This is a genomic window from Microtetraspora glauca, assembly GCF_040656155.1.
GTDB lineage: Bacteria > Actinomycetota > Actinomycetes > Streptosporangiales > Streptosporangiaceae > Microtetraspora > Microtetraspora glauca.
In genome coordinates this window covers 1-224,414 of the sequence record NZ_JBFALK010000014.1, presented here as the reverse complement: position 1 = coordinate 224,414, position 224,414 = coordinate 1, and the positions used below count along the sequence as shown (strand labels likewise).

Genomic DNA, 224,414 nt, shown 5'->3' with positions numbered 1-224,414 from the left:
AGAGGTGGCGGCCGCGGCGGTGGTCCCCACCCCGAGCGCCGAGCCCGACCTGACGGCCGCGGCGTTCTTCGACGTGGACAACACCATGATGCGAGGCGCCTCGATCTACCACTTCGCCCGCGGTCTGGCCGCGCGCGGCCTGTTCACCACCAACGATCTGGTGAGGTTCGCCCTCGGGCAGGCGTGGTTCCGGGTACGCGGCAACGAGAACCCCGAGCACATCGCCAAGGCCAAGGAGACGGCGCTGGCCTTCGTGGCCGGCCTCAAGGTCGATGACGTGGTGCGCCTCGGCGAGGAGATCTACGACGAGGTCATGTCCGACCGGATCTGGGCCGGGACGCGCGCGCTCGCCCAGGCTCACCTGGAGGCGGGCCAGCGGGTCTGGCTGGTCACCGCGACCCCGGTCGAGCTGGCCCGGGTGATCGCGCAGCGGCTCGGCCTCACCGGCGCGCTCGGCACGGTCGCGGAGACCGCGGACGGCGTCTACACCGGCAGGCTCGTCGGCGATCTCCTCCACGGCCCGGCCAAGGCGGAGGCCATCCGGGCGCTGGCCCGCCTGGAGGGGCTCGACCTGTCCCACTGCTCGGCATACAGCGACTCGGCCAACGACCTGCCCATGTTGTCGCTGGTCGGCCGGCCGTACGCCGTCAATCCCGACAGCGAGTTGCGCGAGCACGCGAAGGAGCACGGCTGGCAGATCCGCGACTTCCGCACCGGGCGCAAGGCCACGCTGATCGGCCTGCCGATCGCGGCGACCGCGGGCGCCGTGGCCGGGGGCATCGCCGCGGGCATCGCGCTCCGCAAGCACTACCGCTCGTCCTGATCCCCCGGCGCGGGGGAACCCGCCCAGGACGTGGCCCCTCCGCCGTCCTGCTCTCGATCATCGCCCGAGAGGGCGTCCTCCGCGGCGCGCCCCGCAGCGAGGAAGTCGTTCGCAGGTGTCGCCGCCTGTCGTCCCGGTCACGCGTACCGGCGGAGGCCACTGACCGCCGAGTGGGCGATCCGGTCGAGAAAGTCGTTCAGGGCGTCGTTGACCAGGTCCGGGCGCTCGAAGCCGATCATGTGCCCGGCGCCGGGGACGATCATGAACCGCGCTCCGGGCAGCGTCTCGGCGATCCTGCGGCTGTGCGCGGGCGGGGTCACACGGTCGTTCTCGCCCACCATGACCAGCGTCTCGATCGAGCGCAGCGCGTCGAGCGCGGTCAGCTTGTCGTGCACGCAGAGGCCGCGGAAGAAGCCGACCATCACCTCGGTCGGCGTGGCCGCCGCGACGTCGCTCACGAACCGCACATGGTCGGGCCGCGCGCCGCCGCCGAAGGCGATGTAGCGGGCCACCGGGAGGTGGGTGCGCGTCTTGAGCGCGACGCTGCGGTCGATCCACGCGGCCTGGGCCAGCAGTCCCTCGAAGACGATCGGCGTGACGAACGCGGCCAGCCGCCCCACCGGCCACGGCAGGCCGAACGTGTGGCGGGACAACTCACCCGGTGACGTGCTGAGCAGCGCGACACCCCGTACTCGGGAGGCGAGCAACTCCGGATGCCGGGCGGCGAACGCCATGATGCTCATGCCGCCCATCGAGTGGCCGACGAGCACGACCGGCACCCCTTCCGGGACGGCCTGCTCGATGACCGCGGCCAGGTCGTCGCCGAGCCGGTCGATCGTGCAGTCGTCGATCGGGCCCGCCGAGGACGCGCCGTGTCCGCGCTGGTCGTAGAAGACGAGCGTGGCCCGGCCGGCCAGCGCCTCGCGCTGGATGTGCCAGCAGTGGCGGTTCATCACCCAGCCGTGCGCGAAGATCACGGCGAACTCGGGATCCGGATGCTCGTCGACGTCCACCGCGAGATGCACACCATCATCCGTGGTCACGGTCATCGGCTTGCCCACCAGGCAGCCGAGCCGGGACCCGTTCACCGTCGCGGGTACGGCTTCCGCACGCCGCCGGACCACTCCCGCGGCGTACCCCAAAGCCATTCCCGCAAGCAGCACTTTCCGCTTTATCCCGCTTTGGTGCATGATGTACTCCTCTTGGTGAAGTACACCATACCGACCGATAGCTGCCATTGTTAGACCCCGAGACCGATAAGCCCGGGTAAAGAATCGCCAGGTCGGAGAGGGCGGGGACCTCACCCGGCGGAGCGGAACAGGGTGACCGTGGCGCTGTAGGTGACGACGCTCGCCCCCTGCGGGATGTACGTCAGCGTGAGGTCCTTGCGACTCGCCTTCATCGCGAAGTCGCCCTCCCGGGTGCATCTCGTCCCCTTGAGGATGGACTCGTGCAGGAGGAACTGCCCGCCCGAGCCCCGGCCGGTGAGGGTCAACGTTCCGCTGCAACCGAGATCCGGATAGCTGACCGCCGCCGTTCGCGAGCCGGCCTGGATTGTCACGATCATGGGCCGGTTCCTGCCGTTACTCTGCGCCAGCGCCCCTTGCCACGTGCCTTCGAAAGCCCGGGAGAAGCGCAACGGCTTCGGGTTCGCGGGCATGGACGACTTCGCGGCCGCGGGACCGGTCGTGCCGCCCTGCCCGGCCCCTGCCGGGTCTTTCGTGAGCCAGATGGCGGCTCCCGCCGCGAGCGCGAGCACGGCCGCGCCACCGGCGAGGGCGTACATCCGGCCCGCGCGACCCGCCCGCCGGGTGGGACGCGCGTCGGAGCGTGAGATGTTCCGCGACGCGGTCACGGGGGCGGCGACCGGCTCAGCCGACCCGAGCAGCCGCATCAGCACTTCCTGCGTAGTCGGACGTGCCGCCGGATCCTTGTCCAGGCACTGGCGCACGAGGGAGAGCAACGGCTCCGGCACGCCGTCGAGCTCGGGCTCGGCATTGATCACTCGATAGAGCACCGCGGGAGCCGAGTCGCCCGCGAAGGGCGAGCGCCCCGTCGCGGCGAACGCGACCACCGCACCCCAGGCGAAGACGTCGGCCGAGGGACCTATCGGGGCCCCGGCGATCTGCTCGGGCGCCATGTACGCCGGGGTTCCAATGACCTGGCTGCTGACTGTGGCCGTCGCGTCGAGGGCCCGGGCGATCCCGAAATCGATCACACGGGGGCCGTCCTGGCCGAGCAGCACGTTGCCGGGCTTGAAGTCCCGATGCACCAGGCCCGCCTCATGGATCGCCGTGAGTGCGGTGGCGGTCCCGACGGCGAGCCGGTGGAGGGCGGACCCGCTTCGCGGGCCGTTCCGGTTCACGTCGTCCTGGAGAGACGGCCCGTCCACGAACTCGGTGACGATGTACGGCGGGTTCGACCAGAGGTCCGCGGTGAGGAACTGGGCGGTGCAGAAGGAGGCCACCCGCTGTGCGACGCTCACCTCCCGGGCGAAGCGCTCGCGGGTCGTGTCGTCGTGGGCGATCTCCGGCCGGAGGATCTTGACCGCCACGGCGACCTCTCCGGCGTCCGTCCCGAGATAGACGATGCCCTGGCCTCCGGCCCCGAGGCGCCGGATCAGCCGGTAGGGACCGATGGACTGGGGATCGCCCGGTTGCAGACCACCTGATGCCGTCACCCGTACGCCCCCGTCGAATGGCGGTGCTGGAATGAGGAAGACCCTCGCGAAGCGGCGGAAACCGACGCTTCGTGATCTATCACACTATGGCAGCGCGTGATCCGCTGTCATGTCAGAAGAGCGGCTGGAAGGCGGGGCCACGGCGACGCCGCAGCACGTCCAGCTGGTGCTGGATCGTCTCGCGTACCTGGTCGGTGAGGTTGAACACCAGCATCGGGTCGTCGGCGTCGATGGGGTCGTAGTCGTCGGTCCTGATCGGCTCGCCGAACTCGATCAGCCACTTCGACGGCAACGGCACCAGCCCGAGCGGGCCGAGCCACGGGAAGAACGGCGTGATCGGCAGGTAGGGCAGGCCCAGCAGCCGGGCCAGCACAGGCAGATCGCCGATCTTGGGATAGATCTCCTCGGCGCCGACGATGGCGCAGGGGATGATCGGCACTCCGGCCCGGATCGCCGAGGCCACGAAGCCTCCACGGCCGAACCGCTGCAACCGGTAGCGCTGCGAGAACGGCTTGCCCACGCCCTTGAAACCCTCGGGGAAGACACCCACGAGCTCGCCCTTGCGCAGCAGGCGGTCGGCGTCCTCCGGACAGGCCAGCGTGTGGCCGGTCTTGCGCGACAGGTGGCCGAGCACGGGCAGCTGGTAGACGAGGTCGGCGCCGAGCAGGCGGACCGCGCGGTGCGCCTCGTCGTGCAGCGCGACCTGCATCATCAGCGCGTCGACCGGCAGCGTCCCGGAGTGGTTGGCCACCACCAGCGCCCCCGACTCCGCCGGGACGTTCTCCAGGCCGAGCGTCTCGACCCGGAACCAGTGCCGGTACACCGGCCGGATCAGTTCGAGCAGGACCCTGTCGTTGAGCTCCGGGTCGAACCCGAACTCGTCGATCTCGTACTCGCCGGTGAGGCGGCGGCGCAGGAAGGCGAAGAGCTCGGCGAGCCGCTCGTCACCGGACCCGCGCGAGGCGTCGTCCGAAACGTCGGAGGCGGGCGAGGCGTCGTCCGGAGCCCCGGGCGAGCCCTCCTCGGAGGTACGCGTCACGTCACACACGCCTTACTGGTCATCCGGGACCGGGGGTGGATCGCCCCGAAGCGAGATCGGACAGCCGGTCGGCCACGGCGGCGGGAAGGCCGCCGGAAAGGCGGCGCGAGCGGAGAAAGTCCTCGAACGCGGCGGCCGTGCCGAATTTGGGCTTCCATCCCAGCTCGCGGATCAACCGGCCGCTGTCCACGACCCGGCCGTGGCACATCAGCGCCAGCTGCTCGGGCGTGAAGTCCAGCCGGCGCGCGGCACGCGCCACCTCTCCCAGGAAACGGAACACCGGAGACGGCACGGGAAGCGGCGTCCGGCCCGCCCGCCGCAGGCACTGGGACAGCAACAGCACGCCGTCACCGGCCACGTTGAACGTGCCCGGGTGGTCCTCCAGGGCCATCCGGCGCAGCACCTCGACCCCATCGTCCTCGTGCACGAACTGCAGCCGGGGATCGAAGCCGAACACCGTCGGCGCAAACGGCTGCGCGAAGTACCTGGTGAGGGGTGAGTCCACCCCCGGGCCCATGAAGTTGGCGAAACGGAGCGTCGAGGTGACCACGTCGGGACGCCGCCTGGCGAAGCCCCGGACGTAGCCCTCCACGTCGCCGGCGTCCTTGGCGTACCCCGAGTGCGGGACCTCGGCGGGCTCGCTGTCCTCCGTGAACACGGCGGGATCGTTCGGCGCCGAGCCGTACACGGCGGTCGTGGACCGCACCACGACCCTGCGCACGGTCGTGGACCGCTGGCACGCGCCGAGCAGCTGCATCGTGCCGATGACGTTGTGCTCTTTCATGGCCGACCGGCTCCTGGCGGGGCCGCTGACCAGGCTCATGTGCACGACGATGTCGACGTCCGCCGCCGCGATGACCTGCGCGATGTCTGGACTGCGCAGATCGACGCGGACGAACTCGGTGCGACCGGACAGGGAGCCGCCATCTCGGGTGGGCGATGGCGGCGGAACCGTGTCCACCCCGATGACCCGGCCGATGTCCGGGTCCGCGGCGAGCACGCCGGCCACTCGTGCTCCGACGTGACGCGAGACCCCGGTGACCAGCACAGTGTGGGTCATCGTCGCCTCACTGGGGGACTGGTGGGGAATGTTCACGGTCGCCCGGCCCCGCGGGACCGGTGCGCGCTCCGTACTACTACTTCTTGTTACGCCGCTGGATGCGGGTCTTCTTCAGCAGCTTGCGGTGCTTCTTCTTGGCCATGCGCTTGCGGCGCTTCTTGATCACAGAGCCCACGGGACCCCCAGGTGAAGGTTGAGAATGCCAGACCGATGCGCGAGCGCACACCGGCACAACAGACTACCGGCGATCCACGGTCGATCGCCCCCTGGGGGACACCGCGTGGCCGATGCCGGATCCCGCGCCTGGTCAGCGCGGGTCCGGACCGCCTCGGCGTGTCATCCTGCCTCGATGAACGCATCCCTGAGGTAGTCGTGTACCGCCTGCTCGGGCACCCTGAAGGATCGGCCGACACGGATGGCCGGCAGCTCACCTGAGTGGACGAGCCGGTACACCGTCATCTTGGACACTCGCATGACCGTGGCGACTTCCGCCACCGTCAGGAACTTCACCTCGCTGAGAGGTCTTTCGCCTGCACCCATCGGACGCCTCTTCCGCACGTGTTTCCGGGTTATCCCCACTGGTGCCATCGCTCACGCACGTGTACTGCCGTCAGCGTAAGTCGGGACTGCGAGTAGGCAAACCCCCCATTTCATCAGTCACCGCAGCCTTATGCCGTCAAAATGGAGAAAGTCGCTGGCAGCAGTGGGGTCGTGCCCCTCGCCTCAATCTTGGAACGGACCAACTTCTCTCACATAAGAGTCGCCCCGGCACACGAAAGCGTTGGCAAACCCCGGGCAGACCGGGGCAAAGGGGGGCGCGAAATGTGCGAAACGGACAGTCCGATGCGTACTCAGATGCGTACTCAGAGGTGCCGCGTGATCCTGGCCAGGAGGTAGTCCGTCAGCGGACCGTAATATCTCGGCAACACATTGTCGTCGAGCGGCACCGCGACCGCGATCTTGCCCTCCGCCGCGCCGATGAAGAGCGCGGGATCGTTGCTGTCCGCGAAGCCCACCGTCTCGACGCCCGCCTCTCCCGCGGCGCCCGCCCATCCATGGTCGGCGATCACGAAGTCCGGCCGCTCCTCCGCCAGGATGGCGCGCATCGGGTCCGGATCGTGCGTGTGCACGAGCGCCGCACCGTCGTCGAGCATGGCGACGTCGTCGAGGTAGCGGATCCTCCGTACGCGTCCGTATCCGTGACTCGAGTAGCTCCACCTCTCGGCCGGGGTCAGCAACGTCGCGCCGTACGAGCGGGCGAGCCTGGCGACCGCCAGGTGGACGGTGAGCAGGCCCGTCGGATGTCCCGTGGCGATCACGATGCGGGCGTTCCCCCGGGCCAGCACCTCGCCGACGCGGTCGCCCATCGCCTCAAGCGCGTCGATGGTCAGATCGGGGTCGATGGTGTCCTGGCCCTCGCGATGCCCCGGGTCGGCCACCACACCCACCGACTTGGCCATCTGCTCCAGCACGTCGCGGAAGCCCCACTCCGCCGCGAAAGTGAGGCCGAACATGTAGTGGGGGTCGCGGCCGGCCAGCGAGCGGTAGTTGTCGAGGTTGTTCTCACGCGGCGTCGCGACGTCACCGGCGATGCGCGTTCTGATCAGATGGTCGCGGAGGTCTGTGCGGGAGGGAGCGTTCACAGGTGCCACAGCGCTCCTCGCGCCGCCGGGATTCCCGTCATGGCAGGGGGTCCAATCCGTGGAAGGGGAAGATGGCCTTCCGGGTGGCCACGATGGCCCGGTCGATCGGATCGGCCGGATCGTATCCACCGGAGAAGTCGGAGAACTGCGGGTGGCGCCCGTCGGTCATCGTCAGCGGTGGCACCTCTCCGGTCCGCTCCCTGACCAGGTTCCGCCAGCTCTGCGGGGTCGGGGTGGTCGGCTCGACGGGATGCCCGGACGCCTCCGCGATCAGGTGGGTCCACGCGCGCGGCACCACCTGGACGAGCTCGTATCCCCCGCCTCCGGTGACGATCCACCGGCCGCCCGCCGTCTCGTGCGCCAGCCGGTGCAACGCGGCATAGGCCGTACGCTGGCCGTCCACGCTCAGCATGAGGTTGGCCAGCGGGTCGAGGGCGTGGCTGTCGCATCCGTGCTGGGTGACGAGCACCTCCGGGCCGAACTCCCGCAGCAGCGGCGGCACGACGGCGTGGAAGGCGCGCAGCCAACCGCTGTCGCCGCATCCGGCGGGCAACGCGACGTTGACCGCGCTGCCGTGCGCGCCGGTCTCGCCGGGGAAGCCGGTCCCGGGGAAGAGCGTGCGCGGGCTCTCGTGCAGGCTGATGGTGAGGACCCGCGGATCGTCGTAGAACGCCGCCTGCACTCCGTCGCCGTGGTGGACGTCCACGTCCACGTACGCCACCTTCGTTGCGCCCTGGGAGAGCAGCCACGCGATCGCGATCGCCGGGTCGTTGTAGACGCAGAAGCCGCTGGCCATGGCCGCCATCGCGTGATGCAGGCCGCCGGCCACGTTGACGGCGTGCCGCGCCTCGCCGGTCCACACGGACCTGGCGGCCTCCAGCGACGCTCCGGCGATCAGCGCCGACGCCTCGTGCACCCCGGTGAACGCCGGGTTGTCCTCGGTGCCGAGCCCGCAGCCGAGGTCGGGCCGCCCGGTCTTCGACACGGTCTTCACCGCGTCGACGTAATCACGCCGGTGGACCAGCGCCAGCTCGTCGTCGCACGCCGGAACGCATCCGGCCATCTCGACCAGGTCGAGCACACCGAGGTCCCGGGCGAGCGCCATGGTCAGCTCCACACGGACCGGCGCGAGCGGATGCCCGGGGCCGAAGTCGTACGACGTCAGCGCCTCATCCCAGACCACGCGGACGTTGCCGCACCCGTGCTCGCCGGTTCGCTCGATCATGCCGCCGCCTCCTCGCCGCACGATCGTGACGCTACCGTACGCACCTCGGCGTGGTTTCTCCCCCTCGTGACATACGCCACCCTTCCTTAACCAGCCCGGAATATCACGACATATTCGCTTAATCCCAGGGATTCGGTCACTCGGTACGGAGGGCGACCACAGGGTCGAGCCGGGCGGCCCGCCGCGCCGGTGCCACACCGAAGAACACCCCCACCCCGGCCGATACGCCGAACGCCAGCACGATCGACCACCACGTGATCGCGGCCGGCACCGGGGAGACGGCCTGGATCAGCAGCGCCCCGCCGACACCGAGCACGATCCCGGCCAGCCCGCCGATCGTGGTCAGCAGGACGGCCTCGATGAGGAACTGGACGAGCACGTCCCGCCCGCGTGCGCCGAGCGCCTTGCGCAGGCCGATCTCCTTGGTCCGCTCCCGTACGCCGACCAGCATGATGTTGGACACGCCGACCCCGCCGACCAGCAGCGAGATGGCGGCGATCGCGGCCAGCACTCCGGTCAGCATCCCGAGTACCGTCCCGACCGTGCCGAGCAGCTGCGTCTGCGTGACCGCGGAGAAACGCTCGCCGGGATACCGCTCCGCCAGGGCGGCGAGAACGCGCCGCCGCAGGGGTTCGATCTCGTCGGGCCCGGACGCGCTGACCGCGACGGCGTTGATCCTGTTCATCCCGATCAGCCGCTGCGCGGTGGTGACCGGGATGTGCACCTCCTGGTCGCGGGCCACGCCGAAGGTCGCGCCCACGGTCTCGTAGAGCCCGACCACCCGGAACCTGACCCCCGCGACGGTGACCTGCCTACCGATGGGATCCACGTCGCCGAACAGCTTCGCCGCGACCTCCGATCCGAGGACGGCCACCCGCCGCCGGGTGTCGACGTCGGTCTCGCTGAGATACCGGCCGCGGCGCAGCGGACGGTCGAAGACGCCGGGCACGTTCTCGTCCGTACCCGTGAGCGTCGCGAACACCTCGTTCCGCCCGACGCGTACCGGCTCGCCGGAATTGACGGCGACGGTCACCCGCGACGGGTCGCCCACCACCCGCCGCACGTAGGCGACGTCGGACAGGTCCAGCCGGCTCTGCGTGGGCGCCGCGCCGAGGGTCACCTGACCGGGGACGACCAGGATGATGTTGCTGCCCAGCCCCGCGATCTCCCGTTCCACCGCGTCCTTGGCGCCGGTGCCGATGGCGACGAGGATCACCACCGACAGCACGCCGATGATCACGCCGAACATCGTGAGACCGCTGCGCAGCCGGTTGACCCGCAGCGCCTCCACGGCCATGCGCAGCGCCTCGGCCGTCCTCACCCGTCCTCCCCTGATCCGCCCGCTCTTCCGCCGCCGGCGACCACGCCGGTGTCGAGCTCGATCCGGCCGTCCCGTACGTGGATCTGGCGGCGGGCCCGGCCGGCGACCTCGGGCTCGTGGGTGACGAGGACGACCGCGACCCCGTTGTCGGCGTTGAGCCGTTCGAGCAGGGCCATGACATCGGCGCCGTTGCGCGAGTCGAGGTTGCCGGTGGGCTCATCGGCGAGCACCACCTGAGGATCCCCGACCAGCGCGCGGGCGATGGCCACCCGCTGCTGCTCGCCGCCGGACATCTGCGACGGGCGGTGATCGAGCCGGTGGCCCAGTCCGACGGCCTCCAGCGCCGCCCGTGCCCGCGCCCTGCGCTCGGCCCTCGCGACGCCCCGGTAGACCAGCGGAAGCGCCACGTTGTCCAGCGCCGGCGTACGGGCGAGCAGATGGAACGACTGGAAGACGAACCCGATCGTCTGGTTCCTGAGCTCGGCCAGCCGGATGTCGTCGAGCGTGGAGACGTCCACGCCGCCCACCCGCAGGACGCCGCTCGTCGGCCGGTCGAGGCAACCGAGCAGGTGCATCAGCGTGGACTTGCCCGACCCCGACGGGCCCACGATCGCCACGAACTCGCCCCGCCCGATGCGCAGGCTCACCCCGCGCAGGGCGTCGACGGACACGCCGTCGAGCCGGTACGACCGGGTGAGGCCGATCGCCTCGAACGCGCTCTCGGCCGCGTTCCCTGGGGCGTTCCCTGGGACGTTCCCCGCGGCGTCTTCCCCGGCGTCTGCTGCGGTGTCTTCCGGGAGGGGCGGCGGCGGGGTCACGACAGGTCGATCGGCTGGTTCGCGTGGACGGTGTCGGCGCCCCTGACGACGATCCGCTCACCCGCCATGAGCCCGCTGACCACCTCGACCTCGGCGTCTCCCTGCGCCCCGAGCCGGACTGTGCGGCGCTCCGCCGCGCCGTTCCGCACCACCCACACGACGCTCTCCTTGCCGCTGCTGACGATCGCTGACGCCGGTACGGCCAGCGCGTCCGGAGACTCCTTCACGGTGAGGCGGACCACCGCGCTCATCCCCGGTTTCGGACGCGGAGCCGGACTCCCGTCGTCGTAGGCGCCCGGGCCGAGCGTGAGCCGTACGGGATAGCCGACGCCGCCCGTGGCGCCCTCCTTGGGCGTGACCCCGACGCCGGTCACCTCGGCCCGGTACGTCGCCCCGGTCACCGCGTCGAACTCGACCTCGGCGGGGACGCCCTTCGAGACCAGCAGCACGTCGGTCTCGTCCACGTCGGCGGCGAGAGTGAGCGTGGAGACGTCCGTGACCGTGACGACCGTGTCCCCGGCCGCCACCGGAACCCCCGCGGCGACGGTCCCGCCCGACCTCCCGGAGGGAGCGGACGCGACCTGGCCGGACAAACCCGCGGGCAGGCGCCCGATCAGGTCGCCCAGGCCGGCCGTACCGGTGCCGGAGGAGGGCCCGCCGAGCGTGACGATCCCGCCGAACGGCGCTCTGATGACGAGACCGTCGACCGTGGCCTTCGCCGCCCGTACCGCGGCCCTCGCCTGGGAACCGGACGCCTCTTGGAGCGAGGACATGGACGCGGTCAGTCCGCTCAGCCCGGCGCCGATCCGGCCGGTCACCTGGGAGAGCGCCTGCTCGATCGACCGGTTGAGGTCGTTCGCCACGTCGGTGAGCGCACGCCGCTGCGCCCTGCTCCCTGCCTCGGCCGCGTCGACGGCGGCGAGCAACCGCCGCCTGACGGCCGGGTCCTCGACCTTCCTCGCGGCCTTCCGCGCGTCCGCGAAACATCGGGCGAGCCGGGCGTCGAGCGATCGGGGCGGTTTCAGCGCCGGAAGCCGCACGGGCGAGACGCCGCCGACCGCCGGGAGCGGGCGGGACGCCCGCCGCGCGGCTCTGCGCGCCTCGTCGAGCTGGGTCTCGGCCTGCGGGGACCTGATCCTGGCGAGGATCTGCCCCTTCTTCACCGTGTCGCCGTCCTGCACGTACAGCGCGGCGACCGTGCCGGAGGCGGGCGCGACCAGCGCGGCGGTCGCCCGCGCGGCCACCGAGGCGGGGGCCTCGACGATCTCCCTGACCGGGGCGCGCGCGACCCGGCCGATCTGCGGTTCCGGCGGTGCGGGACCGGAGCAGCCGGCGAGCAGGACAGTGAGCAGCAGCGGGGGGATACCGCGACGAACCGTCACCTCGCCATGGTAAAAGTCCGGTCACTCCCCTATCAGGGAATCGCGCACGGCAGCCCGGCGAAGGCCGCGAATCGCCGGAGCGCTCAGCAGGCAGGCGACTCCGGCCAGCCCGACCACGAATCCGGCCGCCAGCACGTTCTCGGCGCCCAGCCGCGCGGCGACCGGCCCGGCCAGCGCCTGCCCGACCGGGACGCTCAGCACGGATCCCGCCACCTCGTAGGCCGTCACGCGGTTCAGGACGTCCTGCGTGACCTGGGTCTGCACGCTGGTCGCCCACATGACGGACCAGAAGCCCCACACCGCGCCGTTCGTGGCGAACGCCGCCGCGACGACCGGCAGCGGCATGTGGAGGGCGAGGGCGAGCGGTTCCAGGAAGTACAGGCTCATCGCGATCGCCCCCGCCATGAGCGGGCGGGACGGCCGGAACCACACGGCGACCAGCCCGCCGACCACCGTTCCCGCCCCGGCAGCCGACATGACCCAGCCGTAGGCGCCCCTGCCGTGGCTCTCGGTGATCAGCGCCGAGCCCAGGGGCAGGAGCGGGCCGAACACCATCACGCCGTAGAAGATCCAGATGATGATGACGCTCCACATCCAGGTGCGGGAGCGGAACTCGTCCCATCCTTCGCGCAGGTTGCGCAGCATCGAGGAGCCCGGCGTCGCGCTCGGCGACGACCGTACACGCAGGAGCAGCAGGCAGACCGCGCTGACCGCGAACGTTCCCGCGTCCACGACGAAGACGAGCCCGGCGCCTCCCACCCCGACGAGGACGCCGGACAAGGCGGGGCCGAGCAACTGGGCCATCGCGTCCGCCACGCGCAGCGTCGCGTTCGCCCGTTGCAGGTCGGACGCCACCTGGGGGACCATGCTGCTCACGCCGGGCTGGAACATCGCGGCGGCCGCGCCGCTGATCGCGGAAAGGACGACGATGTGCCACAGGTCCGGCGTCCCGGTCAGGAAGGCGGCGGCCATCGCCGACTGGGTGACCAGCCGCACCACGTCGGCGCCGATCATCATCCGCCTGGCCGTGAACCGGTCGGCGAAGACCCCGCCGAAGAGGATCAGCCCGCCGAACGGCGCCATCCAGGAGGCGAGCACGAACCCGACTCCGGTCGGGCCGTATCCGGCGCCGAGCACGCCCAGTGAGATCGCGACGGGAAGCATGGTGTCGCCGAGCATGGAGACCACACGCCCGGTGAAGTAGAACCCGAAATCGGGTGTCCAGAGCGGCCGCCGCCCGACCCCCGCCACGGCCTGTACGGCTCCCACCACGATGCCCTCACCATTCCGGCCCCGATATCACCAGGAGGAATGATGCATCGGGACTGGAAGGTTTCCTAATTGTTTTTACCGAGCCCAGACCAGGAAACGGTACGGGGATCAGCCGGAGGCGAGCTGGCGGCTGCGGTCCCTGGCCGCCTCGATGGCGTCCAGGAAGGCGGCGCGGACCTTGTGGCGTTCGAGCTCCGCGATGGCGGCGATGGTCGTCCCGCCCGGCGAGGTGACCGCCTCGCGCAGGATCACCGGATGCTCACCCGAGTCGCGCAGCATGATCGCCGCGCCCACGATGGACTGGGTGACCATGTCGAGCGCGGCGGCGCGCGGCATACCGAGCAGGATCCCGGCGTCCACCATGGCCTCGACGAGATAGAAGAAGTAGGCCGGGCCGCTGCCCGACAGCGCGGTCGCGGCGTCCTGCTGCGACTCGGGGATGCGCAGGACCTTGCCGACCGGCCTGAGCAGGGACTCCGTGCGCTCCAGGTGGCACTCGGCGGCGTGCGCCCCTGGCGAGATGACGCTCATCGCCTCGTCGACCAGGACCGGGGTGTTGGACATGACGCGGACCACCGGCACCGCCTCCCCGAGGCGGGACTCCACGAACGCCGTGGTGATCCCCGCGGCCACGGAGATCACCAGCCGGTCGGCCGGGACGTACGGGGCGATCTCGGCGAGCAGGCTCCCCATGTCCTGCGGCTTGACCGCGAGGATGATGGTCTCGGCCGCCTTGGCCGCCTCGGCGTTGGAGACCACGCGCACGCCGTAGGTCTCGCGCAGCGCCTCCGCCCGCTCCTCGCGTCGCGCGGTCACCATGATCTCGCTCGGCCGCAGCCCGGCCCGGACCAGCCCGGAGAGCAGAGCCTCGCCCATCTTGCCGGTGCCGAGAATCGCGATCATGACCATTCCTCGCTGCTAGGGATCCCGTCGCAGCTTACCGATGGGCCGGGCGCGCCCGGGCGCCCGTACGGGACGACCCGGTCACGGCGTGCGCCGGCGCAGGGTGGCGGCGCCGAGAACGAGCGAGAGGACCGTACAACCGCCGACGACCAGGACGTCACGGGTCAGCACGCCGGTGAAGTCGCCGGTGCGCGCCGTCTCCTGCATCGCCTCCACCGCGTACGAGAGCGGCATGACGTCGGACAGCCACTCCAGCCAGGTGGCCATGGTGTCGCGCGGGACGATGAGCCCGCACAGCAGCGACTGGGGCAGGACGACCGCCGGCATGAACTGCACCGCCTGGAACTCGGTGCGCGCGAAGGCGCTGAAGAACAGGCCGAGCGCCATGCCGAGCAGCGAGTCGAGGACCGCCACGAGGACCAGCGTCCAGACGGATCCCGCGAGGTCCAGGCCGAGCCACGTCAGGGAGAGGGCGAGCACCACCGTGACCTGGGCCGCGGCCACCACTCCGAACGCGATGGCGTATCCCAGCAGCAGGTCGAACTTGCCGAGCGGCCCGGCCATCAGCCGTTCGAGCGTGCCGGTCGCCCGCTCCCGCTGGGTCGTGATCGAGGTGACCATGAACATCACGACGAACGGGAAGATGCCGAGCAGCGTCGGGCCCAGCCGGTTGAACGCCGCGGGGTCGTCGATGACGTACCTGAGCAGGATCATCAGCACGCTCGGCACGCCGACGAGCAGCGCGAGTGTGCGGCGGTCGTGGCGGAGCTGGGCGAGGATGCGTCCCGCCGTGGCCAGGGTGATGGCGAGGTTCATCGCACACGCTCCGCCTTCTCCTCGATGAGGCGGAGGAACGCCTCTTCCAGATCGGTCGTCCCGGCGTGCTCGCGCAGCCCCTCGGGGCTGTCGTCGGCCAGGATCTCCCCGTCACGCAACATGATCAGACGGTGGCATCGGGCCGCCTCGTCCATGACGTGGCTGGACACGATGAGGGTCACGCCGCGCTCCGCGAGGCTCTGGAAGAGCCGCCAGAGGTCCTGGCGGAGCACCGGGTCCAGGCCGACGGTCGGCTCGTCGAGCACCAGCAACTCGGGGCTGCCGAGGAGCGCGACGGCGAGGCTGGCCCGGCTGAGCTGCCCGCCGGAGAGCGCGCCGCCCAACTGCTTCCTGGCGCCGGTCAGGCCCACCTCCTCGATCACCCGCTCGGCGTCGCCCTTGGCCGCGCCGAGGACCGCGGCGAAGTACCGCAGATTCTCCAGCACCGTCAGATCCCGATATATGGCGGCACTCTGGGTGGAGTAGCCGATCTTGCGGCGGAGCGCGGGGCTGCCCGCCGGCTCGCCGAGCACGGTCACCTCGCCGCTCGCGACGATCTGGACGCCCACGATCGCGCGGATCAGGGTCGTCTTTCCGCATCCGCTGGGCCCGAGCAGGCCCGTCACCTGTCCACGCGGCACCTCGAAGGTGAGGCCGTGCAGGACCTCCGTCCCGCCACGGGAGACCCGCAGATCCCGTACGGCGATCGCCGGTCCGGATAAATTCATCATTCGTTGAAATTAGACCTCCGCCAGGCCGGCGTCAACAGGCCGCCGAACCACGCTGACGGCCAACCCGTTTAATGAGATATGCGAATCTTCTGGGCCATTGCGCTCCTGTTCATGGCAGCGGCCTGTGGGCAGCAGCCGTCCACGTCGTCGACCACGCCGTCGTCCGCCTCGCCGTCCGGCCCCAACGAGCCGGTCAGCGCGCCCGCGAGCTCCGGAGCGCCGAGCGGATCACCCTCGCCGGAGACACCCATGGGGAACACGCTCGACCCGCGCAAGATCGCGTGGGCCGGCGCGACACCGTCACCGGACGGCAGATCGCTGGCCGTCGTCTGGTGGTCGGGCGTCGCGCCCTGCACGGTGCTCGACCGGGTCGAGGTGAAGGAGAGCGCGAAGCAGGTCGTGGTCACCCTCTACGAGGGCCGGGATCCGCGCTTCCCCGACACCGCCTGCATCGCCATCGCGGTGGAGAAGACGACCACGGTGCGGCTCGCCTCCCCGCTCGACGGCCGCGAGGTGGTCGACGGCGCCAAGCCGTGAACCGGTGGTGAGACCGCGCCGTCAATACGGGCATGCGGATGATTCGACGAACGGCGGCGCTGGCCGCGACGGTGCTGATCATGGTCGGCGTGCCGGCCACGGCCTCGACCGCCTCCACCGGCGCCCCGGCCCCGGTGAAGCCCCAGGGCGGCACGATCGATCCCCACAAGGTTCAGTGGACCTCGGCCAAGCCGATCAGGAACGGAAGGTACCTGAGGGTCACCTGGTGGTCCGGCGTCGAGCCGTGCTCGGTGCTCGACCGGGTGACCGTGAAGGAGGGCAGGGGCAAGGTCACGGTCACCCTCTACGAGGGAAGCGCCGAGGGCGCCGGGATGTGCGTCATGCTCGCCGTCAAGAAGAGCACGATCGTGAAGCTCAGGGCCCCCATCGGCGACCGCCGGGTGGCCGACGGCGCCAAGCGCTGACCGTACGGCCGCCGCCCTCGACGACAAGGAGAAACCCGGAATCCACACGCGCGCCATGAGGTTGAGTCCACTAGGCTCAAGTCGTTTGACAAAGCCTCGGGTGCGACCCAATATTGAGTCGTACCGACTCAACTTTGACCACAAGGACGAACTCATGGCACGTGCGGTAGGTATCGACCTGGGGACGACCAACTCTGTCGTCTCGATCCTTGAGGGCGGTGAGCCCACGGTCATCGCCAACGCCCAGGGCTCGCGGACCACCCCGTCCGTGGTCGCCTTCGCGAAGAACGGCGAGGTGCTGGTCGGCGAGGTCGCCAAGCGGCAGGCCGTGACCAACGTCGACCGGACGATCCGCTCGGTCAAGCGAGAGATGGGCAGCACCTGGTCCGTCGAGATCGACGGCAAGAAGTTCACTCCCCAGCAGATCAGCGCCTTCGTCCTGCAGAAGCTCAAGCAGGACGCCGAGGCCTACCTCGGTGAGAAGATCACCGACGCGGTGATCACCGTCCCGGCCTACTTCAACGACGCCCAGCGGCAGGCGACCAAGGAGGCCGGCACCATCGCCGGTCTCAACGTGCTGCGCATCATCAACGAGCCGACCTCGGCCGCGCTGGCCTACGGCCTCGACAAGGAGAAGGACCAGACCATCCTGGTCTTCGACCTCGGCGGCGGCACCTTCGACGTGTCCCTGCTCGACGTCGGGCAGGAGGACGGCCACGGCTTCGTCGAGGTCCGCGCCACCAGCGGTGACAACCACCTCGGCGGTGACGACTGGGACCAGCGCGTCGTCGACGAGCTGGTGACCCGCTTCAAGAACGCGCACGGCGTCGACCTGGCCAAGGACAAGATGGCCCTCCAGCGCCTCCGCGAGGCGGCGGAGAAGGCCAAGATCGAGCTCTCCAGCCAGACCGAGACCTCCATCAACCTGCCCTACATCACCGCCTCCGCCGAGGGCCCGCTGCACCTTGAGGAGAAGCTGACCCGCGCCGAGTTCCAGCGGATCACCTCCGACCTGCTCGAGCGCTGCAAGGGCCCGTTCCACCAGGTCATCAAGGACGCCGGGATCAAGGTCTCCGACATCGCCCACGTGGTGCTCGTCGGCGGCTCGACCCGCATGCCGGCCGTGAGCGACCTGGTCAAGGAGCTGACCGGCGGCCAGGAGCCCAACAAGGGCGTCAACCCGGACGAGGTCGTCGCGATCGGCGCCGCGCTCCAGGCGGGCGTGCTCAAGGGCGAGGTCAAGGATGTCCTGCTCCTCGACGTGACCCCGCTGAGCCTGGGCATCGAGACCAAGGGCGGCATCTTCACCAAGATCATCGAGCGGAACACTACGATCCCGACCAAGCGGTCGGAGGTGTTCACCACCGCCGAGGACAACCAGCCGTCGGTGCAGATCCAGGTCTACCAGGGCGAGCGTGAGATCGCCGCCTACAACAAGAAGCTGGCCACCTTCGAGCTGACCGGCATCGCCCCGGCCCCGCGCAACATCCCGCAGATCGAGGTCACCTTCGACATCGACGCGAACGGCATCGTCAACGTCAGCGCCAAGGACCTCGGCACCGGAAAGGAGCAGTCGATGACGATCACCGGCGGCTCCGCGCTGGCCAAGGACGACATCGAGCGCATGATGCGCGAGGCCGACTCCTACGCCGAGGACGACAAGAAGCGCCGTGAGGAGGCCGAGATCCGCAACAACGCTGACGCCCTGGCCTACCAGACCGAGAAGTTCCTGCACGACAACGACGACAAGGTCCCGGCCGACGTCAAGACCGAGGTCAACGACGCGCTCGCCGAGCTGAAGAAGACCCTCGAGGGCACCGATTCGGCCGCGATCCGCGCCGCCGCCGAGAAGCTCGCGACCGTCAGCCAGAAGATGGGTTCGGCGATCTACGCCCAGTCGCAGGGCGCCGCGGCCGGTGCCGAGGGCGCCGCGCCGACCGGCGACGGCCAGGCGAAGTCCGAGGAGGACGTCGTCGAAGCCGAGATCGTCGACGACGAGCCGAAGCGGGAGGGCGGCAACAAGTGACCGCGCGCGAGAACGGTTCCGAGCAGGAGCCGGTGATCCGCGACAACCGCAAGATCGACCCGGAGACCGGGACGGCCCGCACCGGAATGCCGGGCGCGGCCGCCTCGGACGGGGCGGCCCAGGCCGCCGCGGACGCCTCTGCGGACACCGTGGCCGACACGGCCGAGGCGGCCGCGGAGGCGGTGACCGGCACGGGTGCGGACCTGCTCGCGGAGCGCACCGCCGACCTGCAGCGGCTCCACGCCGAGTACGCCAACTACCGCAAGCGAGTGGACCGGGACCGGTCCGTCGTCAAGGACCAGGCGGTGTCCGGTGTCCTCACCGAGCTGCTGCCGGTGCTCGACGACATCGGCCGGGCCCGTGACCACGGCGAGCTCACCGGCGGATTCGCCAAGGTGAGCGAGTCGCTGGAGGCGATCCTCGGAAAGCTCGGCCTGGTGAAGTACGGCGCGAAGGGCGACCCGTTCGACCCGAACGTGCACGAGGCGCTCCTGCACAGCTACTCCGCCGACGTCTCCGAGCCGACCTGCGTCGAGATCCTGCAGCCGGGTTACCGGATGGGCGACCAGATCCTGCGCCCGGCCCGCGTGGCCGTCGCGGAGCCCGACGAGTCCGTGGCGGCCGAGCCGTCGGGCTCCGCCGAGTCCGGCGAGTCCGACGAATACTGAAACCCCGGGAGTCTCTCCTGATCCGGCAGGATCGGGAGAGACCACCCAGAGAACACCCCCTTGCGCGGAGGAAATCGACAGATGAGCACCAAGGACTACCTGGAGAAGGACTATTACGCCGTCCTTGGTGTGCCCAAGTCCGCCACCGCCGCTGAGATCAAGACGGCGTACCGGAAGCTGGCCAGGCAGTACCACCCGGACGCCAACAAGGGCAACACCGAAACCGAGGAGAAGTTCAAGGAGGTCTCCGAGGCCTACGACGTGCTCTCCGACACCAAGCGCCGCAAGGAGTACGACGAGGCCCGCACCCTCTTCGGGTCGGGGCTCGGCGGCTACGCCGGAACGGGCGCGCCCCGCGGAGGCGGCTTCAACTTCGACTTCGGCGACCTGTTCTCCGGCAGCGGCACAAGCCATCAGGGCGGGGCGGGCGAACGCATAGGAGATCTGTTCGGCGGCCTGTTCAACCGTGGCGGGCGGACCACGACGACCGGTGCCACCCGGCCGCGCCGTGGCCAGGACATCGAGTCCGAGGTCTCGATGTCGTTCGGTGAGGCCGTGGACGGCACCACGGTCTCTCTTCGGCTGACCAGTTCCTCCGCCTGCGCGGCGTGCAGCGGCACGGGCGCCAAGGCCGGCACCACGCCGCGGGTCTGCCCGACCTGCGAGGGCACCGGCGCCGCCAGCCGCAACCTGGGCAACTTCGCCTTCTCCGAGCCGTGCCGCGACTGCCGTGGCCGGGGACTCCTGGTGGACGATCCCTGCCCGGTGTGCGAGGGCAGCGGCCGGGGCAAGAGCACCCGCACGATCCAGGCCCGCATCCCGGCGGGAGTCGGCGACGGCCAGCGCATCCGGCTCAAGGCCAAAGGCGCGCCCGGCGAGAACGGCGGTCCCGCGGGTGACCTCTACGTCCAGGTCCACGTCAAGCCGCACCCGGTGTTCGGCCGCACGGGCGAGAACCTCACGGTCACCGTGCCTGTCACGTTCCCGGAGGCGGCCCTCGGCGCCGAGATCAAGGTGCCCACTCTGAAGGGCATGCCGGTCACCCTGCGCATTCCCGAAGGCACGCCCAACGGGCGCACGTTCCGCGTGCGCGGCCGGGGCGCCCCCCGAAAGGACGGCACGAAGGGCGACCTGCTCGTCACCGTGCAGGTGACAGTGCCGCCGCACCTCGATGACAAGGCGCGGGCCGCTCTTGAGGAGTTCCGCGACGCCAGCGAGGGCACCGACCTGAGAGAAGAGCTGATCAAGCAGGCCAGAAGCGAGTGAGCCCATGGACGCCAACTTCTTCGATCTGTCCGACGACACACCGGTCTATGTCATCTCGGTGGCCGCCCAGCTCTCCGGCCTGCACCCGCAGACGCTCCGGCAGTACGACCGGCTCGGCCTGGTCAGCCCGGGGCGCACGGCCGGGCGCGGACGGCTCTACTCGACCAGGGACATCGTGCTGCTGCGCGAGGTGCAACGCCTCTCCCAGGAGGACGGCATCAACCTCGCGGGCATCAAGCGCATCCTCGAACTCGAAACGGAGAACCTGCGCCTGCGCGACGAGGTCGTACGACTCCGCGGCGAGCTGACCATGATCCGCGCGCTGATCAGATACGAACTTCCACCAGCCTGATCCGGGAATTCACGGGCCCGCGCATCGCGCGGCGGTGAACCCGCCGGGTGGTTCGGGGAGCGCAGCTCTTCCCAACCGCCCGGCGCGGACGGCAGCCGCCGCGTCGGTGCCGCGCGCCCGCTGAGCGAAGCGAGGCCACGAACCACCATGGACTACAAGCTGACGCAGAAGAGCCAGGAGGCCCTGTCCGGGGCGGTCCGGCGGGCGGCCGCGGAGGGCAACCCCGAGGTGGCCCCCGCTCACCTCCTCACCACCCTGCTCGCCCAGACGGGCGGCACCGCCGTCCCCCTCCTCGAAGCAGTGGGCGCCGACTGGAAGCAGCTCAGGACCAAGGCCGAAGAGCTGCTCGCCGGACTGCCCAAGGCGCACGGCGCGACAGTGAGCGCCCCGTCGAGCTCCCGGCAACTCCTCACCGTTGTGAACACCGCCGCCCAGCGGGCCAAGCAACTGGAGGACGAGTACGTCTCGACCGAGCACCTGCTGGTGAGCCTCGCGACCGACGGCGGCCAGACGGCCGAACTGCTCAAGGCGCAGGGCGCCACGGCGGGCGCGCTGCTGGACGCGTTCGAGAAGGTCCGCGGGCACGCCAGGGTCACCAGCGAGACCCCTGAGGACACCTATCGCGCTCTGGACAAGTACGGCGTCGACCTGACCGAGCGGGCCAGGTCCGGCAAGCTCGACCCCGTCATCGGCCGGGACACGGAGATCCGCCGGGTCATCCAGGTGCTCTCCCGCCGCACGAAGAACAACCCCGTGCTGATCGGCGAGCCCGGCGTCGGCAAGACCGCGGTGGTCGAGGGTCTGGCCCAGCGGATGATCGCGGGCGACGTTCCGGAGAGCCTCAGGAACAAGCGGCTCGTCGGGCTGGACCTCGGCGCGATGGTCGCGGGCGCCAAGTACCGCGGCGAGTTCGAGGAGCGCCTCAAGGCCGTGCTCAACGAGATCAAGGAGAGCAACGGCCAGATCGTCACCTTCATCGACGAGTTGCACACCATGGTCGGCGCGGGCGCGGCCGAGGGCGCGATGGACGCCGGCAACATGCTCAAGCCGATGCTGGCCCGCGGCGAGCTGCGCATGATCGGCGCGACCACCCTCGACGAATACCGCGAGCGCATCGAGAAGGACCCCGCGCTCGAGCGTCGCTTCCAGCAGGTCTACGTGGGCGAGCCGACCGTCGAGGACACCATCGCGATCCTGCGTGGGCTGAAGGGCCGCTACGAGGCCCACCACCAGGTGCAGATCTCCGACAGCGCGCTGGTGGCCGCCGCGACGCTCTCCGACCGCTACATCACCGCCAGATTCCTGCCGGACAAGGCCATCGACCTGGTCGACGAGTCCATGTCCCGGCTCCGCATGGAGATCGACTCCCGGCCGGTCGAGATCGACGAGCTGCAGCGCATCGTGGACCGGCTCAAGATGGAGGAGCTCGCCCTCGTCAAGGAGACCGACGAGGGCAGCCGCCAGCGGCTGGAGAAGCTCCGCGAGGAGCTGGCGAACCGCCAGGAGGACCTCAACGGCCTCGTGGGCCGCTGGGAGCGCGAGAAGGCCGGGCTCAACAAGGTCGGCGAGCTGAAGAAGCAGCTCGACGAGGCGCGCGGCGCCGCCGAGCGGGCCCAGCGCGACGGCAAGTTCGAAGAGGCGTCCCGGCTGATGTACGGCGATGTCCCCCGGTTGGAGAAGGAGCTCGCGGAGGCGACCAGGGCCGCGGAGGCCGAAGAGGCCGAGTCGGAGCCGATGGTGAAGGAGGAGGTCGGCCCCGACGACATCGCCGACGTCATCTCCTCCTGGACCGGCATCCCCGCCGGCCGGCTCCTCGAGGGCGAGACCACCAAGCTGCTGCGCATGGAGGAGGAGTTGGGCCGCCGCCTGATCGGCCAGCGCGCTGCCGTGCAGGCCGTCTCCGACGCCGTACGGCGGGCCAGGGCGGGCATCGCCGACCCGGACCGCCCGACAGGGTCCTTCCTCTTCCTCGGCCCGACCGGCGTCGGCAAGACCGAGCTGGCCAAGGCGCTGGCGGAGTTCCTCTTCGACGACGAGCGGGCGATGACCCGCATCGACATGAGCGAGTACGGCGAGAAGCACAGCGTGGCGCGGCTGGTCGGCGCGCCTCCGGGATACGTCGGCTACGAGGAGGGCGGCCAGCTCACCGAGGCCGTGCGCCGTCGGCCGTACACCGTGGTGCTGCTCGACGAGGTCGAGAAGGCTCACCCGGAGGTCTTCGACGTGCTGCTCCAGGTGCTGGACGACGGACGGCTCACCGACGGCCAGGGCCGTACGGTCGATTTCCGCAACACGATCCTGATCCTGACGTCCAACATCGGCTCGCAGTTCCTGGTCGATCCCAAGATCGAGAACGGCGCCAAGCGGGACGCCGTCATGACGGCCGTCAGGAACGCCTTCAAACCGGAGTTCCTCAACCGGCTCGACGACGTCATCGTGTTCGACGCGCTCGGCACCGAGGAGCTCTCGCAGATCGTCGACCTCCAGGTGTCGCGGCTCGGGGCGCGGCTCGCCGACCGGCGGCTCACGCTGACCGTCACGCCCGGTGCGCGCGAGTGGCTGGCACTGACCGGTTACGACCCCGTGTACGGCGCCCGCCCGCTCCGGCGGTTGATCCAGTCGGCGATCGGCGACACGCTCGCGAAGGCGCTGCTGTCCGGAGAGATCCACGACGGCGACGACGTGGCCGTGGACCTGGACGAGGCCGGGGACACCCTTACCGTGCGGACCTCTCGGTAAGGACTTCCCCACCATTACGGCAAGCGCGCCCCTTGGGAATCCCCCGCCGGTACGTTCTGTATTCGTCAGAACACGGTAAGCAATCAGGGGGACTTCGATGTCAGGGACATCACGAAGCATCCGTGGGCGGCATGCCGCGCTGGCCGCCATGACCGCCGGGGTGAGCTGGTTCGCCAGCGGCCAGGCCGTCGCGGCGGCGGGACCGTGCGCGGGTACGACGACCATCGCGGCCTGCGACGCCACGGGCGCGAACGGCCCGGTCAGGGCCGCTCGCGCCATCGCGATCGACCGGGTGGCCGACGCGGCGGGCCTGCCCGGTCTCTCCTCCGCGACCGGCGTGCTGAGCATCGCCGACGCCGGGGGCGCGGCCGCGGGCCAGGGCTATTCCGGACTGCCAGGCACCCCGTCGGTGGCTGACGCTTCGTCTGGAGTGTCCGGTCTGTCGCGCACCCTCACCGTTCCTGTGCGGATTCCGGAGCTGCCGGACGTCCCGGCGCTGCCCGCCGTTCCGGCCCAGCCCGAGGCTCCCGCGCGACAGCCGGTCGCGCCACGGGTCCCGGACGCGCAGGCGGCACCGGCCAAGCAGGCGAAGGTGGAGCGCATCACACCTCGCAAGAAGGTACGGGTCGTGCCGAAGGCTCCGGAGACGCGCCGCGGCAAGAAGGCCGGGTCGGTGGCGGAGATCACCAGGAAGCTGATCGGCACCACGGTCCTGCCGTAGCGGGACCGTACGCGCCTGCCCCCGGGAGTTGACGAGGGCGGGGACGACGAAACGAGAAGGGGCCGCGGTCGCGGCCCCTTCGTCATGTCCGGGCCCGGCCCGCATGCCGGGGCGAAGACCGGCCGCCCGGTGGCAGGGGCGAAGACCGGCCGCCCGGTGGCAGGGGCGAAGACCGGCCGCCCGGCCCCCTGGGAGAAGTCCGGCCGCCCGGGTCAGCGTGCGATGTCGAGCGAGGCGTCCAGGTCGTCCTCCGGCAACCCGAGATCGACCCTGATCCGATATCGGGTGCGGAGCAGTGCCTCCCGCATCGTGGTGCCCTGCGCGCAGGCCGCCGCCCCTTCCGTGGCCCATTCGTGGGCGCCCTCCAGGTCCCCGTACGCGACGAGGGTCTCGGCGACGGTGAGCGCGGTGGCGGGGTTCCAGACGCCGCCCCGGATCGCCGCGATGACCTCTCTCGCCTCGTCAGGCCGGTCGAGCTCGAAGAGCGTGTCGGCGATACCTGAACGCGGATCGACGAGCACGTCGCCCCCGTCGCGCGCGGCCTCGTGGAAACGGTCCAGAGCGGCCGCGGGCTGGCCCGCCTGCCGCCACTCCTCGGCCGCCATGACGAGGATCGCCGCCCGGGAGACCTCTCCGGACTCGTAGAGCCGGGCCAGCGAGTCAAGCTGGCGCGCGAGAGCACCGTGGTCGTCGAGCAGCAGTGCTTGTTCGAGCAGTCGATCCAGCTGCTCATGTGTCACATGTGCCACAGGTGGAGGCTATCGAGGCCGGCCGTGCTTTGCCCGGACAACTGACAGCATTCCTCATAACACGATTTGCGCGCGATCAACTACTAAGCGTGTTTCGAGGCGGATAACCGGGCATATTGCTCTCGCGCACAGAGATCAGAGGGCGGTGATGCGGGTGTTCAGGCAGGTGACCGTGACCCTCTCTTCAGTGATCGCGCTCTCCGCCGTGATCCCCGGTCTCGCCGGCTTCGCCACCGCCAGATCCGAGGCCCTGGAGCGGGCCAACGCGGAGCTGACGCGGCTCCAGACGGAGGTGTACTCCAGCGGCGCCTCCATTCGGCCGGTCTCCGCGTCCTGCCTGATCGCCCGGCCGCTGAAGAAGCGCGCGACATCCGTACAGGTGAAGTACCGCCTGATGCCGCTCTCGGACCAGATGACCGATGAGCGCGAGGAGCTCCGCCGGCACGAGGTCAACTAGCGCGCAGTTGCCGGGAGAGATATCCGCGGACGAGCTGCTTGGCCTCGGCCACGATGTCGGGAGCGCCGTGGGGGTCGTGCCGGAAGGCCAGCTTCAGCACCGCGTCGCCCGCCTCGACCGCGACCAGGACGATTCGGTCCAGCTCCTCGCTGTCGGCCAGGCCGAATTCCTGGAGCAGCAGCGCCCGGAGCCGCCCGGCGATCACGGTGTTGTTCTCGGAGACCGAGTCGAGGAGGTTGAGGTCGACGACGTCGCCGAAGTGGAGCGATCGGAACCCTGGAACGGTCCGATGCATCTCGACGTACTCCTCGATGATCGCGTCGACAGCGTCCCACCAGCCGGCGTAGTCCTCGGTCATGAACCGGCGGCCCACGCGGGTGACGAAGAGCTCGACGTGGCGCCGGGTCAGCGCCTGGCTGATGGCGCGCTTGTCCGGGAAGAACTGGTAGACGGAGCCGATCGCGACACCGGCGCGCTCGGCGATGCGGGTCGTGGTGAGCGCCTCGTAGCCGATCTCGTCCAGCAGCTCGGCGCACGCGTCGAGCATCCGTTCGACCCGGCGGGCGCTGCGGCGCTGGGTCGGCTGGCGGCGGAGCGGATCCGGCGAGGGCTCGTCGACGTCCTCATCAAGCTGGGTGGACATCCCTCCATATTGCCCGTTCGGCGCCCTCCGGTCAGTCCCTCCCGGGCACTCCGCCGATTTGCCCGGGTCTCACCGGTCCCGGATCGCCGAGTGCGCGTCGCCGCACGGACCGCCGCACGGACCGCCGCACTGGTCACCGCACGGTTCGCCGTACGGTCAACCGCACGGATCAGCGCTCCCCGCTCACGGCTCCCGGGATCATTGCGCGGCGGACGGCTTGGCGGACAGGCCGGTGCACTGGCGCAGCGACGTGTACTCCGACAGAGCCTGCGTCCCGGCCGACCCGATCAGCGGAATGGGCACGCCGCCGTTGATGCGGGCGGGGGTCCATCGGTCCTTGAGCACCTTTCGGCCGTTGATCGTGAGCGTCAACACGCCCGTCTTGCCGGTCTCCGGGCCCCAGTTGTAGAAGACGAAGTTGCCCAGGCCGTAGTGCACGTAGCTCCGGCCCGAGTAGCCGCCGCCGAGCAGGATGTGCGCGTGGCTGCCCACGATCACGTCCGCCCCCGCCTGGGACAGCTTGGCGGCGAGGTCGCGCTGGACGTCGGTGGGGCACTTGACCAGTTCGGCACCCCAGTGCAGGAACACGATCACCGTGTCGGAGTTCTTGCGCGCCTGCCGTACCGCCTGGAGGAGGCGCGGCTCGTTCTTGGCGGAGGCGAGGCCGGCCTTGTCGTCCGTGGCGGTCCAGGACTGGATGAACTCGGAGTCGAGCACCTGCGTCGCGCCGATGACCGCCACCCGGTTGCCCTTGACGGTGGTCCGGAACGGCCGGTACGCCTCGGCGGCGTTCTTCCCGACGCCGATGACGGGGAACTTGCTGCGCTTGATCGCGGCGAGCGAGTCCTGAAGGCCGCTCTCCATGTAGTCCATGCCGTGGTTGTTCGCCATGGTCACCGCGTCCACCCCGGCGGCCTTGAGCGCGGTGAAGGCGGTGGCGGGCGCGCGGAAGGTGAACTGCTTGCCCGGCGCCGGTGTGCCACCGGTGGTGATCGCGGTCTCCAGGTTGAGGAGCGTGAGGTCGGACCGGCGCAGCACGTTCGCGATCGGGCCGAGCGCGGTGCGCGGGTTGTTGTTCAGCCGGGTCCGCAGCACCCCCTCGAAGTGCACGTCACCGGCGAAGGAGATCGTGTACGGCTCCGGGCTCGGTTTCGGCTCAGCCGTCGCCGAAGGAACGGCCGCGGAGGCGGCCTTCCCCGAGCTTTCCGGGATCGGCTCACCTTCGGCGGCCGTGCAGGCGGCGGCGAGGAGGGCAAGGGTGACCAGAGCTGCGAAACGAGACTTCACGGCATCCGAGCATGCCATCTCTTTGCCAAATCCGGGGAACGCTCATCCGTCGCCCCACCAAACTGGCAATGCTCATTAAGTCGAACGGTTCAAGTTTTTTGGCCGCGGTGTCAGGCATGGAAGACGCCGGCCGACTTGCGTGAGGCGGGACCGCGGGTGACCGCGGCACGCCCGGCGATCAGGACGACCACGTCCGGCCCCGCGCTGTGGGACAACGCGCTCTCGGAGACCGACGGCGAGCACCTGGTGAGCGACATCGTCGGCCACGCCCCGGCCCCGGGGTCACCTCCGACTTGAAGGAGCGGGTCGTGGACCACTGGACCGACATCCACAAGGCCCTCGCCCAGGGCTTCCGCATCGCCCGACCCGACACGCGTGCGGCCCCCGGCGTCCGACGCCGGGGGCCGCACGCGCGAGCTCAGAGGTCGAACTCACCGTCCTTGACGCCGCCGATGAAGGCGTCCCACTCGCCGGGCGTGAAGACGAGGACAGGACCATCCTGGTCCTTACTGTCACGGACCCCGACGTGCCCCTCGGGGAGCGTCGCCACTTCGACGCAGTTTCCGTTGCCGGCACTGCGGAGGCTCTTTCGCCATGCCGCACCGGAGAGATCGATCGAGTACATTTATGGTCTTTCTCCTCAGGAGACGTCCTGAGGCGATGTAGGGAAGCGCTTACTTCCAGCGTTCGATTGTTTTGCGGATCTGATCTCGACTGGCGTCGACATCGAGGGCCTCGGCCTGCAGGCGGTCGAAGGCGATCTCGTAGCCGTACACGGTCTCCTCCTCTTCCACGAAGCGTGCACCGAAAAGGGACTCCAGGTACACCACGTCGTGGAACTCGGGAAACTTCAGATGAAGAAAAGACCCGGTGTTGACCGGATGGTCGGCATCAAGCGGCAGCACTTGAATCCGGATGTTGGGCAACTCCGACAGGCTCAGCAGGCGATCCAGTTGCGCCCGCATGACCGTGGCGTCCCCGAAACCGCGCAGGAGCACGGACTCGTCCAGAACCACCATCAGGTTCAGTGGCTGGTCGTCCTGGAGGATGATCTGCTGCCGGGCCATCCTCGCCTCGACCCGGCTGCGCACACCCCCTTGGGCGAAACGCGTGATCGGTTGGACCGCTTTGACGATCTCGAGTGCGTACTCCTCGGTTTGCAGGAGGCCGGGCACTACTTGGGGTTCCCAGTTGCGCGCGTAGGTGGCCTCCACCTCCAGCCCCAGGAGCGTGGTGTACTCGTGGGGCAGGGAGCTCTGGTAATCCTCCCACCAGCCCTTTTTCGCGGCGTCGCGATGCAGGTCGAGCAGCTCTTGGCGCTGACCGGAATCAACCTCGTACGCCTCCAGGAGCGCCTCGACGTCCGCCTTCCGCGGCGAGGTCTTGGCGGTCTCGATGCGGCTCACCTTGGCCGCCGACCAGCCGAGCTGAGCGGCGACCTGATCTCCGGTGAGCGCGGCTCGCTCCCGGAGGCGGCGAAGCTCCTGTCCGAGCCTGCGCCGACGGACGGTAGGACTCCCGCGGTCAGACAACCCGGTCGACCTCCTCACGCGCGCCGTGGAGGCATACGGGGCGGACGCCCCTGAAGGCATCGTAATGCAATTTGCACCGATACATGCGGCGCATACCCGGAAGATTGTTGCAACTTTCCTTACGTTGAGTATTGCAAGGAAATCGCTCCGGCGTCACGATCGAAACAACAGGGGTACTCAGGGGAGTGATCGAAACACAGAAGAGCCGGGCCGGAAGGCTGCCACCGCCCGACCCGGCGGACAAGCGAGAGCTCCTCATCGAAGCGGCGAAAGGGGAGTCTCCTATGCATTTCCACGGTACCAATCGGCTCTTACGAATCAAGGCCCAGCTCGGCGTACTCGCGGGCCAGGCCGACCGGGACCTCTGCGTCGACCAGGATTGGTGGGCTCACCGGCTCGGCTGGACGGTCACCCGCACCGGGTTCGGCGCCCGCCACTACCGCGACCCCCGGTTCGACCTCGTACTCGAACTCGAGGCGGCGGGACCGCCGGTGAAGTGAACGCGCGATGAGCGCAGCCCCGAAGCCCGCGCTTCGGGGCTTTTCCCGTCTTCACGACATCCGGTACGGCGACGCCGCGACCACGCGCCATGAACAAGCGCTTGAGTACCGAGCATTCGTTGATCACGGAGATTAGGCTTGTCAGGGTGACCATCGCAACCCAAGAGGATCGCCTGCACGCCCAGATCGGCTTCGCCATGGAGATCGACAAGCTGAAGCGCGTCATCCGCCGCAACACCCTGATCGACGGGTCGCGGAGGGAGAACGGCGCCGAGCACTCCTGGCACGTCGGCATGCTGGCGATGACCATGGGTGAGCACGCTCCTCCCGGGACCGACCTGGAGCGGGTGGTCGCCATGCTGCTCGTCCACGACATCGTGGAGATCGACACAGGAGACTGCTTCCGGCACGACATCCCCCGCGACACACGGCCCGACTTCCAGCAGGACACCCCCGAGCCGGACACGCTCGCCGCCGCCGCACGGATCTTCGCCCTGCTCCCCCACGACCAGGGCATACGGCTGCGCGCGCTGTGGGACGAGTTCGAGGAGCGGCGCACACCGGAGGCGAGGTTCGCCAAGGCGCTCGACCGGCTGGCCCCCGTCCTGGCCAACCACAACAACGAGGGCGGGACCTGGGCCCTCTACAAGGTCACGGCCCGCCACCTGGCGGACAGCGTCCGGATCATCCGCGAGGGATCCACCACGCTGGGCGCCTACGCCGCCGAACTCGTCGAGTCCTCCGTCGCCCGAGGTCACCTGGCTCCGTGACGTCCACAGCGGTGTTCGCCCGTCCAGGCCGGGGGTAAGTGCTGGATGTAGGGGGGCGAAATGGACAAGACGACCAGGTCGCGGCGTGCGATCCGGCTGACGCGCAAGGTCCCGTCGGGCAACCTTCTCGACGGACTCGAGCAGGTCACGACCTTCGACCGGCCGATCCGCAGCATCGCGAAAGCCGTACGCCGCAAGATCGGGCCGGGGCCGTTGCGCGACACGCTGCACGGCGTCCCCATCGGGCATCCCCTTCACCCCTCGCTGGCGACGATCGGCATCGGCTGCTGGGTGGCGGCAGCCGTACTGGACTGGACCCGTGCGGACGGGCGGGCGGCCCGGGTGCTGCTGGCCACGGGAATCGGCACCGCCCTCCCGACGGCCGCCGCCGGACTGACCGACTGGTCGACGCTCCATCGTGAGCAGCAGCGCGTCGGCTTCGTCCACGCGCTGACCAACGCGACCGCGACCGGCCTCTACACGGCGTCGCTGCTCCTGCGGATGGCCGGGAAGGAGCGGGCGGGCCGGTTCTTCTCCTTCGCCGGGCTCGGCGCGGTGCTCGGCGGCGCCTACCTTGGCGGCCACCTGGCCTACCGGCAGGCCGCCGGCGCCAATCACGCCGAGTCGCTCAGCCACCTGGTGCCGCTCGGCTGGCACGACCTGTGCGCGCTCAAGGACCTGCCCAACGGGCGGCCCGTCACCCGGCGGCTGGGGTACATCGACCTGTTCGTCCTCCGCCTGGGCGACGGCGTGACCGTGCTGGCCGACCGTTGCTCGCACCTGGCCGGGCCGCTGCACCAGGGCCGGCTCGTCATGGAGCACGGCGAACCGTGCGTCATCTGCCCCTGGCACGGCAGCGTCTTCCGCATCTCGGACGGCACGGTCGCGCATGGCCCGGCGACCTCGCGGCAGCCGGCCTTCCAGACCCGCCTCCGCCGGGACGGCACCGTGCAGGTCCGCCCGGCCCCGTGACCGTCCGAGGACTCGCGCCTGACGGCCGGTCAGTCGCCGGAGCGGCGGTCGTCGGCCGGATGTTCGACCAGCGCGAGGATCCGGCTGGACATGAATCGCGCGGTGCGGATCGGGGTGCCGGTCCGCGTCACCTCGCTGACCTCGACGATGCCACGGCCCGTGGTGATCTCGACCCGCCTGCCCGCCTTGGTCGCGACCACTTCGTATGTGCGGGGGGTGCCGCCCGCATCGATGACGATCTCCACCCGGTCGCCCTTCACAAAGGTGTACATACCCGGCGAACAACCATCGATCACCTATGCGGGCGCCCCGACCGACCCGGACCGAACAGTTGACCGTCGACAGAGATTATTCTGGATGACAGGATGCTGTCTCGCAGAACGCAACGAACCGCGCACGACCGGGATGACTGACATGGGTGATGACGCCAGGCCCGTTCACGAGGACTCCTCCGACGGGAAGGTGGCTCCGGCCATCCAGACGGTGCAGCGTGCCGCGCTGATCCTCAGCGCCTTCACGGTCAGCCGTCCCCAGCTCAGCCTCAACGAGATCACCACGAGTCTGGGCACGAGCAAGGCGACCGCGCACCGGTACACGAAGGCCCTGCGCGAGAGCAACCTGCTGCGCTACGACGACCGAGAGGCGCTGTACTCCCTGGGGCCGCAGATCCTGACGTTGTCCGCCGCCGCGCGGGCCGGGATGCCGGTGATCGGCATCGCCGGGCCGTACATGCAGCGGCTGGTCCGCGAGATCGACGAGACCGTCGTGCTGAGCGTCTGGGACGGCGACACCGCCGTCGTCGTCCGGGTGGACGACAACACCGACCGCATCATCCGGGTCAGCGTACGGACCGGATCCCGGCTGTCCCGCACCGAATCCGCCCAGGGCCGGGTCTTCTGCGCCTTCCTTCCGGAGGAGGAGGTTCCGGGGCTCGCGCAGGATGTGCAGGCGTCCGCCGAACTGCGCCGGGAGCTGGAGAAGATCCGGCGGAACAACATCTCGGCCAACACCCCGTCCGTCAACGGTGTGCGCAGCATCGCGGCGCCGCTGTTCCGCGGCGACACGCTCGTCGCCGCGATGGCGATCGTGGGAACGACCGCCTCCGTGCCCGAGGGCACCCGCTCACCGCTCGCCGAGGCGCTCAAGCGGGCCGCCGCCGAGGTCAGCACGGAGCTGGGCCGGGAAGCGCGCTAGGCATCGGGCTGGACCCGCTCCGGAACCGGAGCGGCGGCCGCGGTTCAGGCCAGCAGTTTGACGATCGCCACGATGCCGATGCAGACGATCACGCCGCGCAGCACCGGAGCCGGCAGCTTGCGGCCCACCCGGGCGCCGAGGAAGCCACCGACCGCGGTGCCCAGCGCGACCAGCAGCGCGGCCGTCCAGTCCACATGCGCGACCAGCGTGAACAGGATCGCCGCGGTCAGGTTGACCAGCAGCGACAGCAGGTTCTTGGCGGCGTTGACGCGCTGCAGCTCCTCGTCGAGGAAGACGCCGAGCAGGCCGATCAGCACGACACCCTGAGCCGCGCCGAAATAGCCGCCGTACATCCCAGCGCCCAGCACGCCCAGCCACAACCAGGGCCCTCCATGCGGGTGCGTACGCCGCCCGGCCAGCCAGCCGTTGAGCTTCGGCTGCACGACGACGAGCACGCAGGCCGCCCCGATCAGGACGGGGACGATGATCTGGAAGGCCTTCTCCGGCAACTGGAGGAGCAGCACACCGCCGATGAGCGAGCCGATGACGGACGCGACACCGAGCCTCATCAGCCGAGCCCGCTGCCCCTTGAGCTCGGGCAGATAGCCGAGCACACCGGTGACGCCTCCGGGGACCAGCCCAACGTTGTTGGAGACGTTCGCCACGACGGGAGGGAGACCCACCGCGAGCAGCGTCGGGAACGTGATGAGCGACCCCGATCCGACGACCGCGTTGATGCCCCCGGCCCCGATACCGGCCGCGAACACCGCGGCCGCCTCCCACGGCGTCACGATCTCTGCTCCCTCGAACGACTATCGCCCGATGCTATGGGGACGTCCGCCGGAGCCGCCCAGGCGGGGTACGGCAACGCGAACCGCGGCCGTGCCGTACGGGGAACCGCCGGTCAGGCGGGATCCTTGGTCGGGGCGAAGAGGCCGCCGAGGTTCTCCAGGGCCTTGCCCATCTCGGAGGGGATGATCCACACCTTGTTGGCGTCGCCCTTGGCGATCTCGGGCAGGGTCTGGAGGTACTGGTAGGCCAGCAGCCGCTGGTCGGGATTGCCCTCGTGGATCGCCCGGAACACCATCGCGATGGCGTCGGCCTGGCCCTTGGCCCGCATCGCCTGCGCCTCCGCGTCGGCCTGGGCCCGGAGCACGACGGCCTCCGCCTCCCCCCTGGCCTTGAGCACGGCGGACTCCCGCTCACCCTGGGCGGTCAGGATGGCCGCCTGCTTCTGCCCCTCGGCACTGAGGATGGCGGCCCGCTTGTCACGGTCGGCCCGCATCTGCTTCTCCATCGAGTCCTGGATGGAGGGGGGCGGGTCGATCGCCTTGAGCTCGACCCGGTTCACCCGGATGCCCCATTTGCCGGTCGCGTCGTCGAGCACCCCGCGCAGCTCCGTGTTGATCTCCTCGCGGGAGGTCAGCGTGCGCTCCAGGTCCATGCCGCCGACCACGTTGCGCAGCGTCGTCACGGTGAGCTGCTCCACCGCGATGATGAAGCTCGCGATCTCGTACGTGGCGGCCTTGGGGTCGGTCACCTGGAAGTAGATGACGGTGTCGATCGACACGACGAGGTTGTCGGAGGTGATCACCGGCTGTGGTGGGAAGGTGACGACCTGCTCGCGCAAATCCACCTCGACCTTGATCCGGTCGATGAACGGGACGACGATGTTCAGCCCGGCGTTCAGCGTGCGGTGGTAGCGGCCGAACCGCTCGACGATGCTCGCCGTGGCCTGGGGGATGATCCGGATCGTCCGGGTCAGCGCGAAGCCCGCGAGCGCGACCACGACCACGGCGGCGATGAGCTGAGCCATCCGTCAACTCCAGTCCTTGGGTCTCGACTGGATGCTATGTGGTTTTGCCTTTACGCGCGGTCAGAACGGCCGGGCGTACCAGCGGTCGCCGGAACCCCGGTCGAGCCGCAGCGGCACGCCGAAGGTGCGGGACAGGTTGTCTCCGGTCATCACCGACTCCACCGGGCCCTGAGCGACCACGGAACCGTGGCGCAACAGCATCACGTGGGTGAACCCGCTCGGGATCTCCTCGACGTGGTGGGTGACCAGGACCATCGTCGGCGCCTTCGGGTCGCGCGCGAGCGCCCCGAGGCGGCGGACCAGGTCCTCACGCCCGGCCACGTCGAGCCCGGCGGCGGGCTCGTCGAGCAGCAGGAGCTCGGGGTCCGGCATCAGGGCCCGGGCGATCTGCACCCGCTTGCGCTCTCCCTCGGACAGCGTGCCGAAGCGCCGCCTGATCAGGTGGGCGCAGCCGAGCTGGTCGATGAGCTCGACCGCGCGGGTGACGTCGTGGGAGTCGTACTCCTCGTTCCACCTGCCGAGGATGGCGTAGGACGCGGTCAGCACCAGGTCGATGACCTTCTCGTCCGGCGGCACCCGCTCGGCCAGCGCGGCGCTGGCGAGGCCGATTCTCGGGCGCAGGTCGAAGACGTCCGCCTGGCCGAGCCGCTCGCCGAGGATCTCGACCGATCCCTCCGAGGGGAAGAGCAGCGCCCCTGCCACCTGAAGCAACGTGGTCTTGCCCGCGCCGTTGGGACCGATGACGACCCAGCGCTCGTCCTCGCGGACGGACCAGTCGACGGCACGCAACAGCGCCGCGCCGTCCCTGCGAACCGTGACGTCCCGAAGCCGCAGCACCTGACCGCCCATGAGGCCCCCTCCTGTGGTTACTCCAGATAAAACTATTGCAGCCGGTCGGCATATCGTGGATCGGGTGCGTATGGATTCACCGATCTCAGCCGTCCTCGTCTCGTGGGGAAACGCCTGGCTCGGCGGCCACGTCGGACTCGACGAGGCCGTGGACCGCGTCGAGCGCGCAGGTGGTCCCCAGGTCGTGGCCGACGGCCCCATGGAATCGACGCTCCGCGCGTTCCTCGCCGGGCTCCGGTCGGAGGGCCTCGACTCGTTCCGGCTGGCCCTGCCGGTCCCCGGCGACCCGCTCGGGCTGGCCGGCCCGCCCGCCTTCAACATCAGCGCCATCGACGCCGGTCAGGCCGTGATAGCCGTACTGCGCGGCCGGCGCCTCGGCCTGGTGCCCGAGTCCGACAGACGGGGCTCGTCGTACTCGGGGGTGCGCTGGACGGTCGTCGAGTCGGCGGACAGCGAGCCCTACGTGCCGTCGCTGGCCGAGGCCGAGCATGCCCTGACCAGCGCCATGCGGACCGCGACGGACGTTTTGCACGGCGTGGCGGGTCCCGGCGCCGGGACTCCCACCTTGGAGGACATCGGCGAGGATCTCGCCCCCGGCTATCCCGGACGCGCCCACAGGGTCGGCGCCCTCGCGGCCCGGCTGGCCGTGGCGCTCCGCCTCGCCGGGGAGCGCGGCCTGACCTCCGGGCAACTCGCCGTGCGGAGCGAGGCCCTGCGCGAGCTGGACCGGGCCGTACGGCGGGCACGGGTGGCCGCCCACCACGCCATCGTGGAGGGGCAGCGGCAGGGCTGAGCCCTCAGGCGAGGCCATGCCGTACCGCGAAGAGGGCGGCCTGGGTCCGGTCCTGGACGCCGAGCTTCATCAGAACGTTGGAGACATGGGTCTTCACGGTCTTCTCCGCGACGAGCAACTCCCGGGCGATCTCCCGGTTGGACCGGCCCCCGGCGATCAGCCGCAGGACCTCGCGCTCCCTGTCCGTGAGTCCCGCGCCCGCCTCCGCCGGGCGGCGGTCCTCACTGGAGATCATGGCCTCGGCGGCTTCGGGGGCGAGCAGCACCTGGCCTCCGTGGACCGCCCGGATGGCCTGGACCAGGGCGGTGGGATCGACGTCCTTGTAGAGGAACCCGGCCGCTCCGGCCCGCATGGCGGGCGCGACGTCGCCCCGATCGCTGACCGAGGTCAGCACGATCACGCGCGTGCCGTGCTCACCGGCCGCGCTGAGCCGGGTCAGCGCGCCCAGGCCGTCGAGCACGGGCATCTTCAGGTCGAGGAGCAGGATGTCCGGCCGGAGCGACTCGGCCAGCTCGACCGCCTCCGCGCCGTCGGCCGCCTCGCCCACGACGGCCAGGTCCTCCTGGATCTCCAGGAATGTGCGCAGGCCCTGCCGGACGATCGGGTGGTCGTCGGCGATCAGGACACGGATCATGCGGGCACCACCAGACGGACCGTCGTACCCGCTCCGGGGGCGGCGACCACCTCGAGCGATCCCCGGGCGTTCTCCGCGCGGTCGCGCATCGAGGCCAGGCCGAGCCCTCGGGCGGCGTCGGCCGCGAGGTCGAACCCCTTCCCGTCGTCGCCGACCTCCAGGACCAGCGTGGTGTCGAGGCGCGAGAGCCGTACGTCGATGTGGGCGGCCTCGGCGTGCCGCAGCGCGTTGTGCAGCGCCTCCTGTGCCACCCGCAGCACGGTGACTTCGGCGGTGACGTCGGCCCGCGGCGCTCCGGCGGGATCGCCGTCGAAAGTGAAACGCGCCGACACCGGATGCAGCCGGTCGAGCAGGTGGACGTGCTTGCGCAGGGTCTCGACCAGGCCGTGCCGGTCGAGCTCGGCCGGGCGCAGCTCGACGATCACAGCGCGCAACTCGGCCAGCGCCTCACCCGCCAGGCGCCGCACCTGGTCGATCTCCCTCGCCGCCCGCGCGGGATCGGTCTCCAGCAGCGACGCGGCGGCCTGCGCGGTCAGCCGCAGCGAGAACAGCTTCTGCGTGACGGCGTCGTGGAGTTCGTGCGCCATGCGCGTGCGCTCTTCGATCACGGTCAGCTCGCGTCCGCGCTCGTAGAGCCTGGCGTTGGTGAGCGCGATGGCGGCGTGCGCCGCGAACATCGTGAGCAGTTCCTCGTCGGCGGCGGTGAACCCGCCGGGCGTGCGCTTGTTGGAGAGGAAGATGATGCCGAGGACCTGGTCCCCGTCGCGGATCGGCACGCCGAGGAAGTCCTTGAGCACGGGATGCGCCCTCGGCCACCACTCGAACCGCGGATCCTTGCGGATGTCGGGCAACCGGACCGGATCGCCCTCGCGGAGCATCGCGCCGAGCATGCCGTGTTGCCGCGGGGTCGGGCCGATGGCCTCCCACTGCTCCTCGGACATGCCCTCGGCGACGAACTCGGCGAACGCGCCCTGGTCGTCGGGGACGCCGAGCGCGGCGTAGCGCGCGTCGAGCAGCTGGCCCGCCGAGCGCACGATGACCTGCAGCACCTCGCGCACCGAGAGGTGCCGGGTGACGGCGAGCACGGCCGAGCTGACGGCGTGCAGGACGGCGTCACGACCGGAGGTGTCCGGTGGTCGGTCATGTGTTCGCTCGGCCACGCCCCCACCATATGGTGGGCCGCCGACATATCCGCGCCGGCCCGGGGCCTCCGGGGCCGGTCCCGCCGGTCTTGCCGCCGGTCTTGCCGCCGGTCTTGCCGCCGGTCTTGCCGCTGGTCGTCCTGCCGGTCGGCGAGACGGTCCCGCCGGTCGTCGGGATGGTCCCGCCGGTCCTAGGGCTGGTCCTAGGGCGAACGCCCGGGCCGGGCACGGCCTCGCGCCCGATGTACGGCGAGCGCCGGGTTCCTAGCGTGAGCGCCATGAAGCACGCACTCATCACCGGCGCATCCCGAGGACTCGGGCTGGCGCTCGCCAGGTCTCTCGCGGCGGACGGGTGGGCGCTCACGCTCACCGCCCGGGGCGAGGAGGATCTCCACTGCGCCGCCTTCGACCTCGACACCTCCGCCGACGTGACCGCCATCGCGGGGGACGTGACAGATCCCGCCCATCGCGCCCGGCTGGCGGAGGCCGTACCGCGTCTGGATCTGCTGGTGAACAACGCCAGCGGGCTGGGGGCGGTGCCGCTTCCCCCGCTCGCCGGATATCCGCTCGACGACCTGCGCGACCTGTTCGAGACCAACGTGATCGCCCCGCTCGCGCTGATCCAGGCCACGCTGCCCGCTCTTCGCGCGCGCGGCGGAGCGGTGCTGAACATCTCGTCCGACGCGGCGGTCGAGCCGTACGAGGGCTGGGGCGGCTACGGGGCGACCAAGGCCGCGCTGGACCAGATCTCCAACGTGCTGGCCGTCGAGGAGCCCGGCATCACGGTCTGGTGGGTGGACCCCGGAGAGATGCGTACGCGGATGCTCGCCGACGCCGTGGGCGCGGAGGAGGCGGCCGCCGCTCCCGAGCCGGAGACCGTGGCCTCCGCGTTGCTGCGCCTCATCGCCGCCCGACCGGCCGGCGGCAGGTTCACGCGGGACGCACTCGAATGAGCCCGGCCATCGACTTCACGCTGCCCGCCGTACGGGAGGCGCACGAGCCCCCGGAGGCGCGCGGGCTCGGGCGGGACGGGGTGCGGCTGCTCGTCTCGCGCAAGGACACCGGGGAGATCGGACATCGGGCGTTCCGGGACCTGCCCGCGATCCTCGCGCCCGGCGACCTGCTCGTGGTGAACAACTCCGCGACCATGGCCGCCGCCGTACGGCTCGATCGCCTGGCCGTGCACTTCTCCGGCGAACTGCCCACGGGAGAGTGGCTGATCGAGCTCAGGCGGCGTACGGGCGGGGCCACCGAGCCCTACATGGGAGGGGCGCCGGGAGAGTGGTTGCCCCTGCCAGGACAGGCCACACTGCGGCTCGTGTCCCGGGAGACGCCACGGTTGTGGCGTGCCGTCCTGAACCGTGACGTGCCGTCCTATCTGGAGAGGTACGGCGTGCCGATCCGCTACTCGTACGTGGCGCGGGACTGGCCGCTGGACCACTACCAGACCGTGTTCGGGGTCGAGCCGGGCAGCGCGGAGATGCCGAGCGCGGGGCGCCCGTTCACGGCGGCCCTGGTCACCGCGCTGGTCTCGCGGGGCGTCACAGTCGCGCCGATCACGCTGCACACCGGGGTCGCGTCGCCGGAGAAGGACGAACCGCCGTATCCCGAGCGGTTCTCCGTGCCCGCGTCCACGGCCCGGCTGGTGAACCTCACACGCGAGAACGGCGGGCGGGTCATCGCCGTCGGCACGACGGTGGTGCGCGCGCTGGAGAGCGCGGCTCTGCCCCGGCCCGACCTGGCCCGGCCTGATCTGATCGGGCCCGATCTGACCCTGCCTGATCCGCCCCGGGCTGATCTGGTCGGCCCTGCGCGGACCGGGCCTGGGCGGACCGGGCCTGTGTGGGCGGCCGAAGGGTGGACGTCGCACATCGTGACCCCATCCGAAGGCGTACGGGCGGTGGACGGGCTGCTCACGGGGCTGCACGAGCCACGCTCCAGCCACCTCATGATGTTGTCGGCCATCACAGAGCAGGACCTGCTGTCCCGCTCCTATCGGGCCGCGCTCGATGAGGGCTACCTCTGGCACGAGTTCGGGGACACGCACCTCATCCTCTAGCGCCCAGCCCGCAGCCCCGCACAGGCAGCCGCCCCCGCACAGGCAACCAGCCGAGCCCAGACTCCGCGCGACAACCACCCCGGCACGGACTCTGCGCAGACGGCCGGTCCGGCGCAGACAACCAGGACAAATGGCGACATTTCGCCTTTAAACCTAAATTGAGTAAAGTATCCATAAAAAAGATCTTTACGCATGATCCCAGAAGTGGTAGAAACCTTTGCGTTTACTGGGGGGCCTTTCTTCAACTTCCCCCCTTCGTCCTCTGGGAGACAAACACATGCGTCACCCGATCGCAAAGATCGCCATGCTCGCGCTGGTCGCCCCGCTCACGGGGGCCACGCTTCTCGCTACCGCGCCGGCCGGCGCCACCGCGGCGTCCGTCGCCAGGGCCGACGATCCGTACAGCATCTTCAAGATCTCCAACGTGAAGTACACGAAGAAGGCCAAGGCGGGCGCGACGGTCAAGTACTCCTTCACCGCGACCAACACCGGTCCGCACCCCGCGGACTATTACTACATCGGCGGCATCCTGCCCAAGGGCGTCGACACCAAGAAGAAGCTCTACTGGGACGGCCCCAAGGGCACGAAGTGCGACTGGGAGGGCCGCGAGTTCTGGTGCTGGACCCCGCACGTCCTTGACGTCGACGAGAGCGACTGGCTCTACATCGAGTTCCGCCTGAAGAAGACCGCGCGTGGCGCCCAGGTGGGCGAGGTCGGCGCGATCAACTTCGACGTTCCCCACGGCGCCGAGAACCTCGACAAGAAGCGCCTCAAGGAGCTCGGCATCAAGGGCTGGATCTACACCAGGAAGATCAAGACCCAGGTCGTTCGCTAGTGCTCCTCCCGGCACTGGATCGGACCTGACGGACCTTCCTCGCCGCACGCTGACGCGAGCGGCGTCCGTCAGACCAGATACGGCGACCTGAGCACGGTGACGCCCGCCCGGCCCGACCGGGCGGGCGTTTCGCGTTCCATCACGCCGTGCTGCTCCGTCACGCCCGTCCGCACGTACGCCTCGGCGATCCTGGCCAGGGCTCCGCGCTCCTCCTGCCGCCTCCCCGACCGCGCGAGCCGTACCTCGGGGAACCGCGTCACCTCCACCACGAGCCTCCGCGTCGCCACCACGCGGAGGATCGAGGCGAGAAGCGTGTCATCCCCGACATAGCAGCCTCGGGTGGACGTCGTCTCACCTTCCCGGTAACGCAGCGTCACCGGCCTCACGGCCGCCCCCGCGTCGATCGCCGCCTGGAACACCGCGGGCCGGAACTCCCCCATGCCGCGCCCGCACCACGTCGTCCCCTCGGGGAACGCCGCGACCGTGTCGCCCGCGCGCAGGGCCGCGGCGACACTCCCGACCACCTCCGGCAACGCCGACAGCCGTTCCCTGTCGATGAACAGCACGCCCGACCCGGCCGCGAGCGTACGGATCAGCGGCCAGGCGCCGATCTCCCGCTTGGCGAGGGGCCGCGACGCCACGGTCGCCGCCACCACGAGCGGGTCCAGCCAGGACACGTGATTCGCCACGATGAGCGTCCCGCGGCCCTCCTCCGGCTCGGCCCCCGTCACGGGCGATCCGGCGACGAACGCGAACCCTCTCCGCACGTCCAGCCTGACGCCGAGCGCGCGGAGCAGCGCCCGCGCCCACACCGTCACGATCCGGCCCCTGCGGGCCGTACGTGCCCCTCTGGCGACGAGGGAGAGGGGGATCCCGGCGAGCAGCACGAGCGCCGCGGCGGCCAGCCGTACGGCACGGCGGACCGGGCCCGCGGCGGCCTCCGCGGGCCGCACGCACGCCTCTGGCGAGCACGGGCTCACCCGCAGCCACGGGTTGGCACCCACGAGCGGCGCCGTCACCTGAGGCCGCCGAGGAAGTGCCGCAGGTAACGCCGGTCCACCTGTGCCATGGACAGAAGCACGAAGAAATCGGCGGTGCCGAAATCCGGATCATGAGCCGGGGCACCGCACACCCACGCCCCCAGGCGCAGATACCCGCGAAGCAGCGCGGGCGGCACGAACCGCCCGGACGGCTCCACCGCCGTCCCGCCCCAGGGCTTCCGCCACGGGGTGCGCGGCCGGACGCGGTACTCCTCGGGGCCGAGAGGGACTCGGTCCATGACCTCCGCGGCCGCCACGCCGCCGTCGTCCAGGGGAATCGAGCAGCACCCGCCCAGCCAGCGGAAGCCTCCGTCGACCATGTAGCGCGCGATGCCGGCCCACAGCAGGGCGACGACGGCGCCCTCACGGTGGTCGGGGTGCACGCAGGTGCGCCCGACCTCGACCATGTCCCCCCTGACCCCGGCGAGTCCGCCGAGATCGAACTCCGTGTCGGCGTACAGCCGGTCCGCCCGGCGCGGCGGCAGCAGCCGGTACGTCCCGACCACCTCACGTCCCTCTCGGACGAGAAGGTGATCGCAATAGGCGTCGAAGCCGTCCACGTCGAGCCCGGAGACGGGAGTGTCGAGCCGTGCCCCCATCTCCTCGGCGAACACGCGGTGCCGGAGCCGCTGGGCGGCCTGCAGGTCAGCCGCGCTCGCGGCCATGCCGACCGTGTAGCGGCCGGTGTCGAGAGAGATCGTCATGGGCGCGCGTCCTTCCCTGAAAGCGTCTCGCGACCATCACGACATGCCGAAATGACCGCCGCGCCTCACGGCGAAGGCACTCAGGCGTCCGCATGGTGAACCCCGTGCGCGACCACAGGCCCCGGCCAAGTAGCGTTGGCCGCGATGAACCAGCGCACGCTCCTGATCACGCTCACCGGTCCGGATCGCCCGGGAGTCACCTCGCGTCTGTTCACCGTGCTGGCCGGGTTCCCCGTGACCGTCGCGGACGTCGAGCAGGTCGTCATCCGCGGCCGGCTGACCCTCGGTGTGCTCGTCGCCTACGCGGGCGGGCCGCCCACCGGCACCGGTGGCACCCTGGGCGGCCTGTGGACCGCCGTCGAGCAGGTCGCCGCCGACCTCGACATGGAACTCGAGATCGCCACCGGCACCATCTCGAAGGAGAAGCGACGCCGCGGCCGCCTGCACGTCACCGTGCTCGGCGCCCCCCTCACGCCCGCCGCCATGGCCGGGATCAGCGGCAGGATCGCGGCGTGCGGCGCCAACATCGACCGCATCGAACGGCTGTCGAGCTACCCCGTGACGTGCATCGAGCTCGCCGTCTCCGGCGCCGACCCGGTCGCGATGCGGGCCGAGCTGGCCGCCGAGGCCGCGCTCCAGCACGTGGACGTGGCCGTTCAGCGGTCCGGCCTGTACCGCCGCGCCAAGCGGCTCATCGTCATGGACGTCGACTCCACCCTCATCCAGGCCGAGGTCATCGAGCTGCTGGCCAGGCACGCCGGATGCCTCGGCGAGGTCGCCCGGGTGACCGAGGCGGCGATGCGCGGCGAGATCGACTTCGCCGAGTCGCTGACCCGGCGGGTGGCCCTGCTGGAGGGCCTGCCCGAGGAGATCTTCGAGCAGGTCGCCAAGGAGGTCGTCTACACGCCCGGCGCACGCACGCTCGTGCGCACGCTGAAGCGCCTCGACTACCGCTTCGCGATCGTCAGCGGCGGGTTCACCCAGATCACCGACAGTCTGGTCAAGGAGCTCGGCATCGACTACTCCGCCGCCAACACGCTGGAGGTCGTCGACGGCAGGCTCACCGGCCGGGTGATCGGCGAGATCGTGGACCGGCCCGGCAAGGCCCGCGCCCTGGAGCGGTTCGCCGAGCAGGCGGGCATCCCGATCAGCCAGACCGTCGCCATCGGTGACGGCGCCAACGACCTGGACATGATCGCCGCAGCCGGCATCGGCATCGCCTTCAACGCCAAGCCGATCGTGCGGCAGGCCGCCGACACCGCCGTGAACGTTCCGTACCTCGACTCGATCCTCTACCTGCTCGGCATCTCCCGTGAGGAGGTCGAGGCCGCCGACGCCGAGGACGGGGTCGTCACACCTCGTCACTGACCACCGGGAGATCGGTCCGATCGGCCCGGTCCGCGGTGAACGCGGCGGTGGCGTAGGCGCACAACCGCGCCGACTCCGAGTTGAGCGAGCGCATCGCGTGGTCGACCGCCGCGGCCTGGAGCAGCGCCCGCCGGACCTTCGTCGCCCGGTCGGCCGGGGCCACGTCCAGCTCGTCCAGACGCCGCTCGGCCAGCGTGCCCAGCCATCCGGAGAGGTCGGCCAGCTTCCCTTCCACCTCGCCCCCCGACTCGTACGGCTCGCCGGCCTCCACGGCGTCCGCCGCGTCCTCCAACCGGTCGGCGACCGCGTCGAGCACATCAGGAACGGGCCCCGCCTCGACCCGCTCCTCCCGCAGCACCGAGGTGACCGCGATCAGGTCGTCACGGACCCGCTGCGTGAGGGACATCGCCTCCGCGACCTCCTCCGGCGCCGTGACCCCGGGCTCGTGCGCGATGTAGTCGAGAGCCTTGGAGACGGCCGTCGCCGCCTTGGACGCCTTCCTGATGGACTCCTCCGCCTTCACTTCCGGCAGTTCGCCCCGGCTCACCTCGGCCAGCGTCCTCGACGCCGTCGCGTGGGTCCTGAGCATCCGCGCCACCCGGTCCGCCAGGCGTACGGTCTCGCCGCGCGGCCACAGCAGGCGGGTGCATGCCAGCGCGATGACGCCTCCGAGGAGCGTGAGACCCACCCGCGCCCCGGCGAGGCCCGGCTTCTGCGGCACCTGGAAGTCGATGAGCAGCAGCACGAACATGTTCAGGAACGTGATCCAGTACGCGAAGCGGGCGCTGGCCAGGCCGAACGCGAGCAGAGCCGCGATCGTGATCAGGATCGCCAGCGGCCACCGGTGCGGCGCGACCAGCAGGACCATGGCCGCGGCGAACCCGCCGATCGCCGTCCCGAGCGTGCGCCCACCCGCCCTCGCAAGCGTCTCGCCGTACGTCGGCTGGATCGTCACCAACACGGTGATCGCGAGCCACTGCGGATAGGCGGGCCTGGCGAACACCACGATCAGCATGGCGATCAGGGTGCCCAGCCCGACCCGCAGCGCGTGCCGGAACCCGGGATCGTCCAAGGCCAGCCGGTAGCGCACCTCGGGCGTGACGGGAGTGCCCAGCTGGGGCAGGACCAGCCGCGGCGACGACAGTTCCAGCGCGGGCCCGGCCGCCTTCTCCACCGCCGAGGCGAGCCGCTCGGCGCAGTGCTCGATCTGGCGCAGCATCACGAGGTGCAGGAGCTCGCGCTCCCCCTTCGGCCGGGTGCCCCGCAGGGCGTCGGCCCGTTCCTTGAACTCGTCGATCCCGGCAGGAAGCTCCATGCCCGACTCCGGGCGGGCGAGCGCCGCCGACATCGACCGCAGCGAACGGCAGAGCGTCGTGGTCAGCGCGGAGAAGCCCACCCGCTCGTCCGCGTCCGGAACCTGGCGGTACACCGTCATGCACAGCCCCCGCAGCGTCACCGCCTCGTACAGCACCCGCCGGAAGGCGGCCACCACCGCCTCCGCCTGCGGGGAGCGGCGCTGCCAGCGATGCCGTGCGCACGACCTCCTGGCCTTCTCCAGCGCCGCGGTGGCCGTACGCCGCCGTTCGTCCCAGGCGTCCCGGTCGAGGCTCCTGTCGGCGACCGCGTCCACGAGTTCGGCCATGGACGCGGCGGTCTCGGACAAGGTGATCGTCAGTGGACGGGTACGGCGCCACGGCCACGGCAGTGGGAGCACGACCGTGGACAGCAGGCCCCCGAGGAGCATCAGCCCCAGATGCGGGATCGGCTCGACGGGCAACGGATTGGCCGCGGTCAGCAGCAGCGCCAGCGCCGCCGTCGGCCCCATCATCGGCACCACGATGCCGAGCGCCGCGAGCGCCGGGGTCACCAGGACCAGCAGCCAGTCGTGCCCCGCGACGAGGAGGATCCCGAGCAGCGTGCCCAGAGCCAGGGCGAAGGTGGCGCCGAGGAGGCGGGCCACCCGGACGCTGCCCGGATTGCGGACGGCCCGTACCGCGACCAGCCAGGCGCCGGTGCTGATCACGGCACCGTCCTCCGGATGGCCGGTCACCAGACCGAGGATCAGCGGGACGGCCACACAGGCGCACCCGGTCACACCGAACCCGAGCGCCAGGCGAGGGTCCTCGACCTTCAGCGCACGGGCGGCCCGGCCTGCCCAGTGTTTAAGGACGGTGAGCCCGGACAAGGTTGCCGGTCCCCGGATCGAGGTCGTCCCAGTCGCCAGGGAGCTCGATCACGGCGTACGCCCCGGGAGGAAAGCCCGCGTTCCCGTCGCCGGTGATGGTGAGCACGAGCTCGTGAACGCCCGGATTGTGCCCGACGAGCACCAGCGTCTCGATCTCCGAGCCGGTACGGCGGAGCAGGTCGAGCAGCTCGTCGGCGTACGCCTCGTAGATGTCGCGCTCGACCTCGATCGGAGCGTCGATCCCGAGCAACTCGGCGGTCTCCCTTGTGCGGACCGACGGCGAGCAGAGCACGAGGCCGGGCTTCAGCGGCCGGATGAGGTCGCCGGTCTCGCGGGCTTCCCGCCTCCCGTGCTCGGTGAGGGGACGCTCTCGGTCGGCCAGACCCGGCACCTGCGCGGCCGTGGCGTGCCGGACGACGATCAGCGTCTTCATCGGGACGCCCACACGGCGAGCGCGACGATGACCGCGAACATCGCCAGCATGCCGAGCAGGATCAACAGGAGGCTCCGCCCGCCGGATGGCTTGTCCATGACTCCTGAGTCTAGATGCGCCGGAAAAGGAGGAGGGCCCCCCGCACCCGCGGGAGGCCCTCGACGAACGGGTGTGTCAGCTCGCCACGGTCTCCGGCGTACGCTCCTCGTTGTTCGAGGCGATGCCGCCCGAGCGGCGCTTCGACACGACGATCGCGGCCACGACCACCACGAGCGCCACGGCCGTCACGCCGACGCGCAGCGCGACGTTGTCGGCGTAGGCCACGACCGCGGGGGCGATCAGCAGCGCCACCAGGTTCATCACCTTGATCAGCGGGTTGATCGCGGGACCGGCGGTGTCCTTGAACGGGTCGCCGACGGTGTCGCCGATGACGGTCGCCGCGTGGGCCTCCGAACCCTTGCCTCCGTAGTGGCCGTCCTCGACCAGCTTCTTGGCGTTGTCCCAGGCGCCGCCGGAGTTCGCCAGGAACACGGCCATCAGCGTGCCGGCCGCGATCGCGCCCGCCAGGTAGGCGCCGAGCGGCGCGTACCCGAAGGCGAACCCGACCGCGATGGGCGTCATGACGGCGAGCAGGCCGGGCGTGGCCAGTTCGCGCAGCGAGTCGCGGGTGCAGATGTCCACGACGCGGCCGTAGTCCGGCTGCTCGCTCCCGTCCATGATCCCGGGCTTGGTGCGGAACTGCTCGCGCACCTCGAAGACGACGCGTCCGGCGGCCCGGCCGACCGCCATGATCGCCAGACCCGAGAACAGGAACACCACCGCGGCACCGATGATCAGACCGACCAGCACGTTCGGCGAGTCGACCGAGAGGCTGAAGTTCGCGAACGAGCCCAGCGCGTCCTTGACGCTCTGGGTGGCCTTGGCCAGCTCTCCCTCGACCGCCGTACGGAACGACCCGAACAGCGCCGTGGCGGCCAGTACGGCCGTCGCGATGGCGATGCCCTTGGTGATGGCCTTGGTGGTGTTGCCGACCGCGTCGAGGGAGGTGAGCACGCGGGCGCCCTCACCCTCGACGTCGCCGGACATCTCCGCGATGCCCTGCGCGTTGTCCGAAACCGGGCCGAACGTGTCCATGGACACGATCACGCCCACCGTGGTCAACAGGCCGGTGCCGGCCAGCGCGACGGCGAACAGTGCCACGGTCACGTTGCCGAAGCCGAGCAGGAAGGCGCCGTAGACCGCGCCGCCGATGAGCAGCGCCGAGTACACGGCGGATTCGAGACCGACCGAGATGCCGGACAGGATGACGGTCGCCGCGCCGGTCCGCGAGCTCTCCGTGATCTCCTTCACGGGGCGGCGGTTGGTCTCGGTGAAGTAGCCGGTGAGGATCTGGATGGCGCTGGCGAGCACCAGGCCGATGATCACGGCGCCGATCGCGATCAGGCGCGGGTCGGAGCCGAGACCGGCGATCTCCTTGCTCACCCCGGACAGCTCGCTGAAGCTGGCGGGCAGGTACACGAACGCCGCACCGGCCACCAACACGGCGGAGATGGCGGCGGAGATGAAGAAGCCGCGGTTGATCGCGGCCATCCCGTTGCGGTCGCCACTGCGCGGCGCGGTGGTGAAGATGCCGATGATCGCCGTGATGACGCCGATCATCGGGACGATCAGCGGGAACACCAGGCCCTCGGTGCCGAAGGCCGCCTTGCCCAGGATCAGGCTGGCGACCAGCATGACTGCGTACGACTCGAACAGGTCGGCCGCCATGCCGGCGCAGTCGCCGACGTTGTCACCGACATTGTCGGCGATGGTGGCCGCGTTGCGCGGGTCGTCCTCGGGGATGCCCTGTTCGACCTTGCCGACGAGGTCGGCGCCGACGTCGGCGGCCTTGGTGAAGATGCCGCCGCCGACCCGCATGAACATGGCGAGCAGCGCGGCGCCGAAGCCGAAGCCCTCCAGCACGCTCGGGGCATCGCCCTTGTAGATCAGCACGACGATCGCGGCGCCGAGCAGGCCGAGGCCGACGGTGAACATGCCCGCCACGCCGCCGGTGCGGAAGGCGATGCGCATCGCGGCCTTCTCACCCGGCGTGATGCCTTCTCCTCCGGCCTGCGCGCCCCTGGCGGCGGCCGCGACGCGGACGTTGCCTCGGACGGCGAGCCACATGCCCGTGAAGCCGGTCAGCGCGGAGAACACCGCGCCCACCACGAAGAAGACCGAGCGCCCCACGGCCACGCTCGTCGAACTGGACGGCAGCAGGAACAACAGGAAAGGAATGATGACGACGAAGATGGCAAGTGTCCGGAACTGCCGCGTGAGGTACGCGGCGGCACCTTGCTGTACGGCTTTCGCGATGTTCTGCATTCGCTCGGTGCCTTGCCCCGCGGAGAGCACTTCGCGGACGAGACCGCCCGCGACGGCAAGAGCGATCAGGGCCACCGCGGCGACCACGACGACGAGTGTGAGATGGGAACCGCTCAGGGATACCGCTGCGCCTTCGTCAGCGGCAAAATAGGCAGACATCCGTCCTCCTCGGCCAGACGGGTTCTGGAGTCCGCGCGAACAACGAAGAAATGCGCTGCTATCCACGCCGACTCGTAGGTCCCGGACGGCGCTGCTGTCAATGGTTTCGGCGGGCCGAGCGGCGCCTTCCGGGTGGTTGGCAGTGCCGCTTCCGGTTGCATCCGCAATACCTTGGCCGGTGCGGGGAGTCTACGCAGCGAGACGGCGGATATGAAGGCCCTTTCGCCCGCTAATCCTGATGGCGTTCAGGAATAACGGGATCTTTGCCTGGCCACGCTGCTTCCTTGACCTCATGTCATCCGAATTACGGCGAACGGGAATACGGAGTTTCGGGCGTCCGAATATCGGGGAGGTTGAGCAGCACAAAAAAAGATCGAGCGCCGCCCCCTACAGGGAGGCACTCGATCTCGATCAGACCGCGGCTACGCCGTTGGGCGACGCGGGCCAGCTCATGCGGATGCGCATGCCCTTGGCGCCGGACGACACCTCGACGTCGTCGGCCAGACCCGCGATGACCGCGATCCCGAGGCCGGGCATCTCCGGCACGAGGGTCCCGTCCGTGGGGATCACGGGTTGCTGGAGGTCGTCGCTGGGAGCGACGTCGGTGACGGTGACCTCGAAGCGTCCCGAGTCGTCGCGCAACTCGATGACGATCGGCTCTCCCGGGCAATGGACGCGATGCGCCTCCACTGCCCGCGAGCACGCCTCTCCGACGGCGAGCCGCACCTCGTCCAGCAGCGCCTCCGACACGCCGGTGCGCCGGGCGATGGCCGTGGCGACCAGCCGTGCCGTACGCACGTGGGCCGGGAGTGCGCTGAACGTCAGCTCGACGGTGGCCATGCTGGCTCCTCGGCCGTCACTTGTCTCGGCCGTGGGCTTCCTTCGCCTCGTCCACCGAGGCGTAGATCCCGAAGACCTTGGTGAGACCGGTGATCCGGAAGATCTTCAGGATGCGCTCCTGCGTGCAGACGAGCTCCAGCGAGCCGTCGTGCGCCCGCACCCGCTTGAGCCCGCCGACCAGCACGCCGAGCCCGGTGGAGTCCAGGAAGTCCACCTTCTCCATGTTCACAAGGAGGTGGAAGTTGCCCTTGTTGACCAGGTCGATCAGCAGCTCACGCAGTCTGGGCGCGGTGTAGACGTCGATCTCACCTTCGACATCGACGATGGTGAGGTTGTCCTCGGAATGGTGGTCCAACTTCAGATCCACAGATCCTCCAGCGCCTTGCATGCGTAGGTCCTCGATGGAGGTCGTGCATCCTGGAAGCTCGAAAGCCCCAGAAGAACGACCCCGACGCGCGGCATTCAACCACGCTACGACTCCGTGTCTATACGAAATCCCGACTCCGAGCGACTCTCCCCACAGATGCCATAGTGGAAACCAGTGACTTCGTCTACCTCACCTTCACGTCGGACAGGCCCTCTCCTGGCACGGCTGCTCTCGGCACCGTCGCGCAGCGGGCGGGTCACGCATGTCGAGCACGTTCCAGCACGTCAGGCGGGCCAGGCCGGCTGGCCGGAGTGGGCTCCGGACGTGCTGGTGAGCCGATTGGAGAACCAGGGCATATCGGGCCTCTGGCAACACCAGCTCGACACCGCCGAGCACGTTCGACGTGGCCAAAACGTGATCATTGCCACTGGCACCGCCTCGGGAAAATCTTTGGCGTACCTGCTCCCGGCCGTGGCCGACGTCCTCGCAGGCGGCACCGTGCTCTACCTGACACCGACGAAGGCCCTCGCCGCCGACCAGCTCCGCGCGGTCAGGGCGCTGCGGCTGGCCCAGGTCAGGGCGGCCACCTTCGACGGTGACACTCCCGCGGAGGAACGTCCCTGGGTACGGCAGCACGCCAACTATGTCCTGACGAATCCAGACATGCTGCACCGGTCGATGTTGCCGGGCCATGCCCGCTGGTCCTCGTTCTGGCGACGGCTCCGGCTGGTGATCGTCGACGAATGCCACGGATACCGCGGTGTCTTCGGCTCGCACGTCGCCCAGATCCTGCGCCGCCTGCGCCGGGTCTGTGGGAAGTACGGCTCCCGCCCCACCTTCCTGCTGGCGTCGGCCACCGCGAGTGACCCCGCCCTGGCGGGAGCACGCCTGACGGGCCTTGAGATGGCCGAGGTGACCACGGACGCCTCGCCCCGGGGTTCCGCCACCTTCGCGCTCTGGGAGCCGCCTCTGACGGACCTGCGGGGCGAGAACGGCGCGCCGATCCGGCGCACGGCCACCGCCGAGACGGCCGACCTGCTCACCGACCTCGTCGTCGAAGGGGTGCGAACGCTGGCCTTCGTCCGGTCCCGCCGGGCCGCCGAGACCGTCGCGCTCACCGCTCGGAGGAATCTCGAAGAGATCTCCCCCGACCTGCCGTCCCAGGTGGCGGCCTACCGGGCGGGTTACCTGTCCGACGACAGGCGGGCGCTGGAGAAGTCGCTGCGGTCGGGTTCGCTGATGGGCCTGGCCACCACCAACGCCCTGGAACTCGGCGTCGACGTGTCCGGCCTGGACGCCGTCCTCATCGCCGGCTGGCCGGGCACCCGCGCCTCGCTCTGGCAGCAGGCGGGACGGGCCGGGCGGGCGGGACAGGACGCCCTCGCCGTGCTCGTGGCCCGGGACGACCCGCTGGACACCTATCTCGTTCACCATCCGGAGGCACTGTTCGGCCGGCCGGTGGAGGCCATCGTGCTCGATCCCGACAATCCGTACGTGCTGGCTCCTCATCTGTGCGCGGCCGCCGCGGAGATCCCGCTGACCGAGCAGGATCTGGAGATCTTCGGTCCCGCCGCACCGGACGTCCTCGACGACCTGGCGGGCAGGGGGATGTTGCGGAAGCGCACCACCGGCTGGTTCTGGACCAGCCGGGGACGCGCCTGTGACCTGGCCGACATCCGCGGCGCGGGAGGCGCCCCGATCCAGGTCGTGGAGGCCGCCACGGGACGGCTCCTCGGCACCGTGGACGAGCCGTCCGCCCACATGACGGTCCACTCCGGGGCGGTGTACGTCCATCAGGGCGAGACGTTCGTCGTGGACCTGCTCGATCTCGACTCCGACGTCGCCCTGGTCACGGCGGCCGAACCCGACTACACCACGTACGCGAGAGACATCACGGATATTCGGGTGGCCGAATCGATCCGTATGCGGCCTTTCGGGCCGGGCGAGTTGCATTTCGGATCTGTGGAAGTGACCCAGCAGGTCGTCTCGTACATCAAGCGGCGCACCCAGACCGGCGAGTCCCTCGGCGAGGAGCCGCTGGACCTGCCACCTCGAACGCTGCACACCCGGGCGGTCTGGTGGACACTGCCCGACCTCGCGCTCGCGCCGCTGATGGCCGACACCGACGGCAAGCCCGTGGACCTCGGTGGTGCGGCTCATGCCGCGGAACACGCCTCCATCGGCCTGCTCCCCCTGTTCGCGACGTGTGATCGATGGGACATCGGCGGCGTCTCCACGCAACTCCACCAGGACACCGGTCTGCTGACGGTCTTCGTGTACGACGGCCATGACGGCGGGGCGGGCTTCGCCGAACGAGGCTTCGCCCGCGCCGTCGACTGGCTCTCCGCGACTCAGGAGGCCATCGCCTCCTGCGAATGCGAGCAGGGCTGTCCGTCCTGCATCCAGTCGCCCAAGTGCGGCAACGGCAACGAACCCCTCGACAAGGCCGGCGCGCTCCGCCTGCTCGGCATCCTGCTCGGCTCGGACACCCGCCCGGAGTGATCAGGACCTGGATTCAGGACTCAGCCGATCATCGCCCTGGCAGTCACAGCCCTAGGCAGTCACGGGTCCGGGTAGTCCCGGGTCCGGGCAGTCATGGCTCCCGGGCCATCCCAGCCAGTGGCAGCCATCAAGGTGCCGTGGGTCAAGGTGCCGTGACGGGTCCCGCGCGGGCGAGAGCCGTCGCCGTCCCGACACCCGCGATGGGCAGGACACGCGGCACCGCGACGGCGGCAGCGACGTCGACGATGCCGTCTGAGAGCGCACAGGAGACCATCCGCGCGCCATTGGCCATCGCCACCATGTCCGCACGCCCGCATGCCCCCTCCGGCGCGGAGAAGGCGTGTGCTGCCGCCGCCAGGGCGCTGAGATCGGCCGCGCTCTGCGCCCGATGGCGCGCCACCCTCACCGCTCCGACCTGAAGCACCGCCAGCGCGACAACCCACACCACGGCCATGAGCGTGACCATCCAGATCGTGGCCGACCCGCTCTCCCGAGCCTCTCTTTCCCTCAAGCTCCTCACGCCGTTTCCACTGCCTCCACAACGTTTCCCCCGCCCCACATTTCTCCGCCGTCCCCACACCGTTTCTGCCGTCTCCACGCCGTCGCCCCTGTCCCCACACCGTCCCCAGGCCCTCTCCCCGTCCCCAGGCCCTCTCCCCCGTCCGCGGGCCGTTTTCGCCGTTCCTACGCCGTTCTCAACTGGTCTCCTCAGGCCCCTCCGGCTCTTGCCCGATCACATCGGCCCTTCCAGTCCTCGGTGTCGTGGAAGAAGTGTTCTCGCATTCCTTCGGCGGCTGTGATCTGCCGGTCACCCACCCCAGTGAGTCACGGCATACGTCCCTCAGGAGTCCGGCCGGAAAAGTCGATCGCGCCTGGCTCTGTGGCGGCGCTGGCGGACGCCTCGACCCGGATGGCCGGAAGCATCAACCCCCAACTCGGCCTGATCAGCGCCGAAATCCTCACCCTGGCCATCTCACCCACGATCGAGACCGCGATCTCCGCGCCTCGTGGTGCCGAACGGGCCGCCGCCGCGCGTACCGACGCGACAGGCTCGCCCCGGGCCACGGCCCTGGCTCCCGCCCTGGCCGCGTCCACGCACTCCAATTGGGCACCGATGAGACCCACCGCCCACAGAGCGGCACCGAGGACCGCGACCAGGGCCGGCAACCCGACGGCCGCCTCGGCAGTGACCGAGCCTCGATCACTCGGTCGCACTCGCCGGGCCTTCGGCTCCCTCACAGGCAACAGATCGCCAGAAAGGCCCCCGGCCTGGCGCCCACGAAACCGCGCCGGATCGGGCAACGCCGCCCTGCCGGCCATCCACATCAACCCTGATGAGGCCCCTCGGCGTGGCGACGCACTCAGCGTGCGCTCCATCCCAGCGAGCTCGCTCACGGCGTCACCCCGCCAGCTTGAGGGCCTTCTGGATCAGCGCGGTGAGCATGCCTCTGACCTCAGCACTCGTGACGATCTTGAAGAGCAGGCCCGCGAAGGCGCAGGCGGCGATCGTGCCCACCGCATACTCAGCGGTCGACATGCCCGCTTCGGCCCTGGTGCGGGCGGCCAAGGTCCATTGCACGGCCGTGGACCGGAGCCGTACCCGCAACGCGCCGATCAACGTCCGCCAGGAACGCGCCGAACTCTGGCCGCACAACAGCTTCTGCCGGGATTCCGGACCCAGTTCGAGCACTGAGGCCGCTCTGCCTTCCGAGGCCGATCTCCCTTCCGACTCCGGTCGGCGCCCCGACACCGGTCGACGCGTCGTACCGGAGCGACAAACCGCAGCCGACTGGTGCACCGGAAGCGGTCGGCGCGCTGTGGCGAGTCGGCATTCCGAACCAGGACGGCATCCCGGAGCCGGGCGACATTCCGAGGCCGGTCGGCTGACCAGGACATGAAACGCCGCCGCCTTCCTGGACACGCGTGCCATCACTCGCTGAACCGCCAGGAACGCCTGACACGTTCGTCCGACAGCTTTGCCGAGCTTCTTGCCGATCCGTGTGCGCATCGATCCCCCTGATCGGACCACCACGGTCTCTCCGCGGCTGCCCTCAGGTTCCGCGATCGGGCTTCTCCTCGCTGGCCCCGAACTCGGTTCTGGGGATAAGAATCGATCATGTTCCGTACTGTGGATAGCGGGGTTCTATGTGGATAACCGACCGCCCAGGACAGGGGGTTCAACCTGGAATATCGCCGCACGACATCTCCAGTTATCCACAAGTGTGGAAAGTGCTGTCCACAGCCCGAATCACCGGACAGTCGCCCGAGCTTGTCTCATGCTGACGCCGACCGGCAAGGCTGCGGTGAGCCCGAAGAGGTGGGACAGGGCCCCCGCAAGTGCCCCGGACACCCCAGACACAGAGGCGGCACTGAAGAGGTGAGGCGGAGAAGCGCGGGAGGCAGTGCGCGGGGGTAAGCGACGCGAGCGTGAAGCCACGCCAGCATGAAGCGACGCCAGCGTGAAGCGACGCGAAGGAGGAGGGGCGGAAGGTGTAAGGGACCGATGTCAAGGCAAAAGGACTTGCCCTGCCAGACCAGCCACCACGGGAATGATCCCCAAAAAGACGAACGCGGGCAGGAAGCACAACCCGAGCGGAGCCACAGCCTGGACCCCGGCTTTCCTCGCAGCCGCCGATGAGGACGCGCGGCCGGCCCGACGCGCGTCATCCGCCAGCCGTGTGAGCACCTCTGCGACCGGCGCTCCGCGCCGGGTAGCTCTGATCATGGTCCGAGCGAGCGAAGCGAGGGGTGGGTCCTGCGCGAGAGCGCCCCAAGCCGCCTCTGGGTCCGCCCCCAGCCGTAGCTGGCCTCCGATCCAGGAGAGCCGTTCTCCCAATGGCCCACCGATGGCTTCCGCCACCGCGTCGACCGCTCCGCCCACCGGCTGCCCGGCTCGGAGACAGGCGACCATGAGATCGGCCGCGAACGGGAGATCCGCCGCCACTCGCTCGCGACGACGCCGGGCCTCGGCGGGTTCCCGCCGTTGAACAGCCACGAGCACGCCCCCGGCGACCAGTGCGCCCGCAACCGCACCCGAAACTCCCCCCAGCATGAGGAAAGCGAGTGTTCCGGTTGGCGCGGCGACCGCGAGCCCGTGGAGTCGGACCGCCATCTCGGGACTTCGGGCTGCTGATCCGCGTCCAATGTGAGAGCGGCCAGCCACAGTCGGCGCCATCTCGGTGATGGCCCCGACGCCGCTCCCCTGAATGGCATCCCGAGCGGCGCCATGACCAACACCTGGACCAACACCTCTGCCAACGTGCTGGACCGGCCCCCGCCGTAGATCTCCTGCCGCACCGAAGCCGGGAAGCGCACGCAGCCGACCGGAAGGCGAGATGCGAGCCGGCCACGCCATCACGGCCAGCGCGGCCAGGACAGCGGCGATCACCGCCATGATGTGCCGACCTCCTTCTCGAGGCCTCCCGCCTCATGACTCCGTACCGCGTAAGCGACCTTTCCGGAGCCTCCCGCCTCATGACCCCGTACCGCGTGAGCGACCTTTCCGGAGCCTCCCGCCTCCTGCCCCTGTGCCGCGTGGGCGACGATGCGGTTGGTCCACCACACGCCCACGCCGTCCAGAGCGAGCCCCGTGACCAGGCAGGCGATCCCGGCGGGTTCCCCGAACAGGAACGACAGAGGGCTCATGCCGAGGCCGGCGGCCATCAGCAGGCCGAGCGCGGGAAGGACCGCGAGCAGGCGCGCCGTCGCCCGCGGACCTGCGAGCTGGGCGGCGAGATCCTGCCTGTGCGTCTCGGCCTCGCGGAGCGAGCCGCCCAGCCGCTCGACGAGGGCGGCCAGGCCACCGCCCCCGGCCATGCTGACCTGCCAGCAGGCGGCGAGCCGGATGAGCCCCTCTCCACCATGAGGCGGGGCGGCGCGCAGCAGGGCGGCGGCGACGTCACCGCCGTCCCTGGCGGTGGCGACGACCGGCCGCAGCACCTCCGCATCGGGAAGGGTGACCGCGGAGACGGCACGGGACAGCGCGTCACCCGGAGTCCCACCGGCGGCGAGTTCGGCCACGATCCCCTGACAGAGCTCGATGGACACAGCACGCCACGCCGCGGCCTGCCGTTCGGGACGGGGGCGATCAAGGAGTGTGGCCGCGCGGCGTCTCGGCGTGCGCCCCCGGGCACCCGTGAGACCCGCCACACGCGCCGCGGCGATTCCCGGGCCGGCCCAGACCCATGCCGCGAGCGCGGCGGCCAGCACCGCTATGGCGACCATGCGGCCCCCGGGCATCGGGCCGCGAGCGCGGGCGCGGCGGGGCCGGACGTCACGTCGCCGCCGGGACCGAATGCCAGGGCCGGGACGGCGGTCACCAGGCCGGAAGGGCAGCGTTCCAGCAGGCAGATCTCGGCCACCCTGCGGCGCCCGCCCCCGGGATCACGGACGAGGTGGACGACCGCGTCGAGCGCCGCCGCGAGCTGGCTGTGCACCGCCTCCCGGGAGAGTCCGGCCGCGCAGGCGAGGGCCTCCAGCCGGGCGGGCACGTCCGCCGCGTTGTTCGCGTGCAGCGTCCCGCAACCGCCCTCGTGGCCCGTGTTGAGCGCGGCGAGCAGGTCGATGACCTCGGCGCCTCGGACCTCGCCCACCACAACGCGGTCCGGCCGCATCCGCAGTGCCTGCCGTACGAGGTCGCGGAGGGTGACACCGCCCGCACCCTCGAGATTCGGCGGGCGCGTTTCGAGACGCACGACATGGGGGTGCCGGGGACGCAGCTCGGCGGAGTCCTCGACCAGGAGCAGTCGCTCACCCGGATCAGCCAGGGACAGCATGGCCGACAACATGGTGGTCTTGCCCGTGCCGGTGCCTCCGGTGACGAGGAAGGCCAGCCGCGCGGCCAGGATCGCCCGCAGGACCACCGCGCCGATGCCGGGCACGAGCTCCTCCAGCGTGAACGTGCGGCGGGGCGGCAGGCGCAGGGACATGCAGGTGCCCTCAGGCGCGATCGGCGGCAACACGGCGTGCAGCCGGACTCCTCCCGCCAGTCGCGCGTCCACGTACGGGCTGGCGTCGTCCAGACGCCGACCGGCCGCGGCGGCGAGCCGCTGGGCCAGGCGGCGGACCTCGTCGTCCCCGGAGAAGGCGACGGAGGTGAGCCGCAGGCCGCGGCCGTCGTCGACCCACACCTCTCGTGCGCCGTTGACCAGGACGTCCGTGACGCCCGGCTCGGCGAGGAGCCCCTCGAGTGGCCCCGCGCCGATGAGGTCGGCGCGAAGGGTGCGCGCGATGGCCAACACCTCGGCGTCCCCGAGCACGGCCCGCTCGGCACGGAGCGCGCTCGCCACCCGGGCCGCCGACGGCTCCAGCCCCGAGCGGGCGAGCCGTACGCGGACGGCCTCGACCAGTTCCGGAGAGACCGTGGGGTCCGGCACGCTCGGGTCATCCGCCCGCTGTGGGGTCATGGCCTGTGCCGTGCCGTACGGACCGGTCTCTCCGGCGCGGAGGATCACGCGGCCTCCGTCAGGGTTTCGAGCAGGGTCGAGCAGAAGCGGCCCAGAGGTGTACGGCCGAGCGGAGGCGGCGCGCCCCGGTCGAGGGCCTCGGCGAGGCCCCGCTGTTCCGGTAGTACACCGGTGCCCCGAATCCCGAGGGAGGCCGCGACGACGTCGGGGGCGAGTGCCCCGGGACGCGGCACGACGCGGAGATCGGCGGTATGCCTGCGGAGCTGCGCCAGGACCTGCCCGGCGGCGAGCACCCCGCGGACGTCGGACCGGACGACGAGCAGCGTGGTGGCGGCCCGGGACAGCGCCTCCGCCTCACCGTCGTCCAGGTGGCGAGGCAGGTCGACGACGACCAGGTCGCAGCCGCGGCGGGCGGCGTCGAGCACGGCACGCATGGCCTGCCTCGGAATGGCCGCCGGTTCACCGCGATGCCAGGAAAGCACGGTCAGCTCGCCGAACGTGGGCAGCGCCTCCTGCAGGGCCGCGAAGCTCACCCGCCCTTCCCTCCCGGCGATGTCCGGCCAGCGGGCTCCGGTGGCCTCCTCCTGGCCCAGGACCACGTCGATGCCGCCGCCCAGCGGATCGGCGTCGACCAGCAACGTCCGCAGGCCGCGCCGGGAGGCGGTGAGGGCCAGGGACGCGGCCAGCACGGTCGCCCCTGCGCCGCCCCTGCCACCGGACACGCAGACGACCATGCCCGCCCTCGTCGCCGGTTCCGCCGCCTCGCCCAACTCGTCGACCAGAAGACGCTCGGCCTGCGGGAGTTCCACCACCGCTCGCGCCCCGACGGCGACGCATCGGCGCCACATCGACGGATCGGCCACGGCGCGGGTCACGAGCAGCACGTTCTGCCGTGGGGGCGGGCCGGTGGCGGCGAGGGCGTCCGCCAGGTCATCTCCGACGATGACCAGCGGAGCGCCGCTCCAGTACGGCCGGGCCTGCGCCGCGGCGTGCGCGACATCGAGCTCGACTCCGGCCGCCGCGGCGACGCGGAGGAGATCGTCGAGAAGTTCCTGGTCGTCGGTGATGGCCAAGGGCCGGTGCATCGGTGTCTCCCTCCTGACAGGAAGACCACCATGCGAGCCGGGCCTGTCCGCCACGCTCACCGAATGCCGTTCTGGGGATTACTCCCTGGCTGTGGACGAACCAGGAGGCCATCCACGCGCTCGCCGGAGGCGCCTCGGCACGCGACCGGCGCCGAAAGGGGCGACCCCCGCCGGGGGGATAGCGGGGGTCGCCTACCGGTCCGGCACTGGGGGGGTAGAGCCGGATCCGTTTTCGGAAGAAAGCTTTCAACAGGTGCCCCTGGCGTGGCAAGAGAGTCACCACATCATGGCCAACTGCACGTCAACTCTCCGTAATGGGAGTCACCACCGTATGCTGCCCGATCGCGGGGGCCGCGTCGAGCGGCAATCCCCCGATTCGGCCGGTTTTCTTCCATGGAAGACGTCCGCATATCGACAGCCGTTGTCAATTCGCGACCTAAAACGATCACTCAATGTGATCAGGAATGTTTGTAACGATCCAATATCCCCGGCGTCACGACAGCTTCAGCACATCGTCTCGGCCGGCTTCGCGATCGTCGGTAAAGGTCTTGGCCTGAGGGGTTCCCAAGTGCGGAAATCCGACGTAGAAAGGTGACACGGGCCCAGTGCCCGGGTACGGCCGCCGGGTACCCACGCGCGACCAGCCGCGGGAGGCGTGTCGAGACGGGCTTGACCCGATCCGACAAATACAAGGTGCACGCTTGGTAACCCGGTGCGACGTACTGGCGACGGCGTCCCAGTCCAGGGACGCCGTCTGCTGCTGTTTCGGCCCTCTCATATCCATCGGCTCCGGGAGCGTGCCCTTCGGATACGCCCTCAGGTAGCCCGGCGGGACAGACGGGACGGCCCGGTCAGCGGGACAGCGCCTCGCAGATGGCGGTCGTCTCCCTCGCTCCGAGCACCACGGCCGACGCGCAGTGCCTCACCCAGGCGCCCACCCCGTCGGCGGTGCCGGTCAGATAGGCCCGCAGCGCCTCCGCGTACGCGTCACCGAGATCGACGTGGCCCACCTCGACGACCGTGAGCGACTTGGGATCCAGCCCGTGCTCGACCAGGGTGAGCCGCTCGGCGGCACGGGCCACGACGCCGTCCGCGACACCGAACGGCCGCAGGACCACCAGTTCCGCGTGCACGATCGCAGCGAGGACGAGCGCGGGCGCCTGGGTGCTTCCCGTCACGAGGTCCGCCAGGGCCGCCATCCGTGCCGCCGTCTCCTCCCGGCCGGGCGCGGGGCCGAGGCCGATCGGGTCGGCGGACGTGGGCCCGGTTCTCGGCCGTCCCGGGTCGGCGGAGAGGCCGGCCGCGGCCAGGGTGTGCAGCCGTGCCAGCACCTGGCGGGGAGCCGTACGCCAGGTCTTGCCGAGCCGTCCGAGCTCGGCGGAGACGCGGAGCGCGCCCTGGACGGCGGGGTCGGTCACCTCGCCCGCCCGCAGCGACTCCAGCGGCACGTCGGCCCCTTCGAGCGCGGCCGACGCGCGCGCGCCGCGCAGAGCGGATTCCGCCGAGACCTCAGGACTCCGCCGCCGGAGCACACGGTGGCCGTAAAGCCGGTCCACGGCCTCACGCGCCTCCTGTACGGCTTCCGGCACTCCGGGAAGTTCGGCGATGACTGCCAATGGGTCGCTCACGGGAACCGACCATACCGGCGGGTAAGCGTCATTCAGCGAGGAGGTCCCGCCGTTGAACGCAGAGACGGCCGCTTCCTATCCCATTGCACTGTGTTTCATCAGGTATCCAGATATCAGGTAATTAGCCCTCTTCGGCGAGCCGGTGCCCCATCGGTACGGACCTGTCTAGACCTCTTGTCCTGGGCGCTCCCGGACTGGTGAAGTGGGACGCGACAATCAAGACCGCCATGCGAAGGAGTACGTTGTGGCCTCCGAAACCCCTGGTCACGAGACTCAGGAGACGCTGTCGAACCTGCTGAGCGAGAACCGCCGGTTCGCACCACCTGCCGACCTGGCGGCGGGCGCCAACGTGACCGCGGCCGCCTACGAGGAGGCGGAGGAGGACCGGCTGGGCTTCTGGGAGCGCGCCGCGGAGCGGCTGACCTGGGCTGAGCGGTGGGACACCACGCTCGAGTGGAACCCCCCGTTCGCCAAGTGGTTCGTGGGCGGCAAGCTCAACGTGGCGTACAACTGCGTGGACCGCCATGTCGAGGCGGGCCGCGGCGACAAGGTCGCCTACCACTGGGAGGGCGAGCCCGAGGGCGACAGCCGCACCATCACGTACGCGGACCTCCAGCGTGAGGTCTCCAAGACGGCGAACGCGCTCGAGGAGTTGGGCGTCCGCAAGGGCGACCGGGTCGCGATCTACATGCCGATGATCCCGGAGCTGCCGATCTCGCTGCTCGCCTGCGCGCGCATCGGCGCCATCCACTCCGTGGTCTTCGGCGGTTTCTCCGCGAGCGCGCTGAAGAGCCGCATCGACGACGCGGACGCCAAGGTCGTCATCACCGCCGACGGCGGTTACCGTCGCGGCGCCCCGAGCGCGCTCAAGCCCACGGTCGACGAGGCGGTCAGCGAGTGCCCCGGTGTGGAGCACGTCGTCGTCGTACGCAGGACCGGCCAGGACGTCGCCACGACCGACAAGGACGTGTGGTGGCACGACCTCGTGGACCGGCAGTCCGAGCAGCACACGGCCGTCCCGCATGACGCCGAGGACCCGCTCTACATCCTCTACACGAGCGGCACCACCGGAAAGCCCAAGGGCATCCTGCACACCACCGGCGGCTACCTCACCCAGACGTCCTGGACCCACCAGGCCGTCTTCGACCTCAAGCCGGAGACCGACGTCTACTGGTGCACCGCCGACATCGGCTGGGTCACCGGGCACTCCTACATCGTCTACGGCCCGCTCGCGAACGGGGCGACCAGCGTCCTCTATGAGGGCACCCCGGACACCCCGCACAGGGGCCGGTTCTGGGAGGTCGTCCAGAAGTACGGCGTGACGATCCTCTACACCGCCCCGACGGCGATCCGCACGTTCATGAAGTGGGGCGACGACATCCCCGCCAAGTTCGACATGTCGTCCCTGCGCGTCCTCGGCTCCGTCGGCGAGCCGATCAACCCCGAGGCGTACGTGTGGTACCGCGAGCACATCGGCGGCGACCAGTGCCCGGTGGTGGACACGTGGTGGCAGACCGAGACGGGCGCCATCATGATCAGCCCACTGCCCGGTGTGACCTCGGCCAAGCCCGGCGCGGCCATGCGGCCGCTGCCCGGGATCGTGGCCGACGTGGTCGACGACCAGGCCAACTCGGTCCCGAACGGCGGCGGCGGGTTCCTCGTGGTCCGCGAGCCGTGGCCGTCGATGCTCCGCACGATCTGGGGGGACGACCAGCGCTACATCGACACGTACTGGTCGCGCTTCGAGGGGATGTACTTCGCCGGTGACGGCGCCAAGCGCGACGACGACGGCGACATCTGGCTCCTCGGCCGGGTCGACGACGTCATGCTCGTCTCCGGCCACAACATCTCGACCACCGAGGTCGAGAGCGCCCTGGTCAGCCACCCGAAGGTCGCGGAGGCGGCCGTCGTGGGCGCGACCGACCCGGTGACCGGGCAGGCGATCGTGTCGTTCGTCATCCTGCGCGGCAGCGCGGAGGAGAGCGACGACATCGCCACCGAGCTGCGCACCCACGTGGCGAAGACGCTGGGCCCGATCGCCAAGCCGCGCCAGATCCTGATCGTGCCCGAGCTGCCCAAGACCCGCTCCGGCAAGATCATGCGGCGCCTGCTCCGGGACGTAGCGGAGAACCGCTCTCTCGGCGACGTCACCACGCTCACCGACAGCTCCGTGATGAATCTCATCTCCGACAAGCTGCCGAGCGCGAAGAGCGAGGACTGACGCCGATTCCGTGAGGGGCGCGGGTGTCTCCGCCGGACACCCGCGCCCTTTCACATGCCAGGACATGGGTAGCCTTGGCGGGAGGTGTGCCGGGAAGTCTGGTCGGCCGTCGGGGGGACCGCCCGCGACGTTCCGGCTCACCAAGGGGGATCATGCGTCGCGCTGCCGAGATCTGGCCGGTCCGGCCGACGGTGAGGTACGCCCGCCAACTGGCGGAGGCGCTCAGAACGGAGACGATCGGCGGCGTGATCATGCTGGCCGCCACCGTCGCCGCCCTGATCTGGGCGAACTCCACCTGGTCGGACTCCTACCAGGCGCTCAGGGACACCGTGCCCGGCCCGCTGCACCTCTCGCTCTACCAATGGGCTTCCGACGGCCTGCTGGCCGTCTTCTTCTTCGTCGCCGGTCTCGAGGTGAAGGAGGAGTTCGTCCACGGCGAGCTGTCCAACCTCCGGGACGCGATCCTGCCGATCGTCGCGGCGGTCGCCGGGATGATCGTGCCGGCGATCCTCTACCTCGCGGTCAGCTGGGGTGTGGAGGACGCCGTCAGGGGCTGGGCCATCCCGACTGCGACCGACATCGCGTTCGCCCTCGCCATCCTCGCCGTGACCGCCTCCGCGATGCCCGACGCGTTGCGCGCGTTCCTGCTCACCCTCGCCGTGGTGGACGACCTCGGAGCGATCACCGTCATCGCCCTCTTCTACAGCGAGCAGGTGCACCTCACGCCGCTGCTCGCGGCGGTGGCCGTCCTCGCCCTGTACGGGTTCCTGCAGTGGAGGCGGGTGCGCAACCCACTGATCTTCATCGTGCTCGGCGTGGCCGCCTGGGTGCTGGTGCACGAGAGCGGCGTGCACGCCACCGTCGCCGGAGTGCTCTGCGGCCTGCTCACGAGGGTGCGCCGCGACGACGGCGAGGAGAGCTCGCCGGCCGAACGCGCCGACCATTTCGTCCGGCCGGTCTCGGCCGGTTTCGCCGTCCCCGTGTTCGCCTTCTTCGCCGCCGGCGTCCGGCTCGACCCCCAGGCGCTCGGCGCCGTCTTCACCGAGAGGATCACGCTCGGCGTCATCATCGGGCTGGTCGTGGGCAAGTTCCTCGGTGTGTTCGGAGGTGCCTGGTTGTCGGTCAGACTCGGGTTCGCGAGGATCAGCGAAGACCTGTACTGGCGCGACATGGCGGCCGTGTCCGTGCTCGCCGGGATCGGCTTCACCGTCGCGCTGCTGATCGGCGACCGAGCCTTCCCCGGCATGGAGAGGATCACCACGGCGGTACTGGTCGCCAGTTTCACCGCGTCGCTACTGGCCGCGATCCTCCTGCACGTCCGCGTACGCAAGCGGGCACGGGATGATGTTTGATGGTTCGCAGAATAGGAGATCGCTGATGCCCGAGGACGAATCGCTCGGCGCGCTCGTCGCACAGGCGAGCACGCACATCTCGACACTCGTCCGCTCGGAGATCGAGCTGGCGAAGGCCGAGCTGAAATTCGACGCCAAGCGCGTCGGGACCGCCACGGGGCTGTTCGGGGCGGCCGCCTTCATCGGGCACCTGTGCCTGATCCTCGCCTCCTTCACCATCGCGTACGCCCTGATGGCGGCCGGGCTGGCCCAGTGGCTGGCGTTCCTCATCGTCACGGTGTTCTACCTGGTGGTGGCGGGCGCGCTGGTCTTCGTCGGCTACCGCCGGCTGAAGGGCCTGAACCGCATGCAACGCACCACCCGCACCCTCAGGAACCTCAAGGGTGGCGGAGGCGACGGCGAGACCGTCGAGGGCGGTACGGCGCGGCCCAGCCTCTTCCCCGAGACGGCGCCCGCGCGCAAGCCCTACACCGGCCCCACCGCCGGGCAGGTCGGCGCACACCGCGAGACGGTGAGCGAGACGCCGAGCCATGGCGGCTGACGAGTCCCTGGTCCAGATCGACGGACCATGGACGCACCGCGCGGTGCACGCGGGCGGCACCCGGTTCCACGTGGTGGAGGCGGGTGACGGCCCGCTGGTGCTGCTGCTGCACGGGTTCCCGCAGTTCTGGTGGACCTGGCGGCACCAGCTCGTGTCGCTGCCCGCGGCGGGTTACCGCGCGGTCGCGGCGGACCTTCGCGGCTACGGCGCCAGCGACAAGCCGCCGCGCGGCTACGACCTGCCGACGCTCGCCATGGACGCCGCCGGGCTGATCCGCGCGCTGGGCGAGACCGGCGCGATCGTCGTCGGCCACGACTGGGGCGGCCTGCTGGCCTGGACCATGGGGGCGCTCGATCCCAAGGTGGTGCGCCGGCTGGTCCCCGTGTCGGCGCCGCATCCGCTGCGGCTGCGCGCGTCGCTGATCACCGACCCGCTGGGACAGCTCAGGGCCAGCGGTCACAGCCTCGGCTTCCAGCTTCCCGCGGTGCCCGAGCGCCGGCTCACCGCCGACGGCGGTGCGCTCGTCGGACGGCTGCTCGACGAGTGGTCGGGGCCGGAGTGGCCCCCCGAGGACGTCGCCCTGACCTACCGGGACGCCTTCCGCATCCCCGGCGTGGCGCACTGCGCGCTTGAGTACCACCGCTGGTTCGGCCGTTCCCAGCTCCGGCCGGACGGCCTTCGCTATGCCCGCCAGATGCGCGCCGAGGTCGAGGCGCCGACGCTCCAGCTGCACGGCTCCCTCGACTCCTGCATCCTGCCCCGGACCGCTCAGGGGTCCAGCCGCTTCGTGGCCGCGCCGTACCGGTGGAGGATGATCGAAGGTGCCGGGCACTTCCCGCACGAGGAGCGTCCCGAGCAGTTCGACGCCGAGCTGATCGCCTGGCTCTCCGACCCCGAGCCCGACCGCTAGGTCCCGCGACCGGCCACACGGAGCGATCTGGAGGGATCATGCGCGACCGCGACGAGACGGGCCGCCCCCGCAGCGCCCGCCCTCGCGACGAGTACGGCAGGCCGCTGCCCCATGGCGCGCAGGGCGTGCCCCGCGTCCCTGACGACTACGCTCCGAGCGCTCAGGAGGCGCTGGCGGACGCGGCACGGCTGCTTGCGGCCGGACGGCCGTTCCACGCCCACGAGGTTCTGGAAGCCCGCTGGAAGACCGGTCCTGCCGGCGAGCGGGAGCTCTGGCAGGGCCTCGCCCAGATCTGCGTCGGCCTCACCCACCTCCAGCGCGGCAACCTCTCCGGCGCCGCCGCCTTGCTCACCCGCGGCTCCGCCCGCGCCGGCGCGTACGGCCGGTCTCTGCCGCCGGGCGCCGTGCCGTACGGACTGGATCTTGACGGGGTGGCCGGGGCCGCCGAGGCGATCGTCGCCGGGCTGGCGGCCGGGCCGGCGGAACCCGGCGCGGCGATCGAGGAGATCCGGCGCGGCCTGGTCCGCGTCTCCCCCGGGCCGTGACCTACGCCGCCTCGCCCGGCGCCGGGAAGGCGGACCTCGGCTCCCCGCCCGACCACCACACACCGATCGCGAACGCCGCGGTCGCCTCCAGGCGGCCCGGGACAGCCCGCCGCAGCGCAGCGGCACGCAGCCGGTCGCCCCGGCCAGAGCGGCGCGGCGGCACCCATCTCGGCCGGGAGCCTGGGCCTCCGGGGTCAGTCGCACTCCTGGGTGTCGGCGGGGGCCATGGCACCGCTGCCGTCGTCGGCGTCGGGACGGACTTCCTCCGCCGTCAGGGCGTACCCGGTCTCCGCCTGGTCGGTCGCGGCGGCGAAGATGACGCCGTAGACCCGGCCGTCCGGGCTGAGGAGCGGACCACCGGAGTTGCCCGGCTGGACGGTGCCCCGGATCGCGTAGACCTCGCGCTCGACCTTGTGCCGGTTGTAGATGTCGTACGACTCGGCGGGCTGCTTGATGCGGATGCGGGCGGCGAGCGGGGTGAACCCGTGACCCTTGGGATATCCGGCGATGATCGCGTCGCCGCGGCTCTTGGCGGTGTAGTCGAACCGCAACGGCGACACGTTCAGACCGGGGACGTAGAGGACGGCGATGTCCCTGTCGGGGTTGTAGAGCACCACCCGGGCGTTGTGCGGCGTTCCGGTGGAGTCGGTGACCCGCAGCTCCTGGCTGACCCCGGCGACGACGTGGGCGTTCGTCATGATGCGGTTGCGGGAGTAGACGAAGCCGGTGCCCTCGATGCGCTTGCGGCAGGTGGGCGCGGTCCCCTGGATCTTGACGATCGCCCGCCGGGCGCGGCTCAGCCCGGGGCTGCCCTTCAGCACGCCCTCGTCCGGCGGAGGAACGTTCTGGCCACCGATAGAGGTGATCACCTCGGGCCATTCCGAGGAGTCGACGAAGTCCCGGAACGGCTTCTGCAGGGCGCGTACGCCGTTGGGGATGGCCTCGTCCACGGCCTGCCAGACGACTGAGCCGTTGATCTGCTCCTTGGGCAGGGGAAAGCCCATGGAGACGATCAGCGAGCCGAGCAGCCAGGCGATGATCAGTACGGAGAGGCCGCTGGCCAGCGAGCCGCCGAAGGCGTCCACCATGCGCGCGGGCTCCCACGTGACATGGCTGCGCACCACCGCTCCGACGGTGGACGACGCGAACTGGCCGATGGTCGCGGCGAGAAAGACGATCACGATGGCGAGCAGCGCGCGCTCGGTGTCGCCGCTCACGATCGCCCCGGCGATCGGAGGCGCGATGAACATCCCGAGAAGGGCGCCGCCGATGAAGCCGACGAAGCTGAACGCCCCGATGATGAACCCCTGCCGGTATCCGGACACGGCGAAGGCCACGACCAAGCCGATCAGGATGAGGTCCAGGAGATCACCGCGCACAGATTCAACGGTATCCAGCCACGCCCGTCGTCGTGCACACCTTCCCCCACGCTGCTCGATATCGTGACGTCATGGGGGGACCGGTCGAGGAACTGATCCAGATAGCGCTGGCCGACGGCGACCCGGACGGCACCGTGCGCTGGCAGGCGATAGCCGTGCTTCAGGAACGCGGAGACCTGGAGACCTTCACCCTGGCGAGACGCCTGTGCGCCGCGCGCACGACCGCGGAACGCGTTCTCGGGGTGGACATCCTGGGCGAACTCGGCCGGGACCGGCCATTCGCCGACAAGACACTTCCGATCCTGCGCTATCTCGCGGCCAGCGAGCAGGACGCGCGGGTGCTGTACTCGGTGCTCATCGCCTTCGGCCACCTGCGGGACGCGCGGGCGCTGCCGTCGGTGATCGAGCTGGCCTCGCACCCGGAGCACTCGGTCCGGTACGGCGCGGCCTACGCGCTGCCGAACGTGATGGGGATCCCGCCGGACCCGGCCGGTGTCGCCGCGCTGCGCCTGCTGGCCTCCGACCCCGACGACGACGTCGCCGACTGGGCCGCGCTCGGGATCAGCCTGGTCAGCGACCGCGGGTTCGACTCGTAGGGGTTCTAGCCGCGGGAGGCGAGTCTCAGGACGTCGGGGGGCAGGTCCTCGACGCGTGACCGGTCCCAGGGCCGCTCGAACCCCGACACGGCCAGCACGCGATCGAGTATCCCCGCGGTGAAACCCCAGACCAGCAGGCCGCGCACCCGGAACGCGGGCGCGCCTCCCGGATCTCCCGCGAACGCGCGGGGCGGGTCCTCCTCCGGCGTGGCCCGGCCTCGTGGGTACCGCAGCCGCAACCGGTTGGCGGGATCGACGAGCTCGGCCACCGGGATCCGCTCGACGGACTCGACCTCGTCCGGCGAGGCGGCGTGCACGGCGCTGGGCGTGTGCCACCACCCGAGGACGGGCGTCACGCGGTTGTCGCTGCGCCAGACGTAGAGTTCGGGCATCGTTCCGACGATCTTCACCCCGCGCGGGTCGAGACCGGTCTCCTCCTGGGCCTCACGCAGCGCGGCCCCTATGGGACCGTCGTCCTCGGGATCGACGCCGCCGCCGGGAAAGGCGGGCTGGCCCGCATGCCTGCGGCCGTTGGAGCTGCGCTGGATGAGCAGGACGTCCGGCCCCGCAGGTCCCTCGCCGAACAGCAGGAGCACCGCGGCCCGCCGCCCGGCGCCGTCATCGGGAGGCCGCAGCACCTCGGGCACGGGGTTCCGTCCGGCGTTCGCCGCCAGATCCGTCAGCCAGCCGGGAACCAATGTCTCCTCCGATGCAGATCGAGCCGCGCGAGCCGTACAACCGCGGAACGGCGGTCAAGCTTCCCGAGCAAGCGGAACTTCCCTCAGATCAGGAGAAGGGACCTTCCTTCACGAGCCTGCCCGCCTCTGCGGGGTCGGTCGGCCCGGTGCCGTACGACGGGCAGAGGGCGGCGACGGAACAGGCGCCGCAGGCGGGCCTGCGGGCGTGGCAGACGCGACGGCCGTGCCAGATCAGGCGGTGCGAGAGCATCGTCCACTGGGATTTGGGGATCAGATCCCCGACCTCGTGCTCGATCTTGACGGCGTCGGTCGCGGCGGTCCAGCCGAAGCGCCTGGCCAGGCGGCTGAAGTGGGTGTCCACGGTGATGCCGGGGACGTCGAAGGCGTTGCCGAGCACCACGTTGGCGGTCTTGCGCCCCACTCCGGGGAGGGCGACGAGCTCCTTGAGCGTGCCGGGCACCTCGCCGTGGTGGCGGTCGCAGACGGCCTGGGCCATGCCGATGATGCTGTTGGTCTTGGCCCGGAAGAAGCCGGTGGATCTGATGATCTCTTCGAGCTGGTCCCGGTCGGCCGCCGCATAGTCAGCCGGTGTCCGATACTTCGCGAAAAGCACCGGAGTAACCATATTTACCCTTTTGTCCGTACACTGCGCCGAGAGGATCGTGGCGACCAGCAGTTCAAGGGGGTTGGCGAAGTCGAGTTCGCAATGAGCGTCAGGATAGGTTTCCGCCAGGATTCTGTTGATCCGCCGCGCACGGCGAACGAGAGCGAGCCGGGACTCCCCAGCCGTCTGAACTTTGCGGGACACCCCGTAAGACTACGCGGACGGCGTAGGTCACAATGGCTTGCACGGCGCCAACGACCGAGCGCGACCATTGCAAGGAGGCACCGTGAGCACCGACGACGTACTGAGCAAGGCGCCCCTGTTCTCCGCGCTCGACCGTGAGGGCGCCGCAGCACTGCGGACGAGCGTCACCGAGGTCGAGTTGTCCAAGGGACAGACCCTGTTCAGTGAGAACCAGACCGGCGACCGGCTCTACGTGGTGCTGGAAGGAAAGATCAAGCTGGCCCGCACCGCGCCCGACGGCAGGGAGAACCTGCTCAGCGTGCTGGGCCCCGGGGAGATGTTCGGCGAGCTCTCCCTGTTCGACCCCCGCCCGCGTACGGCTTCCGCCATCGCCCTGACGGACGTCCGCCTGGCCGGCCTCGGCCACGACGACCTGAGGCCGTGGCTCACCGGCCGCCCCGAGGTCGCGCTGCACCTGCTGCGCGCTCTCGCCCAGCGGCTCCGCCGTACGAACGACGTGCTGGCCGACCTGGTCTTCACCGACGTGCCCGGCCGTGTGGCCAAGCAGCTGCTCGATCTCGCCGACCGTTTCGGCCGCAAGACCGAGGACGGCCTCCGGGTCCACCACGACCTGACCCAGGAGGAGCTCGCCCAGCTCGTCGGCGCCTCCCGCGAGACGGTCAACAAGGCGCTGGCCGACTTCGCCCAGCGCGGCTGGCTGCGCATCGAGGCCAAGGCCGTGGTCATCCTGGACATGGAGCGGCTCTACAACCGCTCCCGCTAGAGCGACTTGAGATAGTCGAGCTGGGCCGCCACCGACATCTCGGCGGCGGGCCAGAGCGCGGGATCCACCTCGGCATAGACGATCTCGACGATCTGCCGGGCGTCTCTGGCGCCGTCCCGGATGGCCTGCCGGATCTGGTCCAGGCGCAGGCGGCGATGGGCGATGTACCCGTCCAGGACCCCCACGGGATCGGGCAGAACCGGGCCGTGGCCGGGCAGCAGCGCCTCCGCCTCAAGGATCTCGGCTCCCGCCCGCAGCTGGTCGAGGCTCCGCAGATAATCGGCCAGATCCCCGTCCGGCGCGATCACCGTGGTCCCCCGGCCCAGGATCGTGTCGCCCGTCAGCATCGCGCGGTCCTCGGGCAGCCAGAAGCAGAGCGAGTCGAACGAGTGCCCCGGGGTGCCGACGACCCTGACCTCCAGGCCGTCCAGGTCGATGACGTCGCCGTCCGCGAGCCCCTCGCCGCCCAGCCGATGGCTCGGATCGAGTGCCCGGACCGGCGCGTTCACCATCTCGGCGAACGTGCGCGCGCCCCCGCTGTGGTCATGGTGCCCGTGCGTGAGCAGGACGGCCACGACCCTGCGCTCGGCCAGATGATCGGCCACCCGCCGGAGATGCGCGTCGTCGTCCGGTCCCGGATCCACCACCAGTACGGTTTCCGCCCGGCCGATGACCCAGGTGTTGGTGCCGTCCAGCGTCATCGGCGAGGGATTCGGGGCCAGCAGGCTGGTGGCGTGCGCCGTACCGGAACCGTCGATGCCCTCAACCGGGATCCGAATGCCGCTCATCTCTCCCCGTTCGCGGAAGGAGCCGTTCCCGTCGTCCCGTTCATGGCGTACGCCCCGGGACGTGGTCGGGGTCGGGGACGATCAGGACCATCTCACCGTCCACCTCGGCGGCGGACGGCTGCACCGTCGTGATCGCGTGCTCCTCGCGCAGCACGTCGTCGATCGTCTCGAACCCGGCGAGTTCGGTCAACGTACGGAAGGTCGGCGGCATGAGCATGATCTCGCCCGCCTTCCCGCGGTCCAGGGCGGCGGCCGGGCTCATCCAGGCGACCTCGTCGGCCTCGCCCCCGACGTCGCGCGTGCGCTGGCCGGGCGGTAGCGCGGCGACGAAGAACCGGGTGTCGAACCGCTTGGTCTCGATCTCGGGCGTGATCCAGTGTGCCCACGCCCGGAGCAGATCGGAGCGCAGCACCAGACCGCGCCGGTCGAGGAACTCGGCGAACGAGAGCGTGCGGTCGATCAACGCGAGACGGTCGGCCTCCCAGTCGTCACCGGTGGTGTCCGCCACGATCGTGGTCGCGCTCGGCCCGGCCAGGAGCACACCGGACTCCTCGAAGGTCTCCCGTACGGCGGCGCACACGAGGCCGCGCGCCGTCCGCTCGTCCGTGCCGAAGGCCGCGGCCCAATCCGAGGGCGGAGGGCCCGCCCACGCGACCGCGTGGTCGGTGTCCCTGGGGTCGACCGAGCCTCCGGGGAACACGTAGGCGCCCGCGGCGAAGGCCATCGTCGCCTTCCTGCGCAGGAGATAGACCTCGAGCGGATCGTCACGGAGCACCACCACGGTGGCCGCGTCTCTGGCCGGCACGATCGGGACGCGCCCCGCGAGGATGTCCCGCGCCCGTTGCCCGATCTCTCCCGGAAGCGGGATCCCCATACACCCTCCACGCGGTAGCGCCTCTGTGCGACTCATTAGAACATCGTTCGGGTGACACGCCTACGGCGCCGGTGCGGTCACGTGAGGGGCGCCCGCCCGCGACGGCGGCGGGCGGGCGCCCCTCGATCGCGAGGAACGCTCTGGACGCCCCCGCGATCTCGCACCGCGTACGAGGAGGTGGTCAGCGGACCTCGGCGATCAGCTCGACCTCCACCGGGGCGTCCATCGGGAGGACCGCCACGCCGACGGCGCTGCGCGCGTGCTTTCCGGCGTCCCCGAGGATCTCCCCGAGCAGCTCGCTGGCGCCGTTGGCGACGGCCGGCTGGCCGGTGAAGCCCGGCGCGCTGGACACGAAGGCGACGACCTTCACGATCCTGACGATGTTCGACAGGTCGCCGACGACGGACTTCACCGCCGCGAGGGCGTTCAGCGCGCAGATCCGCGCCTGCGCCGCGGCGTCCTCGGCGGAGACCTCGGCGCCGACCTTGCCGGTGACGGCCAGCTTGCCGCCGACCATGGGAAGCTGGCCGGAGGTGTAGACGTAGTCGCCCGTACGGACCGCGGGCACGTACGCCGCGAGAGGAGCCACCACCTCGGGCAGGGTCAGCCCGAGGTCGGCGATGCGCTTTTCAGGGGTGCTCATATCACTTCGCTCGCTTCATGTAGGCGACAAGCTGCTCGGGGTTCGGCCCCGGGATGACGGAGACCAGCTCCCAGCCGTCCTCGCCCCAGTTGTCAAGAATCTGCTTCGTCGCGTGCGTCAGCAACGGCACCGTGACGTATTCCCACTTGGTCATGGGGCCAGGTTATCGACGGATCACGCCGCGCGTCCGAGCAGACGTCCCCGGCGGGAGGCACGCTCGGCCTTCAGGGGGTCTCCCGGTTCCAGACGGGGTTCTGCACGGTGGGAGCGTGATCGGCTCCGTCGGCGGCAGCCGGAAGGCCGGAGAGCCCGGGAACGGACACCTGAGACTCGATCGCGGGCAACTCGTCGATGACCTCGTCCACCGGCTCGGGCTCCTCTTCCTCCTCCTTCGCCGCCGCGGCCTGCGCCGCCGCCGGGGCCATCCGGTCGAAGAAGCGCAACATCTCGACGGGCAGCGGCATCACCAGGGTGCTGTTCTTCTCCGCCGCGACCTCCACCACGGTCTGCAGCAGGCGAAGCTGCAGCGCGGCCGGGTCGGACGACATCTCCTTGGCCGCCGCGGCCAGGCGCTTGGACGCCTGGAACTCGCCGTCCGCCGTGATGATGCGGGCACGCCGCTCACGCTCGGCCTCGGCCTGGCGGGACATCGAGCGCTTCATGCCCTCGGGCAGCGCCACGTCCTTGATCTCGACCCGCTCGATCCTGATGCCCCACGGCCCCTCGGTGGGCTCGTCGATGACGTTCTTCAGCTTGGCGTTGAGCGCGTCGCGGTCGGAGAGGAGCTGGTCCAGCTCCGACTGGCCGATGACCGAGCGCAGCGAGGTCTGGGCGACCTGCGACACCGCGAAGAGATAGTTCTGCACGTTGACGACGGCCTTGATCGGGTCGATGACCCGGAAGTACACGACGGCGTCGACGCGTACCGAGACGTTGTCACGCGTGATCCCCTCCTGCGCGGGGACGCCCATCGTGACGATCTGCATGTTGACCTTCTGCATCCGGTCGATCATCGGAGCGACCAGATGAAGGCCGGGCCCCCGGACGTTCGACTGGATGCGCCCGAGACGGAAGACGATGCCCGTCTCGAACTGCTGAACGACCCTGATGCTGCGGGCCAGCACGATCAACACGAAGATCGCTAACATCAGGACCAACGCGAACAGCACCGACTCCACGATCGGTAACCCCTTTCCACCCCGTTGTGCGAAAGCGATGAAGCCTGCCCCCAAGCCAATCCGTGCGCGAGCCGTACCGCAAGGGTCCCCAACGGACGGCCTCCGCGAAATCGACATGTGACCTTTGGGTAGCCTTCAAACCGTGAGCGAGCGGAGCGAGCGAACGATCCGGCGTGGCAGCGTCGCCGACGCCATTCCGACGCCCCCTGGCGAGGAGGAGCCGTGAGCGCTCGGGACACCGATTGGGACGGCGTGCGGCTGCACGTCGTCACCGGCAAGGGCGGCACGGGGAAGACCACCGTGGCCGCCGCCCTGGCCCTCGCACTCGCGGCGGGCGGCCGCAAGGTGCTGCTCGTCGAGGTCGAGGGCAGGCAGGGCATCGCCCAGGTCTTCGACCTGCCACCGCTGCCGTACGAGGAGCGGAAGATCGCCGTGGCCCCCGGCGGTGGCGACGTGTACGCCCTGGCGATCGACCCGGAAGAGGCCATGCTCGAGTACCTCGAGATGTTCTACGGCCTCAAGCGCATGGGCAAGGTGCTCACCCGGATGGGCGTGGTCGACTTCGCCACCACCATCGCTCCCGGCCTGCGCGACGTCCTCGTCACCGGCAAGACCAGCGAGGCCGTACGCCGCCGTGACAGGTCGGGCAGGCGGGTCTACGACGCGATCGTGATGGACGCGCCGCCGACGGGTCGGATCACCCGCTTCCTCAACGTCACCCAGGAGGTCGCCGGGCTGGCCCGGGTCGGCCCCGTCAAGAACCACGCCGACCTGGTGCGCGGGGTCGTCGCCTCTCCTGAGACGGCGGTCCATTTCGTCTCGCTCCTGGAGGAGATGCCGGTCCAGGAGACGCTGGACGGCGTCACCGAACTGCACGACGCCGAGCTGCCTGTCGGCGGTATCTTCATCAACATGGTCCGCCCGACCGGCCTGCCGAAGGACGTGCTGGACTCGGCGCTCAAGAAACGCTTCGACCACGCGGAGCTCGCGCTCGGGCTGAAGGCCGCCGGCCTCGTCGGCGAGTCGGCGGACGCGTCGGCGATCGCCCAGGCCCTCGCCGAGGAGGTCACCGAGCACGCCCACAGGACCCGGCTGGAGAAGCGGGAGCGGGCTTCCCTGGCGAAGGCGGGGACGCCGCGTTATGAGCTGCCGCTCCTCGCCGACGGCACCGACCTGGCCGGGCTGTACGAACTCGCCGAGGCCATCCGCGCGCAGGGCGCGGCATGACCCGATCCCGTACGGCCCCGGCAGCCGCGGGTCACCTCCGGACGTCCGGACGTCGAAAGGCAGAGCTGTGACCAAGACCGCGCCCGTTCTGGACATCGACGCGATCCTGGACGACGAGAACACGCGCATCATCGTGTGCTGCGGCTCCGGCGGCGTCGGCAAGACCACCACGGCGGCGGCCCTGGGGCTGCGGGCCGCGGAGCGCGGCCGTTCGGTCGTCGTGCTCACCGTGGACCCGGCGAAGCGGCTGGCCCAGGCCATGGGGCTCACCGAGCTGGACAACGTCCCGCGCCGGGTCAAGGGTGTCGGCTCCCAGGGCGAGCTGCACGCGATGATGCTCGACATGAAGCGGACCTTCGATGAGATCATCGAAGCGCACGCGGACCCCGAGCGCGCCCGCCAGATCCTGACAAATCCCTTTTATCAGTCGCTGTCGTCGAGCTTCTCCGGCACGCAGGAGTACATGGCGATGGAGAAGCTGGGCCAACTCCGCCGGTCCGGCGACTGGGATCTGATCATCGTCGACACGCCGCCGTCCCGGTCGGCGCTCGACTTCCTCGACGCGCCGGAACGCCTGGGGCGGTTCCTCGACGGGCGGCTCATCCGTATCCTGATGGCCCCGGCCAAGGCCGGGGGCAGGAATGCGTTCAAGCTGCTCAACGCGGGTTTCGGCATCGTCGCCGGCGCGTTGACCAAGGTGCTGGGCGCTCAGGTGCTGAAGGACATCCAGATGTTCGTCTCGGCCCTCGACGCGGTCTTCGGAGGCTTCAGGCAGCGAGCCGAGCAGACGTACAAGCTGCTGCAGGCGCCGGGAACAGCCTTCGTCGTAGTCGCCACGCCGGAACGCGACGCCATCCGCGAAGCCTCGTACTTCGTCGAGCGGCTGGCCGAGGAGCGCATGCCCCTGGCCGGGCTGGTCATCAACCGGCTGCACCGCTCGCCGGCGCCCGCCCTGTCCGCCGCCCGGAGCACCGCGGCGGCGGAGGACCTGGAGTCCCGCGGCGAGCACGAGCTGGCCTCCGCCGTACTGCGACTGCACGCGGGACGGATGCAGCTCGCCGCCCGCGAGCAACGCGAGCAGGAACACTTCATGTCGGCGCATCCGACCGTGCCGATCGCCCACGTCCCCGCGATGGCCGAGGACGTGCACGATCTGGACGGGCTGCGCGAGATCGGAGATCTCCTCGCGTCATGACCTGTGGAGGAGGGAGGGGGTGAACCCCCGGCTCATCCGGCGATGAGCTCGTTGGTTCGCTCGTACTCTTCCTTGGCCGACTCCAGCAGGTCGCGCCAGGAGTTCACATCGGGCCGGCGCCTCAGCAGCGCGCGGCGTTCCCGCTCGGTCATACCGCCCCACACCCCGAACTCGATGCGGTTGTCCAGCGCATCGGCGAGGCACTCGGTACGGACCGGGCATCCCCGGCAGATCAGCTTCGCCCGGTTCTGCGCGGCGCCCTGCACGAAGAGAGCGTCAGGATCCGCACCTCGACAGGCGGCACGGGAGGTCCAATCCGTGATCCACATGTTCGACCCCACTCCCCTTAAGGTGGTCAGTCGTCATTTCGGCCGACGGGCGCGGGCGTCGAGCCTCCTAGTTGCATTGCCGCAGAGGAGAACGTACGCAACAAGTCGATCGGACCGACAGACCCGGGCGGACCAATTTCCCAGATGGTCATGTCAGGCCATGTGGCCGGGAATGACTAGTCCTCCCCGAGACGGCGCAGTGTAAAGTAGGGACCTCCGGTAGCGATCGAGTACTCCGCTCGACGTACCCTTGGTTACGTGCAAGCTCAAGGCAAAGCTCAGGCAACGGCGCTTGGAACCGTCCTGCGGCTGATCGCCGCCGCGGGAGCGGCGGGGGTGCTGGCGGCGGCCATCGCGCTACCGGCGGTCGGCGGTGCGGGCATCACGGTGAAGTCCGTCAAGGAAGAGCTGAACATCGCTCCGGAGGACCTCGACGAGCCTCCGCTTCCCGAGAAGACCACGCTGCTCGACGCGGGCGGCAAGCAGATCGCGCAGTTCTACTTCCAGAACCGGGAGTCCGTCCCGCTCGACAAGATCTCTCCGATCATGCGGAAGGCCATCGTCGCGATCGAGGACTTCCGTTTCTATGAGCACGGAGCACTCGACCTTGAGGGCACGAGCCGCGCTCTCATCAAGAACCTCACCACGGGGGGCGTCACCCAGGGCGGCTCCTCGATCACTCAGCAATACGTCAAGCAGGTCATCTTCAACAAGGCCGAGACCCAAGAGGACAAGGCCGCGGCCATCGCACCGACCCTCTCGCGCAAGCTCAACGAGATCCGGTACGCCATGGCCATCGAGAAGAAGTACTCGAAGGACGAGATCCTCAACCGATATCTCAACATCGCGTATTTCGGGGCCGGATCTTACGGCATCGAGGCGGCGTCCAAGCGGTTCTTCGGCAAGCACGCCTCCGAGCTCGATCTCGTCCAGGCCGCCACTCTGGCGGGAGCCGTACAGAACCCGAACAACACCGACCCGAACCTGGGCAAGGCGTACCGGGACCGGCTGATCACCCGGCGCAACACCGTGCTGGACCGGATGGCCGAGCTGAAGATCATCACGCTGGAGGAGGCCGCGAAGGCCAAGACCAAGAAGCTCGGCTACAAGGACAAGCCCATCCCCGGCGGCTGCGAGGAGAGCGAGTTCCCCTACTTCTGCCTGTACGTCCAGAACGAGATCCTGCACGACGAGCAGTTCGGCAAGTCCGAGAAGACCCGGCGGGAGTTCCTCAACCGGGGCGGTCTGACCATCAAGACCACCCTGAACCGCGACATGCAGAAGGCCGCCGAGAAGGCGATCAAGAAATACGTCCACACGGGCGACAAGCCCGTCGCGTCCGAGGCGCTCGTCGAGCCGGGCACCGGCGCGATCCGCGCGATGGCGGCGAGCCGGAAGTTCGGGACCAACCACAAGAAGAACGAGATGTCGTTCAACGTCGTCGCGGACGCCCTGCATGGCGGCGGCACCGGCTTCCAGGCCGGCTCGACGTTCAAGATGTTCACCCTGGTCACCGCCCTCAAGGAGGGCATGAAGTTCGGTGACGGCTTCAACACGGGCGCCACTTTCCAGGCCAACGGGTACTCCGACTTCAAGAACTGCAAGGGCGAGAACGTCGGCGACCCCACCACCGCCCAGGGCAACTCCGAGGGCGGCGCCGGCGGGTTCAGGACGCTGGAGACCGGCACCTGGGGCTCGGTGAACACCTTCTTCATGACGCTGGAGCGGAAGGTGGGGCTCTGCGACGTCGTCAAGACCGCCAAGGACTTCGGCATCAAGCGGGCCGACGGCCAGAAACTGCGCGAGTTCCAGACCTTCACCCTCGGCTTCAACGAGATGGACCCGGTGACCGTGGCGTCCGCGTACGCGACCCTCGGCGCACGCGGCAAGTACTGCGCCCCGATGGCGATCACGGAGATCGTCGACCGGTTCGGCAAGGTCACCGCCTTCAAGCCTGAGTGCAAGCAGGCCGTGGAAGAGGAGATCGCGGACGCGGCCACCAACATCCTCCAAGGCGTGTTCACCAAGGGCACCATGCGCGGCGTCGGCGGGATCGGCAGGGACGCCGCGGGCAAGACCGGTACCGGCGACCAGTCACGGACCGTGTGGTTCGCCGGGTACACGCCGGATCTCGCCGGCGCGGTCAGCCTCGGCGACCCTCGCGGCCCGGTGCGTTACCCGCTGGGCGGCCAGGTCATGGGCGGGCGTACCTACGGCTCGGTGTTCGGCGCCACCATCCCGGGCCCGATCTGGAAGGACACGATGCTGGGGGCGCTCAAGGGCGTCTCTGCCACATCGTTCGTCGCGCCCGACATGTCGAGGTTCGGCGGCTGCACCCAGCAGTGCGCTCCCCGACGTCCCGCCCACGACGATCGGGGCGGTGACCGCGGGGGCGACGGCGGAGACCACGGCCGAGGCAACGGCCGCGGTCACGGAAACGACGACGGCGGTCCCATCATCATCGACTGAGGTCGCCTCACGGCGACGGTCGCGGGCCGGCGGGCACTCCGTCGGCCCGCGACCGTCTGCGGCCCCGACCTGCCGGCCAGCGCGCCCGCGGCCCAGGTCAGCGGGCTCGTGCGCGTCCGCGGCCCGGGTCAGCCGGCCAGCCGGGCGCGTACAGCCTGGGCGACACGGCCGCCTTCGGCGCGGCCCGCGACCTTCGGGTTGAGAACCTTCATGACCTGGCCCATCGCCTTGGGACCCTCGGCACCGCTCTCCGCGATCGCCTCGTCCACGAGACGGTTCAGCTCGTCGTCGGAAAGCTGCGCGGGGAGGTACTCCTCAAGGACGGCCTGCTCGTCCAGCTCGGCCTGCGCCTGCTCGGCGCGTCCGGCGTTCGCGAAGGCCTCGGACGCCTCACGGCGCTTCTTCGCCTCCCGGGTCAGCACCTTGACGATCTCCTCGTCGGAGAGCTCGCGGGCCTCCTTGCCCGCCACCTCCTCGACGTTGACGGCGGCCAGGGCCATCCGGATGGTCCGGAGGCGTACCTCGTCACGGGCCTTCATCGAAGCCGAGAGATCGGCCTTCAGCTTGTCCTTCAACGCACTCATAGGGTCCATCTTGCCGTCTCGGCGGGCCGGATCTCGCCTCGTTATCCCTGAGCCGCCTCCCGGGTCGGGCATGATGGCTGTGTGAGGAAAGCTGTGGCGGTTCCCTTGTCCCTGCTCGGTCTCGGCGTGGCCGGTCTCGGTTACGCCTCCATCGTGGAACGGAACTGGTTCCGCCTGCGGCGCTTCGACGTGCCCGTTCTCGGTCCCGGGCAACGGCCGATCCGGATCCTGCAGATCTCCGACCTGCATCTCACCCCGGGACGCTCCAGGTTGATCAACTGGGTGCGTTCTCTTGCGTCCCTCCAGCCCGACCTGGTGGTGAACACGGGTGACACGTTGGCCCACCCGGACGCGATCCCGGCCTACATGCACGCGGTCGAACCCCTGCTCGACCGGCCCGGCATGTTCGTGTACGGGTCGAACGACCTGTACGCGCCACGACCCAAGAACCCGGCCAGGTACCTCTGGCGTACGTCCAAGAACGACGCGCGGCAGCACATCCCGAACCTGCCCTGGGACGAGCTCGGCTCCGCGATGACCGCGGCGGGCTGGCTCGACATGAACAACACGACGGCCCGCCTGAAGGTCGGCGACCTGGACGTCCACGTCGGCGGCATCCACGACTCGCACATCGACCGCGACCGGTACGACGTGATCGCCGGCCCCGCCCCCTCCGACGCCGATCTACGGCTGGGCGTCATGCACTCGCCCGAGCCGCGGAACATGTCGCGCTTCGCCGCCGACGGGTACCAGCTCCTGCTCGCCGGTCACACGCACGGCGGCCAGCTGTGCATTCCCTTCTACGGGGCGCTGGTGACGAACTGCGGCATCGACCGGGCTCGCGTCAAGGGGCTGAGCAGGCACGAAAGCTCCTGGCTGCATGTGTCGGCCGGCCTCGGCACCTCGCCGTACGCACCGGTGCGGTTCGCCTGCCCTCCGGAGGCGACGCTTCTCACGCTCGTTCCCCGGCGGACCTCATCGTGATCATCCAGTCCGGGGATGACACAAGCACGACCAAAGTCCGCTAGACTTTGCGAGGCGCAGGGCGAACAAGCTCTGCGCACCGGGGTGTAGCGCAGCTTGGCAGCGCGCTTCGTTCGGGACGAAGAGGCCGTGGGTTCAAATCCCGCCACCCCGACTCGGAAATTGCAGGTCAAGGGCCTGATCGCTGAAGACAGCGGTCAGGCCCTTGATCGTTTGACCGTCATTTGACCGTCGGTCTGAACGCCTCCAGGGGGCACCGACCGGTTCAAATGAGTTTCCCTGGGCACCTTGATCGCTGCATGATGTCCCGCGCAGGCGAAGTCTTGTTCAGATCAGCAAGGCCGAACAAGCGACCCGCGTCCAACCGCTCAGATGACGGAGCGTCCAGTGATGCCCACCCCTCCTCCGTACGACATGACGCTCGGCGATATCGTCATCAAGCACCCTCGCCTTGGTGCCGTACTCGAAGAGGCACACAGGCGCAGGGTCGAGATGTCCACGAGTCTGCTGGAGGACGTCCGTCTCAAAGGTGCGAACCAGTTGCTCCTCCGGCTCGATCAGCTCGTTCAGGCGTTTCATGCCGAACCGCCGCTCAAGCGTGTGGCATTCCTAATCGAACGCAGCATCGCTGACTTCGAGACAGCGCTGGAGGCCACCCTTGCCGGGTACGGAGCCGTCGCCTTCGACGCCATGCGCGCGTCCCGGCGACATCCTCACCGCTGCAGGCCACAACGGCTCTGCCGGCACCCGCGCCGAGCATGAGCTGAGCCTGGCCGACCGGACAACGAAGGCCCACAGGCCCGACAGCCGGTTCGCCACGACTTCGCGCCCTCATGCCTTGGTGTGGATCGCCGCCATCAATACGGGGAACCCGTAGCTGCGCGGCGGCGGATAGTCAGGGGCCGCCAGCGGCCGGATCGGCAGGTAGCGCACCCCGTCCTGGCGAGCGCCTGGGCGGCCTCGGCGCAGGCAGGCGCGGATGACGGCCGTGGGCCGCGCGGCCTGAGATACGGGGGCGGGAGTGCGGCGCCGCGCGGAATGCGACTCCTCCAGGCGGATAGCGGCGGGGTATGCGTATCACGCCTCACGTGTGCTAGGTTGAACGTAGTTGCAGTTGTGGTACCCATAATGAACTTGTGTGCACCTGACGGTATGTAGCCTCAGGTGCATTTTTTGTTTGCCGGCCTTCTCCGGGTGTGGGCCTATCTCGGCGACGCGGAATTCGTGCAGTGCGGATTTCGGCTTTGCACCTATCAAGAGGAGATCAACATGGCTTCTGGCACCGTGAAGTGGTTCAACGCGGAAAAGGGCTTCGGCTTCATCGAGCAGGACGGCGGCGGCGCCGACGTCTTCGCGCACTACTCCAACATCGTCTCTCAGGGCGGCTACCGCGAGCTGCGCGAGGGCCAGAAGGTGGCCTTCGATGTCACCCAGGGCCAGAAGGGCCCTCAGGCCGAAAACATCGTTGCCGCCTGACAAAATAGCGCCACGTATCAGGGCTCACACCTTCACGGGTGTGAGCCCTGATACGTTTCCGGCTGCCGCATCGCTGCCGCACGAGAGTCGGCGGCACGGGATGTCCACCACAGCCCCACAGCTCCTCGATACCAGTAATCGACAGCGTGCGAAACGTTATTACGCCTGGCAGGAGGCACGCATCCGGGAGGTCAGGCCAGCGAAAAGCGCGACCACGTCGCCAAGCTGCACACCAAGACCCGGTCAGCCTCACGCTGCCGGGTCTTCTCACCGCCGGTGCTAGTGTCCGGCCGGGCGGTCGCGCGCGTTGTTGATGCGCAGCGCCTCGGCGAGCTGGTCTTCCAAGATGATGATCCGGCAGGCGGCTTCCACAGGAGTGCCCTGATCGACGAGTTCCCGCGCGCGCGCAGCCAGCCGCAGCTGGTAGCGAGAGTAGCGGCGATGGCCGCCGCTGGAGCGTTTCGGCTCGATCAGTTTCGCGACACCCAGAGCCCGCAGGAACGCGGGGCTGACACCGAGCATCTCCGCGGCCGCGCCCATGCTGTAGGCGGGGTAGTCCTCATCGTCGAACCGATCCTCGAACCGGTCTTCAGCCCTGAATCCAGCCCTGGACCCGGCCGTGTCCGCAATCCTGCCGTGAGCGAGCGTTTCGCCCTCGGCAGCCGAGCGAGGTTGATCCATGCATTCCTTTCCATCACGCGCACAGGGGGCCCCGGCACCTGTCGCGCCGGGGCCCCGAAGGGTTCAACACCATCTACCGGCCATATCTGGCCGGCTCACTGTTTTCCGCGTCCGCCGTACTGAGCGGCGGTGATGCGGGGATCGCGGATGCGTGACCGTAGACCACCTTCCCATCCGTGGAATTCCGGTACCCGAGCGGCGAGACTCAGCCGGCAACGGGCGATCCCGATGGCGTCAAACACTCCCTTCATCTCTTTCTTCCGGACCACTATCCGGCTTCACCTGCGGCAGCGCGTCCACGATCAGGGCCCCTAACCACTGCGCTGGCCCGTCACGTCCGACCTTCTGCCATCAACTTCCAACTTCATCCTGCTCCGGGCAGTTCATCGTGGTGCAAGTACTTCCGCTGCCCGGCCGATCCGTTCCTTACGATGCGAGAAACACTAGCCCCAGCGGCCACAAATGTCTACTGCGGCGAACATACATTTTCGGTGTCGAGCGCGGCAGCCTTCCGGCTCTACCTCGCCGGCGCCGACGGGCCGCTGGCCTATGACGCTGCCCACCACCGCTGGACCACCTACTGCGCGGCGGCCGGGCTGAACATCGACATGCACCAGCTGCGCCACGCCCACGCCACCGAACTGATCAACTCCGGCGTGTCCATCGAAGCCGTCCGCCGCCGTCTCGGCCCCGCCTCCACCGAGACCACCCAGCTATACGCACTGCTGGACGACAAGGTCGCCGACGCCGAGATCCGCGCCGCCCGCGAGCAATCGTCAAGACCTGTGGATCACGAGTTTCTAAGCGGCTGCCGGTGAGGGCTGATCGTCGGGGCGTTCGACGAGCCTGCCGTTGATGAAGGTCGCCCCGGCACGTACCAGGGCGACGAGGTGGGGAGCGTTGACCGCACGCCAGCGGGCCTGGGCGGACTCGATCAGCTTGAACGCCATGGCCAGCCCAGCCGCCCGGGACCCCGGCCCTTTGGTGACCTTGGTCCGGTGCCGGACCGTGGCGAACGTCGACTCGATCGGGTTGGTCGTGCGCAGATGCACCCAGTGTTCGGCGGGGAAGTCGTAGAACGCCAGCAACTCCTCGACATCGTCGACGACCTTGGCCACGGCCTTGCCGTACTTGGCGCCGTAAGCGGCCTGGAACGCCTTCACCGCCGCCAGGGCATGGTCCTTGTCCTCGGCGTTCCAGATCTCGGCCAGGGCCTTCTTCGCGCCGGGTTGCGCGGACTTCGGCAGCGCCCCCAGCACGTTGGCGATCTTGTGAAACCGGCAGCGCTGGGCTCTGGCCTGCGGGAACACCTCGCCCAGCGCGGCCCAGAACCCCAGCGCGCCATCCCCGACTGCCAGGGCAGGGGCGCGCATCCCCCGACGTTTGCAGTCGCGTAGCAGATCAGCCCAGGATTCGGTCGACTCCCGGTAGCCGTCGGCCAGCGCGATCAGTTCCTTGCGGCCGTCGGCGCGCACGCCGATCATCACGAGCAGGCACAACCGCTGCTCTTCCAGGCGGATGTTGACGTGCACGCCGTCGGCCCACAGGTAGACGTAGTCGACCCCGGACAGGTCGCGATCAGCGAAGGCGCGTTGCTCGGCCTTCCACTGCTCGGTCAACCGGGTGATCACCGGCGCCGACAGCCCGTTTGCAGAGCCGAGGAACTGCCCCAGCGCCGGTACGAAGTCCCCGCTGGACAGGCCATGCAGGTAGAGCAGCGGCAGCACCTCGGTGACCTTCGGGGTCTTGCGCGCCCAAGGCGGCAGGATCGCCGAGGAGAATCGCCTGCGTTCGCCGGTGACCTCATCGGTGCGCTTGTCGTTGACGCGCGGTGCGCGGACCTCGATCGCGCCGGCTGCGGTGAGCACTTCCCGCGGTTGGTGGTAGCCGTTGCGCACCACCAGACGGCGCCAGGCCTCGTCGCGTTCGCCCGTGAAGGCGGCGATATAGGCGTCAACCTCGGCTTTGAGCGCTTCGGCGAGCATCCGGCGGGCGCCCTCGCGGACGATCTCGTCGATCAGCGAGGAGGAGATTGGGCCGTCTGTGGTACGGCGGTCGCCGTCGGCAGGGTCAGGGACTACGGTGAGCATCGGGTGTGCCTTCCCAGCCGACGTTGGCGCGTCGGCCATGCGTGTGAGACCTCAAACGATCACCGGGAAGGTACACCCCTTCCCGGCCGATCCACAGATCTCAAGCATTGCTCCCAGTCCTGCCGTACGGCACGCAGATCTCATGACATCGGTGAGCACACCCAAGCTGAAGTCAGCCGCCATGGGATCACCCTCACCTGGCGGCGGGACGTACGTCAAACTCCTGAGAGGTGCGGCAGGGCGGCGGCCACGCTGGCAACGTCGGCGTGATCATCTGTCCCGCTCCACCCCTGTGGCCTCTACGCGCTACGGCCTGTGCTTCCCTCGTTCCGCAAGTATCCAAAATTGTCCGGTCGGACCCGCGTCGCCCAGTTCCCGGCCGGTGACCAACTACGCTCCCGCTCCCCGCCCCGCGCATGCCGCGCACAGCGGTCGTACTGAGCAGATCAACCCTCGTCGACTAGTCGACTAAGCGACAGACCCGTTTATCTTCAATCCCGCATGCAGGGCGGCGAGAGCCGCCTTGGAGACGGCTCCGGGAGAGTATGGCAGCGCGCAGGGAGCATCTTGCTGCCTGGCTCAGCCCGTGAGCATGCGCATGATGGGAGCTCCGAGCGCCCCCAGCCAGCCCGCCAGAGCCATCAGCGGCCCGCGCAACGACTCTCCCGCCGCGGCGATCGCCCCCACCGAACTCAGTACCTCGGTCAGCCGGATCAGGCGGGTGGCGATGCTCTGGCGATCGGGTCGCGCGCGGTTCAGTTCGGTCTGTACGGCTTCTGCCTCGGCCGCTTCAGACGGCAGGCTGAGAGCATGGAGCCGGGTCACCAGCGACGCGGCCCACTCACTGGGCTCCCCGCCGAGGAACGTGCCCTGCTGGCCGCCCTGGATAGTCTGGTCGCCACCCACATTGTTGATGTTGACGGCTTGCTGGTTGCCGATGTTGAACGTCAATTCCATCCTCCAACTCGTCCGCGCTGGACCGGGGCGTTCCAGGCGTGCCGGGGATCGGTGTCTACTTTCCTGCCGCGCGCGGCGGCGACGATGTGCATGATCAACGCGCTCCAGGAGAGCGTGTGGCCCGCCGTGGCGACGACCAGCGCGATCAACGTGTCCAAGCCGAAGATGGCGTGCCACACCTTCTTCATCCACTGGAAGCTCAGGCTTTGCACGGCTTCGGGGAGCCCGTCGAAGGTGTGGAAGAATTTCCAGGTGATGAAGAGGCTCCCGCCAAACTGCATGGCCAGGCTCAAGTAGATCAAGTGGCGCGCCCTGGTGCGAGCCGCCGCGACCTCCCGTAGGAAGCTCTCCCGCTGCTGGAAGTAGTGGTTGTATTGGTCGCGGCCCACATTGTTGATCTGGCCGCCTGTCTGCCGGTCGACGTCGAAGCGGACCGGGCGCTCCTGCGCGGGTCGGGCGGGCAGCATCATGCCGGTGCTCCCAGGCACCTCGTACCGCGCGCGGACCATGCCGAACTGGACCACGTCGCCATCGTGCAGCACCCGTGATCGCCGCACCGGTTCGCCGTTGACCAACGTGCCGTTGCGCGATCCAAGGTCCTCGACGCTGGTCTGACCACCCGTCTGGCTCAGCGCGGCGTGGATGGAACTGAGGTGAGGGTCGTCGAGTCGTAGATCGGCGGCGTGCCCTCGGCCGAGCGATCGGCGTCCGGGGCCCACAGGAAGCACCGTCCCCGCAAGCTGTGACGGATACATGACGACGAGTCGGGGATCATTTGATGACATTGTCACGTCGTCTCCTCTGGCACCTGCGGCCCCTTACATGGTGCGCCGTCAGGATTCACTCCGCCAGCCTTTACAAACTCGATTTCGCGAGGAGTCCGGCTCGGTTTGGCGTTGCCGGAGAAAGAGTTCTTCCAAAAAGAGAAGGAACGCTTGCCACAAATTACATCGGCGACGGATCGGGAAACGATTTTCGTCATATCGCGGGTAGGCTGACCTGCAGTTTCTGGTTCCTCGGGTGGTGCCGAACGCAGCCTCTCAGCGTCCGGCCATGCATGCGACCCACTGGGTGACCGTCAAGGCTCGCAGTATGCGCACCGCAGCGGGTTGTCGGCTTTCTTCGATCGATCACGGCGGACCTGCAGGCTGTGGCATTCAGATTCGCCATCTTCGATGAGACGATTCAGTCGAGACCTTCTCTCTTCTCATCGAACGTCGCTGATCTTCGGAGCCTGAGTGCGGCTGGTTCATTTCACAAAACACGGCCGATCCCCGGCTCCCGCCCCGGCAGTTGGTGACGAGCTGTGCAGGAGGGAGTCTCAGACGTTCTCCATGCCTATAGAGGGGCGCGGAACCGAGTACCTGTCATCGGGGGATCACGCGACGCATGTGGCGGTGGGAGGACGATTTCCTGGGTGGCGAGTCGCTGGACGGCGGGCTGAAGGTCGACCGGCAGATCCTGGCGAAGGATCCGATCACCAGGCAGGTTTTCGTCTCGGGCATCGTGACGATCCTCCGGCGCGACCATGAGCGCCGCGGCAATGGCGGGGTGAGCTGGTACGCGGTCAGAGACGCGGAGCCGCACGAGGCGGCTCGCGTGCTGTGCGCCGAGGCCACCTGGGAGGAGGACCCGGAGCGGCGGCGGGCGCTCGCCAAGCTGGTGCGGCAGAAGGTTGCAGAAGCTTGGGCTGCGCGCGGACGTCCAGCGAGCTGAGGAAGGCTCCGTATATCTCGCTTCCTATCCCGTACGAACTGAGCTGTGAGCGAGAGAAGCGAGCAGTTCTTGGGTTTCCGGCATCGGTTCGACCTGGAGACTCTGCAGGTGCGCGCGTAGGAGTCGCCCGGTCTGGCGCGCTTGATCGGCACGGCCGAGCCGCACCTGGAGGCGGATGACGCGGCACCAGGTGTCCTCCGTGTCTGGGTCGAGACGGCGGGCCTGGTCGAGGAGGTCCAGAGCCCGTTCCGCGTCATCCCCTTCAACCAGTTCGGCGAGCTGCGTCAGCGCGTCGACCTGCGCCACGATCAGCGGGTAGCGCTCGTCGAGGACCCAGTCCTCGCTGATCCCCACGCCGATTTCGCCACCACATAAACCGGCGGCGCGCGTCAAGCACGCGATCCGGGAAGCCCGGTCCCCGGCCGTGCGAGCCTGCTTAACGGCGGCCTGAAAGTCCCAGAGGTCGAAGCCGATCACCTTCGGGTCAGCTCGGTAACTCTCGTCGTCCCCGAGCTGGATGAACGGCTCGCCGCACGGTCCGGTCGACTGCTCCAGGGCGTGCCGGAGATGCCGGAGGAGGCTGTGGAACTCGTGCCCGAGCGGCTTGCCCGGCCACAGCGCCTCGCAGATGGTCTCCTTGGTCGCCCCCTGCGGATGCAGTGCGAGGTAGACCAGCAACCACAGCTTGAGTCCCCGGATCCGCAGCGGGTGTTCCTGACCCTTCACCCAGACGGCCGGTTTCCCGAGGACGCGTACCCGCACAGGGGTCGGGTGATCCCAGCTCGGAGGCGCCGCATCCTCCTCTACGGGCTGGCTCTCCTCACCCTGTGCGCCGGCGAGCAGCCGTAGCGCAGCTGCGAGGTCCGTCCGCATCACATGGAACAGCTCGGCCCTAGCAAGTCGCGGCGCGAGTGGGCCTTGGGCGGAGCCGACGCGGTGGTCATCCCCGACATGGCACGTCGTGCCATGCGGCCAGTCTCCGAGCATGAGCGCGCCGATCCCGCACCCACTCCCCGAGGCCAGCGCCGCACCGACCCGCGAGCCGACATCCACCGTCGCCGACGCGACGAGAACCACCGTTGGCAGTACGTCCCCAGGGTCACGCTCCCTCAGCGCGTCCACGGTGTCGGACTCCCGCTCAGCCAGTAGCCGACGGCGGGTGAACCGGACTTCCTCCAACCGGTCAACCGCCTCGTCTCCCGAAGCGGTGACCGTCAATCCCGGCACGTCCCCCAACTCCTCCGCGCCAATGCCGGTCAGCACGAGCGCATCTTGCCTGCTCATGATGAGTTCGGTCCGGAAATTGCCGGCCTGCTGGAGCAGGTCCAGCACGAACGCGCGGACGGCATCATCCGCGCCCGGCCCCGTCACCCCGAGGCTGAGCCCTTCCAGTGCGACCTCCACCGTGGCTCCGCGCTCTCCGGAACCGAGCATGACCGATCGTGGAACCTCCATGGCGGACGCACTCTCCCTGATCAGCTCGGCGTCCGACGGCGGCTCCTCGCCGCGCTCCCGGAAGCTCTGGAAGTACGCCTTACGCATCGTCTCCACTACCGGCGAGGGCGGATCCTCCGGCATGCTCGGGGCGGTTTCCTCAATGGACGGCGAGACGCGACGGCGACGCCGCTGGAAGCGTGACAGCGCATAGGCGGCGGCCACACCTGCGGCGACCGACATGGCGACCAAGCTCCCGGAGGGCAGCTCGATCCCCACGCGTGCGCCCTCTGCAGAAAGCGCGCCCGACGACGGCATCGGTTTCGGCTGCGGAGATTCGACCGGAGACGGCGTCGCGCGCTTTTCCCGAGGAAAGTCGCCGGAACCCCGGCGGAGCAGCGGAAGGCGAAGCCGCCAACCGGGCCGGATGAGATCAGGGTTGGTGAAGGCCTGTCCGTCTGCCTGGGGGTGACCGGCGTTGAGTTTCCAGATCTTCATCCACTGCAGCGGATCGCCGAGCCTGCGCCTGGCGATCGTCCACAGGCTGTCGCCCTGCTTGACCACATGGACAGGCCGATCGGCCAGCGCGGTCATGGCCACCGGAGAGCTGATCCGGATCGTCTCCGGATCGCTCACGGCCTCGTATTTCATTGCCACGGGAACGACCTGCGGCCGGGCCGGCGTGCTGCTGGAACCGACATCGATCGGCAGGACCGCTATGGCGAGCGAACCGATCAATCCGGCCGCGACGGTCTGGAGCGGCCCGAGCAGCGGCACGTGGACCTGTACGCCGCGGACCGCCGCCCAGATCTCCACGACCAGCGCGATCGTGAAAGCCACCCACAGGAGCCAGAGGGGACATGCAAGGACCTTGACCAACACCTCGTCCGGGATCGGGGTCATCAGAGCCCGGCTCATGGCCGCCCAGGTCGGAACCTCGCGCGGGAACGGCCACCCGGCGAAGCGTACGAGCATGGCCGGAACCCCGGCCTCGATCAGCGCCAGCACGACCGCGACCACGAGCCCGCGGACCAACCGGCCGAGCACAGTGAAGACCTTCGTCATCTGATCACCCCGGTTATCCCTCGCCTGGCCGCCGCGCTCGCCCGGCCCGATACGCGGATCGAGCCCAAGCCGACCAGGCCGAGGATCTGCGTGTCCTGGACCGCATGGACGACGACCGTAACCGTCTGGCCGGACACCTCGACCGTCGCCGTGTCCGGCGTAGCGGAGACGTAGGCCAGTGCGGCAGTGCGAGCACGACCGGCGTCCAGTCGCATCTCGGCGTTGCGCCGGTAGGCGGCCAGATCGATCTGCTGCGCGCCCGCGCGGGCGGCTTCCTGCGCCTCGTTGAGCGCGCGGACCCGCGCCCCGAGCGCGAGGCCGCCGTCGACCACTATCCCGGCCAAAACGAACAGCGCCCCGACAATGGCTACCACGAAGCCGCTCACTGCGATCTCCAGTAGTCGATGGGAACGACGAACGACGAGGTCAACGCAGCGCTCCCCGGGATATGCACCATCGCGACGTCCGACAATTTCGCATGGCAGGTGACCGTTACGGTGACGTTCCCGCCCGGCCGGAACGAGCCGAGCCCGACGTTGACGCTCCTGCTCGCGCAGGTCGCACGCGTCGCCCCCAGTGCGCTTTCCACCGCGGATCGCGCGGCGGTGTCGGCCGCGCTCGGCGTACGAGCCATGGAAGCGGCTCGGGCCGCCTGATGGGCCGCGTCATTGACCTCCAGCCGCGCGGCCACAAGCCGCCCCGCCGCGACCGCGAACAACGCCACCAACATCAACAAAGGCGTCAGCAGCACCAGCTCGGCGGTAGCCGAACCCTTCTCCACGCCGCCCGGATCATGTCGGCGCCCTCGTCTACGCTCATGCTCATGACCGATCCGGCCTCCTGCCCGTGCGTCATCTGTGTCGCCCCCTGCGTCGAACTCGACGCCTTCGACCAGCGGACCATCGCGCACGTCGAGCAGTACGGCTGGAGCGTCGTGATGGTCCCCGAAGATGAGACCGGTCCTGGCTGGGCCTTCACGATCGGACTCCGTCACAGCCTCGGTTCGCCCGAAGTGGCCATGTTCGGCCTGGACCTCGACCTCATGCGCGAGTGCCTGAACACCCTGGCCAACGCCATCGCCGCAGGCCATCCAGTGTCCCCCGGGCAGGAGCGCGATGACGTAATGGAACGCCTCCCCATCGTCATCAAGCCTGTTCACGAGAGCTGGCACAAGCCTTTGTTCGGAGCTGCGCTTTCGTTCTACCGGCATCGGCCGCAGCCGTTCATGGAGATGGTCTGGCCGGACAATGCAGGGCTGTTCCCTTGGAGTGAGAGCTGCTCCCCGAGAGTCCGAGAGCTGCAGCCCTCCCTGTGGATCCCCAAGGCCGAGCACGTGCCCGGCCCGTGGGCAGAACTGCCTTGATCTGCTCATCCGGCGCCTCCGGCGTCCGGACGGAACCGTTCGACCGGACCGTACGCGACCGAGCTGACCGGGAGCTTCACGAACGGCACGACCGACGGGGCCACCCCGCTGATCTCCACCCGGGCAGCCTCGGCCGTCACAGACACCGATACGCGTGGTGAATGCAGCACCGAACCCCCGAGCTGCGACAGCAACGACGACGCCTTCGCCCGCCCGGCCTCCGTACCCGCCTCCTCGGCACGAGCGGCGGCCAGGGCTTCCGCGGCGGTCACCTCCGCGACGTGTACGGCGTGCTGCCAGACGCCGAACTGCACGACGAGCAGGATCAGGACCATGACGAACGGGAAGATCACCACGAGTTCCGTCGTCGCCGCTCCCCGATCTCTCATCTGAGATCGAGTGAGTCGACCTTGTTCATCACCTTCGACATCAACACGGCACCGACGGCGACCGCGATGGCCACGAGGATGGCGACAATGACGGCGGTCTCGGTCGTGAAGCTGCCCGCGTCCGGGCGTTTTCCAGCGGCTTCCCGGCATCGCCGCAGGCGCTCCCTGTACTCCTCGAACATGATCAAGAGATGGAACATCGGCTTCCCCCTTTTGCTCAGAACCCCGTAAGCACGGCCGCGATGGCCGGATAGCCAAGGAAGATCAGGAACCCCGCGAACAGCCCGACCGTGACGACGCTCGCACACCTTCTGTTGAATCGCCGATCGCGGTTCGGGACGAAGAGGCCGTGGGTTCAAATCCCGCCACCCCGACTCGGAAATTGCAGGTCAAGGGCCTGATCACTGGAGACAGTGGTCAGGCCCTTGATCGTTCGTTAGCGTGGCGTTAGTGGCTTGAACCCGATCACGTAACCGTTAGCAACCCCAGACAGCCCTAAAGTTCACCGCCCCTGCTGTCCGATTGAACCGCGGCTCTCAGGGCTCTGACGCGCATCCGCCAACTGGTGAGACTCGGCCTTCGGGGTAGCTCGGGCGGGTCAGCTATGTGGGAGTGCGTCAGGCGCTGCTGGCAGGATCGGGGGTGTCCAGTCCCACAGGGGACCGAGCGTGCGGGGCGCGAGGCGCGCCCACAGCGTTGAGGGAGTGAGCCGGAGGGCGAGAACGGTCAGGGCATGGGTGATCGGCCCGGCGTTGATCACTTGAAGACCGGCCTGGCGGGCGTTGCGGGCGATGGCCTGGGTTCGGGGGCGACGCTGGGCATCGTAGGCGTCCAGCGCCGCGGGTACGGGTGCGTTGTCGGCGAGGGCGGCGGCCAGGACGACGGCGTCTTCGATCGATTGCCCGGCGCCTTGGCCGCGATCAGGGCTCATGGCGTGGGCGGCGTCGCCGAGCAGGGCGATCCGGCCGCTGGTGTAGGCAGGTAGATCGGGTAGGTCGTGGATGTCGAGGTGGCGGACCTGTTCGGGCGGCGTGGCCTCCAGGAGGGTGGGGATCGGGTCGTGCCAGCCGGAGACTCGCCGCCGCACTTCCTCCAATTCGTCGTCGAAGCGGACGCCGGGCTGGTCGGCGGTAGTGCCCAGCGCCCAGTAGACCTGGCGCGGTGCGACGGGGTGGATGAGGAAGTAGCGGCCGCGGCCCAGAGTCATGCTGCCGCCCACTGGGATGGAAGTGTCGGCCAGACCGAGCCAGGCGGTGTAGCCGAGGAAGCGCGGGGCGGGGGCCTGCGGCCACAGCAGGCGGCGGGTGAGGCTGTGGATGCCGTCGGCGCCGACGACCAGGTCGGCGTCCTGCCGGCCGGCGGTGTGGGTGACGGTCACCTTCTCGGAGCCCTGGGCCAGGCCGGTGACCTCGACGCCGGTGTGCACCACGTCCTCGGGCAGCGCCTGTCGGAGCAGCCTATGCAGGGCGGCGCGTCGGAAGGCGCGCAGCGGCGGGTTCTGGCCGGTGGGGGCGCGCATCAGGTGGCGACCTGAGGGCAGGCGCATGGCGTGGGTGGCCCAGGTCGGCATGCTCGCCGCTTGGGCCTGTTCGGCCAGGCCGAGTTCGGCCAGGGCGCGCATCGCGTTGGGCGATTGCGACAGGCCCGCGCCCACCTCGCCGAAGGCGTGCACGCGCTCCAGCACATCCACCTGCCAGCCAATGCGGCGCAGGGCGACGGCGGCGGCCAGACCGCCGATGCCGCCCCCGATCACGATCGCGTGGCCGGTCATGGATCCTCCTTGTCCAGCGGTGGAGCCTGTTCGAACACCTTGGCCATCCACGCGAAGGTGGCGTGCGCTTGACGGACGCGTGCGGCCCGTTCGTCGTCGGGGCCGAGCAGATCGAGGCCATGGCGGGTGATGTCGAGGAAAGAGGCGATCCCCGCCACCTGCTGCCGCACCACCGCCTGCCAGGCGTCGTCGGCCATCCGGTAGTACATGGTGCGATCGCCCGGCCGGGTCCTCCATGTGAGGAAGCCCATGCCGGTCAGCAACCGCAGGTTCATGGTCAAAGACGCGCGGCTGGCGCCGATGGCGGCGCTGATCTGGCCGGCCGACTGCTCCGGCGGATCGCAGACCATCAGCCAGCCCAGGATCCGCCCGGCGATCGGCGGCACGCCATCGCGTGCCAGGTGCATGGCGACCTGCTCGGCCCATTCCAGCAGTTGTTCGTCATCGGCCATACGAATCCCCTCCCTTCGTGAGTTTCAGTATGAGCTAAAATCCGCGTATCCAACAAGAGGGTGAGCCGGGAGGTCTGGTCGGCCCGCGACGCGCGTCGCGGAGAAGGAGGGCTTCGGCGCCCTGCTTCTGGGCCTGTTCGCCATCGGCCTGCGACGAGCCCTGCACGCCGGCCGGGGCGCCACCTTGGGGACCCGTCCTCATCGCCACCGCAGCCATCGGCCTGGCCGCGGCTGGGCTGGTACCCGCCGATCCCGCCCTCGATTACCCGCCCGGACAGCCAGAAGGACTCACCGCCCGCTGGAGGCGTTCACCAGGCGGCCGAGCTCGCCCTGTTCGCGGGCCTCAGCGGCGCCGCCTTCGTCCTGGCCCGACGATTGGTCGCGGCCAGCCGCGCCTCAGGTTCTCTCGTCATCATCTTCGCCCTCGCCGCCGCGAGGCCGGTCAGCTCGCCCTCATCGCGATGACGAGCGGCGCACTGGTGCCGTCCACCTATTGGAGAGCGCGCGAGGTGATCAACGCCATCGAGGCACGCCGCGTGCCGGAAGCCGCCGAGCTACGCGAGGCGTACCGAGGACTGGCCCGGCCGAGCTGAGGACGCCTCCGTAGTGACCTGATCTGCTGGCGCCGCCTCAGCTCATCGCGTCAGGAGCTCGGCCGCGCGCTCGAACAGACTCAACTCGTGAGGGTCCTCGTGCCCCCTCTCCGTGAACCGCGCGTGCACGACACGGCCCCGGGCGAGGGCGAGGTCCGCCTCCACCGCATCCAGCTCCCGCTCGGCCGCGGTCACAGCCTCGGTGTCGCCCCGAAGACTGCTCGTTCGTACAGCAGCCTGGCCTGTTCGATTCGGCCGCCCGCACTCATCTCGCCCCGTCCACCGGATTCGCCCGCCTCGTCGAACCCTAGGAGATCAAAACGGGTCATGCGGGATTATCCGCCTTCTGATCCGGATGGTGCGGCAGAGCCCTCGCACAACCGGCCGTGACCGCAACCCGGCATGGTTCGGTCGCCCTGTCGTCACCTTCGGCTCTATCCGCTGTCGGTTAGGTGTGCGGACGCGAGGCGAGGCACGCTCCTGCTCACAAGCTGAGGTGCGGGGCTGTATCGAGTGACGAACCGGGTGACAGCGGCCGCGAACAACCCCGGACGACGGTGGATCACTGTGGACCGTATCCGCATGTCAGAGCCCAAATGGCCGGAGGTCAAGCCTTGATCTTGATTGCCTCGGGACGAAGAGGCCGCAGGTTCAGATCCCACCACCCGACTCGGAAATCGCAGGTCAAGGGCCTGATCGCTGGAGACAGCGGTCAGGCCCTTGATCGTTTGACCGTCTTTGACCGTCGGTCTGAACGCCTCCGGGGGTCACCGGCGGGTTCAAACGAGTTCTCCTGAGCACCTTGATCGTCGCGCCCGACGCCCGGGCGGCCACCATGGCCCGGGTCCAGGTCAGTGTCGTGATGTCACCGGCGTTCCTGGTCACGGTTTGTCGGGGTGGGGCCGCCCGGAGCCAGGCAGGGCACGTCGCCGACATGAGGCACGGGCGGGGCGGGCACGGGGGCGTGCGGCTCGGCAGCAGGTCTCGGTGTGAAGGACACCGATCACGGTCTGCGCTCCGCGTTGGCCAGCGCGGCGGTTCCGGCCAGAGCCAAGGTCGCCTCGGGGGTGATGGGGTGGAACGAGCCTCCGCGTACGTCCCGATATGCCCGCTCCAACGGGGAGGTCCGGAAGAAGGCCGCGCCTCCCACGACATCGAGGGCGAGGTCGACGATGGCCTTCGCCTCGCACACGGCGTGCCGCTTGGCCACCATCAGCGTGATCAACGTCGGCTCGTCCGCCGGAGGGTCGTCGCCGACTTCCTCGACAGCGGCGAGCAGCGCCCACCAGGCCACCCGCAGGCGGGCGGCCATCTCCCCCAGTTGACGTACCGTCGCCGGAGCAGGGTCTCCGGGACGCGCGCCGAGGACGCGGAGCGCCTCGTCGTACGCCCCCCGAGCGATGCCCAGATAGACCGCGCTCACGACGGGCGCGAAGTGAATGGCGGCGACCAGCAGCGGCCCCGCGAGCTTCCCGTACGGCCGACGACCGAGGATCTTGTCGGCCGGGACGAACACGTCGTCGAACACCAGATCATGGCTGGCAGTGCCACGCATCCCGAGGGTGTCCCAGGTCTCGACCATCGACACGCCGGGGCTGGACAGCGGTACCCCGGCGTGCAGGACCTCGGCGTCAGGTCCGGGTTCCCCGAGCACGGCCGAGGTGGAGATGACGGTGGCGACCGGCGCCTGCGAGCAGAACGTCTTCCGTCCGGTGAACCGGAACCCGCCGTCGACCTCGACGGCCGTCGTCATGGGGCACACCCAGTCCGATCCGCCGCTGGTAGCCATGATCATCCCGTCCGTGGCGACTCGGCGCAGCGCGCCCTCGGCGTCCGGCGCGCCTCGACGGTGTCGCCAGCACTGGACCAGGGTCATATAGAGGTGCATGGCCGCGGCCAGCGCGGCCGATCCCGCATGGCGAGCGAGCTCGCCCTCAGCCAGCACGACTTGACGCAGTTCGGCGCCCAGGCCGCCGAACTCCGTGGGTACGGCCAGCCGTAGGTAACCGTGATCCCGCATCGCCTGGTATGCCTCGGCGACGAAGGTAGCGTCCAGGTCGTGTTCCGCCTCGCTCGGCGCGCACCTCAGGCCGACCTTGGCGGCCAGCGCGACGATGTCGGCGTCGTGCTCGGTCGGGTTCTTTGTAAGAGTCATGGCCCGACGGTAAGAACGCCGGCCGCCCGCCTCTAGTACGAAATATGTACCACCTGGTGATTTCGTCTCGGGGTTACCCTGATCGGCGTGGGATCCTCGTACGGACAATTCTGCCCTGTCGCGAAGGCGATGGAGCTGCTCGACGAGCGCTGGACGCTGCTCATCATCCGGGAGTTGGTCACCGGAAGCCGGTACTTCAACGAGCTGCGCCGCGGGGTGCCGAGGATGTCACCCTCCCTGCTGTCCCGGCGACTGAACCGGCTGGAACGCGCCGGCATTCTGGAGCGCCGTCCCGACGGCAACCGGGTGCGGTACCTGCTCACCCCGGCCGGGCATGAGCTGCAGCCGGTGGTCGAAGCACTGGGCGCCTGGGGCATCCGCTGGATCCCTGAGCTGGGCGACGAGGACCTCGACCCGCAATTGCTGCTGTGGGACATGCACCGCAACGTCGACTACGACGTCATCCCTGAACAGCGCACGGTGGTGCAGTTCAGCTTCACCGATGTGGCAGCGCAAACCCGCGACTGGTGGCTGGTCATCACCCGCGGCGAGGCCGACGTATGCGACGACGATCCCGGCTATCCGCTGACCGTGAAGGTGATCGTGGGACTGCGGCGGATGACCGAGATCTGGCGTGGCGATCTCACCTGGTCCGACGCCCTCCGCTCCGGGACTGTCGAGGTACACGGCCCACAGGCGCTACGTCGCGCCCTGCCCCAGTGGTTCAGGCTGTCCACATTCGCCCAGGTCCCCCGGCCGCACCGCTGAGCTGATCGACACGGGAAGGAAGCGGCGCTCCAATCACCGAGGGACGGCTCGGCCGGGCTGCGCCCAGCCCCGAGCGCGCACCGCGCTACACGAAACCCGCGACCTGTCCCACTCCGCGGCCACGATCCGCATCGCCCTGATCGACCTCATGGCCCGCCGCCTCGCCGGCGAATCCATCGCGACCGGGCGAGGCACCTGACCCGAACCAGACGGAATCAGGCACGAGCGATGCCCGGCCGATGGCTTCGCGTGCGAGTGCCTCACCTGTCAGGCGTCGAAGCGGCGGCGCGATGCCTCGATGTCACCGAGGTATTCCTGGGTCCAGGCGCACATTCCATCGACGGTCGCGCGTAGGGCTCGGCCCGGCCTGGTGAGGGTGTACTCGACCCGCGGCGGCACGGTGGGGTGCACGCTCCGCTCGACCAGGCCGTTGCGCTCCAGCATGCGCAGGTTCTGGGTGAGCATCTTGTGGCTGATGCCCTCGATCTCGTTCCGCAACTCGCTGAAGCGCAGGGTGCCTTCACCGAGGGACTCGATGATCAGGAACGCCCACTTGTTGGCGACGTCCGAGAAGATCTCCCGCGCCAAAGAGTCCGCGCGTGTCAGGTCCGCTTCGTCGGGCGAACCCTTGAGCTGCTTGGTCACCATGAGGTTCCCCAGTCACTGAAAAGTGCGTTCTTCCATGTCAGCGGCCACTCTCCTACGGTTCCTGAGTAACCGCAAGAGAGCACATGCGTCGAGGTTCGGTGGAAGCGAGCTCACGGGCTCTCATGACAAGGAGGCAGGCAATATGGCCATCACCCTGGTGAACCCCAGCGGACTGCCGGAAATCGACGCCTACCGGCAGGTGTCGATCGCGTCTGGATCGAAGCTGGTCTTCATCGCCGGGCAGGTCGCCTGGGATGCCGATGGGATCACGGTCGGCGAAGGTGACCTCGCCGCTCAGGTCGAGCAGTGCTACCTGAACATCGGCACTGCCTTGGCCGAGGTCGGTGGTTCCTTCGACGACGTGGCGAAACTGACCGTCTACGTCGTCGACTGGACCCCCGACAAGCTGCGCCTGTTCCTGGAGGGGGTCGCTCGGGCGGCCGCGAAGTTGGGGGTCACCCCGGTACCGCCGGGCACGCTGCTGGGCGTCGCGGCGCTGGACGTACCCGACCATCTGGTCGAGGTCGAAGCCACCGCGATCATCGACTGAACAGGTGCTCTTCGCCCTGAGCCGCTCTTGAACCTCGGGCCTCGAACGGTGTCTCGAACGGGTTCGCTCACCTGGGCATTCGCTGGAATTCGAGGCGGCCTTCGTCTGATCATGCGCTCCGGCCAAGGCGCACGTGACCACGACGAAGGCCGACAGGTGAGTCCGCTGCCTGATGCTGTTCCAGGGAGGCGTTCGCGGAAGCGTCACCTCCTGGGCGCGGTCCGGCGCGGGTCTGCCACCCTGTACGGCGTGCCGCAACGTGTGGAACCGGCTACCCGAGAACTGGCAGTCTCTTAGCCGGAAGATCCGCCGGATTCAGGGGCTTTGGGGGAATTGAGTGGACGGGCTCACGTCAGCGCAAGTGGCCGTGGCGAAACGCAACGACGTACCGCGCAGGTCGAGCAGATCCTTCGGCGCGATCGTCAGAGCCAATGTCCTCACCCTGTTCAACCTGGTGATCGCCATCCTGTGGCTGCTCATCATGATCTTCGGCGAGTGGAAGGACGGGCTGTTCGGGCTGGTCATCGTGGCCAACTCGCTGATCGGCATCGTGCAGGAACTACGCGCCAAACGCACCCTCGACCGCCTGGCCGTGGTCAACGAGGCTCCCGTCAGGGTGCGCAGGGACGGCTCGGAGCGGGAGATCGCGCCGCGCGACGTCGTGCTCGGCGATCTCATCCTCGTCGGGCCCGGTGACCGGCTGCTCGTCGACGGCGAGGTCGTCGCCTCCGAGGGGCTGGAGGTCGACGAGTCGCTGCTGAACGGCGAGGCCGATCCCATTCACAAGGAGCCGGGCGACCAGGTGCTGTCGGGCAGCTTCGTCGTCGCCGGCTCGGGCGCGTTCACCGCCACCAAGGTCGGCGCGGACGCCTACGCCGCGCGCCTGACCGCCGCCGCGAGCACGTTCGCGCTGGCCCGCTCCGAGCTGCGCGACGGCGTCGCCCGCTTCATCAAGTACATCACCTGGCTGGTCGTCCCCATCGGCGCGTTGCTGATCTACAGCCAGGTTGGCCACCACGCGGACTTCGGGACCGCCATCACCGGCGCCGTGGCCGGCATCGTCACCATGATCCCCGAGGGGCTGGTGCTGATGACCAGCATCGCCTTCGCGGTCGGCGTCGTACGCCTGGGCCGTCGCAAGTGTCTGGTGCAGGAGCTCCCCGCGATCGAGGGCCTGGCCAGGGTGGACGTCCTGTGCCTGGACAAGACCGGTACCCTCACCGCCGGCGGGATGGACCTCGGCGAGGTGCTGCCGCTGCGCGATGGCGAGCCGGTCGAGGACGCTCTCGCCGCCCTCGCCAACGCCGACCCGCGCCCCAACCCCACGGCTCAGGCCATCCAGGCCCGCTACCCCTCCGCACCGCCCGGCTGGACGGCCAGGCACCGGGTGCCGTTCTCCTCCGCCCGCAAGTGGAGCGGCGCGGACTTCGACGGCCACGGAGCGTGGATCCTCGGCGCTCCGGACGTCCTCATCGACCCCGGCAGCCCCGCGCATGCCGAGGCGAGCGCCCTCGCCTCCACCGGTGCCCGCGTGCTCGCGCTCTGTCGCGCCCCCGGCCTGGACGGGCAGAGCGGGCAGGGCGCGGAGGCCGTCGCGCTTGTCACGCTCACGCAGCGCCTGCGCCCCGACGCCCAGGAAACCCTGGCGTACTTCGCCAAGCAGGGCGTCACCGTCAAGGTCATCTCTGGCGACAACCCGCAGGCCGTCTCCGCCATCGCCACCACCCTTGGCATACCCGGGGGCGACAAGGCCGTCGACTCACGCACCCTCCCCGACGACGACCCGGACAAGATCGCCGAGATCCTCGACGCCAACACCGTTTTCGGACGGGTCACCCCCCATCAGAAGCGGATGTTCGTCGGCGCGCTCCAGTCACGCGGCCACGTGGTGGCGATGACCGGCGACGGCGTCAACGACGTGCTCGCGCTCAAGGACGCCGACCTCGGCATCGCGATGGGCGCGGGCAGCCCCGCCACCAAGGCGGTCGCTCAGGTGGTCCTCCTGGAGAACCGCTTCTCCACTCTTCCCTACCTGGTGGGCGAAGGACGCAGGGTGCTGGCCAACATCGAGCGCGTCTCCAACCTGTTCCTCACCAAGACCTTCTACGCCATCACACTGTCGCTGCTCACCGGCGTGATCGGGCTGGCCTTCCCCTTCGCGCCGCGGCACTCCACCCTGGTCAACGCGCTCACCATCGGTGTCCCCGCCTTCTTCCTCGCGTTGGCGCCCACCCTTCAGCGAGCCGAACCGGGGTTCGTGCCCCGGGTGCTGCGCTTCGCCGTACCCGCGGGCGTCGCGTGCGCGGCCGCGGTGCTCCTGTCCTTCTGGGCCGGGCACATCCCCGCCTCCACCCTGGAGCAGGACCGCACCTCCGCCGTCATCACCCTGTTCCTGGTCACCTGGTGGGTGCTCGTGCTGGTCGTACGCCCCGTGACGGCCTGGCGGATCGGGCTGGTCGCGGCCATGGCCGGGCTCTTCGTGCTCGCGCTCACCCTCCCGTTCGTCCAGGACTTCTTCGCCTTCGATCCCGGCGACCTCTATGACAACCTGATCGCCGTGGCCATCGCCGCCGTCGGGGCCGCGGTCATCAGCCTCGCCGTCAAACTCACCCCGCCCTTGAGACCACGCCGATGATCAGTAGGCGGTGACCGGTTTCTCAGCCCGGTGGGGCGCGACGGCGGCGCTGAACTCCGTGCAGGACCTCACGTACCCGCTGTGGTGGCGGATCCTGCCCGGGGACGACGCCGCCCCCACCTTCGTGTTCTGGACCGTCGGACCGGGGATGGCCCGCCTGCAGGCACTGCCGGGGCAGCGGGTCCTCGAGGCTCGGCTATCTGCTCAAGGAGCGGGTCGGCCGCGTCGAGCAGTTCCTCGACGCCCTGCACCGGGTGGCCGGTGGCGGCACGGCCATCGACCCGGACGTCGTCACGCAACTGCTCACGCGCACCCGTACCGACAGCGGGCTGGAACGGCTGACCGCCCGGGAACGCGACGTGCTCGCCTGATGGCGGAGGGCCTGGGCAACGCGGCCATCGCCGAACGGCTCTTCGTCACCGAAGGCGCCGTGCACAAGCACATCCGCAGTATCTTCGCCAAGCTCGACCTGGCGCCCACCGACCGGGCGGACCGGAGGGTCACCGCCGTCCTGCCGCAAGAGCTGGGTTTCGGCTCGGGGATGACCTGCCGGCGGAGGCTACGGGACCGGCGCCAGGCCGGGGTGTGGCAGAAGCTGCACGAACTACTGCTGGGCGAGCCGCATGCCACGGGCAAGCGTGACTGGTCCAGGGCGGTGATCGACAGCTCCCACACAGGACTTTTCATAGCAGTCGGGCCCGCGCAGCCTCACAGCCGGGATCTCAGCACGTCGACCTCACAGCCCGGCGCGAACGGGTCGAAGCCGTGCTCGACCAGCCAGCGAACATTCAGCAGGCTTCGCACCGACCCCCACGCGCGGATCACGTCGAGGTCGACGTCGGTGCCGTAGCCGGCGACGACGTCGCCGAGGTGCTCCTCGTGTCCGAGCGTCACGGTGGCGAGGTCGTACAGGGCATCACCTTGGCCTGCCTCGGACCAGTCGATGATGCCCGTGATCCCGTCGCCGTCGACGAACACGTGATCGATCTGCAGGTCGCCGTGCGTGAAGACCGGTGTCCACGGCCGGAGCGCGGCCTCGGCGACCTGGCGGTTGCGGGTGACCAGGTCGGCGGGCAGGACGCCGTTCGTCACGAGCCACTCGCACTCGCCGTCGAGATCCGCCGCCAACTCGTCGAGGCCCCGGCCGGCCTGGCCGGACCTGGGCGGCAACGGCGCGTCGTGCAACCTCCGGATGGCGGCGCCCGCCGCGGCCCACGCTGCCGGGGACGCGGTCGACGGCTCGCCGAGGCGGCCGAGCGCCGTCCCCGGGACCGCGGCGATCGCGAGCACCGGCGGCTTGTGCCACAGGACCTTCGGGGTCGGGACCGGCGCCAGGGCCATCGCCTCGACCTCGACGTCGATGCGCGCCTGATCGGCGTCCACCTTCAGGAACACGTCGCCGACGCGCAGGGTCGCGCGCTCGGAATGGGCGACGACCATTTTGACCTCATCCATGGGCGACCAGTATCCCGGGGGCGATCGTCGACTTCACCGGGTTTATCGCGTGCGATCGCGCGGCTGACCGCGTCCCGCTACCAAGCGGCCTCGTGCGCGACACCGACCGCTGACCAGGTCAAGTCCACCACTTTTGTTAGGAGCCCTTCAGAGGACACCCGGCGCCGCGGCTGAGCCCGCCGCGCCCTCTCCGCCGACGAGGCCCCGGGCCCCTGCCACCGGCAGGTCTCGGGCCTCTCGCGTTCCAGCCTGCTGTACCTCGGTGCGGCAGGACGCTGTACGGCATTTCGAGCAGGTGGTGGGAGCGACTCGGGCGGGGGCGAACTGCTGGAATTTCATCTCGTTCCCGCAAACCCCCCACCCCACGGAGGATCCGCCCGATGAGCATGCCCACGCGGCCCGACGCCGACGGCCTGACGATGCTCACCGCGGGCGCTCTCGGCTACGGCCTCGCGTCCGTCGTGCTTCTCGCCGTCACCCGTGGCCGCCTCGGCTACCGCGGCCCCCGCGACTGACTCCCGCAGGTGCGCGTCGAGGCTCCGAGCCCGACCGGATTACCCCTGCGGCGGTTCCCCCGCCTCCGGTGACGGCCGAGACCCCTCAGATCATGGGCATCCGGGAGATCAGTCGAACATGTCGGTGTCGGAGCGGACGATCTGCTCGTAGAGGGGCTGAAAGCTGATCCAGCCGACCAGGTCGTTGCCGATCTGGCCGTGGGTGAGCTTGGCCTGCTCATGGTCGATCGGCACGGTCGGCCCCGCCGCCTTGGCCAGCAGCTGGGCCTGGCACGAGCGCTCCATCGTGATGAACCACCAGGCGGCGGCGTCCACGGAGTCACCCACCGTCAGCAGCCCGTGGTTGCGCAGGATGACGGCCTTGTGCGAGCCGAGCGCCTGGGCGATGCGCCGGCCTTCCTCGATCTCCACCACCACGCCGGTGTAGTCGTCGAACAGGCCGTGGTCCTCGTAGAAGGCGCAGGCGTCCTGGGTCAGCGGCTCCAGCAGCGTGCCGAGCGAGGACAGCGCCTTGCCGTACACCGAGTGCGAGTGCGCGGCGGCGACCGCGTCGGGGCGGGCCTGGTGGACCATCGCGTGGATGGCGAAGGCGGCCTGGTTGACGTGGTACCTGCCGTGTACGACCTGGCCCTGGTGGTTGACCAGGATGAGGTCGCTGACCTTGATGTGCTTGAAGCTCATGCCGAACGGGTTGACCCAGAAGTGGTCCGGATGCTCGGGGTCGCGGGCGGTGATGTGCCCGGCCACCCCCTCCTCGAAGCCGAACCTGCCGAACAGGCGCAGCGCGGCGACCAGGCGCTCCTGGCGGTGCCGGCGCTCGGCCTCGACGCTGTCGAACATCTCCGGCAGCCGGAAGATCAGCTCGTCGGTGGGGATCGGCTCCAGGTCCATCGTGCCTCCAGCACTGAGGGGTCGACTTCGGCGAGCAGCCAGGCGGTACGGGCTCGCCGGTACGGTGACCGGCTCACCACGCGGGCCCACGATCGGCTGCGCGCCGATCATCGGAAGGCCACCGGTCCAGCGTGCCGCCCGAACTCCCCTATATCAACGTTCGGCAGATGCGAATACGGTTTGCGCAGAAATGATCGCCTGGACGTCGCGACGCTCTGCTACGGTTACCGGCATGAAGCGCGCTGCCATGACGACGACGCCGGAGAGTGTCCCGGCGCGCTGACAACAGTCTTAGTCCGAAGCCCCGGGGCGAGTGCCCCGGGGCTTCGTCTTTCGGTCGCTCGCCCGACGTACGCGAGGAGACCGCCATGCATGACCACCGCAAGCTCGGCCGCGAGCTGGGCCTGTTCGACACCGACCCGCTGATCGGCTCGGGCCTGCCGTACTGGCTGCCCGATGGCGCGGCCGTACGGCACACCCTGGAGGAGTACATCCGCGCCGCCGAGCGGCGGGCGGGCTACCGGCACGTGTACTCGCCGGTGCTCGGCAAGCGGGAGCTGTACGAGATCTCGGGGCACTGGTCGCATTACAGCGACGACATGTTCCCTCCGATGGACCTCGGCGGTGAGCAGGTCGTCCTGCGGCCGAGCCTGTGTCCCCACCACGCGGTGATCTATCGCTCCCGCTCGCACAGCTACCGTGAGCTGCCCCTGCGGATGGCCGAACTGGGGGCCATGTACCGCTCCGAACTCTCGGGTGTGCTCGGCGGGCTGACCCGCGTCCGGGCCATCCAGCTGAACGACGCGCACATCTTCTGCACTCTGGACCAGGTCGCCGAGGAGGCACAGGCCGCCCTGGAGATGATCGGCCGGGCATACGAGGCGCTCGGCATCAGCCCGAGCCGCTACCGGCTCTCCCTCCCGGGCCCTGGCGGGAAGTACGTCGCCGCTCCCGAGATGTGGCGGCGATCCACCGCCCTGCTGACCGATGTCCTCGACCGCTCCGGCCTGTCCTACGAGGCGGCCGAGGGGGAGGCCGCGTTCTACGGACCCAAGATCGACGTTCAGATCACCGACAGTGCCGGCCGGGAATCCACCCTGTCCACCGTCCAGGTCGACTTCCATCAGCCCGAGCAGTTCGACCTGCACTACATCGGCGCGGACGGCGCGAAACACCGGCCGGTCATGATCCACCGCAGCATCATCGGCAGCGTGGAACGCGCCGTCGCCCACCTCATCGAGCAGCACGGCGGCGCCTTCCCCGCCTGGCTCTCCCCCACCCAGTTGATGATCCTCCCGGTCTCCGAAGCCGAGCTGCCGAACGCCGCGGCGCTCGCCCGGCGATGCGTCGACCTCGGGCTGCGGGCTGAAATCGCCGGGCCGGAACGCGGCAGCCTGGGGGCCCGCGTCCGGGATGCCCGCCTTGTGCCCTACCACGCCGTCATCGGCGCCAAGGAGGCCGCCGACGACCACGTCGCCCTTCGCCTGCGTGACGGGCGCCGCCTCGACCCACGGCCCGCGGGCGACGTCCTTACCCGTATCGGCGCGCTCGTCGACGCCCACAGCACTGTCCTGTGGGACGGCACCGCCTCGTGACGACGACAAGGCCGCATCCTGCCGCCACCCGGCGCACCTCGACCCGGACGTACCGGCTGGGAGGCCGGCTCCGATCTTCGGAACCGGCCTTCTCCTGTCATGAGACGGCAGTGCCGTGCGTGCCGTGATCTCCTGAGGCCGACGTCGGCAGGGCCTCTCGCAGCCATGGATCGAGAGGGGCGGGCGAGGTCGGACGTTTTCCTGGAGTCACCTCCCGCCGGTGTGCCCCCAGCGACATCCCAAACATCACTCATTGTGATAGTTATGTGACGGCACGCGACCGGCAAAGTGTCGGGGCTCTCTGCCACAGAATCGCAATGGGGGATCGTCATGCTGGTCTGCGTACTCGCCATCGCCTCGGCGATCGGCACGGTGGCCCTGGCCGCCTTCCTCTTCAGGAAACTCGACCGGGGCACGGACGACCGTGATCCCGGCGGTCCCTCCACGGGCCACGCGGGATCGATGCTGTCGGCGTTGTTCCTGCTGGTGTTCGCGATCGCGATCATCGTGCCGTGGACGACGACCGACGCCGCCCGTGAGAACACCTACGCCGAGGGCGAGGCGGCCGTGGAGACCTACTGGGCGTCCACGGCGCTGCCCGCTCCGGCCGCTTCTGAGGTGCAGGCGCAGTTGCGCGGCTACCTCGGCTTCGTGCTCGACAAGGAATGGCCGCTCATGGCGCAGGGGCGACTCAGCTCCGAAGGTTCGGCGCGGCTCAACCAGCTCCGCGTCCAGGTGACGAGCATGAGCCTGACCGGAGACGAGGCGGAGAACGCCCGCAGCGCGGTCCTGGACGCCGTCGCCGACCTGTCGGCCGCCCGCCATCAGAGGGCGGCGGACGCCAAGGCCACGCCTCCCTCCGGAGTCCTGGCCCTGACGATCCTGACCGGTGTCGTGGTCATCGTCTTCCCGTTCCTCGCGGGTGCCCGGCCCCGTGGCATGACGATCCTGCCCCTGATGGTGATGGCGGCGCTGCTCGGGGTCGGCGTCTACCAGGCGTGGGACATCTCGCACGTGTTCAGCGGCGGGCTGGCGGTCAAGCCGGACGCGCTCACGGCGGCACTGCAGGAGATCCAGCAGATCCCTCTGGGCCGGTGAGCATGGGAGTTCGACGCGTGCCGGCGCCGTGGGCCGGACTGCTCGCGGGTGCGGTGCTCATCGGTTCCGTGGTCGCGGGACCGCTGGACGCCGCCCCCGCGTCGGCCGACGCGGCCACCTCGTCCGCCGCGCGGGCCGTGGCCGCGCGCGCACCACTCCGTACGGGCGACTCGGGCGGCTCCGGCGACGACGGCCCGGCGGCCGGCCTGGAGATATCGGTCTGTGTCGAGCTGGACACGGTGGTCAGCCTGGGACTGGGGATCGGCATAGGGATTCCTCCTTGCGACTGCCGTCCCGAATGCTCGCCGCCCCGACCGGTGCCTCCGCCGGAACCGGTCGTCGAGCAGACACCCCCTCCGGCACCGACGCCGACACCGGCTCCGACACCGGCTCCGACACCGCCGGTTCGGCAGGTCACACCGCGTCCGGAGAAGCCGAGCCCGCCGGCGCGCCGCGTCGTGGAACCGCCGCCCTCACCTTCCCCGGTGACGACCACTCCCCGGACGCGGGTGCGCCGCGCGGCGAAGCGCCCCGTCAAGCGCGGGAACCCACTCGCCACGATCCTCGTCATGGTCGTCATCACGACGGTGATCGCGGCGGCGGCGGGTGTGGCCTTCGCCGGACGGTAGGCGCGGCTCGCCGCGGACTGGTGTCGGGCCGTCGGCATGAGCGGCACGCCGACCTCCTGGAGCGGGAGGAGTTCGACGCCGGATACCGGCTCCTCGTCGCGGAGGTGTGACGCCGCCGGCGTCGCCCGGACTCGACGGTCAACGCGCGTGCCGCGCCCCGCTCAACGGCCCTTCCAGACGGGCGGGCGCTTCTCGGCGAAGGCGGTGGCGCCCTCGCGCGCGTCCTCGGAGTCGAAGACCGGGTCGATGATCTTCTGCTGCTCCGCCCATGCTTCATCGAGCGTCCAGTCGGAGCCGGCGCGGGCGATCTTCTTGGTGGCGGAGACCGCGAGCGGGCCGCCCGCCGCCACCGCGGCCGCGAGCGCGAGCGCCTCCTCCAGGGCGGTCCCTTCGGGTACGACCCGGTTAACCAGCCCGGCCTCCATGGCACGCCGCGCGCCGATCGGCTCGCCGGTCAGCAGCATCTCCATGGCGACGATGAACGGGACCCGGCGCGGGAGGAGGAGCGCGCCGCCCGCGGCCGCCACGAGAGAACGCTTCACCTCGGGGACGCCGAATCTCGCGGTCTCCCCCGCCACCACGAGGTCGCAGGCCAGCACGAGTTCGAAGCCGCCCGCCAGGGCCCATCCCTCGACGGCGGCGATGAGCGGCTTGGCCGGCGGGGTCACGCTGATGCCGGCCAGGCCACGGCCCTCGATGCTCGGGCTCTCGCCCGCGAGGAACGCCTTGAGGTCCATTCCGGCCGAGAACACCCCGCCCGCTCCGGTCAGGACGCCCACTCTCAGCTCGTCCGACGCGTCCAGCTCGTCGACGGCGTCGGCGACGCGCCGGGCCACCGCCGCGTTGAGCGCGTTGCGCGCCGACGGACGGTTGATCGTGATGATCTGCACCCCGTCCCTGCGCTCGACGAGCACCTCGTCGTCCGCTCCCGTTCCCCTGTCCATCGGCATGTCGGCCCTCTATCCGTGTCAATGGCGGTCTCAGCGTGCCCGGCGGCGATGGCTACCGGCACGGCGGCAGCCGACACCATAGCGCCTTTCTGATTCTGACGTTAGTATCAATTTTGCCCTCCCGGCGACCACGGGAGCGCGCATCGCGAGCACCGGCGTCGACGCGAGACCGGAGGACGGCAGCATGGGGCGCAAGATTCTCTTCATCACCACCGACCAGCAGCGCTACGACGCCTATGGATGCAACGGTGGGACGATCGCCAGAACACCGGTGACGGACGGCCTGGCCGCGGAGGGCGTCCGGTACGAGCGGGCCTACTGCGCGAACGCGGTGTGCAGCCCGGCACGGTCGAGCATGCTCACCGGGCAGTACCCCCGGACGCACGGCGTGATCGCCAACGGCGTCCCGCTGCCGCCGGACGCGCCGAGCGTCGCCCAGGTGCTGACCGACGCGGGCTATCGCACCGCCCTCATCGGCAAGGTCCACTTCGAGCCGATCGCCGACCCGGCGGGGCTGTACGAGCAGAACCGGCTCGCGCTGGCCGGGGAGCACGGTCCCTACCGAGGGTTCGAGCACGTGGAGTTCGCCGGGCACGGCACCTTCGGCGCCTCGCACTACGCCAACTGGCTGCGGGAGAACCACCAGGGCGAGGACGGCGGGTTCCTCCGCACGTTCTCCACCGCGCCGGGAGGGGACACCGGGGCTCCGGGCGTCGCGCCCAACCCGATCCCGCGCGAGCACTACCACACCGACTGGGTCGCCGACCGGGTGATCGCGTGGCTCGACTCCCTCGACGAGGACGACGACTGGTTCTGCTGGATGAGCTTCCCGGACCCGCACCATCCCTGGGACCTGCCCGCCTCCGAGAGCGCCCGCGTCGACTGGCGCGACCTGGACCTCCCGGCGGGACACCCGGGCTCCGACGAGCGGATCCGCGAGATCCTGGCCGACCGGCCGGCGCACTGGCTCGCGTGGTACGACGGCTCGGTCCCGAACATCGACGGCGCCCCCGGCGACTTCGTCCCCGCCGCGCTGACCCACGACCAGATCCGCGAGATCAACGCGCTGGTCCACGCCAAGAACGAGATGCTCGACGAGGCGTTCGGGCGCGTGCTGAACAGGATCGAGGAACGCGGATGGGGTGACGCCACCGACGTCATCGTCACGACGGACCACGGCGAGTTCCAGGGGGACCTCGGGCTGCTGTTCAAGGGGCCCTACCACGTCGACGCGCTGCTGCGGCTGCCGATGATCTGGCGGCCGGCCAGGTCGGCGGAGGTGCCCCCGGCGGTGGTGCCCGAGCCCGTGGAGCAGGTCGACCTGGCTCCCACGTTCTGCCGGATCGCGGGCGTTCCCGTACCGGAATGGATGCAGGGCGCTCCGCTCCCCACCGCGAAGGGCTCGGGCCGGGAACGGGCGATCATCGAGTGGGACAGCCAGCTCGACACGGGCTACCGGCTGAGGACGATCGTGAAGGACGGCTGGATCTGCACCGTCTACGAGCCCACGGACCGCGAGTACGGGATGCCGAAGGCCGACCGGTACGCGAGCTTCGCCATGAGCCCGCCGGAGCGCGAGATCGTCTACGACGGCTTCGAAGGCGAGCTGTACGACCTGGAGGAGGATCCGCACCAGTGGGTCAACCGGTGGGACGACCCCGCCGTGGCCGGCGTGCGCGCCGCCCTCGTGGCCGATCTCCGCGCGCATCTCGCCCCCGCCCGCGAGCCGCGGCTGCGCCCCGTGGCGATGGGATGACGACGGCGATGGAGTAACGACGGCGGCGGGACGGCCGCGACGCCGCGATGGCGCCACGCCGTACCGGTCCCGCGCACGCACGCGACGGGACCCGGTCACCCGGACGCGATCACCCGGACGCGGTCATCCTCGGCACGGCCGAAAGGAGGCGGCGGGTGTAGGGGTGGTCGGCCGTCTCCTCGGTCAGGCTCGCGGCCGAGTGCTCGTCGACCACCTCGCCCTTGTTCATGACGAGGATCCGGTCGCAGACGAGCCGGATGACGCTGATGTCATGGCTGATCAGCAGGTAGGCGAGGTCGCGCTCCCGCTTGAGGTCGAGCAGGAGCTGCAGGATCTGCGCCTGTACGGAGACGTCCAGGGCCGACACCGACTCGTCGAGCACGATCAGCGACGGGGACACGGCCAGCGCGCGGGCGATGGAGGCGCGCTGCCGCTGCCCGCCGGACAGGCCACCCGGCCTGCGCCCGGCCACCGCGGACGACAGGCCGACCTGGTCCAGCAGCGCCATCGCCTGCCGGTCGGCCTCGCGCCTGTCCACGCCGTGCCAGAGACGCAGCGGCTCGGCCACGATCTCCGTGATGGTCATCGCCGGGTTGAGCGAGGTGTACGGATCCTGGAAGACCATCTGGACCGTCTTCCAGATGGTCCGGTCCATCCTGCGACGCGCGTACATCTCCTGGCCCGCGACGCGTACGGACCCGGAGTCGGGCCGGACGACGCCGCAGACGATGCCGGCCAGGGTCGACTTTCCCGAGCCGGACTCGCCGACGACGCCCATCCATTCGCCCTGGGCGATCCGCAGGCTGACGCCGTCGACCGCGACGGTCGGCGTGCCCCGGCGCAGCCCGTTCCCCGTGCGGTAGGTCTTGGTGACCGACTCGACCTCGACGAGCACGTCAGACTCCGCCTTCCGCTCGACGCTCATGGTGGTGATCCTGTTCCGGACGGCCGACGTGGACGCACCGTACGAGATGGCCGGGCGCGTAGGCGTCCAGGGTGGGGTGCGTCTCGTCGCACTCCGCCGTGCGAAGCTCGCACCGGGCCGCGAACCTGCATCCCGTGCGCACCTCGCCCGCCTGCGGGACCCGCCCGGGAAGGGAGTACAGGCCGCCGGCCGCGATGGCGTGTTCCGGGGTGCACCGCTGGAGCGCGCGGACATAGGGGTGCAGCGGGCGTCGCAGCACGTTCTCCGTCTCGCCCTGCTCCACCAGCTCTCCGGCGTACATCACGAGCAGCCGGTCGCACCGTTCGCCCACGAGGGCGAGATCGTGGGACACGAGGAGCACGGCGAGCCCCATGTCGGCGCGGAGCCGGTCGAGGAGGTCCATCACCCCTCGTTGCACGGTCACGTCCAGCGCCGTGGTCGGCTCGTCCGCGACGAGGACGGACGGGCGGTGCGCGATCGATATGGCGATCATGACGCGTTGCCGCATGCCGCCGGAGAACTCGAACGGATACTGGCGGGCGCGCTCCGCGGGACGGGTGATCTCGACGCGTTCGAGGACCTCTACCGCCTCCCTGCGCGCGTCGCGGCGGGAGGTCCCCGGCCGCCGGAGCCTGATCGCCTCGGCCACCTGGTCTCCCACCCGCATCGAGGGGTTCAGGCTGGTCATGGGGTTCTGGAAGACCATCGCCACGCCGTCGTGCCGGGTACGCGCGGTGGCGTCCGTACCGGCCGCCCGGCCGTCGATCTCGACGGCGCCACGCGCCAGCCGTACACCGCGGGGCAGCAGGCCCGCCACCGCCGACGCGGTCAGGCTCTTCCCGGAGCCGGACTCGCCGACCATCCCCACCATCTCGCCCCGCCGGACGGCGAAGGAGACGTCGGTGACCAGCGGCGTGCTCTCGTGCGGGCGATCAAGCTCCACGGTCACGTTGTCGACCGTGAGCACGGTCTTCCCCGGCTCGCTAGCCACGGCGCTCCCCCTCGCTCTCGATGTCACCGATCACGTTCAGGCTGAGGATCAACAGGGACAGCACCGCCGCGGGGATCAGCACGACCCTGGCGTCGGAGGCCAGCATGGCCGCCGCTCCGGACAGCATGGTGCCGAGGCTCGCGTCCGGTGACTCGACGCCGACTCCGAGGAAGCTGATGCCGGCCTCGATCAGCAGGGAGAGCCCGAGCAGGTAGCTGACCTGGACGCGGACCTGGGCGCGGATCCCGGGAAGCAGGTATCTCCACAGGATCCGCACATGCGAGCACCCCGACATCCGGCCGGCCAGCAGGTACGGCATGGTCGCCACCCTGATGGTCTCGGCCCGCATGACGCGGTAGATCCGGGGGGCGAAGATCACCCCGAGTGTCACCATCTGCCCCGTGATGCCGGTACGGAGCGCGGTGTGGACGGTGAGCAGGAGCACGAGCGCGGGGACGGTGAGGACCACGTCCGCGATCCGGGCGCTGACCGTGTCGAACCAGCCGCGGCGGTATCCGGCGAGCATCCCCGTGGGAAGCCCGATCAGCGTGGCGACGACGATCGCCGTCAGCCCCGCGAACAGCGAGGTGCGGATCGCCCAGAGCAGCCGGGCGAGCAGATCGCGTCCGAGCTGGTCGGTCCCGAGCAGGTGGTCGGCGGAGTACCTGGCCAGGGTGTCGCCCAGGTCCTGCTCGTTGGGTTCCGCGAGCGAGAGGAACGGCACGAGCAGCGCGATGAGCAGGCAGATCAGCACGAACCCGAGGGCGAGCGTCCCCGGCCATCCGAGGCGGACGCGCCGGCCGGCGCCCGCCGTCGGTTCCGCGGGCCCGGCCGCCCGGACCGGCTCGGTTTCCAGCACCTCGGTCATGACAGCCCCCTCGACGCGGGATTGAGCCAGAGCGCGATGAGATCGGTGACCAGGTTGACCGCCAGGATGACCAGGGCGAACAAGGTGACCAACGCCTGCACCACGGGGAAGTCCTGTCCCTGGACGGCCTCCAGGGTCAGGGTGCCGATGCCGGGGATCGAGAACACCGACTCCACCAGCAACGCGCCGGTGATGAGCACCCCGATCTCCAGGCCGATGACCGTGACCCAGGGCGCGGAGGCGTTGCGTGCCACGTGCCGGAAGAAGACGCCGCTCGGCGACACGCCTTTCATCCGCGCGGTCCTGACGTAGTCGGCCTCGTACTCCTTGATCAGGGACGCCCGGAAGGTACGCGTCTGGACGCACATCAGGCCGAGAGCGAGCGACGCGGACGGCAGCACCAGGAACCGGAAAGTGGTCAGCAGGCCCGCCTCGGCCGGAGTCCGGTAGCCGCCGGACGGGAACCAGCCGAACCACAGCGAGAACACCAGGATGAGCACGTAGCCGACCAGGAAGTTGGGAACGGCGATGCCCAGCACGGCGACCGCTCCCAGGCCGCGGTCCACGAGCCCCCCGGGGCGCGCGCCGACCGCGCTTCCCATGAGCACGGAGGCCAGGACCGCCACCGCCAGCGCCAGGAAGGACAGCAGCAGCGTCGCCGGCAGGTACTGGCCGACCAGGCCGAGCACGTCGCCCCGGTGGTGGAGCGACTCCCCGAAGTCGCCGCGCACCGCGTGGGCCAGCCAGTCCAGGTACTGCGCGACGACGGACCGGTCCAGTCCCAGGCTCTGGCGGACCTGCGCCACCTGTTCCGGCGTGGCGGACTCTCCGGCCACGACGGCCGCGGGATCCCCGATGGAGAACAGCATGACGTACGTGCAGCAGGTGACCACGATCAGCGTCGGTACGGCGACGACGGCGCGCAGCGCGGCCTGCCTCAGGATCAGAGTGAGCATCGACCAAGCCTTCGGGGGATTGGCCGGGACCGTTCGGGGACCCGATCGGCCCCGGCCGCTTCGCGGACCGGTTGCGCCGCGTCAGCCCTTGACGCCGCGGAACGAGGGGAAGGCCGGCGCCCAGGGGTTGCGCCATCCCGAGACCGTCGACGACGTGGCGTAGCTCGTCTTCGTGGTCAGGATGGGCATGAACATGAAGTCCTTCATGACCGCGGTCGAGAGCTTCCGGTACACCTCGGTGCGTTTGTCCTGGTCGGTCTCCCGTACGGCCTCGGCGGCCAGCCGTACGACCTCGGCGTCGCGGAAGCCGCCCGGGTTGTACAGGCCCGTCGGCAGGACGTACCGCGCGACCGTGGTGGCGGGGTCGAAGGTGTTGCCGCTGGCGCCGACGGCCACCGCGACGCTCTTCTCCGCGGTGAACTTGCCGACCACCTGGGGCGGAGCCACCAGGCTGACCGACGCCTGGAGGCCGATCGTGTTCATCTGCTGCTGCAGGACCGAGGCGAGCTGCTCCATGACCTGGTTGCCCGCGACGGTGACGATCTCCACCTTGGCACCCGTCGCGCCCGCGTCCTGGATCAGCTTCTTGGCCTTCTCCAGGTCGAACGGCACCGCCGTGAGCCCGAAGGCGGGGTCGTACTGGGCGCTGCCGGCCGCGAAGAACTGCCCGGTCGGCTCGCACTGGCCCTGGAAGAGCCCCTTGCAGATCGCCTCACGGTCCACGGCCAGGTTGACGGCCTCCCGGACGCGCACGTCGTCGAACGGCTTTATCTCGGTGTTGAAGGAGAAGGAGAAGTTCTCCGTGCCGAGGCTGCGCTCGATCTTGTAGCCCGCGGCCTCCGCGGCCGTGACCATCTGCTCGGGGACGACGGTGACGTCCAGGTCGCCCGTACGGATGGCGTTGAGCTTCGCGTCGTCGGTGAGGTAGTTGATCTCCAGCGTGTCACTGGCCGCCGCCCGCGGGTCCCAGTAGTCCGGGTTCTTCGCGTAGACGATGCGGTTGGGCTGGACGGTCTTGACGGTGTACGGCCCGATGCCCGCCGACTGCCTCGTCAGGTCCGTGCCGCCGTCGATGGCCTTGTCGGAGATCATCATTCCGGAGGGGCCCGCGAGCGTGCGCGGGAGGTCCCCCACGCCGGCCGGGTTACGGAACCGCACCTTCGCCGGACCTGCCTCCTCGACGGTCACCCCCGCGAGTTCGGGGGCGTTGGTGCTCTGCTTGAGGGTCTGCGACCGCTTCACGTTGGCGAGGACCGTCGTGGCGGTGAAGGGGGTGCCGTCGGGGAACGTCAGCCCCTCGCGCAGCGTGACGTCGAGGAAGGGCCCGTCTCCGTCCTCGCCGGCCTTCCATTCGGTGGCGAGCATCGGCTGGACGCTCTGGTCGGGGGCGAGGTACGTCAGCGAGTCGTACAGCGGCTGGGTGTAGACCACCATCTGCCGCACGGGGATGAGGTCGGGGTCCAGGGTCGTGTCGGCCAGGACGGCACCGAACGTGAACGCTCCGCCGGGCGCTTCCTTCGTGGCGCCCGCGCCATCGTCAGAACCGCCGCAGGCCGAAATCAGTCCCAGTCCCAGCACGGCCGTGGCCGCCGCGAGTCGTCTTTTCATAGTGGGGGGCCTCGAATCCTTCCCGGGGCGCGCACGCATTCCGGAAGAAGTGTGATGTGGAACACTCGATTCCTGAAACTGACTTTATCCTCAGAATCTGAGCTACGGCAAGGGTCCGAGGATGGCCGGACCTCGCGCTACTTGGGAGGGAGGCGCACGCCCGCGTCGACGCGGACCACCTCGCCGTTGATGTAGCCGTTCTGGAGGAGTTCGAGCGCCAGGGAGGCGAACTCCTCGGCCCGCCCGAGACGGCGCGGGAACACCACGTCCTTGGCGAGGTGCGCCTTGAACTCCTCGGCGTCCGGCCCGCTGCCGTAGATCGGCGTCTCGATGAGTCCGGGCGCGATCGTGTTCACCCGTACGCCGATGACCGCGAGGTCGCGGGCCAGCGGCAGCGTCAGCCCGACCACGCCACCCTTGGAGGCGCTGTAGGCGGCCTGGCCGACCTGGCCCTCGAACGCCGCGACGGACGTCGTGTTGACCATCGCGCCGCGCGCGCCGTCCTCGTCCGGCTCGTTGTGCGACATCGCCGTTCCCGCCAGGCGCACCACGTTGAAGGTGCCGATCAGGTTGACCTCGACCACCTTCCGGAACGCCTCCAGGTCGTGCGCCGACGCGTACGTGCCGTCCCTGCCGACGGTCCTGGACAGGCTCGGGATGCCGGCACAGTTCACCACCGCCCGCAGCGGAGCGGCCGCGACGCTCTGCTCGATCGCGCCGATGACGGCCTCGGGATCACGCACGTCCGCCCGGACGAACCGGCCTCCGACGTCCGCCGCGACCCGCTTCCCGTTGACCTCGTCGAGGTCGATCACGGTCACGCTGACGTCGCGGGCGGCCAGCGCGCGCACCGTCGCCTCGCCCAGCCCGGAGCCGCCGCCTGTCACGATCGCGGAGCTGCCTGCCACCTTCATGCGTCCTCCAATGTCTCCGGCCGCGCGTGTGCCCCGGCCGTACGTGGTCGTCGTGCGGGGGTGCTCAGGCCAGGCGCTCGATGATCGTCGCGTTGGCCATGCCGCCGCCCTCGCACATGGTCTGCAGGCCGTACCTGCCGCCGGTGCGCTCCAGCTCGTGCAGCAGCGTCACCATGAGCTTGGCGCCGGAGGCCCCGAGCGGGTGCCCCAGGGAGATGCCGCCGCCGTTGACGTTGACCTTGCCGGGATCGGCTCCCAGCTCGCGTTGCCAGGCGAGGACGACCGGCGCGAACGCCTCGTTCACCTCGAACAGATCGATCCGGTCCGCCGTCAGCCCCGCCTTCGCGAGCACGTCGCGGGTGGCCGGGATCGGCGCGGTGAGCATCTCGACGGGGTCGTCTCCCACCACGGACATCCACCGGATCGCCGCCCGGGGGCGCAGGCCCAGGCGTTCCGCCACGTCGTCCCGCATGATGAGAACGGCTGCCGCGCCGTCCACGATCTGGGAGGCGTTGCCCGCGGTCACCCGTCCCTCGGGGACGAACGCCGGCTTGAGCCGCGCCAGCGCCTCCGCCGAGGTGGCGCGTACGCACTCGTCCTCGGTGAGCAGGCCGCCCGGCTCCGTGATCTGACCGGTCTCGGGGTCGCGTACCTTCCGCGCCACCGGGACGATCTCGCGCCGGAACCGCCCCTCGGCCGTGGCCGCGGCAGCCCGGAGCTGGCTCCGCAGGCCGTACGCGTCGAGGTCCTCGCGGGTCAGTCCCCAGCGGTCGACGATGAGCTCGGCGGAGATCCCCTGGGGGACCAGTCCGGGCAGGCCGTACGACACGCGGTCGGCGTACCGGCGCTGGACCTCGTCGCCGTAGACGGCCCTGATGTCGCCCTCGGGCGCGTTGGAGAACATCGGGACGGTGCTCATGCACTCGACGCCCGCCGCGACGACCACGTCCATGTAGCCGGACATGACGGCCTGCGCGGCGAAGTGGATCGCCTGCTGCGAGGAGCCGCACTGCCGGTCCACGGTGGTCCCCGGGACCTTCGCCGGCCATCCTGCGGCGAGTACGGCGTTCCGCGCGATGTTGGTGCTCTGCGGCCCTACCTGGGTCACGCATCCCATGACGACGTCGTCGACGAGATCCGGGGAGATCCCGGCGCGGGCGACCACCGCCTTGAGCGTCTCGGCCGCCAGCTCCGCGGGATGCCACCCGGAGAGCGAGCCGCCTCTCTTCCCTGCGGCGGTGCGTACGGCTTCCACGATGACGGGAGCGGGCACGGTGCATCCTTTCTGCACGGTTTTGGGTGGTTCTGCGGGGTCGATCGAGGTCGGAGGGAGCTCAGCCGGCGAGCAGCGAGAGGCACCCGCTCGCCACGGCGGTGTCCCTGAGCCGGACCGGCTGCCCGTCGAGTACGGCGGTGGCCTTCGCCCGCCGATAGAAAAGGTGGGCGTCGTGCTCCCACGTGAAGCCGATCCCGCCGTGCACCTGGATCAGCGCCTCGGCGGCGGCCCCGAACACCTGGGACGCCTCGGCCTTGGCCAGGAGCACGAGCAGGTGGGCCCGCTCGTCCTCCGCGTCGATCGCCCGCGCGGCGGCGAGGACGAGCGCGCGCGCCGCGACGACGTCGACCGCCATCCCCGCGCAGCGGTGCTGGATCGCCTGGTTGACGCCGATCAACCGGCCGAACTGGCTGCGGATCTTCGCGTACCCGACCGCGTGGTCGAGGCAGCCCTGCGCCCCGCCCACCTGCTCGGCCGCGAGCAGGAGCCGGGCCACGTCGCCGATCCTCGCGAGGGTCGCGACGTCTCCCGGCCGCGACAGGGGCAGCGCCGGGACCGCGTCGAGGTGGAGATCGCCGAGCGTCGCGGTGAGATCGACGGATCCGGCCGCCCGGCGCGTGACGGATCCCCGCTCGCCGCCGAGCGGCACCAGGACGGCGGCGGGACCGTGCGGCGCGCGGGCGACGGCGAGCAGCACGTCGGCGGCCGGGCCGTGCGTGACGTGCCGGACCTCGCCGGACACGCGCCCTTCCGCGTCCATGCGCAGCCCGGGGACGTGCGATGCGAACGCCTGGGGCACGCCCGCGACCGCGGTGCCGGTCAGGACCCCGCCCGCATGGCCGACCGGATCGCCGATCAGGTCGCCGCCGGAGGTGGCGGCGCCGCCCGCGCGAAGCGCCCAGGCCAGCAGCACCGAGGCGCGGAACGGCCCGGGATAGAGGGACGCGCCCGCCTCCTCGGCCGCGGCGGTCAGGTGTTCGAGGCCCAGGCCGAGACCGTCGGCCTCCTCCGGCGCCGCCATGGCGAGCAGGCCGACCTCGTCGGCGAGCACGCGCCAGCGCTCCCGGTCGAACCCCGCGCCGGCGACGGCCGGATCGCCGTCACGGATCAGCCGGGTCTCGTCCAGGCCCGGCCGGTCGGCGAAGTACGCCCGGAGCGCGGCCCTGACCTCGTCGGGACTCAGCAGGTCGTCGGTCATCTCTCGGCCTCTCCACCGGCTCCCGCGCCGGTCTCCCCGGCGAGAAGGGTCGCGCGCACGATCTTCCCGGTCGCCGTCCTCGGCAGCTCGGGAAGGATCCTGATCCTCTTGGGCACCTTGTATCCGGGCAGGAACCTCCTGCAGTGCTCGATGACGGCCTGCTCCGTCAGCCCGTCGTCGCGGGGGACGACGGCGGCGCACACCAGCCGGCCCCACACGTCGTCGGGCACGCCGTACACCGCGCATTCGAGGATCTCGGGCATCTGGTCGATGACGTTCTCGACCTCGGCCGGATGGACGTTCTCCCCGCCGGTCACGATCATGTGGTCGGACCTGCCCTCGACGTGCACGTAGCCGTCCCCGTCGAGGTAGCCGACGTCGCGCGTGTTGAGCCAGCCGCCGGTCAGGACGCTCCGGGTGGCGTCGTCCCTTCCGATGTAGCCGCGCATCATGAACGGCGTGCGGAAGTGCAGCTCACCGGGGGTCCCGACCGGCACCTCCTCACCGGTCACCAGGTCGCGCACGCTCAGCTCGACGTTCTCCACGAGCCGCCCCGCCGACGCCAGCCGACCGGCGTTCTCCGGATCGAGCCGGTGGTCCTCCGGCGGGAGGCAGGTGACCGGGGCTCCGGCCTCCGTCATGCCGTAGATCTGGCAGAGCTCGCATCCCAGCACGTCGATGGCCTCGCTGAGCAGGCTCACCGTGATCGGGGACGCGCCGTAGGCGACATGCCGCAGGTCGGGCAGCGGCCTCGGATGCTTCTGCAGGTGGTCGACGATCGCCCGGATCAGGGTCGGCACGAGGACCGTGTGCGTGATGCGGTGCCCGGCCAGTTCCTCGACCAGCGATGCCGGAGCGCCGCCCGCGACGTACACCTGCGTGGTGCCGAAGCGGAGGCCGTACTGCACCCAGGTCGCTCCGGCGAGATGGAACACCGGGGGGACGATCAGCTGCCGCGACTCGGTCGTGAACCGGTGGACCTGCGGGTTCGCGACGGACAGCTCGTTGGCCAGCCGGGTCAGCGGAACCGCCTTCGGAACGCCGGTCGATCCCGAGGTGAAGTAGACGATCGCCTCGTCGTCGTAGCCCGGTTCCAGGGGCTCCACCGCGGAGGAGTCCGGCCACAGCGGCAGCGTGGAGTCCACCGCCGAATGCGTGGTGAGACCGTGGGCCGCCTCCTGGCCGCGCTCGGCGAACTCGGCGGTGGACACCAGGTGCGCGAGATCCACGAAGGCCACCGCCTCGCGCTGGCCCGCGGTCGGGAGGCGCCAGTTCAGCCCCACCATGGACGCGCGCCTGCGCCAGATGGCGAGCAGGACGGCGGGGAAGGCGACGTCGTTCTGTCCCAGCCAGCCGACGCGGGAGCCCGGCCCCACGCCGTGCCCGGCCAGGAACGCGGCGCCGCGGTCGGCCGCCTCGTCGAGCTCGCGCCACGTCAGGGAGGACGCGGGGCCCACGATCGCGGGCGCGTCGGGGCGCATGCGCGCGTGCGCGCGGACGGCTGCGTCGATCGTGAGATCGGGCCACTGCTCTTGTCTGGTCATAGCGATCCGGCCCAGCCCCTCTCCGCCATCCAGTTCGTGATCGTTTCGACCGCTTCGGCCAGGTGCGGAACCTGCGCCTTTCCTGTGTAGTAGTGGTTCGCGCCCTGAACGACGTGCAGGGTCCTGTCCGGATGCCCGACCGCGTCGTACAGGCGCCGGGTGTGGCTGGGCGTGCACGCGTCGTCCGCCGAGTTGCCGATGACGAGCGTGGGGACGCGCAGGTAGGCGGCGCAGCGTACCCCGTCGCCGTTCGCGTCGTCGTAGCTCCACTGCGACAACCAGCTCCGCAGGGTGCTGAACCGCGCGAGGCCCACCGGCCCCATGTTCACGACGCGGGGATCGCCGAGGTAGCAGACTCCGGGAGCACGGTCGTTCGGGTCGACGGCCGGATCGAGCCAGCGAGGGTCGGCCATCGTGCCGTGGGTGACGAAGGCGCGCTCCTCCAGGGGCCGTCCCGACGCGCGCAGGTCGTCGAGGGACTCCTTCACCCAGGCGGTGATCCGCCGGTTGCGCGCGATCTGCGCCTCGCGGTACCGCTGGAGGAACTCCGCGCTGTACGGCGGCCGGTCGGGGTTCGCCGGGTCGTACAGGTCCAGCTCCGGATCGCGCTTGGCGGGGTCGTTCTCGTCCAGGATGGACGCGTCCATCCACTCGGTGAGCGTGCCGTGCCTGCTGACGTGCGCGGCGAGGAGCATGACGCCGTCGGCCGGCTGGAGGTCGAGCGCGGCGAGGTCCATCGGGTCGCCCGCCGGGGTGTGGGTGACGGTTGGCGCCTGCGCCTGCTGCTGGTAGTACAGCGACAGCGAGCCGCCTCCGCTCCAGCCCGCCAGGATCACGTTCCGGTAGCCGAGCCGCTCACGGGCGTCGCGTACGCAGGCGCCGAGGTCCTGGACCACCTTCTCCATGATCAGCGCGCTGTCGATGCCGCGATAGCGGCTGTTGCAGTAGATGACGTGGTGTCCCGCCCTCGGCAGGGCGTTCGTCATCGGCAGGTACGCGCCGCCCCCGATGGGGTGCATGAAGACGATGACGGTGTCGGAGGCCACGTCCCTCGGCTTGAGCAGGTAGCTCTCCAGCACCACGTTCTCGCCGCTGCCCCCGTACGTGTCGCGGTAGGCGGACCGGTCCTCGAACAGCACCAGATAGGGGATGCGGTCGTATTCGTGGCGAGGGGCGGCGGTCATATCTGCACCTCGGGAGAGACCTCGGCCTGGACGGCGGACAGGATCGCCTCGCTCGGGACGAGGCGCTGCCGGGTGTCGATCGAGATGACCTTCCACTCGACCCGCTGATCCACGTCGTGCCGCCGCCTGGACCGCTCGCGGGCCCGTTCCGGCACGCCGTGGTGGATGCCCTGCGGGGCGTGGGAGATCAGGCCCTCCGGCATCTGGACGCCGAACACGCTGCCACCGTGGTAGAAGGCGACCTCGTCGTAGTCGACGTTGCGGTGGTACCACGGCATGCGCTCGGCACCGGGGGCCGCCTCGACGGGACGGGGCAGGAAGTGCATCACGTACACCCCGGTGGCCTGCATGAACAGGTGGACCGTGGGCGGCAGGTGGACGGTCTCCGAGGTGATCACGTCGTAGTCGTCGATGTTGAACGTGAAGGGGAAGTTGTCACCCTTCCAGCCTTCGACGTCGAGCGGGTGATGGGGATAGAAGAGGGACGTACGCCCGCCGGAGTGCCGGAGCCGCACCTCGTACTCGGCCCGCCCGTCGTCGTCGAACGCCTCCGCCTCGGGAACCGTGACGAGCGACGAGTCGTAGGGGAAGTGCCGCCCGAGCACCCCGGCCTCCGGCACCCGGAACTCCTCCCGCGCCTCGATGACGAGCACGTGCGCGTCGTCCTCGGGAACCTGCCGGTACGTCGTCGACTTCGGCAGGTAGACGTAGTCGCCCGGCCGGTACGGCAGGCGGCCGAACTCGGTCTCGACGTGGCCGTGGCCCCGGTGCACGAACCAGAGCTCGTCCCCGTCGACGTTGCGCACGTGGAAGGGGGCGGCCACGCGGCGGCGGCTCAGCGAGACGCGGCAGTCCGGGTTGCTGAAGAGGAGCAGCGGCTCGCCGTCCGGGTCGTCGAGGTCGGAGGGCCTCAGCTCTCCCGTCCGGACGTCCACGGAGCGCAGCGTGCCCTCGACCCGGTAGGCGGTCGGGTCGTTCCTGCGGTAGAGGTGCGCGGTGCGGCCGGTGAACCCCGACCTGCCCATCTCGTCGTCCTTGAGACCGTCGAGATCGCGGTGGATCCGCCGCGGCGTGCGCCCCTTACGTAGCTGGATGAAGGATTCCACGGCACCGTCCTTACGTCGTTGTCGCTTCGATGCGGGTGCGGGGGGTGACGGGCTTGGGCGGGCGGGGAAGCCCCAGCCCGCGTTGCGCGATGACGTCGAGCTGGATCTCGTCGGTGCCGCCGGCGATGTGGAGCGCGGGCGCCCCGAGGACGAACTCCGACCAGGCGTACGTGTCCCACTCACCGTGGTCGGCGAACGCGCGCTCGCCGAGGACCTCGCCGGCGAGCGCCGCGATCTGGTCGACGGCCCTGGTCATGAGCATCTTCATGACGGAACCCGACACGGGGGCCAGCCCGTGGCTCCACGAGCCGTCCGGGAGGTCGGCCGCGGCCCGCATCGCGACCACCGCGCTCACGGCGGCGGCGACCCGCTGCCGGTGGACGGGGTCGGCGACCGCGTCCAACCGCGAGACCAGGGTGGTCAGGCGCTCCAGCACGTACGGGCTGACCGGGCCGTTCACGCCGCTCATGGAGCCGCGCTCGCTGCCCAGGCTGGTGGCCGCGACCCGCCACCCCGCACCGACCTCGCCGACGCGGTGCGCGTCGGGCACGCGGACGCCGTCGAGGAAGACCTCGCTGAACGCCGCTCCTCCGGTCATCTGGCGGATCGGCCGTACGGTCACCCCGGGGGCGCGCATGTCGACGAGGAACATGGTCAGCCCCTCGTGCTTGGGGGCGTCGGGGTCGGTGCGGACCAGGGCCTCGCCGATGTCGGCGAGGTGGCCCATCGAGGTCCACACCTTCTGGCCGGTGATGATCCAGTCGTCGCCGTCGCGTACGGCCCGCGTGGTGACGCCCGCCAGGTCGGACCCGGCGCTGGGCTCGGAGAAGAGCTGGCATCCGACGATGTCCGCGCGGAACAGCGCGGGCAGCATCCGCCGCCTCAGCGACGGGGTTCCGTGCTTGTCGATCGCCGGTACGACGATGTGCAGGCCGACGAAGAGGACCTCCCGGGAGGGGAATCCCAACTCCTGGAGGACGTCGTCGAGGACCTGGTCGTGCTCCGGGCTCAGGCCGCGCCCGCCGCAGTCGGGCGGACCGCTCGGCCAGGCCAGGCCGGCGTCGAAGAGCCGCGCCTGAAGCTCGCGGGCTCTGCGCACCTCGGACTCGTGTCCCTCGCCGAGTTCCTCGACGGCGGCGATGCGGTCGGAGCGCTCCGCGTTCCGGGCCGGGACACCGCCACCCGTGTCACCTGCCCCCGCGTCACCGGCCCGCGCGTCACCGTCGCCGACGCCGAACTCCCCCGCGATGGACCGCAGGAACTCCCTGACCTCGTCGCGGAAGCCGGCGACGTCGGGAGCGTGCTCGTTCTTCACGGCGCGGTCTCCTCAGTTCTCCGGGATCCCGGCCACCTTGAGGCCGAGCGCCTTGGCCTTGTCCATCGGGTAGTGCTTGCGCGCGACGAGTCGCTGGGCGTAGAGGCCGCCTCCGGACTGGAGCATGGTCACCAGCTGCCAGCCGCCGAAGGCGTCGGCGGTGTAGTCGCGGATCGCGTGGAACAGGCGCGTGCGGTACTCGCCGTCGACGCCCTCCTTGGTCCGCATGTACTTGCGGATCGCCGGGCCGATCTCCTCGTGCTCGAGGTCGGCGATCGACGGCGCGGTGACGATGGAACCGCCTCCGATGTCGTGCAGGTGCCGGACCATCGCGCTGAACTCGGCGGCGCCGAAGTGCTTGGCCGCGTTGGTGAAGAGCTCGCTCGGGAAGTACCAGCCCTCCGGGCTCGGCTCGGCGTTCGCGATCGCGGCTTCGAGCCCGGCCCGCACCAGCGTCGCGTAGATGATCATTTCCGCGATCTTCTCGCGGATGTGCGAGACCCGCTCGGTGCCGTTCGCCTCGGCGATCAGCTGGGCGAGGCCGACCAGCGTGTCACCGATCTCCACGAGGTGCGCGGTACCGCCCAGGCGCTCCCACAGTCCGAGTGAGTGCGCGAACGTCGCCGAGTGCTCGGTCTCCCCGGCCAGGAACACCCGCTCGTTGGGGACGAAGACGTCGTCGAGGATGACGAAGCCCTCCGGCATGTTGTGCCGGGAGCTGTGCGGGAAGTCCGGCGTGCGCTCGCGCGGCGCGTAGTTGGTGTTGACGATCCGTACGCCCGGCGAGTTCACCGGGATGGCGCACGCGACCGCCCAGTCCTCCTCGCCCGGCTTCATCTTCTTGGTCGGCATCACGACCAGTTCGTGGCTCACCGCCGCCGAGGAGATGTGCAGCTTCGCTCCCCTGACGACGATGCCGTCCGGGCGGCGCTCGACGATGCGGGTGTAGACGTCCGGGTCGTCCTGCGCGCCGGGGGAGCGCATCCGGTCCCCCTTGGCGTCGGTGATCGCCTGAACGCACCGGAGGTCGTTGTCCTTGCAGTACTCGAAGTAGGCCTCGATCCGCCGGGCGTACTCCTCGCTGCTCGGCCGGATCCGCGCGGCCGCGGTGAGCAGGGCGAGCAGGCCCTGCGAGGTCGTCACCGTCACCATGTCCCAGTGCAGCAGCTCCTCCAGCAGCCGCTTCAGCTCGTCACGGCTCCGGGGGATCGCGAAGTAGGGCCCGCAGGCGTCCTCCCCCGGCCGGTGGTGCTCGTCGTATCCCGCGGCGATCAGGTCGAGGGCCGTGGCGAACTGCGGATGGGCGGAAAGATCCTTGATCTCCTGACCATCGGCGAAGACTCGCCTTCCGTCGTCGAGCGAGGCGAGGTACTCGCCCCCGGTCATCATCGCCATCGTGCATCCCTCGGGTCGCGCGGCTGCTGACTGGAACTGACCGCGATTCTGATGTTAAATTCAGTTTTAGTCAATGGGCGATCGAGAAGGGACGGACGGCCACGCGTGATCGCCTACACTCAGACCTCGTCATTGGGCAGCGGAAGACGGGTTCATCAGCAGAAGAGACGGAGGAAGCCGTCGATGCCAGCCACGCCGAAGGGACGGCGGACCGAGGCCGCGTTCTTGGACGCCGCCCGGCAGGTGTTCGCGGAGAAGGGGTACTTCAACGCGAAGATCTCCGACATCGCGCAGGCCGCGGGGAAGTCTCCCGGGTCGTTCTACAACTACTACGAGAACAAGGAGGAGCTGCTCGAAGCGCTCCTCGAACAGTTCTCGATCGAGGTCCTCGAGGCGTCCTTCAAGAGCCAGAGCGACGACCCGCTGGAGAGCATCCGCGGTGCCGTGAGGGCCTACTGGACCACCTACCGCAAGTACCTCGCGGAGATGGTGGGCGTCTTCCAGATGTCCATGACGGACGCCGCCTTCGCCGAACGCTGGCGGGAGAACCGCGCGGCCGGCATTCGCACGGTCCTCGCGGGGATCAAGAACGCGGAGAAGGCGGGACACCACGTCGAGCTCGATCCGGGCACACTGGCGTCCGCGATCGTCTCGATGCTCGAGTCCTTCTGCTGGGTATGGATGGCGGCGGGCGGCGACGCGAACGTGAACGCCCCCGACGACGAGACCGCGATCGAGACGCTCAGCGCGCTCTGGTACCGCACGATCTACTTCGTCCCCCCCTCCCTCGCCTGATGAACAAGCCGGAGAACGCCGCGGAGCAGCCGAGGCTGGCGAAAGCGGGGCGGGCGATGGCCCTGGCCACTCTCGTCTCCCGGATCACCGGGTTCGGCCGCACCCTCGCCCTGGTCGCGGCACTCGGGCTCGGATCGCGCCTGCTGGACGCGCACACGGTGGCCAACACCCTGCCCAACTCGATCTATGACGTGGTGCTGGGCGGGGCGCTGGCCGGCGTTCTGGTCCCCCTCCTCGTACGGCACGGCGACGAGATGTTCGCCCAACGGCTGCTCTCGCTGATCGTCTACTGCCTGGGCATCACAATCGCGGTCACGATGCTGTTCGCTCCTCAGATCGTGGACCTGTGCGCCCCCGGCTTCACCCCTGACCAACGGCAGCTGGCGATCACCTTCACCCGGTTCTTCTTGCCGCAGATCCTCTTCTACGGCGCCGGAACGGCTTTGGCCGCCGTACTCAACGCCCGCGGCCGCATGGCCAGCCCGATGTGGGCGCCGGTGGCCAACAATCTCGTGGTCATCGCCACCGCCGTCGCCTACCTCGCGATCGGCGGCGGTCACCGCGTCGAGGAGCTGACGTCGGCGCAGACGCTGCTGTTGTCCGTCGGCACCACCGCGGGCGTGGCCGCACAGATGCTCCTGCTCGCCTTCGCCGGCCGGGCCGCGGCGCGGCGCGATCTCTCCGTGTACGGGCTCGCGCTGGTGCCCTTCTGCGGCTACCAGATCATGATCCGTGGGTTCTACGCACTGCAGGACACCCGTACCCCGGCGTTGATCGGCGTGCTGGTCTCCGCCGTCACGGCGATCAGCGCTTGGGCGGCCGCGGCCATCGTCCCCGGTCCCGGCATGCTCGTTGCTCTCGCCGCCGGGTACGCCCTCGCCGGCACCGTCGGTCTTCTCACTGCGGCGATCGTCCTGAGATCGCGGCTCGGACGGGTCGACGGCCATCGGCTCCTTTCCACCCACACGCGGACGGCGATCGCCGCGGCGGGCACCGGCTTCACCGCGATCGCCATCACCCACGCCCTCGTCCCCGCCATCGGAACGGGCTGGAGCGGCTCCCTCGTCATCCTGCTCGCCGCGGGGGCCGCGGGATGCGCGCTGTATCCCCTCGCCGGCCGGCTGCTCCGGATCACCGAGCTCCGCGTCCTCCTCTCGGCGCTGCGTCCCACTTCCGCGTGACTCCGCGTACTCGATCTCCATTCGGATAGATTCCTCCCGTGCCGAACGGATTCGACCTCGCCGCGGAACTCGCCGTCGCCATCCAGGGCCGGGACCACGCGTGGGCGTTCATCCGGCGTTTCGCCGCCGAATGGCTGGCTCCGCTGGCCGCCGAGGACGGCTACGACGCGGCGGAACTGGACGCCGCGGAGGAGCGACTCGGCCTGCGGCTTCCCGTCGCGCTCCGCGAGGCGTACGCGCTGCTCGGCCGTCGCGACGATCTGACCGGCAACCAGGACACCCTGCTCCCGCCGGACAAGCTGTACGTGGACGACACCGGACAGGCCCTGGTCTATCGGGTGGAGAACCAGTACGTCGTGGAGTGGGGCATCACCCTGGACACGCTGGACCAGGAAGATCCGGCGACGGTCTACCTGGCCGACATGCTGGACAAGACGACCGAACGCTGGGCTCCGTGGATCGACCGGCTGTCCCTGGCTTTCGTGGAGATCGTCATGTCGGAGTCCCTCTTCTCCGACGACGATCTCGCGGACAACCGGGAACTCGATCCGGAGACCGTCGCCGTGATCGAGGAGCTCTACGCGCTTGCTCCGATGCCCTCCTATCCCGAGGACGAGCCGGGCACCCGCTGGTTCCTCGGCCCGGACGTGCTGCTGCGCGACGACGGCCAGGCATGGTTGTGGGCCCGCGCCCGGACCTCCCAGGCCCTCGAAGACGTCTACAAGGCCCTTCCCGGCGAGTGGTACGTGTAAGGCGCGGCCGGACTACGCATTCACCGCGTCACGCCCGGGTCAGGCACGGGTTGAACAGGTACACGACGAGGGAGACCGCGGCGCAGCCGGAGACGTACCAGTAGAAGCCGGATTCGATCCCGGCGCTCTTGAACCACAGCGCGACGTACTCCGCGGTGGCCGAACAGGGCGTTCGACCACCGCGTACGGCAGGATCACGCCGAGCACCCGCACGTGGGCGGGGAACAGCTCGGGATCCACCATCTGCTTACGTTGCGGGGTCACTCGGCGCGATACTCGCCCGGGAGGTCCGGTCTCTCCGTCTGGGGACGGGGCGTCCGACCCGCGCCGCCGCGATGACCAGCACGGCGACGGCGACGATGTAGAAGTGCCAGAAAACCGACAGACCACCCACGAGCATCTCCCACTGCCCCGCGCAGGAGCCGTCGACGACCACGTCCGCGGCGGCCAGAGAGAGCGTGACAAGGCTGTACGTCCCGACAACGAGCGCGGTGAGCAGGCCCGCGGCCCGGCCCCATCGGGGATGCCCCTTCTTGGCCGACAGCGCCCAGACGCCGAACCCCATCAGGATGACCACTGGAGCGGGGATCAGCCCCAGCGGCGACAGATACCCACTCACGTCCAGATACCGGCTGAAGCCGGGGCACAGCGCGAAGCTGACGTAGCCGCCGCCCGAGCCTCCCTCAAGGAACGGCAGGAGAGCGTAAGGAGCGGCGGACAGCACGAGGGCCGCCGTCCAGAGCACCGTGGATGATCGTCGCCACACGGGGCGACACCGTATCGGCTGGCTATGTAAAACTCCGGCGATCTGCGGAATCGTCACATTCCGCCTGCCCGCGGGGGACGAACGCCCCCTCGGGCGGGCGCGAGCGCGGCACCCTCGGGGGCCGATGAGGAATGTGCCCTCGCGTGGAATCGCTGGACCAGAGGACAGCCGCCGAGCCGACCAGGAGGCATCGTGTCCGAGGGGCACCGCATCACCATCGAGCAGGGTACCGAGCACGTACGCGTCGAGCGTGACGGCGTTCTCCTCGCGGAGAGCCGCCGCCCGCTCCTCCTTCGCGAGACGGGCATGCCCGTGCGCTACTACCTTCCTCAGGAGGACGTCCGCATCGACCTCCTGACCCCGTCCGACACCCACACGTACTGCCCCTTCAAGGGCACGGCGTCCTATTGGTCGCGGCCGGACGCGAAGGACCTGGTGTGGGCGTATCCGGACCCGAAGCCCGACGTCGCCGAGATCCGGGACCACCTCTGCTTCTACGACGTCGAGGTGGTCGCCGGCTGAGGACGGCCCCGACCCGGCCCCGGACGGGCAAGCCCGTCCGGGGCCGGTCGTCAGGTCGGGATCAGGCGAAGGTCCGGGCGAGCCAGGACTGCCAGGCCGCGTCGAGGTCCTTTCCGTCCACGCTTCCTGAGAAGTCGTGGTGTTCCACGACGACCGCGTCCTGGTGGCCGTGAATGAACATGTGGATCCCTTCGTCCGTGCGCACGCCCAGGAAGTTGGGATGCCGGGCGAACTCGACGACTCCGTCGGCCGGCGGGAGGCCCTCCACCGCGAGCCGTACCGGATCGCCGTCGGCGACCTGCGCCCCGGTCAGGCCGAGCACGTCCGTGAACGCCGACCAGACCCGACCCCTGTCCGCGACCTGCGGCCCGACGGCGAACACGTTGTGCGCCGCGATCCGGCCGACGAAGTTCCTGAGGTAGACGGCCAGCTTCCGCAGGTACATGCGGTCGCCCACCTTGAGCGCGTCGTACTCCGCCTCCCAGTCGTCGCCGAGGAAGCCGTTGTGGACGAAGCGCAGCACCGTGCTGCCGCCGTCGCGGCCCTCGATGAGGTACTCGAAGGCCATGAAGGTGCCGTCGGGGTTCTCCGCCGTCCGGAACGCGTACTTCTTGCCGGGCTCCCAGGCGGTGACCGTGGCCTCGCTGGTGAAGCCCATCATCTCCTGGCTCGTCCTGCCGCCTTCCCGGGGCTCGATCTCGTTCCGCCCCATGAACCAGGAGTCGACTCCCGGACCGGTGGCGATGGCCTCCCACACCTGCTCCGGAGTGGCATCGAGCGCGATCTCCTCGCGCACCTCGAACTCGTGCGGCACGTCAGGACTCCTTCGTCTCTGTCTCGGTCGTGATCACGGGCCTGACGCTCGGATGGACGGCGACGATCACGCGGTGATCGCGACCGCCCTCGGCCGTCTCGTCGTGATATTTGGAAACCAGTGCGGTGACCGCGTTCATGAGCTCCTCGGCGAAGGCGGCACGGTCGGCCGCCGAGGCGAATCGCACCTCGCCGTCCAGGGCGAACGTGGCGACCCGCTTGCGCGCCCGCGCCGCGCCGGTGAGGAGGGCGCCGACGTCGCTCACCAGCCGGGCGGCCAGGGCGAGCAGCCAGCGTGCCGACAACCGGTCGGGCGAGCGGGAGGGGTCCGGCTGCACGTCGGCGAGCGCGGCCGGTGAGATCACGTACGACGCCGCCGTGGCGCGCAGCACACGCTCGGTGACGTTGCCCTTCCTGCGTTCCTCCACGAGCTCGACCAGCCCGTGCTTCTCCAGCGCCTTGAGGTGATAGTTCACCTTCTGCCGCGGCAGGCCGATCTTGGCGGCCAGCATCGTGGCCGATCCGGGCTCGGCCAGCTCGGCGAGCAGCCGGGCGCGCACCGGGTCCAGTGAGACCTCCGCCGCCGCCGGATCCTCGATCACCGCAACTTCGAACATGCGCCAACGATGTCACCGACAAATATTGTTGTCAAGAACATGAGAGTTGTCGGACTGCTCCGAGGCGTCGTCACGGGCGAGGGATGTTGCGGAGGTTGGACCGGGCCATCTGGACCATCCGGCCGACCCCGCCGTCCAGCACCAGCTTCCCCGCCGAGAGCGCGAACCCCGCGAGTTGCTCCCCCGTGATGCGCGGCGGGAGGGAAAGGGCGTTCGGATCGGTGACGACGTCGACGAGAGCCGGGCCGTCATGCCGGAGCACATCGCGCAGCGCGTCCCTGACCCGCTTCGGATCCTCCACCCGGACGCCGTACGCCCCCGCCGCGCGGGCGATGGCGGCGTAGTCGGTGTGCGGGTAGGTCGTGCCGTACGGCCGCAGGCCCGCGACCATCATCTCCAGGTCGACCATGCCGAGCGAGGAGTTGTCGAACAGCACCACCTTCACCGGCAGGTCGTGCTGGACCAGGGACAGGAAGTCACCCATGAGCATGGAGAAACCGCCGTCACCCGACAACGAGACGACCTGCCGGCCGCGGTGGGCGAACTGCGCGCCGAGCGCCTGGGGCAGCGCGTTGGCCATCGACCCGTGGCTGAAGGAGCCGATCACCCGCCGCCGGCCGTTCGGGGTGAGATAGCGGGCGGCCCAGACGTTGCACATGCCGGTGTCCACGGTGAAGACGGCGTCGTCGGCGGCCTCCTCGTCGAGGACCGACGCGACGTACTCCGGATGGATCGGGACATGCTTCTCCACGTCACGCGTGTACGCCTCCACGACACCGTTGAGCGCGTCGGAGTGCTTCTTCAGCATCCGGTCCAGGAACCTGCGGTCGGTCTTCTCCTCGACCCTCGGGATCAGCGCGCGGAGCGTCTCGCGGGCGTCGCCCCACACCGCCAGGTCCAGCTTGGACCGCCGCCCCAGGTGCTCGGGCCGTACGTCGACCTGGACGATGCGCACGTCCTCCGGCAGGAACGCGTGGTACGGGAAGTCCGTGCCGAGCAGGATCAGCAGGTCGGCCTCGTGCATGGCGTCGTACGCCGCGCCGTAGCCGAGCAGCCCCGTCATGCCCACGTCGTACGGATTGTCGTACTGGATCCATTCCTTGCCGCGCAGCGCGTGGCCCACCGGCGCCTTGATCCGTTCGGCGAAGGCCATGACCTCGTCGTGGGCTCCCGCCGTACCGCTGCCGCAGAACAGCGTCACCCGCCGGGCGTCGTCGACCATCGCGGCCAGCGCGTCGATCTCCTCGTCGGCCGGGCGGATCGTGGGACGGCGGGTGACCAGCGCCAGTTCGGCCGCCTTCTGGGGCGCCTCACGGGCCGCGACGTCGCCGGGCAGGCTGACCACCGAGACGCCCGACCGGCCCACCGCGTGCTGGATCGCCGTCTGCAGCACCCGCGGCATCTGCGAAGGATGCGAGATCAGCTCCGAGTAGTGGCTGCATTCGGCGAACAGCCGGTCGGGGTGGGTCTCCTGGAAGTAGGCGGTGCCGATCTCGCTGCTGGGAATCTGCGCGGCGAGCGCGACCACCGGCGCCATGCTGCGGTGCGCGTCGTACAGGCCATTGATCAGATGCAGGTTTCCCGGGCCGCAACTGCCCGCGCACGCCGCGAGGTCGCCCGTGAGCTGCGCCTCGGCACCGGCGGCGAAGGCCGCGGTCTCCTCGTGCCGCACCTGGATCCAGTCGATGCCGGGGGCCCGGCGAACGGCATCGGTGATCGGGTTGAGACTGTCCCCGACGACGCCGTAGATCCGCCGGACGCCCGCCTGGGCGAGGATGTCGACGAACTGATCGGCGATGGTCTTCCTGGCCATACGAAGCTCCCCCCGACCGGCGTCGGGCCGGCTCTCTTCCGCTCTTCCTGACCGACTCCTGCCCCGCGTCGCGCGAGGCAGTACTCGTCACCCGGCCGGAACCGATCCCGTCGGGAAGGGCCCGCCCGGACACGAGCGGCGGATCGGACGGGAGGGAGGATCAGGTGCGACGCGCCCGCCACATCTCCACGGCCACCCAGAGGCCGCCGATCGCGATCAGGCCACCGTGCGCGATACGGATCGCGGGCGAGCCGAAGAACTGCGGGAGGAACAGGATGAATCCGGCGGCCAGCGGGACGCCGCTCCACCGCGCGAGCACGCCGGAGCGCCAGATGGCGACGGCCGCCAGGACCACGCCGACCCCGAGCAGCAGAAGTCCGCCCCCGAACATCGTGACCGCCGCCGGGCCGAACCGGAACTCGTCGGCGAGCGCCAGCAGCGACGCGTCCTGCTCCTGGAGCGCGCGTCTCGCGATGACGTTCAGGCCGAAGACCTCGGCCCCGTAGTACGGCAACGTCAGCCCCACGCCGATCCACGTGACCACGACGGCGGGCAGCGTGAGAGGCCGGTCGAGGACGCGGTGCAGCGCCAGCAGTCCCAGCGTGAGCAGGACGAACCCCACCACGGCGAACAGGTGAGCCGCCACCCACGCCGAGGAGGCCATCGCCTGGGCGCCCGCGAGCGTCGTCTCGTCCGAGTACGGACGCACAAGTGGATACAGGAGGAACAGGACACCGGCCGCCGCGAGCGAACCGGCGCCAAGGCGGGCACGGGAAGAGCTGGGAGTGGTCATGGGTCTCTCCGATCGAGACATCGTTCGGCGCATCGCTCCGTTTCGAGAGCAATGCTCTCCATTAAGAACGATGGTGTCAAGCGAGTCTTATGCTCTGAGGAGTGGCCCGGCACGATGGCAGGCGTCCGCCACGGCACACGCCTGCGGTGCCGTACGGGAGAGGGGGCCGGGCGAGGCGAGCCGACGTTCTCGTCGATCCCTTCGATCAGGCGGTGGAGCGGCCGGGCCCATCCCGCCCCGCACGCTGATCACAGACGAGGAACCGGCCGCCACGTCAGCGCAGGCGGGCGCCGCTGTCGTGCGCGCCAGAGGTCAACCTCGATCCACCGTTCCCGAACGAACGAAGGTTCCGGGCTGTCCGGTCGCTCGCGGAGACACGGTTCGTCGAGCGGTTCAGCCCGCGGGGCGGCTGATCGGTGGTTCCGAACGGATCACGGCGCCAAGGAGCGATGCCGATCCCGGACCGGGTGTCCGGTCCCCGCGGCGAACAGGGCGTCGAGCAGGCGCTCGACGGCGGTGCCCATGGCGGCGCGGGTCGCCACGGGATCGTCGGCACCCGCGATGATCATGCCGGCCTGGACGAGCGCGCCGTACAGCAGGTGCGTGAGCGGCTCGGCGGGCTGCTCGGCGATCATGCCCGCGTCGACCGCCTGGGCGAGACCATGGGCCAGGAGGCGGCGCGGGCATCGGGGGTTGTCGAGGCGCTGCCAATGGCTCCAGCCCAGCACCGACGTGCTTTCCTGGAGCAGGATCCGCTGGACCGGGCGGTCGAGGCAGGCGTCGAGGAAGGTGTCGGTGCCGACGCGCAGCAGGCTCGCCGGATCCCCGGCTCCGGCCTCGATGGAGGCGGCCGTCGCGGCGTTGACGCGGTCGAAGATGTCGCCCTCGACGGTCTCCAGGACGGCGCGAAAGATCTCCTCCTTGTCCGCGAAGTGGTGGTAGAGCGCTCCTCGCGTGACGTTGGCCCGGGCGACGACCTCACCGGTGGAGGTGTCGGCGTACCCCTTCTCGGCGAACAGGGCGGCGGCGGCCTCGACGAGCGCGGTCCGTGTCGTTTCGCCCTGTTCGACCTTCCGGTTGCCCATAGGCCAATCGTACGGATCAGCGGTGGACGTTCACGCTCTCGTCGAGGCCGAGCTCGGCCGGATCGGCCCGTCCCGTCGCCACCAGCACGAACCGCAGGGCGTCCGCGCGCAGGATCGGCTCCTCCGCCGCCCCGGCTTCGCCGATCTCGAAGACACCCGCCTCGAAGACGCCGGGCTCGACGCCACCCGGCTCGACGAGGCCGGTGTCGTCCGAGCCGTCGAGGGCGATCCGCGCGGGGCCCCACCCCTTGGCACCGAGCTCGGCCACGACCCATCGCACCGCCGCCGCCAGCCCCGGGCCGCGCTCGCTCGGCCGGCCCAGCGCCGTACGGATGTCGTCGGCGTGCAGGTACGCGTCGTACCAAAGGGTCAGGACGCCGTTGCCGATCGTCCGTTCCGGAACCAGGCTGGGGCGGTTCCAGTAGTCGGCGGAGGCGTGGAGCAGCGGCCGGAGGTCGGCGATCACCTTCCGCAGTTCGGCGGCGTGGTCGTGGTCGCGGAAGGCTCGGGCCAGTTCGTCGGGGCTCCGGCTGCCCGCGGCCAGCGCGGCCGTGTCGACGGCGTTGCCCATGACGTGACCGGCAATGTCGCGCACCGCCCAGCCTGTGCATCGGGTGGGCAGGTCCAGTTCCTCCGGGGACAGTCCGCCGACCAGGTCGGCGAACGCGGCGAACTCCGCGATGAGGCCGTCGATCGTCCGGGCCGGGGTCAGTTCCATGTCGCCGCCTCTCCTGCCGTCTCCGCGACGGCCTCCGCGCGGGAAGGCGAACGAGGGCCGCCCGTACGCCGGGGCCCGGCTCCCGATCTTCCTTCCGGATACCGAGAAATATACATACAGGCTGCATGTACGCATAGGTCGGGCCGGAAAATCCATGGACCGGACCGGAGGAGAACTGACAGCCTCGGATCATGACGAGGACGTTTGACGAGCTGGTCGCCGAGGCGGAATCCGCGTCCGTCGACGGCTGGGACTTCTCCTGGCTGGACGGCCGCGCCACGGAGGAGCGCCCGTCGTGGGGCTACGCGCGGCTGGTGGCCGAGCGCATGGCCCGCGCCACGGCCGCGCTCGACATCCAGACCGGTGGCGGCGAGGTGCTCGCGAGCGTGCCGCACCTGCCCGCCCTGACCGCCGCCACGGAGTCATGGCCGCCGAACGTCGCGCGGGCGAGCCACCTGCTGCGCCCGCGCGGGGTCGTGGTCGTCGACACGGGCGACGGTTCGCGACTCCCGTTCGCCGACGACGCCTTCGATCTCGTGGTCAGTCGGCATCCGGTGTCCACCGGATGGGAGGAGATCGCCCGCGTGCTCCAGCCGGGAGGGACATACCTCTCCCAGGAGGTCGGCCCGCGGAGCGTCGCGGAGGTGACGGAGTTCTTCATGGGCCCGCAGCCGCCCGGCTACGCCCGCGACCCCGAACGCGCCCGGGCGGCGGCCGAGTCGGCCGGCCTTGAGGTGCTCGACCTCCGGCTGGAGTCCCTGCGTACGGTGTTCCACGACGTCGGAGCGGTGATCTACTTCCTCAGGAAAGTGATCTGGATCGTCCCGGGGTTCACGGTCGACCGCTACCGCGCCGAGCTCAGGGCCTTCCACGACCGGATCGAGGCCGACGGCCCCTTCGTCGCGCACGCCACCCGGTTCCTCATCGAGGCCCGCAAACCCGTCTGATCCCCGGCCCGCGTACTTTGCGGCGAAATACGCGGCGAAGGAACGATCGTCCGGTCTGGCCACCCAAGCCGACCAGGCCACGCCGATCCGCTCCAGCCCGCTCCGATCCGCCCCGGCCCGCTCCGGTCCGCGCCGGTCCGCGCCGGTCCGCGCCGGAAAAATGGGATGAACGATGGCACTCCGGGCGGCAGGATGACCGGGTGACCATCGCGGCCGAACTGACCATGCGTCCCTACTCCGACGCGGACCTTCCTCTCCTCCAGCGGACCTTCGCGGAGTGGATCGCCGTGGCCGGCCGGTGCGGATACGACCACATCGGCGAGCTGCCGCACCGCATCTACGAGAACCTCCGCGGGCGGCGCCCCGTGGGAGAACTCGTCCACGTCTGGGAGCACGGCGGCGCCATCGCCGGGCTCGCCGTCAACCTGCGCTTCGGCTCGGCGTTCGACGTCTTCACCGCGCCGTCGCTGCGCGGTACGCCTGCGGAGCTGGAGATGCTCCGCGTCGCGTACAAGACGACGGGCCGTCTCATGGGCCGCGACGAGCCGTTCGTGCTGACCGACCTCTTCGACTGCGACACGACCCGGGCCGAACTGCTCACCCGGCTCGGGTTCGCCCGCTTCCGCACCTGGGACCACGTCAACGAACGCGATCTGGCCGGGCCCCTCGCCGAGCCGGTGCCGCCCGGCGGATTCGTCCTGCGCGAGGCCCGGCCGGAGGACGCCGAGCAGCTCGCGGTGGCCCGCAACCACTCCTTCGACGAGGACTGGACGGGAGATCTGTACCGGTCGGCGGTCATGGAGAAGCCCGGCTACGACCCCGGGCGCGAGATCGTCGCTGAGTCCCCCGACGGGAGGATCGCGGCGTTCACCGTGTACTGGACCGACGACCGCAACCGGATCGGGCACTTCGAGCCGGTCGGCACCCATCGGGAGTTCCAGCGCATGGGCCTCGCCCGCGCGGCGATGCTGTACGCGATGCGACGCATGGCGGAGCGGGGCATGACCACGGTGACCGTGAACCACAACGCCGAGAACCTCCCCGCGGCCGGGCTGTACGCGTCGCTGGGTTTCGTCAGGCGGCATGAGACGTACGGCTTCCGCAAGCCCTACTGACGACGCCCTACCGGCGACGAGCCCGGTCGGCGGACGGCCTCGTCAGCGGATGGCCTGCCGCTCGGTCAGGGCGGCGTACCGGCCGCCGTACCGCATCAGCTCGTCGTGGGTGCCCCGTTCGACGATCCGGCCCGCCTCGACGACGAGGATCTGGTCGGCGTCGCGTACCGTGCTCAGCCGGTGGGCGATCACGATGCGGGTCTGGGTCAGCCAGGCGAGGTTGTGCTCGATCGCCGCCTCGGCGGCGGTGTCGAGATGGCTCGTCGCCTCGTCGAGCAGCAGGACCCTGGGCTGGGGCAGCAGCGCCCGCGCGAGCGCGATCCGCTGCCGCTGGCCGCCGGAGAGACCGCTGCCCTCGGTGAGCATCGTCTCGTAGCCCATGGGCATGGCCATGATGTCGTCGTGGACGCAGGCCATCCTGGCCGCCGCCACCACCTGCTCCAGTGAGGCGTCCGGAACGGCCAGGCCGATGTTGTCCCTGATGGTCCCGGTGAAGAGGTGCGGGTCCTGGGTGACCACGCCGAAGCGGCTGCGCAACCAGCGCGCGTCGATGTCCCATGCGGGCGTCCCGTCGTACCAGACGTCGCCCTCGACCGGCTGGTACAGGCCCAGCAGGATCCGTCCCAGCGTGCTCTTGCCCGACCCCGAACTGCCCACGAGGGCGATCTTCTGCCCCGGCCCGACCGCGAGCGACACGTTCCTGACCGTCCACGGGGAGCGCGGGTCGAAGCGGAATCCGACATCCCGGAGGACCACCTCGCCGCGCAGGTGCGGCCGCTTCCTGCCTCTCCGCTCGGGCTCCGCCTCGACGATGTCGGCCAGCCGCTCGAAGTGCGCCCCGGCCTCCTGGAGCTCCTGGAGGCTGGTCAGCAGCGAGGTCAGCGGAGTGAGGGTGGACATGGCCAGCGCGTTGAGCGCGAGCATGGTGCCCAGGGTCAGCTCGCCGTCGAGCACCCGTGACGCGCCCACGAGCAGCAGCAGCGCGGGACCGAGGATCCTGATCCCCGACAGGACCGCGTCCAGGACCCCGCGGGTCAGGCCGAGACGCATGTCGGCGTTCATCTGGGCGGTGAACATCCCGGACCACCGCTCCATGGCACGCCATTCGGCGCTGGACGCCTTGATCGTCTCGATGCCTCCGATGGACTCGATGAGCCGGCCCTGGGTCGTGGCGGCGGCGGTCATCTCGCGCCCGGTCAGGTCGGCGATCCGCCTCCGGGTGGCCAGCAGCAGCGCGACCTGGACGACCGCCACGGCGAGCAGGCATCCCCCGAGCACGGGATCGCCCAGCAGGACCAGCGTCAGGAGGACCGCGGCCATCGGACCGTCGAGCAGCGCGGAGAGCGCCTGGCCGGACAGCATGGCCCGGAGGCTGGCCGCGCTCTGCGTGCTCATGACCAGGTCGCTCGTCCCCCTGAGGGTGAAGAACCGGTAGGGCAGCGTGAACAGATGCCCGACCACCCCCGCCGTGAACTGGGTGTCCGCCCGCGCCCGCAACATGAGCAGCACGGCCGTACGGAGATACGTGAGTATCGCCTGGGTGAGCACGACGAAGCCGAGCCCCACGAGGAGGATCCGCAGCAGATAGCGGTTCCCTCCGGGGAGTACCTCGTCCACGACGAGCCCGGAGAGCAGGGGAAGGACGAGGGCGACCCCCTGCAGCAGCAGGGACGCGAACAACGCCTGGAGCAGCAGCCCGCGGTGGCGGGTCAGCAGGGCGCGGACCAGGTCCCGGCGCCACGGGCGGCGCTGCGGGCCCCGGACGTCGAACTCGGGGCCGGGTTCGAAGGCCAGGACGACCCCGGTGAAGCCGACGTCGAACTCCTCCGGCGTGAGCCTGCGCCGCCCGGAGGCGGGATCGACGACCTCGACGACGTCCGGACGCCAGCGCTCGACGACCAGGAAGTGGTTGAACTCCCAGTGCACGATGAACGGTCCGGGCACCGCGCCGAGCTGCTCGGGGGCGAGCGAGAACGCCTTGGCGCGCAGGCCGTACGACCTGGCGGCCTCCGCGATGGCCAACGCGTTCAGCCCGTCCCGCGACACCTGGACGTGCTCGCCGACCTCGCGCACGGTCGTGCGGCGTCCGTGGTGCCCGAGGACCATCGCCAGGCAGGCCGCGCCGCAGTCGGCCATCGTGGCCTGCCTGATCACGGGCACCCGCCCGCGCCTCATCGCCCCGCTCCGAGCGAGGGAAGGACGCCGATCAGCACCACGGCCGCCATCGACATCGCGAGCAGCCCGACGTAGATCCACAGGCCGAGCAGGAGCCTCCTGGAGATCCGGTACGGCCGCTCGACGCGCCGCCGGGCGGCCATGTGGTGGTGAACCGCCTTCTCCCGGTACGGAAGTCCCGTCATGTGCCGGCCCGCCCAGCCGTACCGGCCGGATCCGCGGCGCCGGAGGAGCCGGACGCGCCGGACGCGCCGGTCCGCTCCGTGGTTCCCCAGAACCATTCGATCTTGGCCGTGCTCCTGCGCCGTTCGATCCATTCGGCGAAGATCCGGCGTTCGACGAGATCGCGTACGGTGCCGTCGAGGACGGCGGGCTCCACCGCCAGCACCTTGATCACCAGGTGACCGTGCTCCGTCTCGAAAGGACCGGTGACCGTCCCCGGCGCGGCTCCGAAGACCCGGTCGGCCGTCTCCGGATCCAGCTCTCCTCTGCGCAGCATGGCGAACACCTCGCCCGGCCGTGCCGTACCGTCCGCGAAGGCCCGCTCCACGGCGTCGAGGAACCCCTCGGCGGCGAGCACGCGCGGCCCGTCGGTGAACTCCACCCGCGCGACGCGGGCGACGTCGAGCTCGTGACCGTGCGCGGCGAACCAGTCCTCGACCCGGCCGGCGGCCACCCGCGACCGTAGCCTGGCCACGGACGCCTCAAGCACGACCAGCTCCTCCAGCTCGAGGTGGGAGATGTGGTTGCGGTCCATCCACGCCCGGATCGCGCCGCCCGCCAGCAGGCCGCGGGCCCGGCGGAACGCGTCCATCGCCTCCTGGAGCTCCGCGTCGGTCAGCGGTTCCGGCTCCTCCTCCAGCACCTCGCGTACGAGGCTGTCGCTGATGAGGCGGTCGGCCAGCCGCGACTCGTCCCAGATGAAGTCCAGGCAGGCGATCGCCCTGGCCACCGGGGTCTCGACCCCGTTGACCCGGAGCAGCAGGTGCTCACCGGCCCGGTGGACACCGCGCAGCGGCCAGGGCAGCGCCCGGTCGGGACACCACGAGAGGGAGATCGTGGCGCCGTCGCGTTCCTTGATGAGCAGGGCGTGATGAAGGGATCCGTCATATTCCTCACGCTGGGCGACCAGCCGCACCCGCGCCTCCGGGTACCGCGCCCTGAACCCGTCGAGGTCACGCTCGGCCGTACCGGCGCCGAGCATGTCGATCGCCTCGGCGAGCATCCGCCCGTCCGTCATCACGTCACTCCGCTCATGAGCAGCTCGCCGATCGCCGCGCCGATGGGCAGCCCGGTCGCGTCCTCGATCCAGAGGAACTGGCCGTTCGGATTGATCTCCAGGAAGACGTGGCGGCCGTCCGGCGTGAGGATCAGGTCGATCGCGCCGTAGGCCAGCCCGAGTCGCCCGACCAGGTCCAGGCACCGCTGGGAGATCTCCGGCGGCAGGTCGTGCGCCCGGATGGGCGTCGCGCCGGGGTCGTAGTGCCGCCAGTCGTACCGGGTGTGGTTACTCACCTGGGAATGGATCTCCGCGGCGAAGACCTTCCTCCCCACGACGGTCACGCGTACCTCGACCCGCTTGGGCACGTACGCCTGGACGATGACCGGGCAGAAGCGCAGGGCGTCCGCGTACGCGACGTCCACAGGGGTGACGGGGGCCGCGAACCGGCCGAACCGCTCTCCCTCCACGTCGAGCTGGTTGCCGTGCACGGGCTTGGTGATCACGCGGCCCTCGTGCCGGTCGTAGAAGTCGAGGAAGCTCTCGGGGTCGGTCGTGATCAGCGTCGCGGGAAGCTCGAAGCCCAGCCGCCTGGCCAGTTCGAGCTGGTACGGCTTACGCGCCGCGCGGTCGATGACCGGCCGGGAGCCGGGAACCGTGAGGCAGCCGAGGCTGTCCCAGAGGCTCTCGGCCATGACGCGGCACTCCTCCTCCACGTAGTCGCGAGCGGCGACCCGCGGATGCGCGACCGGGTCGAGGGGCCGGCGGTACCAGAGCGCGGTCACCTCGTCGAGCACGAGGCGGCGGCCCGCGCGGCCGAACATCCGGCTGGTCGAACCGTCCCCGGCGTGGCTGATCTCGAGGGTGGCGTCGGTCGGGAAGGAGGCGGGATCGAAGACGACGACGTCCGCGCCAGCGGCCATGAGCGGTTTCACGACCCGGTCGGCGTGCTCATCTCCGTCAGAGGTCAGGACGAGGATCATCGGCGGGGCTCCGGACGGGGGCGCGATGCGGTCGCGCCCCCGCGGCGAACTAGTTGCTGTCGCCGGAGGTGTGCGAGTGGTTGCCGTGGATCTCGATGACCTGGCTCTTGGCGCCGCCGCTCACCTGAAGAAGCTGACCCTCGTCGAGCTCCGGACCGAAGGCCGCGATGTCGTCGAGGGTGGTACGCGTCTTGCTCATACGTATCCCCGCCTTTCTTCCCGTACGGGACACCTGATGCGCCCCGTTGCACCGAGCAAGCTAGGCGAGCTGCAGATGCCCGGGCATCCGTCACGCGGATGATCTTGTGTCATCCCGGCAGGGGACGCGGATCGGGGTTCCGGGTGTTTCCTTCCCCGGTTTCCGGTCCGACCCCGACTTATATGAGCGCAGCTCATGCGGGTTCGCCGGACACAGGATGCACGTACGGCGTCAGGCGCGGAAGGCGTCGGCGTGCTCGGCGGCCCACTGGGCGAACGTGCGCGCCGGCCGGCCGGTCACCTTCTCGACGTTGGAGTTCACGATGTTGGGCTCCTCCGGCACGTTGCCGAAGACGTTGATGAGGAAGTCGATCAGCTCGTCCGGCTGGCCCTCGGCGGCCATCCTCTCCCGCGCCTGCTCCTCGGTGAGCTCGACGAAGCCGATCTCCCGGCCGATCGCCTCGCCGATGATGCGGACCTTGTCGCGGGTGCTCAGCCGCGCGGGGCCGGTCAGGCCGTAGACCCGGTCCGCGTGCCCCTCCTCCACCAGCGTGCGTGCCGCCACCGCGGCGATGTCCGCCTCGTGGACCATGGCCGTGGTGGCGTCGCCGAACGGCTCCCGCACCACGCCCTCGGCGCGGATGGGCTCGGCCCACTGCAGGGCGTTGGACATGAACTCGGTCGGCCGGACGAAGGTCCAGTCCAGGTCACCGGCGGCCCTCACGGCGGGCTCCAGCGTCCCCTCATCCCAGCCTCCAAGGACGGTCACCTTGCGCACCCCGGCCTTGACCGCCAGGTCGACGATCTCCTGCCCGTTCGGCAGCATCGCGTAGTCGTCTCCCCCGAAGGTGATCAGGTGGACCGCGGTGACACCGTCCAGGACGGGCACGAGGCTGTCGGTCACGGTGAGATCGCCCGCCACGACCTCCGCCTCGGCGGGCAGGTTCGCCCTGCGCGGATCACGGGTCAGGGCGCGCACCCGCCGGCCGTCGCGGATGAGCTCGTCCACCACGTGGCGGCCGACGGTTCCGGTGGCTCCGGTCACGAGGATCGTCATGGAAATCTCCCTTGGCTCGTTCGCGCTTCGTCGAAGACGCTACAGACCAATGCGGAAGACTTTGTTCCTAATTTTTGCCCTGTTCGGAGCCGGATCTCGTCGTCGCCCCCGGGCGTGAGCGCTCCCGCTTTCGGGGCGGGAACCCGAGCACGTCACCGAGGACGGATACGCCGGTATTCGGGGCGCCACATCCACTCCCGTACCTGCCGGGCCGGGTCGGGCAGATCCGCACGCGATGATCGCGCCCAGCCCCAGTCCCGGCCGGACCTCCCGCTCGCGGGAACGGCGCGCCACTCGGGCGGCCTTCGTGCCGCCGTGGGGCTCGTGACCCCGATGGGGCGAGCGGCCCGGGGTCTCAGGTTCAGGCGGGGAGGTCCGGCGCGGATACCCGCTCGGGCTCCGAACCGGTCGCCGAACCGGTCGCCGAGCCGATCGCCGGGCCGGTCGCCGAACCGTGTCCCGGACCGGTCGCCGCCGACGAGCGGATCCGGTCGAGGTGATAGTCGAGGACCGAGGCCGCGTCCGCGGTGCCGACCTCTCCGACCAGAACGGCGTCGGCGAGGCCGCGGGCGAGGCCGAGCAGCGCGTGGGCCTCCGCTTCGGGATCGAGACCGGGGCCGGGCCGCGCCGCGCTCACGAGCGCGACGATCGCGCGGTGGGTGGCGTCGCCGCCCGTCCGGTACAGCTCGCGCACGTCCGGGTCGGCGGCGGACAGCGTGAGGAACGCGTGCCCCGCGAGCAGGAGGACGGGAGCGCTCTCGCCCAGCCCGACGATCGCGAGCAGCACGCGCCGCAGTGTGTCGAGCGGATCGCGGGCACCGCGCACCGCCTCGCGCATGTGCCGCTCGACCTCCTCCCGGAGGACGTGCGCGCTCGCGCGCAGCAGGTCGCTCTTCCCGGCGAAGTAGTGCTGCACGAGCCCCTTGGAGATGCCGGCCTCCTGGGCGACCTGTCCGATGCTCACCCCGGCCAGACCGTCCCGTGCGCACAGCCTGAGCGCGGCCTGGGCGATCTCGGCCCGCCGCGCCGCGTGATCGACCTGCTTGGGCACGACCCACCCTCCCCTTTGGCAATACGACCGTATCGTGATACCAATACAATACGATCGTATCGCGAAATCGGACGGAGGCCCGTACGTGAACGACCTCGTGACACCCAACATCGGAGCCGCCTACCGTCGGCGGCGCCTCGGCCACTTCCGCGACCCGTCGGCCTACACGCGCTATCGGGAGGCGTACGACAGAGCCATGGCCGACCTTCCCCGGCCCGCTCAGACGTGGGACGTGGAGACCCGCTTCGGAACGGTGCGCGTCTACCGCTTCGGGGCCGGCGACGGCGTGCCGCTAGTCCTGCTGCCGGGTCGCACCGCGTCCACCCCGATGTGGTCGTCGAACCTCGCCGGTCTCGCCGCACACCGGCCCGTCTACGCGCTCGACCTGCTCGGCGAGCCCGGACTCTCGGTGCAGACACGGCCGCTCACCAGCGCAGCCGACCAGGCCGGCTGGCTCGCGGACGTCCTCGCCCGGCTCGGCCACGACCGGGTGCACCTCCTCGGCGTGTCCATCGGCGGGTGGACCGCCTTCAATCTGGCCGTGCACGCGCCAGACCGGATCGCCTCCGTGAGCCTGCTCGACCCCGCCAACCTCTTCGGCCGGATCACCTGGAAGGCCGTCGTCGTCTCGCTGGGCGCGTTCGTCCCGTTCTTCCCCGAGTCCTGGCGCCGGCGGTTGCTGGGCTGGATCTCCGGCGGCGCCGACGCCACCGGTGACCTACCGGTCGCGAACCTGATCTCGGCCGGGATGCGCGACTTCACCACGTTCCTGCCCGTGCCGACGTACCCCACCGATGACCAGGTGGCCGGAGTCGGCCTGCCGGTGCTCGCCCTCATCGCCGGGCGCAGCATCATCCACAATCCGCGCAAGGCCGCCCGCCGCGCCCGCCGGCTGCTCTCCCGAGGCGCCGTCGAGCTGTGGCCGGACGCCTCACACGCCATCAACGGCGAGTTCCCCGACCGCGTCAACGCCCGCGTCCTCGCGTTCGTCGACGGCACCGACGCCGGTTCCGCGGACGAGGGCCTACCGCGATAGGGACGAGCGCGGCGACGAGTCGTGCGCCCTGCGAGCTTCGAGCAACGCGGGGAGATGGTCCGCGCTCCAGGCGCGCGCGGCCGCGATGAGGGTCAGCAGAGTGCGCCCCAGATCGGTCAGCTCGTACTCGACCCGTGGCGGATTCTCGTCGTACGCGGTGCGGGTCACCAGGCCGTCGCGCTCCATCGCCCGCAGGGTCTGGGTCAGCACCTTCGGCGTGATCCCGCGCAACGGCCCGCGCAGCTCGTTGAAGCGCCGACGGCCGCCTTCGAGACAGAGCACGACCATCGCGGTCCACCTGTCTCCGATCTGGATCGGCATGGCGCTGGACGGGCAGACAGGGTCGAACATCTCGGGATCCAACGGTTCGGCCATGGCCGCGAGGCTACCCCAGTATCTTTGAGGTAACCAGTATCCGATGGATACCGTCCTTTCCGGCAGCGACACACATGGCTGGATGGGAGTGACATGAGCGGCATCGTCATCTTCGGGGCGGGCGGCCGAGCCGGACGGGCGGTCACGGCCGAGGCCGTCGAACGCGGACACCGCGTCACCGCCGTGGTGCGGAACCCGGACAAGTACCGCGACCTCACGGCGGACGGCGTTCACGTGGTGCGGGGCGACATCACGGACGCGCGGGCGATCTCCACGATCGCCCGCGACCACGACGCCGCGGTCCACGCGGTGAGCCCGTTCTCGGGGCCGGAGCAGGGTTTCGCCGACCTCGACCCCGAGTTCTTCGTCAAGGCGGCCGACGCCCTGCTCGCCGGTCTGGCCGACGTGCGCGTGCCCCGGCTCGTCGCGATCGGCCTGTTCGCGAATCTCAAGGACGCCAGTGAGCGCCCGGTGATGGACGACCCCTCGGCCTTCCCGCCGGCGATCCGGCCGTTCGCCGTCGCGCACACCGCCGGGCTGGACCGGCTCCGGGCGGCGGACACGGCGATCGACTGGCTCATGCTCACCCCGCCCGCGCTGCTTGACGCGGCGGGCCCCAGGACCGGCGGCTACCGGATCGGAGGAGAGACCGTGCCGGAGTCGGCGTCCGCGCATCTGTCGTACGCGGACCTCGCGGTGGCGGTGATCGACGAGATCGAGACACCACGACACCACCGCACCCGCGTGTCCGTCTTCACCTGAGCCGACTCCGGCATCGCGCGATGAACCGCGCGCGACAAGCCGGGTCCACACGTCGCGCGACGAGCCGCGCACGCGACGAGCCGAATCCAGGCGCGCGGAGATCCCGTTCACGGGCCTGGATTCGACGAACGGCATCTCGAAGGGGGTGTTCGCGTCTCGGCCCAGAGGCCGGGCCGAGACGCCGGGCGAGGAGGACTCCACCGGCGGCGGCCCGTTCTCACCCCGGACGGGGGATCTCCAACGGCCCGAATTCAGGAGGCGAGGCGTCCGAGAACGCGTCCGTCATCATCATCGAAACCGTGTACAGATTCCAGGCCACGTCCATGCGCCGCTCGGGAAAGGCGGCGAACAATCCCGCCAGCCCGTCGTCGTCGACGATGCGTGCCAATCCGTCGCTCGCCGACGCCTCCCGTGGAGCGGTGATGCCCGCTCGCAGCAGGCGGGCCAGTTCCTCCGAGGGGTTCAACCGCCAGTTCCAGGGTTTGCTGTCGTTCCCGTCGCGGTCCACGCGCCCACCGGAGCGGTCATGAGGGCCGTTCCCGCCGCCGGTGGCACGGTGCCCACGCACCCGCAATCGACGCCGGACACGATTCACGAAATCGTGATCGGAACTCTCCACCTCGAAACGCCACGGCCTGCCCTCTACGGCGATGTCGCGTAGTTGTGGCGCGAAGACGTCTATCACCTTGTATATGACGTCCTCGGAACGCCGCCACAACGGATCGATGCTCAGAGCGGTCTGGACGACCCGGTTGTCGAGGAACGGCGGAACGGGATTACTCACGCGAAGCAGCGAAGCGCGCGAGGCGGCATGCCATCGGCCGACGCGGTACATGAGGTAGATGTGGTCGAGCACCTCGGCCGGGCTTTCTCCGCAACGTTCCAGCCACGGTGCCGCCAGAGCGCGGGCGTGGTCCTTGGCCTCCTTAGTCAGCAGATCGGCGTTCTTGCCGAAGAAGCCCTCCACCCGGCGCCTGACCGCTTTCTGGGTGAGATCTTCCTGGTTGTGGAGGAAACCGGCGCGCAGGATCTCTCCGCCGTGCCCGGACATCCGGGGCGTGGGATCGAATCGCGCCGGACCCGGCACGTTCTCGTACGCCGAAAGCATCCCCTCGCAGGCGTACAGAACGTTGTGCGTGCGGGCCAGCGGATGCTGGACGAGCATGCTCGCGCCATCGGCCGACCGTTTCGGCCGGTGGATCCGGTGGTCGACCCCCAAGGCCGCTGCGACGCGCCGGGCGAGCACCACATCGGGGTCGCCGTCGTTCCCGGTGGTCGTGGTCGTGAAGGGAATGCCCGCGCCGTACAGCAGAGCGGCGAGAAGCCTGCTGTCGCGGCCGCCCGTGAGCGAGAGCCGTACCGGCTCGGCGGTACCGAGCAGTGGCTCGACGGCGGCGAGCAGCGCGTCGGCCAGTTCGGTGACCTGGGCGCGCATGCCGCGCTTGGACGTCGGTTTGGGACGCGCTCGCGGAAGCGGGGTCACGGTGACGGCGCGGCGGCCGTTCGCGATCCTGATCTCCGCGGCGGGTGGCAACGTGGTGACGCCGTCGAACGGAGTCTCATCGGACATGAAATAGCCCACCCGCACCATCGACTGCAGAGCCGGCACATCCCAGACGATCTCGGGCCGCGCCGATCCGCCCCGGGCGGCCCTCGCCACCAGGTGGACCAGCAACGCGCGATTACCGATGACGTGCACGTCCGGAGTCTCCGCGTAGTAAAACGGGCACGCTCCCGTGCTGCCCGTAGCGGCGGCCAGATCGTCATCGCAGGCACGAAGAACCGAGAAACAGCCACCAGTACGGTTCACGACCTCGCCCAGGCGGGGGGCGGCGAGCAGCTGATCAGCGTCCGCCGGTCTGCTGAGATGCCCGGTGATGCCCGCGACCCGGCCGTTGCCTCGCACCATCAGTGGCAGTCCGTGCTCATCAGGCTCGTTCGACCAGGAGAGCAGGGAAATGTCGCCATGGCTGGAACGCCATTCCTGTGCGACGACGGTCGCGACGGGCACCGGAAAGGCTCGCGCCATGCCCTCGCGAGCCGCGGTGAGCGCCACGGGTGACACCGGGGTATTCGCGCGCTTGGCCGCGACGCCTAGATGAACGCGCAAGGTATTTCCCTCGGCAGGTGACAGATCGGCGAGGCGCCGTCCCCTCGCAGCCGAGGGAACGCCCGGCCCGGCCCACAGTGACCGAAGAGGCCGGCCGCTGCTCCCGCCCTCTCCCAATAAATCTTGGATTCCATACCCTTGAGAGACACGAATCGTCAGAAAAGTTGCCGGGCCGCGTCAGATTCGGCATGCGGTCCCGACAACTTCCGCGACCGACGGCGGTGAGCACCCCGGACTTATCCACCTATAGATGGATCAACAGACTGGCGTGCGCCGCCGAGAGGTCCCAGACTGACCTTGTCACGCACGGCGGCAACCGGCTGTCACGTACGGCGGCGGAGGCGGGATGACGGCGTCGCACATCGATCCACCCGTTACGGCGGGACCACAGCGCCGGCCGGAACTGGACGCGATCCGCGCGCTGGTGGTGGTCGGGCTGATCTTCTTCCACTCGGCGCTGGTCTTCGACACGCATGACGACTACTACGTGAAGAACGCCGAGACCACCGACGCGACCATGATCGGCGCGGGTCTGGCCGTCGTGTGGGCGATGCCGACGCTCTTCCTCATCGCCGGACTCGGGTCATGGCACTCACTCCGTCGCCGCGGTGCCGCCGGTTTCGCCGTGGAGCGGCTGCTGCGGCTCGGCGTTCCCCTGGTCGTCGCGACGCTGACGATCCTCCCGGTGCCGCAGTGGCTCCGGCTGCGGTCGGACCCCGCCTACCACGAGTCGTACCTGCGATTCCTGCCGCGGTTCTTCGACGTACGCCTGGACCTGTCGGAGTTCCCCTTCATCGTGCGGGGCGAGTACTTCGAGTCCGGACACCTGTGGTTCGTGGTGATGCTGCTCGCGTACGCGCTCCTGCTGGCGCCGCTGGCGCGCTGGCTGCCCCGCGACCGCGGTCGCCGGATCCGCGAGCGTCTGGCCGCGGCGACGCGCCCGCGTGGCGCCGTGCTGCTGCTCCCGGCCGTCCCGATCGCGCTGATCACCGCCCTGATGGGCATGGAGGAGCCGTTCGCCGGTTGGAGCCGCTGGGCCTACCTGCTGTTCTTCCTGTACGGGTTCGTACTCGCCTCAGACGAACGCTTCCGGACGGCGATGCGCCGCGACGCGGTCCCGGCCCTCGTGTCCGCCGTGGCCCTGCTGGCGATCGGCATGCCGGGCTTCCTGATCGCGGGCGACGCCCCCGGCGCGAACCCCTTCACGGACATGACCGCGCTCGCGATCGGCGTCCGCGTCCTGTACGGCGCCGCGGGATGGTGCTGCCTCGTCGCGATTCTGGGCCTTCTCGACCGCCGCCGGTCCGCCCGGATCCCGGCGGATCCCGGGCCGCGTGCGGGGGCGGCTCCCGGGCCGGGCCCACGGGCCGGCGTGGGGAAACGGCTCTACGCCTACCTGGCCGCCGCCGTCCTGCCGCTGTACATCCTTCACCAGCCGATCGTCGTCGCGGTCGCGTACGGCGTGGTCCGCTGGGACGCCCCGATGCTGGTCAAGTACGTCGCGATCGTCGCTGTCTCGCTCACCCTGTCCGTCGCCGCGTACGACCTGCTGGTGCGCCGGACCCGGCTGACCCGGTCCCTGTTCGGCATGCGCGGATGACCCGCTCGCCCGCGCCCGCAGGCAGGTTACGTCAGACAGCCTGAGATGTGTGACGGCTCTTCAGCCGGGCGAGCACGGACTCGGCCGGCCTGCCGAGCACCCGCTCCAGGTCGCCGCTCTGGTATTCCAGGTCACCCGCGCGCACCTGGGCGTTGAGCCAGCTCATGGCCCCAGGCCCGGCGTCGGGCACCTCGCGGTAGGCCACGCCGAGCGCGTCAGCCACCTCCGGACAGCTCCACAGCGGGCCGGTGAAGTCATAGGCCCGGCCGAGGTGCCCCTCACCCGTCAGCACGTTCGCCGCGGCCTCGGCCAGGTCGGACCGGAACGCGGTGTTCAGCCCGCGCCCGCCGGTGCTGCTGGTCAGCTCTCCCTCGGATACCTGCGGAACGAACGCCTCGCTGTAGTAGGGATGGCGCAGCATCGTGTACGGCAGGCCGCTGTCGCGTATGGCCTTCTCGGTGGCGTGATGTGCCTCGGTGACTCCCGTGGCGGTGGTGCCGGCGCCCAGAAAGCTGGTGTAGGCGATGGCGCCGACGCCGACATCACCGGCAGCCGCGACAGCGGCCAGATGCTGGCTGATCCTGCGAGCCGGATCGAATTCCGGGGAGGAGATCAGCAGGAGCCGGGTGGCCCCCTCGAAAGCCGCACGAAGAGATGCCGGGTCGTCGTAGTCGCCTCGCCGTACCTGGACGCCCTGCGGGGCTCGCGCGGGGTCGCGTACGACGGCCACCACGTCGGTGCGGGTGGACAACCGGTCGATGACCAGGCGTCCGAGCGCACCGGACGCGGCCGAGATCATGATCATGGGGGCTCCTCAATGAAGATCGCCCCAGTCAATTCCTCGCACGCCGTCCGCCGCCACTCATTTATCAGCCATGAGCGGCGGCGGGGGGCGGGTTCAGCTCCGGCCCGCCTCCTGCGCCACACGCTCCAGCCGGTTCCGGTAGTCCTCCCACCAGGTCCGGTCGCCTGGCGCCATGAACGCGTTGCCGTCCTGCAGCCCGACCACCGCGTCGATCGACTCCCGGACGATGTCGGCGTGCCCGGCATGACGGTGGCATTCGGCGATCACGTGCACCAGCACCCGATGCAGCGTGGTCGCGCCACGCTCGGCCGGCCACCACGGCAGGTGGCCGACGGCGTCCAGTCCCAGCGCGTCGATTGTGCCGTCCGAGTGCGCGCACGCCCGCCGGTACGTCTCGACGATGTACGCGCGGGACTCCTCGGCGGTGGCCCACAGGTCCTCGTTGGGTTCCGCGTCCTGCCGGAACCACGACGGCGGATCGACGAAGGGGCGGTCGAACGCGTAGCTGAAGTACAACAGTTCGACGGTGGTCAGGTGCTTGACCAACCCCAGCAGATTGGTGCCGGTCGGCGTCATCGGGCGGCGGATGTCGTACTCCGAGAGCCCCTCCAGCTTCCACAGCAGGGCGTCGCGGGCATCCTGAAGGTAGTGGTGAAGATCCGCTTTCGGATCCGTCTCGGTCATGCGGCTCTGTCTCCTGTCATCGGTCATGCCCCGCTCTCGCGTCCGCGAGAGTCGTCGGCCCCGCGGGTGAACCATGCGGGCCCGGCACGGCGTCCGGTCGACGTCATGGGCGTCCTTCTCGTGGGGCGGTAACGGCCGGTCGAAGGGGAGACTCCCGCCGTGGGGCAGAATCGTCGCTCGTGAGCGACGTTTCTTCCGCACGGTCCGTGAACACCGCGGCGGAGGGCGCCGAGGATCCCGATCTGGCGCTGGCGCGTGGCGGGGACGGTGGCGCGTTCACCCGTCTCGTGGAGCCGCTGCGCCGGGAACTGCACGCCCACTGCTACCGGATGCTCGGTTCGGCTCATGACGCCGACGACGCCCTGCAGGACGCCCTGCTGCGGGCGTGGCGGGGGCTCGCGCGCTTCGAGGGCCGCGGCTCGCTGCGCTCGTGGCTCTACACCGTGGCCACCCGTACCTGCCTGGACAGCGTCGAAGCCCGCGGCAGGCGGGCACTGCCGGTCGACCTCGGCCCGTCCAGCGACCGCGCCGTGGTCGGCGACGCGCCGCTCGTCGACGTCGCCTGGCTGGGCCCCTACGCCGACGCCGGTCTCGGCGACGGCCCGCTCGCCCCCGACGCGCGCTACGAGCAGCGCGAGGCCGTCGAGCTCGCCTTCGTCGCCGCCCTGCACCACCTACCGGGCAACCAGCGGGCGGCGCTGCTGCTCTTCGAGGTCCTCGGCTTCTCCGCCGCCGAGATCGCCACCATGATGGACACCTCGACCACGTCGGTGAACTCCGCCCTGGCGCGAGCTCGCAGGATCGTCGCGGAGAAGGTTCCCTCCCGCACCCAGCAGCGGACGCTGCGGGAGGTGGGCGACACCCGCGTGCGGGAGATCGTCGCCGGGTTCTCCACCGCGCTCGAACGCGGCGACGCCGACGCCATGGTCGCACTGCTGACCGAGGACGTCACCTGGTCGATGCCGCCGCTGGCGTCCTGGTACCACGGCCTGGAGGCCGTCGCCGACTTCGCCATGCGAGTCCCGCTGACGGGATGCGGCTCCTGGCGGCACCTCCCGACCAGCGCGAACGGCCAGCCCGCCGTGAGCTGCTACCTCTGGAACGACGACGCGGGCGCGTACCTCGCCTGGTCGATCAACGTGCTGACCCTGCGCGGCGAGCGCATCGCCGAGATCACCTCGTTCCTCGGCCCCGACCACTTCACGCCCTTCGGGCTGCCTGCCTCGCTCCCCTGATCCGGCGACGCGAGCATGCCCGACCAGGTCCCCGGCCAAGGCGCCGGATTACCTCGCGCGTCGCGTGACTCGCTAGCCTGGCAGCGCAATGAACCGTTTGACGACGTCGAGGGGTGACTTCGACCTCGCCCGCTTCCCCGAGGATCCCCGCGACCCGTTTCGCGCCTGGGACGCCGCGGACGAGTACCTGCTGCGGCACCTCGACGGGATCGACGGCGAGCGGCCGACCGATCTGTCAGGCCGCGTGGTGGTGCTGGGCGACCGGTGGGGCGCTCTGGTCACCGCGATCGCCGATCACCGTCCCGTACAGATCACCGACTCCTTCCTCGCCAGGGAAGCGACCCGGGCGAACCTGACACGCAACGGCGTCGACGCGGACCCGACGCGACTCCTGACGACCCGGGACACTCCCCCGGACCGGATCGACGTGCTGCTGATCCGGGTCCCCAAGAGCCTCGCACTCCTGGAGGACCAACTGCACCGCCTCGCACCCCACGTGCACGCGGACACCGTCGTCGTCGGCGCGGGAATGGTCACCGAGATCCACACCTCGACCCTCAGGCTGTTCGAACAGATCCTCGGGCCGACCAGGACGTCACTGGCGGCGAAGAAGGCCCGGCTCATCTTCTGCTCCCCGGATCCTCGGCTCACCCCGGGCGCCAACCCGTGGCCCCGACGCTACGCGCTCCCGGAGGGCGTCGGAGCGGCCTCGGGCCTGACCGTCACCAACCACGCCGGCATCTTCTGCGCCGACCGCCTCGACATCGGCACCCGCCTCTTCCTGCGGAACCTTCCTCACCGCCGTGGCCGTGAGCGCGTCGTGGACCTGGGCTGCGGCAACGGGGTGGTCGGGATGGCCATGGCGTTGGAGAACAGCGAAGCCGAGGTGCTCTTCATCGACGAGTCCTACCAGGCGCTGGCTTCCGCGGAGGCCACGTGCTCGACGAACATCGACTCTCCGGTGGAGTTCCTGGCGGCCGACGGCATGTCGGGCGTGCCGGCCGGGACGGTGGACCTGGTGATGAACAATCCGCCGTTCCACACCCACCGGGCGACGACCGACGCGACGGCCTGGCGCATGTTCCACGGTTCGCGGGCCGCGCTCCGCCGGGGCGGGGAACTGTGGGTGGTCGGCAACCGGCACCTCGGATACCACGTGAAACTACGCCGGCTTTTCGGCAACTGCGAGGTCGTCGCCAGCGACCCGAAGTTCGTCGTGTTGCGGGCCGTCAAGCGCTGACCGATGAACGGTGATGGGCCGACCCCATCAACCGTTCGGTTGATTTCGGAAGCGCCGCCCGCCGGTGATTCTCAGAACATGACAGTCATCGAGATCGAGGGCCTACGCAAAAGCTACAAGTCCGGCAGAGCGCTGGACAGCGTCTCCCTGAAGGTGGAGCACGGCGAGATCTTCGGAATCGCCGGCCCCAACGGCGCGGGGAAGACCACGGTCGTGGAGTGCGCGTCGGGGTTGCGGCGGCGGGACGGCGGCACGCTGCGGGTGCTGGGGCTGGACCCGCAGAGCGACCGGCGCGAGCTGGCGCAGCGCATCGGTGTCCAGTTGCAGGAGGCAGCCCTGCCCGACGCGATCAAAGTCGGTGAGGCGTTACGGATGTACGCCTCCTTCTACGACGCGCCCGCCGACTGGCGGGAGCTCATGGACGAGTGGGGCCTGGCGGACAAGAAGCGCGCCGGCTTCGCGAGCCTGTCCGGCGGCTGGAAGCAGCGGCTGTTCGTCGCGCTGGCCCTGGTCGGCAACCCGGAGGTCGTCTTCCTCGACGAGCTCACCACGGGCCTGGACCCCTCCGCCCGCCGTATGACCTGGGGTCTGATCCGCAACATGCGCGAGCGCGGGGTCACCGTCGTGCTGGTCACCCATTTCATGGACGAGGCCGAGGCGCTGTGCGACCGCATCGCGATCATCGACCGGGGCCGCGTCATCGCCGAGGGCAGCCCGCGCGAGCTGATCACAAAGGGGCGATCCGATTCGCTGGAGGACGCGTACTTCGCGCTGACCGGAAGGGAAACGGCATGAAAGGCATCACGAACGTCACCGCGGTCGAGCTCAAACTGATCATGCGTGATCCGATGTCGGCCTTCTTCGCGCTGGCCTTCCCGGCGATCATGCTGTGGGTCAAGATGCGCAGCGGCAAACCCCTGCCGGGCGGGCTGCCGGCCGTCGACGCCACCGTGCCGATGCTGAGCGTCTTCGTCATCGGTCTGGCCGCGCTGGTCATCCTCCCCGCCACTCTGGCCGGGTACAGAGAACGCCGGGTGCTGAAGCGGCTGCGCGCCACTCCCGCCTCGCCCACCATGCTGTTCAGCGCCCAGTGGGCCGCCCACATGCTGCTGGCCGCGCTCGGAACGATGCTGTTGATCGTCATCGGCCTGGCCGCCTACGGTCTCACGGCACCCGCGAACGCGGGGAACGTTCTCCTGGCGTGGATCCTCAGCGCGCTGAGCCTCAGCTCCATCGGCCTCCTCGTCGGCGCGCTCGTCCCCAGCGGCCGCGCCGCGACGGTGATCGGGCTGAGCCTCTTCTTTCCGATGGGCTTCCTCTCCGGCGCCATCATCCCCCGCGAGACCATGTCCGGCTCGATGCGCGCCATCGGCGACCTGACCCCCATGGCCCCCGCGGTCCAGGCGATCCGCGACGGCTGGGCCGGCGACGCGATGTCCCCGATTACCCTGGGCGTCATGGTCGCGATATCCATCGTCGCCGGCGGCGTCGCCCTCAGGGCGTTCCGGTGGTAGCCACCGGCGACCCCGCCGCCTCGCGCTGGGATCGTGTCTGGCCCGTCCTGCTGTACCTCTTCATCCTGATCCCGACGGCCTTCGCCCTGCTGCGGGACTGGAGGCCGGAGGCGCTGGCCCTGGCGTCACTCGTCGGAGCCTGGCACTGGTTCATGGTCACGTCGCGCCCCGGCCGGATCGAGAGGCCGGTGGCGCTGATCACCTACTTCATCGTGATGCTCGCCGTCATCGGGGCACTGATCAGAATCGACACGCTGTTCACCGTGACGGCCCTGGCGATGTTCATCCAGTCCTTCACCCTGATTCCCGGGTGGTGGGCGTACGGAGGGGTGGCCGCGACGGCCGGTGTGCTGGTCGTCGCCCGGCCCGAGCAAGGGCGGACCCCGAGCCAGATGCTCTTCTCCTTCCTCGTCGCGCTGCTGGTCGCCTCGGCGATCGGCCTGGTCAGCCACGCCATCCGCGATCAGAACGAGAATCGCAAGGTGATGATCGCGCAGTTGCGGGAGGCCGGCGCCAAGCTGGCCGAGCTCGCGGAGGAGAACGCGCACCTGCAGGCCCAGCTTCTCACCAGCGCCCGCGAGGCCGGCGTCCTCGGGGAACGGCAGCGGATGGCCAGGGAGATCCACGACACCATCGCGCAGGGTCTGACCGCCATCTGCACCCAGCTCGAAGCCGCCGACAACACGATCGACGACATCCCCGCCACTCGCTCCCGCCTGAACACGGTGCGCACCCTGGCCAGAGAAAGCCTGAACGAAGCCCGGCGATCGGTTCAGGCGTTGCGTCCGGCGCCGCTGGACGAGGCCCAGCTCGCCACCGCCCTCCACGACATCGCCGGAAAATGGTCGCAGACCACCGGCGTACCCGCCTCTGTGTCCGTCACCGGCGACCCTCGGCCCCTGCACGCGGAAGTGGAGATCACCCTGCTACGGGTGGCGCAGGAGGCGCTGGCCAACATCGGCAAGCACGCCGCGGCCACCAGGGCCGGACTCACTCTGTCGTACATGGAGGACGTCGTGGCGCTGGACGTACGTGACGACGGCGCCGGCTTCACTGAGGCGACGAGCTCCTCGAGCGAGGGCGGCTTCGGACTCATCGCGATGCGTCAGCGCGTCACCCGGCTGGCCGGCGACTTCGCGATCGAGACGGCCCCCGGCCAGGGAACGGGGATCTCCGCCACCATCCCAGCCATCCCGGCCGCCTCGGATCCGGGATCGTCTAACCGCTCCGGAAACGCGATGTGAGACATGCCGATTCGTATGATCATCGTGGACGACCACCCGGTCGTCCGTGACGGGCTGCGCGGGATCTTCGCCGACGACGATGCCTTCGAGGTCGTCGGCGAGGCGGCCGACGGGCCGGAAGCGCTCGTCGTGGCCATGCGGACCGACCCCGACGTCGTGCTCATGGACCTGCGGATGCCGAAGATGAGCGGGGCGGAGGTCATCCGCCGGCTGCGCGAGGCGATGCCCGGCATCCGCGTGCTGGTCCTGACCACCTTCGACGACGACGCCGACGTCCTGCCCGCGATCGAGCAGGGTGCCACCGGCTACCTCCTCAAGGACACCCCGCGCGCCGACCTGCGCCGCGCCGTACAGGCGGCGGCCCGCGGTGAGACGGTGCTGTCCCCCTCCGTCGCCGGTGTGCTGACGCACCAGGCGCGCAGGCCGGAACGGCAGACGCTGCTGAGCCGCCGGGAACTCGAGGTGCTCGGGCTCATCGCCCGAGGCGCGACCAATCGTGAGATCGCCGCGAAGCTGTTCATCACCGAGGCGACGGTGAAGACGCACCTGCTGCACATCTTCGCCAAGCTCAAGGTGAATGATCGAGCGGCCGCGGTCGCGGCGGCATACGAGACCGGCCTGCTCAAGCCGGCCACCGACACCTGACAGGCGCGCCACGCGCGTCTCGCCGGGTGTAGATGACCAGCATGCACAGCGGGATGACGCCCCACTCCTCCAGCAGCGGGGCGATCAGGGTGCCGGGGCTCGATAAGCGCCCCGGAACTATCGAGCTCCGGGGACGCGCACCATTCGTTTCATTCGGGGCATGTCACCGGGCAGCCCTCATAGGTGACCGGACCCGCGTTCAGGTGGCTTCGATCCGGCCGACCGCATGGCTCACCGGCCCTCAAAGAAATGGGTCCTTCCAGCAGCAGGTTCAGCGTCTCCTTCAGCGCGAACCACGGCAACGGGCCGACTCACGGCCCGCAGTCGCGCGCCCGACACGAGGTAGAGCCGGGATGCCGGCCTGGAACCGGCGCCGGCTACGCCCCGGTCCGCGTCAGCCGGCCACGGCGCGACGGCAGCGGTCCAGTGCCGCGCGCAGGTCGCGTCGCAGCGCCCGGTCCAGGCCGGGCTGGGCGAGCGCGTGGGCGAAGTCGCGGGCGGCCTCGTCCCACCGCTCCAGCCGCATCAGCGCCGTACCCCGGTTGTAGCGGGGCACCGGCGCCGCCGACAGCTCCACCGCCCGGTCCAGGTCGGCCACGGCGGCGGTCACGTCACCGCGTTCGAATCGCACGGCGGCCCGGTTCGTCCATGCCTCGACCAGTTCCGGATCCCGGGCCAGAGCCCGGGTGAGCAGGTCGTCGGCCTCGGCCAGGCTGCCGCGCTCCGAGCGGATCAGCCCGAGGGTGCACAGCAGCGCGGGCTCCTGCGGGGCCAGCGCCAGCCCGGCCCGCGCACCCTCCTCGGCTGCGTCGAGCGCACCGCGCTCCACCTGCAGGTTGACCAAGGCGATCCGGGCGTCGAGGTGCCCGGAGTCGATGGCGAGTACGCGCTCCAGGTCGTCACGCGCCGACTCCAGTCGGCCGCGCTCCTGCTGAAGCACGGCCCGGTTGTAGTACGCCTCGGGCAGGTGCGGTCCCAGCCGGATCGCGGTGCCATAGTCCTTGATCGCGGCCTGGAACCGACCCGCCGCACGGTGCAGGGCGGCCCGGTCCACGTAGTACTCACAGTTGCCGGGGTCGTGCGCGATCACGGTGTCGAGGTCGGCCAACGCCTGCGCCGGATCGCCCAGGGCCAGGTGCACCTGCGCCCGGTTGTGGCGTAACCGGGCCAGGTCCTGCGGGCGCTCGCCGGGGGTGAGCACCGCCGTCAGCCGGGCCAGCCCGTCGTCGATCAGCCGCAGCGCGCGGGCGGGCTCACCCGCCTTGCTGTCCAGCAGCGCCAGCCCCTGCTCGTAGAAGACGGCGGACAGCACCCGCTGCCGTGGGTCGTTCAGTCCGGCGGCGAGGTGGAGCGCCTGTTCCAGCCAGTGCCGCGCCCGCGCCGGGTTCTGGTCGGCTGCCGGCAGGTGCCTGGCGTACAGCATGGCGGTGGCGTACGCGGCCGACATATTGATCTTCGGGTCGTCAGTGGCGGCGCGCGCCTCGTGGTAGAGGTCGAGCGCCTCGGCGGCGCGGTCCAGCGCCGCCAGCGCGGTGGCCAGACCGGTGGTGAACGCCCACCAGTGCCGCAGGTCGCCCTCCGGGGTCACCGCGGCGCGTCCACGCCCGGCGATGTGGGCCGCGTGGTGGTAGAAGCCGCGGGCCAGGCTGTCGCCCAGGGCCGTGCGCATCGCCTCCGGCGTCTGGTCGGCCGCTATCGGCTTGCGGGCGCCGCCGTCGCGCAGGTCCAGACGCACCGGGGACGACCCGATCCGGCGGACCAGCACGTCCAGCAGCTCGCGGGTGGTCTCGTCGGCGTCGGCGACGTGGTCGAACCGGACCGTGACCGGATGCCGGAGCGTGCCCGCCCAGGCCGCCACGAACTCCGCCGCGCCGTAGGCCAGGCAGGCGGTGCGCCGGGCGGGATGGAACCGGATCGGCTCCTCCTCGGCGGCCGGTCGCGCCGCGTGGTCGAGCCAGGGTGCGATGGCGTGCAGCTCAACCTTGTGGCGGGACGCAAGGCGCGGACGGTCGGCGGCGATCCGGCCGAGGAAGGCCCCGACCCCGGCGTACGGCCCGTGGTCGCGGTGGCAGTCGTAGCCCTCCGGTTCACCGGTCACGGCTGGGCCGACCGCCGCAGGGGCGGGCGCCCGGGAGCGCCCGCCGTGCCGGCAACTACCAGCACCACTCGATCCAGAGCCGGCGGGCGCCGGACAGCAGGCGCAGCGTGCTCTTGCGGCGGATGGTCATCTTCCTCATGGACACCTCCGTGTGATCCACTTCAGGACTGGCCAGAGCATAATCCGGCTTAACCGAAATATGTAGACATCTCGCGATCACACTGGCGTGATCAGGCCATGGTCGGTCTGGGCAGAATGCGGCGAACAGGGCGATCACACTGACGGGCTGCCGCCACCAGGGGCCGGGGATCGGCCACGCGGTCCTCCGTGTGGGCTTTGTGGCCGACGTTGCCGTCAGCGTTGCCTGCGCCCGTCCCGGTCAGCCGTTGTCGAGAGTGAGCAGGCCGCGTCGGAAGGCGACGGCGACAGCGGCCGCCCGGTCGTTGACGCCGAGTTTGGCGTAGATGTGCAGCACGTGGCTCTTCACCGTGGCCTCACTGATGAACAGGCGCGCGGCGGCTTCGCGGTTGGTGGCGCCCTCGGCGATGAGGTGGAGAATCTCCAGTTCCCGGGCGCTCAGTGGGTCAGCGGGCGCGCGGACCTGGCCGAGCAGGCGGGTGGCAACCGACGGGGACAGCACGGCTTCGCCCCGCGCCGCCGTACGAACGGCACGGACGAGCTCGTCCCGGCCGGTGTCCTTGAGGAGATAGCCAGTGGCCCCGGCCTCGATGGCGGGCAGGACGTCCCTGTCGGTGTCGTACGTGGTGAGGATGAGGACGCGGGCCGCGATGCCCAGCCTGGCGAGTTCTTTGATGGCCGAGACACCGTCCATCCTGGGCATGCGGAGGTCCATGAGGATCACGTCGGGGTTCAGCGCCCGCGCGAGTTCGACGGTCTGGGCGCCGTCTCCGGCCTCGCCGAGCACCTCGAAGTCCGGGTCGCCGACGAACATGCCGCGGATGCCGTCCCGGACGATGGGATGGTCGTCGGCGATGAGCAGCCGGATCGGGGTCTCAGCCACGTGCCACCGCCGGAACGCTCGCGGAGATCGCGGTGCCGACACCGGGTTCCGACTCGATCTCCAGCGTGCCCGCCAGGCGGCAGACCCGCTTGCGCATCGAGGTCAGGCCGAAGCCGCCGCCGTCGCGGACACGTTCGGGATCGAACCCGGCGCCGTCGTCGCGCACGTCCAGGGTGACCACGTCCTCCATGTACGACAGGGTCAGCCCGACACGGGACGCACCGGCGTGCTTGGCCGCGTTGGCCAGGGCCTCCTGCGCGGTGCGGAGCAGCGTCTCCTCGACCTCCGGATGCATGGGACGGACCGTACCAGTGGTGGCGAAATCCGCACGTACCCCGTTGAGCTCACCCCACTGAGTGACGACGTCCCTCAGTGCCTCGGGCAGTGGCGCCGCCTCCAGCTGGCCGGGTCCCACCGCGTGTACGGAGCGCCGGGCCTCGGCCAGGCTTTCCCGCGCCAGCCGTACCGCGTTGTCCACATGACGCCGCCAGTCCTCGGTCCGCTGCGCCGCCTGGAGCTGGGTGATGATGCCGGTCAGCCCCTGGGCGAGGGTGTCGTGGATCTCGGCCGCGATGCGCTGCCGTTCGTCGAGCACGCCCGCCTCGCGGGCCTGGACGAGCAGTTGGGCGTGCAGTCCCGCGTTCTCCCGCAGCGCCTCCTCGAGCTGCGCCACCATGCGCTTGCGCTCGTCGCTCCGTTCGGCCGTGATCTCGCCGACGAAGCTGAACAGGCCGACCCCCGCCACGATGGCGGCGGTGAAGAAGAGGTAGGCGAGGATTCCGGACGGCGTGGGATCAGGCGGACCGCCGTTGTAGGTCGCGACGCTGATCGCCGCCGTGGCGGTCACCCCGGCGAACCGCCACCTTCCCTTCAGGTACTGCCAGGAGTGGAGGTGTCCGGTGAAAGCGAAGAAGCTCGCGAACCACATCCCCTGCGTGCAGAGCGCTCCGATCAGCACCACCAGCCCTGCCACGTAGACCGCGACTCGCGGCATCAGCCAGATCCAGGCGGCGGCGAGCGCGGCCAGGCCGAGCGTGACCCACGACCTGCCGTCGGTGAGCAGGGAGAGCACCGTGGAGGTCAGCAGCAAGACGTACGGCGCCGCCGCCATCTGGCGCTCCAGGAGCCGCTCCCATCGGTCGAGCCGCCCGGTCATACCTCACTCACTCCCAGCGGAAGAACCTGGCCGCGGCGACGCTGATGACCACGGCGTATGCGGCCATCACGCCAAGCAGCAGAGGGCTGGGAGCGCCGCCCGCCCAGACATCCTGCATGCTCTGCCGGAAAGCGCCCAGAGGGGTGTACTCCCCAATGCGGGCCAACATATCGGGCATCTGATCCGTCGGCTGCATGAGCCCGGCGAGGTACGCCATCGGGAAGTACAGCAGGACGCCGATCCCGTTGGCGGCTCGGCCGTTCGGGGCGAGGGCCGCGATGAGCAGGCCGACAGCGAACATGGCCGCCGTGCCGAACAGGAAGGTCAGCACACCGGGCAGCACCCGGGTGGGCAGGTGGGCGCCGAGGACGGTGCCCGCGACGGCCAGCAGCAGGCCGCATGCGGTCAGCGCGAGGACGAGCTGCAGGAGCAGCTGCACCACCAACAGGTTCGCCGGGCGTACCGGCGTGGTCGAGAGCCTGCGCAGGATGCCCCGCTCGCGGTAGGTGGCCATGGTGGTGGGCAGCAGGTACAGACCCACGAGCCCCACGGCGATCGCCAGCGCCATCGGCAGGAGCACGGTGTCTCCCGGCTCGATCGAGCTTCCGAAGACCACCAGGATGAACAGCGGGATGAGCAGCGAGAACACCGCCCCGGGTTCCCGGGTCAGCAGCTTCAGTTCGACGACGGCAAGCTTGGTCATGGTGGTCCTCCGTCAGTGGGTAGAGCCGAACGAACGGCCGGTCAGAGCGACGAATGCGTCGTCGAGGGTGCGCTTGTCGATGCGCAGATCGCCGACCAGGATGTGGTGGCGGGCGAGCTCAGCGGTGACCGCCGTGGCGAAATCACCCCTGCCCGTGACGACCACCCGGTTTCCCGTCCTGGTCACGCCGGTCACCCCGGGCAGCCCACCCAGCTCGACCATGTCCCCCGCCATCAGCGTGAACCGCATCTGATGCTCGGCGTCGATCCCGTCGACCAGCCCGGCCGGGGTGTCGATCGCGACGACCGTGCCGCGGTCGAAGACGGCGACGCGGTCGCAGAGCTCCTCCACCTCGTCCATGAAGTGGCTCACCAACACCACCGTCACGCCGCTCGCCCGCACCTGCTTGATCAGCTCCCAGGTGGTACGGCGAGCCTGCGGGTCGAGCCCCGTGGTCAACTCGTCGAGGAACGCCACCCGCGGATTACCCACCAGCGCCAGCGCGATGAACAGCCGTTGCTTCTGGCCACCGGACAACTTCCCGAAGCGGGCATTGCGCTTGTCCGCCAGCCCCCACTCCTCCAGCAGCTCACGCCAGTCCCGCGGCTTGGCATAAAAGGAGGCATACAGGTCGAGCGCCTCCCACACCTTGATGTTCTCCGGCAACTGCGTGTGCTGGAGCTGCACCCCGATCTGCTCGCGCACCTTGCGCCCGTCCTTGACCGGGTCGAGCCCAAGCATCTTGATCGACCCGCCGTCGGGCCGCCTCAGCCCCTCCACGCACTCCACGGTGGTGGTCTTGCCGGTGCCGTTCGGCCCGAGGATGCCGAAGATCTCGCCCTCCTCCACGGAGAACGACACCCCGTCCAGAACTGTCAGGTCCGCGTACCTCTTGCGGAGGTCTGTGACTTCGATGACTGCCATGGCTCAAGCATCTTTCGCCTGCGCCCGGGGCGAATCGATCTGCCGGCCATACTCATCCGTGAATGCGGCTGACCCGCAAATCCACCGATCGGTGGATACCGCCGCGGCGCCGTGCCGTACATTCTCGGCCGCGATCGGCACGTCACAGCCGCCAGGCTCGGGTCGTACCATGTGGACGTCGTCGTCACCCGCCCGACGACTGACAGACGACGCACCGCCGTCGCCGCCGCATCAGGCGAGAGCCACGGACCCGGGTGGCACGGTGGCCGGCTCATAGGTGAACGCGTTGCGCGCGGTGGCCGGGGAAACGAATCCATGCCTGCCACGACCAACGCACACGTCGTTGTCTTCAGGGTTTTCATGCCCTTCTGTCGCCGTAGGGGACATCACCGGTTCATAGAACCCATTTCCCCCTCTTTTCCGACAAGTTCGGCGTGAGAGAGTTCATCATCCTGTCCGCGGCCATGCTGCGACGCCCGGATCTCGCCGAACCGGCGACGGGCGAGAGGGCCCAGGGTGCCTTCCCCACCCACGTCGTCAGCCGGGACGCGCCGGCCGGATCCCGTGACACCTGTCTCGACCGCCTCGCCGGAGGACAGACCTCATGAACGCGCCCCGTCTCGCGTGGCCCGCACGCGTCCTCGCCCTCTGCTTCGCGCTCGGAGCCGCCGTCTTCCCCGGGTTCGGGACGGTGGACCTCGCGGTCCCCATCGTCGCCCCGTCGCCCTCGTTCATCCAGGCGGCGGTGCTCGAGGGCGGCTGGGGGCTGGTGCTCTCCCTGCTGGTGGCCGTGCCGTTCTTCGTCATCTTCCTCAATCCCGCGGCGCGGGCCGCGGCTCTCGGGGAAGTGGTCGTCGTCGGGGTGGTGATCGGGCTCACCGGAGTACTCTCCGGCCGACCGGAATTCCTGACCGCCACCGCCGCCCTGGGACTTTGCGCGGGACTGCTCGCCGCCATGCTCCGCGGCTGGACGACCACGGGCCGACCTCAGGCTTGGCATCTCGTGCTTGCCGCCGTCCCGTTCGCGGGAGCAGCCACGGCTCTGGTGCTCGGCGCAGCCGTCTCGGCGGCGTGGCTGGGCGTCGTGGGCGCTGTCGTGACGCTCGCCGTCGTCCTCAGCCGATGGGGCGCCATCCCGGATTCCCGCTCCCCGTTGCCGCTGGTGCTCGCGACGGCGGCGGCGCTTCCCTGGACCTGGTACGCCGCCGACATGATCGGGGCCGCCTCGGAAGGCCGCGAACCGATAGATATCACCATGGGGCTGGACCATTGGCCGATGCAGGCAGCCCTGGGTATCACGCTGATCGCGTTGGCCGCCTGGGGTCACCCGATTCCCGCGACCACGTCGGGTATCGCATCGATGGGCTTCGGTGCCCTCGCCATGGCCTACCCCGACCACGCGGCGAGCCCCGGCACGATCTGGGGCGTCGCAGCCCTTGTCTGGGGTCTGACGGTCCTGTCGTGGGGACTCCTCCGCCGTGGAGCCGCCCGGCGCCAGGATGCTACGAGGGATCGGAAGGAGACACCGCTGACGACGCACCGGTGACCGTCTCGCGGCGATCTTCGCCATGGGCACCTCAGAGTTCATACTCGCCGGCCTGCCGGACATCGCCTCAGATCTCGGGGTGCCCGTGGGCGGCCGGTGATCCTTCGCCCTGGACCGTGATCACGGAACTCCTGATCGCCTCGGCCGTTGGAAAAGATCAGGAGGTGTCCCATGGCAATCGTGGAGATCGGCGGGACCGCGATCGGATTCGAGGTGCACGGGCCCGCCGAGGGCGAGCCGGTCGTGCTGCTGGGCGGTACGAGCATGCCGCGCGGCGTGTGGAGCATGATGCAGCTCCCTGCGCTGGTCGAGGCCGGCTACCAGGTCGCGGCGGTGGACCCCCGTGGAGAGGGTGAGTCCTCCGCTCCTGACGGCGGGTACTCCGTCGCCGACCTGGCTGCCGACGCGGCGGGGGTCATGGAGCATCTGGGCTGGTCGGATGTGCGGGTGATGGGCTTGTCGCAGGGCGGATTCGTCACTGAGCACCTGGCGGCGAGCAGGCCGGATCTCGTTCGGGCCGTGGTGCTCCTGGGGTGCGCGGGTGCGACGACGGCGTACCAGCGGGCATGGTTCTCCGCGATGCGGGCCATGTTCGCCAACGGACCGGTAGCGCAGGAGTTCTATCTCGCCGAGAACCTCATGAACGCTCTTCCGGCTCAGGTGTTGCGCGACGACGACAGCAAGGTCAGCGCCTGGGCGGAACTGATCTCGGCGAAGCAGTGGGACACCCCCGGCGACCGAGGCCAGTACCTGGCGTGCATCGACTGGATGCTGGATGTGGACCATGCGGAACGGTGGCCGAAGATCACGCAACCGGCGCTGGTGCTCGCCTTGGAGCACGACCTCATGTTCCCGCCTCGGGCCGGTCGGGCCGCCGCCGCGCAGATGGCCAACGCGGAGTTCACGGAGATCATTGGGTACGCCCACGGTGGCGCGATCGAGGCCGGTGAGCAGATCACGCCGCTGGTGTTGGACTTCTTCGCCCGCGTGTAGGACCGGCGCGGCGCGGCACCGCCCCCGTACGCTTGAGCTGCCTCGATCGGCCGGTACGGCACCACGCAGGACGACTACATGTGGCCATCGCGTACACAGTGCCGCGCATGGCGGACTTCACCAGCCGCCGGCCAAACGATCGACGAAGGTGTCAGTCGAGGGAGAGCCCTGCGGCCGGAGTCACCCGGGCGGCCCGGCGTGCCGGGAGAACAGCGGCGAGGAGTCCGGCCAGGGAGGCGATGAGGACGACCACGCCGAGCGATAGCCAGGGGACGTGCATGGTGGCGTCGCTGAGAGCCTGCTTCACAATCGTCTCGTAGCCGACCCAGGCGAACCCGACGCCGATCATGGTGCCGAGCAGGGTGGCCACCACCGACAGCAGCACTGCCTCGGTCGCCAGCATTCGCCGCAGCTGCCTGCGGGTGAGCCCGAGCGCGCGCAGCATCGCGTGTTCGCGGACGCGTTCGAGTACGGAGAGCCCCAGGGTGTTCGCGATCCCGATCAGGGCGATCACGACGGCGATGCCGAGCAGGCCGAGCGCTGACCAGGTGTAGATTCCCAGCTGTTGGTCCAGCGACTCCCAGGTCCGCAACCCGTTCTCGATCGTCGCGCCAACCGGATCCGCCAACTCGTCCAGGTCACTGCCGAGTCGAGCCGGGTCGGCGCCGGAGGAGGCGCGGATCCAGATGGCATGCGGCTCGGGGGCGTCGGTGAGCGTCGCCAGCGTCTCGGGCGCGACCACGCCCGCCGGGCCCCAGCCGGTGCCGACGGCGACCTGCAACTGGGCTCGCCGGTCGCCGACGCGCACCGTGACCCGGTCACCGGGCCGGAGACTCAGGTTCTTACCGAATGCCTCGGAATCGATTCTGATCTTCCCCGGCTCCACCCGGGCGAACGCCCCGCCGTCGCGAGCCACGTGCGCCACGGCCGGCGCGGTGACAACCGGGATCGGTTCGTCGAGCCCGGCCACTCGGGCCACGGCGCCGTCCACTGAAATGGCCTGCTCCACACCCGGAGTGTGACGTACCCGGTTGAGGAGGTCAGTGGTGACCGGCTCCTTGGGTGAGGTGAGCGCGACATCGATGGGATGGTCCCTACCGATCTGCTCATCCAACGACGAACGCCACGTGGCCATCCCGGTGAGTACGGCGGTCGTCAGGGTGACGCCGACCAGCAGGGAGGCAGTGGTGGTGGCGGTCCGCCGCGGATCGCGCACAGCGTTCTTGGTCGCCAGCCGCCCGGCGGGGCCGAGCAGCGCGCCGGTGATCCCAATCAGGCGGGGAACGAGCACCGGCCCGAAGAGGAGCACGCCGGCGAACACCGATCCTCCGCCTGCCACCATGAGCGCCGTACTGTCCTGGACCATCGCCACCCCGAGCAGGGCCAGCCCGGTGACCAGGAGGATCGCAGCGAGCGCCGGCCGCACCAGGCCGGTGGCCGTGTGTACGTCGACCGCGGCATCCGGGCGCAGTGCCGCCAGCGGGCTCACCCGGACCACACGCCGGGTCGGCAACCAGGACGCGACCATGGTGACCACCAGGCCGACGGCGAATCCGCCCAGCAGCCAGAGCGTGGGCAACTCGGCGGCGCCCATCAGGGCGGTGGGCGTGAGGGCGTCGATCAGAGCGATCAGCCCGTAGCCGAGACCGACGCCGACCAGTGTCCCGGCCAGCGACGCGAGCACCCCGACGACGGCCGCCTCGCGGCGTACCGAACGCACCACCTGCCGCCGGGTCGCGCCGATGCAGCGCAGCAGTGCGAAGTCGCGGAGTCGTTGCGCGAACAGGATGGAGAACGTGTTAGAGATGACCAGGACCGAGACAAAGAGCGCGATGCCGACGAACAACAGCAGCATCACCGACAAGGTGTTCACCCTGTTCTGGACATAGGTCAGCCGCTCCGCGGCGAACCCCTCCGGCGACTGCGCCTTCGTGCCTTCCGGGAGCTGACCTACCTCCCCGCGCACCGCCACCGCGTTCAGATGGAGGTGGTCGCGCCACTGCAGCAACTGCGGCCAGGTGACGTACATCGATGCCTGGGCCGGGGGCGAGGGCGACTCCACGAGACCGACCACCTGTACGTCGCGCGCGGCGGCGCCCTCGCCGATCCGAACCCGGTCGCCGACCGCGAAATTTTCGGCCAGGGCGAAATACACGTCCACCGCCGCCTCGCCCGTGCGTGCTGGGAAGCGACCTGAGCTGAGCTCCTGCCAGCGCCACTCCTCCGAGGTGGCGATCGGCCCCACGGTCGTTTCGGAGATCCGCCGGCCGTTCGCGCGCGCCGGCAGCGTTGCCCGGCCGGTCGCGGCCGCGTTCTCACCGTGTCGCTCGGTGAATGCGATCGCGGCCTTCGGGTCCAGCTCGGACGATGGCCACCCCGCCGCCGAGACTACGTGGTCGGCATTGCGGTACGGCGCCCCCAGGCCGTCCATGAGTCCGCTATGTGCCCCGGACGTGAGCACGCCGACCACGACGACGAAGGCGACTGCGACGGCGACCGCGACCGCCGCTGCGACGTATCTGCGGGTGTGGGTGCGCAGCGATGCGAGGAAGACGGTACGCATCAGACGATCCGCCCGTCCTGCATGGTGACCACGTAGTCGGTGTACGCCGCCGCGTCCCGCTCGTGGGTGACCATCACGACGGTCTGGCCGAGCTCGCGCGCCGACCGGCGCAGGTGATCCAGCACCTCCGCCGACGTGGTGCTGTCCAGGTTTCCGGTGGGCTCGTCGGCGAACAGCAGGTCCGGCTCGGTGATCAGGGCCCGGGCGATCGCGACCCGCTGCTGCTGACCGCCGGACAGCTCCGCGGGCCGGTGGCCGAGCCTGTCGGCCACGCCGAGGATATCGGCGAGCATGCGCGCGCGCTCCCGTGCCGCGTCGTCGATCCGGCGACCGCCCAGCTCAAGCGGGAGCACGATGTTCTCGCCCGCGGTGAGCATCGGCAGCAGGTTGAACGACTGGAACACGAAGCCGATGTGCTCGCGGCGGAAGATCGTGAGCGCGTCGTCCTCGAGTGATCCGAGGGCGGTGCCCGCCACGGTGACGGTGCCGTCGCTGGGCCCGTCGAGTCCGGCCAGGCAGTGCATCAGCGTGGACTTGCCCGACCCGCTCGGCCCCATGATCGCGGTGAACCTGCCTCGTGGGAGGTCGAGGTCGATGCCCCGCAGGGCATGCACCTGGGCATCGCCTTGGCCGTAGGTCTTGGTCAGGTTCCGCGCGCTGGCGGCCACGGTTTCCTGAGTGGCCTGCTGGGTGGTGGTCGTCATGCCGCCAGTCAAGGCAGCGTGGTGTTGTCAGCACATATGCGGTTTTCGATACGCCGACGATATGCCCCGGCTCCTAGCCTCGGGAGCATGCGCGTGTTGATCGTCGAGGACGAACCCTACCTGGCAGAAGCCATCCGCGATGGCCTACGCCTGGCAGCGATCGCCGCCGACATCGCCGGTGACGGTGACACCGCTCTGGAACTGCTGAGCTTCAACGCCTACGACATCGCCGTCCTCGACCGCGACATCCCCGGCCCCTCCGGCGACGAGATCGCCAAACGCATCGTCGCCTCCGGCAGCGGCATGCCCATCCTCATGCTCACCGCTGCCGACCGGCTCGACGACAAGGCCTCCGGGTTCGAACTCGGCGCCGACGACTACCTCACCAAGCCCTTCGAACTCCGAGAACTCGTGCTCCGTCTCAGAGCACTCGACCGCAGGCGCGCACACAACAGACCACCCGTGCGAGAGATCGCAGGCCTGCGTCTGGATTCGTTCCGCCGCGAGGTCTACCGCGATGGCCGCTACGTCGCGCTCACCCGGAAACAGTTCGCCGTGCTCGAAGTCCTCGTCGCTGCCGAAGGCGGTGTCGTCAGCGCCGAAGAACTCTTGGAGCGAGCGTGGGATGAGAACGCCGACCCGATGACCAACGCCGTACGCATCACTGTCTCGGCCCTGCGCAAACGGCTCGGCGAACCCGGGATCATCGCCACCGTGGCCGGCGTCGGCTACCGCATCCACACGGAACCCGACACCGGACGTGAGGGAGGGGACCGTGGATAGGGCGCCCGGGTTGAGCGTTCGCCTCAAACTCACCCTCAGCTACGCCGGGTTCCTCATGCTTGCCAGCGCCTTGCTGCTCGCTGCCGTGTGGGTGTTCCTGCTGCGCTACGTACCCGACGGTTGGCCCGGCCTTCTCGGCGTAGCGCCCAACCGCTACCTCCTCTTGAGTACCTTCGCTCCGGCCGCGGCCGTCGTGCTGGCCTTCCTGCTGGTGTTCGGTCTGGTGGGAGGGTGGATTCTCGCCGGCCGGATGCTCGCCCCCCTGGCCCGCATCACGGACGCCACACGCAAGGCCGCGAACGGATCACTTTCCCACCGGATCCAGTTGGAAGGTCGCAAAGACGAGTTCCGCGAACTCGCCGACGCCTTCGACGCCATGCTCGTACGGCTTGAAGCGCACGTCGCCGAGCAGCGGAGATTCGCCGCCAACGCCTCCCACGAGCTGCGCACTCCGCTTGCCATCTCGCAGGCACTGCTCGACGTGGCCCGCAACGATCTGACACAAGACCCTGGCGAACTCGTCGACCGCCTCCACGCCGTCAACGCCCGAGCGATCGACCTCACCGAGGCACTACTCGTGCTCAGCCGCGCTGACCAGAGGTCCTTCACCCGAGAACCTGTCGACCTGTCCCTAGTCGTAGAAGAGGCCACCGAAACACTGCTCCAGCTCGCCGAGAAACGCGGTGTCACCATCGATACCTCCACTGACATCACCCCGGCCATCGGGTCGCAGGCGCTCCTGCTGCAGATGACGACGAACCTCGTGCACAACGCGATCGTCCACAACCTGCCCAAGCAGGGCACCGTATGGGTCACGACCAGCGTTCACCCCAAGACTGCGGTGCTCACTGTCGAGAACACCGGCGAGAAGCTCGCCCCACAATTGGTTTCCACGCTTGTCGAGCCGTTTCAGCGCGGCACCGAACGCGTACGCACCGACGACGCGGGTGTCGGCCTCGGCCTGGCAATCGTCAAGAGCATCACCCAAGCACACGACGGAACCCTCACCCTCACCCACCGCCCCGCCGGCGGGCTCCGCGTCACGGTGCACCTACCCGCCGCACCACCGCACACTGGCAGCTGACGATCAGGCCGCCCATCCCGGCTCACACCGGAAGACCCGTCGAGGAGCTGGGGCTGGAGAGCGCTTGAATGGTGCCCAGGGCGTGCCTCTGGCAGGGCACGTTGCCGTCGGAGTAGGCGGAGGACGACCTGTGCGCGCAGACGCCGCCGCCGGCTTCGGCCCTCAGGCTTGGGCCGCCGGATCGCCCGACGTCACCACCGGCCGCAGCGACACGTGTAGCCGCAGGTCACTCAGGTGGCACGTGGCTCAACGCGGCCACCGCGCGGTACCCGGCCATGGTGCTCGGGGCGTCGGCGGCCAAGCGCCTCGGCGTCGTCAAGGCCACCCCGGACGTGACAGTGTGGCTGGGGGCCAGTGGTTCACCGTGGTCGGTGTCCTGCGCCCGGTCGCCCTCGCGCCGGAGCTGGACTTCGCGGCCTTGGTCGGCTGGCCGGTGGCGAAATCCACCCTGCGCTTCGACGGATATCCGACCACCATCTACACCCGTGCGCGGGACGACGCCGTACTGGCGGTGAAGGCGGTCCTTGGCGCCACCGCCAACCCGGAGAACCCGAACGAGGTGGACGTGTCGCGGCCGTCGGACGCGCTCGCCGCCAAGCAGGCCACGGACACGGCCTTGTCCGGGCTGCTGCTCGGCCTCGGCGCGGTGGCACTACTGGTCGGCGGCGTGGGCGTGGCGAACACGATGGTCATCTCGGTGCTCGAACGGCGCGCGGAGATCGGCGCCACCCGCGGGCATGTCGGCATCCAGTTCCTCACCGAGTCGCTGCTGCTGTCGGCGCTCGGCGGCGCCGGCGGCGCACTGCTCAGGATCGCGATGACGGGGGCGTACTCGTCGTACCAGGGCTGGCCGACGGTGGTACCCGCGCGGGCGGGCGCCGAAGGCGTGGCCGCCACGATGGTGATCGGCTGCTGCGCGGGCATCTACCCAGCATGGCGGGCCGCCCACCTCTCCCCCACCGAGGCCCTCGCCACACCGTGACCCTTACTCTCTTGATCAATGACCACGGGCGCTCGCCTGGTTCCGGTCGTCGCCGGGATGTCACTGTGGGCGATCCCGTAAGGGTCAGTGGCTGCCCACTACTCGTGCCGCCTCCGGCAGCCCTGCCGGAGGCGGCGAGGTCGCATCACGCGACGGCGGTCCCCTCGAGCTCGACCATCAGCTCGGGGATCGCCAGCCGTGTCACCCCGAGCATCGTGGTGGACGGTGCCACCCCGGCGGCGCCCAGCCGCGACGCCAGCACGCCGTAGTGCTCGAAGAGCCGATCGACGTCGGTGGTGTAGACGTTGAGCCGGACGAGGTTCGCGAGGGACATGCCGGCCTCGCCGAGCACGGCCTCCAGGTTGTCGACGCTCAGCGCCAACTGCGCCGCCATGTCATCGGCATGCTGGGGCTTGCCGTCACCGCTCATCGCGGTCTGCCCGGCGCAGTACAGGGTCCGGGTGTGCCCGGAGACGATCTCGCCCTGGTTGTATCCCAGCTCCGTCGACCACGCCCACGGGTTGACCGCCGTTCGCTCCATTGCCACATTCGCTCCATTCGATTCGTCGACGTTATGTACGTCCATCGGCTCGGTAGCCGACATCTTGTTCGTCGTGTCGATGAGCCTCCCAGCGAATACACGACATCCTGTGTCGTGTATCTCTGTAGAGTTTTCGAATGCGCGCCGACCGGTTGGTCTCGCTGGTGCTGCTGCTGCGGCAGCACGGTCGGCTGTCCGCGACCGCGCTGGCCCGCGAGCTGGAGGTATCCACCCGCACCGTGCTGCGCGACATCGAGGCGCTGTCCGCGGCCGGCGTCCCGGTCTACGCCGAACGCGGCCGGCACGGCGGTTTCGCGTTGTTACCCGGTTTCCGGACCGAGCTCACCGGACTGAACCACGACGAGGCCCTTGCCCTGCTGATCGCCGGATCGCGGCGCGGCGCGCAGGCATTCGGTCTCGGCTCGGCGCTCGCTTCGGCGATGCTCAAGGTGGTTGACGCGCTGCCCGAAAGCTATCGGGACACCGCCGCCGACGCGGCCGAGCGATTGCTCATCGACCCGGAGACCGACCTCCTCTCGCGTCGGCTGGTCGCTGAGGAGGTGCCTGACACCGTAGTGGCCGAGGTCCGGCGCGCGGTGCTCGCCGGACACAAGCTGCGCATCCACTACGCGGCTGTGGACCAGACCCCTAAGTGGCGCACGGTGGACCCGATCGGCCTGGTCACCGTTCGCGACCGGGGCTACTTGTTGGCCACGAGGTCTGGCGCGGACCGCACCTACCGGCTGTCCCGGATCTCGGCCGCCAAAGAACTCGCCGAACCCGCACAGCGACCAGACCGGGTCGATCTGGACCGGGCCTGGCAGGAACGCGGCACGCGGTTTCGGGCCGGCGGCGACCAAGTCACCGTGCTGGTACGGGTGGACCCGGCGCGGCGGGAGGACCTGGTGGACACCGCGCTGGCCGTCCGCACCGAAGAAGCCGACTCAGATGGCTGGCTGCGGCTGGAGGTGACCTTCCAAGATCCGAGACACGCCGAATGGGCGCTGTGGCAGCTCACCACGAACGCGGAAGCCCTGGCCCCGCAGTGGTTGCGCGACTCCCTGCGCAACCGCGCCGCCGCGATCGCCGCCCGCTACGGAGTGTCATCCTGAGAGTCGTCGCCTTCTGCGGGCCGCCGCCGACGCGATTCGGACCGCTCCATACTGGTAGGTGCCAAGCGCGCCGAAAGACGTGTGCGCAACGCGCGGCGCTGCCTTGTGGCAGACGGTCATAGTCCATTCGTCCGAACACCTCAACCTCTTGACGGTTGCCGTCGGCATCAGCGGCAGGAAGCTGGTCAGTAGCTGAAAGTGGTCGCGCCCTCGTCGCCGATCCACTGCCACATCGGGATGGTCCCGCCCAATTCCGCGCCCTCGATGAGCCGCTGCCTGTCGAGCGCGCGCGCCTCGAAGCAGATCGGGCAGACGAAGTATCGCCCGCCTGCCTTGGCGTACCGGGCTACGAGGTCGGCCAGTGGAGGACAGCCGTCACATGCGACTGCGGTGGCGACGCCGTCCAGGGCCAGCCGGGTTGCTTCCTTGGTAAGGAACATGAGCGTGGGACGGCCCTGCTCGGCCGCGCCGAGCGCGACCAGGAACGCCACAGTGACCCGCTCAGGGTCCTCCAGTCCGGTTGTCAGGCTGATGACAGCTTTTCCGGCCATGATCTTCTCCTTGTCCTTCGTCGAGAGCATGTATCGGGCCAGTGAGTCAGGGAGCGGGTAGCGGTCCACCACGCCGTCGGCGAACCTGCCCGCTCGGCGCCGGGGACGGTTGGTGGAAGTCATCGGGACATCCAGAGCGGATTGAGCTACGAGCCGCCTGCGTCGTCCCGCTGGCGTGTAAAGGCCTCATCGGTTGCCCCGACGGCCGCCCGGACATCTGGAGGCAACGCGCGGAAGACCGGATCCGGGACGGCGCCGACCGCGGACAGGATGCCGCTGAAGAACCGGCGCAGACAGACCGCGAGGACGATCTGGAAGATGTCGGCATCGGTCAGGCCGTGCCCGCGTAGGACCGCGATGTCCCCCTCAGTCACGCCGGCGGGATCGGCGGCGACGCGGTCCGCGAAGTCCATGGCCGCCACATCCACCGGCGCCAGCCCCGCATCGTGATGGTCAGCCATGATCGCCCGCAGGGCCACGTCATCGTAGAACCGCTCAAGCAGCGCGGCCGCGTGCGCGAGACCGCAGTACGTGGAACCGAGGCGGCGGGCGGCCGTCAGGGTGACCAGTTCGTACCGACGCGGATCCATACCGGCCCTGACCACCTCCCCGAGCCGCAGCCATGCGTGATAAACCTCAGGCCGCAGTGCCAGCACCCTCAGATAGTTGGGCACGTATCCCCGGGCGGGCCGCTCAGCTTCGTAAAGGGGTGATTCGCCAGGTGTGCTGAGAAAACTCATGTCTCCCCCTTGGGACGGCATCTCAGCGCAGAACGGTAGGTCCTCGCGACGATCCGCGATTGGGGAGAATTCCCTATTTTGCCGGCTTCCGGACTAGGTTCAGCCGGTGCGCCGCAGCAACCGCCTGGCCCCGGTTGGCCACACCGAGCTTGTCCAGCACCGCGGAAACGTGGTGGTCGACGGTTTTGACCGACAACGACAGGTGCCCGGCTATCTCGGCATTGGACAGCCCTTCGGCCAGCAGCGCGAGCACCTCCGCCTGGCGCAGGGTAAGGCCGCCGGGATTGGCGGCCGTCGTCCGGCGAGGGCCACGCGGCACCTGAGTGAAACCGCGCCTTCTCAGCTCCGCCCGCAACCGCGCCGCCACCCGCGTGGCCCCCAGCTCGTCCAGGACCCGCAAGGCTTCGGCCGCAGCGCCCTGATCGCCGCCCGCCAGTGCCTCGACGCGCATATACGCCGCCCCGCGCCGCGCCCACTCCGCGGCCGCGCCGGCCCAGTCTTCGTCGATCATCAGCTGGTACGGCGGGGCGCCCGCACCGGGCAACCCGGCATCACCGGCCCGCCACAACCGGTAGGCCAACTCCCCGATGTAAACCGAATGGTTCGCCCTGACGGCCAGGTCCAGGCCGTGCCGGGCCTCCTCGGCGGCACGCCTGGCATCGCCGTACAGCAGGAAGTACTCCGAGCGGGCCGCCGCCACCGGGCAGACCCGCTGCACCTCACCGGTGCGTTCGGCCTGGCGGGCTGCCTCGTCAAGCGTGACCCGCGCCTCGCGTTCGCCACGGGCCGCCTGAATCCGGCCCCGCGCCAGCAGCGCGGGAACCACCGCGACCCCGGCTCGGACCGGCCGATCCAGTGCCGCGTCCGCGTCGGCCAGAGCGCCGGCCCAGTCACACCGCACCAGCCGCACCCCCGCTCGCACCCCGAGCAGGTACTGGACGTAGCCGTCGAGGTCCTGTTGAGTCGCGTACGCCAGCGCATGTTCGACCGCCGGCGCGGCGGCTTCGTACTCGGCCAGTTGCACCAGCGAGGTCGCCAGGTTGACGAGTGCCCGAGCCGCGTGATCGGCCAGCCCGAGGGTTGAGGCGCGCTCGTGCACCTCCCGCAGCGCCGCGACCGCGGTTTCATCACCGCCCGTGAGCCGGGCGGTGCTCACGTTGATCTCAGCGTGGACGGAGGTCTCCACATCCCCCAGCCGAACGGCCAGAGTTCGCGCCCGCTCTCCCCACGAGATGGCCGCCTCCCCCTCGCCCGCAAGCATGTGCAACTGGGACCGGTTGCTGTAGGCCATGGCCAGTTGCCGGCCCGGCAGTTCGGTCTCGAGGACGGTGATCGCCCGCGCGGCCGCCTCCCATGCCTGCCCCGCGTTCCCCGCCCACCAGGCCAGCCGCGAGGTCCAGCGCAGGTTCTCACCGACCTGTTCGGGTTGCCGCAGACTCTCCCGTACGGCCAGCGCCGCCCACCGGGCCTGCAATCCCTCCTCCGCCAGCCCGGCCAGGTACGCCTGGAACGCGTAGGCCTCCAGCAGCTCGGCCTGCTGCTGGTCCGGTAGCCGGTCCGCGTACACGGCCGCTGACCGATAGTGTGCCGTCGCCTCTCGATGGGCGCCCTGCCGGGCGGCGCCGGCCCCCGCCACCTGCCCGTACCGAAGGACCGCGGCCTCGTCCCCCGCTTGCGTAGCGTGGTGGACCAGGCGGCCCGGGTCGACCCCGGGGACCCCGGCCAGCACGCCCAGCACCCGCCGGTGCAGCGCGGCGCGGCGCGCGGGCGACAGCGCGTCCTCCACCGCACTCCGCAGCAACTCGTGACGGTACGACACGCCGTCACCGGACGGCACGAGCACCCCGGCGTCGACGCACATGTCGACCAGGTCCGGCACTCCCGCCACAACGGCGGCGTCGGCGCGAGTCGGGATCACCGACACCAGGTGGGCCAGCTCCCGGGCGGGCCGCGGCAACAGCCGCAGGCGGTCCAGGACGAGGTCCTGCACGGTGGCCGGCACCGCCCGCCCCTCCGCCTTCAACAGTTCGGTCACCAGCAACGGGTTACCGCCGGACAACCGGTAGACCAGCTCCGGATCCCGCCCGGTCCGGTATGCCTGATCCGCCACGCACTCCCGCGACAGCGGCGACAGCGACACGCGTCGCGTGATCGCGCCGGGCAGGGTCGCAAGGGCGCCTCGCAGGGGGTGCTCGGCACCCACCTCATCGTCACGGTAGGTCACCACGAACAGGACCGGCATCCGGCCTATCCGTCGGCCCGACCAGATCAGCCAGTCGAGTGTGGCCTCGTCAGCCCAGTGGGCGTCCTCCACGACGACGACCGGGCGCGGGCGCTGCGGCGGGCCGGAGATCTCGTCCAGAAACGCCGTGAAGAGCTCCTCCTGCGTGGCGCCGGCGTTCAGCCGCTCGGCCAGGACGCCTCTGGTCTGGCGGCCGATGTCGTGCAGGGGACCAAGGGCCCGTGGGGTGATCAACCGGTCGCAGCCGCCCCAGAGCACCCACGCCGCCGGCCCGCATCGCCGGACGAACTCGGTCACGAGCACGGACTTGCCGATCCCGGCCTCGCCGGCCACCACCGCCACGCGACCGCCGCGGGCGCTCTCACGCAGAAGGTCGCCGAGGAGATCCAGCGTCCCGGAACGCTCCCACAGCTCCATGCGAACGATAGTAAAGTCAAAACGCCCCGGGGCATGATCGCTCGGGGCGTTTGGGCTGTTCAGAGAATGTGGTCAGGGGCAGGTTCGAACTGCCGACCGTCCGCTTTTCAGCCGGACCAACCGCGCCGTGACCTCCTCGGCCCGGCCCCGCCTGTCGCAGCGCGGTGCCCAGCCTTGCTGGGTACCCCAAGGCCATGGCGATCGGGTGGGCGCGCAGCTCGCGCCTACCGGATCCCGGCCGCCGATCGATCCGTTGCGGTCAGCCGGGTGTGGTGATTCTCCAGTGGTAGCCGTCGGGGTCGGTGCAGTGCCCGGCGTAATCACCCCGGTCGGTTCGGGCCGCTGCGGCGGTGACCCGGCCGCCGCCAGAGTCTGCGGCGGCGAGAAGAGCGTCGACGTCGTCACGGGAAGCGGCGATGTGGGTGAGTACGAGCGCCGAGAAGCCGTCGCCGTGCTCGTCGACGCCGGCGTCCTTGGCGAGGGCTTTGCGTGGCAGCAGGCCCAGCCGGCACACGCCGTCGGCGATGGCGAAGTCGAGGAATTTGTCGCCGTAGTCGTGGTTGACGCTCATGCCCAGCGTCTCATAGAACGCCCTGGATGCCATCGGCTTGGCGACGCCGAGGTAGATGGCGGTCTCGGTCGGCTTCGGCGGGTCGGGGACAGGATCGGTGTCCTTCTTGGAGGCCGCAGCCAGCTTCCACACGGCCCCGTCCGGTGCCTGGTAGACGGCGGTGAACTCACCGAAGAGCTGCTTCCTCGCCGGCTTGATGACCGTCGCGCCCTTGGCTGTGGCGGCATCGAGAAGGGCCTTGACTTCGGCGGGCTGGTTGACGATGGAGGACAGGACGTAGCCACGGAAACCCAAGGTCGCCGGGTCCGTACAGGAGTCGGTGGCAAGCGCGTCGATCTGGCGGAGGGCGAGCTGCCCGGTGCCGTGAAGGTCGAGGCCGGCGGTGTGGTCGTTGTCCGTGGCCGTGGCTGAGAACGCGGACGTGTAGAAGGCACGTGCGGCTTCTACCTGCGGTACACCGAGAGTGATGATGTCGACAGAGAGCGGCATCAGGTGGTTCCTCCGTGCTATCGGGGGTCGCTTGTGTCGGTGTGAGAGTCGTGCGGGCTGGCTCAGGCAGGTGCGCTGGTTATGCGGATGAGATTGCCGGCGGGATCACGGAAGGCGCAGTCACGGACTCCGTAGTCCTGGTCGATGGGTTCCTGGACCACATCGGCACCTGCGGCCTGCAGACGGTCGAACAGCCCGTTGAGGTCGTCGGTGGCCAGCGTGACGGCGGTGTAGGCGCCCTTGGTGATGAGTTCCAAGATGGTGCGGCGCTCCTCATCGGTGATGCCCGGATCGGCCGCCGGCGGGTGCAGCACGATGGAGGTGCCGGGCTGTCCGACCGGGCCGACGGTGATCCACCGCATGTCTTCGTAGCCCGCATCGGCCCGGACCTCGAAGCCCAGGACGTCGCGATAGAAACCTAGAGCGGCCTCGGGGTCGGTGTGCGGGAGGAAGACGTGCTGAATGGTGACGTTCATGCCCGGCACGCTACGCATGACTACCGGGCGCGGGCTTCTCGATTCTTGACCGGTCTGGTCACCTGCTTGCTCAGACACGGCGGAATACCCGCTGCGGCCTGGGAATGGTCACGCCGGTAGACGCTCGGCGGCACGCCGACCAGTCCGGTGAACCTCGTACTGAACGTGCCCAGTGAGGAGAAACCCACCTCGAAACACACTTCCGTGACGCTGAGGTCTCCGCGGCGCAGCAGCGTCATCGCCCGTTCGATCCGCCGGGTCATCAGATACGAGTACGGAGACTCACCGTAGATGCGACGGAACTCTCGGCACAGGTGCCCGACCGACATGTGCGCCCCAGCGGCCAGCGCCTGGAGGTTCAGCGGCTTGGCGTACTCACGATCGATCCGGTCGCGGACACGACGGATCACGGCGATGTCATGCAACCGTTGCGCCTCCGCACGCCCGAGACCCATGCGCACCATCGTTCCACCTCGCCTGCCGCGCGGGCCACAGCCAGCAGTGTGAGCCCGTGCGACGAGGTGTGTCCCAGAAGCACGGGGCGAGCATCGATCAAGAATCGAGAAGCGCCGGCTTCGCGGCACGGCTAGCGTCACAGGCACTTCACACCAATGACGACGAGGAGAGTGACAGCGGTGAGCGCGGACATCAGCGCGGAGAGCAAGAAAAGCACGGACGGTTTCTCCGAGGAAGAGCGTGCTGCCATCAAGCAGCGCGCCGCGGAACTGAAGAAGGAGGCGAACCGCGGTCGTGTCGACAAGGCAGCCGCCGAGGAACTCGATGTGCTGTCGAAGATCGCGGAGATGGAGCCGTCGGACCGCACAATGGCCGAACGCATCCACGCCATTGTCACCACCAACGCCCCAGAGCTGTCGCCGAAGCTGTGGTATGGACAGCCGGCCTACGCCATAAAGGGGAAGGTTGTGTGCTTCTTCCGTAGCGGGAACACGGACAAAGAGCCCTACTCAACCTTCGGCTTCACCGCCGAAGCAAACCTCGCCGACGACAGCGGCCTGTGGCCCACGTCCTTCGCTGTGACCGAGTTGAGCGACGAAGCCGCGAAGACGATCACCGCCCTCGTCAAGAAGGCCGTGAGCTGAGGCACCGCCTCGACGGTAGAGGGTATGCCGATTGAACCGACTCAGCGAGGCACAGCGAAAGCGCGGGAGCCGACGCCGCACTTCGCCTGGGAGCGCGCCTGATGGGCGCGGGCTCGTGAGGTCGCCGGGCGGTTGGAAGAGGGGCACAACGACTACAACACGAGTTCGGACCGGCCAACGTCGCGGTTCACGAGGTGGCAGCGGCGGTCGAGTTGGGAGACGCCGGTCACACGCTCCGGGACGTGACCGCGTCGCAGACGGGCACGCTTACCTACCCACTGCCCGGCGGGCCGCGTAGCGGGCCGCCTTCAAAGACGTAGAGAAAGTTCCCATCCGCCACTCCTGAACCGTCTGTCTTACCTCGGCTGATGCTTGACACTGCGGCCACGGTTGATGGTTGAGATGATCAATCCGGAGTGGGGCCGGGGGTGCGACTCGCGGCATGAGCGTGCATCCGATCATGGAGGATCGGCGGTGCGGCCGCCTACACCGGGCGACGTAGCCGTAGTCGGCGTTGGCTCGCGGCTCAGCGCAAGTCGATCTCGACATGGTGTGCCGCGAGCATGCCCAGCAGATATTCCAAGGTGATCGCCGGACCCAGCTGGCGCCGGTCGTAGCCGGCGACGAGGTGCTTGCGGGCGACGGCCGAGTCGTGCCATACCAGCCGAAACGGTGCCCGCGCGCCGAACCTCCCGCGGAGACAGTCGTCGAGGGCGTCGAGGTTCCAGCCGAAGTATCCGCCCGGACCGTTGATCGCCTCGCCGATGGCGCAGTAGAACCCTTCGATGTCGGTCACGAACCGGCCGTCGAGGTCGTAGGTGGTGTCGGCCGGCCGGTCCGGCGTATTGGACCGGTGGGCGAGCGCCGCTCCCGCCCAGTGGTGGCGCAACTCCCCGTCGTAACTGGCCCACAGATTCTTCTCAGCGGGCCGTCCGGCGTACCAGTGCTCCAGGATGCCGAGGACCCCGGTCGGCAGCGGTTCACGCGGGTCGCTGTCGACGGTCACGTCGAGGAGTCCGGCACCGTGCCGGGACGGCTCGCCTGCCTCGACCGTTCCGGACACCAGGGCGTCGATCGCCCGGCATACCGAACCATCAGCGGCGACCAGGTACACCTCGGCGCGGATCCGGCGGCGACGCAGGCCGGCCTTGGTGGACTGTCCCACCGCGTTGAGCGCGGTCAGCATATGGGTTTCTGGTCTGCAGCCGAGCAGCCGGACCTGCGGCACCGGCGGTGCGGCTTGCTCGCGGAACACGCCGGTGACGTCCCTGCAGGTGCCGTAGGGCGTCTCGTCCCGGCTCCAGAGGACGAATTCGGTGACGTCGCCGGGACGTGCCACGGCGTCCGTGCGGTCGTAGATGTGGACGAACCCGTCGAGATCGATGTCCACGGTTTCGGACATCGTAAGGTTTGGCCGTTGCGCGAGGACGACGACGTCGCCGAGGTCCTCGCCCCACCAGGACGGCGGCGTGCCTGGCGGTGGTGGAGGCCCCGTTATCGAGATGTCACCCAGCCAGGCTCGTTCGGTGCCGAGTGCCTCGGTGGGCAGCCGATCGAGCAGGTCGGCTAGCGCGCCGTCCGGGGTGCAGCCGACGAGCGTGAACCGCTCCCGCGGCCGCGGCGGCAGGTCAACGAACAGTCCTTCGATCTCCGCGCACAACCCCAGCGGGATGTCGTCCTCGTAGGAGCCCTCAAAGCCGACGTCGCCAAGGAGCAGCCAGCGCGGGCCGACCGGATGCTCCCACATCCACCGCCGCTGGTCTGGCGAACGGTCAGCTCCGGGACCGGCGCTCGTCGTCATCCCGCGACCCTACCGACTGGAGGCGCCACGGACGGGGGCAGGTTCGTGGGCAGCCGAGCGCTCGCCCTGCTCTTGGAATCGGTTCGCGTGCGGCCCCTGTTCGCCCGCGCCGCGAGTGACAATGTGAGATCGCTCAAGGTGCTGCAGAGGGCAGGATTCGCGATCATAGGCACGGAGATCTCGTTCGCCAACGGGCGAAATAAGGAGATCGAGGAAACGATCCTGCGCCTCGACGAGCCCGCGAAGACCGCGCCATCCGATGCGTCGAGCGGAGAGAGGCAGACTTACTGATCCCGGCAGAGTCGGAAGTTGCTAGACGGGACCAGACGCGCGACTCGCGGCAGACGAGTGCGCTTGGACGACAGGCCCTGGGACATCGTGCTGCGCGAGCCGAATCGTCATCTGGCGCGATCAGGCGCCTACGGGGTCAGGACGATTCTCCCGAAGACCTCGCCAGCGTCCATCTTCTGGTGTGCCAGCACGGCGTGCTCCAGCGGCAGCACCTCGTGCACCACCGTCTGGAGCTCGCCACGATCCGCGGCGGCGAACTGCTCCATCCTCACGGCACGTCGAGCGGACTCCGCTACCGTCGCGGCGCTGAAGGTGGCGAAGGACATCGACTTCTGGAATGCCGCCATCAACCTCGTGCCGAAGTCTGCCGGCGGCTGGCCCCCGACTGCGCCGACAACCACGAGTCGACCGTTGGGGTTGAGCCTGTCGAATAACGAAGGCATGTCTTCACCTGCTACGACGTCGATGATGACGTCGTAGCCCGGGGGATCGTCCGGCCTTCCTGCTCCCGAACGGTCCAGCACGTGGGTCGCACCGAGTTCGCGCAGTCGACGGCCACGCTCAGGGGAGGAGGTGGTGACTGCCACGGCGCTGGCACCACCGCGAGCCGCGAGCTGGACCGTCATGATCCCGATGCTGCCGGCCGCGCCGCGTACCAGCACGGTCTCGCCCGGAGAGAAGTGAGCATGGGCGAGACCGAAGTGGGCCACGACCCCGGAGCTCCCGAGCGTCACGGCGTCGACAGCGGAAAGGTTCGCCGGGAGGGTCAGGACCTCTCCGATCGGCGCGATCGCCTGCTCGACGTAGCCGCCGCCTGTACCGGTGAACGCCCACACGCGCTGCCCGACCCATGCGGGGTCGACGCCATCGCCCACCGCGGTCACCGTCCCCGCCACCTCGCCGCCTGGGACATGACCCTTCCGGAAGCCGTAGGCGGCTAGAGCCCCGCTTCGGATCATGACGTCGACGCCTCCGACGCCGATCGCCTCATTGAGGATCAACACTTGTCCCTGAGCGGGAGCCGGTGCAGGGATGTCGGTGACTGCCAGCCCATCGGGACCCCCGAACTCCTCGATCGCAACTGCCTTCACTGTTGTCCCTTCGTGAGCTCAATCAAAGCCGTCGTTAAGCGACCCCTGGCTGCTTGGAACGCTAACGGACGCCGACGTCCGTTTAGCTAAAGTGAGAGAGTGATCGACCGTTTGCCTCAGACGCTGCGTTCGGACGCACTGGACAACCGCGAGCGTATCCTCGACGCGGCTCGGGCACTGTTCGCCGCCGAAGGCATGGACGTGCCGATGCGCGAGATAGCCCGGCGCGCCGGGGTCGGCCCCGCCACCCTGTACCGCCGCTTCCCCACCAAGCAGGCGCTGGCCACCGAGGCTTTCACAGAACAGATGTATGTGTGCCATGCCATCGTCGAGGAGGGGCTCGCCGATCCGGATCCGTGGCACGGCCTGTGCCTCGTGATCGAGAAGCTTTGTGAGCTGCACGCACGAAACCGGGGCTTCACCACGGCGTTCACCTCGGCCTTTCCCCACGCCATGGATCTCGCCGCAGTGCGCGAACAGGCGCTCACCTCGCTCGCCGAACTCGCGCGCCGTGCCAAGGACAGCGGCCGCCTGCGGCCCGACTTCGTCCTGGACGACCTCATCCTCATGCTGATGGCCAACGGCGGCCTGCACGCCACATCGACAAACGCCCGGGTTGCCGCCTCCCGACGTTTCGCCGCGCTCGCGATTCGGGCGTTCCAAGCTTGACCGGCCTCACCGCGAAGCTCCATAGTCCGGTCGGATTCTGCCTCACCCTCACGAAAGCCGAGTCAAAGGGCGGTGTGGTGCGATTCCCGCGTCGTGGTCGTCAGCGCTGTCATCGGCATATCAACTCCGGATCGCGGCAGATGAGTGCGTTCGCTGGCAGCCAGCAGTCGCCATGGCGACCTCAGTGCCGAGGGTGTGCCGTGGAGTTGCCCCGGTTCGGTAGACAGGTCAGGGCTTTCAGCTACGCGGCAGCATAGCCGTCTTCTTGAATGCTCTTGATTACGTGTCGACGTTCATATTCGGCGGGGCTGAGCTGGCCGTTCGCGGAGTGGCGGCGGCGTGGGTTGTAGAAGCCCTCGATGTAGGCGAACACGGCTCGTTCGGCTTCTGACCTGGTACGGAAGGTCCGCCGGTCGATCAGCTCGCACTCCAGCGAGGCGAAGAAACTCTCCGTGATCGCATTGTCGAAGCATGTCCCGGTCCTGCCCGTCGAGGGGCGAACCCCGGCCTGCGCGCATCGCTGGCCGAAGGCGATCGAGGTGTACTGGCTGCCCTTGTCGCTGTGATGGATCACCCCGACGCTGGGGCGGCGCTGGTGGATCGCCATCGCCAGCGCGTCGGTCACCAGCTCGGTCCGCATGTGGTCGGCCATCGCCCAGCCGACGATCCGCCTGGAGAACACGTCCAAGACCACAGCGAGATAGACGAACCCCTGCCAGGTCGGCACGTACGTGATGTCGGCCGTCCAGATCCGATTCGGCTCCTCCGCTTCGAACTTCCGCTTCACCAGGTCGGATGCGGCTGCAGCCCGCCGATCCGCGATCGTCGTGCGACAGCCCCTGCGCCGGGAGACACCGGCCAGCCCAGCCGCGCGCATCAGCCGCGCCACTCGCTTGCGGCCCACCTTCTCCCCGTCGATCTCGCGCAGGTCGGCGTGGATGCGCGGCGCTCCATAGATCTCATCGGAGGCCGTATGGTGCCGGCGGATCTTCTCAGTCAGCTCGGCATCACGACGGGCGCGAGTGGACGGGCCGCGCTTGGCCCAGGCGTAGTAGCCCTGGCGCGACACACCCAGCACCCGGGCCAGCAGGGAGACATCGTGGTGGTCTTTCTCCGCATCGATCAGCCGGTACTTCATCTCGGCCGATCCGTCTCCCGCGCGAAGAAAACCGCGGCCTTACGCAAGATCTCCTTCTCCTCGCGGAGGATCTTGTTCTCACGGCGCAGTCGGGCCAGCTCGTCCTTCTCGGCGCTGGTGAGGCCGTCTAGGCGGCGGCCGTCATCGAGGTCGGCCTGGCGCACCCAGGTACGGATCGACTGCGCGGAGGGCTCGAACTCCTTGGCGAGATCCTCCGGCGACCGTCCCGCGCGCACCAGTTCCACCATCTGCCGGCGGAACTCCGGCGGATAGTTATTCGGCACAGTGGACTCCTTCCGGGAACCAGGGTTCCCCAGAGGTCAGGTGTCCACCAAACCGGGCCAACTTCAGCCGTGCACCCGTCCGCGTCCTGTCATTCAGCCACCCTGAGGATGACGTCGACGCAGGCGTTCACCCGCCCCTCCACACGTTCCCGGGGGAGGCACGCCTTCACGTTCTGCGACGCACGAGAGATATTCGCAGGTGTGGTCATGCCGATGATCACGACGCCAGAGATAGACATCACGGCGTCCCTGGCGAGCAAGCCGAGCGACCCGGTAGGCCCTCCACCCTGGCAAGCGCTCCGGCTATCGAAGGAAGCGTGCTGTCGGCAAGGACATGCCGAGCCGCTTCCTGACGAGCGCCCCGTCGTTCATTCTGAGCAACCCGTCCATGCACCAGACTTCTTCAGTTACCTCCCCAAGCCGCGCATCCCATGGTCTGACCGGCCTGGGGATCAAATAGTGAGTCCCCTTCGGGGCAAGATGCGCGCCCAGATACTCAAGGGCCTGAGGTTTTGAGCCTCCACGAAGGAGATCGGCCTCACGGGACAGCTCCATCATCGTGGGAGTGTCCACAGCTCTGACTGTGTGGGCCGCCTTGGGTACACGGGTGCCGTAAGTCCGATCGATGGCAGTTGGCCATGGAAGGAACCACATGGTCACCAGGTTGCCAGGGGATGCGACCTGCGACACGATGGCCGTTGCTGTCACTGGAGATCAAAAGGCCCACCGGGCCATGATCGACTTGGGCGTTCTTGCTGTTCAGAGATGTGGTCAGGGGCAGGGTCGAACTGCCGACCTTCCGCTTTCCAGACGGACCGACCGCGCTGCTCGGCTCAACCGATGCGAGGCCAGAAGGCTGCGGACGGCCGCTGCCGTGTGCCTGTGGTGGCCGACGTTGACGTCAGACTCGCCAGCTCCGCCTCCTCGAAGACGCTCCTCCGCAGCGGCAGCCCAGGCGAAGACAACAGACGCCGGGTGACGACGTACATCGTCGTCAAGATCACGAAACATGATCCCAGCCGTCCCGGGCTGGCCGCTCGGCGCCTTCAGCCCCTCCCGCTCAACCGGACGAGGGTTCTGCGCGGAGAGTGATTCGAATTCTTGAGCCCCACAGGGCGGACGCTTACGCTCTCGCCATGCCCGTGATCGCCGTGTTCGCCACTCTGCTGGTCGTTGTCGTGCTCCTCGCCAGGCGTCGGCTGGCGGTGGTGACCGTACGAGGGGAGAGCATGGTGCCGGCGTTGCGGCCCGGCGACCGGTTGCTGGTGTTGCGCGGGAAGGCAGTCAGGCGCGGGCAGATCGTGGTGCTTGAGCCGATCGGGCCGGGGATGCGGTGGCGCGAGGGGCCGCTGCCCAAGGTCGCGGCCGCCGAGTGGGTGGTCAAGCGGGTCGCGGCGCTGCCGGGTGAACCGGTGCCGCCGGAGTGCCCCGGGCTGCCCTCCACGGTGCCGCCCGGAAAGCTCGTGGTGCTGGGCGACGGGGAGGTCAGCGCGGACTCGAGATTGTGGGGGTTTGTACCAACTGACCGTGTTTTGGGGGTCGTCTTACGCACCCTTGTTAGTACGTCTTAACAGTCGCATACTCCATTATGTCCGGACGTTTCTGACAACGGGGCTGGGATATGCGTCTGGTCTTTTCTGCCGCAGGACTGGCCGCGACGACCTTCACCATCTCCCCGCTGCACCACACCCTGTTCGCCGCCCTGTGCCTGCATCATCCCGGCTTCGCCGTACCCGGATCGCCGTGGCGGGATCTGGCGCGCAGAACGCCCGCCAGGGCCATGCCGTTCGTGCGACGTGTCCACCACGCGCCGCACAGCGTGTCCGGCTTCCTCTGGGCCGACCTGCCGCTGCCACCCGGGGTGGGCACGCTCAACGACGAGCTCGACGTCCAGCCCGGTCTCGGCGACGTCGCCGACGCGCTACGCGCCTTCTATGCCAGCTGCGTGGCCCCGGAGTGGGACGCGATACGCCGCCGCCTGAGTGCGCACGTGAACCGCTATTCCGAGCTGATCTGCGTGCGGGGTTTCGGCCGCACGCTGCCCAGGCTCACCCCCAGGCTGAGCTGGTACGGCTGCGCCCTGCAGATCGACACCTCGGGCATGTGCCCGTCGCCGGTGGAGCTCGGTGACGGGGGCGTGGCGTTCTCGCCGCTGATGTGCGCCAGCCGCTGCTTTCTCGCACTGGCGCCGCCCCGCGGCGACCGCAGGGCCGTCATCGCCTATCCGGTCAGCGACGAGGGCCCCCAGCGCCCCGCGTCGGTGGACGCCCTGGCCCAGGTCGTCGGGCAGGCTCGCGCCAGGGTCCTGCGCTCGATCGGCGGCGGATTGGCGACCGGCGAGCTGGCCAGGTCGCTGGCGGTGAGCGCCTCCACGGTGTCCGAGCACGTGACGGCGTTGCGGCTGGCGGGGCTCGTGGACACCTACCGCGAGGGCCGGGCGGTGCGGCACGTGCTCACCTCGCTGGGGCACGAGCTCCTCAAATACAGTGCCTGATTTGTCGCATTTCGGTGGTGGTCCGAAAGGATTGCCCCTCCCCTGACCCGGTGGCGATGATCAGGCCGATACAGCCCCTCTCACCCAGGAGGTCGGATGACTCGCACGCTGAAGGCATTGGGCGACCGGATGCTCGGCGCCATACTGCCCGCCGCCACCGCGGACGCCGCGGCGTGCCCCTACGAGTGCTGGTGCCACCGCTGGCTCGACCACAGCGCGTGGACCTGCACGCGGTCGAACTGCACGACCTACGTGTCCTGCTACGAGTGCTGCTGACCCTCCACACCCCGCCCGCGGCCCCTCCGCAGGGGGTCGTGGGCGGACCCCACCTGTGAAGGAGTGCCATGCCGTACATAGAGCTGGGCTGCAGGGCCGTGCTCTGCCTCGTCTTCCTGGCCGCGCTGGCGGGCAAGGCCACGGGCTGGCGCGCCTTCATGTCCTCCGTCCCCGGTCTGGCTCCCGGCCTGCCCGCCGCGCCGGTCGCGGTAGCCGTACTGGCCGGTGAGAGCGCCGCCGTGGCGCTGCTCGTCCTGGGCGAGCGCGCGGGATTCGTGCTGGCCGCCGTGATGCTGGCGGCTTTCGCCACCGCGATTCTGCTGGCCCTGCGCCGCGGCTCCGCCGCCACCTGCCGGTGCTTCGGCGTCACCGCCGCTCCGCTGAGCCGCGCCCAGATCGTGCGCAACCTGCTTCTGATCGCGGTCGCGGTCACCGGCTGGGTGATGCCGGGCGGGAGCGTCGAACTCGCCGGGGTGGCGCTGGCGCTGGTCGCCGCCGCGGTGCTCGCCGCCGTGCTCGTGCTCTTCGACGACCTCGCCGACCTTCTCATGGAGAGGAACCTCTGATGCCGTACGTCATCGCAGCCCTGGTCATCGTGGGCGTCGTGAGCGCGCTCAACCTGGTGCTGACGCTCGCGGTGATCCGCAGGATGCGCCACGCCGGGCAGCATGCCGCTCCCTCGGGGCCACCGCTGCTGCCGTTGGGCTCGACCGTCCCCGACGTGCGCGGGATCAGGCGGCCCGCGGTGATCGGCTTCTTCGACACCGAGTGCCAGGCCTGCCCCGGGCAACTGCCGCCGTTCCTCCAACTCGTCGCCAATGCGGGCTACTCCCCCTCGCAGGTACTCGCCGTCGTGTCCGGCCCCGACGGGGAGAGCTACGCGGACACGCTGCGCGGCAGCGCCACCGTGATCACCGAGCCCACCAACGGGCCGGTCTGCCTGGCCTTCCCCAACTCCGCCTTCCCCGCCTTCTACCTGCTCGACGACTCCGGCCGGATCAGGTCGCGCGCGGTCACCGTGGCCGGGCTTGGCGCCCCCGTCACCGCATGACCCACGATGTGAAGCGCTCCGGCTTCGGTGGAGGCTCGTTCCCTTGAGAGGATCGAGTCATGGCAGCCAAGTCCGCCAGCGGAATGGGTCGAGTGGTTCAACACCACCCGTCTGCATTCCTCCATCGGCAACATTCCGCCGGATGAGTACGAAGCCCTCTACTACGCTCAACACCAGTCCAGCGAACTCGTTGGAATCAACTCCTGAGGTCTCCACCGAAGCGGGGCGGTTCAGTCGGTGCCGTCTGGCAGACTGCCGCCATGCTTGATCACTTGTCGATTCAGTGCGGAGATCTCGTCAAGAGCGCGGCCTTCTACGACGCTGTTCTGGCGCCGCTCGGCGGCCGACGGATCATGGAATTCGGTCCAGTCATCGGATACGGCGTTGACCGCCCCACGTTCTGGATTGGCCAGCAGTCGACCGGCGACGGTTTCCGCGAGTCGCACATCGCGTTCACGGCAACCGACCGCCAGTTCGTCGATGCCTTCTTCGCCGCGGCCATCGGCGCCGGCGCGGAGGTCCTGCATGAGCCGCGAGTCTGGCCGGAGTACCACCCGGACTACTACGGCGCCTTCGTACGCGACCCCGATGGCAACAACGTCGAGGCAGTCTGCCACCAATCCCGCTGAACTCACCGCTTCATCCACGCTCCGGAGCACGCATGCGCGTCCCACCAACATGCCCGCTTCTGTCGCAGAGGGTGCGGGCTGATCGAGATCCTTTGAACGCATCACCTGTCGGGACAGAACGACAGGGCTCGAGGAACCCGGTCGCCCATCTGCATCCGGTCGACGAAACTGTGCCGATGCATCACGCCGACCTCGAAATGCCGACTCTCCATCGGGACGGGTCTGTGGCCGGCGATGAGTCTGGGATGCTGCGCCGGTCTACCTACCGATACCGCCTGACTCGAAGGGATCACCGCGATGGCAAAGGTCATCTCAACGCTGTTCATCTCGGCCGACGGTGTGGCCGAGATCAACCCCGATTGGCACTTCCCCTATTTCGACGAGAACATGGGCCGCGCCGTCGGCGAGGATTATGACACCGCTGATGTGCTGCTCATCGGCAGGGAGACCTACGACAGCTTTGCCGGAGCCTGGCCCGACCGCGAGGCGGCGGGTGGGGACGACGCACCGTTCGCCAAGCAACTCGGGGACGTGCGCAAGGTGGTCGTCTCGCGCCAGCCGCTGGAGTTCTCCTGGCGCAACTCCGAGCTGATCAAAGGCGATCTCCTCGATGCCGTCGCCTCGCTCAAGGCCGATGCCGGCATCAGAGGCATCCTCATCCCCGGCTCGATCTCCGTGGTGCAGCAGTTGCTCGCCGCGGGGCTGGTCGATGAGCTGCGCCTGCTGGTGCACCCGGTGGCGGCGCGTAAGGGCCGCAGGCTGTTCGACGACGGCGAAGCGCCATACCACCTGAGAATGACGGCGACAGAGGCGTTTCCGACGGGCGTGATCCGCGTGATCTACTCGCCGACCGAGGCACCCACCAAGGTCGGCTACGACGAGGTCAAGGACCAGGTGCCCAGCGGGAAGTAGTGGCCTTCTCGGGAGGATCGCCGTAGCGGCGCCACATCCGGTGGTCGGCGATGTGATCGTCCGATGGCGGCATACCTGTGTGACGATCCTGCTCAACCTCGGTGTTCCGCCCCAGGTCGTCCGCGACATCGTTGGCCATGGCGACATCGAGGTGACCATGACCATCTACGCGCATGCGTCTCTCGAGAGAAGCGCAAGGCCCTCGGCAAACTCAGCGACACACTCGGATAGCGACCATCCCTGAACGAGCACCCTGGATAACGCGGGGTGCTCGTTCGTATTTGTGCCTCGGGCGACCGCCTGAGGTGTAAATCTTTGCCCGTGAATCTAGACGGAAGCGACCTCGTCGCCTTGATCGCACTGGTGTCGAACGTGATCATCACCCTCGCCACGCTGCGCCACCAGCGGAACCGAGCATTGCAAGATCGGATATGGGAGCGACGGACGGACGTCTACGACGAATATCTTGGTTGGGCCGTGGACGCCCTCAAGGCGGTCGACGACCATATGCGCGCCGCTGAGGTGATGCCTCATTCCCCCATCGCTGACATCAACTCGGCGGACGGCATTCGGATGCTGAACCGGCTGATGATGTTCAGCTCCAACCCAGTCCGTACGGCCGCTACAGAGCACTACGACACATATCTGATGTGGGGAGAGGCTTACAGCATGTGGGCCAAGGCCCCTCAAGATGAGCAACTGGCCCAACGAGCAACCGACCTGGCGGAGACCACCCATCTTCTCGGCGAGAAGCTCGGCGAAACCATACGGCGCGAGATCCTGACAGGACGCCCCGTCTGGTTGCGGCTCGCAAGCTGAAATCAGCATGTGTCGGACGTTGCCGTCAGCGTTGCCGCCGAGAGAGATCAAAAAGCCCCGGGCCGTAATCGGCTCGGGGCGTTCTTGCTGTTCAGAGAGTGTGGTCAGGGGCAGGGTCGAACTGCCGACCTTCCGCTTTTCAGGCGGACGCTCGTACCAACTGAGCTACCTGACCCTACGGCTTACGCCGTGAGCGGTCCTGACGGGACTTGAACCCGCGACCTCCACCTTGACAGGGTGGCGAGCACTCCAAACTGCTCTACAGGACCTTGTGCAGGAAGTTTTTCGCTTCCGTTTTGTTCGGCTTGCTTAGCTTACCAGTTCTTCGGAGGTCTTCGACCTTCCGTTTCCCCGGTGAGCTTGCGCTCGCCAGTGCCCCCAACGGGATTCGAACCCGTGCCGCCGCCTTGAAAGGGCGGTGTCCTAGGCCGCTAGACGATGGGGGCTCAGGGCTTTCGCCCCGTTCCGTTCCGTCTTCCGTCGGAGACCTCTGAAGCATAGGGGACGTTTGCCCGTGATGCCAAAGCGACCGGCGACGGTGTGCCGCTGATCGTTCCCGTTGGAGACGGGACGTTCGTTGGCTCCGGAAGAATTGTACGGCCAGGCTCCGGCTCGATATGCCGCTGGCACTGGATCCACTGCTCTCCCAGGCCCCCAACAGTGATGTCGTCCCAGGCCTGCAGGCGATGGGTGTCCTTGCTGAAGTACAGAACGGACGCCTCAAGCGGCGTCGGCTCCTCGTGTTCGAGGCCGCGCAGCCCGGCTCCTCCGGTCGATCCCTGGATCATCACCCGGGTCCCGGTGGGCAGCAGTTCGGTCGATCGCTTGTGCACGTGCCCGGCCAGCACCAGGGCCGTGGAACCCGACAGGGCCCGGCCAACGGTGGGATCGTGCACAGCGACGAGATCGACCGGGATCCTCTCCGGCGTCGGCGCGGCCACGGGACTCGGCCGCTCCGGCGGCGCGAGCTGTACGGCATGGGTGCGCCCGAGGTTGACCAGATCGGGGTCACCCCCGGCGGGCTGCAACGACTTGTCGGGGGTGAACCGGGGGTCGCCGATCCCGTAGATCCGCAGCCCCTTGACCGTCTTGGCGGCGCCGTCCAGCACGATCGCGTTCTTCTGCTTGGCGACCGCGCGCTGGGTGACCGCGGAGTCGTGGTTGCCCCGGACGTAGACGTACGGCACGCCGAGCTTGCCGATCTCCTCGACGTACGGGTTCTCCGCCCGGGTCCCGTGGTCGCTGATATCGCCCGTGTCGACGATCAGATCGACCTTGAACTGTTCCTTGAGCGACCGGATGACGTTCCATCCCACAGGGTTGATGTGCAGGTCGGAGACGTGCAGGACGCGGATCGTGCCCGGGTCCGGGTTGTAGATCGGCAACGTCGACCCCGCCTCGTAGAGCTGGGAGACGTTGGTCACCAGCTTGGCGAGTTGGCCGCGGTACTCGTCGAACCGCGTCACGATCGACTCCGCGCTGCCGATGAGCGACGGGACCCCGGTGAGCAGCCCGGTGTAGCGCGGCTCGGAGACGGAGCGCGGGTTGAACGTCAGCACCGACGCCACGCCGACCGCGGCCACGGCGACCAGGGCGCCGACGCTCGTCCAGGCCGCCCGCGAGATCCGGCGGAACACGACCAGGCCCGTCAGGAAGCCCCCGGCCACCGCGAAGAACAGCGCCCGGATCGCCAGTCGCCGCAGCCCGTCGACCAGGTCCCTTTCGATGGTCTCGGGCAGCCGGTCGGCCCACTCCGGGTTGTCCAGGATCTCCTGGGCCACGTCGGGGTGGACCGCCTCGATGCCGAGCGTGAGCCGTACCGGGCCGTGGTGGGAGTCGAACCGCAGGGTCCCGAGCGGGCGGACGTCGATGACGGACTCGCCGCGCCAGGTCGGCTGGAAGGACATCTGAACGTCCGCGGGACCCATGGACGTCTGGATGGAGGCGCCGAGCGCGAGCCCGAGCCACGCTCCGGCCATCGCGACCACGACGACCGCCAGCACTCCGGCCACGCGGCCCCTACTCAGCCGCCGGACGGTCCCCTTCCAATCCGTTGTCTCCATGCCTTTCCTGCTTACCCGAATCCACGGGTGATCGCGATGGCGGATCCGGCGAATCCGGCGTGCGCGGCATCGCCCGCTGTGATGTTCATCTCATCGGCCCGCCGGCCAGCTGGTCCGTCGGCCGTACGGCGGTATCGCGACGGTGATGTCTCGGTGACACGATGGAGACATGATCGACCTCCCCCTGGACAGGTTCGAGGAGCTCGTTTCCGAGGCGCTGGACACGATCCCGCCCGGACTGGCCAAGGTCATGGACAACGTGGTGGTGGTCGTCGTGGACGACCCTCCCGAACCCGGCCTTCTCGGCCTCTACACCGGCATACCGCTGACCGAGCGCGGCGACTGGTACTCCGGTGTCCTCCCGGACCGGATCGAGATCTACCGCAATCCCACCCTGGAGATCTGCCAGACACCCGAGGAGGTCGTCGAGGAGGTGCGCATCACCGTGGTCCACGAGATCGCGCACCATTTCGGCATCGACGACGACAGGCTGCACGAACTCGGCTGGTGATCCATCCGGAGTTGCGAAACGACGGCACCGTGGGCACTGTAGGTGACATACTGAACACGGTTCGTACGGGTGACCTCTGCGGGGTGAAATGGCGGCGACCAGGCCCGTTCGGCCACCTGGAAAGCACCGCCGTCCCGTCGAAGGCCAGGCGACCTACGGCGAGGTCATCGCCATCGGCGAGTTCCGCGCCCTCTGGCTCGGCCAGGGCATGTCCCTGCTCGGCGACCAGCTCGCCCAGGTCGCGCTGGCCATCCTCGTCTACAACCGGACCCAGTCCGCTCTCGCCACCGCCAGCGTCTACGCGCTGACCTACCTGCCGCCGATCGTCGGGGGGCCGCTGCTCGCCGGGCTGGCCGACCGCTATCCGCGTAGGCGCATCATGCTCGCCTGCGACGTACTCAGAGCCGGTCTCGTCGCCGTCACCGCCATACCGGGAATGCCGTTCGGCGCGCTCTGCGGGCTCGTCTTCTGCGTCGTCCTGCTGAGCGCGCCCTTCTCCGCGGCACGCGCGGCGCTGCTGCCCGAAGTGCTCGAAGGCGACCGGTACGTCGTCGGTTCCGCGCTGCAGAACGTCACCAACCAGGCCGTCCAGATGCTGGGGTTCGCCGCCGGAGGCGCCGTCATCGCCGGCCTCGGGCCGTACCGCGCGCTCGCGCTCGACGCGGCCACCTTCCTGGGGTCCGCTCTGGTCATCGTCGCCGGTGTACGGCGGCGCGGCTCTCCCGCGCGCTCCGGAGGCCGTCCCTCGATGTGGACCATGACCAGGGCCGGAGGCCGCCTCGTCTTCGGGGAGCGGCGACTACGCACCCTGGTGCTGTTCGCGTGGCTCTGCGGGTTCTACGTGCTGCCCGAGGGCATCGCCGTGCCGTACGCCATGGAGCTCGATGACGGGACGCTGCCCGTGCCCGCGGTCACCGGCCTGCTCATGGCCGCGATGCCGACCGGGACCGTGATCGGCGCGTTCGTTTTCAGCCGTTTCGTCGCGCCGTCGGCGCGCCTGAGAGCGATGGGGTGGATGGCGATGCTGACGTGCGCGCCGCTCATCGTGTGTGCGATGCGGCCGCCGCTCGTCGGCGTTCTGTTGCTCTGGGTCCTGTCGGGGATCGGCGGCGCGTACCAGCTCGCGGCGAACGCGGCTTTCGTGCAGTGCGTTCCCGCGGACCGGCGGGGCCAGGCGTTCGGAATCGTTCAGTCGGGGCTGCTGGCGGCCCAGGGCGCCGGCATTCTGATCGGGGGCGCCGTCGCCCAGGAACTCGGTCCGGAGCCGGTGGTCGCCCTGGCCGGCGCGGCCGGACTCTCCCTCGCGGCATGGCTGGCCATGGCCTGGACCGAGTCCCGAACGGAGATCATCGCGGAGGTACGGGCTGCGTGAGTCACGCCTGCGGGCCCTGCGGCTCCTGCGGCTTCGGCGCCTGAGCGGGCTGGGCGTACGGGTGCTGCTCGTAGCCGCCATCCTGCCCGTACTGCTGAGCGGGCTGCTGGGTGGGCTGTGACCAGGCGTGCTGGGCGCGGTCCCACCTCGTCTTGGCGTCCTGCCAGGCGTGCCCGTCCTTGTTCTTGTTCACGAGGTCCTGCACGATGGAGGAGTTCTTGTCCTCCTCGGGAATGAGCAGCCAGGCCACCGCGTAGATGCCGACGCCGAGGCCGCCGAAGAACGTGGCGACGGCGAGGGCGATCCGGAGGATGTTGGCGTCGACGCCGATGTACTCCCCGATTCCAGAGCACACACCGGCCACGACCCTGCCGTTCTTGGTCCGCCGGAGCTGCTTGACCGAACTGTTGCTGTGTGTCTCGTTCATGCTTCCAGCGTGCCTCTTTCTCCGAGACATGTGCATCGGGATTCCCCCTGGCCAAACCCCGATAAGGCCCCGATACGCTGGCTGTCATGGATGACCTGCTGAACCTCGACGATCAGCTCGCCCCCGAGCAGCGCATGATCAGGGACGCCGTACAGACCTTCGTCGCCGACCGCGTCCTTCCCGACGTCGCCGAGTGGTTCGAAGAGGCCGTCTTCCCCGCCCGCGAGCTCGCCCCGCAGCTCGGATCGCTCGGCGTGCTCGGCATGCACCTCGACGGGTACGGCTGCGCCGGCCTCGACGCCGTCTCGTACGGTGTGGCCTGCCGCGAACTGGAGGCGGGCGACTCGGGTCTGCGCTCCTTCGTCTCAGTCCAGGGTTCCCTGGCGATGTTCCCGATCTGGAAGTACGGGTCCGAGGAGCAGAAGCAGGAATGGCTGCCGCGCATGGCCGCGGGCGAGGCCATCGGATGCTTCGGGCTGACCGAGCCCGACCAGGGGTCCGACCCCGCCGGGATGCGCACCAACGCCAAGCAGGACCCGTCCGGCGACTGGATCCTCAACGGCGCCAAGATGTGGATCACCAACGGCTCGATCGCCGACGTGGCCGTGGTCTGGGCACAGACGGACGGCGGCATCCGCGGCTTCGTGGTCCCGACCGACACCCCCGGGTTCTCCGCGCCGGAGATCCACCGGAAGCTGTCGCTGCGCGCCTCCGTGACATCCTCGCTGTACTTCGACGACGTACGCCTGCCGGCCTCGGCCGTACTGCCGGGCGTGACCGGGCTGAAGGGCCCGCTGTCGTGCCTGAGCGAGGCCAGGTTCGGCATCCTGTGGGGCGTCGTCGGCGCGGGCCGCGCGTGCCTGGAGGCCGCCGTCGACTACGCCAAGACGCGCGTGCAGTTCGGCAAGCCGATCGGGGCCTTCCAGCTCACCCAGGAGAAGCTGGCGTGGATGGCCGTCGCCCATGAGCAGTCCGGGCTCACCGCCCTGCATCTCGGTCGGCTGAAAGAGGCGGGCACCCTCAGGCCGCAGCAGATCAGCTTCGGCAAGCTGGCGAACGTCCGTGCGGCGCTGGACATCGCCCGCCAGGCCCGCTCCGTACTCGGCGCCAACGGGATCACCCTGGAATACCCCGTGATCCGGCACATGAACAACCTGGAGAGCGTGCTGACTTACGAGGGCACCCAGGAAGTGCATCTGCTGACGCTGGGCAAGGCGCTCACAGGGCTGGATGCCTTCCGCTGACCCGCTATCGTGATCGCGGTAAAGCACGTCGCCGGAGGCGGGGTACGCTCTGTACCCTGCTTCTAGCAAGGGGTGCTAGCTCAATGGCAGAGCAGCGGACTTTTAATCCGTAGGTTCAGGGTTCGAATCCCTGGCGCCCCACCAGGCAAAACACCAGTTACAGATCTTGTTCTGAGGGGTGTTACAGCCACCTTTTACAGCCAAGAGGGCCGGAACCCCCATCGTGAGAGTCCGGCCCTGCTGCTGTGGAGTCACCCGAAGAGTTTCTTGGCGACAGCGTCGACGGCCGCCCGTTCGATGTCCGGCAGCACGTGCGCGTAGGTGTTCATGGTCAGCGCGATCTGACTGTGCCCAAGCGTCTTCATCACCGTGCGCGGCGATGCTCCGCAGGCCAGCAGGTAGGACGTGCAGGCGTGGCGGAGATCATGCAGTCTCAACCAGTCCAGGCCCGCCTCTGTCCGCGCCTTGCGCCACCGCGCTGAGAGGTTCCCCGGTTCGATCGGCGTGCCGATGGTGGAGGCGAAGACGAGCCCTTGATCCTTCCACCTCTCTCCCGACGCGAGCTGTTCGGCCGCCTGGGTGCGCCGGTGCCTGCGGAGGGCTGCGAGGGTCGGTTCCGGGACGGGGACGGTCCGGCGTGACCGGTCGGTCTTGGGATCGACGAGCTGAAGGCTTCCATCCGCCCGCTGGAGCGTCTGCCGTACGGTGAGCTGCCCGTTGCCGAAATCGATGTCATCCCACCGGAGCCCGAGCAGTTCACCACGCCGTAGCCCGAGTGTCAGGGCGCAGATCCAGAAGGCTTCGAGCCGGTCGCCCTTGATCGCGTCGAGCAGCTTCTTGGCCTCTTCCATCGTTAGGACTCTCGCCTCCTCCCGCCGAACCGATGGCGGCTTGACCAGCTTGGCGACGTTGCGGTAAACCAGCTCTTCCCGCTCGGCATCGGCGAGCGCATTCCTGATCAGCCCGTGGATCTGCTTGACGGTGGCCGCTTTGAGGCCGGAATCGGCCTTCGTCTCGACGAGCCGCCGAACATCGGTAGGGGTCAGCTTGTCGAGCTTCTTCGTGCCGAGCGCGGGCTTGATGCGGTCGCTGATGAGTCGCCGATAGCCGCGGAGGGTCAGAGGCCGCGTGCCCTGACGGATCTTCATCTCGATCCACTCATCGAGCCACTCGGCGAAGCTCCGAGGCCGGGCCGCGAGGTTCTGTCCCTTCCGCTGGGCCTCTTTGAGCGCCGCAAGCTTGTCGAGAACCTCCCGCTCCGTCTTGCCGTAGACGGTCTTGCGGTTACGTTTACCGTTCAGCCAGCCGAGATCGATGGCCCCTTGCCACCGGCCGTCGCTGCGCTTGAAGGCGGAACCCTCACCCTGGGAACGTCGGCGCTTGGTCATGCTGCTTCCTCCATTGCCGAAACGAATGCGGTCAGCGCCTCGAAGGGCACGCGGCGAGAACGACCGATCCTGACCGATCGCAGCGCTCCCGAGGCCATGAGTTCATAGACCTTGGTCCGGCCGACACCGAGCGCTTCCGCCGCCTCAGCCGGTGTGACGAGTAGTGGTGTCATGCCGCCCTCCCTTCAGTTGCCGAAAGATCTTGTCCGTCTGCTTGGGCCTGGAGCTGGTTCATGTGGTTGCGCCATCGCTGGCGTTCGTGGACCGAGCGCAGGAGGCGAACGCCGATGGGGTCGAGGCCGGGGTCACCGGGCTTGACCGGCCGCCAGACGTAGCGGTGCGGGTCTGTCGGCTCGTCGGGGAGGCCGAGGGCTTCCAGCACCCAGGTACGCCGGTCGTGCTTGTGCTCGGTCAGGGTCTTGTTCGACCACTTCCGCGAGACCAAGACGCGACGGCCCGCGTAGCCGAGGTGTTCGGGTTTGTGTGCCTTGCCCCGGCACCGGCCGGGGTCCCGGCCAAGACGCCTTGGACGTCGAGCTGAGGACCGAAGCGGACCACGTGCAGGGGTTCGGCGTCGTCGTCCTGGTCGAGGTCGTCGAGCGCTTCATCCCAGGTGGGCAGAAGCGCGCCGGTTGCCGGGTCAAGGCGGCGGCGCAGCGCGCCGCCGCTGTGCGGCCCCGCGCTCGCCCGCCGTCCGGGCATGCGGCCTAATGAGAACTACCGGGTCGGCTTCGAGCTTTGGGCAGACTCGGTAACGGTAGCCGTCGACAGGTGAGCACTCGTGCGGCCGGGACCCTTTAGGGAGTTCTACCCCCAGATCATGCCCCTGTCGGTGGTCGGGAGGATTGATCGCTGATGGGATGTCGTGCCAGGCAGTCGGCCTTGAGCACTAGATCATTAGGTTGTGGAAATGCCTCCCGCGAGCTGCTGAACCAGGTTGCCGTCACTGGCTAGGAGGAACTGAGGTGCTGTTCGTCGGGGACGACTGGGCTGAGGAGCACCATGATGTCGAGCTGCAAGACGAGACGGGACGACGGCTAGGCAAAGCGCGGCTGGAGGAAGGCGTCGCCGGGATCGCGAAACTGCATGAGTTGATCGGCCGGCATTTGACCGAGGGCATCGAGGCGGATCAGGTGGTGATCGGCATTGAGACCGATCGAGGTCCGTGGGTGCAGGCATTGATCGCGGCGGGCTACCAGGTGTATGCGGTGAATCCGTTGTCGGTGGCACGGTACCGCGAGCGGCACAGCGTCTCGGGGGCCAAGAGCGATGCCGCGGACGCGCGCACACTGGCCGACATGGTGCGAACCGATCGGCATCAACATCGGGTAATCGCCGGTGACACGCCTCAGGGTGAGGCGATCAAGGTGGTGGCCCGGGCGCATAAGACGCTGGTCTGGGAGCGTACCCGTCACGTGCAGCGGCTACGCCATGCGTTACGCGAGTACTTCCCCGCGGCTCTGGCCGCTTTTGATGACCTGACCAGGGCAGACACTCTGGACTTGCTGGCAATGGCGCCAGATCCGGCTTCCGCGGCCAAACTGACTCTTGAGCAGATCAGCGCGGTACTCAGGCGAGCCCGGCGCCGTAACGTCGCCGACAAGGCGTCAGCGATCCAGGTGGCTTTGCGGGCTCATCATCTGGGCCAGCCTGAGGTCGTCAGTGCCGCATACGCCGCCTCGGTGCGCGCCCAAGCAGCGATCCTGACTACCTTGAATGAGCAGATCAAGGTCATGGAAGGTCAGGTCGAGGCACATTTTGGCCGGCACCCGGACGCTGAGATCTACCTCAGCCAACCCGGCCTGGCACACATACTCGGTGCCCGGGTGCTGGGTGAGTTCGGCGACGACCCCAACCGCTACGACAACGCCAAATCCCGCAGGAACTATGCAGGTACCAGCCCGATCACCAGGGCCTCCGGCAGGAAGAAAGTCGTGCTGGCACGATTCGTGCACAACGACCGGCTCATCGACGCCCTGGGCGCTCAGGCATTCGCCGCTTTGAGCGCCTCACCCGGCGCCCGGGCCTACTACGACGAGCTGCGAGCACGCGAGGTGGCTCATCACGCGGCTCTCCACCAACTCGCCAACCGGCTGGTGGGAATCCTCCACGGGTGCCTGAAAACACGCACCAAATATGACGAAGCAACCGCTTGGGCACATCGCGCAGGGGGCGAATCGAAGAAGACATCCGAGATCGCAGCTTGACGCGTAAGCGCATGGGATGTCTGGGGGCCGGTCCCGGACGGCAGCGGCTCGGGCCGCCCGCCGTTACACCACCGGGCACCAAAGCGTTCTGCCGCACAGGGCGCCGCACCGCCATCCGGGCCGCAGGTCAGTCGCGGCTGGATTCGAGATAGCCGGTCAGATAGGTTAACGACGCGGCGATGTGCCCACCGGGGCCATGCGGTCGGCGCAGCTCGTCGACGAAGATGGCGATGTCGGCGAGCCGCCACCAAAGGGGATAGAGAGCGAGGCCGGCCGATGTGACGGTCCGGCCGGTGGCCCGGGTGTAACGGGCGAGTACGTCGTCGACGTCGCCATCCGGGTCCTCGCCGAGCATACGGGCGAGGGCGGGGGTGAGCATCCACAGGTCCCGCGCCGGGGGAGCGATCTGCACGGTGCCCCAGTCGATGAGCCGCAGTCCAGCCGGGGTACGCATGACATTCCCGGGGTGCGGTTCGCCGTGCGTGACCACCCAAACCGCCGCGGTGTTTCGTACTTGGTCGACCCGCCGGTCGAAGTCGGCGAGCAATCGTTGGACTTGCCCGGCATGGACGGACAGCAGCTTGCGGGCTGGCTCGGCGTAAGGCCCGCCGGTCCATTCCCGATCGAGGTCCTGCAGCGCCTCCTCCAGCTTGTCCCGACCGGGCAGCACCAGGTCGGCCCGTGATGCGGTGTCCGCCACGATCGAGGTGGCCTCGTGCAACTCGGTCAGCAAGTCGATTACCTCGACGCGATCCTCGGGCCGGTGCGCGCCGAACTGCCCGGCGACACCCGCCACCATCGGAAACACCGACAGGGCGTACCGCGAGGTCAGCCGCCAGACCGCGGCGTCGGTCGCGGTCGGGATCGGCGCGAGGACGAAGTCGAGCCCCGCATCCCGGCGCAGTGCCAGGGCAGCACCGAACGATCGGCCGACCCGGTCGAACGCATCATCAAATCCAGCGTCCTCGACACCGGGGTCATCGACCTTGACGAACCACGCCGTCCCACGCTGATCCACCACCGACCAGTGGTAGCTGCCTGCGCCCACTGGGAGGTACTCAATCGAGTGGGGCTCGATGCCCCAGCCCTCGGTCAGTGCCACATTAGTTCGGCCTCCGCCAGACCCGCCGGTCTATCCCTCATGCGTCGGCATTCTGCCTCACTCGCCGCAGGGCCGCAGATCATTTAGGGAGGGATCTTGAGGTCTTATGCAACCCGGGGCAACTCCACTCCTCGTCGCTTATGCCTCCGGCGGAGGCCTCGGCTCCAACCCGGTAGCCCGTCCTCCTCGAGGCCCAAGTGTCCCGGCCGCGCCCGCCGAGTCAAGGGCGCCTACGGCGTCGCTTCGCGATCAGCTTCGCTGCCCTTGACACGGCAGTCCCGTCCTGGGGGGTCGGAATCTACGAGGAGGGCGGGGGCGGAGCAGGGGCCAGGCCACGCACCACCGCTGGTCATGCACCTGATCGCCGGGCCATTAGTGGGCCATTGACCGGGGTGACGAGGGGGCAACCACGGTCACTCATGACCGGGCCTACGCCCAGGTCAAGCGCAGTACGAGCCGTGATCCATGCAATTCCCAAGCTGACAGTGCGGGTTCGATTCCCGTCACCCGCTCCACGTACGAAGGCCCAGGTCAGGAGTCGAATCCTCGCCCAGGCCTTGATCATTTTGGCGAGCCTGTCGAGCTTATGTCGCGAGCGTTCTCAAAGGCGGCACATACTGGAGGAGATGAAGCCAGCTAGCGGGGAGCCCCGCCGTCACCTGTCCACAAGTCCCTTCAAACCCCCGCCCCCCGCCCCGCCTGCCGAGCGGTTCAGCGTGAACGACCAGGTGACCCACGATCGGTACGGCCTTGGCGTCGTCATCGGTGTAGAAGACGAGGTCGCCGTGGTCATCGATTTCGGATCGCGGCAGGAACGAATCACGACACCGTTCAACAAGCTGTACAAACTCTGAGACCACTGCACCGCGGGGAAGCACACAGCGCGGGTTCGATTCCCGTCACCCGCACTCTTCATGAAGGCCCAGGCAGGACGGAATCACCTCCGGCACCATGAGCGGGGGCAGCCCTTCCGGACTCGGGGTGGATCGAAGCCTCTATCAGTCCTGGACAAGTTCAGTGTGAGGTGGACTCGTTCAGGGGACTCACCCGGTCGCGTGCCGCGATAGCCAAGGCGATGAAATCACGAAAACGTGCGAACTCCTCTTGGTCCATCTTCAGTCTCACCCCGCCCATGACCTGGTCGTCGCCCTGCCTGGTGCCGAGCCGAACCTTGAACCCGTCGCCTTGCGGTTGGACATCCACCCCAAGAAATGCCACGTGGTAACGGCTGCTCTCGGACAGGCCCCGGTGAAAGATTTCAAGGGTCCTGCCGTCCTGCACCAGGATGTAATCGCCGAGCTGAAACTCTGCCGCCATAGCTCCCGCTTCGAAACCGTGTAGATATTAGTGCCCCGACTGTCCCATACGATCGATGGCTACACGCCGAGCTTGTGGCGTACGTATCGGCGATCTGGAGGCCCGACCTCGATGCCGTTCTCGTCGAGCGCGTTGTAGATCGCTACCCGGTCCTCCGGGAAGATGAAGCCGACAGCGACCGCCCCCTGCGCCATGTCCTCACCTGCCCATTCGAGAAGCTCTACCGCTTGCAACCGCTGCCCCTCCAACGCGGCCAGCTCGCCGGGCACGCCCTCTCGCCACGCGAGCCGAAATCCCTCTCCGGCCCAATCCAGCGGCTGAGTCGGATCAACGGTGTTCCATGGTGAACGATCTCGACCTGCTCCCCCTCGAAGTCCAGCAGGACCAGCCCATCGGAGAACCACGCATTCTCATCGAGATCCCACACCAGCAGGGCGCGAATCAGCCTCCGGCCTTCCAGCATGGCCAGTCTCCGACCATGAGCGGCAGTGACAGCCGAACATCCCCTCAACCACATCGGCCTGTAGCTAGAGGCCCCGAAGTCGAACATCTGTCGATTGTGTCGGGCGACGGCACCAGGAGGTCAAGCCCTCATGGGTGGAGTTGCATTCCAGGTTGCAGTTCCAATTGATCCAGGACGGTTCAGATCGGATTACGCACGAGCTCTGACCTGCATTGAACTGTCTGGAACAGCGCAAGATCGAGCTTTTAATCCGTAGGTTCAGGGTTCGAATCCCTGGCGCCCCACCACTCCACACCCCGCCTGACCTGGGGTTTCTCGGCCGCAAGGCGCCTCGCGGCGAGAAGTTGATCTCGTTTGATTGCTCGTTGTTCGCTCGCGGGCACGGACCGAGCAAACGGTAGATCGTTTAGGCGCCCTTCGTCAGGCCATACCTCACAGACGATCAGCAGACTGATCCGCGGTCTGCCCGAGCCTCCCCTGCTGGCCGGCCTACGGGTGCTCGGCGCGGACGACTTCGCGTACCGGCCGGGGCCACCCCTACGGCACCATCCTGATCAGCATCTCCACCAGCACAGTGGTCGACGTGCTGCCCGACGGGACGGTGTAGCCAGGAGCCCAGAAGTAGAACACCCATCGATGATGTCGGGCGGCGGCGTCAGGAAGTCAAGCGCTGATGCGTACTCACGCGGACCGCCCACGCCCCGCCTGGACCACATCCCGAAGCCGGCCAGCCCCGCCACCGTGAACAAGCCCGTCATCGAGACGGATCGGGCATCCCTTCCTTCGTTTTGAGCGGTTTCCAAGCGAATCTCGCTACAACGGGTGCCATGGAACGGCCAGTCAAGGTTCTCGTCGTCGACGACGAGCCGAACATCCTCGCCCTGCTGTCGCAGACCCTGCGCCTGGTGTCGTTCGAGGTCAGAACGGCGGACCGGGGCAGGGAGGCGCTGCGCACCGCCACCAAGTTCGGCCCGGACATCGTGGTGCTCGACGTGATGCTGCCCGACCTGGACGGATTCGAGGTGGCGCGGCGGCTGGGCGAAGTGCCCGTGCTCTTCCTGACCGCGCGGGACGCGCCCGAGGACCGGGTACGAGGGCTGACGCTGGGGGCGGACGACTACGTCACCAAGCCGTTCAACCTGGAGGAGGTGGTGCTGCGGATCAGGGCCATCCTGCGCCGGTCCCGGACGGAGGAAAAGGACCGCGAACGCGTGCTCAGATACGCCGATGTCGAGCTCGACGAGGACGCGCACGAGGTCAGGCGGGGCGGCGTCCCGGTGGACCTGTCGCCCACCGAGTTCAACCTGCTGGCGTACCTGCTGCTCAACGCCGGCAGGGTGGTGAGCAAGGCGCAGATCCTGGAGAGCGTCTGGCGCTACGACTTCGACGGCGACTCCAGCATCGTCGAGTCGTACGTCTACTACCTGCGCAAGAAGATCGACCGCTGGGATCCCCAGCTGATCCACACCGTACGCGGGGTGGGCTACACGCTGCGGCTGCCCCGGGGGGGCGACACGAGAGGCCCCCAGGGCACATGAGAATCCTGAGCTACATGAGGACGCGGGGGCGGTGGACGCTGCGCGCCCGGCTGGTGGCGGCGGCCGTCGCGCTGACCGCGGTCGCGCTGGTGCTGGCCAACGCGGCGGGCCTCGCCCTCCTGCGCGGCTACCTGGTCGACCGGCTGGACGCCCAACTGCGCGCGAGCGTCCCGAGCGCCCCGTCCGGTACGTTCACCGTCACCCCGAACCCGGCGTATCCGCCGAAGGACGACCCTGAGCCGGTCCAGCTCGTGGTGATCGGGAACACACTGGTCGAACGGATGGTCGGCGAACGACGGCTGTACATGTTCGACTCGGTGGGTCGGCTCGTCAGTGAGTTCCCCGTACGGCCCGCCGAACGGCCGGTGCTCGGCCCGTACCGGGACCTCCGGCGGGACGGGCCGTACACGGTGCCGGGGACGGGCGCCCCGTCCTGGCGGGTGCTGGTGGCGGCGCTGCCGGACGGCGGCACCGCGGTGCTGGCCGCGTCGCTGGCGGACGTCGAGGCGACCCATCGACGGCTGCTGGCGATCGACGGGGCGGTGACCGCGGTGGTGCTGCTGCTGCTCGGCCTGGCCGCCACCGCCCTGGTACGGCTGGGCATGCGCCCGCTGACCAGGATCGAGGAGACCGCGGCCAGGATCGCGGCCGGCGACTTCGGCAGCCGGGTGCCGGAGAGCGAGCCGGACACCGAACCCGGCCGGCTCGGGGTGGCGATGAACGTGATGCTCGACCGCGTCGAGTCGGAGATCGCCGCGCGCACCGAGTCGGAGGCGGGGATGCGCCGGTTCCTGGCCGACGCGTCGCACGAGCTGCGCACCCCGCTGACCTCGGTGCTGGGTTTCGCCGAGCTCTATCGGCAGGGCGGCACCCCGCCCGGGGCGCCGATGGATGAGGCGATGCGCCGGATCGAGGACGAGGCCACCCGCATGGGCCTGCTGGTCAACGATCTCCTGGTCCTGGCCCACCTGGACGAGGAACGCCCGCTCGCCAGCGGTCCGGTCGACCTGCTGGAGATCGCGATCGACACGGTGCGCGACGCGCGTGCCCGGCAGCCAGAAAGGCGGATCCGGATGACCGGGCAGGACGGCGCGCTGGCTCCGGTCATCGTGACCGGAGACGAGGCCCGGCTGCGGCAGGTCGCGGCCAACCTGGTGGCAAACGCGCTGGCCCACACCCCGCCCGGCACCGAGGTCACGGTCGCCGTCGGCGCCGGGCGGCCGACCGAAGCGCCGGCGGCCGCGGTCGGCTCCCGCCCGCCGGGCTCGCCGCTCATGGGAGTGCTCGACGTACGCGACACTGGGCAGGGGATCCCCGCCGAGCACGTTACGCGCATCTTCGAGCGGCTCTACCGGGTGAGCCAGAGCCGCTCCCGCGCCGACGGCGGGGCCGGACTCGGGCTGGCCATCGTCGCCGCGATCGTCAAAGCGCACGCCGGCCGGGTCGAGGTGGCGACCGCCCCCGGCGAGGGCTCCGCGTTCCGCGTCCTCCTGCCGCTCAGACATCCCGAAGAGATCCGCGGAGATCCGGTGAGATCCGCAGAGATCCCCAAGAGAGTCCGAGATCGCGAAGAGACCCTCGAAGCCGCGCGGCGCACTTGAGCTCCGTGAACCCATGAGCACGCGCGGACCCGGGCGTACGGAACCGGTGTACGAGATCTTGAGGTGGCTCCGAGGTTGCTCTGGGCTCGCTCCGATCGGCGGCCGACACGCTCGGGTCCATGCGAAAGACACTTTTGGCGGTGGTGCTGTTCGCGCTCGCCACCGGATGCGGACAAACTCCCGACTCCTCCTCCAAGGCCGCCGCGGCCGCCTCCCGGCCCGCCGCCTCTCTCGATCCGCAGGAACGGCTCAGGACGTACGCCAAGTGCATGCGGGACAACGGCGTCGACATGCCCGATCCGGGACCCGACGGCTCCATCCAGACCGATGAGCGGGGCATCGACCGGGCGACCATGGAGAAGGCCGAGGCGGCCTGCGGCGCCATCCTCGGATCCGGCGGCGGAAGCAGTGGCGGCGGGAACGGCGGCGGGGGCGACCTGTCCCCCGAGCAGAAGGACCAGCTGCGCGCGTACGCCAAGTGCATGCGGGACAACGGCGTCGACATGCCCGATCCGGTCTTCCAGGGCGGCGGCCGGTACGCGGTCGGCGGGCCCGGCATGAAGGTGCAGCCGGACGATCCCGCGTACAAGAAGGCCGAGGAGGTCTGCCGCGACAAGGCCGGCGGGCTCCTGAGATGACCTCGGAGACGATGACCTTCGAGACGACGCCCCCGGAGAAGGCGGGACAACTGCGGCGGCGCAGGCGGGGCCGGGCGGCACTGATCGCGGGCTGCGCCGTGCTCACCCCCGCGATGGTCGCCGCCGCGGTCGGCCTCGGCGGCGACACCGAAACCGCCGCGCCCCGGCGGCCTCCTCCGGCGACCGCCCAGGTCATCCGTACGACGCTGACCGAGACGACGAGCGTGGACGGCACTCTCGGCTATGGGTCGCGGGAGACGCTGACGGCCGCCGGCCGGTCGGGCACGATCACCTGGCTGCCCTCGCCCGGCGCGATGGTCAGGCGGGGCCGCGCGGTCTACAGCGTGAACGCCGACCGGGTGCCGCTGCTGTACGGCGACATGCCCCTCTATCGCACGCTGCGCACGGGAGTGAAGGGCCGGGACGTCGAGCTGCTGGAGCGGAACCTCGCCAAGCTCGGCTATCGCGGCATCACCGTGGACCAGGAGTTCACCTGGGCCACCCGCGAGGCGGTGCGGCGATGGCAGCGGAACATCGGCGTCCCGGTGACCGGCCAGGTGGAGCCCGGTGACGTCTTCGTGCATCCCGGTCCGATCCGGGTCGCCGAGCTGAAAACCACGCTCGGCGGCCCCGCGCCGGGGCCCGTGCTCGCGTACACCGGCACGACGAAGCGGGTCACCGTCCCGCTGGACGCGGCCGACCGGCACCTGGTGAAGAAGGGCATGAAGGCGACCGTGAAACTGCCGGGCGGCGCGACCGTGCCCGGTGTGGTGACCGGCATCGGCAAGGTCGCCAGCGAGAGCATCGAGCAGGGCGAGACGGTCATCACCATCGAGGTGGTCGTCTCCGTCCGCGAACGGCGTGCGCGCGGAAAGCTCCGCGCGTTCGACACGGCGCCGGTGAAGGTCGCCGTAGTCGCCGAGCAGCGCGAGAACGTGCTCGCCGTACCGGTCAACGCGCTGATCGCGCTGCCCGGCGGCGGGTACGGCGTGGAGGTCGTGCAAGGCGCGGTGACCCGTTCCGTGCCGGTGCGCACGGGCATGTTCGCCGACGGGAAGGTCGAGATCGCCGGGATCGACGAGGGCACCACGGTGGTGGTGCCGACATGATTGTCCAGCTCACCGGGGTCACCAAGCGCTATGGCGGCGAGGTCACCGCGCTGCGCGACGTCATCCTGGAGATCGGGTACGGCGAGCTGGTCGCCATCGTCGGCCGGTCGGGGTCCGGCAAGTCGACCATGCTGAACATGATCGGCACCCTGGACCGGCCTTCCAGCGGCGTCGTCCGCGTCGGAGGCCACGATGTGGCGAAGCTCAACGATCGGCGGCTGTCGGCGCTGCGCGCCGCCGCGATCGGTTTCGTGTTCCAGCAGTTCCATCTCACCCCGGGCGTTCCGGTGCTGGACAGCGTGGCCGACGGATTGCTCTACTCCGGCGTGCCGGCGCGGCGGCGGCGCGTCCGGGCGACGGAGGCGCTGGAGCGGGTCGGCCTCGGCCACCGCCTCCAGCATCGGCCGCACGAGCTGTCCGGCGGGGAACGGCAGCGCGTGGCCATCGCCCGCGCGATCGTCGGCCACCCGTCGCTGCTGCTGGCGGACGAGCCGACCGGCAATCTCGACTCCAGGTCGGGCACGGGGGTGATGGATCTGCTCCGCGAGTTGCACCGCGGCGGCACGACCGTCGTGGTCATCACGCACGATCGCGACATCGCCGCGAGCCTGCCCCGGCGGGTCGAGATGCTGGACGGGCGCGTGCTGCGCGACCTGAGGGAACGGACGCCGGCATGCTGACGGACCCGGCGGCGCTCGTCCCCGCCCGGCTGAGTCCGGGCGACGTGATCAGGGTGGGCGGGGCAGGGCTGCGGTCCCGGCCGTTGCGGGTGTTCCTCTCCGCGCTGGGCATCGCGATCGGCATCGCCGCGATGCTCGGAGTGGTCGGCATCTCCGCCTCCAGCCGGGAGGACCTGGACCGGCGGCTCGCCGCGCTCGGCACCAACCTGCTCACGGTCTCCCCCGGCCAGGACCTGTTCGGAAAGGCATCGCACCTGCCGGCCGAGGCGGAGCGGATGATCGGGCGGATCGGCACGGTCACGTCGGTGACGGCCACCGGCATGACCCAGGCCAAGGTGTACCGGAACGACCGCGTGCCCCCGGGCGAGTCGGGTGGCATCTCGGTGCAGGCGGCCCGGCTGAACCTCCTGCGCGACGCCGGCGCCGCGGTGGTCAGCGGAACCTGGTTGAACGAGGCCACCCGCCGCTACCCCGCGGTGGTGCTCGGGGCCAAGGCCGCCGACCGGCTCGGCGTCACCCGGGCCGAACCAGAGCAGCGGGTCTGGCTCGGCGGCCGCTGGTTCACCGTTGTCGGCGTGCTCGGCCTGGCGCCGCTCGCGCCCGAGTTGGACACCTCCGCGCTCGTCGGCTGGCCGGTGGCGCGCGAACGGCTCGGCTTCGACGGATATCCGACGACCGTCTACACCCGAGCCGAGGAGCGGCACGTGCTCGACGTGCGGGCCGTCCTGGCCGCCACCGCCAACCCGGAGCACTCCACCGAGGTGCAGGTGTCCCGCCCCTCCGATGCGCTCGCGGCCAAGCAGGCCACCGACGCGACGCTCAGCGCGCTGCTGCTCGGCCTGGGCGGCGTGGCGCTGCTCGTCGGCGGGGTCGGGGTGGCCAACATGATGGTCATCTCCGTACTGGAGCGGCGCGCCGAGATCGGGCTGCGCCGTTCGCTGGGCGCGACACGGGGCCAGATCCGGCTGCAGTTCGTCGCCGAGTCCCAGCTGCTGTCGGCGCTCGGCGGCGCGGGCGGCGTACTACTCGGCCTCGGGGTGACCGCCGGGTACGCCGCGTATCAGGGCTGGCGGACGGTCGTCCCGGTGTGGGCGACGGCCGGGGCGATGATCGCGACCTTGCTGATCGGCGGCATCGCCGGGTTCTATCCGGCGGTCCGCGCGGCCCGCATGTCGCCTACCGAGGCGCTCAGTATGCCGTGACCGCCCGGGCACGCGGCCTCAGACCTGGTCGTGTCTCGTGGCAGCGCCGAACCCGCCCTTGTCGTGCAGGTCGAGGGCGGGTTCACGGTCGCCGGGGACGCGGTCGCGCTGCATGCAAGCGTCTGGGCATCTCCCAGAGACTCCTCGCCGAACGCATGGGCATTTCTCAGGCACGTGTGTCCCAGATCGAGCACGGCCAGATCGGTGGGCTGGACACGTTGCGCGCCTATGTCGTCGCGTTGGGCGGCACGCTGGACGTCGTGGCCAACTTCGGCGATCACACCGTGAAGGTGGCCTGAACCGTCCACGACGACGTCAAGCAATCCATGTTTGCTCGCTGATTGCTCGGATGTACCTGACACGACACGGCACGCGGCATCATTACGCGTCAGATCGGCAGGGACAGCGATGGATAAAATGACAGAAGACGACACGCCGCGACAGTAGCTGGAATTGATCAAATCAACTTTTAATCCGTAGGTTCAGGGTTCGAATCCCTGGCGCCCCACCAGGCAAAACACCAGTTACAGATCTTGTTCTGAGGGGTGTTGCAGCCAGCTTTTACAGCCAAGAGGGCCGGAACCCCCATCGTGGGAGTCGTCCGGCCCTGATTCTGTGGAGTCACCCGAAGAGTTTCTTGGCGACGGCGTCGACGGCCGCCCGCTCGATGTCCGGGAGCACATGCGCGTAGGTGTTCATGGTCAGTGCGATCTGGCTGTGCCCAAGCGTCTTCATCACCGTACGCGGCGACGCTCCACAGGCCAGCAGGTAGGACGCGCAGGCGTGGCGGAGATCATGCAGTCTCAACCAGTCCAGGCCCGCCTGTGTTCGCGCCTTGCGCCACCGCGCCGAGAGGTTCCCCGGTTCGATCGGCGTGCCGATGGTGGAGGCGAAGACGAGCCCTTGATCCTTCCACCGCCCTCCTGACGCGAGCTGTTCGGCCGCCTGGGTGCGCCGGTGCCTGCGGGGGCGCCGAGAGTCGGTTCCGGAACGGGGACGGTCCGGCGTGACCGGTCGGTCTTGGGATCGACGAGCTGAAGGCTTCCGTCCGCCCGCTGGAGCGTCTGCCGTACGGTGAGCTGCCCGTTGCCGAAATCGATGTCATCCCACCGGAGCCCGAGCCGGACGGGATGATCAGGCAGGAGAGGAGTCTGCGGGCCGCGCGTGATGCGCTTGGCTGAGGCCAAAGCACGCGATCACTCGCGACCCGTCAGGAGATAGAAAGAGCTGGAAGTGGTACGCGGAGTCGACGCTCCTGGCATAGCCGAGAAGAACACGATCAAGGGCACAGGTGTCGAGCCGAACGAGAGCATCCTCAAAGCCGATCGATGGAATGTTCTGACGCCGACTCAGCCGTTCTCGACGCCGATAGATGCCAATGAGGCCACGCGTGCGGACCGGCTCCGACCAGACCTCGAAATCTCCCCCAGATAGGAGCGCACGGCGACAAGCGGCGCCAGCCTATCCAGCCTGATCATCCAAGAGTTCGACGAGAGCATCCCGGTCCATGCTGACCACCTCGAATTTCCGATCATCCAGCTCACACGCAAGCCCGCGTTCAGGTGACCGATCGCGGCGCTATCTGCTTAGCATCACAAGGAAGGCTCATGAACGAAGACGAAAACCTGCGGCGTTACGGCCTCCAACCTTCCGCCGAAGATCTTGACGAGGTTCGAGAGATGCTGGCAGCCCAAGCAACGCTAGAACATCGCGCCCAGGGCGACGGCGACACCGAGTTGATGAAGCTCTGCTGTGTGCAGCTATTCAACGCTGGCAGCCTGGACGATGTGCTGTGCATCTGGCAGGCCAAGACGTCGAGTTTCGACGCTCAGTGCTCGATCGATGTTCAGCTACTTTGCGGCGCTGGTCTTGAGGAAACCAAGGCACACCTCTCCGCTGCGAACTCGGGCGATGCGTCAGCGGCGCTGGACTACCTGCTCGAATGCGAAGCAGCCGGCGACTTCGTGGACTTCTCCGTAGAAACGGCATCGCGTTGGTACGCAAAGTACTACCTGGGCTGATCGAGGCTGACGACGCCTTGGCTGTACAGCCACGAGTACAGCCAAGGGGGCGAACGACGGCGGAACTCGGCGGACGTCCACGGACACCACACCTGCAGGTCGGAGCCTCGGACCTCGATCGAATCGACTTCTTTTAATCCGTAGGTTCAGGGTTCGAATTTCTGGCGCCCCACCACCCATACGCCATCTGAACTGGGACTTCTCGATCTGGCATGACCTCGGATCGAGAAGTTGATCTTGCTTGGTCGCTCGTTGTTTGCTCGCGGGTACGGACCGGGCACTCGGTAGATCGTTTAGGCCGCCAGTGTCAGGGCAGACCTCAGGGACGATCAAGAGAAGATCAAAACCGAAAACCCCTCGGCCCGATTCGGGCATCGCGCGACTACTTGCTGAGACGCCTGCAGTGGCCCTGATGGCGACGGCCGCCTGCAGTACTTCGAGTACGACACGCTCCACCGCCTCGTCGCCCACGGCGGCTCGGCCACACCCACGGAGCTGGCGGCAGAACTCATGCTCTCGCCCGCCGGAATGACCGGCCGCCTCGACACCATCGAGGCCTCGGGCCTGATCCGCCGGGTCCACAGCACCGCGGACCGACGCCGCGTGGACATCGAGATCACGGACAAGGGCCTCATCTCCACCCTCTCCGACACCGACCAGACCACCCTCAACACCCTCCTCAAACACCTCCTGACCCAAGCCGAATCCCACTGAATGGTGGGGCAGGCTGTAGTGACCGTGCGCTCGGGCGGCGGGAAGACTGGCCGTCATGCGCGAGAGATGGATGCAGGCCACCCGGAGCTGCGGCTACCTGCTGTCGGGACTGGGATGCGGTCCAGCGACTCTCGTCCTGTTGCTCGCGGCGGCGCTCCCTGGAGGTGCGGCCGGGCTGCGGCGGTGGACGGGGTGGAATCGGCGCCAGGCCGCCGCTCTCCTCAGCCTTCCTGATACCAGGCCACCGGGTGGGCGGCTGGTGCCATGGGGTCTAGAGTTCGCCCTCACCGGGGCGCTCGCCGGATTCGTCACGTTCATCGCGGCCGCCCGGGTCGCGGTGGTTCCCGTGTGGTGGCTCTACCCGCAGGATCGGCCGATCGTGCTGCTCGCCCCGGTCGACAGCTGGGGCTCCGCACTCGGGTACGGCGCCCTCGGGCTGGTCCTTCTCGGCTGGGCGGGCCCGCCATTCGCCCGGGCGCTGGCCCGCCGGCGACTGTCGGGGCCCGCGGAGCGGGAGCAACTCGCCGAGCGGGTGGCCGAACTCGGCGAGAGCCGCGCCGCATCGAGCGCGACCTGCACGACGGCGCGCAGGCGCGGCTGGTCACCATCGCCATCCGGCTCGGCGTGGCCAGGGAGGCGCTCGGCGAGAGCGGCCCTGTCGCCCAGCTGATCCGTGAGGCGCACGAAGGCGCGGAGGCGATGGTGGAACTGCGGGAGGTAATCCGCACCATGTATCCGCCGGTCCTGGTCGACCGTGGCCTCGGCGGCGCCCTCGCGGCCCTGGCGGCCCGCTGCGACGTGCCCGTACACCTGGACGACTCCGTGCGGGAGCAGTTACCGGCAGCGATCGAGGCGGCGGCTTACTTCATCATGGCCGAAGCCCTCACCAACGTCTCCAAGCACGCCGGGGCGCGCCGGGCGAATGCCACCCTCGCCCGCGAGGGTGGCGTCCTCCTGCTCGAGGTGGCCGACGACGGCGTCGGTGGCGTGGACGAGGCGCGCGGCACCGGCATCGTCGGCATTCGGCGCCGTGCCGCCGCCCTGGACGGCTGGGTTTCCATCACAAGCCCGACCGGCGGACCGACCCGCGTCGTGGTGAGGCTGCCGTGCGCGTCGTGATCGCCGAGGACAACGTCCTGTTGTCGGCCGGGATCGAGCTGCTGCTGGCGAGCAAGGGCATTGAGGTCGCCGAGGTGGCCGCCGATGGCCAGGGCTTCGTCGCCGCCGTGCGCCGGCACCGGCCCGATGCGACCATCGTGGACGTCCGGCTGCCGCCCGCCTTCCGCGACGAGGGCGTGCGCGCGGCGCTCCAGGCCAGGCGCTGCCTGCCGAGGCTACCTGTCCTGGTGCTGTCTCAGTACGTGGAGCGCATCTACGCCCGTGAGCTGCTGTCCGACGGCGGCGGCTCGGTAGGTTACCTGCTCAAGGACCGCGTGGCCCGGATCAGCGAGTTCGTCATGGCGTTGCGCGCGGTCGCGGCCGGCGGCACCGTCATGGACCCCGAGGTCGTGGAGCAGCTGATATCCGGCCGCGACCGCCTCGTCGACACCCTCACCGCCCGCGAGCGCGAGGTGCTCGCTCTCATGGCGCAGGGCCACGCCAACGCCGTCATCGCCCGGCAGCTCGTGATCACCGAGAACGCGGTGCACAAGCACGTCGGCAACGTCTTCACCAAGCTCGGCCTGCCGCCCGACGAGGGCGGCCACCGCCGCGTGCTCGCAGTCCTGGCCTACCTCGACAGCGAGCGCTGATCTCACCCCTGCTCGACCACCTAGGAGAACCATGCTTGTTTTCCGGCGCATCGCCGTGTCCGCGGCCGCCGCCATCACCCTCATCGGCCTTCTTCCTCCGTACAGCGCGGCCGCCCGCGAACAACCCGGCGACCTCGGTGCCGCGTTCCGCCGAACCCTGGAGGACACGGTGGCCGCCGGCTCGGTGGCCGCGCTCGCCGAGGTGCGCGACGCCGGCCGTACCTATCGGCTGGCCGCCGGCAAGGCCGAGTACGGCAGGCCACGCCCGGCACCGGCCGCGGGCAGGTTCCGGATCGCCAGCGTCACGAAGCTCTTCACCGCGACCGTGGTCCTGCAACTGGCCTCCGAGGGCAGCCTGCGGCTGGCCGACCCGGTGGGTAAATGGCTGCCCGGCATCGTGGACAAGGCAGACGACATCACACTCGAGCAGCTGCTGCGGCACACCAGCGGCATCCCCGACTATCTGCCCGGCCTGCTCGACAGCTCCGGCGTCGTCCGCGACCCCGTGCGGACCTGGCAGGACAAGGAACTGGTCGCCCTGGCCAACCGCCTGCCGCGCGTCTTCGAGGTGCCGGGGACCCGCTTCTCCTACTCCAACACCAACTACGTCCTGCTGGGCATGGTCGTGGAGGCCGCGACCGGCCGGCCGTACGCTCGCGAGGTCACCGAGCGCGTGATCCTGCGCGCGAGGTTGACCCGCACATCCGCGCCGAGCGACACCACCCGGATCACCGGGCCGCACCCACGGGCCTACGCCATGGTCGGCGGCGCCGTCACCGACATCACCACGCTCAATCCGACCATCCTGGGAGCGGCCGGCGGCATCGTCTCCACCACCGCCGACCTCAACCGGTTCCTGCGAGCCCTGCTCGGCGGCCGGCTTCTGCCTCCCGCCGAGCTCGCGCTGATGAAGACGCCCGTGCCCGGCACCACCTACGGGATGGGCCTGTCGACCCTGCAGACGCCCTGCGGCGTCTTCTACGGTCAGGCCGGCGGGATCGGCGGCTACTTCGCCGCGACATTCCACCGCCAGGACGGCCTCCGCGAGGTCAGCCTGGCCGCCACGCCGTACACGGGAAAGCCCGATCAGGCCCTTGCCGCCCTGCTCCAGCGCACGGCCTGCGCCTGACATCCGAAGAATCCCTGCCGATCTCAGATCACCAGGAACGCGTTGCTTCGGCAACAGGGCGCGATGGCGCTGATCAAACGCGTGCCCTCGCCACCGCACTGTCTGTGATGCGGTGAAGGCGTTGCCGGAGCCGGCCTCGCAACGGCCGTCGGTTGGCATCGCACCCGTGCTCAGCGACGCCGAACTGGGCACGCCGGCCCATCCGAGGGATCTGTTTCCCTTTCTGCCCGGCCAGTCCGGCTACCCCAAGCGCCTGTGAAGGGCCACTGCTGGCCGAGCGGGATGACCTGTGGTGCCTGCCGCTCCGGCAGGCCGCAGCCAGGCACGCGATGAACGCGGTGATGCGGCTGGTCGAGCTGGAGCACAAGACCGACCCGTATCAGGCACTGGATCCGCTGGCCCTCGCCGTGGATCGGATCGATCCGTACAGCGAGGTCCTGTGGTGCCAGATCATGACCATCCACGGTGAGCTCGGGCGGCTGACGGCCGGCCGTCGATCACCAGCATCCCGCCGTCGATCGACGCCGGTACCGCGATCAACGGGATGGCCAGGTCGACCGTCTCGGCGTGCACCTCATCAATGCCGATCAGGGCGAGCAGGCCGGTCCAACTACGTGGGTGGAGCTGGGCGTTCGGGGCGCGGCCCTCCGCATAGGCCTTGGCCGTGGAGATGTTCCAGGTCCAGGCCAGCAGGCGGAAGGTCTCAACCTCGATCATCACGACACCCCCTGATCGCCCGGGGCGGTAGCCGACAGGAACCGGCGGGCCGCCACCCGACCGGTAAGGGTCAGAGCACGCTCGAACAGCGCGGCGGCAGGCGCGTCAGGGTCACCCGGCGCGGCGTAGACGGCCTGTCCGACGGGCTCGGGCACGGTAGCGGCTGCCGCGTGTACGGGCTCGCTGGTCAGGTAGTTAGTGGCCCAGGCGCGGACTATCCCCAGGGCTTGGTCGATCTCCACGTCGTACTTGTCGGCCTGCATAAGCACCATGTCCCACCAGACGTGAAACGCCTGCGCGTAAGTGACGGCCTGCAAGGTGCGGGGGTGAGCCGGTGGACCTTGTCGAGCTGGCCGATCACCTCACCGGCGGCGGTGTCGTACCGCTGACGGCTCGTGCGGGCGTTACGGCGGATAAGAGACTCCAACATCTCCATGAATGATCACTCCTGAAGTAGATGTGGGTTTAACCCGTGGATGGCCCCCCGCTCCGGGTTGGCCTGCTCCCGGTCGGCGATCGAAGATCTCCGCTATCGGGAGAGGTTCAGCGGATCCGGGCGGCGGGGACTTTGTTGCCGCCGTGAATGCGGCAGGCGTACTCCTGCCTGGTCGCTGCCTAGACGAGTGCCGCGGCCCAGCATCTGCTCGAACAAGATGCGGGACTTCACTGGGCGCAGGAAGACAAGTGCGCTCCACACTGGAGAAGTGGCTAAGGGAGCTGAACCCGGACGCCTACAGGGACCGCGGGAACGGCCGCCGCGACTTCCCAGGCATGCCCTACGAGGCGGACGGGTGGCGGATCCAGTTCAACGCGCTCCCGAAGTCGCCCGAGGCGCGCAGAAAGGAGGGTGTGAGACCGCTTGGGATCATCAGTGGCGGGCGGGCCTTCTGGGTGCAGGATGAGGAGGGGATCAAGAACGCGCTGAACGACAAGGGCTCCGCATACGGGTCGCTTGGTGCTCCGTACGTCGTCGCGGTGGCGTCGAGCAGCATCACCACCGATGACTACGACGTGAAGAACGCCCTGTACGGCACCGAGGCCCTATTGATCGGCACTGGCCCTGGCGGCGAGATTCACTCGGACGCCCTCATCCGCAATCCCGACGGTTACTGGCACAAGGGCGACCATTGGGACCACCGCCACGTGTCGGCGGTGCTCGTCGTCAAGCAACTGCACCCCGCCTTCGTAGGCACCCAGCAGCACACCATCTGGGAGCACCCAGCCCCTGAGTGGTCCGTGCCCCCCGCTCCCGATGTGGCGGCGATCGACGGTCGACGCCCGCGGCGCAGTGCATTTCGTCGATCCTGCGCGCACGCCGACGGAGTGGTTCGGCCTTACGGACCCGTGGCCGATCGGGGAGCCCTTCCCGAGAGGTGGGTCCGTCCAATCAACGGTGTAACTCGGTCTTGATTGGTTCTACTGGGCGGTTGGGGTCAGACGGCCTTCGAAGGTGATGGCGAAGGCGTTGAGAGCGGCCTTCCAGCGGGTCACCCAGCGTTTGCGGCCCTTGCCGGTCGGGTCCAGGCTCATGATCGCCATGTAGACGCACTTGAGCGCGGCCTGCTCGTTGGGGAAGTGGCCTCGGGCCTTGACCGCCCGGCGGATCCGGGCGTTGACCGACTCGATCGCGTTCGTCGAACAGATCACCCGCCGGATCTCCACATCGAAGTTGAGGAAGGGCACGAACTCGGCCCAGGCGTCCTCCCACAGCTTGACGATCGCCGGATACTTTCCGCCCCAGGCCTCGGTGAACTCACCGAACCGCTCCCGCGCGGCGGCCTCCGTCGGCGCGGTGTAGACCGGCCGAAGCGCCTTGGCGATGGCATCCCAGTGCTGGCGGCCGGCATAGCGGAAGGAAGCACGCAGCAGGTGCACCACACACGTCTGCACCACAGCCTGGGGCCAGACCTGCTCAATGGCCTGCGGCAGCCCTTTGAGGCCGTCGCAGACCAGCATGAGCACGTCCCCGACGCCCCGGTTCTTGATCTCGGTCAGCACGTGCAGCCAGAACTTGGCGCCCTCGCCGCCGTCGCCGGCCCATAGCCCGAGAATGTCGCGCTCGCCGTCCGCGGTGACCGCCAGGGCGAACGTAGATGGGCCGGTTGGCGACCTGCCCATCGCGGATCTTCACGTGGATGGCGTCGATGAACACGACTGGGTAGACGACGTCGAGGGGCCGGTTCTGCCACTCGGCCATGCCCTCGATCACCTTGTCGGTGATGGTGGAGATGGTCTGCTTGGACACCTCGGCGCCGTAGACCTCGGCCAGGTGTGCGGAGATCTCACCGGTGGTCAGGCCTTTGGCGGCGAGAGAGATGACCATCTCATCGACGCCGGACAGGCGTCGCTGCCGCTTGCGCACGATCTTCGGTTCGAAGCTGGCGTCTCGGTCGCGGGGGACCGTGATCTCGACCGGCCCGACGTCGGTGATGACCGTCTTGGTGCGGGTGCCGTTGCGGGTGTTGCCGCTGCCGTGACCGGCCGGATCGTGCTTGTCGTAGCCGAGGGGTCGGTGATCTCGCCGTCCAGGGCCGACTCCAGTACCAGCTTGGTCAGCTGGCCCAGCAGCCCGTACTCACCGACCAGCTCGAGCCCTTCGGCGCGAGCCTGGTCGACCAGCTTGGCCACCAGCTCGCGATCCGACGATTCATGGTCCTTCCGCGTCACCGCGGCGTCCTCCAGGTCCGTCGTTTCGGATGCCTGGGTCACCGTACTCGTCACAGGTGTCTCCCTGATCAGGAGTTACACCGTTGTTCTTACAGTCCCGCCCGGTCGAGCGACACGAACAGAAAGAGCTCAACTCCCAGCAGCACGACCACTGCGAGCACCAGCCTGCCGTACTCAACGTCGCCGCATAACCCCCGAAGAACTTACGGGCACGACCACTAAGGAGTACGGGGTGTGTCGGCAGGCGGGATGGCGGGGCAACGGGTGCCGTGGGCAGGAGGCTGGGCGTCGATGAGGTAGCGGTCGGTCAGGTCAGCGATGCAGCGGCTTCTGTGGTAGCTGCCGTGTCCCCAGCCGTTGTAGGTGAGAAGGACAGAGGCGGGGATCTGCCTGGCTACATCGGTGGCGAACGCGTAGGGAGTGTTGGGGTCGTGCAGGTTGTTGACGAGCAGGATCGGCGGCGCCCCCGATATGCGGTAACGGTGCGGAGGATTAGTGAGGGTCACCGGCTTGCCCTGGCAGGAGGTCATCACCTTCCAGGCGAGCGTTGCGCGGCGCATGTGCGGCGCGATCCGAGCCAGACGGCGCTCGGCCGCTGCCAGCGCTCCCGGCCCGTCGAGGGACAGCTGCCAGTCGGAGCAGAACACCTTCTGGTCATACCCTAGCCCCTGGCCGGCGGCCGGGGGGCTCTTGGGCGGTACGGGGCGTGACGGTTGCCGGCTCATGGCGGCGAGCATGGTGGCGAGCGAAGCCCAGTCGTCCGATCCCATCATGGGGAATTGGTGCTGGGTGTGATCGAGCAGGTACTGCGGGGTGATGCCGCTCGTCGGATCGTCGGGATCGGGCAGGGTGCCCGCCTCGGCTCGCGCATACAGCTGGTCGAAGACCGCCCCGACGTCCCTTCCATGCAGGGCGCATCCCGCGCTCGCACTGCACCATGTGGCGAACTGGTTGAAGGAGTCCTCGCTTGCCGCTGCCATGGTGTCGAGGTAGCCCCGTACCCCCTGGCTGTGGTCCAAGTTGCTGTCCAGGGCCAGCGTGCGGATCCGGCCAGGGAACAGTTCGGCGTATTGCTGTCCGATCAGGGTTCCGTACGACACGCCCCAGTAGGTGAGCTTTCGGTCGCCGAGGGCCGCCCGGAGCGCGTCGACGTCCCGGGCGGTGTTACGGGAATCGACGTGGTCGTAGATCGCGCCGGTGTGGCTGCGGCAGGTCCCGGCCATACGCCGGTTGTAGTCGACCAGATCGGCGTACCCTCCCCGGGTGACCGGATCGGTGGTCGGCTGCGGGCCGACCACCGCCATGTCGCAGGTGATAGGGCTGCTGCGGCCGAAACCGCGGGGGTCGAAGGAGACAAGGTCGAAGCGGGCCCTGACAGCCGGTGAGAACACGTCCTTGTACGGGCCCACCACCGCATCCACACCGGAGGTGCCCGGGCCGCCCCAGTTCGTCACCAGTGAGCCGATGCGTGCCGCCGGATTGGTGGCCTTGCGTCGCGCGACGGCCAGTCCGAAAGTGGCCCCGTGCGGACGTGCCCAGTCGATGGGCAGTACGAGTGTCCCGCAATCGGCACTCGCGTCCTGAGGACACGGACGCCAGTCGATGTGCCTGCCCGATGTGGCGGCGGCAGGGGAAGCCGGCACGGTGACCGCGGCAGCGGCGAGACTCACTACCGCCGCGGCACCTGCGAGGGGACGTCTCCAGGCAGGGGAAAGGCGGGGGACAAGCGACATCGGCGGGCTCCTTGACCAGGGTGATTGGATACAGCTCCACCCTGCGGCCTGACATCCCGCCCCAGGAATCGGCATTCGTCGCCGACCCGATCAACCAAAGTCGCACGAACCCAACGCCTTGATGTCCGCCCTTGAGCACGCCGCCTCATGAGGTGACAGTGGCCGGCCTGGACTGCTGAGTTCGATCCGGCAGGCAGGGACTCCGACCCACTGACGCAGTGCGCCGGGCCGAAGTAGAAGGGAGCCTGGGATCGCGGCGGCCTCGTGCTCCATGTCGCGCTGCGGTCAACCAGGGGTCAGTTCAGGTCGAGGCCAGCGTCGAAGGCGAGTCTGGCTGCTTGGGTGCGGTTGGCGCAGTCGAGTTTGGTCAGCATCCGGGAGACGTAGGTCTTGATGGTGGCTTCGCTGAAGTGCACTCGTTCGGCGATCTGGGCGTTGGACAGACCTGCTCCGATGCACGCCAGAATCTGCAGTTCCCGCTCAGTGAGTCCGGCGATCTTCGCCTGGGCGTGGCGGCGGGTCGCCTGGTGTTGGGCGGAGGCGGCGGCCAGCCGCTTGGTGGGGCCCGGTGACAGTACGGTGTGGCCACGGGCGGCGACCCGGATGAGGGCGATGAGGTCTTCGGGAGGGGTGTCCTTGAGCAGGAAGCCGGCCGCGTCCGCGCCGATCAACTGGACCACGTACTGGTCGAGGTCGAAGGTGGTCAGGGCGATGACTCTGGGCGGATCGGCCAGACGTGCGATGCGCTCGGTGGCGGTCAGCCCGTCCACACCCGGCATGTGCAGGTCCATCAGCACGACGTCCGGGGCCAGCCGTACGACCGACTCCACCGCCTCGGCCCCGTCGTGCGCCACGCCCACCACCGTCAGGTCCCGCGCGTCCTGCAGGATGATCCGCAGGTGCGCGCAGACCAGCCGGTCGTCGTCGACGATCAGCACCTTGGTCATGATTGTCCGTCTGCGGGCAGCGCCGCCGCCAGCTCGAATCCGCCATCAGGCTGCGGGGCGGCGTGCAGGCGGCCGCCGACCAGGTCGATGCGCTGGCGCAGTCCCTCCAGCCCGGTGCCGCCCGTGCCCAGCTCGACATCGGGCCTGCGGGTGGAGGAGGTGTTGCGCACCGTGATGTAGATCCACTTGGCGTCATAGCGCACCCGAATGCGGACACTGGCTCCGGGAGCGTGCTTGTGCACGTTGGTGAGAGCTTCCTGCACGATCCGGTAGGCGGTGCGCCGTACGGCGGACTCCGCAGGGAGCGGCTCCCCGTCGGTGACCAGCTCGACGCCGATCCCGGCGGATCGGGAGTCGGCGACCAGTGCCGACACGTCCAGCACGTCGGCCTCGTCGTTGAGCGCGGTCCCTACCTGGCCCTGCGAGCGGAGCACCCTGACGAGATCTCGCAGCTCCTTCATCGCCTGCCTGCCGATCACTCGTATCTCCTCGGCCGCAGCCAGTACCTCCTTGTTGGGGGCACGGGTGCGCAGCGACGCCGCCTGCAGCACCATCAGGCTCACCCGGTGGGTGACCACGTCATGCATCTCCCCCGCCAGCCGGGCTCGTTCCTCCAGGCGGGCCTGATCGGCCCGGATTTCCTGCTCGGTCTCGGCCCGCTCGGCCCGCTCGGCCAGCGCCTGGATCAGCCGCCGCCGCGACTTCTGGTAGAGGCCGAGCAGCACGGGGACCACCACGATCACCCCAACGCTCGCAACCGCGACGCCCACCATCTCGACCCAGGTAGGGGCTCTCCCCCACACGGCCTGCGCGTAGTGCAGGTGCACGCCCACGGCGACCAGCAGTACGGCTCCGACGGCGGCCCATCCCAGCAGAGTGTGACGCCGACCGTAAACGGCCAGAGCGTACAGGCTGAAGGGAAGCGCGAGCGGGGAGACGAACACTGCGGCCACCGAGCACACCAGGGCCACCGAGAAAGGGAGGCGGCGCCGGAAGGCCAGCGACACGCCGGCGATACCCGCGACGACAATGGCGGGCGCGTGCGCGCCCCGGCCGGGAGACAACGGAGTGGGTCCCAGCCCGAGCCCACTACCGACGATCGTGACCGCGGCCGCGAACCCGGTGTCGAACAAGGGGAAGCGAATCCGCGGCGTCCAGGACCACGTCACCATGTACACGTTACCCGTTTCACTCGTGTGCGATCGCTGTCAGAACGTCCATCCGGCCCGCCGGGTCCCGTGTTCTCTGTTAAGAGGATTCTCAGGAAGGCTGCAGGACTTCGTGAGAACCGACCCGCTGCCAATCGCGCCGACGGGTATTCGGGGAACGTCCGCTGGGGGCCACGCCAGCCCGCCTAGACGGAGCCCAGGAGGCGGGCTGGCCCATGCACCACTTCGTTGGACGTGACCCAAGCGCACCGGCGGCAGCCCGCTCCTCCGCACCAACCTATGGAACCGATATGTCAGGTAGTCCTGCGCCACCGGACTGCCTTCCCGACAAGTAAAGACCTGCGCCGTATCGTCCCAGGCCGCGCGACATACCCTCTTCACCCACCGGTCGCACTCGTGACGTTTTTAATCCGTAGGTTCAGGGTTCGAATCCCTGGCGCCCCACCACCTTGACCTGCGGCTTTACCCGAAGCGGTGACCGCTTCATCTGATCGTGAGCCATGGTGGGCCACACGTGAGTCATCCGGTCAGGCCGCCAACTGCCGGATGTTTCGGGCGGTTCTGCGGGCCGCCGTGCTGGCCACCGGTGTACGCACCGAGTTCGGCCGGCGCTAACAACTCCTAACAAAATGATCTCCACCGTATCCAGGCGGCCTGCTGATCGTTGATCCGCTCGTGAGGAAGGGTGAACAGCCGCCGTGGATCGTGCCGGACGACTTGTGGGAGCGGATCGAGCCGCTGCTGCCGAAGGTGGAGCGGCGGCGTCGGCATCCCGGCCGTAAGCGGCTGGATGACCGTAAGGCCCTGTGTGGCATCTTGTTCGTGCTCTACACCGCGATCCCGTGGGA

230 protein-coding genes, 7 tRNA genes and 5 pseudogenes (1 of these 242 running past the window's edge) are annotated in these 224,414 nt (G+C 69.5%); 105 read left to right on the top strand and 137 right to left on the bottom strand.

Going from position 1 to position 224,414, the window contains the following annotated elements; genetic code table 11:
• On the top strand, window positions 1-823 hold the 3' portion of the coding sequence (locus tag AB0I59_RS25445) for an HAD family hydrolase (protein WP_061253872.1). Its footprint begins 44 nt before the window's first position; only the last 823 of its 867 coding nucleotides appear in the window; the start codon falls outside the window, past its left edge; it ends in the stop codon at window positions 821-823.
• 137 nt (window positions 824-960) lie between these two features.
• On the opposite strand, the gene AB0I59_RS25440 is transcribed toward AB0I59_RS25445, so the two are convergent.
• From AB0I59_RS25440 to AB0I59_RS25370, 15 genes are all read right to left on the bottom strand, one after another.
• The gene (locus AB0I59_RS25440; protein WP_358136646.1) at window positions 961-1,986 is read right to left on the bottom strand and encodes an alpha/beta fold hydrolase; all 1,026 of its coding nucleotides are present in this window, start codon (window positions 1,984-1,986) and stop codon (window positions 961-963) included.
• Window positions 1,987-2,123: 137 nt separating this feature from the next.
• Window positions 2,124-3,503: a serine/threonine-protein kinase gene (locus AB0I59_RS25435; RefSeq protein WP_358136643.1), complete on the bottom strand. Its 1,380-nt coding sequence runs from the start codon at window positions 3,501-3,503 to the stop codon at window positions 2,124-2,126.
• Window positions 3,504-3,615: 112 nt separating this feature from the next.
• Window positions 3,616-4,542 carry a lysophospholipid acyltransferase family protein gene (locus tag AB0I59_RS25430; protein WP_358136640.1) on the bottom strand — a complete coding sequence of 309 codons (927 nt, stop codon included), beginning with the start codon at window positions 4,540-4,542 and terminating at the stop codon, window positions 3,616-3,618.
• A gap of 19 nt (window positions 4,543-4,561) precedes the next feature.
• Window positions 4,562-5,602, bottom strand: coding sequence for an NAD-dependent epimerase/dehydratase family protein (locus AB0I59_RS25425; protein ID WP_358136637.1), 1,041 nt, complete (start codon window positions 5,600-5,602; stop codon window positions 4,562-4,564).
• A gap of 76 nt (window positions 5,603-5,678) precedes the next feature.
• Complete coding sequence (locus AB0I59_RS25420; RefSeq protein ID WP_018654693.1) at window positions 5,679-5,777, bottom strand: 30S ribosomal protein bS22; 99 nt, start codon at window positions 5,775-5,777, stop codon at window positions 5,679-5,681.
• Between the two features lie 161 nt (window positions 5,778-5,938).
• Window positions 5,939-6,142, bottom strand: a complete 204-nt coding sequence (locus AB0I59_RS25415) for a helix-turn-helix domain-containing protein (RefSeq protein ID WP_030456159.1) — start codon at window positions 6,140-6,142, stop codon at window positions 5,939-5,941.
• A gap of 323 nt (window positions 6,143-6,465) precedes the next feature.
• On the bottom strand, window positions 6,466-7,245 hold the full coding sequence (locus AB0I59_RS25410; protein ID WP_358136627.1) for a phosphatase: 780 nt from the start codon (window positions 7,243-7,245) through the stop codon (window positions 6,466-6,468).
• Between the two features lie 37 nt (window positions 7,246-7,282).
• Complete coding sequence (locus AB0I59_RS25405) at window positions 7,283-8,428, bottom strand: acetoin utilization protein AcuC (protein WP_061254142.1); 1,146 nt, start codon at window positions 8,426-8,428, stop codon at window positions 7,283-7,285.
• A gap of 178 nt (window positions 8,429-8,606) precedes the next feature.
• The gene (locus AB0I59_RS25400) at window positions 8,607-9,791 is read right to left on the bottom strand and encodes an ABC transporter permease (RefSeq protein ID WP_061253878.1); all 1,185 of its coding nucleotides are present in this window, start codon (window positions 9,789-9,791) and stop codon (window positions 8,607-8,609) included.
• On the bottom strand, window positions 9,788-10,495 hold the full coding sequence (locus tag AB0I59_RS25395) for an ABC transporter ATP-binding protein (protein ID WP_358136728.1): 708 nt from the start codon (window positions 10,493-10,495) through the stop codon (window positions 9,788-9,790). Before AB0I59_RS25395 ends, AB0I59_RS25400 begins: the two co-directional genes overlap by 4 nt.
• A 110-nt stretch (window positions 10,496-10,605) precedes the next feature.
• Window positions 10,606-11,991: an efflux RND transporter periplasmic adaptor subunit gene (locus AB0I59_RS25390; RefSeq protein ID WP_358136623.1), complete on the bottom strand. Its 1,386-nt coding sequence runs from the start codon at window positions 11,989-11,991 to the stop codon at window positions 10,606-10,608.
• Between the two features lie 21 nt (window positions 11,992-12,012).
• Window positions 12,013-13,263, bottom strand: a complete 1,251-nt coding sequence (locus AB0I59_RS25385) for an MFS transporter (protein ID WP_358136620.1) — start codon at window positions 13,261-13,263, stop codon at window positions 12,013-12,015.
• Window positions 13,264-13,371: 108 nt separating this feature from the next.
• Complete coding sequence (gene proC / locus AB0I59_RS25380) at window positions 13,372-14,166, bottom strand: pyrroline-5-carboxylate reductase (protein WP_358136617.1); 795 nt, start codon at window positions 14,164-14,166, stop codon at window positions 13,372-13,374.
• Window positions 14,167-14,247: 81 nt separating this feature from the next.
• The gene (locus AB0I59_RS25375; RefSeq protein WP_061253881.1) at window positions 14,248-14,982 is read right to left on the bottom strand and encodes an ABC transporter permease; all 735 of its coding nucleotides are present in this window, start codon (window positions 14,980-14,982) and stop codon (window positions 14,248-14,250) included.
• Window positions 14,979-15,713 (bottom strand): ABC transporter ATP-binding protein, encoded by a 735-nt coding sequence (locus tag AB0I59_RS25370; protein ID WP_358136613.1) that lies wholly within the window; start codon window positions 15,711-15,713, stop codon window positions 14,979-14,981. Before AB0I59_RS25370 ends, AB0I59_RS25375 begins: the two co-directional genes overlap by 4 nt.
• 111 nt (window positions 15,714-15,824) lie before the next feature.
• On the opposite strand from AB0I59_RS25370, the gene AB0I59_RS25365 reads away from it, so the two are divergent.
• From AB0I59_RS25365 to AB0I59_RS25330, 8 genes are all read left to right on the top strand, one after another.
• Window positions 15,825-16,250, top strand: coding sequence for a hypothetical protein (locus tag AB0I59_RS25365; protein ID WP_358136610.1), 426 nt, complete (start codon window positions 15,825-15,827; stop codon window positions 16,248-16,250).
• Window positions 16,251-16,288: 38 nt separating this feature from the next.
• Window positions 16,289-16,675 carry a hypothetical protein gene (locus tag AB0I59_RS25360; RefSeq protein ID WP_063818677.1) on the top strand — a complete coding sequence of 129 codons (387 nt, stop codon included), beginning with the start codon at window positions 16,289-16,291 and terminating at the stop codon, window positions 16,673-16,675.
• A 154-nt stretch (window positions 16,676-16,829) separates the two neighbouring features.
• A complete protein-coding gene (dnaK, locus tag AB0I59_RS25355; protein WP_061253883.1) occupies window positions 16,830-18,701 on the top strand; it encodes a molecular chaperone DnaK in 1,872 nt (623 codons plus the stop codon).
• Entirely contained in the window at window positions 18,698-19,369 is a 672-nt protein-coding gene (gene grpE, locus AB0I59_RS25350) for a nucleotide exchange factor GrpE (protein ID WP_358136605.1), read from the top strand. Before dnaK ends, grpE begins: the two co-directional genes overlap by 4 nt.
• Window positions 19,370-19,450: 81 nt before the next feature.
• Window positions 19,451-20,635 (top strand): molecular chaperone DnaJ, encoded by a 1,185-nt coding sequence (gene dnaJ / locus AB0I59_RS25345; RefSeq protein ID WP_061253884.1) that lies wholly within the window; start codon window positions 19,451-19,453, stop codon window positions 20,633-20,635.
• Between the two features lie 4 nt (window positions 20,636-20,639).
• Window positions 20,640-20,987, top strand: a complete 348-nt coding sequence (locus AB0I59_RS25340) for a heat shock protein transcriptional repressor HspR (RefSeq protein ID WP_061253885.1) — start codon at window positions 20,640-20,642, stop codon at window positions 20,985-20,987.
• 147 nt (window positions 20,988-21,134) lie between these two features.
• Entirely contained in the window at window positions 21,135-23,726 is a 2,592-nt protein-coding gene (gene clpB / locus AB0I59_RS25335; RefSeq protein WP_061253886.1) for an ATP-dependent chaperone ClpB, read from the top strand.
• Window positions 23,727-23,823: 97 nt separating this feature from the next.
• The gene (locus AB0I59_RS25330; RefSeq protein WP_358136601.1) at window positions 23,824-24,447 is read left to right on the top strand and encodes a hypothetical protein; all 624 of its coding nucleotides are present in this window, start codon (window positions 23,824-23,826) and stop codon (window positions 24,445-24,447) included.
• Between the two features lie 212 nt (window positions 24,448-24,659).
• Here AB0I59_RS25330 and AB0I59_RS25325 read toward each other — a convergent pair whose 3' ends face one another.
• Window positions 24,660-25,196, bottom strand: a complete 537-nt coding sequence (locus AB0I59_RS25325; protein WP_063818663.1) for a tetratricopeptide repeat protein — start codon at window positions 25,194-25,196, stop codon at window positions 24,660-24,662.
• Between the two features lie 172 nt (window positions 25,197-25,368).
• Between AB0I59_RS25325 and AB0I59_RS25320 the strand changes: the two genes are divergently transcribed.
• A complete protein-coding gene (locus AB0I59_RS25320; RefSeq protein ID WP_358136598.1) occupies window positions 25,369-25,653 on the top strand; it encodes a hypothetical protein in 285 nt (94 codons plus the stop codon).
• Here the strand turns inward: AB0I59_RS25320 and AB0I59_RS25315 are convergent.
• Both AB0I59_RS25315 and AB0I59_RS25310 read right to left on the bottom strand, forming a co-directional pair.
• Window positions 25,646-26,296: a TetR/AcrR family transcriptional regulator gene (locus AB0I59_RS25315; protein ID WP_061253890.1), complete on the bottom strand. Its 651-nt coding sequence runs from the start codon at window positions 26,294-26,296 to the stop codon at window positions 25,646-25,648. The genes AB0I59_RS25320 and AB0I59_RS25315 overlap by 8 nt on opposite strands.
• 198 nt (window positions 26,297-26,494) lie before the next feature.
• The gene (locus tag AB0I59_RS25310; RefSeq protein ID WP_061253891.1) at window positions 26,495-27,601 is read right to left on the bottom strand and encodes a CapA family protein; all 1,107 of its coding nucleotides are present in this window, start codon (window positions 27,599-27,601) and stop codon (window positions 26,495-26,497) included.
• A 138-nt stretch (window positions 27,602-27,739) separates the two neighbouring features.
• Here AB0I59_RS25310 and AB0I59_RS25305 point away from each other — a divergent pair, with 138 nt between their 5' ends.
• On the top strand, window positions 27,740-27,880 hold the full coding sequence (locus tag AB0I59_RS25305; protein WP_358136592.1) for a hypothetical protein: 141 nt from the start codon (window positions 27,740-27,742) through the stop codon (window positions 27,878-27,880).
• A gap of 121 nt (window positions 27,881-28,001) precedes the next feature.
• On the opposite strand, the gene AB0I59_RS25300 is transcribed toward AB0I59_RS25305, so the two are convergent.
• Entirely contained in the window at window positions 28,002-28,208 is a 207-nt protein-coding gene (locus tag AB0I59_RS25300) for a DUF397 domain-containing protein (RefSeq protein ID WP_061253892.1), read from the bottom strand.
• A gap of 49 nt (window positions 28,209-28,257) precedes the next feature.
• Window positions 28,258-29,175: a helix-turn-helix domain-containing protein gene (locus tag AB0I59_RS25295; protein ID WP_358136589.1), complete on the bottom strand. Its 918-nt coding sequence runs from the start codon at window positions 29,173-29,175 to the stop codon at window positions 28,258-28,260.
• Window positions 29,176-29,399: 224 nt separating this feature from the next.
• Here AB0I59_RS25295 and AB0I59_RS25290 point away from each other — a divergent pair, with 224 nt between their 5' ends.
• The 3 genes from AB0I59_RS25290 (at window position 29,400) to AB0I59_RS25280 (ending at window position 31,357) form a co-directional block, all read left to right on the top strand.
• Window positions 29,400-29,615 (top strand): hypothetical protein, encoded by a 216-nt coding sequence (locus AB0I59_RS25290; protein ID WP_061253894.1) that lies wholly within the window; start codon window positions 29,400-29,402, stop codon window positions 29,613-29,615.
• 197 nt (window positions 29,616-29,812) lie between these two features.
• Window positions 29,813-30,385, top strand: coding sequence for an HD domain-containing protein (locus AB0I59_RS25285; RefSeq protein ID WP_358136725.1), 573 nt, complete (start codon window positions 29,813-29,815; stop codon window positions 30,383-30,385).
• Window positions 30,386-30,445: 60 nt separating this feature from the next.
• Window positions 30,446-31,357: a Rieske (2Fe-2S) protein gene (locus AB0I59_RS25280; protein WP_061253895.1), complete on the top strand. Its 912-nt coding sequence runs from the start codon at window positions 30,446-30,448 to the stop codon at window positions 31,355-31,357.
• Window positions 31,358-31,386: 29 nt separating this feature from the next.
• Here AB0I59_RS25280 and AB0I59_RS25275 read toward each other — a convergent pair whose 3' ends face one another.
• Window positions 31,387-31,629, bottom strand: coding sequence for a DUF8836 family protein (locus AB0I59_RS25275; protein ID WP_228641257.1), 243 nt, complete (start codon window positions 31,627-31,629; stop codon window positions 31,387-31,389).
• 142 nt (window positions 31,630-31,771) lie between these two features.
• Here AB0I59_RS25275 and AB0I59_RS25270 point away from each other — a divergent pair, with 142 nt between their 5' ends.
• Window positions 31,772-32,551 (top strand): IclR family transcriptional regulator, encoded by a 780-nt coding sequence (locus tag AB0I59_RS25270; RefSeq protein WP_061253897.1) that lies wholly within the window; start codon window positions 31,772-31,774, stop codon window positions 32,549-32,551.
• A gap of 44 nt (window positions 32,552-32,595) precedes the next feature.
• Here the strand turns inward: AB0I59_RS25270 and AB0I59_RS25265 are convergent, their stop codons facing one another.
• The 3 genes from AB0I59_RS25265 to AB0I59_RS25255 form a co-directional block, all read right to left on the bottom strand.
• A complete protein-coding gene (locus AB0I59_RS25265) occupies window positions 32,596-33,342 on the bottom strand; it encodes a sulfite exporter TauE/SafE family protein (RefSeq protein WP_228641253.1) in 747 nt (248 codons plus the stop codon).
• Window positions 33,343-33,455: 113 nt separating this feature from the next.
• On the bottom strand, window positions 33,456-34,367 hold the full coding sequence (locus AB0I59_RS25260; RefSeq protein WP_061253899.1) for an SPFH domain-containing protein: 912 nt from the start codon (window positions 34,365-34,367) through the stop codon (window positions 33,456-33,458).
• A gap of 60 nt (window positions 34,368-34,427) precedes the next feature.
• Entirely contained in the window at window positions 34,428-35,216 is a 789-nt protein-coding gene (locus tag AB0I59_RS25255; protein ID WP_228641249.1) for an ABC transporter ATP-binding protein, read from the bottom strand.
• Between the two features lie 70 nt (window positions 35,217-35,286).
• On the opposite strand from AB0I59_RS25255, the gene AB0I59_RS25250 reads away from it, so the two are divergent.
• Window positions 35,287-36,009 carry an Rv1486c family protein gene (locus AB0I59_RS25250; RefSeq protein WP_061253901.1) on the top strand — a complete coding sequence of 241 codons (723 nt, stop codon included), beginning with the start codon at window positions 35,287-35,289 and terminating at the stop codon, window positions 36,007-36,009.
• A gap of 4 nt (window positions 36,010-36,013) precedes the next feature.
• Here the strand turns inward: AB0I59_RS25250 and AB0I59_RS25245 are convergent, their stop codons facing one another.
• Together AB0I59_RS25245 and AB0I59_RS25240 are read right to left on the bottom strand one after the other, a co-directional pair.
• Window positions 36,014-36,643, bottom strand: a complete 630-nt coding sequence (locus AB0I59_RS25245; protein ID WP_061253902.1) for a response regulator — start codon at window positions 36,641-36,643, stop codon at window positions 36,014-36,016.
• A complete protein-coding gene (locus tag AB0I59_RS25240) occupies window positions 36,640-37,803 on the bottom strand; it encodes a GAF domain-containing sensor histidine kinase (RefSeq protein WP_228641246.1) in 1,164 nt (387 codons plus the stop codon). The genes AB0I59_RS25245 and AB0I59_RS25240 overlap by 4 nt, the downstream gene beginning before the upstream one ends.
• A 260-nt stretch (window positions 37,804-38,063) precedes the next feature.
• Here AB0I59_RS25240 and AB0I59_RS25235 point away from each other — a divergent pair, with 260 nt between their 5' ends.
• The 3 genes from AB0I59_RS25235 to AB0I59_RS25225 all read left to right on the top strand — a co-directional run bounded on the left by AB0I59_RS25235 (window position 38,064) and on the right by AB0I59_RS25225 (window position 40,679).
• Window positions 38,064-38,738, top strand: coding sequence for an SDR family NAD(P)-dependent oxidoreductase (locus AB0I59_RS25235; protein ID WP_358136581.1), 675 nt, complete (start codon window positions 38,064-38,066; stop codon window positions 38,736-38,738).
• The gene (locus AB0I59_RS25230) at window positions 38,735-39,844 is read left to right on the top strand and encodes an S-adenosylmethionine:tRNA ribosyltransferase-isomerase (RefSeq protein WP_358136578.1); all 1,110 of its coding nucleotides are present in this window, start codon (window positions 38,735-38,737) and stop codon (window positions 39,842-39,844) included. Before AB0I59_RS25235 ends, AB0I59_RS25230 begins: the two co-directional genes overlap by 4 nt.
• Before the next feature lie 277 nt (window positions 39,845-40,121).
• The gene (locus AB0I59_RS25225; protein WP_061253906.1) at window positions 40,122-40,679 is read left to right on the top strand and encodes a DUF11 domain-containing protein; all 558 of its coding nucleotides are present in this window, start codon (window positions 40,122-40,124) and stop codon (window positions 40,677-40,679) included.
• 68 nt (window positions 40,680-40,747) lie between these two features.
• Here AB0I59_RS25225 and AB0I59_RS25220 read toward each other — a convergent pair whose 3' ends face one another.
• Complete coding sequence (locus AB0I59_RS25220; RefSeq protein ID WP_358136574.1) at window positions 40,748-41,683, bottom strand: lysophospholipid acyltransferase family protein; 936 nt, start codon at window positions 41,681-41,683, stop codon at window positions 40,748-40,750.
• An 11-nt stretch (window positions 41,684-41,694) separates the two neighbouring features.
• Window positions 41,695-42,423, bottom strand: coding sequence for a GNAT family N-acetyltransferase (locus AB0I59_RS25215; protein WP_358136572.1), 729 nt, complete (start codon window positions 42,421-42,423; stop codon window positions 41,695-41,697).
• A gap of 144 nt (window positions 42,424-42,567) precedes the next feature.
• Here AB0I59_RS25215 and serB point away from each other — a divergent pair, with 144 nt between their 5' ends.
• Window positions 42,568-43,791 carry a phosphoserine phosphatase SerB gene (gene serB / locus AB0I59_RS25210; protein WP_061254152.1) on the top strand — a complete coding sequence of 408 codons (1,224 nt, stop codon included), beginning with the start codon at window positions 42,568-42,570 and terminating at the stop codon, window positions 43,789-43,791.
• On the opposite strand, the gene AB0I59_RS25205 is transcribed toward serB, so the two are convergent.
• The 5 genes from AB0I59_RS25205 to AB0I59_RS25185 form a co-directional block, all read right to left on the bottom strand.
• Window positions 43,775-45,976: an FUSC family protein gene (locus AB0I59_RS25205; protein WP_358136570.1), complete on the bottom strand. Its 2,202-nt coding sequence runs from the start codon at window positions 45,974-45,976 to the stop codon at window positions 43,775-43,777. The two genes, serB and AB0I59_RS25205, sit on opposite strands and share 17 nt — an antisense overlap.
• Window positions 45,954-46,409 (bottom strand): SixA phosphatase family protein, encoded by a 456-nt coding sequence (locus tag AB0I59_RS25200; RefSeq protein WP_358136568.1) that lies wholly within the window; start codon window positions 46,407-46,409, stop codon window positions 45,954-45,956. The genes AB0I59_RS25205 and AB0I59_RS25200 overlap by 23 nt, the downstream gene beginning before the upstream one ends.
• Before the next feature lie 174 nt (window positions 46,410-46,583).
• Window positions 46,584-48,932 carry a sodium-translocating pyrophosphatase gene (locus tag AB0I59_RS25195; RefSeq protein ID WP_358136565.1) on the bottom strand — a complete coding sequence of 783 codons (2,349 nt, stop codon included), beginning with the start codon at window positions 48,930-48,932 and terminating at the stop codon, window positions 46,584-46,586.
• Between the two features lie 411 nt (window positions 48,933-49,343).
• The gene (locus tag AB0I59_RS25190) at window positions 49,344-49,772 is read right to left on the bottom strand and encodes an ATP-binding protein (RefSeq protein WP_061253912.1); all 429 of its coding nucleotides are present in this window, start codon (window positions 49,770-49,772) and stop codon (window positions 49,344-49,346) included.
• A gap of 16 nt (window positions 49,773-49,788) precedes the next feature.
• Complete coding sequence (locus AB0I59_RS25185; RefSeq protein WP_061253913.1) at window positions 49,789-50,139, bottom strand: STAS domain-containing protein; 351 nt, start codon at window positions 50,137-50,139, stop codon at window positions 49,789-49,791.
• 174 nt (window positions 50,140-50,313) lie between these two features.
• Between AB0I59_RS25185 and AB0I59_RS25180 the strand changes: the two genes are divergently transcribed.
• A complete protein-coding gene (locus AB0I59_RS25180; RefSeq protein WP_435831059.1) occupies window positions 50,314-52,641 on the top strand; it encodes a DEAD/DEAH box helicase in 2,328 nt (775 codons plus the stop codon).
• A gap of 142 nt (window positions 52,642-52,783) precedes the next feature.
• Here the strand turns inward: AB0I59_RS25180 and AB0I59_RS25175 are convergent, their stop codons facing one another.
• From AB0I59_RS25175 to AB0I59_RS25140, 8 genes are all read right to left on the bottom strand, one after another.
• A complete protein-coding gene (locus AB0I59_RS25175; protein WP_358136561.1) occupies window positions 52,784-53,152 on the bottom strand; it encodes an Rv3654c family TadE-like protein in 369 nt (122 codons plus the stop codon).
• Between the two features lie 314 nt (window positions 53,153-53,466).
• Window positions 53,467-53,856, bottom strand: a complete 390-nt coding sequence (locus AB0I59_RS25170) for a TadE family type IV pilus minor pilin (RefSeq protein ID WP_358136558.1) — start codon at window positions 53,854-53,856, stop codon at window positions 53,467-53,469.
• Between the two features lie 184 nt (window positions 53,857-54,040).
• On the bottom strand, window positions 54,041-54,331 hold the full coding sequence (locus AB0I59_RS25165; protein ID WP_061253915.1) for a DUF4244 domain-containing protein: 291 nt from the start codon (window positions 54,329-54,331) through the stop codon (window positions 54,041-54,043).
• Between the two features lie 816 nt (window positions 54,332-55,147).
• On the bottom strand, window positions 55,148-55,552 hold the full coding sequence (locus AB0I59_RS25160) for a type II secretion system F family protein (RefSeq protein WP_228648421.1): 405 nt from the start codon (window positions 55,550-55,552) through the stop codon (window positions 55,148-55,150).
• A gap of 473 nt (window positions 55,553-56,025) precedes the next feature.
• On the bottom strand, window positions 56,026-56,865 hold the full coding sequence (locus AB0I59_RS25155; protein ID WP_082776681.1) for a type II secretion system F family protein: 840 nt from the start codon (window positions 56,863-56,865) through the stop codon (window positions 56,026-56,028).
• Window positions 56,853-58,046: a TadA family conjugal transfer-associated ATPase gene (locus AB0I59_RS25150; protein ID WP_061254159.1), complete on the bottom strand. Its 1,194-nt coding sequence runs from the start codon at window positions 58,044-58,046 to the stop codon at window positions 56,853-56,855. Before AB0I59_RS25150 ends, AB0I59_RS25155 begins: the two co-directional genes overlap by 13 nt.
• Before the next feature lie 44 nt (window positions 58,047-58,090).
• Window positions 58,091-59,131 carry a septum site-determining protein Ssd gene (gene ssd, locus AB0I59_RS25145; protein ID WP_061253916.1) on the bottom strand — a complete coding sequence of 347 codons (1,041 nt, stop codon included), beginning with the start codon at window positions 59,129-59,131 and terminating at the stop codon, window positions 58,091-58,093.
• A gap of 851 nt (window positions 59,132-59,982) precedes the next feature.
• Window positions 59,983-60,759 (bottom strand): Fic family protein, encoded by a 777-nt coding sequence (locus AB0I59_RS25140; protein ID WP_061253917.1) that lies wholly within the window; start codon window positions 60,757-60,759, stop codon window positions 59,983-59,985.
• A gap of 244 nt (window positions 60,760-61,003) precedes the next feature.
• Here AB0I59_RS25140 and acs point away from each other — a divergent pair, with 244 nt between their 5' ends.
• From acs to AB0I59_RS25115, 5 genes are all read left to right on the top strand, one after another.
• Window positions 61,004-62,980 (top strand): acetate--CoA ligase, encoded by a 1,977-nt coding sequence (gene acs / locus AB0I59_RS25135; protein WP_358136552.1) that lies wholly within the window; start codon window positions 61,004-61,006, stop codon window positions 62,978-62,980.
• Window positions 62,981-63,132: 152 nt separating this feature from the next.
• Complete coding sequence (gene nhaA / locus AB0I59_RS25130) at window positions 63,133-64,332, top strand: Na+/H+ antiporter NhaA (protein ID WP_358136549.1); 1,200 nt, start codon at window positions 63,133-63,135, stop codon at window positions 64,330-64,332.
• A 25-nt stretch (window positions 64,333-64,357) separates the two neighbouring features.
• Window positions 64,358-64,873, top strand: a complete 516-nt coding sequence (locus AB0I59_RS25125) for a phage holin family protein (protein WP_061253920.1) — start codon at window positions 64,358-64,360, stop codon at window positions 64,871-64,873.
• On the top strand, window positions 64,863-65,783 hold the full coding sequence (locus tag AB0I59_RS25120) for an alpha/beta fold hydrolase (protein WP_358136547.1): 921 nt from the start codon (window positions 64,863-64,865) through the stop codon (window positions 65,781-65,783). The genes AB0I59_RS25125 and AB0I59_RS25120 overlap by 11 nt, the downstream gene beginning before the upstream one ends.
• Window positions 65,784-65,821: 38 nt before the next feature.
• Window positions 65,822-66,328 carry a DUF309 domain-containing protein gene (locus tag AB0I59_RS25115; protein ID WP_061253922.1) on the top strand — a complete coding sequence of 169 codons (507 nt, stop codon included), beginning with the start codon at window positions 65,822-65,824 and terminating at the stop codon, window positions 66,326-66,328.
• Between the two features lie 194 nt (window positions 66,329-66,522).
• Here AB0I59_RS25115 and AB0I59_RS25110 read toward each other — a convergent pair whose 3' ends face one another.
• A complete protein-coding gene (locus AB0I59_RS25110; RefSeq protein WP_061253923.1) occupies window positions 66,523-67,707 on the bottom strand; it encodes a MarP family serine protease in 1,185 nt (394 codons plus the stop codon).
• 71 nt (window positions 67,708-67,778) lie between these two features.
• On the opposite strand from AB0I59_RS25110, the gene AB0I59_RS25105 reads away from it, so the two are divergent.
• Window positions 67,779-68,303, top strand: a complete 525-nt coding sequence (locus AB0I59_RS25105) for a HEAT repeat domain-containing protein (RefSeq protein ID WP_061253924.1) — start codon at window positions 67,779-67,781, stop codon at window positions 68,301-68,303.
• Between the two features lie 5 nt (window positions 68,304-68,308).
• On the opposite strand, the gene AB0I59_RS25100 is transcribed toward AB0I59_RS25105, so the two are convergent.
• Both AB0I59_RS25100 and nth read right to left on the bottom strand, forming a co-directional pair.
• A complete protein-coding gene (locus AB0I59_RS25100) occupies window positions 68,309-69,001 on the bottom strand; it encodes an NUDIX hydrolase (protein ID WP_061253925.1) in 693 nt (230 codons plus the stop codon).
• 88 nt (window positions 69,002-69,089) lie between these two features.
• Window positions 69,090-69,809, bottom strand: coding sequence for an endonuclease III (gene nth, locus AB0I59_RS25095; RefSeq protein WP_358136542.1), 720 nt, complete (start codon window positions 69,807-69,809; stop codon window positions 69,090-69,092).
• A gap of 82 nt (window positions 69,810-69,891) precedes the next feature.
• Here nth and AB0I59_RS25090 point away from each other — a divergent pair, with 82 nt between their 5' ends.
• Entirely contained in the window at window positions 69,892-70,572 is a 681-nt protein-coding gene (locus AB0I59_RS25090; RefSeq protein WP_061253927.1) for a Crp/Fnr family transcriptional regulator, read from the top strand.
• Here the strand turns inward: AB0I59_RS25090 and AB0I59_RS25085 are convergent.
• The 5 genes from AB0I59_RS25085 to AB0I59_RS25065 form a co-directional block, all read right to left on the bottom strand.
• Window positions 70,569-71,360: an MBL fold metallo-hydrolase gene (locus AB0I59_RS25085; protein WP_061253928.1), complete on the bottom strand. Its 792-nt coding sequence runs from the start codon at window positions 71,358-71,360 to the stop codon at window positions 70,569-70,571. The genes AB0I59_RS25090 and AB0I59_RS25085 overlap by 4 nt on opposite strands.
• A gap of 40 nt (window positions 71,361-71,400) precedes the next feature.
• On the bottom strand, window positions 71,401-72,234 hold the full coding sequence (locus tag AB0I59_RS25080; RefSeq protein WP_358136538.1) for an NUDIX hydrolase: 834 nt from the start codon (window positions 72,232-72,234) through the stop codon (window positions 71,401-71,403).
• A 181-nt stretch (window positions 72,235-72,415) separates the two neighbouring features.
• The gene (locus AB0I59_RS25075; RefSeq protein ID WP_061253930.1) at window positions 72,416-72,877 is read right to left on the bottom strand and encodes a RidA family protein; all 462 of its coding nucleotides are present in this window, start codon (window positions 72,875-72,877) and stop codon (window positions 72,416-72,418) included.
• Window position 72,878: 1 nt separating this feature from the next.
• Window positions 72,879-73,031, bottom strand: coding sequence for a Sp36 family protein (gene sp36 / locus AB0I59_RS25070; RefSeq protein WP_143737071.1), 153 nt, complete (start codon window positions 73,029-73,031; stop codon window positions 72,879-72,881).
• A 70-nt stretch (window positions 73,032-73,101) separates the two neighbouring features.
• Entirely contained in the window at window positions 73,102-74,046 is a 945-nt protein-coding gene (locus tag AB0I59_RS25065) for a slipin family protein (RefSeq protein WP_358136534.1), read from the bottom strand.
• A gap of 231 nt (window positions 74,047-74,277) precedes the next feature.
• On the opposite strand from AB0I59_RS25065, the gene bagA reads away from it, so the two are divergent.
• On the top strand, window positions 74,278-75,282 hold the full coding sequence (gene bagA / locus AB0I59_RS25060) for an ATPase BagA (protein WP_358136531.1): 1,005 nt from the start codon (window positions 74,278-74,280) through the stop codon (window positions 75,280-75,282).
• 67 nt (window positions 75,283-75,349) lie between these two features.
• Window positions 75,350-76,477, top strand: a complete 1,128-nt coding sequence (gene bagB, locus AB0I59_RS25055; protein WP_358136528.1) for an ATPase BagB — start codon at window positions 75,350-75,352, stop codon at window positions 76,475-76,477.
• 32 nt (window positions 76,478-76,509) lie between these two features.
• Here the strand turns inward: bagB and AB0I59_RS25050 are convergent, their stop codons facing one another.
• Window positions 76,510-76,806 carry a WhiB family transcriptional regulator gene (locus AB0I59_RS25050; RefSeq protein ID WP_061253934.1) on the bottom strand — a complete coding sequence of 99 codons (297 nt, stop codon included), beginning with the start codon at window positions 76,804-76,806 and terminating at the stop codon, window positions 76,510-76,512.
• 258 nt (window positions 76,807-77,064) lie between these two features.
• On the opposite strand from AB0I59_RS25050, the gene AB0I59_RS25045 reads away from it, so the two are divergent.
• On the top strand, window positions 77,065-79,275 hold the full coding sequence (locus tag AB0I59_RS25045; protein WP_061253935.1) for a transglycosylase domain-containing protein: 2,211 nt from the start codon (window positions 77,065-77,067) through the stop codon (window positions 79,273-79,275).
• A gap of 128 nt (window positions 79,276-79,403) precedes the next feature.
• Here AB0I59_RS25045 and AB0I59_RS25040 read toward each other — a convergent pair whose 3' ends face one another.
• A complete protein-coding gene (locus AB0I59_RS25040; protein ID WP_061253936.1) occupies window positions 79,404-79,859 on the bottom strand; it encodes a GatB/YqeY domain-containing protein in 456 nt (151 codons plus the stop codon).
• 81 nt (window positions 79,860-79,940) lie between these two features.
• Here AB0I59_RS25040 and AB0I59_RS25035 point away from each other — a divergent pair, with 81 nt between their 5' ends.
• A complete protein-coding gene (locus AB0I59_RS25035; protein WP_358136523.1) occupies window positions 79,941-80,843 on the top strand; it encodes a metallophosphoesterase in 903 nt (300 codons plus the stop codon).
• An 80-nt stretch (window positions 80,844-80,923) separates the two neighbouring features.
• Window positions 80,924-80,997: transfer RNA gene (locus AB0I59_RS25030), tRNA-Pro, on the top strand.
• A gap of 173 nt (window positions 80,998-81,170) precedes the next feature.
• Here the strand turns inward: AB0I59_RS25030 and AB0I59_RS25025 are convergent.
• Window positions 81,171-81,422 (bottom strand): hypothetical protein, encoded by a 252-nt coding sequence (locus AB0I59_RS25025; RefSeq protein ID WP_061253951.1) that lies wholly within the window; start codon window positions 81,420-81,422, stop codon window positions 81,171-81,173.
• Between the two features lie 690 nt (window positions 81,423-82,112).
• Here AB0I59_RS25025 and AB0I59_RS25020 point away from each other — a divergent pair.
• The gene (locus AB0I59_RS25020) at window positions 82,113-82,319 is read left to right on the top strand and encodes a cold-shock protein (RefSeq protein ID WP_061253952.1); all 207 of its coding nucleotides are present in this window, start codon (window positions 82,113-82,115) and stop codon (window positions 82,317-82,319) included.
• Between the two features lie 279 nt (window positions 82,320-82,598).
• Here the strand turns inward: AB0I59_RS25020 and AB0I59_RS25015 are convergent, their stop codons facing one another.
• Window positions 82,599-83,000: a helix-turn-helix domain-containing protein gene (locus AB0I59_RS25015; protein ID WP_358136520.1), complete on the bottom strand. Its 402-nt coding sequence runs from the start codon at window positions 82,998-83,000 to the stop codon at window positions 82,599-82,601.
• Window positions 83,001-83,491: 491 nt separating this feature from the next.
• Here AB0I59_RS25015 and AB0I59_RS25010 point away from each other — a divergent pair, with 491 nt between their 5' ends.
• The gene (locus tag AB0I59_RS25010; RefSeq protein ID WP_061253953.1) at window positions 83,492-83,818 is read left to right on the top strand and encodes a tyrosine-type recombinase/integrase; all 327 of its coding nucleotides are present in this window, start codon (window positions 83,492-83,494) and stop codon (window positions 83,816-83,818) included.
• Here AB0I59_RS25010 and AB0I59_RS25005 read toward each other — a convergent pair.
• From AB0I59_RS25005 to AB0I59_RS24995, 3 genes are all read right to left on the bottom strand, one after another.
• On the bottom strand, window positions 83,801-85,090 hold the full coding sequence (locus tag AB0I59_RS25005) for an IS256 family transposase (RefSeq protein WP_358136517.1): 1,290 nt from the start codon (window positions 85,088-85,090) through the stop codon (window positions 83,801-83,803). The two genes, AB0I59_RS25010 and AB0I59_RS25005, sit on opposite strands and share 18 nt — an antisense overlap.
• A gap of 579 nt (window positions 85,091-85,669) precedes the next feature.
• On the bottom strand, window positions 85,670-86,047 hold the full coding sequence (locus AB0I59_RS25000; protein WP_358136514.1) for a hypothetical protein: 378 nt from the start codon (window positions 86,045-86,047) through the stop codon (window positions 85,670-85,672).
• A complete protein-coding gene (locus AB0I59_RS24995; RefSeq protein ID WP_358136511.1) occupies window positions 86,038-86,802 on the bottom strand; it encodes an FHA domain-containing protein in 765 nt (254 codons plus the stop codon). Before AB0I59_RS24995 ends, AB0I59_RS25000 begins: the two co-directional genes overlap by 10 nt.
• A 634-nt stretch (window positions 86,803-87,436) precedes the next feature.
• On the opposite strand from AB0I59_RS24995, the gene AB0I59_RS24990 reads away from it, so the two are divergent.
• The gene (locus AB0I59_RS24990; protein WP_061253956.1) at window positions 87,437-87,763 is read left to right on the top strand and encodes a hypothetical protein; all 327 of its coding nucleotides are present in this window, start codon (window positions 87,437-87,439) and stop codon (window positions 87,761-87,763) included.
• Between the two features lie 24 nt (window positions 87,764-87,787).
• Here AB0I59_RS24990 and AB0I59_RS24985 read toward each other — a convergent pair whose 3' ends face one another.
• A complete protein-coding gene (locus AB0I59_RS24985; protein ID WP_358136508.1) occupies window positions 87,788-89,974 on the bottom strand; it encodes an AfsR/SARP family transcriptional regulator in 2,187 nt (728 codons plus the stop codon).
• A 94-nt stretch (window positions 89,975-90,068) separates the two neighbouring features.
• On the opposite strand from AB0I59_RS24985, the gene AB0I59_RS24980 reads away from it, so the two are divergent.
• Complete coding sequence (locus tag AB0I59_RS24980) at window positions 90,069-90,266, top strand: hypothetical protein (RefSeq protein WP_358136505.1); 198 nt, start codon at window positions 90,069-90,071, stop codon at window positions 90,264-90,266.
• Here the strand turns inward: AB0I59_RS24980 and AB0I59_RS24975 are convergent.
• Together AB0I59_RS24975 and AB0I59_RS24970 are read right to left on the bottom strand one after the other, a co-directional pair.
• Complete coding sequence (locus tag AB0I59_RS24975; RefSeq protein WP_358136502.1) at window positions 90,259-90,648, bottom strand: pilus assembly protein TadG-related protein; 390 nt, start codon at window positions 90,646-90,648, stop codon at window positions 90,259-90,261. The two genes, AB0I59_RS24980 and AB0I59_RS24975, sit on opposite strands and share 8 nt — an antisense overlap.
• Entirely contained in the window at window positions 90,645-91,043 is a 399-nt protein-coding gene (locus AB0I59_RS24970) for a TadE/TadG family type IV pilus assembly protein (RefSeq protein WP_358136499.1), read from the bottom strand. The genes AB0I59_RS24975 and AB0I59_RS24970 overlap by 4 nt, the downstream gene beginning before the upstream one ends.
• Before the next feature lie 42 nt (window positions 91,044-91,085).
• On the opposite strand from AB0I59_RS24970, the gene AB0I59_RS24965 reads away from it, so the two are divergent.
• Entirely contained in the window at window positions 91,086-91,625 is a 540-nt protein-coding gene (locus AB0I59_RS24965; protein WP_358136496.1) for a DUF4262 domain-containing protein, read from the top strand.
• 5 nt (window positions 91,626-91,630) lie between these two features.
• On the opposite strand, the gene AB0I59_RS24960 is transcribed toward AB0I59_RS24965, so the two are convergent.
• The 4 genes from AB0I59_RS24960 to AB0I59_RS24945 form a co-directional block, all read right to left on the bottom strand.
• Complete coding sequence (locus AB0I59_RS24960; RefSeq protein WP_358136493.1) at window positions 91,631-92,014, bottom strand: TadE family protein; 384 nt, start codon at window positions 92,012-92,014, stop codon at window positions 91,631-91,633.
• Window positions 92,011-92,202: a hypothetical protein gene (locus tag AB0I59_RS24955; protein ID WP_358136490.1), complete on the bottom strand. Its 192-nt coding sequence runs from the start codon at window positions 92,200-92,202 to the stop codon at window positions 92,011-92,013. Before AB0I59_RS24955 ends, AB0I59_RS24960 begins: the two co-directional genes overlap by 4 nt.
• Window positions 92,203-92,612: 410 nt before the next feature.
• Window positions 92,613-93,785, bottom strand: coding sequence for an FAD-dependent monooxygenase (locus tag AB0I59_RS24950; protein ID WP_358136487.1), 1,173 nt, complete (start codon window positions 93,783-93,785; stop codon window positions 92,613-92,615).
• A complete protein-coding gene (locus AB0I59_RS24945; protein WP_358136484.1) occupies window positions 93,782-94,237 on the bottom strand; it encodes a GbsR/MarR family transcriptional regulator in 456 nt (151 codons plus the stop codon). Before AB0I59_RS24945 ends, AB0I59_RS24950 begins: the two co-directional genes overlap by 4 nt.
• A 461-nt stretch (window positions 94,238-94,698) precedes the next feature.
• Between AB0I59_RS24945 and AB0I59_RS24940 the strand changes: the two genes are divergently transcribed.
• Window positions 94,699-94,830 (top strand): hypothetical protein, encoded by a 132-nt coding sequence (locus AB0I59_RS24940; protein ID WP_358136481.1) that lies wholly within the window; start codon window positions 94,699-94,701, stop codon window positions 94,828-94,830.
• Between the two features lie 42 nt (window positions 94,831-94,872).
• Here the strand turns inward: AB0I59_RS24940 and AB0I59_RS24935 are convergent, their stop codons facing one another.
• Together AB0I59_RS24935 and AB0I59_RS24930 are read right to left on the bottom strand one after the other, a co-directional pair.
• Complete coding sequence (locus tag AB0I59_RS24935) at window positions 94,873-95,025, bottom strand: hypothetical protein (RefSeq protein ID WP_358136478.1); 153 nt, start codon at window positions 95,023-95,025, stop codon at window positions 94,873-94,875.
• An 808-nt stretch (window positions 95,026-95,833) separates the two neighbouring features.
• The gene (locus AB0I59_RS24930; RefSeq protein ID WP_358136475.1) at window positions 95,834-96,985 is read right to left on the bottom strand and encodes an acyl-CoA dehydrogenase family protein; all 1,152 of its coding nucleotides are present in this window, start codon (window positions 96,983-96,985) and stop codon (window positions 95,834-95,836) included.
• 87 nt (window positions 96,986-97,072) lie between these two features.
• Here AB0I59_RS24930 and AB0I59_RS24925 point away from each other — a divergent pair, with 87 nt between their 5' ends.
• Window positions 97,073-97,753, top strand: coding sequence for a winged helix-turn-helix transcriptional regulator (locus tag AB0I59_RS24925; protein ID WP_061253965.1), 681 nt, complete (start codon window positions 97,073-97,075; stop codon window positions 97,751-97,753).
• Window positions 97,754-98,020: 267 nt separating this feature from the next.
• Here AB0I59_RS24925 and AB0I59_RS24920 read toward each other — a convergent pair whose 3' ends face one another.
• Window positions 98,021-98,401 (bottom strand): winged helix-turn-helix transcriptional regulator, encoded by a 381-nt coding sequence (locus tag AB0I59_RS24920; RefSeq protein ID WP_061253966.1) that lies wholly within the window; start codon window positions 98,399-98,401, stop codon window positions 98,021-98,023.
• 142 nt (window positions 98,402-98,543) lie between these two features.
• Between AB0I59_RS24920 and AB0I59_RS24915 the strand changes: the two genes are divergently transcribed.
• The 3 genes and pseudogenes from AB0I59_RS24915 to AB0I59_RS24905 form a co-directional block, all read left to right on the top strand.
• Window positions 98,544-98,951 carry a RidA family protein gene (locus AB0I59_RS24915; RefSeq protein ID WP_358136471.1) on the top strand — a complete coding sequence of 136 codons (408 nt, stop codon included), beginning with the start codon at window positions 98,544-98,546 and terminating at the stop codon, window positions 98,949-98,951.
• A gap of 367 nt (window positions 98,952-99,318) precedes the next feature.
• Window positions 99,319-101,586 carry an HAD-IC family P-type ATPase gene (locus AB0I59_RS24910; RefSeq protein ID WP_358136468.1) on the top strand — a complete coding sequence of 756 codons (2,268 nt, stop codon included), beginning with the start codon at window positions 99,319-99,321 and terminating at the stop codon, window positions 101,584-101,586.
• 179 nt (window positions 101,587-101,765) lie between these two features.
• Window positions 101,766-102,100 (top strand): annotated as a pseudogene (locus tag AB0I59_RS24905) (response regulator transcription factor); the annotation flags it as partial.
• Between the two features lie 194 nt (window positions 102,101-102,294).
• On the opposite strand, the gene AB0I59_RS24895 reads toward AB0I59_RS24905, so the two are convergent.
• Complete coding sequence (locus AB0I59_RS24895) at window positions 102,295-103,041, bottom strand: phosphotransferase family protein (RefSeq protein WP_061253969.1); 747 nt, start codon at window positions 103,039-103,041, stop codon at window positions 102,295-102,297.
• Window positions 103,042-103,421: 380 nt separating this feature from the next.
• Here AB0I59_RS24895 and AB0I59_RS24890 point away from each other — a divergent pair, with 380 nt between their 5' ends.
• Window positions 103,422-103,556, top strand: a complete 135-nt coding sequence (locus AB0I59_RS24890) for a hypothetical protein (RefSeq protein WP_358136466.1) — start codon at window positions 103,422-103,424, stop codon at window positions 103,554-103,556.
• 108 nt (window positions 103,557-103,664) lie between these two features.
• On the opposite strand, the gene AB0I59_RS24885 is transcribed toward AB0I59_RS24890, so the two are convergent.
• Window positions 103,665-104,447 carry a class II aldolase/adducin family protein gene (locus AB0I59_RS24885; protein ID WP_358136464.1) on the bottom strand — a complete coding sequence of 261 codons (783 nt, stop codon included), beginning with the start codon at window positions 104,445-104,447 and terminating at the stop codon, window positions 103,665-103,667.
• A 266-nt stretch (window positions 104,448-104,713) separates the two neighbouring features.
• On the opposite strand from AB0I59_RS24885, the gene thrS reads away from it, so the two are divergent.
• From thrS to AB0I59_RS24870, 3 genes are all read left to right on the top strand, one after another.
• On the top strand, window positions 104,714-106,042 hold the full coding sequence (thrS, locus tag AB0I59_RS24880) for a threonine--tRNA ligase (protein WP_358136462.1): 1,329 nt from the start codon (window positions 104,714-104,716) through the stop codon (window positions 106,040-106,042).
• 330 nt (window positions 106,043-106,372) lie between these two features.
• Complete coding sequence (locus AB0I59_RS24875; RefSeq protein WP_061254171.1) at window positions 106,373-107,140, top strand: bestrophin-like domain; 768 nt, start codon at window positions 106,373-106,375, stop codon at window positions 107,138-107,140.
• 17 nt (window positions 107,141-107,157) lie between these two features.
• The gene (locus AB0I59_RS24870) at window positions 107,158-107,769 is read left to right on the top strand and encodes a hypothetical protein (protein WP_358136460.1); all 612 of its coding nucleotides are present in this window, start codon (window positions 107,158-107,160) and stop codon (window positions 107,767-107,769) included.
• Window positions 107,770-107,930: 161 nt separating this feature from the next.
• Here AB0I59_RS24870 and AB0I59_RS24865 read toward each other — a convergent pair whose 3' ends face one another.
• On the bottom strand, window positions 107,931-108,719 hold the full coding sequence (locus tag AB0I59_RS24865; protein WP_435831054.1) for a crotonase/enoyl-CoA hydratase family protein: 789 nt from the start codon (window positions 108,717-108,719) through the stop codon (window positions 107,931-107,933).
• 184 nt (window positions 108,720-108,903) lie between these two features.
• Between AB0I59_RS24865 and AB0I59_RS24860 the strand changes: the two genes are divergently transcribed.
• Window positions 108,904-110,475 carry a sulfatase family protein gene (locus AB0I59_RS24860; RefSeq protein ID WP_061253973.1) on the top strand — a complete coding sequence of 524 codons (1,572 nt, stop codon included), beginning with the start codon at window positions 108,904-108,906 and terminating at the stop codon, window positions 110,473-110,475.
• A 109-nt stretch (window positions 110,476-110,584) separates the two neighbouring features.
• On the opposite strand, the gene AB0I59_RS24855 is transcribed toward AB0I59_RS24860, so the two are convergent.
• From AB0I59_RS24855 to AB0I59_RS24795, 13 genes are all read right to left on the bottom strand, one after another.
• Window positions 110,585-111,400 carry an ABC transporter ATP-binding protein gene (locus AB0I59_RS24855; RefSeq protein WP_358136457.1) on the bottom strand — a complete coding sequence of 272 codons (816 nt, stop codon included), beginning with the start codon at window positions 111,398-111,400 and terminating at the stop codon, window positions 110,585-110,587.
• Window positions 111,372-112,391 (bottom strand): ABC transporter ATP-binding protein, encoded by a 1,020-nt coding sequence (locus AB0I59_RS24850; RefSeq protein ID WP_358136454.1) that lies wholly within the window; start codon window positions 112,389-112,391, stop codon window positions 111,372-111,374. The genes AB0I59_RS24855 and AB0I59_RS24850 overlap by 29 nt, the downstream gene beginning before the upstream one ends.
• On the bottom strand, window positions 112,384-113,259 hold the full coding sequence (locus AB0I59_RS24845) for an ABC transporter permease (protein WP_358136451.1): 876 nt from the start codon (window positions 113,257-113,259) through the stop codon (window positions 112,384-112,386). Before AB0I59_RS24845 ends, AB0I59_RS24850 begins: the two co-directional genes overlap by 8 nt.
• A complete protein-coding gene (locus tag AB0I59_RS24840; protein WP_061253977.1) occupies window positions 113,256-114,215 on the bottom strand; it encodes an ABC transporter permease in 960 nt (319 codons plus the stop codon). The genes AB0I59_RS24845 and AB0I59_RS24840 overlap by 4 nt, the downstream gene beginning before the upstream one ends.
• Before the next feature lie 81 nt (window positions 114,216-114,296).
• Window positions 114,297-115,823, bottom strand: coding sequence for an ABC transporter substrate-binding protein (locus AB0I59_RS24835; protein WP_358136448.1), 1,527 nt, complete (start codon window positions 115,821-115,823; stop codon window positions 114,297-114,299).
• 137 nt (window positions 115,824-115,960) lie between these two features.
• Window positions 115,961-116,737, bottom strand: coding sequence for an SDR family NAD(P)-dependent oxidoreductase (locus tag AB0I59_RS24830; RefSeq protein WP_061253979.1), 777 nt, complete (start codon window positions 116,735-116,737; stop codon window positions 115,961-115,963).
• A 64-nt stretch (window positions 116,738-116,801) separates the two neighbouring features.
• Window positions 116,802-118,010 carry a thiolase family protein gene (locus AB0I59_RS24825; RefSeq protein ID WP_061253980.1) on the bottom strand — a complete coding sequence of 403 codons (1,209 nt, stop codon included), beginning with the start codon at window positions 118,008-118,010 and terminating at the stop codon, window positions 116,802-116,804.
• 61 nt (window positions 118,011-118,071) lie between these two features.
• Complete coding sequence (locus AB0I59_RS24820) at window positions 118,072-119,211, bottom strand: acyl-CoA dehydrogenase family protein (RefSeq protein WP_358136444.1); 1,140 nt, start codon at window positions 119,209-119,211, stop codon at window positions 118,072-118,074.
• A complete protein-coding gene (locus AB0I59_RS24815) occupies window positions 119,208-120,755 on the bottom strand; it encodes a class I adenylate-forming enzyme family protein (RefSeq protein WP_061253982.1) in 1,548 nt (515 codons plus the stop codon). Before AB0I59_RS24815 ends, AB0I59_RS24820 begins: the two co-directional genes overlap by 4 nt.
• A complete protein-coding gene (locus AB0I59_RS24810; protein WP_358136440.1) occupies window positions 120,752-121,939 on the bottom strand; it encodes an alpha/beta fold hydrolase in 1,188 nt (395 codons plus the stop codon). Before AB0I59_RS24810 ends, AB0I59_RS24815 begins: the two co-directional genes overlap by 4 nt.
• The gene (locus tag AB0I59_RS24805) at window positions 121,936-123,045 is read right to left on the bottom strand and encodes a homogentisate 1,2-dioxygenase (protein WP_358136437.1); all 1,110 of its coding nucleotides are present in this window, start codon (window positions 123,043-123,045) and stop codon (window positions 121,936-121,938) included. Before AB0I59_RS24805 ends, AB0I59_RS24810 begins: the two co-directional genes overlap by 4 nt.
• Before the next feature lie 10 nt (window positions 123,046-123,055).
• On the bottom strand, window positions 123,056-124,360 hold the full coding sequence (locus tag AB0I59_RS24800; RefSeq protein WP_061253985.1) for an acyl-CoA dehydrogenase family protein: 1,305 nt from the start codon (window positions 124,358-124,360) through the stop codon (window positions 123,056-123,058).
• Window positions 124,361-124,372: 12 nt separating this feature from the next.
• Complete coding sequence (locus AB0I59_RS24795) at window positions 124,373-125,755, bottom strand: 4-hydroxyphenylacetate 3-hydroxylase N-terminal domain-containing protein (protein ID WP_061253986.1); 1,383 nt, start codon at window positions 125,753-125,755, stop codon at window positions 124,373-124,375.
• A 183-nt stretch (window positions 125,756-125,938) separates the two neighbouring features.
• On the opposite strand from AB0I59_RS24795, the gene AB0I59_RS24790 reads away from it, so the two are divergent.
• Genes AB0I59_RS24790 through AB0I59_RS24780 form a run of 3 tightly spaced genes read left to right on the top strand, consistent with a single transcriptional unit; the run spans window position 125,939 to window position 128,483 of the window.
• Window positions 125,939-126,550 carry a TetR/AcrR family transcriptional regulator gene (locus AB0I59_RS24790; RefSeq protein ID WP_061253987.1) on the top strand — a complete coding sequence of 204 codons (612 nt, stop codon included), beginning with the start codon at window positions 125,939-125,941 and terminating at the stop codon, window positions 126,548-126,550.
• Window positions 126,550-127,731, top strand: coding sequence for a lipid II flippase MurJ (locus AB0I59_RS24785; RefSeq protein WP_358136433.1), 1,182 nt, complete (start codon window positions 126,550-126,552; stop codon window positions 127,729-127,731). The genes AB0I59_RS24790 and AB0I59_RS24785 overlap by 1 nt, the downstream gene beginning before the upstream one ends.
• A gap of 38 nt (window positions 127,732-127,769) precedes the next feature.
• Window positions 127,770-128,483 (top strand): SMI1/KNR4 family protein, encoded by a 714-nt coding sequence (locus AB0I59_RS24780; RefSeq protein ID WP_358136430.1) that lies wholly within the window; start codon window positions 127,770-127,772, stop codon window positions 128,481-128,483.
• Window positions 128,484-128,730: 247 nt separating this feature from the next.
• Here the strand turns inward: AB0I59_RS24780 and AB0I59_RS24775 are convergent, their stop codons facing one another.
• Complete coding sequence (locus AB0I59_RS24775) at window positions 128,731-129,249, bottom strand: hypothetical protein (protein ID WP_358136427.1); 519 nt, start codon at window positions 129,247-129,249, stop codon at window positions 128,731-128,733.
• 192 nt (window positions 129,250-129,441) lie between these two features.
• Here AB0I59_RS24775 and AB0I59_RS24770 point away from each other — a divergent pair, with 192 nt between their 5' ends.
• Entirely contained in the window at window positions 129,442-129,771 is a 330-nt protein-coding gene (locus AB0I59_RS24770; RefSeq protein ID WP_061253990.1) for a DUF427 domain-containing protein, read from the top strand.
• 61 nt (window positions 129,772-129,832) lie between these two features.
• Here the strand turns inward: AB0I59_RS24770 and AB0I59_RS24765 are convergent, their stop codons facing one another.
• The 6 genes from AB0I59_RS24765 to AB0I59_RS24740 form a co-directional block, all read right to left on the bottom strand.
• The gene (locus AB0I59_RS24765; RefSeq protein ID WP_358136424.1) at window positions 129,833-130,585 is read right to left on the bottom strand and encodes an SRPBCC family protein; all 753 of its coding nucleotides are present in this window, start codon (window positions 130,583-130,585) and stop codon (window positions 129,833-129,835) included.
• 1 nt (window position 130,586) lies between these two features.
• Complete coding sequence (locus AB0I59_RS24760; RefSeq protein ID WP_061253992.1) at window positions 130,587-131,201, bottom strand: ArsR/SmtB family transcription factor; 615 nt, start codon at window positions 131,199-131,201, stop codon at window positions 130,587-130,589.
• Window positions 131,202-131,271: 70 nt separating this feature from the next.
• Window positions 131,272-133,014 carry a pyruvate dehydrogenase gene (locus AB0I59_RS24755; RefSeq protein ID WP_061253993.1) on the bottom strand — a complete coding sequence of 581 codons (1,743 nt, stop codon included), beginning with the start codon at window positions 133,012-133,014 and terminating at the stop codon, window positions 131,272-131,274.
• 160 nt (window positions 133,015-133,174) lie between these two features.
• The gene (locus AB0I59_RS24750) at window positions 133,175-133,807 is read right to left on the bottom strand and encodes a hypothetical protein (protein ID WP_358136419.1); all 633 of its coding nucleotides are present in this window, start codon (window positions 133,805-133,807) and stop codon (window positions 133,175-133,177) included.
• A gap of 431 nt (window positions 133,808-134,238) precedes the next feature.
• The gene (locus tag AB0I59_RS24745) at window positions 134,239-134,892 is read right to left on the bottom strand and encodes a TetR/AcrR family transcriptional regulator (protein ID WP_061253995.1); all 654 of its coding nucleotides are present in this window, start codon (window positions 134,890-134,892) and stop codon (window positions 134,239-134,241) included.
• Between the two features lie 16 nt (window positions 134,893-134,908).
• Window positions 134,909-135,610 (bottom strand): maleylpyruvate isomerase family mycothiol-dependent enzyme, encoded by a 702-nt coding sequence (locus tag AB0I59_RS24740; protein ID WP_358136416.1) that lies wholly within the window; start codon window positions 135,608-135,610, stop codon window positions 134,909-134,911.
• Window positions 135,611-135,801: 191 nt separating this feature from the next.
• On the opposite strand from AB0I59_RS24740, the gene AB0I59_RS24735 reads away from it, so the two are divergent.
• Both AB0I59_RS24735 and AB0I59_RS24730 read left to right on the top strand, forming a co-directional pair.
• Window positions 135,802-136,557, top strand: coding sequence for a class I SAM-dependent methyltransferase (locus AB0I59_RS24735; RefSeq protein WP_358136413.1), 756 nt, complete (start codon window positions 135,802-135,804; stop codon window positions 136,555-136,557).
• A gap of 200 nt (window positions 136,558-136,757) precedes the next feature.
• Window positions 136,758-137,672, top strand: a complete 915-nt coding sequence (locus AB0I59_RS24730) for a GNAT family N-acetyltransferase (protein WP_061253998.1) — start codon at window positions 136,758-136,760, stop codon at window positions 137,670-137,672.
• A 42-nt stretch (window positions 137,673-137,714) separates the two neighbouring features.
• Here the strand turns inward: AB0I59_RS24730 and AB0I59_RS24725 are convergent, their stop codons facing one another.
• From AB0I59_RS24725 to AB0I59_RS24695, 7 genes are all read right to left on the bottom strand, one after another.
• Complete coding sequence (locus AB0I59_RS24725) at window positions 137,715-139,847, bottom strand: peptidase domain-containing ABC transporter (protein WP_061253999.1); 2,133 nt, start codon at window positions 139,845-139,847, stop codon at window positions 137,715-137,717.
• Entirely contained in the window at window positions 139,844-140,032 is a 189-nt protein-coding gene (locus tag AB0I59_RS24720; RefSeq protein ID WP_061254000.1) for a hypothetical protein, read from the bottom strand. Before AB0I59_RS24720 ends, AB0I59_RS24725 begins: the two co-directional genes overlap by 4 nt.
• Complete coding sequence (locus tag AB0I59_RS24715) at window positions 140,029-141,087, bottom strand: TIGR04500 family putative peptide maturation system protein (protein WP_358136409.1); 1,059 nt, start codon at window positions 141,085-141,087, stop codon at window positions 140,029-140,031. Before AB0I59_RS24715 ends, AB0I59_RS24720 begins: the two co-directional genes overlap by 4 nt.
• On the bottom strand, window positions 141,087-142,049 hold the full coding sequence (locus tag AB0I59_RS24710; RefSeq protein ID WP_358136407.1) for an MvdC/MvdD family ATP grasp protein: 963 nt from the start codon (window positions 142,047-142,049) through the stop codon (window positions 141,087-141,089). The genes AB0I59_RS24715 and AB0I59_RS24710 overlap by 1 nt, the downstream gene beginning before the upstream one ends.
• 49 nt (window positions 142,050-142,098) lie before the next feature.
• Window positions 142,099-142,248 carry a hypothetical protein gene (locus tag AB0I59_RS24705; RefSeq protein WP_358136404.1) on the bottom strand — a complete coding sequence of 50 codons (150 nt, stop codon included), beginning with the start codon at window positions 142,246-142,248 and terminating at the stop codon, window positions 142,099-142,101.
• A 231-nt stretch (window positions 142,249-142,479) separates the two neighbouring features.
• Window positions 142,480-143,304 (bottom strand): NmrA family NAD(P)-binding protein, encoded by an 825-nt coding sequence (locus AB0I59_RS24700; RefSeq protein ID WP_358136401.1) that lies wholly within the window; start codon window positions 143,302-143,304, stop codon window positions 142,480-142,482.
• A 361-nt stretch (window positions 143,305-143,665) separates the two neighbouring features.
• A complete protein-coding gene (locus AB0I59_RS24695) occupies window positions 143,666-144,355 on the bottom strand; it encodes a TetR/AcrR family transcriptional regulator (protein WP_358136398.1) in 690 nt (229 codons plus the stop codon).
• Between the two features lie 85 nt (window positions 144,356-144,440).
• On the opposite strand from AB0I59_RS24695, the gene AB0I59_RS24690 reads away from it, so the two are divergent.
• Window positions 144,441-145,391 (top strand): alpha/beta fold hydrolase, encoded by a 951-nt coding sequence (locus AB0I59_RS24690; RefSeq protein WP_358136395.1) that lies wholly within the window; start codon window positions 144,441-144,443, stop codon window positions 145,389-145,391.
• Here AB0I59_RS24690 and AB0I59_RS24685 read toward each other — a convergent pair.
• Complete coding sequence (locus tag AB0I59_RS24685) at window positions 145,380-145,766, bottom strand: winged helix-turn-helix transcriptional regulator (protein WP_061254006.1); 387 nt, start codon at window positions 145,764-145,766, stop codon at window positions 145,380-145,382. The two genes, AB0I59_RS24690 and AB0I59_RS24685, sit on opposite strands and share 12 nt — an antisense overlap.
• A 93-nt stretch (window positions 145,767-145,859) precedes the next feature.
• On the opposite strand from AB0I59_RS24685, the gene AB0I59_RS24680 reads away from it, so the two are divergent.
• The gene (locus AB0I59_RS24680) at window positions 145,860-146,528 is read left to right on the top strand and encodes an NAD(P)-dependent oxidoreductase (RefSeq protein WP_358136391.1); all 669 of its coding nucleotides are present in this window, start codon (window positions 145,860-145,862) and stop codon (window positions 146,526-146,528) included.
• Between the two features lie 217 nt (window positions 146,529-146,745).
• Here the strand turns inward: AB0I59_RS24680 and AB0I59_RS24675 are convergent, their stop codons facing one another.
• Window positions 146,746-148,638, bottom strand: a complete 1,893-nt coding sequence (locus AB0I59_RS24675) for an asparagine synthase-related protein (RefSeq protein ID WP_358136388.1) — start codon at window positions 148,636-148,638, stop codon at window positions 146,746-146,748.
• A gap of 346 nt (window positions 148,639-148,984) precedes the next feature.
• Between AB0I59_RS24675 and AB0I59_RS24670 the strand changes: the two genes are divergently transcribed.
• Window positions 148,985-150,238 carry an acyltransferase family protein gene (locus AB0I59_RS24670; RefSeq protein ID WP_358136385.1) on the top strand — a complete coding sequence of 418 codons (1,254 nt, stop codon included), beginning with the start codon at window positions 148,985-148,987 and terminating at the stop codon, window positions 150,236-150,238.
• Window positions 150,239-150,269: 31 nt separating this feature from the next.
• Here AB0I59_RS24670 and AB0I59_RS24665 read toward each other — a convergent pair whose 3' ends face one another.
• Complete coding sequence (locus AB0I59_RS24665; protein WP_358136382.1) at window positions 150,270-151,043, bottom strand: NAD(P)H-binding protein; 774 nt, start codon at window positions 151,041-151,043, stop codon at window positions 150,270-150,272.
• A gap of 93 nt (window positions 151,044-151,136) precedes the next feature.
• The gene (locus AB0I59_RS24660) at window positions 151,137-151,727 is read right to left on the bottom strand and encodes a DinB family protein (RefSeq protein WP_061254009.1); all 591 of its coding nucleotides are present in this window, start codon (window positions 151,725-151,727) and stop codon (window positions 151,137-151,139) included.
• A gap of 179 nt (window positions 151,728-151,906) precedes the next feature.
• Here AB0I59_RS24660 and AB0I59_RS24655 point away from each other — a divergent pair, with 179 nt between their 5' ends.
• The 6 genes from AB0I59_RS24655 (at window position 151,907) to AB0I59_RS24630 (ending at window position 157,605) form a co-directional block, all read left to right on the top strand.
• Window positions 151,907-152,962: a sigma-70 family RNA polymerase sigma factor gene (locus AB0I59_RS24655; protein WP_061254010.1), complete on the top strand. Its 1,056-nt coding sequence runs from the start codon at window positions 151,907-151,909 to the stop codon at window positions 152,960-152,962.
• A gap of 88 nt (window positions 152,963-153,050) precedes the next feature.
• The gene (locus AB0I59_RS24650; RefSeq protein WP_358136378.1) at window positions 153,051-154,202 is read left to right on the top strand and encodes a methyltransferase; all 1,152 of its coding nucleotides are present in this window, start codon (window positions 153,051-153,053) and stop codon (window positions 154,200-154,202) included.
• Window positions 154,203-154,280: 78 nt separating this feature from the next.
• On the top strand, window positions 154,281-154,997 hold the full coding sequence (locus AB0I59_RS24645) for an ABC transporter ATP-binding protein (RefSeq protein ID WP_358136375.1): 717 nt from the start codon (window positions 154,281-154,283) through the stop codon (window positions 154,995-154,997).
• Window positions 154,994-155,716 (top strand): ABC transporter permease, encoded by a 723-nt coding sequence (locus AB0I59_RS24640; protein ID WP_061254013.1) that lies wholly within the window; start codon window positions 154,994-154,996, stop codon window positions 155,714-155,716. Before AB0I59_RS24645 ends, AB0I59_RS24640 begins: the two co-directional genes overlap by 4 nt.
• On the top strand, window positions 155,710-156,960 hold the full coding sequence (locus AB0I59_RS24635) for a sensor histidine kinase (protein WP_358136371.1): 1,251 nt from the start codon (window positions 155,710-155,712) through the stop codon (window positions 156,958-156,960). The genes AB0I59_RS24640 and AB0I59_RS24635 overlap by 7 nt, the downstream gene beginning before the upstream one ends.
• A 3-nt stretch (window positions 156,961-156,963) precedes the next feature.
• A complete protein-coding gene (locus tag AB0I59_RS24630; protein ID WP_061254015.1) occupies window positions 156,964-157,605 on the top strand; it encodes a response regulator in 642 nt (213 codons plus the stop codon).
• A gap of 394 nt (window positions 157,606-157,999) precedes the next feature.
• Here the strand turns inward: AB0I59_RS24630 and AB0I59_RS24625 are convergent, their stop codons facing one another.
• From AB0I59_RS24625 to AB0I59_RS24605, 5 genes are all read right to left on the bottom strand, one after another.
• Window positions 158,000-159,703: a tetratricopeptide repeat protein gene (locus AB0I59_RS24625; RefSeq protein WP_358136368.1), complete on the bottom strand. Its 1,704-nt coding sequence runs from the start codon at window positions 159,701-159,703 to the stop codon at window positions 158,000-158,002.
• A gap of 379 nt (window positions 159,704-160,082) precedes the next feature.
• Complete coding sequence (locus tag AB0I59_RS24620) at window positions 160,083-160,724, bottom strand: response regulator (protein ID WP_358136365.1); 642 nt, start codon at window positions 160,722-160,724, stop codon at window positions 160,083-160,085.
• The gene (locus AB0I59_RS24615; protein ID WP_358136362.1) at window positions 160,717-161,880 is read right to left on the bottom strand and encodes a sensor histidine kinase; all 1,164 of its coding nucleotides are present in this window, start codon (window positions 161,878-161,880) and stop codon (window positions 160,717-160,719) included. Before AB0I59_RS24615 ends, AB0I59_RS24620 begins: the two co-directional genes overlap by 8 nt.
• Window positions 161,881-161,887: 7 nt before the next feature.
• Complete coding sequence (locus tag AB0I59_RS24610) at window positions 161,888-162,583, bottom strand: ABC transporter permease (RefSeq protein ID WP_061254019.1); 696 nt, start codon at window positions 162,581-162,583, stop codon at window positions 161,888-161,890.
• A 12-nt stretch (window positions 162,584-162,595) separates the two neighbouring features.
• Window positions 162,596-163,507 carry an ABC transporter ATP-binding protein gene (locus AB0I59_RS24605; RefSeq protein ID WP_061254020.1) on the bottom strand — a complete coding sequence of 304 codons (912 nt, stop codon included), beginning with the start codon at window positions 163,505-163,507 and terminating at the stop codon, window positions 162,596-162,598.
• A 434-nt stretch (window positions 163,508-163,941) separates the two neighbouring features.
• On the opposite strand from AB0I59_RS24605, the gene AB0I59_RS24600 reads away from it, so the two are divergent.
• From AB0I59_RS24600 to AB0I59_RS24590, 3 genes are all read left to right on the top strand, one after another.
• Window positions 163,942-164,115 carry a hypothetical protein gene (locus tag AB0I59_RS24600; RefSeq protein WP_358136358.1) on the top strand — a complete coding sequence of 58 codons (174 nt, stop codon included), beginning with the start codon at window positions 163,942-163,944 and terminating at the stop codon, window positions 164,113-164,115.
• Window positions 164,112-165,053 carry a hypothetical protein gene (locus AB0I59_RS24595; RefSeq protein WP_358136355.1) on the top strand — a complete coding sequence of 314 codons (942 nt, stop codon included), beginning with the start codon at window positions 164,112-164,114 and terminating at the stop codon, window positions 165,051-165,053. The genes AB0I59_RS24600 and AB0I59_RS24595 overlap by 4 nt, the downstream gene beginning before the upstream one ends.
• Before the next feature lie 171 nt (window positions 165,054-165,224).
• Complete coding sequence (locus AB0I59_RS24590; protein WP_358136352.1) at window positions 165,225-166,046, top strand: alpha/beta fold hydrolase; 822 nt, start codon at window positions 165,225-165,227, stop codon at window positions 166,044-166,046.
• Window positions 166,047-166,197: 151 nt separating this feature from the next.
• Here the strand turns inward: AB0I59_RS24590 and AB0I59_RS24585 are convergent, their stop codons facing one another.
• Window positions 166,198-168,609, bottom strand: a complete 2,412-nt coding sequence (locus AB0I59_RS24585) for an ABC transporter permease (RefSeq protein WP_358136349.1) — start codon at window positions 168,607-168,609, stop codon at window positions 166,198-166,200.
• Window positions 168,609-169,313, bottom strand: coding sequence for an ABC transporter ATP-binding protein (locus AB0I59_RS24580; RefSeq protein WP_061254024.1), 705 nt, complete (start codon window positions 169,311-169,313; stop codon window positions 168,609-168,611). Before AB0I59_RS24580 ends, AB0I59_RS24585 begins: the two co-directional genes overlap by 1 nt.
• 87 nt (window positions 169,314-169,400) lie before the next feature.
• Here AB0I59_RS24580 and AB0I59_RS24575 point away from each other — a divergent pair, with 87 nt between their 5' ends.
• The 3 genes from AB0I59_RS24575 (at window position 169,401) to AB0I59_RS24565 (ending at window position 172,162) form a co-directional block, all read left to right on the top strand.
• Entirely contained in the window at window positions 169,401-170,096 is a 696-nt protein-coding gene (locus AB0I59_RS24575) for a response regulator transcription factor (RefSeq protein WP_358136345.1), read from the top strand.
• Complete coding sequence (locus AB0I59_RS24570) at window positions 170,089-171,180, top strand: sensor histidine kinase (RefSeq protein ID WP_358136342.1); 1,092 nt, start codon at window positions 170,089-170,091, stop codon at window positions 171,178-171,180. Before AB0I59_RS24575 ends, AB0I59_RS24570 begins: the two co-directional genes overlap by 8 nt.
• Window positions 171,181-171,520: 340 nt before the next feature.
• Complete coding sequence (locus tag AB0I59_RS24565) at window positions 171,521-172,162, top strand: ABC transporter permease (protein ID WP_358136340.1); 642 nt, start codon at window positions 171,521-171,523, stop codon at window positions 172,160-172,162.
• 145 nt (window positions 172,163-172,307) lie between these two features.
• Here AB0I59_RS24565 and AB0I59_RS24560 read toward each other — a convergent pair whose 3' ends face one another.
• Window positions 172,308-172,703: a RidA family protein gene (locus AB0I59_RS24560; RefSeq protein WP_061254027.1), complete on the bottom strand. Its 396-nt coding sequence runs from the start codon at window positions 172,701-172,703 to the stop codon at window positions 172,308-172,310.
• Window positions 172,704-172,840: 137 nt separating this feature from the next.
• On the opposite strand from AB0I59_RS24560, the gene AB0I59_RS24555 reads away from it, so the two are divergent.
• The gene (locus tag AB0I59_RS24555) at window positions 172,841-173,815 is read left to right on the top strand and encodes a helix-turn-helix transcriptional regulator (protein WP_061254028.1); all 975 of its coding nucleotides are present in this window, start codon (window positions 172,841-172,843) and stop codon (window positions 173,813-173,815) included.
• Between the two features lie 185 nt (window positions 173,816-174,000).
• Here AB0I59_RS24555 and AB0I59_RS24550 read toward each other — a convergent pair whose 3' ends face one another.
• The 7 genes from AB0I59_RS24550 to AB0I59_RS24520 form a co-directional block, all read right to left on the bottom strand.
• Window positions 174,001-174,489 (bottom strand): DsrE family protein, encoded by a 489-nt coding sequence (locus AB0I59_RS24550; RefSeq protein WP_358136337.1) that lies wholly within the window; start codon window positions 174,487-174,489, stop codon window positions 174,001-174,003.
• Window positions 174,490-174,512: 23 nt separating this feature from the next.
• A complete protein-coding gene (locus AB0I59_RS24545) occupies window positions 174,513-175,022 on the bottom strand; it encodes a carboxymuconolactone decarboxylase family protein (protein WP_358136334.1) in 510 nt (169 codons plus the stop codon).
• A gap of 157 nt (window positions 175,023-175,179) precedes the next feature.
• Entirely contained in the window at window positions 175,180-177,765 is a 2,586-nt protein-coding gene (locus AB0I59_RS24540; protein WP_358136331.1) for an ATP-binding protein, read from the bottom strand.
• 69 nt (window positions 177,766-177,834) lie between these two features.
• A tRNA-Phe gene (locus AB0I59_RS24535) sits at window positions 177,835-177,907 on the bottom strand.
• Between the two features lie 117 nt (window positions 177,908-178,024).
• Entirely contained in the window at window positions 178,025-178,825 is an 801-nt protein-coding gene (locus AB0I59_RS24530) for a VOC family protein (protein ID WP_358136328.1), read from the bottom strand.
• A 62-nt stretch (window positions 178,826-178,887) separates the two neighbouring features.
• The gene (locus AB0I59_RS24525) at window positions 178,888-179,301 is read right to left on the bottom strand and encodes a VOC family protein (RefSeq protein WP_061254186.1); all 414 of its coding nucleotides are present in this window, start codon (window positions 179,299-179,301) and stop codon (window positions 178,888-178,890) included.
• A gap of 20 nt (window positions 179,302-179,321) precedes the next feature.
• Complete coding sequence (locus AB0I59_RS24520; RefSeq protein ID WP_061254184.1) at window positions 179,322-179,756, bottom strand: helix-turn-helix transcriptional regulator; 435 nt, start codon at window positions 179,754-179,756, stop codon at window positions 179,322-179,324.
• Between the two features lie 180 nt (window positions 179,757-179,936).
• Between AB0I59_RS24520 and AB0I59_RS24515 the strand changes: the two genes are divergently transcribed.
• A complete protein-coding gene (locus AB0I59_RS24515) occupies window positions 179,937-180,401 on the top strand; it encodes an iron chaperone (RefSeq protein WP_358136324.1) in 465 nt (154 codons plus the stop codon).
• A 526-nt stretch (window positions 180,402-180,927) separates the two neighbouring features.
• Here AB0I59_RS24515 and AB0I59_RS24510 read toward each other — a convergent pair.
• Window positions 180,928-182,202: a barstar family protein gene (locus AB0I59_RS24510; protein WP_358136321.1), complete on the bottom strand. Its 1,275-nt coding sequence runs from the start codon at window positions 182,200-182,202 to the stop codon at window positions 180,928-180,930.
• A 45-nt stretch (window positions 182,203-182,247) separates the two neighbouring features.
• On the opposite strand from AB0I59_RS24510, the gene AB0I59_RS24505 reads away from it, so the two are divergent.
• On the top strand, window positions 182,248-182,493 hold the full coding sequence (locus tag AB0I59_RS24505) for a GNAT family N-acetyltransferase (protein WP_358136318.1): 246 nt from the start codon (window positions 182,248-182,250) through the stop codon (window positions 182,491-182,493).
• A gap of 128 nt (window positions 182,494-182,621) precedes the next feature.
• Here AB0I59_RS24505 and AB0I59_RS24500 read toward each other — a convergent pair whose 3' ends face one another.
• The gene (locus AB0I59_RS24500; protein WP_358136315.1) at window positions 182,622-183,497 is read right to left on the bottom strand and encodes a zinc-binding dehydrogenase; all 876 of its coding nucleotides are present in this window, start codon (window positions 183,495-183,497) and stop codon (window positions 182,622-182,624) included.
• A gap of 186 nt (window positions 183,498-183,683) precedes the next feature.
• Here AB0I59_RS24500 and AB0I59_RS24495 point away from each other — a divergent pair, with 186 nt between their 5' ends.
• Complete coding sequence (locus tag AB0I59_RS24495; RefSeq protein WP_358136312.1) at window positions 183,684-184,253, top strand: TetR/AcrR family transcriptional regulator; 570 nt, start codon at window positions 183,684-183,686, stop codon at window positions 184,251-184,253.
• A 241-nt stretch (window positions 184,254-184,494) separates the two neighbouring features.
• Here the strand turns inward: AB0I59_RS24495 and AB0I59_RS24490 are convergent.
• Window positions 184,495-185,639, bottom strand: a protein-coding gene (locus AB0I59_RS24490) for an IS3 family transposase (RefSeq protein WP_358136713.1) whose coding sequence is annotated in 2 segments (ribosomal slippage) — window positions 184,495-185,426 and window positions 185,426-185,639 — 1,146 coding nt in all. Because the reading frame shifts where the segments join, the coding sequence is not laid out codon by codon here.
• Between the two features lie 804 nt (window positions 185,640-186,443).
• Window positions 186,444-186,513: transfer RNA gene (locus AB0I59_RS24485), tRNA-OTHER, on the bottom strand.
• Window positions 186,514-186,811: 298 nt separating this feature from the next.
• Between AB0I59_RS24485 and AB0I59_RS24480 the strand changes: the two genes are divergently transcribed.
• From AB0I59_RS24480 to AB0I59_RS24440, 9 genes are all read left to right on the top strand, one after another.
• Window positions 186,812-187,246, top strand: a complete 435-nt coding sequence (locus AB0I59_RS24480; protein WP_063818684.1) for a S26 family signal peptidase — start codon at window positions 186,812-186,814, stop codon at window positions 187,244-187,246.
• A 50-nt stretch (window positions 187,247-187,296) separates the two neighbouring features.
• Entirely contained in the window at window positions 187,297-188,169 is an 873-nt protein-coding gene (locus AB0I59_RS24475) for an ArsR/SmtB family transcription factor (RefSeq protein ID WP_061254037.1), read from the top strand.
• Between the two features lie 96 nt (window positions 188,170-188,265).
• Window positions 188,266-188,445, top strand: coding sequence for a hypothetical protein (locus AB0I59_RS24470; RefSeq protein ID WP_061254038.1), 180 nt, complete (start codon window positions 188,266-188,268; stop codon window positions 188,443-188,445).
• A gap of 68 nt (window positions 188,446-188,513) precedes the next feature.
• A complete protein-coding gene (locus AB0I59_RS24465; protein ID WP_061254039.1) occupies window positions 188,514-189,011 on the top strand; it encodes a MauE/DoxX family redox-associated membrane protein in 498 nt (165 codons plus the stop codon).
• Window positions 189,011-189,496: a hypothetical protein gene (locus tag AB0I59_RS24460; RefSeq protein ID WP_061254040.1), complete on the top strand. Its 486-nt coding sequence runs from the start codon at window positions 189,011-189,013 to the stop codon at window positions 189,494-189,496. The genes AB0I59_RS24465 and AB0I59_RS24460 overlap by 1 nt, the downstream gene beginning before the upstream one ends.
• Window positions 189,497-189,756: 260 nt before the next feature.
• Window positions 189,757-190,125 carry a VOC family protein gene (locus tag AB0I59_RS24455; RefSeq protein ID WP_061254041.1) on the top strand — a complete coding sequence of 123 codons (369 nt, stop codon included), beginning with the start codon at window positions 189,757-189,759 and terminating at the stop codon, window positions 190,123-190,125.
• 297 nt (window positions 190,126-190,422) lie between these two features.
• Window positions 190,423-191,037, top strand: coding sequence for a dihydrofolate reductase family protein (locus tag AB0I59_RS24450; RefSeq protein ID WP_358136306.1), 615 nt, complete (start codon window positions 190,423-190,425; stop codon window positions 191,035-191,037).
• A gap of 40 nt (window positions 191,038-191,077) precedes the next feature.
• Complete coding sequence (locus AB0I59_RS24445) at window positions 191,078-191,281, top strand: tyrosine-type recombinase/integrase (protein WP_358136303.1); 204 nt, start codon at window positions 191,078-191,080, stop codon at window positions 191,279-191,281.
• Window positions 191,282-191,358: 77 nt separating this feature from the next.
• Window positions 191,359-191,856 carry a hypothetical protein gene (locus AB0I59_RS24440; RefSeq protein ID WP_061254043.1) on the top strand — a complete coding sequence of 166 codons (498 nt, stop codon included), beginning with the start codon at window positions 191,359-191,361 and terminating at the stop codon, window positions 191,854-191,856.
• 101 nt (window positions 191,857-191,957) lie between these two features.
• On the opposite strand, the gene AB0I59_RS24435 is transcribed toward AB0I59_RS24440, so the two are convergent.
• The 4 genes from AB0I59_RS24435 to AB0I59_RS24420 all read right to left on the bottom strand — a co-directional run bounded on the left by AB0I59_RS24435 (window position 191,958) and on the right by AB0I59_RS24420 (window position 193,919).
• A tRNA-Phe gene (locus AB0I59_RS24435) sits at window positions 191,958-192,031 on the bottom strand.
• Window positions 192,032-192,050: 19 nt separating this feature from the next.
• Window positions 192,051-192,125 (bottom strand) — tRNA-Asp (locus AB0I59_RS24430).
• 104 nt (window positions 192,126-192,229) lie between these two features.
• A tRNA-Glu gene (locus AB0I59_RS24425) sits at window positions 192,230-192,302 on the bottom strand.
• Window positions 192,303-193,919: a metallophosphoesterase family protein gene (locus AB0I59_RS24420; protein ID WP_063818668.1), complete on the bottom strand. Its 1,617-nt coding sequence runs from the start codon at window positions 193,917-193,919 to the stop codon at window positions 192,303-192,305.
• A gap of 169 nt (window positions 193,920-194,088) precedes the next feature.
• Here AB0I59_RS24420 and AB0I59_RS24415 point away from each other — a divergent pair, with 169 nt between their 5' ends.
• On the top strand, window positions 194,089-194,430 hold the full coding sequence (locus AB0I59_RS24415; RefSeq protein ID WP_358136299.1) for a metallopeptidase family protein: 342 nt from the start codon (window positions 194,089-194,091) through the stop codon (window positions 194,428-194,430).
• 88 nt (window positions 194,431-194,518) lie between these two features.
• Entirely contained in the window at window positions 194,519-195,802 is a 1,284-nt protein-coding gene (locus AB0I59_RS24410; protein ID WP_061254045.1) for an MFS transporter, read from the top strand.
• Window position 195,803: 1 nt separating this feature from the next.
• On the opposite strand, the gene AB0I59_RS24405 is transcribed toward AB0I59_RS24410, so the two are convergent.
• A complete protein-coding gene (locus AB0I59_RS24405) occupies window positions 195,804-196,229 on the bottom strand; it encodes a PspC domain-containing protein (protein ID WP_358136296.1) in 426 nt (141 codons plus the stop codon).
• 86 nt (window positions 196,230-196,315) lie between these two features.
• On the opposite strand from AB0I59_RS24405, the gene AB0I59_RS24400 reads away from it, so the two are divergent.
• Together AB0I59_RS24400 and AB0I59_RS24395 are read left to right on the top strand one after the other, a co-directional pair.
• Window positions 196,316-197,473 carry an acyl-CoA dehydrogenase family protein gene (locus AB0I59_RS24400; protein WP_061254046.1) on the top strand — a complete coding sequence of 386 codons (1,158 nt, stop codon included), beginning with the start codon at window positions 196,316-196,318 and terminating at the stop codon, window positions 197,471-197,473.
• A 69-nt stretch (window positions 197,474-197,542) separates the two neighbouring features.
• Window positions 197,543-197,617 (top strand) — tRNA-Lys (locus tag AB0I59_RS24395).
• Between the two features lie 107 nt (window positions 197,618-197,724).
• Here AB0I59_RS24395 and AB0I59_RS24390 read toward each other — a convergent pair.
• The 3 genes and pseudogenes from AB0I59_RS24390 to AB0I59_RS24380 form a co-directional block, all read right to left on the bottom strand.
• Window positions 197,725-198,861 (bottom strand): site-specific integrase, encoded by a 1,137-nt coding sequence (locus AB0I59_RS24390; RefSeq protein ID WP_358136292.1) that lies wholly within the window; start codon window positions 198,859-198,861, stop codon window positions 197,725-197,727.
• A complete protein-coding gene (locus AB0I59_RS24385) occupies window positions 198,858-199,034 on the bottom strand; it encodes an excisionase family DNA-binding protein (protein WP_082776660.1) in 177 nt (58 codons plus the stop codon). Before AB0I59_RS24385 ends, AB0I59_RS24390 begins: the two co-directional genes overlap by 4 nt.
• Window positions 199,031-199,333, bottom strand: a pseudogene (locus tag AB0I59_RS24380) (replication initiator); the annotation flags it as partial. The gene AB0I59_RS24385 and the pseudogene AB0I59_RS24380, both read right to left, overlap by 4 nt.
• 53 nt (window positions 199,334-199,386) lie before the next feature.
• On the opposite strand from AB0I59_RS24380, the gene AB0I59_RS24375 reads away from it, so the two are divergent.
• Complete coding sequence (locus tag AB0I59_RS24375) at window positions 199,387-199,572, top strand: hypothetical protein (protein WP_358136288.1); 186 nt, start codon at window positions 199,387-199,389, stop codon at window positions 199,570-199,572.
• A 254-nt stretch (window positions 199,573-199,826) separates the two neighbouring features.
• Complete coding sequence (locus tag AB0I59_RS24370) at window positions 199,827-201,068, top strand: IS110 family RNA-guided transposase (RefSeq protein ID WP_061254049.1); 1,242 nt, start codon at window positions 199,827-199,829, stop codon at window positions 201,066-201,068.
• A gap of 127 nt (window positions 201,069-201,195) precedes the next feature.
• Here AB0I59_RS24370 and AB0I59_RS24365 read toward each other — a convergent pair whose 3' ends face one another.
• Window positions 201,196-202,170, bottom strand: coding sequence for a phosphotransferase (locus tag AB0I59_RS24365; protein ID WP_358136284.1), 975 nt, complete (start codon window positions 202,168-202,170; stop codon window positions 201,196-201,198).
• A 716-nt stretch (window positions 202,171-202,886) separates the two neighbouring features.
• On the opposite strand from AB0I59_RS24365, the gene AB0I59_RS24360 reads away from it, so the two are divergent.
• Window positions 202,887-203,024 carry a hypothetical protein gene (locus tag AB0I59_RS24360; protein WP_355594769.1) on the top strand — a complete coding sequence of 46 codons (138 nt, stop codon included), beginning with the start codon at window positions 202,887-202,889 and terminating at the stop codon, window positions 203,022-203,024.
• Between the two features lie 160 nt (window positions 203,025-203,184).
• Here the strand turns inward: AB0I59_RS24360 and AB0I59_RS24355 are convergent, their stop codons facing one another.
• Entirely contained in the window at window positions 203,185-203,487 is a 303-nt protein-coding gene (locus tag AB0I59_RS24355) for a hypothetical protein (protein ID WP_358136281.1), read from the bottom strand.
• 59 nt (window positions 203,488-203,546) lie between these two features.
• Window positions 203,547-203,756, bottom strand: a complete 210-nt coding sequence (locus AB0I59_RS24350) for a hypothetical protein (RefSeq protein WP_358136278.1) — start codon at window positions 203,754-203,756, stop codon at window positions 203,547-203,549.
• Between the two features lie 1,021 nt (window positions 203,757-204,777).
• Between AB0I59_RS24350 and AB0I59_RS24345 the strand changes: the two genes are divergently transcribed.
• The 7 genes from AB0I59_RS24345 to AB0I59_RS24315 all read left to right on the top strand — a co-directional run bounded on the left by AB0I59_RS24345 (window position 204,778) and on the right by AB0I59_RS24315 (window position 211,017).
• Entirely contained in the window at window positions 204,778-205,488 is a 711-nt protein-coding gene (locus AB0I59_RS24345) for a response regulator transcription factor (protein ID WP_061261504.1), read from the top strand.
• A 14-nt stretch (window positions 205,489-205,502) separates the two neighbouring features.
• Window positions 205,503-207,089 carry a sensor histidine kinase gene (locus tag AB0I59_RS24340; protein ID WP_063819022.1) on the top strand — a complete coding sequence of 529 codons (1,587 nt, stop codon included), beginning with the start codon at window positions 205,503-205,505 and terminating at the stop codon, window positions 207,087-207,089.
• Window positions 207,090-207,208: 119 nt separating this feature from the next.
• Window positions 207,209-207,727, top strand: a complete 519-nt coding sequence (locus tag AB0I59_RS24335; protein ID WP_358136274.1) for a hypothetical protein — start codon at window positions 207,209-207,211, stop codon at window positions 207,725-207,727.
• The gene (locus AB0I59_RS24330) at window positions 207,724-208,836 is read left to right on the top strand and encodes a peptidoglycan-binding protein (protein WP_358136271.1); all 1,113 of its coding nucleotides are present in this window, start codon (window positions 207,724-207,726) and stop codon (window positions 208,834-208,836) included. The genes AB0I59_RS24335 and AB0I59_RS24330 overlap by 4 nt, the downstream gene beginning before the upstream one ends.
• Window positions 208,833-209,516: an ABC transporter ATP-binding protein gene (locus AB0I59_RS24325; protein WP_061261507.1), complete on the top strand. Its 684-nt coding sequence runs from the start codon at window positions 208,833-208,835 to the stop codon at window positions 209,514-209,516. Before AB0I59_RS24330 ends, AB0I59_RS24325 begins: the two co-directional genes overlap by 4 nt.
• Window positions 209,510-210,718, top strand: a complete 1,209-nt coding sequence (locus AB0I59_RS24320) for an ABC transporter permease (RefSeq protein ID WP_358136268.1) — start codon at window positions 209,510-209,512, stop codon at window positions 210,716-210,718. Before AB0I59_RS24325 ends, AB0I59_RS24320 begins: the two co-directional genes overlap by 7 nt.
• A 155-nt stretch (window positions 210,719-210,873) precedes the next feature.
• Window positions 210,874-211,017: a helix-turn-helix domain-containing protein gene (locus AB0I59_RS24315; RefSeq protein WP_358136265.1), complete on the top strand. Its 144-nt coding sequence runs from the start codon at window positions 210,874-210,876 to the stop codon at window positions 211,015-211,017.
• Between the two features lie 322 nt (window positions 211,018-211,339).
• Here AB0I59_RS24315 and AB0I59_RS24310 read toward each other — a convergent pair.
• Window positions 211,340-211,618, bottom strand: a pseudogene (locus AB0I59_RS24310) (tyrosine-type recombinase/integrase); the annotation flags it as partial.
• Between the two features lie 707 nt (window positions 211,619-212,325).
• Here AB0I59_RS24310 and AB0I59_RS24305 point away from each other — a divergent pair.
• The 7 genes and pseudogenes from AB0I59_RS24305 to AB0I59_RS42135 all read left to right on the top strand — a co-directional run.
• Complete coding sequence (locus AB0I59_RS24305) at window positions 212,326-212,739, top strand: hypothetical protein (RefSeq protein ID WP_061261509.1); 414 nt, start codon at window positions 212,326-212,328, stop codon at window positions 212,737-212,739.
• Between the two features lie 426 nt (window positions 212,740-213,165).
• Window positions 213,166-213,453: a MarR family winged helix-turn-helix transcriptional regulator gene (locus AB0I59_RS24300; RefSeq protein ID WP_358136710.1), complete on the top strand. Its 288-nt coding sequence runs from the start codon at window positions 213,166-213,168 to the stop codon at window positions 213,451-213,453.
• A gap of 55 nt (window positions 213,454-213,508) precedes the next feature.
• A complete protein-coding gene (locus tag AB0I59_RS24295) occupies window positions 213,509-214,123 on the top strand; it encodes a hypothetical protein (RefSeq protein ID WP_358136733.1) in 615 nt (204 codons plus the stop codon).
• Window positions 214,015-214,572 carry a sensor histidine kinase gene (locus AB0I59_RS24290; protein ID WP_358136707.1) on the top strand — a complete coding sequence of 186 codons (558 nt, stop codon included), beginning with the start codon at window positions 214,015-214,017 and terminating at the stop codon, window positions 214,570-214,572. The genes AB0I59_RS24295 and AB0I59_RS24290 overlap by 109 nt, the downstream gene beginning before the upstream one ends.
• The gene (locus AB0I59_RS24285; RefSeq protein ID WP_061261513.1) at window positions 214,560-215,204 is read left to right on the top strand and encodes a LuxR C-terminal-related transcriptional regulator; all 645 of its coding nucleotides are present in this window, start codon (window positions 214,560-214,562) and stop codon (window positions 215,202-215,204) included. The genes AB0I59_RS24290 and AB0I59_RS24285 overlap by 13 nt, the downstream gene beginning before the upstream one ends.
• A 31-nt stretch (window positions 215,205-215,235) precedes the next feature.
• Entirely contained in the window at window positions 215,236-216,333 is a 1,098-nt protein-coding gene (locus tag AB0I59_RS24280; protein WP_061261514.1) for a serine hydrolase domain-containing protein, read from the top strand.
• 112 nt (window positions 216,334-216,445) lie between these two features.
• Window positions 216,446-216,589: pseudogene (locus AB0I59_RS42135) on the top strand (IS982 family transposase); the annotation flags it as partial.
• Window positions 216,590-216,783: 194 nt separating this feature from the next.
• Here the strand turns inward: AB0I59_RS42135 and AB0I59_RS24275 are convergent.
• Window positions 216,784-217,050: a hypothetical protein gene (locus AB0I59_RS24275; protein WP_358136261.1), complete on the bottom strand. Its 267-nt coding sequence runs from the start codon at window positions 217,048-217,050 to the stop codon at window positions 216,784-216,786.
• Window positions 217,050-217,322 (bottom strand): hypothetical protein, encoded by a 273-nt coding sequence (locus tag AB0I59_RS24270; protein WP_358136259.1) that lies wholly within the window; start codon window positions 217,320-217,322, stop codon window positions 217,050-217,052. Before AB0I59_RS24270 ends, AB0I59_RS24275 begins: the two co-directional genes overlap by 1 nt.
• Window positions 217,323-217,734: 412 nt before the next feature.
• Here AB0I59_RS24270 and AB0I59_RS24265 point away from each other — a divergent pair, with 412 nt between their 5' ends.
• A complete protein-coding gene (locus AB0I59_RS24265) occupies window positions 217,735-218,460 on the top strand; it encodes a hypothetical protein (RefSeq protein WP_358136257.1) in 726 nt (241 codons plus the stop codon).
• A gap of 6 nt (window positions 218,461-218,466) precedes the next feature.
• Here the strand turns inward: AB0I59_RS24265 and AB0I59_RS24260 are convergent.
• The 4 genes and pseudogenes from AB0I59_RS24260 to AB0I59_RS24245 form a co-directional block, all read right to left on the bottom strand.
• Window positions 218,467-219,732: pseudogene (locus AB0I59_RS24260) on the bottom strand (IS256 family transposase).
• Window positions 219,733-219,935: 203 nt separating this feature from the next.
• Window positions 219,936-221,387, bottom strand: coding sequence for an alpha/beta hydrolase (locus AB0I59_RS24255; RefSeq protein WP_358136255.1), 1,452 nt, complete (start codon window positions 221,385-221,387; stop codon window positions 219,936-219,938).
• Window positions 221,388-221,746: 359 nt separating this feature from the next.
• Entirely contained in the window at window positions 221,747-222,397 is a 651-nt protein-coding gene (locus AB0I59_RS24250; RefSeq protein ID WP_358136253.1) for a response regulator, read from the bottom strand.
• On the bottom strand, window positions 222,394-223,569 hold the full coding sequence (locus AB0I59_RS24245) for a sensor histidine kinase (protein ID WP_358136250.1): 1,176 nt from the start codon (window positions 223,567-223,569) through the stop codon (window positions 222,394-222,396). Before AB0I59_RS24245 ends, AB0I59_RS24250 begins: the two co-directional genes overlap by 4 nt.
• A 672-nt stretch (window positions 223,570-224,241) precedes the next feature.
• On the opposite strand from AB0I59_RS24245, the gene AB0I59_RS24240 reads away from it, so the two are divergent.
• A partial coding sequence (locus AB0I59_RS24240; protein WP_435831068.1) for a transposase occupies window positions 224,242-224,414 on the top strand: 173 nt, incomplete at its 3' end.

Coding starts and splice junctions, on each gene's coding strand:
- AB0I59_RS24680 (WP_358136391.1), top strand. CDS start 145,860: ATGAGCGGCATCGTCATCTTCGGGGCGGGCGGCCGAGCCGGACGGGCG.
- AB0I59_RS24610 (WP_061254019.1), bottom strand. CDS start 162,583: ATGACCAAGCTTGCCGTCGTCGAACTGAAGCTGCTGACCCGGGAACCC.
- AB0I59_RS25125 (WP_061253920.1), top strand. CDS start 64,358: ATGCCCGAGGACGAATCGCTCGGCGCGCTCGTCGCACAGGCGAGCACG.
- AB0I59_RS24740 (WP_358136416.1), bottom strand. CDS start 135,610: ATGGAACTGACCCCGGCCCGGACGATCGACGGCCTCATCGCGGAGTTC.
- AB0I59_RS25225 (WP_061253906.1), top strand. CDS start 40,122: ATGCGTCACCCGATCGCAAAGATCGCCATGCTCGCGCTGGTCGCCCCG.
- AB0I59_RS24400 (WP_061254046.1), top strand. CDS start 196,316: ATGGATGACCTGCTGAACCTCGACGATCAGCTCGCCCCCGAGCAGCGC.
- AB0I59_RS25275 (WP_228641257.1), bottom strand. CDS start 31,629: ATGTACACCTTTGTGAAGGGCGACCGGGTGGAGATCGTCATCGATGCG.
- AB0I59_RS25050 (WP_061253934.1), bottom strand. CDS start 76,806: ATGTGGATCACGGATTGGACCTCCCGTGCCGCCTGTCGAGGTGCGGAT.
- AB0I59_RS24560 (WP_061254027.1), bottom strand. CDS start 172,703: ATGGAGCGAACGGCGGTCAACCCGTGGGCGTGGTCGACGGAGCTGGGA.
- AB0I59_RS24755 (WP_061253993.1), bottom strand. CDS start 133,014: ATGGCCAGGAAGACCATCGCCGATCAGTTCGTCGACATCCTCGCCCAG.
- AB0I59_RS25425 (WP_358136637.1), bottom strand. CDS start 5,602: ATGACCCACACTGTGCTGGTCACCGGGGTCTCGCGTCACGTCGGAGCA.
- AB0I59_RS25155 (WP_082776681.1), bottom strand. CDS start 56,865: ATGGTCGCCATAGCGGTGCTGGCCGCCGCGCTCGCGGCATGGGTCTGG.
- AB0I59_RS24580 (WP_061254024.1), bottom strand. CDS start 169,313: ATGACGACCACCACCCAGCAGGCCACTCAGGAAACCGTGGCCGCCAGC.
- AB0I59_RS24540 (WP_358136331.1), bottom strand. CDS start 177,765: ATGGAGCTGTGGGAGCGTTCCGGGACGCTGGATCTCCTCGGCGACCTT.
- AB0I59_RS24895 (WP_061253969.1), bottom strand. CDS start 103,041: ATGGATGAGGTCAAAATGGTCGTCGCCCATTCCGAGCGCGCGACCCTG.
- AB0I59_RS24735 (WP_358136413.1), top strand. CDS start 135,802: ATGACGAGGACGTTTGACGAGCTGGTCGCCGAGGCGGAATCCGCGTCC.
- AB0I59_RS24340 (WP_063819022.1), top strand. CDS start 205,503: ATGAGGACGCGGGGGCGGTGGACGCTGCGCGCCCGGCTGGTGGCGGCG.
- AB0I59_RS24960 (WP_358136493.1), bottom strand. CDS start 92,014: ATGAGAGATCGGGGAGCGGCGACGACGGAACTCGTGGTGATCTTCCCG.
- AB0I59_RS25195 (WP_358136565.1), bottom strand. CDS start 48,932: ATGTCTGCCTATTTTGCCGCTGACGAAGGCGCAGCGGTATCCCTGAGC.
- AB0I59_RS24295 (WP_358136733.1), top strand. CDS start 213,509: ATGCGCGAGAGATGGATGCAGGCCACCCGGAGCTGCGGCTACCTGCTG.
- AB0I59_RS24745 (WP_061253995.1), bottom strand. CDS start 134,892: ATGGGCAACCGGAAGGTCGAACAGGGCGAAACGACACGGACCGCGCTC.
- AB0I59_RS24785 (WP_358136433.1), top strand. CDS start 126,550: ATGAACAAGCCGGAGAACGCCGCGGAGCAGCCGAGGCTGGCGAAAGCG.
- AB0I59_RS25290 (WP_061253894.1), top strand. CDS start 29,400: ATGCATTTCCACGGTACCAATCGGCTCTTACGAATCAAGGCCCAGCTC.
- AB0I59_RS24940 (WP_358136481.1), top strand. CDS start 94,699: ATGACGAGCGGCGCACTGGTGCCGTCCACCTATTGGAGAGCGCGCGAG.
- AB0I59_RS25160 (WP_228648421.1), bottom strand. CDS start 55,552: ATGGTCGCCTGTCTCCGAGCCGGGCAGCCGGTGGGCGGAGCGGTCGAC.
- AB0I59_RS24520 (WP_061254184.1), bottom strand. CDS start 179,756: ATGGGTCTCGGGCGTGCGGAGGCGCAACGGTTGCATGACATCGCCGTG.
- AB0I59_RS24865 (WP_435831054.1), bottom strand. CDS start 108,719: ATGCCGATGGACAGGGGAACGGGAGCGGACGACGAGGTGCTCGTCGAG.
- AB0I59_RS24455 (WP_061254041.1), top strand. CDS start 189,757: ATGCTTGATCACTTGTCGATTCAGTGCGGAGATCTCGTCAAGAGCGCG.
- AB0I59_RS24760 (WP_061253992.1), bottom strand. CDS start 131,201: ATGTTCGAAGTTGCGGTGATCGAGGATCCGGCGGCGGCGGAGGTCTCA.
- AB0I59_RS24630 (WP_061254015.1), top strand. CDS start 156,964: ATGCCGATTCGTATGATCATCGTGGACGACCACCCGGTCGTCCGTGAC.
- AB0I59_RS24550 (WP_358136337.1), bottom strand. CDS start 174,489: ATGACTTCCACCAACCGTCCCCGGCGCCGAGCGGGCAGGTTCGCCGAC.
- AB0I59_RS24590 (WP_358136352.1), top strand. CDS start 165,225: ATGGCAATCGTGGAGATCGGCGGGACCGCGATCGGATTCGAGGTGCAC.
- AB0I59_RS25255 (WP_228641249.1), bottom strand. CDS start 35,216: ATGGGCGGTCAGGTGCTGCGGCTTCGGGACGTCACGGTTCGCAGGGAC.
- AB0I59_RS24845 (WP_358136451.1), bottom strand. CDS start 113,259: ATGACCGAGGTGCTGGAAACCGAGCCGGTCCGGGCGGCCGGGCCCGCG.
- AB0I59_RS25370 (WP_358136613.1), bottom strand. CDS start 15,713: ATGATGAATTTATCCGGACCGGCGATCGCCGTACGGGATCTGCGGGTC.
- AB0I59_RS25075 (WP_061253930.1), bottom strand. CDS start 72,877: ATGAGCACCCCTGAAAAGCGCATCGCCGACCTCGGGCTGACCCTGCCC.
- AB0I59_RS24250 (WP_358136253.1), bottom strand. CDS start 222,397: ATGACCAAGGTGCTGATCGTCGACGACGACCGGCTGGTCTGCGCGCAC.
- AB0I59_RS24270 (WP_358136259.1), bottom strand. CDS start 217,322: ATGGTGCTTATGCAGGCCGACAAGTACGACGTGGAGATCGACCAAGCC.
- AB0I59_RS24860 (WP_061253973.1), top strand. CDS start 108,904: ATGGGGCGCAAGATTCTCTTCATCACCACCGACCAGCAGCGCTACGAC.
- AB0I59_RS25260 (WP_061253899.1), bottom strand. CDS start 34,367: ATGGCTCAGCTCATCGCCGCCGTGGTCGTGGTCGCGCTCGCGGGCTTC.
- AB0I59_RS24640 (WP_061254013.1), top strand. CDS start 154,994: ATGAAAGGCATCACGAACGTCACCGCGGTCGAGCTCAAACTGATCATG.
- AB0I59_RS25020 (WP_061253952.1), top strand. CDS start 82,113: ATGGCTTCTGGCACCGTGAAGTGGTTCAACGCGGAAAAGGGCTTCGGC.
- AB0I59_RS24920 (WP_061253966.1), bottom strand. CDS start 98,401: ATGGTGACCAAGCAGCTCAAGGGTTCGCCCGACGAAGCGGACCTGACA.
- AB0I59_RS24355 (WP_358136281.1), bottom strand. CDS start 203,487: ATGGCGGCAGAGTTTCAGCTCGGCGATTACATCCTGGTGCAGGACGGC.
- AB0I59_RS25025 (WP_061253951.1), bottom strand. CDS start 81,422: ATGAAACGCCTGAACGAGCTGATCGAGCCGGAGGAGCAACTGGTTCGC.
- AB0I59_RS25365 (WP_358136610.1), top strand. CDS start 15,825: ATGGCAGCGGCCTGTGGGCAGCAGCCGTCCACGTCGTCGACCACGCCG.
- AB0I59_RS25085 (WP_061253928.1), bottom strand. CDS start 71,360: ATGAGCGGCATTCGGATCCCGGTTGAGGGCATCGACGGTTCCGGTACG.
- AB0I59_RS24820 (WP_358136444.1), bottom strand. CDS start 119,211: ATGACCGACGACCTGCTGAGTCCCGACGAGGTCAGGGCCGCGCTCCGG.
- AB0I59_RS24305 (WP_061261509.1), top strand. CDS start 212,326: ATGAACGAAGACGAAAACCTGCGGCGTTACGGCCTCCAACCTTCCGCC.
- AB0I59_RS24645 (WP_358136375.1), top strand. CDS start 154,281: ATGACAGTCATCGAGATCGAGGGCCTACGCAAAAGCTACAAGTCCGGC.
- AB0I59_RS24790 (WP_061253987.1), top strand. CDS start 125,939: ATGCCAGCCACGCCGAAGGGACGGCGGACCGAGGCCGCGTTCTTGGAC.
- AB0I59_RS25235 (WP_358136581.1), top strand. CDS start 38,064: ATGAAGCACGCACTCATCACCGGCGCATCCCGAGGACTCGGGCTGGCG.
- AB0I59_RS24335 (WP_358136274.1), top strand. CDS start 207,209: ATGCGAAAGACACTTTTGGCGGTGGTGCTGTTCGCGCTCGCCACCGGA.
- AB0I59_RS24315 (WP_358136265.1), top strand. CDS start 210,874: ATGGGCATTTCTCAGGCACGTGTGTCCCAGATCGAGCACGGCCAGATC.
- AB0I59_RS24885 (WP_358136464.1), bottom strand. CDS start 104,447: ATGGACCTGGAGCCGATCCCCACCGACGAGCTGATCTTCCGGCTGCCG.
- AB0I59_RS25005 (WP_358136517.1), bottom strand. CDS start 85,090: ATGCTCACCGTAGTCCCTGACCCTGCCGACGGCGACCGCCGTACCACA.
- AB0I59_RS24890 (WP_358136466.1), top strand. CDS start 103,422: ATGAGCATGCCCACGCGGCCCGACGCCGACGGCCTGACGATGCTCACC.
- AB0I59_RS24855 (WP_358136457.1), bottom strand. CDS start 111,400: ATGAGCGTCGAGCGGAAGGCGGAGTCTGACGTGCTCGTCGAGGTCGAG.
- AB0I59_RS25340 (WP_061253885.1), top strand. CDS start 20,640: ATGGACGCCAACTTCTTCGATCTGTCCGACGACACACCGGTCTATGTC.
- AB0I59_RS25330 (WP_358136601.1), top strand. CDS start 23,824: ATGTCAGGGACATCACGAAGCATCCGTGGGCGGCATGCCGCGCTGGCC.
- AB0I59_RS24995 (WP_358136511.1), bottom strand. CDS start 86,802: ATGTATCCGTCACAGCTTGCGGGGACGGTGCTTCCTGTGGGCCCCGGA.
- AB0I59_RS24705 (WP_358136404.1), bottom strand. CDS start 142,248: ATGAGCAAGACGCGTACCACCCTCGACGACATCGCGGCCTTCGGTCCG.
- AB0I59_RS25415 (WP_030456159.1), bottom strand. CDS start 6,142: ATGGGTGCAGGCGAAAGACCTCTCAGCGAGGTGAAGTTCCTGACGGTG.
- AB0I59_RS25300 (WP_061253892.1), bottom strand. CDS start 28,208: ATGTACTCGATCGATCTCTCCGGTGCGGCATGGCGAAAGAGCCTCCGC.
- AB0I59_RS24410 (WP_061254045.1), top strand. CDS start 194,519: ATGGCGGCGACCAGGCCCGTTCGGCCACCTGGAAAGCACCGCCGTCCC.
- AB0I59_RS25245 (WP_061253902.1), bottom strand. CDS start 36,643: ATGATCCGTGTCCTGATCGCCGACGACCACCCGATCGTCCGGCAGGGC.
- AB0I59_RS24475 (WP_061254037.1), top strand. CDS start 187,297: ATGCGTCTGGTCTTTTCTGCCGCAGGACTGGCCGCGACGACCTTCACC.
- AB0I59_RS24605 (WP_061254020.1), bottom strand. CDS start 163,507: ATGGCAGTCATCGAAGTCACAGACCTCCGCAAGAGGTACGCGGACCTG.
- AB0I59_RS25295 (WP_358136589.1), bottom strand. CDS start 29,175: ATGCCTTCAGGGGCGTCCGCCCCGTATGCCTCCACGGCGCGCGTGAGG.
- AB0I59_RS24325 (WP_061261507.1), top strand. CDS start 208,833: ATGATTGTCCAGCTCACCGGGGTCACCAAGCGCTATGGCGGCGAGGTC.
- AB0I59_RS24530 (WP_358136328.1), bottom strand. CDS start 178,825: ATGCCGCTCTCTGTCGACATCATCACTCTCGGTGTACCGCAGGTAGAA.
- AB0I59_RS25310 (WP_061253891.1), bottom strand. CDS start 27,601: ATGGCATGCTCGGATGCCGTGAAGTCTCGTTTCGCAGCTCTGGTCACC.
- AB0I59_RS25250 (WP_061253901.1), top strand. CDS start 35,287: ATGGATTCACCGATCTCAGCCGTCCTCGTCTCGTGGGGAAACGCCTGG.
- AB0I59_RS25230 (WP_358136578.1), top strand. CDS start 38,735: ATGAGCCCGGCCATCGACTTCACGCTGCCCGCCGTACGGGAGGCGCAC.
- serB (WP_061254152.1), top strand. CDS start 42,568: ATGAACCAGCGCACGCTCCTGATCACGCTCACCGGTCCGGATCGCCCG.
- dnaJ (WP_061253884.1), top strand. CDS start 19,451: ATGAGCACCAAGGACTACCTGGAGAAGGACTATTACGCCGTCCTTGGT.
- ssd (WP_061253916.1), bottom strand. CDS start 59,131: ATGCACCGGCCCTTGGCCATCACCGACGACCAGGAACTTCTCGACGAT.
- AB0I59_RS25115 (WP_061253922.1), top strand. CDS start 65,822: ATGCGCGACCGCGACGAGACGGGCCGCCCCCGCAGCGCCCGCCCTCGC.
- AB0I59_RS24460 (WP_061254040.1), top strand. CDS start 189,011: ATGCCGTACGTCATCGCAGCCCTGGTCATCGTGGGCGTCGTGAGCGCG.
- AB0I59_RS24670 (WP_358136385.1), top strand. CDS start 148,985: ATGACGGCGTCGCACATCGATCCACCCGTTACGGCGGGACCACAGCGC.
- AB0I59_RS24420 (WP_063818668.1), bottom strand. CDS start 193,919: ATGGAGACAACGGATTGGAAGGGGACCGTCCGGCGGCTGAGTAGGGGC.
- AB0I59_RS24875 (WP_061254171.1), top strand. CDS start 106,373: ATGCTGGTCTGCGTACTCGCCATCGCCTCGGCGATCGGCACGGTGGCC.
- AB0I59_RS24660 (WP_061254009.1), bottom strand. CDS start 151,727: ATGACCGAGACGGATCCGAAAGCGGATCTTCACCACTACCTTCAGGAT.
- proC (WP_358136617.1), bottom strand. CDS start 14,166: ATGATCGCGATTCTCGGCACCGGCAAGATGGGCGAGGCTCTGCTCTCC.
- AB0I59_RS25015 (WP_358136520.1), bottom strand. CDS start 83,000: ATGGATCAACCTCGCTCGGCTGCCGAGGGCGAAACGCTCGCTCACGGC.
- AB0I59_RS24280 (WP_061261514.1), top strand. CDS start 215,236: ATGCTTGTTTTCCGGCGCATCGCCGTGTCCGCGGCCGCCGCCATCACC.
- AB0I59_RS24390 (WP_358136292.1), bottom strand. CDS start 198,861: ATGACCAAGCGCCGACGTTCCCAGGGTGAGGGTTCCGCCTTCAAGCGC.
- AB0I59_RS25285 (WP_358136725.1), top strand. CDS start 29,813: ATGGAGATCGACAAGCTGAAGCGCGTCATCCGCCGCAACACCCTGATC.
- AB0I59_RS24930 (WP_358136475.1), bottom strand. CDS start 96,985: ATGACTCTTACAAAGAACCCGACCGAGCACGACGCCGACATCGTCGCG.
- AB0I59_RS24830 (WP_061253979.1), bottom strand. CDS start 116,737: ATGAAGGTGGCAGGCAGCTCCGCGATCGTGACAGGCGGCGGCTCCGGG.
- AB0I59_RS25040 (WP_061253936.1), bottom strand. CDS start 79,859: ATGAGTGCGTTGAAGGACAAGCTGAAGGCCGATCTCTCGGCTTCGATG.
- AB0I59_RS25200 (WP_358136568.1), bottom strand. CDS start 46,409: ATGAAGACGCTGATCGTCGTCCGGCACGCCACGGCCGCGCAGGTGCCG.
- AB0I59_RS24320 (WP_358136268.1), top strand. CDS start 209,510: ATGCTGACGGACCCGGCGGCGCTCGTCCCCGCCCGGCTGAGTCCGGGC.
- clpB (WP_061253886.1), top strand. CDS start 21,135: ATGGACTACAAGCTGACGCAGAAGAGCCAGGAGGCCCTGTCCGGGGCG.
- AB0I59_RS24480 (WP_063818684.1), top strand. CDS start 186,812: ATGCCCGTGATCGCCGTGTTCGCCACTCTGCTGGTCGTTGTCGTGCTC.
- AB0I59_RS24450 (WP_358136306.1), top strand. CDS start 190,423: ATGGCAAAGGTCATCTCAACGCTGTTCATCTCGGCCGACGGTGTGGCC.
- AB0I59_RS24555 (WP_061254028.1), top strand. CDS start 172,841: ATGCGCGCCGACCGGTTGGTCTCGCTGGTGCTGCTGCTGCGGCAGCAC.
- AB0I59_RS24835 (WP_358136448.1), bottom strand. CDS start 115,823: ATGAAAAGACGACTCGCGGCGGCCACGGCCGTGCTGGGACTGGGACTG.
- AB0I59_RS24275 (WP_358136261.1), bottom strand. CDS start 217,050: ATGATCGAGGTTGAGACCTTCCGCCTGCTGGCCTGGACCTGGAACATC.
- AB0I59_RS25105 (WP_061253924.1), top strand. CDS start 67,779: ATGGGGGGACCGGTCGAGGAACTGATCCAGATAGCGCTGGCCGACGGC.
- AB0I59_RS24465 (WP_061254039.1), top strand. CDS start 188,514: ATGCCGTACATAGAGCTGGGCTGCAGGGCCGTGCTCTGCCTCGTCTTC.
- AB0I59_RS25270 (WP_061253897.1), top strand. CDS start 31,772: ATGGGTGATGACGCCAGGCCCGTTCACGAGGACTCCTCCGACGGGAAG.
- AB0I59_RS24470 (WP_061254038.1), top strand. CDS start 188,266: ATGACTCGCACGCTGAAGGCATTGGGCGACCGGATGCTCGGCGCCATA.
- AB0I59_RS24840 (WP_061253977.1), bottom strand. CDS start 114,215: ATGCTCACTCTGATCCTGAGGCAGGCCGCGCTGCGCGCCGTCGTCGCC.
- AB0I59_RS25360 (WP_063818677.1), top strand. CDS start 16,289: ATGATTCGACGAACGGCGGCGCTGGCCGCGACGGTGCTGATCATGGTC.
- AB0I59_RS24245 (WP_358136250.1), bottom strand. CDS start 223,569: ATGGTGACGTGGTCCTGGACGCCGCGGATTCGCTTCCCCTTGTTCGAC.
- AB0I59_RS24405 (WP_358136296.1), bottom strand. CDS start 196,229: ATGAACGAGACACACAGCAACAGTTCGGTCAAGCAGCTCCGGCGGACC.
- AB0I59_RS24525 (WP_061254186.1), bottom strand. CDS start 179,301: ATGAACGTCACCATTCAGCACGTCTTCCTCCCGCACACCGACCCCGAG.
- AB0I59_RS24385 (WP_082776660.1), bottom strand. CDS start 199,034: ATGACACCACTACTCGTCACACCGGCTGAGGCGGCGGAAGCGCTCGGT.
- AB0I59_RS24685 (WP_061254006.1), bottom strand. CDS start 145,766: ATGGCCGAACCGTTGGATCCCGAGATGTTCGACCCTGTCTGCCCGTCC.
- AB0I59_RS24700 (WP_358136401.1), bottom strand. CDS start 143,304: ATGACGATCCTCGTGACCGGAGCCACCGGAACCGTCGGCCGCCACGTG.
- AB0I59_RS24595 (WP_358136355.1), top strand. CDS start 164,112: ATGAACGCGCCCCGTCTCGCGTGGCCCGCACGCGTCCTCGCCCTCTGC.
- AB0I59_RS24715 (WP_358136409.1), bottom strand. CDS start 141,087: ATGACGGACGGGCGGATGCTCGCCGAGGCGATCGACATGCTCGGCGCC.
- AB0I59_RS25375 (WP_061253881.1), bottom strand. CDS start 14,982: ATGAACCTCGCCATCACCCTGGCCACGGCGGGACGCATCCTCGCCCAG.
- AB0I59_RS24965 (WP_358136496.1), top strand. CDS start 91,086: ATGACCGATCCGGCCTCCTGCCCGTGCGTCATCTGTGTCGCCCCCTGC.
- AB0I59_RS24575 (WP_358136345.1), top strand. CDS start 169,401: ATGCGCGTGTTGATCGTCGAGGACGAACCCTACCTGGCAGAAGCCATC.
- AB0I59_RS24330 (WP_358136271.1), top strand. CDS start 207,724: ATGACCTCGGAGACGATGACCTTCGAGACGACGCCCCCGGAGAAGGCG.
- AB0I59_RS24585 (WP_358136349.1), bottom strand. CDS start 168,609: ATGCGTACCGTCTTCCTCGCATCGCTGCGCACCCACACCCGCAGATAC.
- AB0I59_RS25190 (WP_061253912.1), bottom strand. CDS start 49,772: ATGGCCACCGTCGAGCTGACGTTCAGCGCACTCCCGGCCCACGTGCGT.
- sp36 (WP_143737071.1), bottom strand. CDS start 73,031: ATGACCAAGTGGGAATACGTCACGGTGCCGTTGCTGACGCACGCGACG.
- AB0I59_RS24710 (WP_358136407.1), bottom strand. CDS start 142,049: ATGATCCTCGTCCTGACCTCTGACGGAGATGAGCACGCCGACCGGGTC.
- AB0I59_RS24990 (WP_061253956.1), top strand. CDS start 87,437: ATGTGGCGGTGGGAGGACGATTTCCTGGGTGGCGAGTCGCTGGACGGC.
- AB0I59_RS24665 (WP_358136382.1), bottom strand. CDS start 151,043: ATGATCATGATCTCGGCCGCGTCCGGTGCGCTCGGACGCCTGGTCATC.
- AB0I59_RS25280 (WP_061253895.1), top strand. CDS start 30,446: ATGGACAAGACGACCAGGTCGCGGCGTGCGATCCGGCTGACGCGCAAG.
- AB0I59_RS24945 (WP_358136484.1), bottom strand. CDS start 94,237: ATGGCCGATGACGAACAACTGCTGGAATGGGCCGAGCAGGTCGCCATG.
- AB0I59_RS25315 (WP_061253890.1), bottom strand. CDS start 26,296: ATGTCCACCCAGCTTGATGAGGACGTCGACGAGCCCTCGCCGGATCCG.
- AB0I59_RS25150 (WP_061254159.1), bottom strand. CDS start 58,046: ATGACCCCACAGCGGGCGGATGACCCGAGCGTGCCGGACCCCACGGTC.
- AB0I59_RS24950 (WP_358136487.1), bottom strand. CDS start 93,785: ATGACCGGCCACGCGATCGTGATCGGGGGCGGCATCGGCGGTCTGGCC.
- AB0I59_RS24615 (WP_358136362.1), bottom strand. CDS start 161,880: ATGACCGGGCGGCTCGACCGATGGGAGCGGCTCCTGGAGCGCCAGATG.
- AB0I59_RS24915 (WP_358136471.1), top strand. CDS start 98,544: ATGGCCATCACCCTGGTGAACCCCAGCGGACTGCCGGAAATCGACGCC.
- AB0I59_RS25215 (WP_358136572.1), bottom strand. CDS start 42,423: ATGACGATCTCTCTCGACACCGGCCGCTACACGGTCGGCATGGCCGCG.
- dnaK (WP_061253883.1), top strand. CDS start 16,830: ATGGCACGTGCGGTAGGTATCGACCTGGGGACGACCAACTCTGTCGTC.
- AB0I59_RS24345 (WP_061261504.1), top strand. CDS start 204,778: ATGGAACGGCCAGTCAAGGTTCTCGTCGTCGACGACGAGCCGAACATC.
- AB0I59_RS24810 (WP_358136440.1), bottom strand. CDS start 121,939: ATGACCGCCGCCCCTCGCCACGAATACGACCGCATCCCCTATCTGGTG.
- nhaA (WP_358136549.1), top strand. CDS start 63,133: ATGCGTCGCGCTGCCGAGATCTGGCCGGTCCGGCCGACGGTGAGGTAC.
- AB0I59_RS24720 (WP_061254000.1), bottom strand. CDS start 140,032: ATGACGGGACTTCCGTACCGGGAGAAGGCGGTTCACCACCACATGGCC.
- AB0I59_RS24415 (WP_358136299.1), top strand. CDS start 194,089: ATGATCGACCTCCCCCTGGACAGGTTCGAGGAGCTCGTTTCCGAGGCG.
- AB0I59_RS25080 (WP_358136538.1), bottom strand. CDS start 72,234: ATGGGGATCCCGCTTCCGGGAGAGATCGGGCAACGGGCGCGGGACATC.
- AB0I59_RS25000 (WP_358136514.1), bottom strand. CDS start 86,047: ATGGAATTGACGTTCAACATCGGCAACCAGCAAGCCGTCAACATCAAC.
- AB0I59_RS24650 (WP_358136378.1), top strand. CDS start 153,051: ATGAACCGTTTGACGACGTCGAGGGGTGACTTCGACCTCGCCCGCTTC.
- AB0I59_RS25120 (WP_358136547.1), top strand. CDS start 64,863: ATGGCGGCTGACGAGTCCCTGGTCCAGATCGACGGACCATGGACGCAC.
- AB0I59_RS24510 (WP_358136321.1), bottom strand. CDS start 182,202: ATGACGACGAGCGCCGGTCCCGGAGCTGACCGTTCGCCAGACCAGCGG.
- AB0I59_RS24750 (WP_358136419.1), bottom strand. CDS start 133,807: ATGACCACTCCCAGCTCTTCCCGTGCCCGCCTTGGCGCCGGTTCGCTC.
- AB0I59_RS24815 (WP_061253982.1), bottom strand. CDS start 120,755: ATGACCAGACAAGAGCAGTGGCCCGATCTCACGATCGACGCAGCCGTC.
- AB0I59_RS24795 (WP_061253986.1), bottom strand. CDS start 125,755: ATGGCGATGATGACCGGGGGCGAGTACCTCGCCTCGCTCGACGACGGA.
- AB0I59_RS24725 (WP_061253999.1), bottom strand. CDS start 139,847: ATGAGGCGCGGGCGGGTGCCCGTGATCAGGCAGGCCACGATGGCCGAC.